This window comes from Deinococcus sp. QL22 (assembly GCF_023370075.1).
Lineage (GTDB): Bacteria > Deinococcota > Deinococci > Deinococcales > Deinococcaceae > Deinococcus.
Genome location: NZ_CP097150.1, coordinates 400453 through 622402 on the forward strand (window position 1 = coordinate 400453; position 221950 = coordinate 622402).

The 221950-nt window shown below is 60.8% G+C and carries 238 protein-coding genes and 13 pseudogenes (1 of these 251 cut by a window edge); 95 read left to right on the plus strand and 156 right to left on the minus strand.

Annotation, left to right across the window (positions count from 1 at the left end):
- Positions 1-990, minus strand: partial view of a Na+/H+ antiporter NhaA gene (gene nhaA / locus M1R55_RS18000; RefSeq protein WP_249394310.1) — the 5' portion only. It extends 276 nt beyond the left edge of the window; 990 of the gene's 1266 nt are visible here — the first part of the coding sequence; it begins with the start codon at positions 988-990; its stop codon lies beyond the left edge, outside the window.
- Positions 991-1164: 174 nt separating this feature from the next.
- Positions 1165-1344: a hypothetical protein gene (locus M1R55_RS18005; RefSeq protein WP_249394311.1), complete on the minus strand. Its 180-nt coding sequence runs from the start codon at positions 1342-1344 to the stop codon at positions 1165-1167.
- A 322-nt stretch (positions 1345-1666) separates the two neighbouring features.
- Here M1R55_RS18005 and mscL point away from each other — a divergent pair, with 322 nt between their 5' ends.
- On the plus strand, positions 1667-2092 hold the full coding sequence (gene mscL / locus M1R55_RS18010; RefSeq protein WP_249394312.1) for a large conductance mechanosensitive channel protein MscL: 426 nt from the start codon (positions 1667-1669) through the stop codon (positions 2090-2092).
- Positions 2093-2202: 110 nt separating this feature from the next.
- On the opposite strand, the gene M1R55_RS18015 is transcribed toward mscL, so the two are convergent.
- Positions 2203-3009, minus strand: a complete 807-nt coding sequence (locus M1R55_RS18015) for an alpha/beta hydrolase (protein WP_249394313.1) — start codon at positions 3007-3009, stop codon at positions 2203-2205.
- Between the two features lie 293 nt (positions 3010-3302).
- Between M1R55_RS18015 and M1R55_RS18020 the strand changes: the two genes are divergently transcribed.
- Positions 3303-4001, plus strand: coding sequence for a DUF2259 domain-containing protein (locus M1R55_RS18020; protein ID WP_249394314.1), 699 nt, complete (start codon positions 3303-3305; stop codon positions 3999-4001).
- A 353-nt stretch (positions 4002-4354) separates the two neighbouring features.
- Here M1R55_RS18020 and M1R55_RS18025 read toward each other — a convergent pair whose 3' ends face one another.
- The 8 genes and pseudogenes from M1R55_RS18025 to M1R55_RS18060 form a co-directional block, all read right to left on the minus strand.
- Positions 4355-5338, minus strand: coding sequence for an IS4 family transposase (locus M1R55_RS18025; protein ID WP_249394856.1), 984 nt, complete (start codon positions 5336-5338; stop codon positions 4355-4357).
- Between the two features lie 474 nt (positions 5339-5812).
- Positions 5813-6574, minus strand: coding sequence for an META domain-containing protein (locus tag M1R55_RS18030; protein WP_249394315.1), 762 nt, complete (start codon positions 6572-6574; stop codon positions 5813-5815).
- Positions 6575-6615: 41 nt separating this feature from the next.
- Positions 6616-7221 (minus strand): carboxylesterase family protein, encoded by a 606-nt coding sequence (locus tag M1R55_RS18035; RefSeq protein ID WP_249394857.1) that lies wholly within the window; start codon positions 7219-7221, stop codon positions 6616-6618.
- Positions 7222-7233: 12 nt separating this feature from the next.
- Positions 7234-8208: pseudogene (locus M1R55_RS18040) on the minus strand (carboxylesterase/lipase family protein); the annotation flags it as partial.
- A gap of 160 nt (positions 8209-8368) precedes the next feature.
- Positions 8369-8941, minus strand: coding sequence for a hypothetical protein (locus tag M1R55_RS18045; protein WP_249394316.1), 573 nt, complete (start codon positions 8939-8941; stop codon positions 8369-8371).
- A 360-nt stretch (positions 8942-9301) separates the two neighbouring features.
- Complete coding sequence (locus M1R55_RS18050) at positions 9302-9508, minus strand: hypothetical protein (RefSeq protein WP_249394317.1); 207 nt, start codon at positions 9506-9508, stop codon at positions 9302-9304.
- A gap of 391 nt (positions 9509-9899) precedes the next feature.
- On the minus strand, positions 9900-10100 hold the full coding sequence (locus M1R55_RS18055) for a hypothetical protein (RefSeq protein WP_249394318.1): 201 nt from the start codon (positions 10098-10100) through the stop codon (positions 9900-9902).
- Entirely contained in the window at positions 10060-10956 is an 897-nt protein-coding gene (locus tag M1R55_RS18060) for a GGDEF domain-containing protein (RefSeq protein WP_249394319.1), read from the minus strand. The genes M1R55_RS18055 and M1R55_RS18060 overlap by 41 nt, the downstream gene beginning before the upstream one ends.
- 174 nt (positions 10957-11130) lie before the next feature.
- Between M1R55_RS18060 and M1R55_RS18065 the strand changes: the two genes are divergently transcribed.
- Complete coding sequence (locus M1R55_RS18065; RefSeq protein ID WP_249394320.1) at positions 11131-11568, plus strand: hypothetical protein; 438 nt, start codon at positions 11131-11133, stop codon at positions 11566-11568.
- 298 nt (positions 11569-11866) lie between these two features.
- On the opposite strand, the gene M1R55_RS18070 is transcribed toward M1R55_RS18065, so the two are convergent.
- Entirely contained in the window at positions 11867-12301 is a 435-nt protein-coding gene (locus M1R55_RS18070) for a hypothetical protein (protein WP_249394321.1), read from the minus strand.
- 258 nt (positions 12302-12559) lie between these two features.
- On the minus strand, positions 12560-13444 hold the full coding sequence (locus M1R55_RS18075) for a LysR family transcriptional regulator (RefSeq protein ID WP_249394322.1): 885 nt from the start codon (positions 13442-13444) through the stop codon (positions 12560-12562).
- Between the two features lie 76 nt (positions 13445-13520).
- Between M1R55_RS18075 and M1R55_RS18080 the strand changes: the two genes are divergently transcribed.
- The gene (locus M1R55_RS18080) at positions 13521-13847 is read left to right on the plus strand and encodes a VOC family protein (RefSeq protein ID WP_371827202.1); all 327 of its coding nucleotides are present in this window, start codon (positions 13521-13523) and stop codon (positions 13845-13847) included.
- Positions 13848-14537: 690 nt separating this feature from the next.
- Here the strand turns inward: M1R55_RS18080 and M1R55_RS18085 are convergent.
- The 5 genes from M1R55_RS18085 to M1R55_RS18105 form a co-directional block, all read right to left on the minus strand.
- On the minus strand, positions 14538-14972 hold the full coding sequence (locus tag M1R55_RS18085; RefSeq protein WP_249391324.1) for a hypothetical protein: 435 nt from the start codon (positions 14970-14972) through the stop codon (positions 14538-14540).
- On the minus strand, positions 14969-15190 hold the full coding sequence (locus tag M1R55_RS18090) for a hypothetical protein (RefSeq protein ID WP_249394323.1): 222 nt from the start codon (positions 15188-15190) through the stop codon (positions 14969-14971). The genes M1R55_RS18085 and M1R55_RS18090 overlap by 4 nt, the downstream gene beginning before the upstream one ends.
- A 129-nt stretch (positions 15191-15319) precedes the next feature.
- The gene (locus M1R55_RS18095) at positions 15320-15727 is read right to left on the minus strand and encodes a hypothetical protein (RefSeq protein ID WP_249394324.1); all 408 of its coding nucleotides are present in this window, start codon (positions 15725-15727) and stop codon (positions 15320-15322) included.
- A gap of 129 nt (positions 15728-15856) precedes the next feature.
- Positions 15857-16480 carry a hypothetical protein gene (locus M1R55_RS18100; protein WP_249394325.1) on the minus strand — a complete coding sequence of 208 codons (624 nt, stop codon included), beginning with the start codon at positions 16478-16480 and terminating at the stop codon, positions 15857-15859.
- Positions 16481-17395: 915 nt separating this feature from the next.
- A complete protein-coding gene (locus M1R55_RS18105) occupies positions 17396-17551 on the minus strand; it encodes a hypothetical protein (RefSeq protein WP_249394326.1) in 156 nt (51 codons plus the stop codon).
- Between the two features lie 478 nt (positions 17552-18029).
- Here M1R55_RS18105 and M1R55_RS18110 point away from each other — a divergent pair, with 478 nt between their 5' ends.
- Both M1R55_RS18110 and M1R55_RS31775 read left to right on the plus strand, forming a co-directional pair.
- Entirely contained in the window at positions 18030-18239 is a 210-nt protein-coding gene (locus M1R55_RS18110; RefSeq protein ID WP_249394327.1) for a hypothetical protein, read from the plus strand.
- Between the two features lie 83 nt (positions 18240-18322).
- The gene (locus M1R55_RS31775) at positions 18323-18457 is read left to right on the plus strand and encodes a hypothetical protein (RefSeq protein ID WP_256566014.1); all 135 of its coding nucleotides are present in this window, start codon (positions 18323-18325) and stop codon (positions 18455-18457) included.
- 37 nt (positions 18458-18494) lie between these two features.
- Here M1R55_RS31775 and M1R55_RS18115 read toward each other — a convergent pair whose 3' ends face one another.
- From M1R55_RS18115 to M1R55_RS18125, 3 genes are all read right to left on the minus strand, one after another.
- The gene (locus M1R55_RS18115) at positions 18495-18905 is read right to left on the minus strand and encodes a hypothetical protein (protein WP_249394328.1); all 411 of its coding nucleotides are present in this window, start codon (positions 18903-18905) and stop codon (positions 18495-18497) included.
- A 67-nt stretch (positions 18906-18972) separates the two neighbouring features.
- Positions 18973-19365 carry a hypothetical protein gene (locus tag M1R55_RS18120; RefSeq protein ID WP_249394329.1) on the minus strand — a complete coding sequence of 131 codons (393 nt, stop codon included), beginning with the start codon at positions 19363-19365 and terminating at the stop codon, positions 18973-18975.
- Between the two features lie 90 nt (positions 19366-19455).
- A complete protein-coding gene (locus tag M1R55_RS18125; RefSeq protein WP_249394330.1) occupies positions 19456-19827 on the minus strand; it encodes a hypothetical protein in 372 nt (123 codons plus the stop codon).
- 117 nt (positions 19828-19944) lie between these two features.
- On the opposite strand from M1R55_RS18125, the gene M1R55_RS18130 reads away from it, so the two are divergent.
- The 4 genes from M1R55_RS18130 to M1R55_RS18145 all read left to right on the plus strand — a co-directional run bounded on the left by M1R55_RS18130 (position 19945) and on the right by M1R55_RS18145 (position 21686).
- Positions 19945-20286, plus strand: a complete 342-nt coding sequence (locus M1R55_RS18130) for a DNA adenine methylase (protein ID WP_249394331.1) — start codon at positions 19945-19947, stop codon at positions 20284-20286.
- 51 nt (positions 20287-20337) lie between these two features.
- Positions 20338-20676, plus strand: a complete 339-nt coding sequence (locus M1R55_RS18135) for a DNA adenine methylase (protein ID WP_249394332.1) — start codon at positions 20338-20340, stop codon at positions 20674-20676.
- 19 nt (positions 20677-20695) lie between these two features.
- Positions 20696-21358 (plus strand): HNH endonuclease, encoded by a 663-nt coding sequence (locus tag M1R55_RS18140; RefSeq protein ID WP_249394333.1) that lies wholly within the window; start codon positions 20696-20698, stop codon positions 21356-21358.
- 97 nt (positions 21359-21455) lie between these two features.
- A complete protein-coding gene (locus M1R55_RS18145; protein WP_249394334.1) occupies positions 21456-21686 on the plus strand; it encodes a hypothetical protein in 231 nt (76 codons plus the stop codon).
- 269 nt (positions 21687-21955) lie between these two features.
- Here the strand turns inward: M1R55_RS18145 and M1R55_RS18150 are convergent, their stop codons facing one another.
- Entirely contained in the window at positions 21956-23053 is a 1098-nt protein-coding gene (locus M1R55_RS18150; protein WP_249394335.1) for a transposase, read from the minus strand.
- Between the two features lie 242 nt (positions 23054-23295).
- Between M1R55_RS18150 and M1R55_RS18155 the strand changes: the two genes are divergently transcribed.
- The gene (locus tag M1R55_RS18155) at positions 23296-25206 is read left to right on the plus strand and encodes a transcriptional regulator, SARP family protein (RefSeq protein ID WP_249394336.1); all 1911 of its coding nucleotides are present in this window, start codon (positions 23296-23298) and stop codon (positions 25204-25206) included.
- 18 nt (positions 25207-25224) lie between these two features.
- On the opposite strand, the gene M1R55_RS18160 is transcribed toward M1R55_RS18155, so the two are convergent.
- The 4 genes from M1R55_RS18160 to M1R55_RS18175 form a co-directional block, all read right to left on the minus strand.
- Positions 25225-25716, minus strand: coding sequence for a transposase (locus M1R55_RS18160; RefSeq protein ID WP_249394337.1), 492 nt, complete (start codon positions 25714-25716; stop codon positions 25225-25227).
- A 20-nt stretch (positions 25717-25736) separates the two neighbouring features.
- The gene (locus M1R55_RS18165; RefSeq protein ID WP_249394338.1) at positions 25737-26273 is read right to left on the minus strand and encodes a helix-turn-helix domain-containing protein; all 537 of its coding nucleotides are present in this window, start codon (positions 26271-26273) and stop codon (positions 25737-25739) included.
- Positions 26274-26362: 89 nt separating this feature from the next.
- A complete protein-coding gene (locus tag M1R55_RS18170) occupies positions 26363-27217 on the minus strand; it encodes an IS3 family transposase (RefSeq protein WP_249394339.1) in 855 nt (284 codons plus the stop codon).
- Positions 27218-27484: 267 nt separating this feature from the next.
- Complete coding sequence (locus M1R55_RS18175) at positions 27485-27748, minus strand: hypothetical protein (protein ID WP_249394340.1); 264 nt, start codon at positions 27746-27748, stop codon at positions 27485-27487.
- Positions 27749-29796: 2048 nt separating this feature from the next.
- On the opposite strand from M1R55_RS18175, the gene M1R55_RS18180 reads away from it, so the two are divergent.
- The 8 genes and pseudogenes from M1R55_RS18180 to M1R55_RS18210 all read left to right on the plus strand — a co-directional run bounded on the left by M1R55_RS18180 (position 29797) and on the right by M1R55_RS18210 (position 37056).
- Positions 29797-30915 carry a phosphotransferase family protein gene (locus M1R55_RS18180; RefSeq protein WP_249394341.1) on the plus strand — a complete coding sequence of 373 codons (1119 nt, stop codon included), beginning with the start codon at positions 29797-29799 and terminating at the stop codon, positions 30913-30915.
- Positions 30912-33314, plus strand: a complete 2403-nt coding sequence (locus tag M1R55_RS18185; RefSeq protein WP_249394342.1) for a lanthionine synthetase LanC family protein — start codon at positions 30912-30914, stop codon at positions 33312-33314. The genes M1R55_RS18180 and M1R55_RS18185 overlap by 4 nt, the downstream gene beginning before the upstream one ends.
- A 10-nt stretch (positions 33315-33324) precedes the next feature.
- The gene (locus tag M1R55_RS18190) at positions 33325-34743 is read left to right on the plus strand and encodes a S8 family serine peptidase (protein ID WP_249394343.1); all 1419 of its coding nucleotides are present in this window, start codon (positions 33325-33327) and stop codon (positions 34741-34743) included.
- A 57-nt stretch (positions 34744-34800) separates the two neighbouring features.
- Complete coding sequence (locus tag M1R55_RS18195) at positions 34801-35055, plus strand: hypothetical protein (protein WP_249394344.1); 255 nt, start codon at positions 34801-34803, stop codon at positions 35053-35055.
- Between the two features lie 194 nt (positions 35056-35249).
- Positions 35250-36323, plus strand: a complete 1074-nt coding sequence (locus M1R55_RS18200; RefSeq protein ID WP_249394345.1) for an LLM class flavin-dependent oxidoreductase — start codon at positions 35250-35252, stop codon at positions 36321-36323.
- A gap of 32 nt (positions 36324-36355) precedes the next feature.
- Positions 36356-36655: a transposase gene (locus tag M1R55_RS18205; RefSeq protein ID WP_249394346.1), complete on the plus strand. Its 300-nt coding sequence runs from the start codon at positions 36356-36358 to the stop codon at positions 36653-36655.
- 65 nt (positions 36656-36720) lie between these two features.
- A pseudogene (locus tag M1R55_RS32225) lies at positions 36721-36888 on the plus strand (IS3 family transposase); the annotation flags it as partial.
- Positions 36889-36906: 18 nt separating this feature from the next.
- Entirely contained in the window at positions 36907-37056 is a 150-nt protein-coding gene (locus M1R55_RS18210) for a hypothetical protein (RefSeq protein WP_249394347.1), read from the plus strand.
- A gap of 15 nt (positions 37057-37071) precedes the next feature.
- Here the strand turns inward: M1R55_RS18210 and M1R55_RS18215 are convergent.
- Positions 37072-38721 (minus strand): annotated as a pseudogene (locus M1R55_RS18215) (IS1182 family transposase).
- Between the two features lie 48 nt (positions 38722-38769).
- A pseudogene (locus tag M1R55_RS18220) lies at positions 38770-39476 on the minus strand (IS3 family transposase); the annotation flags it as partial.
- 351 nt (positions 39477-39827) lie between these two features.
- Between M1R55_RS18220 and M1R55_RS18225 the strand changes: the two are divergent.
- On the plus strand, positions 39828-40289 hold the full coding sequence (locus M1R55_RS18225) for a hypothetical protein (RefSeq protein ID WP_249394348.1): 462 nt from the start codon (positions 39828-39830) through the stop codon (positions 40287-40289).
- 108 nt (positions 40290-40397) lie between these two features.
- Here M1R55_RS18225 and M1R55_RS31780 read toward each other — a convergent pair whose 3' ends face one another.
- Positions 40398-40529, minus strand: a complete 132-nt coding sequence (locus M1R55_RS31780) for a hypothetical protein (protein WP_256566015.1) — start codon at positions 40527-40529, stop codon at positions 40398-40400.
- A 46-nt stretch (positions 40530-40575) separates the two neighbouring features.
- Positions 40576-40764, minus strand: coding sequence for a hypothetical protein (locus M1R55_RS18230; protein WP_249394349.1), 189 nt, complete (start codon positions 40762-40764; stop codon positions 40576-40578).
- A gap of 258 nt (positions 40765-41022) precedes the next feature.
- On the opposite strand from M1R55_RS18230, the gene M1R55_RS18235 reads away from it, so the two are divergent.
- Positions 41023-41820, plus strand: coding sequence for a hypothetical protein (locus tag M1R55_RS18235; RefSeq protein ID WP_249394350.1), 798 nt, complete (start codon positions 41023-41025; stop codon positions 41818-41820).
- A 148-nt stretch (positions 41821-41968) separates the two neighbouring features.
- On the opposite strand, the gene M1R55_RS18240 is transcribed toward M1R55_RS18235, so the two are convergent.
- Positions 41969-42562 (minus strand): restriction endonuclease, encoded by a 594-nt coding sequence (locus tag M1R55_RS18240; RefSeq protein ID WP_249394351.1) that lies wholly within the window; start codon positions 42560-42562, stop codon positions 41969-41971.
- Between the two features lie 392 nt (positions 42563-42954).
- Here M1R55_RS18240 and M1R55_RS18245 point away from each other — a divergent pair, with 392 nt between their 5' ends.
- Entirely contained in the window at positions 42955-43587 is a 633-nt protein-coding gene (locus M1R55_RS18245; protein ID WP_249394352.1) for a hypothetical protein, read from the plus strand.
- 300 nt (positions 43588-43887) lie between these two features.
- Here M1R55_RS18245 and M1R55_RS18250 read toward each other — a convergent pair whose 3' ends face one another.
- Complete coding sequence (locus tag M1R55_RS18250) at positions 43888-44577, minus strand: LexA family transcriptional regulator (protein WP_249394353.1); 690 nt, start codon at positions 44575-44577, stop codon at positions 43888-43890.
- 952 nt (positions 44578-45529) lie between these two features.
- Between M1R55_RS18250 and M1R55_RS18255 the strand changes: the two genes are divergently transcribed.
- The gene (locus M1R55_RS18255) at positions 45530-46969 is read left to right on the plus strand and encodes a hypothetical protein (RefSeq protein WP_249394354.1); all 1440 of its coding nucleotides are present in this window, start codon (positions 45530-45532) and stop codon (positions 46967-46969) included.
- A 130-nt stretch (positions 46970-47099) separates the two neighbouring features.
- Entirely contained in the window at positions 47100-47300 is a 201-nt protein-coding gene (locus M1R55_RS18260) for a hypothetical protein (protein ID WP_249394355.1), read from the plus strand.
- Positions 47301-47805: 505 nt separating this feature from the next.
- Here M1R55_RS18260 and M1R55_RS18265 read toward each other — a convergent pair.
- The 7 genes from M1R55_RS18265 to M1R55_RS18295 form a co-directional block, all read right to left on the minus strand.
- Positions 47806-48390, minus strand: a complete 585-nt coding sequence (locus M1R55_RS18265) for a DUF4142 domain-containing protein (RefSeq protein WP_249394356.1) — start codon at positions 48388-48390, stop codon at positions 47806-47808.
- A gap of 141 nt (positions 48391-48531) precedes the next feature.
- Positions 48532-48825 (minus strand): sigma factor, encoded by a 294-nt coding sequence (locus tag M1R55_RS18270; protein WP_249394357.1) that lies wholly within the window; start codon positions 48823-48825, stop codon positions 48532-48534.
- Between the two features lie 11 nt (positions 48826-48836).
- Positions 48837-49721: an alpha/beta fold hydrolase gene (locus M1R55_RS18275; protein WP_249394358.1), complete on the minus strand. Its 885-nt coding sequence runs from the start codon at positions 49719-49721 to the stop codon at positions 48837-48839.
- Positions 49722-49837: 116 nt separating this feature from the next.
- Positions 49838-50020 carry a hypothetical protein gene (locus M1R55_RS18280; RefSeq protein ID WP_249394359.1) on the minus strand — a complete coding sequence of 61 codons (183 nt, stop codon included), beginning with the start codon at positions 50018-50020 and terminating at the stop codon, positions 49838-49840.
- A gap of 166 nt (positions 50021-50186) precedes the next feature.
- The gene (locus M1R55_RS18285) at positions 50187-51050 is read right to left on the minus strand and encodes an ATP-binding protein (protein ID WP_249394360.1); all 864 of its coding nucleotides are present in this window, start codon (positions 51048-51050) and stop codon (positions 50187-50189) included.
- 90 nt (positions 51051-51140) lie between these two features.
- Entirely contained in the window at positions 51141-52481 is a 1341-nt protein-coding gene (locus M1R55_RS18290; RefSeq protein ID WP_249394361.1) for a GAF domain-containing protein, read from the minus strand.
- 686 nt (positions 52482-53167) lie between these two features.
- Positions 53168-53515: a hypothetical protein gene (locus M1R55_RS18295; RefSeq protein WP_249394362.1), complete on the minus strand. Its 348-nt coding sequence runs from the start codon at positions 53513-53515 to the stop codon at positions 53168-53170.
- A 408-nt stretch (positions 53516-53923) separates the two neighbouring features.
- Here M1R55_RS18295 and M1R55_RS18300 point away from each other — a divergent pair, with 408 nt between their 5' ends.
- Positions 53924-55687, plus strand: coding sequence for a WD40 repeat domain-containing protein (locus M1R55_RS18300; RefSeq protein WP_249394363.1), 1764 nt, complete (start codon positions 53924-53926; stop codon positions 55685-55687).
- A 7-nt stretch (positions 55688-55694) separates the two neighbouring features.
- Here the strand turns inward: M1R55_RS18300 and M1R55_RS18305 are convergent, their stop codons facing one another.
- Positions 55695-55883 carry a hypothetical protein gene (locus M1R55_RS18305; RefSeq protein WP_249394364.1) on the minus strand — a complete coding sequence of 63 codons (189 nt, stop codon included), beginning with the start codon at positions 55881-55883 and terminating at the stop codon, positions 55695-55697.
- A 39-nt stretch (positions 55884-55922) separates the two neighbouring features.
- Between M1R55_RS18305 and M1R55_RS18310 the strand changes: the two genes are divergently transcribed.
- From M1R55_RS18310 to M1R55_RS18330, 5 genes are all read left to right on the plus strand, one after another.
- Entirely contained in the window at positions 55923-56342 is a 420-nt protein-coding gene (locus M1R55_RS18310; RefSeq protein ID WP_249394365.1) for a MerR family transcriptional regulator, read from the plus strand.
- Between the two features lie 34 nt (positions 56343-56376).
- Complete coding sequence (locus tag M1R55_RS18315) at positions 56377-56844, plus strand: (2Fe-2S)-binding protein (RefSeq protein WP_249394366.1); 468 nt, start codon at positions 56377-56379, stop codon at positions 56842-56844.
- On the plus strand, positions 56837-57358 hold the full coding sequence (gene merB, locus M1R55_RS18320) for an organomercurial lyase (protein WP_249394367.1): 522 nt from the start codon (positions 56837-56839) through the stop codon (positions 57356-57358). The genes M1R55_RS18315 and merB overlap by 8 nt, the downstream gene beginning before the upstream one ends.
- 689 nt (positions 57359-58047) lie before the next feature.
- Entirely contained in the window at positions 58048-58728 is a 681-nt protein-coding gene (locus M1R55_RS18325; RefSeq protein ID WP_249394368.1) for a response regulator transcription factor, read from the plus strand.
- A gap of 58 nt (positions 58729-58786) precedes the next feature.
- A complete protein-coding gene (locus M1R55_RS18330) occupies positions 58787-59842 on the plus strand; it encodes a cell wall metabolism sensor histidine kinase WalK (protein WP_249394369.1) in 1056 nt (351 codons plus the stop codon).
- Between the two features lie 54 nt (positions 59843-59896).
- On the opposite strand, the gene M1R55_RS18335 is transcribed toward M1R55_RS18330, so the two are convergent.
- From M1R55_RS18335 to M1R55_RS18345, 3 genes are all read right to left on the minus strand, one after another.
- Positions 59897-60121, minus strand: a complete 225-nt coding sequence (locus tag M1R55_RS18335) for a heavy-metal-associated domain-containing protein (RefSeq protein WP_249394370.1) — start codon at positions 60119-60121, stop codon at positions 59897-59899.
- A gap of 15 nt (positions 60122-60136) precedes the next feature.
- Positions 60137-61144: a sulfite exporter TauE/SafE family protein gene (locus tag M1R55_RS18340; RefSeq protein WP_249394371.1), complete on the minus strand. Its 1008-nt coding sequence runs from the start codon at positions 61142-61144 to the stop codon at positions 60137-60139.
- A 438-nt stretch (positions 61145-61582) separates the two neighbouring features.
- On the minus strand, positions 61583-62272 hold the full coding sequence (locus M1R55_RS18345) for a DUF4396 domain-containing protein (protein ID WP_249394372.1): 690 nt from the start codon (positions 62270-62272) through the stop codon (positions 61583-61585).
- Between the two features lie 512 nt (positions 62273-62784).
- Here M1R55_RS18345 and M1R55_RS18350 point away from each other — a divergent pair.
- The gene (locus M1R55_RS18350) at positions 62785-63144 is read left to right on the plus strand and encodes a hypothetical protein (RefSeq protein ID WP_249394373.1); all 360 of its coding nucleotides are present in this window, start codon (positions 62785-62787) and stop codon (positions 63142-63144) included.
- 185 nt (positions 63145-63329) lie between these two features.
- Here M1R55_RS18350 and M1R55_RS18355 read toward each other — a convergent pair whose 3' ends face one another.
- From M1R55_RS18355 to M1R55_RS18380, 6 genes are all read right to left on the minus strand, one after another.
- Positions 63330-64259, minus strand: coding sequence for an NAD(P)-dependent oxidoreductase (locus M1R55_RS18355; protein WP_249394374.1), 930 nt, complete (start codon positions 64257-64259; stop codon positions 63330-63332).
- Entirely contained in the window at positions 64259-65032 is a 774-nt protein-coding gene (locus tag M1R55_RS18360; protein WP_249394375.1) for an SDR family oxidoreductase, read from the minus strand. The genes M1R55_RS18355 and M1R55_RS18360 overlap by 1 nt, the downstream gene beginning before the upstream one ends.
- Positions 65029-65973 (minus strand): aldo/keto reductase, encoded by a 945-nt coding sequence (locus M1R55_RS18365; RefSeq protein WP_249394376.1) that lies wholly within the window; start codon positions 65971-65973, stop codon positions 65029-65031. Before M1R55_RS18365 ends, M1R55_RS18360 begins: the two co-directional genes overlap by 4 nt.
- 418 nt (positions 65974-66391) lie before the next feature.
- A complete protein-coding gene (locus M1R55_RS18370; protein WP_249394377.1) occupies positions 66392-67000 on the minus strand; it encodes a DoxX family membrane protein in 609 nt (202 codons plus the stop codon).
- A gap of 319 nt (positions 67001-67319) precedes the next feature.
- On the minus strand, positions 67320-69353 hold the full coding sequence (locus M1R55_RS18375) for a heavy metal translocating P-type ATPase (protein WP_249394378.1): 2034 nt from the start codon (positions 69351-69353) through the stop codon (positions 67320-67322).
- 111 nt (positions 69354-69464) lie between these two features.
- Positions 69465-69947, minus strand: a complete 483-nt coding sequence (locus M1R55_RS18380) for a DUF6110 family protein (protein ID WP_249394379.1) — start codon at positions 69945-69947, stop codon at positions 69465-69467.
- Between the two features lie 316 nt (positions 69948-70263).
- Between M1R55_RS18380 and M1R55_RS18390 the strand changes: the two are divergent.
- Positions 70264-71050, plus strand: a pseudogene (locus M1R55_RS18390) (IS982 family transposase).
- 61 nt (positions 71051-71111) lie between these two features.
- Here M1R55_RS18390 and M1R55_RS18395 read toward each other — a convergent pair.
- On the minus strand, positions 71112-72674 hold the full coding sequence (locus M1R55_RS18395; protein WP_249394380.1) for a bifunctional UDP-sugar hydrolase/5'-nucleotidase: 1563 nt from the start codon (positions 72672-72674) through the stop codon (positions 71112-71114).
- Positions 72675-72980: 306 nt separating this feature from the next.
- Here M1R55_RS18395 and M1R55_RS18400 point away from each other — a divergent pair, with 306 nt between their 5' ends.
- The gene (locus M1R55_RS18400) at positions 72981-73613 is read left to right on the plus strand and encodes a hypothetical protein (protein ID WP_249394381.1); all 633 of its coding nucleotides are present in this window, start codon (positions 72981-72983) and stop codon (positions 73611-73613) included.
- Between the two features lie 81 nt (positions 73614-73694).
- On the opposite strand, the gene M1R55_RS18405 is transcribed toward M1R55_RS18400, so the two are convergent.
- From M1R55_RS18405 to M1R55_RS18415, 3 genes are all read right to left on the minus strand, one after another.
- Positions 73695-74183 (minus strand): TlpA disulfide reductase family protein, encoded by a 489-nt coding sequence (locus tag M1R55_RS18405; RefSeq protein WP_249394382.1) that lies wholly within the window; start codon positions 74181-74183, stop codon positions 73695-73697.
- A gap of 258 nt (positions 74184-74441) precedes the next feature.
- Positions 74442-75629 (minus strand): ZIP family metal transporter, encoded by a 1188-nt coding sequence (locus tag M1R55_RS18410; protein ID WP_249394383.1) that lies wholly within the window; start codon positions 75627-75629, stop codon positions 74442-74444.
- Positions 75626-76789, minus strand: coding sequence for a multicopper oxidase domain-containing protein (locus tag M1R55_RS18415; protein ID WP_249394384.1), 1164 nt, complete (start codon positions 76787-76789; stop codon positions 75626-75628). The genes M1R55_RS18410 and M1R55_RS18415 overlap by 4 nt, the downstream gene beginning before the upstream one ends.
- A gap of 392 nt (positions 76790-77181) precedes the next feature.
- On the opposite strand from M1R55_RS18415, the gene M1R55_RS18420 reads away from it, so the two are divergent.
- The 4 genes from M1R55_RS18420 (at position 77182) to M1R55_RS18435 (ending at position 80694) form a co-directional block, all read left to right on the plus strand.
- On the plus strand, positions 77182-77775 hold the full coding sequence (locus M1R55_RS18420; protein ID WP_249394385.1) for a TQO small subunit DoxD: 594 nt from the start codon (positions 77182-77184) through the stop codon (positions 77773-77775).
- 66 nt (positions 77776-77841) lie between these two features.
- Positions 77842-78549 carry a metal-dependent transcriptional regulator gene (locus M1R55_RS18425; RefSeq protein WP_249394386.1) on the plus strand — a complete coding sequence of 236 codons (708 nt, stop codon included), beginning with the start codon at positions 77842-77844 and terminating at the stop codon, positions 78547-78549.
- A gap of 348 nt (positions 78550-78897) precedes the next feature.
- A complete protein-coding gene (locus M1R55_RS18430; RefSeq protein WP_249394387.1) occupies positions 78898-79101 on the plus strand; it encodes an isoprenylcysteine carboxylmethyltransferase family protein in 204 nt (67 codons plus the stop codon).
- A gap of 168 nt (positions 79102-79269) precedes the next feature.
- Positions 79270-80694, plus strand: a complete 1425-nt coding sequence (locus tag M1R55_RS18435) for a hypothetical protein (RefSeq protein WP_249394388.1) — start codon at positions 79270-79272, stop codon at positions 80692-80694.
- A 311-nt stretch (positions 80695-81005) separates the two neighbouring features.
- On the opposite strand, the gene M1R55_RS18440 is transcribed toward M1R55_RS18435, so the two are convergent.
- The 17 genes from M1R55_RS18440 to M1R55_RS18520 all read right to left on the minus strand — a co-directional run bounded on the left by M1R55_RS18440 (position 81006) and on the right by M1R55_RS18520 (position 92837).
- On the minus strand, positions 81006-81464 hold the full coding sequence (locus M1R55_RS18440; RefSeq protein ID WP_249394389.1) for a hypothetical protein: 459 nt from the start codon (positions 81462-81464) through the stop codon (positions 81006-81008).
- Between the two features lie 66 nt (positions 81465-81530).
- Entirely contained in the window at positions 81531-81920 is a 390-nt protein-coding gene (locus tag M1R55_RS18445) for a hypothetical protein (protein ID WP_249394390.1), read from the minus strand.
- Positions 81921-81940: 20 nt separating this feature from the next.
- On the minus strand, positions 81941-82318 hold the full coding sequence (locus tag M1R55_RS18450) for a metalloregulator ArsR/SmtB family transcription factor (RefSeq protein WP_249394858.1): 378 nt from the start codon (positions 82316-82318) through the stop codon (positions 81941-81943).
- A gap of 17 nt (positions 82319-82335) precedes the next feature.
- On the minus strand, positions 82336-82719 hold the full coding sequence (locus tag M1R55_RS18455) for a hypothetical protein (RefSeq protein WP_249394391.1): 384 nt from the start codon (positions 82717-82719) through the stop codon (positions 82336-82338).
- 11 nt (positions 82720-82730) lie between these two features.
- Entirely contained in the window at positions 82731-83618 is an 888-nt protein-coding gene (locus M1R55_RS18460) for a cation diffusion facilitator family transporter (protein WP_249394392.1), read from the minus strand.
- Entirely contained in the window at positions 83611-84228 is a 618-nt protein-coding gene (locus M1R55_RS18465) for a DUF305 domain-containing protein (RefSeq protein WP_249394393.1), read from the minus strand. The genes M1R55_RS18460 and M1R55_RS18465 overlap by 8 nt, the downstream gene beginning before the upstream one ends.
- Positions 84198-84707, minus strand: coding sequence for a DUF3105 domain-containing protein (locus M1R55_RS18470; protein ID WP_249394394.1), 510 nt, complete (start codon positions 84705-84707; stop codon positions 84198-84200). The genes M1R55_RS18465 and M1R55_RS18470 overlap by 31 nt, the downstream gene beginning before the upstream one ends.
- A gap of 67 nt (positions 84708-84774) precedes the next feature.
- Positions 84775-87000 (minus strand): heavy metal translocating P-type ATPase, encoded by a 2226-nt coding sequence (locus M1R55_RS18475; protein ID WP_249394395.1) that lies wholly within the window; start codon positions 86998-87000, stop codon positions 84775-84777.
- A gap of 329 nt (positions 87001-87329) precedes the next feature.
- Positions 87330-87536, minus strand: a complete 207-nt coding sequence (locus M1R55_RS18480) for a hypothetical protein (protein WP_249394396.1) — start codon at positions 87534-87536, stop codon at positions 87330-87332.
- A gap of 255 nt (positions 87537-87791) precedes the next feature.
- Positions 87792-88133, minus strand: a complete 342-nt coding sequence (locus M1R55_RS18485; RefSeq protein ID WP_249394397.1) for a hypothetical protein — start codon at positions 88131-88133, stop codon at positions 87792-87794.
- Between the two features lie 547 nt (positions 88134-88680).
- The gene (locus M1R55_RS18490) at positions 88681-89178 is read right to left on the minus strand and encodes a hypothetical protein (RefSeq protein WP_249394398.1); all 498 of its coding nucleotides are present in this window, start codon (positions 89176-89178) and stop codon (positions 88681-88683) included.
- A 324-nt stretch (positions 89179-89502) separates the two neighbouring features.
- A complete protein-coding gene (locus M1R55_RS18495) occupies positions 89503-89955 on the minus strand; it encodes a hypothetical protein (RefSeq protein ID WP_249394399.1) in 453 nt (150 codons plus the stop codon).
- 73 nt (positions 89956-90028) lie between these two features.
- Positions 90029-90277, minus strand: a complete 249-nt coding sequence (locus tag M1R55_RS18500) for a hypothetical protein (protein WP_371827204.1) — start codon at positions 90275-90277, stop codon at positions 90029-90031.
- A gap of 324 nt (positions 90278-90601) precedes the next feature.
- Complete coding sequence (locus M1R55_RS18505) at positions 90602-90898, minus strand: hypothetical protein (RefSeq protein WP_249394400.1); 297 nt, start codon at positions 90896-90898, stop codon at positions 90602-90604.
- A gap of 176 nt (positions 90899-91074) precedes the next feature.
- Positions 91075-91269, minus strand: coding sequence for a hypothetical protein (locus M1R55_RS18510; protein ID WP_249394401.1), 195 nt, complete (start codon positions 91267-91269; stop codon positions 91075-91077).
- Positions 91270-91430: 161 nt separating this feature from the next.
- The gene (locus M1R55_RS18515) at positions 91431-91898 is read right to left on the minus strand and encodes a hypothetical protein (protein WP_249394402.1); all 468 of its coding nucleotides are present in this window, start codon (positions 91896-91898) and stop codon (positions 91431-91433) included.
- Positions 91899-92354: 456 nt separating this feature from the next.
- The gene (locus M1R55_RS18520; protein WP_249394403.1) at positions 92355-92837 is read right to left on the minus strand and encodes a redoxin domain-containing protein; all 483 of its coding nucleotides are present in this window, start codon (positions 92835-92837) and stop codon (positions 92355-92357) included.
- On the opposite strand from M1R55_RS18520, the gene M1R55_RS18525 reads away from it, so the two are divergent.
- A complete protein-coding gene (locus tag M1R55_RS18525; protein ID WP_249394404.1) occupies positions 92836-93129 on the plus strand; it encodes a hypothetical protein in 294 nt (97 codons plus the stop codon). The two genes, M1R55_RS18520 and M1R55_RS18525, sit on opposite strands and share 2 nt — an antisense overlap.
- Before the next feature lie 659 nt (positions 93130-93788).
- Here M1R55_RS18525 and M1R55_RS18530 read toward each other — a convergent pair.
- Positions 93789-96392, minus strand: a complete 2604-nt coding sequence (locus M1R55_RS18530) for an EAL domain-containing protein (RefSeq protein WP_249394405.1) — start codon at positions 96390-96392, stop codon at positions 93789-93791.
- A 1-nt stretch (position 96393) separates the two neighbouring features.
- Entirely contained in the window at positions 96394-97686 is a 1293-nt protein-coding gene (locus M1R55_RS18535; protein WP_249394406.1) for a S8 family serine peptidase, read from the minus strand.
- Positions 97687-98191: 505 nt separating this feature from the next.
- Between M1R55_RS18535 and M1R55_RS18540 the strand changes: the two genes are divergently transcribed.
- From M1R55_RS18540 to M1R55_RS18560, 5 genes are all read left to right on the plus strand, one after another.
- Entirely contained in the window at positions 98192-98623 is a 432-nt protein-coding gene (locus tag M1R55_RS18540) for a helix-turn-helix domain-containing protein (RefSeq protein ID WP_249394407.1), read from the plus strand.
- A 164-nt stretch (positions 98624-98787) separates the two neighbouring features.
- On the plus strand, positions 98788-99384 hold the full coding sequence (locus M1R55_RS18545; RefSeq protein WP_249394408.1) for a transposase: 597 nt from the start codon (positions 98788-98790) through the stop codon (positions 99382-99384).
- Positions 99385-99830: 446 nt separating this feature from the next.
- Entirely contained in the window at positions 99831-100103 is a 273-nt protein-coding gene (locus tag M1R55_RS18550) for a helix-turn-helix transcriptional regulator (protein ID WP_249394409.1), read from the plus strand.
- Positions 100104-100196: 93 nt separating this feature from the next.
- Positions 100197-101780, plus strand: coding sequence for an alpha-amylase family glycosyl hydrolase (locus tag M1R55_RS18555; RefSeq protein ID WP_249394410.1), 1584 nt, complete (start codon positions 100197-100199; stop codon positions 101778-101780).
- Positions 101777-102211, plus strand: a complete 435-nt coding sequence (locus tag M1R55_RS18560; protein WP_249394411.1) for a hypothetical protein — start codon at positions 101777-101779, stop codon at positions 102209-102211. Before M1R55_RS18555 ends, M1R55_RS18560 begins: the two co-directional genes overlap by 4 nt.
- Here the strand turns inward: M1R55_RS18560 and M1R55_RS32230 are convergent.
- Positions 102095-102427, minus strand: coding sequence for a DUF4158 domain-containing protein (locus tag M1R55_RS32230; protein ID WP_371827205.1), 333 nt, complete (start codon positions 102425-102427; stop codon positions 102095-102097). The two genes, M1R55_RS18560 and M1R55_RS32230, sit on opposite strands and share 117 nt — an antisense overlap.
- Positions 102428-102642: 215 nt before the next feature.
- On the opposite strand from M1R55_RS32230, the pseudogene M1R55_RS18565 reads away from it, so the two are divergent.
- Positions 102643-103426, plus strand: a pseudogene (locus M1R55_RS18565) (IS982 family transposase).
- Positions 103427-103672: 246 nt separating this feature from the next.
- The gene (locus M1R55_RS18570; protein WP_249394412.1) at positions 103673-104674 is read left to right on the plus strand and encodes a transposase; all 1002 of its coding nucleotides are present in this window, start codon (positions 103673-103675) and stop codon (positions 104672-104674) included.
- Positions 104675-104768: 94 nt separating this feature from the next.
- On the opposite strand, the gene M1R55_RS18575 is transcribed toward M1R55_RS18570, so the two are convergent.
- The 8 genes and pseudogenes from M1R55_RS18575 to M1R55_RS18615 all read right to left on the minus strand — a co-directional run bounded on the left by M1R55_RS18575 (position 104769) and on the right by M1R55_RS18615 (position 109541).
- Positions 104769-105203, minus strand: coding sequence for a hypothetical protein (locus tag M1R55_RS18575; RefSeq protein ID WP_249391324.1), 435 nt, complete (start codon positions 105201-105203; stop codon positions 104769-104771).
- Positions 105200-105421, minus strand: coding sequence for a hypothetical protein (locus M1R55_RS18580; RefSeq protein ID WP_249394413.1), 222 nt, complete (start codon positions 105419-105421; stop codon positions 105200-105202). Before M1R55_RS18580 ends, M1R55_RS18575 begins: the two co-directional genes overlap by 4 nt.
- Entirely contained in the window at positions 105421-105672 is a 252-nt protein-coding gene (locus M1R55_RS18585) for a hypothetical protein (protein ID WP_249391322.1), read from the minus strand. Before M1R55_RS18585 ends, M1R55_RS18580 begins: the two co-directional genes overlap by 1 nt.
- Positions 105654-105959 carry a hypothetical protein gene (locus tag M1R55_RS18590; protein ID WP_249391321.1) on the minus strand — a complete coding sequence of 102 codons (306 nt, stop codon included), beginning with the start codon at positions 105957-105959 and terminating at the stop codon, positions 105654-105656. Before M1R55_RS18590 ends, M1R55_RS18585 begins: the two co-directional genes overlap by 19 nt.
- A gap of 82 nt (positions 105960-106041) precedes the next feature.
- Positions 106042-106653 (minus strand): isocitrate lyase/phosphoenolpyruvate mutase family protein, encoded by a 612-nt coding sequence (locus M1R55_RS18595; protein WP_249394414.1) that lies wholly within the window; start codon positions 106651-106653, stop codon positions 106042-106044.
- Positions 106654-106660: 7 nt separating this feature from the next.
- Positions 106661-107646, minus strand: a pseudogene (locus M1R55_RS32235) (transposase).
- 138 nt (positions 107647-107784) lie between these two features.
- Entirely contained in the window at positions 107785-108105 is a 321-nt protein-coding gene (locus M1R55_RS18610) for an isocitrate lyase/phosphoenolpyruvate mutase family protein (RefSeq protein WP_249394417.1), read from the minus strand.
- Positions 108102-109541: a DNA-3-methyladenine glycosylase 2 gene (locus M1R55_RS18615; protein ID WP_249394418.1), complete on the minus strand. Its 1440-nt coding sequence runs from the start codon at positions 109539-109541 to the stop codon at positions 108102-108104. The genes M1R55_RS18610 and M1R55_RS18615 overlap by 4 nt, the downstream gene beginning before the upstream one ends.
- A gap of 253 nt (positions 109542-109794) precedes the next feature.
- On the opposite strand from M1R55_RS18615, the gene M1R55_RS18620 reads away from it, so the two are divergent.
- Positions 109795-110199 carry a VOC family protein gene (locus tag M1R55_RS18620; protein ID WP_249394419.1) on the plus strand — a complete coding sequence of 135 codons (405 nt, stop codon included), beginning with the start codon at positions 109795-109797 and terminating at the stop codon, positions 110197-110199.
- A 214-nt stretch (positions 110200-110413) separates the two neighbouring features.
- On the opposite strand, the gene M1R55_RS18625 is transcribed toward M1R55_RS18620, so the two are convergent.
- The gene (locus M1R55_RS18625) at positions 110414-110914 is read right to left on the minus strand and encodes a GNAT family N-acetyltransferase (RefSeq protein WP_249394420.1); all 501 of its coding nucleotides are present in this window, start codon (positions 110912-110914) and stop codon (positions 110414-110416) included.
- Positions 110915-110969: 55 nt separating this feature from the next.
- On the opposite strand from M1R55_RS18625, the gene M1R55_RS18630 reads away from it, so the two are divergent.
- Complete coding sequence (locus M1R55_RS18630) at positions 110970-111227, plus strand: GntR family transcriptional regulator (RefSeq protein ID WP_249394421.1); 258 nt, start codon at positions 110970-110972, stop codon at positions 111225-111227.
- Positions 111228-111694: 467 nt separating this feature from the next.
- Here the strand turns inward: M1R55_RS18630 and M1R55_RS18635 are convergent, their stop codons facing one another.
- The 7 genes from M1R55_RS18635 to M1R55_RS18665 are packed head-to-tail and all read right to left on the minus strand — an operon-like array spanning position 111695 to position 118970.
- Positions 111695-112846 carry a branched-chain amino acid ABC transporter substrate-binding protein gene (locus M1R55_RS18635; RefSeq protein WP_371827207.1) on the minus strand — a complete coding sequence of 384 codons (1152 nt, stop codon included), beginning with the start codon at positions 112844-112846 and terminating at the stop codon, positions 111695-111697.
- Positions 112843-114396 carry an aldehyde dehydrogenase (NADP(+)) gene (locus tag M1R55_RS18640; RefSeq protein WP_249394422.1) on the minus strand — a complete coding sequence of 518 codons (1554 nt, stop codon included), beginning with the start codon at positions 114394-114396 and terminating at the stop codon, positions 112843-112845. The genes M1R55_RS18635 and M1R55_RS18640 overlap by 4 nt, the downstream gene beginning before the upstream one ends.
- Entirely contained in the window at positions 114393-115298 is a 906-nt protein-coding gene (locus M1R55_RS18645) for a dihydrodipicolinate synthase family protein (protein WP_249394423.1), read from the minus strand. Before M1R55_RS18645 ends, M1R55_RS18640 begins: the two co-directional genes overlap by 4 nt.
- 41 nt (positions 115299-115339) lie before the next feature.
- Positions 115340-116656 (minus strand): FAD-dependent oxidoreductase, encoded by a 1317-nt coding sequence (locus tag M1R55_RS18650; RefSeq protein ID WP_371827208.1) that lies wholly within the window; start codon positions 116654-116656, stop codon positions 115340-115342.
- Positions 116643-116897, minus strand: coding sequence for a (2Fe-2S)-binding protein (locus tag M1R55_RS18655; protein ID WP_249394425.1), 255 nt, complete (start codon positions 116895-116897; stop codon positions 116643-116645). The genes M1R55_RS18650 and M1R55_RS18655 overlap by 14 nt, the downstream gene beginning before the upstream one ends.
- On the minus strand, positions 116890-118002 hold the full coding sequence (locus M1R55_RS18660; RefSeq protein ID WP_249394426.1) for an FAD-binding oxidoreductase: 1113 nt from the start codon (positions 118000-118002) through the stop codon (positions 116890-116892). Before M1R55_RS18660 ends, M1R55_RS18655 begins: the two co-directional genes overlap by 8 nt.
- Entirely contained in the window at positions 117999-118970 is a 972-nt protein-coding gene (locus M1R55_RS18665; RefSeq protein ID WP_249394427.1) for a proline racemase family protein, read from the minus strand. Before M1R55_RS18665 ends, M1R55_RS18660 begins: the two co-directional genes overlap by 4 nt.
- Before the next feature lie 174 nt (positions 118971-119144).
- Between M1R55_RS18665 and M1R55_RS18670 the strand changes: the two genes are divergently transcribed.
- Positions 119145-119882: an AraC family transcriptional regulator gene (locus M1R55_RS18670; protein ID WP_249394428.1), complete on the plus strand. Its 738-nt coding sequence runs from the start codon at positions 119145-119147 to the stop codon at positions 119880-119882.
- A 599-nt stretch (positions 119883-120481) separates the two neighbouring features.
- Here M1R55_RS18670 and M1R55_RS18675 read toward each other — a convergent pair.
- From M1R55_RS18675 to M1R55_RS18685, 3 genes and pseudogenes are all read right to left on the minus strand, one after another.
- Positions 120482-121714 carry a cytochrome P450 gene (locus tag M1R55_RS18675; protein WP_249394429.1) on the minus strand — a complete coding sequence of 411 codons (1233 nt, stop codon included), beginning with the start codon at positions 121712-121714 and terminating at the stop codon, positions 120482-120484.
- The gene (locus M1R55_RS18680; protein ID WP_249394430.1) at positions 121711-122220 is read right to left on the minus strand and encodes a MarR family winged helix-turn-helix transcriptional regulator; all 510 of its coding nucleotides are present in this window, start codon (positions 122218-122220) and stop codon (positions 121711-121713) included. Before M1R55_RS18680 ends, M1R55_RS18675 begins: the two co-directional genes overlap by 4 nt.
- Positions 122221-122491: 271 nt before the next feature.
- Positions 122492-122674: pseudogene (locus tag M1R55_RS18685) on the minus strand (integrase core domain-containing protein); the annotation flags it as partial.
- A gap of 187 nt (positions 122675-122861) precedes the next feature.
- Between M1R55_RS18685 and M1R55_RS18690 the strand changes: the two are divergent.
- Positions 122862-123293 carry a cupin domain-containing protein gene (locus tag M1R55_RS18690; RefSeq protein ID WP_249394431.1) on the plus strand — a complete coding sequence of 144 codons (432 nt, stop codon included), beginning with the start codon at positions 122862-122864 and terminating at the stop codon, positions 123291-123293.
- 64 nt (positions 123294-123357) lie between these two features.
- On the opposite strand, the gene M1R55_RS18695 is transcribed toward M1R55_RS18690, so the two are convergent.
- Together M1R55_RS18695 and M1R55_RS18700 are read right to left on the minus strand one after the other, a co-directional pair.
- The gene (locus M1R55_RS18695; protein ID WP_249394432.1) at positions 123358-124737 is read right to left on the minus strand and encodes a PQQ-binding-like beta-propeller repeat protein; all 1380 of its coding nucleotides are present in this window, start codon (positions 124735-124737) and stop codon (positions 123358-123360) included.
- A 283-nt stretch (positions 124738-125020) separates the two neighbouring features.
- Positions 125021-125326, minus strand: coding sequence for a Rieske 2Fe-2S domain-containing protein (locus M1R55_RS18700; RefSeq protein WP_249394433.1), 306 nt, complete (start codon positions 125324-125326; stop codon positions 125021-125023).
- 624 nt (positions 125327-125950) lie between these two features.
- On the opposite strand from M1R55_RS18700, the gene M1R55_RS18705 reads away from it, so the two are divergent.
- Together M1R55_RS18705 and M1R55_RS18710 are read left to right on the plus strand one after the other, a co-directional pair.
- Positions 125951-126214, plus strand: a complete 264-nt coding sequence (locus tag M1R55_RS18705; RefSeq protein ID WP_249394434.1) for a hypothetical protein — start codon at positions 125951-125953, stop codon at positions 126212-126214.
- Positions 126215-126325: 111 nt separating this feature from the next.
- A complete protein-coding gene (locus tag M1R55_RS18710) occupies positions 126326-126505 on the plus strand; it encodes a hypothetical protein (RefSeq protein WP_249394435.1) in 180 nt (59 codons plus the stop codon).
- Between the two features lie 533 nt (positions 126506-127038).
- On the opposite strand, the gene M1R55_RS18715 is transcribed toward M1R55_RS18710, so the two are convergent.
- From M1R55_RS18715 to M1R55_RS18735, 5 genes are all read right to left on the minus strand, one after another.
- On the minus strand, positions 127039-127512 hold the full coding sequence (locus M1R55_RS18715) for a DUF6691 family protein (RefSeq protein ID WP_249394436.1): 474 nt from the start codon (positions 127510-127512) through the stop codon (positions 127039-127041).
- Positions 127509-128084, minus strand: a complete 576-nt coding sequence (locus M1R55_RS18720) for a YeeE/YedE family protein (protein ID WP_249394437.1) — start codon at positions 128082-128084, stop codon at positions 127509-127511. Before M1R55_RS18720 ends, M1R55_RS18715 begins: the two co-directional genes overlap by 4 nt.
- A 72-nt stretch (positions 128085-128156) precedes the next feature.
- Positions 128157-128957 (minus strand): sulfite exporter TauE/SafE family protein, encoded by an 801-nt coding sequence (locus tag M1R55_RS18725; RefSeq protein ID WP_249394438.1) that lies wholly within the window; start codon positions 128955-128957, stop codon positions 128157-128159.
- The gene (locus tag M1R55_RS18730; protein WP_371827209.1) at positions 128954-129289 is read right to left on the minus strand and encodes a rhodanese-like domain-containing protein; all 336 of its coding nucleotides are present in this window, start codon (positions 129287-129289) and stop codon (positions 128954-128956) included. The genes M1R55_RS18725 and M1R55_RS18730 overlap by 4 nt, the downstream gene beginning before the upstream one ends.
- A 54-nt stretch (positions 129290-129343) precedes the next feature.
- Positions 129344-130726 (minus strand): MBL fold metallo-hydrolase, encoded by a 1383-nt coding sequence (locus M1R55_RS18735; protein ID WP_249394440.1) that lies wholly within the window; start codon positions 130724-130726, stop codon positions 129344-129346.
- Between the two features lie 62 nt (positions 130727-130788).
- Here M1R55_RS18735 and M1R55_RS18740 point away from each other — a divergent pair, with 62 nt between their 5' ends.
- The 3 genes from M1R55_RS18740 to M1R55_RS18750 all read left to right on the plus strand — a co-directional run bounded on the left by M1R55_RS18740 (position 130789) and on the right by M1R55_RS18750 (position 131907).
- Entirely contained in the window at positions 130789-131055 is a 267-nt protein-coding gene (locus M1R55_RS18740; RefSeq protein WP_249394441.1) for a metal-sensitive transcriptional regulator, read from the plus strand.
- A 19-nt stretch (positions 131056-131074) separates the two neighbouring features.
- Positions 131075-131287 (plus strand): hypothetical protein, encoded by a 213-nt coding sequence (locus tag M1R55_RS18745; protein ID WP_249394442.1) that lies wholly within the window; start codon positions 131075-131077, stop codon positions 131285-131287.
- Between the two features lie 203 nt (positions 131288-131490).
- Complete coding sequence (locus tag M1R55_RS18750; protein ID WP_249394443.1) at positions 131491-131907, plus strand: YbaN family protein; 417 nt, start codon at positions 131491-131493, stop codon at positions 131905-131907.
- A gap of 231 nt (positions 131908-132138) precedes the next feature.
- On the opposite strand, the gene M1R55_RS18755 is transcribed toward M1R55_RS18750, so the two are convergent.
- The 3 genes from M1R55_RS18755 to M1R55_RS18765 form a co-directional block, all read right to left on the minus strand.
- Complete coding sequence (locus tag M1R55_RS18755; protein WP_249394444.1) at positions 132139-132525, minus strand: hypothetical protein; 387 nt, start codon at positions 132523-132525, stop codon at positions 132139-132141.
- A 69-nt stretch (positions 132526-132594) separates the two neighbouring features.
- A complete protein-coding gene (locus M1R55_RS18760; RefSeq protein WP_249394445.1) occupies positions 132595-133314 on the minus strand; it encodes an ABC transporter ATP-binding protein in 720 nt (239 codons plus the stop codon).
- 39 nt (positions 133315-133353) lie between these two features.
- Entirely contained in the window at positions 133354-134430 is a 1077-nt protein-coding gene (locus M1R55_RS18765) for an FtsX-like permease family protein (protein ID WP_249394446.1), read from the minus strand.
- Positions 134431-134549: 119 nt separating this feature from the next.
- Between M1R55_RS18765 and M1R55_RS18770 the strand changes: the two genes are divergently transcribed.
- A complete protein-coding gene (locus tag M1R55_RS18770) occupies positions 134550-135104 on the plus strand; it encodes a PadR family transcriptional regulator (RefSeq protein WP_249394447.1) in 555 nt (184 codons plus the stop codon).
- 162 nt (positions 135105-135266) lie between these two features.
- Here M1R55_RS18770 and M1R55_RS18775 read toward each other — a convergent pair.
- Positions 135267-135480 (minus strand): annotated as a pseudogene (locus M1R55_RS18775) (IS6 family transposase); the annotation flags it as partial.
- 222 nt (positions 135481-135702) lie between these two features.
- Between M1R55_RS18775 and M1R55_RS18780 the strand changes: the two are divergent.
- Positions 135703-136866 carry an NAD(P)/FAD-dependent oxidoreductase gene (locus M1R55_RS18780; RefSeq protein WP_249394448.1) on the plus strand — a complete coding sequence of 388 codons (1164 nt, stop codon included), beginning with the start codon at positions 135703-135705 and terminating at the stop codon, positions 136864-136866.
- Positions 136867-136943: 77 nt separating this feature from the next.
- Here the strand turns inward: M1R55_RS18780 and M1R55_RS18785 are convergent, their stop codons facing one another.
- On the minus strand, positions 136944-137159 hold the full coding sequence (locus tag M1R55_RS18785; protein ID WP_249394869.1) for a hypothetical protein: 216 nt from the start codon (positions 137157-137159) through the stop codon (positions 136944-136946).
- Between M1R55_RS18785 and M1R55_RS18790 the strand changes: the two are divergent.
- Positions 137149-137247, plus strand: a pseudogene (locus M1R55_RS18790) (IS6 family transposase); the annotation flags it as partial. The gene M1R55_RS18785 and the pseudogene M1R55_RS18790 overlap by 11 nt on opposite strands.
- A gap of 403 nt (positions 137248-137650) precedes the next feature.
- The gene (locus M1R55_RS18795) at positions 137651-137788 is read left to right on the plus strand and encodes a hypothetical protein (protein ID WP_249394449.1); all 138 of its coding nucleotides are present in this window, start codon (positions 137651-137653) and stop codon (positions 137786-137788) included.
- 15 nt (positions 137789-137803) lie between these two features.
- On the opposite strand, the gene M1R55_RS18800 is transcribed toward M1R55_RS18795, so the two are convergent.
- Positions 137804-138700, minus strand: a complete 897-nt coding sequence (locus M1R55_RS18800) for a DMT family transporter (protein ID WP_249394450.1) — start codon at positions 138698-138700, stop codon at positions 137804-137806.
- 104 nt (positions 138701-138804) lie between these two features.
- Here M1R55_RS18800 and M1R55_RS18805 point away from each other — a divergent pair, with 104 nt between their 5' ends.
- A complete protein-coding gene (locus M1R55_RS18805) occupies positions 138805-139719 on the plus strand; it encodes a LysR family transcriptional regulator (RefSeq protein ID WP_249394451.1) in 915 nt (304 codons plus the stop codon).
- Between the two features lie 489 nt (positions 139720-140208).
- Here the strand turns inward: M1R55_RS18805 and M1R55_RS18810 are convergent, their stop codons facing one another.
- Positions 140209-141108, minus strand: a complete 900-nt coding sequence (locus M1R55_RS18810; protein ID WP_249394452.1) for a DMT family transporter — start codon at positions 141106-141108, stop codon at positions 140209-140211.
- Positions 141109-141124: 16 nt separating this feature from the next.
- Between M1R55_RS18810 and M1R55_RS18815 the strand changes: the two genes are divergently transcribed.
- Entirely contained in the window at positions 141125-142528 is a 1404-nt protein-coding gene (locus M1R55_RS18815) for a PLP-dependent aminotransferase family protein (protein WP_249394453.1), read from the plus strand.
- A 54-nt stretch (positions 142529-142582) separates the two neighbouring features.
- On the opposite strand, the gene M1R55_RS18820 is transcribed toward M1R55_RS18815, so the two are convergent.
- Positions 142583-144070, minus strand: a complete 1488-nt coding sequence (locus tag M1R55_RS18820; RefSeq protein ID WP_249394454.1) for a PLP-dependent aminotransferase family protein — start codon at positions 144068-144070, stop codon at positions 142583-142585.
- A gap of 215 nt (positions 144071-144285) precedes the next feature.
- Between M1R55_RS18820 and M1R55_RS18825 the strand changes: the two genes are divergently transcribed.
- Complete coding sequence (locus M1R55_RS18825) at positions 144286-144930, plus strand: FMN-binding negative transcriptional regulator (protein WP_249394455.1); 645 nt, start codon at positions 144286-144288, stop codon at positions 144928-144930.
- Between the two features lie 989 nt (positions 144931-145919).
- Here the strand turns inward: M1R55_RS18825 and M1R55_RS18830 are convergent.
- Positions 145920-146354 carry a hypothetical protein gene (locus M1R55_RS18830; RefSeq protein WP_249394456.1) on the minus strand — a complete coding sequence of 145 codons (435 nt, stop codon included), beginning with the start codon at positions 146352-146354 and terminating at the stop codon, positions 145920-145922.
- 111 nt (positions 146355-146465) lie between these two features.
- On the opposite strand from M1R55_RS18830, the gene M1R55_RS18835 reads away from it, so the two are divergent.
- Entirely contained in the window at positions 146466-147251 is a 786-nt protein-coding gene (locus M1R55_RS18835) for an IS982 family transposase (RefSeq protein WP_249394457.1), read from the plus strand.
- A 58-nt stretch (positions 147252-147309) separates the two neighbouring features.
- Here M1R55_RS18835 and M1R55_RS18840 read toward each other — a convergent pair whose 3' ends face one another.
- Positions 147310-147861, minus strand: a complete 552-nt coding sequence (locus M1R55_RS18840) for a hypothetical protein (protein WP_249394458.1) — start codon at positions 147859-147861, stop codon at positions 147310-147312.
- A 455-nt stretch (positions 147862-148316) separates the two neighbouring features.
- On the opposite strand from M1R55_RS18840, the gene M1R55_RS18845 reads away from it, so the two are divergent.
- Both M1R55_RS18845 and M1R55_RS18850 read left to right on the plus strand, forming a co-directional pair.
- Positions 148317-148724: a transposase gene (locus tag M1R55_RS18845; RefSeq protein WP_249394459.1), complete on the plus strand. Its 408-nt coding sequence runs from the start codon at positions 148317-148319 to the stop codon at positions 148722-148724.
- A 10-nt stretch (positions 148725-148734) separates the two neighbouring features.
- Positions 148735-149307: a transposase gene (locus M1R55_RS18850; protein ID WP_249394460.1), complete on the plus strand. Its 573-nt coding sequence runs from the start codon at positions 148735-148737 to the stop codon at positions 149305-149307.
- 379 nt (positions 149308-149686) lie between these two features.
- On the opposite strand, the gene M1R55_RS18855 is transcribed toward M1R55_RS18850, so the two are convergent.
- From M1R55_RS18855 to M1R55_RS18865, 3 genes are all read right to left on the minus strand, one after another.
- Positions 149687-149890: a hypothetical protein gene (locus M1R55_RS18855; protein ID WP_249394461.1), complete on the minus strand. Its 204-nt coding sequence runs from the start codon at positions 149888-149890 to the stop codon at positions 149687-149689.
- Positions 149891-150113: 223 nt separating this feature from the next.
- On the minus strand, positions 150114-151355 hold the full coding sequence (gene hmpA / locus M1R55_RS18860; protein WP_249394462.1) for an NO-inducible flavohemoprotein: 1242 nt from the start codon (positions 151353-151355) through the stop codon (positions 150114-150116).
- A 375-nt stretch (positions 151356-151730) separates the two neighbouring features.
- Entirely contained in the window at positions 151731-152318 is a 588-nt protein-coding gene (locus M1R55_RS18865; protein ID WP_249394463.1) for a helix-turn-helix domain-containing protein, read from the minus strand.
- Positions 152319-152708: 390 nt separating this feature from the next.
- Between M1R55_RS18865 and M1R55_RS18870 the strand changes: the two genes are divergently transcribed.
- Positions 152709-152918, plus strand: a complete 210-nt coding sequence (locus tag M1R55_RS18870; RefSeq protein ID WP_249394464.1) for a hypothetical protein — start codon at positions 152709-152711, stop codon at positions 152916-152918.
- A 140-nt stretch (positions 152919-153058) separates the two neighbouring features.
- On the opposite strand, the gene M1R55_RS18875 is transcribed toward M1R55_RS18870, so the two are convergent.
- The 10 genes from M1R55_RS18875 to M1R55_RS18920 form a co-directional block, all read right to left on the minus strand.
- Positions 153059-154498: an aspartate aminotransferase family protein gene (locus tag M1R55_RS18875; RefSeq protein ID WP_249394465.1), complete on the minus strand. Its 1440-nt coding sequence runs from the start codon at positions 154496-154498 to the stop codon at positions 153059-153061.
- Positions 154495-155190, minus strand: coding sequence for an MOSC domain-containing protein (locus tag M1R55_RS18880; RefSeq protein WP_249394466.1), 696 nt, complete (start codon positions 155188-155190; stop codon positions 154495-154497). Before M1R55_RS18880 ends, M1R55_RS18875 begins: the two co-directional genes overlap by 4 nt.
- Positions 155187-156650, minus strand: a complete 1464-nt coding sequence (gene gcvPB / locus M1R55_RS18885) for an aminomethyl-transferring glycine dehydrogenase subunit GcvPB (protein WP_249394467.1) — start codon at positions 156648-156650, stop codon at positions 155187-155189. Before gcvPB ends, M1R55_RS18880 begins: the two co-directional genes overlap by 4 nt.
- Before the next feature lie 134 nt (positions 156651-156784).
- The gene (gene gcvPA / locus M1R55_RS18890; protein WP_249394468.1) at positions 156785-158080 is read right to left on the minus strand and encodes an aminomethyl-transferring glycine dehydrogenase subunit GcvPA; all 1296 of its coding nucleotides are present in this window, start codon (positions 158078-158080) and stop codon (positions 156785-156787) included.
- Positions 158081-158383: 303 nt separating this feature from the next.
- Positions 158384-158929: a carboxymuconolactone decarboxylase family protein gene (locus M1R55_RS18895; protein WP_249394469.1), complete on the minus strand. Its 546-nt coding sequence runs from the start codon at positions 158927-158929 to the stop codon at positions 158384-158386.
- Positions 158930-158986: 57 nt separating this feature from the next.
- Positions 158987-159730, minus strand: coding sequence for a hypothetical protein (locus tag M1R55_RS18900; protein ID WP_249394470.1), 744 nt, complete (start codon positions 159728-159730; stop codon positions 158987-158989).
- A 159-nt stretch (positions 159731-159889) separates the two neighbouring features.
- On the minus strand, positions 159890-160561 hold the full coding sequence (locus M1R55_RS18905; RefSeq protein WP_249394471.1) for a MarR family winged helix-turn-helix transcriptional regulator: 672 nt from the start codon (positions 160559-160561) through the stop codon (positions 159890-159892).
- A gap of 344 nt (positions 160562-160905) precedes the next feature.
- Positions 160906-161394: an Rrf2 family transcriptional regulator gene (locus tag M1R55_RS18910; RefSeq protein WP_249394472.1), complete on the minus strand. Its 489-nt coding sequence runs from the start codon at positions 161392-161394 to the stop codon at positions 160906-160908.
- Positions 161395-162681, minus strand: coding sequence for a transposase (locus M1R55_RS32240; RefSeq protein ID WP_371827211.1), 1287 nt, complete (start codon positions 162679-162681; stop codon positions 161395-161397).
- A gap of 310 nt (positions 162682-162991) precedes the next feature.
- Complete coding sequence (locus tag M1R55_RS18920; protein ID WP_249394474.1) at positions 162992-163567, minus strand: MerR family transcriptional regulator; 576 nt, start codon at positions 163565-163567, stop codon at positions 162992-162994.
- A gap of 226 nt (positions 163568-163793) precedes the next feature.
- On the opposite strand from M1R55_RS18920, the gene M1R55_RS18925 reads away from it, so the two are divergent.
- The 3 genes from M1R55_RS18925 (at position 163794) to M1R55_RS18935 (ending at position 165889) form a co-directional block, all read left to right on the plus strand.
- Positions 163794-163952, plus strand: a complete 159-nt coding sequence (locus tag M1R55_RS18925; protein WP_249394475.1) for a hypothetical protein — start codon at positions 163794-163796, stop codon at positions 163950-163952.
- A gap of 534 nt (positions 163953-164486) precedes the next feature.
- A complete protein-coding gene (locus M1R55_RS18930; protein ID WP_249394476.1) occupies positions 164487-165065 on the plus strand; it encodes a TetR/AcrR family transcriptional regulator in 579 nt (192 codons plus the stop codon).
- A gap of 92 nt (positions 165066-165157) precedes the next feature.
- Positions 165158-165889 carry an SDR family NAD(P)-dependent oxidoreductase gene (locus tag M1R55_RS18935; RefSeq protein ID WP_249394477.1) on the plus strand — a complete coding sequence of 244 codons (732 nt, stop codon included), beginning with the start codon at positions 165158-165160 and terminating at the stop codon, positions 165887-165889.
- A gap of 53 nt (positions 165890-165942) precedes the next feature.
- Here M1R55_RS18935 and M1R55_RS18940 read toward each other — a convergent pair whose 3' ends face one another.
- From M1R55_RS18940 to M1R55_RS18955, 4 genes are all read right to left on the minus strand, one after another.
- Positions 165943-166074, minus strand: a complete 132-nt coding sequence (locus M1R55_RS18940; RefSeq protein WP_371827212.1) for an integrase core domain-containing protein — start codon at positions 166072-166074, stop codon at positions 165943-165945.
- Positions 166067-166435: a DDE-type integrase/transposase/recombinase gene (locus M1R55_RS18945; RefSeq protein WP_249394478.1), complete on the minus strand. Its 369-nt coding sequence runs from the start codon at positions 166433-166435 to the stop codon at positions 166067-166069. Before M1R55_RS18945 ends, M1R55_RS18940 begins: the two co-directional genes overlap by 8 nt.
- Before the next feature lie 75 nt (positions 166436-166510).
- On the minus strand, positions 166511-167455 hold the full coding sequence (locus M1R55_RS18950) for an IS110 family transposase (RefSeq protein ID WP_249394479.1): 945 nt from the start codon (positions 167453-167455) through the stop codon (positions 166511-166513).
- 527 nt (positions 167456-167982) lie between these two features.
- Positions 167983-168270 carry a transposase gene (locus tag M1R55_RS18955; protein WP_249394480.1) on the minus strand — a complete coding sequence of 96 codons (288 nt, stop codon included), beginning with the start codon at positions 168268-168270 and terminating at the stop codon, positions 167983-167985.
- Between the two features lie 216 nt (positions 168271-168486).
- Here M1R55_RS18955 and M1R55_RS18960 point away from each other — a divergent pair, with 216 nt between their 5' ends.
- Positions 168487-169248, plus strand: coding sequence for a methyltransferase domain-containing protein (locus M1R55_RS18960; RefSeq protein WP_249394481.1), 762 nt, complete (start codon positions 168487-168489; stop codon positions 169246-169248).
- A 311-nt stretch (positions 169249-169559) separates the two neighbouring features.
- A complete protein-coding gene (locus M1R55_RS18965) occupies positions 169560-169706 on the plus strand; it encodes a hypothetical protein (protein WP_249394482.1) in 147 nt (48 codons plus the stop codon).
- A 111-nt stretch (positions 169707-169817) separates the two neighbouring features.
- Here the strand turns inward: M1R55_RS18965 and M1R55_RS18970 are convergent, their stop codons facing one another.
- The 6 genes from M1R55_RS18970 to M1R55_RS18995 form a co-directional block, all read right to left on the minus strand.
- Positions 169818-170000 carry a hypothetical protein gene (locus tag M1R55_RS18970; RefSeq protein ID WP_249394483.1) on the minus strand — a complete coding sequence of 61 codons (183 nt, stop codon included), beginning with the start codon at positions 169998-170000 and terminating at the stop codon, positions 169818-169820.
- A 190-nt stretch (positions 170001-170190) separates the two neighbouring features.
- Positions 170191-171177 (minus strand): class II fructose-bisphosphatase, encoded by a 987-nt coding sequence (gene glpX / locus M1R55_RS18975; protein WP_249394484.1) that lies wholly within the window; start codon positions 171175-171177, stop codon positions 170191-170193.
- A 50-nt stretch (positions 171178-171227) separates the two neighbouring features.
- Positions 171228-171587: a hydroxyisourate hydrolase gene (uraH, locus tag M1R55_RS18980; RefSeq protein WP_249394485.1), complete on the minus strand. Its 360-nt coding sequence runs from the start codon at positions 171585-171587 to the stop codon at positions 171228-171230.
- Positions 171584-172462, minus strand: a complete 879-nt coding sequence (gene pucL, locus M1R55_RS18985) for a factor-independent urate hydroxylase (RefSeq protein ID WP_249394486.1) — start codon at positions 172460-172462, stop codon at positions 171584-171586. Before pucL ends, uraH begins: the two co-directional genes overlap by 4 nt.
- Positions 172459-172995 (minus strand): 2-oxo-4-hydroxy-4-carboxy-5-ureidoimidazoline decarboxylase, encoded by a 537-nt coding sequence (gene uraD / locus M1R55_RS18990; protein WP_249394487.1) that lies wholly within the window; start codon positions 172993-172995, stop codon positions 172459-172461. The genes pucL and uraD overlap by 4 nt, the downstream gene beginning before the upstream one ends.
- Positions 172992-174368, minus strand: coding sequence for a nucleobase:cation symporter-2 family protein (locus M1R55_RS18995; RefSeq protein WP_249394488.1), 1377 nt, complete (start codon positions 174366-174368; stop codon positions 172992-172994). Before M1R55_RS18995 ends, uraD begins: the two co-directional genes overlap by 4 nt.
- 401 nt (positions 174369-174769) lie before the next feature.
- Here M1R55_RS18995 and M1R55_RS19000 point away from each other — a divergent pair, with 401 nt between their 5' ends.
- Positions 174770-175546 carry a phosphatase PAP2 family protein gene (locus tag M1R55_RS19000; RefSeq protein WP_249394489.1) on the plus strand — a complete coding sequence of 259 codons (777 nt, stop codon included), beginning with the start codon at positions 174770-174772 and terminating at the stop codon, positions 175544-175546.
- Between the two features lie 245 nt (positions 175547-175791).
- Here the strand turns inward: M1R55_RS19000 and M1R55_RS19005 are convergent.
- From M1R55_RS19005 to gcl, 9 genes and pseudogenes are all read right to left on the minus strand, one after another.
- Positions 175792-176163 (minus strand): annotated as a pseudogene (locus M1R55_RS19005) (hypothetical protein); the annotation flags it as partial.
- A 60-nt stretch (positions 176164-176223) separates the two neighbouring features.
- Positions 176224-176658 carry a hypothetical protein gene (locus M1R55_RS19010; RefSeq protein ID WP_249394490.1) on the minus strand — a complete coding sequence of 145 codons (435 nt, stop codon included), beginning with the start codon at positions 176656-176658 and terminating at the stop codon, positions 176224-176226.
- 254 nt (positions 176659-176912) lie between these two features.
- The gene (locus tag M1R55_RS19015) at positions 176913-178121 is read right to left on the minus strand and encodes an MFS transporter (RefSeq protein ID WP_249394491.1); all 1209 of its coding nucleotides are present in this window, start codon (positions 178119-178121) and stop codon (positions 176913-176915) included.
- A 40-nt stretch (positions 178122-178161) separates the two neighbouring features.
- Entirely contained in the window at positions 178162-178962 is an 801-nt protein-coding gene (locus M1R55_RS19020) for an IclR family transcriptional regulator (protein WP_249394492.1), read from the minus strand.
- A 58-nt stretch (positions 178963-179020) separates the two neighbouring features.
- Positions 179021-180589, minus strand: a complete 1569-nt coding sequence (gene aceB / locus M1R55_RS19025; RefSeq protein WP_249394493.1) for a malate synthase A — start codon at positions 180587-180589, stop codon at positions 179021-179023.
- 112 nt (positions 180590-180701) lie between these two features.
- Positions 180702-181973: a glycerate kinase gene (locus M1R55_RS19030; RefSeq protein ID WP_249394494.1), complete on the minus strand. Its 1272-nt coding sequence runs from the start codon at positions 181971-181973 to the stop codon at positions 180702-180704.
- 1 nt (position 181974) lies between these two features.
- On the minus strand, positions 181975-182859 hold the full coding sequence (locus M1R55_RS19035) for a 2-hydroxy-3-oxopropionate reductase (RefSeq protein WP_249394495.1): 885 nt from the start codon (positions 182857-182859) through the stop codon (positions 181975-181977).
- The gene (hyi, locus tag M1R55_RS19040; protein ID WP_249394496.1) at positions 182856-183656 is read right to left on the minus strand and encodes a hydroxypyruvate isomerase; all 801 of its coding nucleotides are present in this window, start codon (positions 183654-183656) and stop codon (positions 182856-182858) included. The genes M1R55_RS19035 and hyi overlap by 4 nt, the downstream gene beginning before the upstream one ends.
- Positions 183657-183690: 34 nt before the next feature.
- Positions 183691-185469 (minus strand): glyoxylate carboligase, encoded by a 1779-nt coding sequence (gene gcl, locus M1R55_RS19045; protein WP_249394497.1) that lies wholly within the window; start codon positions 185467-185469, stop codon positions 183691-183693.
- Between the two features lie 292 nt (positions 185470-185761).
- Here gcl and M1R55_RS19050 point away from each other — a divergent pair, with 292 nt between their 5' ends.
- The 6 genes from M1R55_RS19050 to M1R55_RS19075 are packed head-to-tail and all read left to right on the plus strand — an operon-like array spanning position 185762 to position 192976.
- Entirely contained in the window at positions 185762-187138 is a 1377-nt protein-coding gene (locus tag M1R55_RS19050) for a malate synthase A (protein ID WP_249394498.1), read from the plus strand.
- Positions 187135-188388: an allantoate amidohydrolase gene (locus M1R55_RS19055; protein WP_249394499.1), complete on the plus strand. Its 1254-nt coding sequence runs from the start codon at positions 187135-187137 to the stop codon at positions 188386-188388. The genes M1R55_RS19050 and M1R55_RS19055 overlap by 4 nt, the downstream gene beginning before the upstream one ends.
- Positions 188388-189758, plus strand: a complete 1371-nt coding sequence (locus M1R55_RS19060) for an allantoinase (protein ID WP_249394500.1) — start codon at positions 188388-188390, stop codon at positions 189756-189758. The genes M1R55_RS19055 and M1R55_RS19060 overlap by 1 nt, the downstream gene beginning before the upstream one ends.
- Complete coding sequence (allE, locus tag M1R55_RS19065) at positions 189755-190516, plus strand: (S)-ureidoglycine aminohydrolase (RefSeq protein ID WP_249394501.1); 762 nt, start codon at positions 189755-189757, stop codon at positions 190514-190516. The genes M1R55_RS19060 and allE overlap by 4 nt, the downstream gene beginning before the upstream one ends.
- A 52-nt stretch (positions 190517-190568) precedes the next feature.
- Positions 190569-192302, plus strand: a complete 1734-nt coding sequence (locus M1R55_RS19070) for an NAD-dependent malic enzyme (RefSeq protein WP_249394862.1) — start codon at positions 190569-190571, stop codon at positions 192300-192302.
- A complete protein-coding gene (locus M1R55_RS19075; RefSeq protein ID WP_249394502.1) occupies positions 192299-192976 on the plus strand; it encodes an MIP/aquaporin family protein in 678 nt (225 codons plus the stop codon). The genes M1R55_RS19070 and M1R55_RS19075 overlap by 4 nt, the downstream gene beginning before the upstream one ends.
- Positions 192977-193077: 101 nt before the next feature.
- Here M1R55_RS19075 and M1R55_RS19080 read toward each other — a convergent pair whose 3' ends face one another.
- The 3 genes from M1R55_RS19080 to M1R55_RS19090 all read right to left on the minus strand — a co-directional run bounded on the left by M1R55_RS19080 (position 193078) and on the right by M1R55_RS19090 (position 195545).
- Positions 193078-193680, minus strand: a complete 603-nt coding sequence (locus M1R55_RS19080) for an ankyrin repeat domain-containing protein (protein WP_249394863.1) — start codon at positions 193678-193680, stop codon at positions 193078-193080.
- A 65-nt stretch (positions 193681-193745) separates the two neighbouring features.
- Positions 193746-194252, minus strand: a complete 507-nt coding sequence (locus tag M1R55_RS19085; RefSeq protein WP_249394503.1) for a heme-binding protein — start codon at positions 194250-194252, stop codon at positions 193746-193748.
- A 558-nt stretch (positions 194253-194810) separates the two neighbouring features.
- On the minus strand, positions 194811-195545 hold the full coding sequence (locus tag M1R55_RS19090) for a YetF domain-containing protein (protein WP_249394504.1): 735 nt from the start codon (positions 195543-195545) through the stop codon (positions 194811-194813).
- A gap of 565 nt (positions 195546-196110) precedes the next feature.
- Between M1R55_RS19090 and M1R55_RS19095 the strand changes: the two genes are divergently transcribed.
- Complete coding sequence (locus M1R55_RS19095; RefSeq protein ID WP_249394505.1) at positions 196111-196662, plus strand: hypothetical protein; 552 nt, start codon at positions 196111-196113, stop codon at positions 196660-196662.
- A 286-nt stretch (positions 196663-196948) separates the two neighbouring features.
- Here M1R55_RS19095 and M1R55_RS19100 read toward each other — a convergent pair whose 3' ends face one another.
- From M1R55_RS19100 to M1R55_RS32245, 4 genes are all read right to left on the minus strand, one after another.
- On the minus strand, positions 196949-197146 hold the full coding sequence (locus M1R55_RS19100) for a hypothetical protein (RefSeq protein ID WP_249394506.1): 198 nt from the start codon (positions 197144-197146) through the stop codon (positions 196949-196951).
- Entirely contained in the window at positions 197143-198045 is a 903-nt protein-coding gene (locus M1R55_RS19105; protein ID WP_371827213.1) for a 5-deoxy-glucuronate isomerase, read from the minus strand. Before M1R55_RS19105 ends, M1R55_RS19100 begins: the two co-directional genes overlap by 4 nt.
- 783 nt (positions 198046-198828) lie before the next feature.
- Positions 198829-199101 carry a hypothetical protein gene (locus M1R55_RS19110; RefSeq protein WP_249394507.1) on the minus strand — a complete coding sequence of 91 codons (273 nt, stop codon included), beginning with the start codon at positions 199099-199101 and terminating at the stop codon, positions 198829-198831.
- The gene (locus M1R55_RS32245) at positions 199098-199778 is read right to left on the minus strand and encodes an AAA family ATPase (RefSeq protein WP_371827214.1); all 681 of its coding nucleotides are present in this window, start codon (positions 199776-199778) and stop codon (positions 199098-199100) included. Before M1R55_RS32245 ends, M1R55_RS19110 begins: the two co-directional genes overlap by 4 nt.
- A gap of 2644 nt (positions 199779-202422) precedes the next feature.
- Here M1R55_RS32245 and M1R55_RS19120 point away from each other — a divergent pair.
- The 9 genes from M1R55_RS19120 to M1R55_RS19160 all read left to right on the plus strand — a co-directional run bounded on the left by M1R55_RS19120 (position 202423) and on the right by M1R55_RS19160 (position 208940).
- Positions 202423-203586 carry an FtsW/RodA/SpoVE family cell cycle protein gene (locus M1R55_RS19120; protein WP_249394509.1) on the plus strand — a complete coding sequence of 388 codons (1164 nt, stop codon included), beginning with the start codon at positions 202423-202425 and terminating at the stop codon, positions 203584-203586.
- 243 nt (positions 203587-203829) lie between these two features.
- Positions 203830-203982, plus strand: a complete 153-nt coding sequence (locus M1R55_RS19125; RefSeq protein ID WP_249394510.1) for a hypothetical protein — start codon at positions 203830-203832, stop codon at positions 203980-203982.
- Positions 203979-204251 carry an MgtC/SapB family protein gene (locus tag M1R55_RS19130; protein WP_249394511.1) on the plus strand — a complete coding sequence of 91 codons (273 nt, stop codon included), beginning with the start codon at positions 203979-203981 and terminating at the stop codon, positions 204249-204251. Before M1R55_RS19125 ends, M1R55_RS19130 begins: the two co-directional genes overlap by 4 nt.
- A 720-nt stretch (positions 204252-204971) precedes the next feature.
- Positions 204972-205109 (plus strand): hypothetical protein, encoded by a 138-nt coding sequence (locus M1R55_RS19135; protein WP_249394512.1) that lies wholly within the window; start codon positions 204972-204974, stop codon positions 205107-205109.
- 197 nt (positions 205110-205306) lie between these two features.
- Positions 205307-205630 carry a hypothetical protein gene (locus tag M1R55_RS19140; protein WP_249394513.1) on the plus strand — a complete coding sequence of 108 codons (324 nt, stop codon included), beginning with the start codon at positions 205307-205309 and terminating at the stop codon, positions 205628-205630.
- Between the two features lie 17 nt (positions 205631-205647).
- Positions 205648-207333, plus strand: coding sequence for a YbaL family putative K(+) efflux transporter (gene ybaL, locus M1R55_RS19145; protein WP_249394514.1), 1686 nt, complete (start codon positions 205648-205650; stop codon positions 207331-207333).
- A gap of 51 nt (positions 207334-207384) precedes the next feature.
- Positions 207385-207744, plus strand: coding sequence for a PadR family transcriptional regulator (locus M1R55_RS19150; RefSeq protein ID WP_249394515.1), 360 nt, complete (start codon positions 207385-207387; stop codon positions 207742-207744).
- The gene (locus tag M1R55_RS19155; RefSeq protein ID WP_249394516.1) at positions 207741-208319 is read left to right on the plus strand and encodes a hypothetical protein; all 579 of its coding nucleotides are present in this window, start codon (positions 207741-207743) and stop codon (positions 208317-208319) included. Before M1R55_RS19150 ends, M1R55_RS19155 begins: the two co-directional genes overlap by 4 nt.
- Positions 208320-208367: 48 nt before the next feature.
- On the plus strand, positions 208368-208940 hold the full coding sequence (locus M1R55_RS19160) for a helix-turn-helix domain-containing protein (protein WP_249394517.1): 573 nt from the start codon (positions 208368-208370) through the stop codon (positions 208938-208940).
- 92 nt (positions 208941-209032) lie between these two features.
- Here the strand turns inward: M1R55_RS19160 and M1R55_RS19165 are convergent, their stop codons facing one another.
- Genes M1R55_RS19165 through M1R55_RS19175 form a run of 3 tightly spaced genes read right to left on the minus strand, consistent with a single transcriptional unit; the run spans position 209033 to position 210741 of the window.
- Complete coding sequence (locus M1R55_RS19165; protein WP_249394518.1) at positions 209033-209221, minus strand: hypothetical protein; 189 nt, start codon at positions 209219-209221, stop codon at positions 209033-209035.
- Between the two features lie 60 nt (positions 209222-209281).
- On the minus strand, positions 209282-210379 hold the full coding sequence (locus M1R55_RS19170; RefSeq protein ID WP_249394519.1) for a permease prefix domain 1-containing protein: 1098 nt from the start codon (positions 210377-210379) through the stop codon (positions 209282-209284).
- The gene (locus M1R55_RS19175) at positions 210376-210741 is read right to left on the minus strand and encodes a PadR family transcriptional regulator (RefSeq protein ID WP_249394520.1); all 366 of its coding nucleotides are present in this window, start codon (positions 210739-210741) and stop codon (positions 210376-210378) included. The genes M1R55_RS19170 and M1R55_RS19175 overlap by 4 nt, the downstream gene beginning before the upstream one ends.
- Positions 210742-211047: 306 nt before the next feature.
- Between M1R55_RS19175 and M1R55_RS19180 the strand changes: the two genes are divergently transcribed.
- The 4 genes and pseudogenes from M1R55_RS19180 to M1R55_RS19195 all read left to right on the plus strand — a co-directional run.
- On the plus strand, positions 211048-213015 hold the full coding sequence (locus M1R55_RS19180; protein ID WP_249394521.1) for a WD40 repeat domain-containing protein: 1968 nt from the start codon (positions 211048-211050) through the stop codon (positions 213013-213015).
- A 221-nt stretch (positions 213016-213236) separates the two neighbouring features.
- Positions 213237-214127, plus strand: a complete 891-nt coding sequence (locus M1R55_RS19185) for a hypothetical protein (protein ID WP_249394522.1) — start codon at positions 213237-213239, stop codon at positions 214125-214127.
- A gap of 490 nt (positions 214128-214617) precedes the next feature.
- On the plus strand, positions 214618-214926 hold the full coding sequence (locus M1R55_RS19190) for a hypothetical protein (RefSeq protein ID WP_249394870.1): 309 nt from the start codon (positions 214618-214620) through the stop codon (positions 214924-214926).
- A pseudogene (locus M1R55_RS19195) lies at positions 214908-215045 on the plus strand (HU family DNA-binding protein); the annotation flags it as partial. The gene M1R55_RS19190 and the pseudogene M1R55_RS19195, both read left to right, overlap by 19 nt.
- A 263-nt stretch (positions 215046-215308) precedes the next feature.
- On the opposite strand, the gene M1R55_RS19200 reads toward M1R55_RS19195, so the two are convergent.
- The 4 genes from M1R55_RS19200 to M1R55_RS19215 are packed head-to-tail and all read right to left on the minus strand — an operon-like array spanning position 215309 to position 219171.
- On the minus strand, positions 215309-215776 hold the full coding sequence (locus M1R55_RS19200; protein ID WP_249394523.1) for a GGDEF domain-containing protein: 468 nt from the start codon (positions 215774-215776) through the stop codon (positions 215309-215311).
- Positions 215767-216381, minus strand: a complete 615-nt coding sequence (locus M1R55_RS19205; RefSeq protein ID WP_249394524.1) for an HD-GYP domain-containing protein — start codon at positions 216379-216381, stop codon at positions 215767-215769. The genes M1R55_RS19200 and M1R55_RS19205 overlap by 10 nt, the downstream gene beginning before the upstream one ends.
- Complete coding sequence (locus M1R55_RS19210) at positions 216353-217945, minus strand: tetratricopeptide repeat protein (protein ID WP_371827215.1); 1593 nt, start codon at positions 217943-217945, stop codon at positions 216353-216355. Before M1R55_RS19210 ends, M1R55_RS19205 begins: the two co-directional genes overlap by 29 nt.
- 5 nt (positions 217946-217950) lie before the next feature.
- Positions 217951-219171, minus strand: a complete 1221-nt coding sequence (locus M1R55_RS19215; protein ID WP_249394525.1) for a S8 family serine peptidase — start codon at positions 219169-219171, stop codon at positions 217951-217953.
- Between the two features lie 348 nt (positions 219172-219519).
- Here M1R55_RS19215 and M1R55_RS32250 point away from each other — a divergent pair.
- The 4 genes and pseudogenes from M1R55_RS32250 to M1R55_RS19230 all read left to right on the plus strand — a co-directional run.
- Positions 219520-219612: pseudogene (locus M1R55_RS32250) on the plus strand (IS200/IS605 family transposase); the annotation flags it as partial.
- A 135-nt stretch (positions 219613-219747) separates the two neighbouring features.
- On the plus strand, positions 219748-220197 hold the full coding sequence (locus M1R55_RS19220; RefSeq protein WP_249394526.1) for a helix-turn-helix transcriptional regulator: 450 nt from the start codon (positions 219748-219750) through the stop codon (positions 220195-220197).
- Positions 220198-220202: 5 nt separating this feature from the next.
- Complete coding sequence (locus M1R55_RS19225) at positions 220203-220637, plus strand: VOC family protein (protein ID WP_249394527.1); 435 nt, start codon at positions 220203-220205, stop codon at positions 220635-220637.
- 796 nt (positions 220638-221433) lie between these two features.
- On the plus strand, positions 221434-221625 hold the full coding sequence (locus M1R55_RS19230) for a hypothetical protein (RefSeq protein WP_249394528.1): 192 nt from the start codon (positions 221434-221436) through the stop codon (positions 221623-221625).
- Here the strand turns inward: M1R55_RS19230 and M1R55_RS31785 are convergent.
- Positions 221622-221750: a hypothetical protein gene (locus tag M1R55_RS31785; protein ID WP_256566017.1), complete on the minus strand. Its 129-nt coding sequence runs from the start codon at positions 221748-221750 to the stop codon at positions 221622-221624. The genes M1R55_RS19230 and M1R55_RS31785 overlap by 4 nt on opposite strands.
- Positions 221751-221950 lie beyond the last annotated feature (200 nt).

Sequence of the window (221950 nt, forward strand, 5' to 3'; positions counted from 1 at the left end):
AATTAATAGTCCCAAGATGACGCCTAGCGATACGGTGCCCAGCCCGCCGGCAGACACAGTCACGCCGGCATTCATCAGCGCGAAAACGGGCAGGACTGCGAAGGTCACCACTGGATGCAGGGCATGCTCCAAGCGGTGTAAAGGGCTTTGGGCACGTTCCAAGCGGTCTTCGAGGTCACGCAGGCGGGTGCCCACCTGTTCACCGCGTCCGGGTTTGGCCGCCTCCGTCAAAGAGGCCAAGTAGCCGGCAGGGTCAGGCTTGCGGATGGGCACGGCGAAGGCCAGCAGCACTCCGGCAATCGTGGCGTGCAGCCCCGACTGCAACACGAAGAACCACAGCAAGAGGCCCAGCACGCCGTACAGCTTGAGGCTCACGAAGCCGCGCCGCCCGAACAGCAGAGCAGCCACCCACGTCAAGGCGGCCAGGCCCAAGAACACGCTTTGGATTCCCGAGGTGTAAAACAGCGCGATGACCAGCACCGCGCCCAAGTCGTCCACGATGGCCAGCGCGGTCAGGAAGACTTTCAAACCTACAGGGACGCGGGAACCCAGCAACGCCAGCACGCCTAAGGCAAAGGCGATATCGGTGGCCATCGGCACGCCCCAGCCGGAGAAGCCCGGCCCTCCGGCATTCAGCAGGGCATAGACTCCCGCCGGAATCAGCATTCCGCCCGCCGCCGCCGCCACGGCCAAGGTGGCCCGCCGCCGCGAAGCCAATTCACCGATCAGCAGTTCGCGCTTGATTTCGAGGCCGACCAAGAGAAAAAAGACGGCCATCAGGCCGTCGTTGACCCAGTGTTCCAGCGAGAGGCGCAGGGCAGCGTCACCCAGGGTCAGGGAAAAATAGGTTTGCTGCAAGGTGGTATAGGACTCACGCAGGGGGGAGTTGGCCCAGACAAATGCAATCAGTGCGGTGCAGACCAACAGCAGGCCAGCAAACGCGCCGTTGTGGACAAAGCGGGCAAAGGGTGAAGCCGTTGTCGCTGACATGAATTCTCCCGAACAAGAGCAAGGTGGAGGCCAACATGCAGACTCCACCTGATCAACGTATGGCCGTTGGTACCGATCGCTGAATTGAAGTCTTCGCGGCTTAAAACTTTTAGTGAAGAGTTGAGCAAAGACCGGCAACGCTACCGCAAGCGGTGAACAGCTGATCTTGCCTAATTAGAGAGTCTCCTCTGTTTCCTGTTGCCGCGCCAACATGGGGACGGCCACCACGCCCAACACGATGGCAAAGACGGCTGTCAAGGCCATCGCCACCGTATTACCCGTAAATAACAACATCAGGGTCATGATGCTGAGTGCACTGGTGCTGCCCAGCAAGACGGGGAGAGCAGAAGTCATACCTTCATCGTGAGACACGGGCTCGCTCGCCACATGATAATCTCATACAATCAACCTTTGTCCTTTCTTTATCCGGTTTCTCCGGTGTGGGGTGAAGGCCGTGTAGAGACCCACTGAGAGCCTCACCTAGGCTTTGTCCGTCTTCGCACAGAACGTAAGCGTAACGCTGATTACTTTAGGGATCATTCTAAGAAGCGAATGGTCTTTTCAACGCCGTCAGTCCGCTCCCCTTCTCTCTAAGCTCTAAAGTGTTCTCAGGTTTGCCGCTCACGCAATGAAGTCACTGCTCACAGGGCGCGATCGGCGCTCATGGAGAACATCTATGTTAAAAGGTTTTCAGGATTTCATTCTTAGGGGCAATGTTGTCGATCTGGCTGTCGGTGTGGTGATCGGTGCGGCCTTCAGCGGCATTATCACAGCCTTTAGCGCGGCCTTCCTCAACCCACTGATCAAGCTGGCGACTGGCGGCGGCACCCGCGTTGGTGGAGCGTTCGTGGTCAACAACGTGACCTTCGATTACGGCACCTTCATTACCGCGATCATCAACTTCATCCTGATTGCTGCCGTGATCTACTTTTTGGTGGTCACGCCCATGAATCATCTCACCACCCGCTTCAAGCGCCAGGACAAGCCCCCGGTCGCCGAACCCAGCAACGAAGAAAAACTGTTGGCCGAAATCCGCGACGCGTTGCGGGCCGGTGGGGGCCTTCAGCCGCCCACAGCCGCTCAGGGAGAAGTGCGGCCCTAAAGCCGTTGCGCCTCTTGCGGTGTGCAGCCTTGCCCTTCATTCGGTCTCTGACGCTCGTCCAGTTCGCCGGGACACTAGAACTCTCGCAACATTGAGGTAGGTTCGCTCGCTTATTGCCCCTCTATCCCATCCAACAATTCCCCAATCTCCGCCACAATTTGTGTTTCGGCCCGAGCGCGGGTGACGGTGGGAATGCCGTCGCCTTTTTGCGGGCCGTAGCGCCCAAAGAAGGCGTGAACAGCTCCATCAATGACCGTCAGGCGAGCAGAGGTAGGCAACCGATTCAGGCCGTCCCGAACCTCGGCAGCGTCGGCCACGCCGTCATGTTCAGCGAGCAGCGACAACACGGGCAAAGGTGAGTCCGCTGAGTCGCGCAGGCTGACGTTGCCTGCCGGGTACGCGCCCATCAGGATCAGGCCTGCTAGTTGTGCTTGGTGGTCACGCGCATATTGGGCCGCCATCGCGCCGCCCAGCGAATGTCCGGCCAGAATCACACGCTTCCCTGTACCGAATTGCTTGATCAAGGCGTCCGCGCGGCCAATGCCAGTCACAGCCAAATCCAGCGGGAAGGCGGGGATCACAGTTCGCACGCCCCGTCCCGCCAACGCTGTCCCCAACCATTCGTAGGCCTGTGGGCGCACCAAGCCGCCGGAATAGAACACGAGCAGCGTGTCGTATTGCCCGTTCACAGGCTGAATATCCAGAAACGTGCCGGGACTGGTTTGTAGCGTGGCGCGGGCCTGTGCGCCCTGTACGGCGGCGTCTTGGCCCACCACCAGCGGCGGGCGTACGGCTGCGCCAATGCCGAGGGCCAGCAGATAGCCTAGAAAGCCTGCCAGGAAAATGGCCAGCCACACCCTTGCACGCGGTGACAGTCGGGGGCGCTGGCCTTGAGTTTTGGCAGGCAGTTGCGTCATGGCTTTAGCCTAGAGCATGGGTTGCGGCAGTCACTGTCCGTTTTCCAGGCGACAACACCGCACCCACCACCAGCACTTGGACTTGCGGCCAGATCCGTGCCAAGCAGAGCGGGACAAATCCTTGCAGAACTCCAAAGAACCACTTCGGAAGCAGCGCCCCGCTTAAGATCAATGGCCAAAGCCGAGCTGAGCCCTGGTGCAAGGCACAGGTAACGGGCAAGGCTGCAAAGCATAGGAAGCCGCCGAGCAGCGTCCCCGCTCCAGAAATTCCCGCCAGCGGTGTAAGGTACGCTATGCGGCGATTCTTGTTCCCGGCCCTGATCTTGTTGGCCTCGACAGCGTGGGCGGGCAACCGTCTGGACATCACCCGCGTTGCTTTCTCGCCCTCCAGCCAGCACGTGTTGGCCGTCATGTCTGGAACATTGGACGGCAGTGGATTCGGTGCAGCGCAGGTGAACGTCTTGACTACGGCCACCGGAACGACCGCTTACACCACCAGAAAAACGGCCGAAGCGACGGCTCCGGTCGTGTTGGCGCAGTTGCTGACCTCTGCGCCTGTGGTTGATCTGTTCACCCGATTGAGCCTGAATCCAGGTGTTACGTCTGTGCCGCGTTACCGCCGAGTCTATCCCACGCCTTATCCCTCTTGGTCTGACGGCATCGGGGCCGGACAAAGTCGAACCACGCCGGTCGCCCTCTGGACGGCGGACAGTGTTGCTCCGATCAAGCTCAGTGTGTTCCGCTTGCCGTCCACGTGTCCACCGGAGTACTTAAACTCTGGCGACTTCACGTCTGGTTTCCGCCTCAGTGTGCGGGGGCGCGTGGTGTATCAAGACGTTGCCTTGCCTGCTTCCCGCACTTGTGCCGCCCGTTACAGCCTGGAACGGGTGGATGTGCGGGGCAACCGCGCCCTGTTCACCTTGCGGGCCTACGGAATAGGCTTTGAAGGCCCAAATGCCGACCCGGTATTTGTGGCTGTCACCCTAAAGTGAGGCAGATTTGAATCAAAAACTTCCTCAAACTGTCAAGGACTCAGCTTCATTCCATGCTCAGTTCACTGTTCCAACGCGCTGGTCTTAAGCCATGTACTTTAGTGCAAGCGGCTGTGAGATCAGACATTTCGGCAGAGAAGGTAAAAACTACCCTGCAACCGATACGGAATGAAAGGCGACCCGTCCAAGAGAGAGCGGCGTAAGGGTCATAGCGTCAAGGCGACTTTAGTCGCTTCCAAACCCCTGTACTTTCAGTGCAGGGTTGTTTAGTGTTCCAACGCGCTGGTCTTAAGCCATGTACTTTAGTGCAAGCGGCTGTGAGATCAGACATTTCGGCAGAGAAGGTAAAAACCTCAGTAGGTGACAACTTCACTTCCAGCCGCTCCTAGCGGGGAAAAAGGTTGCGTCAGCAGTTCAAGAAAAACCCTGAATTGCTCGGGTTTCCAGCGCAAGGCATCCACGAGATGTTGAGCACCATGTCGGACCAGACTCACGGCCTTATGACCGTGTTTGAGGACGGGGATCGGTTGGCTCTGGTTCAGGCAGACCCCGAGTCGCAGGCAGAATATCCACGCCATGGTTACCAGTCCGAACAGCCGTTGTAGACGGACAGCATCTGTGATGCCTGTGCGTTCCAGGTCGAAACCCCGTGACTTGAAGCTGCTAAAAGTGCATTCCACCGACCAGCGAAGTTTGTAAAGCTTCCACGTTTTCCGGGCGCTGAAATCGGTCGCGATGATGACGAGGTCTCCGACTGGAGACCTCGTCGCCACCACCCGCATCAACTCCCCGAACACGACGACCTTCTGGTCTATCTCATGAAAATGGCCGTGTTGGACATGGTCAAACCATTCTCCCCCCCGCATGTCGTCAATCAAGTCGCTGTGCCTGATGCGGATGGCACGCTTGATTCCTTTGCGCCTGAGAAAGCCGAACCACTCGGCCCCGATGAACTCGCGGTCTGCGACCAGGCCCAACCAGCGTTTCGCTGGCAGGGCCTGCAGGAGTTTCAAGACCAGCCACATTCGTGCATAGCGATGACTGTTCCCCGCCTGATCCAGGGGCGTCCAGATCAGGGGGATGGTGAAACCCTGAACCACGGCGCCAAGCACCAGAAAGTTGATCGGCGTTTCCCCATGCTCCCAATTCGTGCGGTCCAAGCTCATCAACACTTTGCCCGGTGGGAGATGGGCGACGAGCAGGGCGACAAAAAAAGCCATATTCAGCTGGTCATCCCTGAACGTGCGGTCGGCGCGTCGGTTCTTTGCGCTTGGTGTGCTGACCCCTGGCATATGAGCACTCAGGTCATGATGGTTGACGCTCTTGGCCGCAATCATGGCCAACACCACGTCAACCGAGCGTTGGAGCGTATCGATGCGCAAATGGCTCGCGTGTGCTTTGAAGTGCTGGGTCAGTGCGGTCGCCTGCTGGGAAGCGGATGCTGTTGATTTCACACCTTCAGGAGAACGCTGCCAGTCGCCCCCATCAAGCTTGATGGGGGCGACTGGCATTTTTCGACGTCCGGGACGTAGCTAATCTGAAGTTGTCACCTACTGAGGGTAAAAACTACCCTGCAACCGATACGGAATGACAGGCGACCCGTCCAAGAGAGAGCGGCGTAAGGGTCATAGCGTCAAGGCGACTTTAGTCGCTTCCAAACCCCTGTACTTTCAGTGCAGGGTTGTTTAGTCGTCGGATAGTTTCTAAGCTCGAATTTAGCCATTAACGGGGGAGCAGCATGCTGCTCCCCCGGTCAGACCTGAGCGAGGAGTCAACAGGCCTTGGCACACGGCTCAGCGACTGTGCCCGCTTCAGTTGACTGGTCGGGCGAACTGAAGCCGGCGACCGTCCCGGGTGACCAAAGTCAGCAGCGCGCCGGTGACCTCCAAACGCGTCACCTGCTGGAGGTCTTGCAGGAAGCGCTGTTCCTGCGCCTGAAGCTCAGGAGAGGAGCAGGCCCGCCGGGTGCTGACCAGCGGCCCGACCGACAACGCCTGATCGTCGACGTTGTAGCGCCCCCGGAAGGTATTGCAGCCGCCCGAGCCACTGATTTGCCCATCGGCGGAGAAGGTCACCGTTAACGGCGTGTCGCCCTGAAAGCCGACCAGCCGCCAGGTGGTCACCAGCCGCCGCCCCGCCTCACTGCCGTACACGTAGATCGCCTGCGCCTGGCCAGTTGTCAGGGTCAGCGTCTGGCCTTGACGCCGGTAGACCCGCGCGCCTTGGAGGACGTTCAAGTAGCGCTGTTCCAACGCCAGTTGCGGCTCCGGGCAAGCCCGCCGGGTCGTGGCGATGGGCCGCAGCTTGAGGGTCAGGGCCGTGAAGACCCCGGTGGTCTTGAAGGTATTGCAGCCGGCGAAGCCCGAGACTTGGGTGCCCTCAGCCGTACTGATGCCGGTGCCCAGCAGCCGCAGGGTCGGGGCATCTAGGCCACCAAAGCGTGTGCTGCCAGAGGCGTCGCGCAGTTCCCGCAAAGTCCAGGTACCGTCGGCGATCTGCCCGCTCTGGGCGAGGGCGGTGGAGGTGAGCAGGCCACTGAGGGACAGCAGGAGAGGGAGTCGGGTTCGGTTCATGGGTCACCTCAGGGGGAGAGCAGGGCGTCTACCGACGCCCCTCATTGCAGATTTAGGGGCAGCCAATACTCGCATTGATGGTCTTTGGCAAAGTTCAGGCTTGTCTGCACGCCGGTAGGCGTAAAGACCTGCACGTTGCCCTGAGCAGTGGCAAAACGGTTCCAAGTCGAAGCGGGGGCTCCCGTCTTGACGAAAGCCATCCACGCGCCGCTGAAGGCGTCCGAGAGTTGGCGCTGGGCGGGCGTGAACAGGGCCGGATCGGAGAGACCGATCACTGGGGCCTGGAAGGCATACGCCAGCGAACTGGAATGGTGCGAACCCAGTCTGGGCAGGTCGCCCGGCGACTTGAGCAGGGTGGCGGCCTGCGGATCGTTGAACTCGAAGGCGTACACCGGGACATGTTTTGAGAGCGCCTGATTGACCCGCAGGGCGGTACAGCTGAAGACGGCATCTGTAAACAGTGTGGCAAACGCCAGAGCAGGCGTGCCGTAGCGGCGGTAGGGATAGCGGGCGAGCGCCCGGCTGGTGTTCACCAGCCCAACCGTCAATCCCGCGCCGCCCCAATACAGCACCGGGCTGATGGGCTTGCCGCTGGGAGAGGCGACCGAGACGAACAGCCGCCCCTCGTCGTGGTTGGTTCCGTTCATGACGGGCACCCGGTTAAACCGCCCGCTCTCGAAGGCGTCGCGCAGTTGCAGGGGCAGAATGCCCGCCCCGTACACGGGTGACCAGACCAAGGCGCTGGCGGGCCGCAGGCCGGGCACTTTGGTGGACAGCAGCTTCTGAGGATCGATGGCCCGCAGGCAGGCCAGATCCGTGACTTGGCAGCCGAGGTTGGTGATGTAGCGGGAGTTGCGAGCTTCGGCCTGCGTCAGCGTGACCGCGTTGCCCGGACTGGTACACAGGCCGCTCTGGATGATCACGCCCCGGAATAGCCCGGCGGACTCGGGTGAGGCCAGATGGGCGCAGCCGCTCATTCCCCCGGCGGACTCTCCCGCGATGGTGACCTTGGCCGGGTCGCCGCCGAAGGCCCCGATGTTGGCCTGCACCCAGCGCAGGGCCGCCTGTTGATCCTGGAGTCCATAGTTGCCCGACTGGCCGCCCGCTTCGGCACTCAGGGCGGGCAAGGCCAACCAGCCGAGCGCGCCCAGTCGGTAGTTAATGGTCACGACCACGACGTTATTTTTCCGGGCCAGTGCAGCGCCGTCGTAGCTGGCACTTGACCCCGCTGTAAAGGCCCCACCGTGAATTCAGACCATGACGGGCAGCGCACTTTGCGGCGTGGCGTCCTTGGGGGTATAGACGTTCAAGGTCAGGCAGTCTTCCTGACCCTTGACGGTGCCCGGCGTTTCTCCCGGGAGGGCGAAGAGCGCCAGCACGGTTTGGAGGCATTCCGCACCGAACTGCGTGGCCTGCCGTGGAGTCGTCCAGGAGGGGGCAGGCTGGGGCGATTTCCAGCGCAGAGGGCCGACGGGTGGGGCCGCGTAAGGCAGGCCCAGGAAGCGGCGGGTGTCTGTCTGCTGGCCGACGACTGGGCCTTGGCTGATCTGGATGGAGATAGGGGTCTGGGCGTGCGCCAGGGGACTCAGCAGCGCGGTGAGGAGAACGGCAGAGCAAACTTGAAGTGGGTTCATGGAACCTCCGCCGTTCCAGTATGACGCACGTAACCCAACCAGACGGCAAAGATTCAGCCAAGAGCTAGAGTTGGGCTGACGTGCAGGGGAGCCTGTTGGGTAAGTGTGAGAAGAGGAGAAGGCCGCCCCGAGGAGAGGCGGCCTTCTTGAGTTGAAAAATTTAAACGTCTTCGTTGGTGACACTTTGAACTATGCAGTTGCTATATACATCGACATTGCCTTGCCCAGCGGTAATAAATCGGCTGTTAAAGCCGTAAGTGGCGCTCCCCGTATTGACATTGAGAGCAGCGTAGAAGCTCCCAGACTTATTTGTAGCGGTCACGAGCTTGACGCGGTCACGAACGGGAGTGACAACAATAGCCTGAGGCAGGAAGCCCCCAGTTGCTGGGTTCGCGTCAAAGGTGAGTCGGAAGCTGTTCCCACCCAATGAAGCCAATTGGGTTCCAGAAACAGTTGAGTTGTAGTTGCCGTCATAGGTGCTGTTGGTATTCCCACGAAGTCCTACGTCCACCGACTGCACGCCCCCGCTGACACTAAAGTAGACTGAAACCTGCGTACTCCCCACCGCATTATCGACATTGTCGCAGCCGATGAATGGCCCAGTGGCTCCCAAGCGGTATTCAGTGCGGAGTTGAGACACGCGTCCATCGCCACTCCCATCAGGTGCGACCCCAACTCCGCAACTTGCCAACGCTGCGCTCAGTCCGACCAGACCCAGCAACAATTTCTTCATACCATTACTGTTGCATGAGCGGGCCTAATCCGGCAAGGGATGGCTCTTCCGCAGCGTCGCTACCGCTGGTCTACTCGGTTGTGTTGCCTTAATTCGGGGTTGGGTATGGGAAAGCAGGGGTGGCCATGTCTGGAACGCTTGTTTCTCATTTTTTCTTCTGGTCAAGGCGGATACGCTCGTTCGGGTAGGCTGGAGAAGGTTGGCCTCTTGCAGCAACTTCCCAGAACTGCACGTCTCCTCGTCTTCCAGCTTGACAAATCAGGGCGGGGATGGCGAGCCTTGGTCTCTGCTTCACGCCGTCCAGTTTTATGGGGGCAATCCAGGGTCGCCTCGGCCCCATTCTGGGGAGCGTGCCAGTGCTTAAGAGGACGCCTTGACTTGCAGCGGCACCGCGTCTGCTCGTCGGTCGAGGCCGCTGAGGTGTTCGCGGTCGCCTGTCCGGAGCTTAAACAGGGCAGCCACGGTTTGACCGTCCGCTGGTTGCAGGCCTTCGAGTTTTAGGGCGTCGATGGTGGCGAGGTTTGCAGGGTGGGTCTGTTGGTAGGTTAGGATTTTCTCTTTAGGCATGATCGGGTTCTTCCGCTTGCTCTAGCACGGGCTCAAGCGGGCACACAGTCTCCCTCAGGGGGCAGGAGGCAGCTGTGGGCTGGGGACATTGCGGGGTGGTCACCTCAAGCACCCGGTGTTCGGCCACCCCAGGCCTGAGAACGGCACCAGGCCAGCCCACTGGGACGAATACAAAGTATCCCTTGGTTCACTGTTCCAACGCGCTGGTCTTAAGCCATGTACTTTAGTGCAAGCGGCTGTGAGATCAGACATTTCGGCAGAGAAGGTAAAAACTACCCTGCAACCGATACGGAATGAAAGGCGACCCGTCCAAGAGAGAGCGGCGTAAGGGTCATAGCGTCAAGGCGACTTTAGTCGCTTCCAAACCCCTGTACTTTCAGTGCAGGGTTGTTTAGTTTTCCCAGCCATACGCTTGATACACAGTCGCCTGATACCGCTTAAGCAGCCGCTGGATGGAGAACGGCACATCACCGATCCGGCGGCAGCCCAGTGAAGCCGCTACAACGCCGCCCGTGGCAATGTCCACGAGGCCCGGCAACGTGTTCCAGCCTTCAGCGGCAGTCGCGAATGATGAACGTATGCTTTCCCGCATGCTTAGCGTCATACATAGCCCGGTCTGCTGCCGCCAGCACCTCTTTGGCATCCATCCCTGCGGACGGGAGTACAAAGCCGAGACTCACCTGCACCCGCACCGGAACTCCCTGAAGCTGAACAGGACGTTCCAGCGCCTTCAGAAGCTGCTGCGCGAGGGCGTCCAGGGCACAGTCCGTCATGGCCCGCACCAGGATCACGAACTCGTCTCCTGCCAGACGGGCCACGATGTCCTCTGGCCGGAGGCACTGCCGCAGCCTGACGCTCACTTCCCGCAGCAATGCATCTCCCGCCTCGTGACCAAAGGCGTCATTCACTGCCTTGAATCCATCCAGGTCAGCGAAGCCCACCGCAAAGAGCCGGCCGGATTCCAGACCACGCACGGCCACCTGTAAGGCCTGCATGAAGTACGCGCGGTTCCTCAGCCCGGTCAGGTCATCCGTATGCAGCTGCTTCTCCAGGGTGCGCTGGAGCTGCACGCGCTGCGTCACGTCCGTCTGGATGCCCACGAAGTGCGTGAGGTGGCCCTGCTCATCATGAACAGGGGCGAGGTTCAGCGCGTTCCAGAACGACGTTCCATCCTGGCGGTAATTCAGAATGACCACGTCGATGCCTTCACCGGCGTTCAAGGCCTGCCGGAGGCGCGCCCGGGTCTCCGGATCAGTGTCCGTACCCTGCAGGAAGCGGCAGTTGCGTCCGAGAACCTCGCTGGGCGAGTAACCCGTCATCTGCTCGAACGCTGGGTTGCAGTACAGGATCGGCCGGTCACCCTGGCTGCTGGTGATGATGATGCCGTTGGTCGCCGACGTCACCGCCCGCATCAGCACTTCGGGAAATTCAGCGTGATCTTCGGGCATGCCTGCTATTCTGATCGTCTGGGCCACCGGTGTTACCGGTGACGGTCAGCTTTCAGACGCTCGTCTCCATACCTTTCCTTAAGCGTTGGTGGGTGCTTCTGCGCGTCCCTGCAAGAGTCTTTCCTGCCACAAAGCCGATCCATTTCCTGTTGTTCAGTTGGGGTATACCCCCAAGTGGATAAGGATAAACGTGAAGGCCCGGATCTGGAGCGGCGCGAGGGATGGGCTGGCTCCTTCATCTGCCCCCCGACGTCCCTGTCAGACGGTGGTGAGTCCCCTGCGCTTAGGCTGCAGGACATGTCCTCCCAAATACTCCATGTCCACCTGGAACAGCTCAAGCAAGATCTTGAACAGCACCTTCCCGCGAACTGTACCGTGTATGTGGAAGGCTGGCCAGCAGAGAAGCCGGATGTCGTGACCGTCACCGTTAAGACGTATCAGGTCGACACGGCGATGCTTGGGGGGGTCGAGTTGCCCTTTGTGGCACTGAAATGGGAACAGAAAACACAGCAACAAGTGACTGAGGACGTGGACGCGATCGTTCAGGCGGAACTGGTGAGGGGGTTACCACCCAAAGGCGCTGAAAGCTTCACACGCCGCACCCTCCACTAACAGACGCCCCGCTCCAGCTTCGGCTGTGGGCGGGGGCTGTTCGGTTGTTCACGTTGCACTTCAGCTCTGGGAGACTCGCCCCGGCTTCATTCCTCTGGACTAACGAATCACCGTGTAGAACAGCGCGAATTCAGGGCTACTCCTGTAAAAGGAATCTCGGTATCCAGTCGTACTATCGCCGATATTGACTCCCCCGCTTTACCTCTATAAACCGCTCCAGAGCTGAGGCACTCCTGGCGAGAATTGGTGGTGAGAGGAACAGGAAGCCCCAGCACTGAGCCGGGGCGCGCGGGAGAACTTATTTTTTCCTAGAACGGGCTTTGGCTTCCCTGTTCGCGCTGCCTAATTTCTGGCCCTTGAGAAAGCTGGTTTCCAGCTGCTGACGGGTGTGGGCAGCCAACGCCTTAAAGTCTACGGCTCCAGATTCAATGCTTTCGAGGGAGACGCGGGGGGCAAAAGCCCGGCCTTCTCTCAGTTGCGCGTCTATTGTTTCAAACCAGGCCTGAAATTCAGGCGTCACTTCAAACAGCATGTCTCTGGCCAATTTGTTGTAGGTCTCACCGTCTCCGCTTCGCCGCTTGAACTGTTTGGGCAGTTCAAAGCGGGCCCCCGGAAGCTTGATTGCTTCGATCTTGCCTTCACGCACAGCAATCTGAAACTGCTTAACAAAGGCGTCACTGCGTTGAAGATTGCTGAGTTTTTGAACCTGTTCACTGAGTTTGAGATAAGCCATAAGGTGTTGTATCAGTTCACTTAAAAAGAAGGAAGAGGTCATTTAATTAAAAATTTGGGCTTATGCTTGATATCGCAGTGTGTTGAAGAGCTCGCAGCAAAGCGGAAATGCGGTTCAGCAGGATCTGGAAAAGCACTGTGATTCAACGCTCTGACCCTGATCTTCAAGGTGGTTCCGCTCTTTGGGCAGCAAGGTTCCTTCACCTCCACCGTGCTGAGCCACTCAGACATATCAGTGGCTGAGCCCTGATGATGGCCCTCATTCCGTGAAGATCTGACGCAATTGCGCCTGCACTACTGCTGGGAGACTCTGACGCCAGGCCATGCGGAGGGGCAGGGCTGGACACGGATCATGCACAGGCCGGAACGTGACCCCAGGGTGAGCGAGAGCCGTCAGGGAACGGACGATCAAAAACAGGCCCTCCTGCTCAGCGACGAGGCGCATCATGCCCGCGAACGAGTACATCCGCGCGCCAGTGTTGATGACCTGTCGGGGTTGAACGCCTGTTTGGGTGAACATGCCTTGCCAGTGGTCGTACAGGTCTGGGTTACTCTCCCGCGAGTTGAGCAGGAGGGGCTGACCCTTCAGAGCCTGGAAGGGAACCCGATCCAATGAAGCCAGGGGATGCCCCACTGGCAGGGCGAGCCAGAACTCTTCCATCCAGAGCCGCCGCTGCTGGATGCCGGGGCAGCGAACCTGTGGTGCGACAAAAAACCCCACGTCCAGACTGTCCGTCGTCAAGCCATGGAGTTGTTCCAGGGTGGTGCCCTCGATCTGCTGAAGTTTCAGCCCCGGCACCGCTTGAATCAGCCGCCCAAGGCGAGCCGGAATATCCGTCTGACCGACGTAATCCGCGAAGCCCACGCGCAGAACCTGAGGCATGCTGTCCCGGCGCAACGCCTGAAGTCCCTCATCAAGGGTGGTGAGCACGGTGCGGGTCAATTCTAGGAGACGCTCGCCTTCTGGGGTCAGTGTGACGCGGCGGCTGGTTCGCTGGAATAAGGTCACGCCCAGCTCGCCTTCCAGACGCTGAAGTTGGTGGCTGAGGGCGGGCTGGGTCATGTACAGCCGTGCGGCGGCTCGGGTGAAATTCAGCTCCTCCGTGAGCACCACAAAGGCCCGTAGATGGCGAAGTTCCAGCATGATCCATGCATTGTAGGCATAGATCGCGGCTGGAAAAGCATGAGACTTCCGGTGGTGGGACGTCCACACTAGAGTTATGGACAACGCCGTACACGAACTCCGACTAGTCATTACCACCCGTGACTACGAGCGCAGCAAAGCCTTCTACCAGGCACTGCTCGGCACGCGGGCCTTGGGCGCTTGGGAGTCATCCGAAGGCCGCGTCATTATTCTAGAAGCAGGTCGGGCCACGCTGGAGATTGTGGATGAGAATCACGCGGAGCGGATTGACGAGATCGAGGTGGGGCGGCGGGTGTCCGGTGACCTGCGACTGGCTCTGGGTCTGCCCGATAGCGGGGCGGCAGCGGCGCTGGCTCAGCAGGTCGGTGGCGTGCTGACGAACCCGGTCAGACAAACGCCCTGAAATTCTCTGAATGCCCGGGTGCTGAGTCCGGATGGCTTGCAGGTGACACTCTTTACCGACCAATAACGCCAACAGCTCCAACTGCGGAAAGGGCATCTTGGCCTTATTCGCCCAGGCTTGGCCTGTGAGCCGTTGGGCACAACGGCAGTTGCCCTGGCAGATGCAGGATGCCGTGTCTCGGCGCACCTGCTCACAGTGGTGGCCCTCATTCGCTCGACAAAGCGTCACTTTGGGGCAAACCAGGCACGGTATTGTGCGCCGGGACAAGCCCATGGTGACGTGGATGCTGGATCAGATGGCTTCTCCGGTGCCGCCTCACCGCATACCCTGGAGGTATGGGCGCCTTCCCCCCGGAAGCCATGAGCGTAGCCGAGTACCTGCGCACAGAGGAGAGCAGCCCGGTGAAGCGCGAGTATGTGTAACCCCTGCATGGATCAACCCGCGCACTGGTGGGAACCAGTCAGGCCCACGCTGAAATCTGCGGCAACATCTATGCCACGCTGTACGGCCCCGCCAAAGCCAAGGGGTGTCGCCTATATCAGAACGAGATGAAACTGAGGATCGAGGGCATCAATACCTTCTATTATTGGTACTCCGTTGACTCTTGAACAAAAAGCTGTCCAGCACGCAAGCATAGCCGCCATCTGAATAGCCCAGAACCACGTGTAGGGCCTGACGGCCTGACACAATTTATGAGGGAGAGCGAAATCTGAGCACCCAGCCGCCTTCTAAAGCGTCCACAGAACTGACATGCGATTTCTTGCGACGTCCGGGAGGCGCCGGATCGGCGCCTCCTTGGAGCGTCAGGCGGTTGAGTACTGCCTGCCCCCGGCTCAGCGCGAAGTGGACGCCGCGTAAACCAAGTTTCAAATAGCTCAGGGCGCGGTTCCAATGGGGATCAATGGTTCTGCGCACACCCTGCTGCACGAGCTGGAGTCCTTCGGAGACGAGCAGGAGCGTGGCCACAGAGATCACCAGGATCAGGCGTTCGAGGCTGGCGGCATCACGCAGTTTGGAGTCCTCCAGACCGAAGAGGCCACTCTTATCATCCAAGAATCCTTCCTCTATTTGGAAGCGCTCGCCGTACTCAGCAAACGTTGCACGACTGGTGGGTTCATCGCTCACCACCTGCCACTGCTCTGGGCCGTCCGTGGACGGCCCAGAGCCACATGCACCGGCCCAAATCGGTGTCCGGTGATCGTGACGTTAGGAAGCAGCGCGTTTCGCGCGCTGCGAGTTTGATTTCCGATGGTGCAGACCCGTTGCCCGTCTGGAGCGGCCAGAATCAGGCTCGATTTGATGCGGATGCGGAAGTGCCATCCGCAGACGCGGAGCCAGCCCATCAAGGCCGTGTCGCAAAAACCCCGATCCGCCAGGAGTCGAACATCGCAGCCCAAGAAAATCCAGCAGGCCTTTGACCTCGGCGAGGACAGGCAGGAGTTGTTCGGTGCCGACCTGAGCACTGGCATGCTCTAGGACGCGGAGACGAGCGGTACCGCGCGTCCCCGGTAGAGGACGGCCACCCGGATCAGACAGAAGCGTCCGAACAGGATGCTGGTGTCCAGCGCCAGCGTCAGGGAATGCGGGCCCCAATCCCGCAAGGCTCGGGTAATCAGGGGGCCATACACACTGCCAGGGGCGATGGCTGGATTCTCCAGCCACCGTCGGCAGCGACGTTCGGTGCTCTGGGCGACCGTGGCCTGGGAGTGGATGTGCGGCAGCCAGGAGGGAATGGAAACGCTCTGGGACAGCACCAAGCCGCTGACCATCCAGGCCAGCGTACGGGCGTTGCGGACGTCGTTCCACAGGGCGGGGTGGAGGTGGGGCAGGATCGCTTGGTACAGTCGGGGGGCGTCCCCGGTGGCATTTTCGGTCTTCACAAACAGAAAGTGTCCCCTACCGGGGACGCTTTCTCATAAATTGTGTCAGGCCATCAGCGTGTAGGGCACTTCCTTCCCGGAAGTCAACGGAGTACCATCCGGAGTCGTTAAGCTGTTCCGTCCTGCCCCTTATTGGTCTGCCTTCCTGTACTCCCATTCATTCAGCTTCACAGCTGGGGCATTCTCGTACCGCGTGCTGCCCGTCTCGTTCGAGAACGTCGGGTGCAGCACCTGAATGTAGCTCCACCCGGCAGGCAGCTTGAGGTTGATCTCCCTCACGTCCGATAAGTCTAAGTCAGCGGCGGCGCAGTTCATCTTTCCCTGGATCGTGACGGGACGATCCATGTAGACCAGACGGAGCGAACTGGAATAGCTGCTGGTGTTGGTAGAACCGGGTTTGAAGAAGGTATCGGCCAGGTAGGCCTGCCCCAGAACAGCGGTGGCCGTGCCTTTAAATCCCTTCGGCAGAGGATGAAACGTCTCAAAGGAGAGGCCCTGAGCTCTGACATCGCTGATCTTCAGCGCCCCCTTGGGCGGACAGGGGGATTCACTGTACAGATAATCGTCCGCACTCAGGAACGCGTGCTCGGCAGGCTGTAAGAGATGTGGAGGAAGTTGTTTGCCGATCGGCAGCGGCAGGCTGAACACCCCCGTCGTGCTGATGTGGCCTGAGGCCAGCACACCGAGGTCTAGGTTCTCGTCCTCGGGCGCTTCCAGTTCCTCTTCCTCCCCATTCCAGTACTCGTGGTTCATGGGCGCCATCACTACCAGGAAGCGCTCACCGAGTGTACAGAACTGCAACCACAGCGGAACGTTGAACGAACAGAAACGACATCCCGATAAGGTAGGCCATCTTTGAACCGGTGGAGACCGCAGATGCGTGTCCTCCCCCAAGGCCAGCACCGTCAGCGTCCACCCTCTGTCTCCAAGCACCGGAGCACGGTTGTCTTGCTTTCACAGGCCGCATGGCAGACGGAGAGCAGACATTGATAGAAGGCAACACCAGCGACCAACCTCGTCACGAGCAGCCAGAACGCCACTGGCATTCCACCGACCTGGGGAAGGTTGAGAGCCAGCACGACACCCCTTTCCCAGAAAACCAGCGTTTCTGGCCCAACGGACTCACGAGAATTATTCCCCCAAGCTCAAGCGCGCTACCCCCACTGTCAACAGGCTCGGTACTTTCAAAGAGCTGCGAGTGGATTGACCAGGTGTGCTTGGAAAGTTCAGGGCAACTCTGCCCCCATAGCCCGCTTCATCTGGCAAACTAGGGTCATGACGGCGCCTTCACTTCTTCAATGGCAGGTGGTGTTGCGCTGGCAGGATGGCTGGCGCTCAACGGTCAGATATACCGGTTCGCTCTGGATCGGCCCGATGACTCAAGGGGTACATCAACTGGCACTGGCCTGCTATACCCAGCGCCGAGCCGCTCAGCCGGGTCTGCCTGAACACATGCCGTACCTGATTCTGAGTTTCACTCCTGTGGAAAGCAATGCCACCCGATCTGCGGAAGGGTGCTGGCTCGAGAGGGTTCCTCGTTCAGGTCGGGCTTCCTAAAGGCGTGAGGCGCAGGCCGGTCTAAGGGTGTGACAGGTCAGGAGGCGCGATGAGGCCGGATCACCAACGGCCCAGGGCCACGGCTTTCGCTTCTGGAGCGCGCGCGTTCAGTCATGCCTTGAGATCGTCCGTCGGCAGCCGGAGGATGACGGTGCAGCTGAGCCGCTTACCTTCTTCTGAAGGTTGGGCAGACCACAGGCCCGCCAACGCCAACAGCAGCAGGTTGTCATCCAGCCGAGCGATGTGCCCCTGGTCATCCTCGGCCACTCGGAACAGGGACGAATCAGCCTCCAGACCGCCTTCAACGCATTGCCTTCGTGCACTGTCTGCTGACCACTGACCACCGTGACGAAGAGGAAGGTGAGGAGCTGCTTGGGAACTTGATGTAATGGGTCTTGGATTCTCAAATCACCGATGACATGTACTGGCGAGACCGGCCAATGACCGCTGAGCAGATCGTTGATCGTGCCCTGGCTTATCAGCCGAGGGTGATGGAGGTGAACATTCATCTGAGTGAGTCGCGTTGGCGGCTTTTCAGACCTCCATGGTGTGGAGAATTGCCCGGCTTTTCGTGCGGTGTCCTGCTACGCTTGTCGTACGCTTCGGCGGGAGCATGACTCCCCACCAGCCACAGCGCCCCGCCCTGATCGGCGGGTTCTTTATGGCCACAGGAAGCCGACGCTGAGGCAGGCTGGGCTGGCCCCAACGCGGACTATGTGGACACAGGCAAGCTGGAGTTGTTCTGATGCGGACGTTCGCACTGGTCAATCTTGACCGTGAGGGTGGCGCCGTGCCAGAGAATGTGCAACGGTGGATGCAGCAGCCGGGGGTGTGGTTGCTGGGCGACCTGGAAGGCCCGTTTGACGTGACCTTGGCTCGGGACGTGGCTGAGGCGTTTGCCAGCAACGTGCATGAGGATTGGGAGGACCCCACCACTTGTGATTTCGTGGTGTGAGAGGAGGGGCAGCCAGAGCTCAAGTTCCAGGTCAAAGTTGAGCCCGCTTTCTCCGGCGCTGCTGAACCCTGGGTGGTGCCCGCATGAGCCCGACCCGCATCCTCCCTCAAACCCGCAACGTGACGGTCTCTGAGGCCGACAGCATCATTGCCCGCCACGCCAAGCGCCGCAACATGAACCCCGCATCTGCAGGTCGGCCCTGGGTAAAGACGGTCTGAAGACTGCCGAGGGGCTGCTGCGGCAGGACGCGGGGCGCTATTTCCTGAGCACGCCGGGGCGTGGGGCGTGAGCGGGCTGGTGGTACAGGCCGATAACCACGTACTCCCCCGCACGTGGGGAGAACATCAATTCCACTGGGGCCAACTGGTACCAAACGTCGTGCAACACCGTACCGAACTTGTGGGCTGGGCCGTTCGCGACTGCCTGCTCGAACGCCTCCGCAAATTGACGCGAATCCACAGCGATCAAGCCACAGATCTCCGTGCCCCCGGGCCGAGCACGCATGACGTTCGCAATAGAGGGGGCATCAAAGTCTGCAAGATCCACTGTAGTGAACTGATCTTCGGACTTCAGATCCAAGTCCTGGCCGGTGAAAGCATTGATCTGATAGCAAGGCACTTCAATTTTCATGCCCTGGGGGAAAGAGGTGCGGCGGGTGCGGTACATGCGGCGTACCCTAACGTCCTCTGTAGGAAGCAAACCCCGCTCTCCCCCCCATTGCTTGCCCATAGGGCTATACGTCTTCAGGGGCCAGGGCTAGCGGTACAGGCCCACGACCACGAATTGCCCTGCCTGTGGGGAATGGCCCTTCCACCGCAATCAACAGGTACCAGTCGTCTTCCAGCAGGGCGCCGCACCTGCGCGAGGTGTGGTCGGTCATCACATGGTGAAGCGCCTGCTCGAAGACGTCAGCGTCCACCGCGATCAACCCCTTCAGTTCCCAGCCCTCCGCCCGCACCTCCAGGGCACAGGCAAGAGCGTGGGTGTCCATCGCCGCGAAATCCACTACCCTCTGCCGGGGTTCCCGGATCAATTCCAGGCTCTGGTCAGGGGAAACCTCAATCCGGTAGCCGGGCAGCTCGACGGTCTGACCTGGAGGGAAGGGCGTGTGGCTGGGGCGGTACATGCGGCCTACAGTAGCCCGCCTCACCTCAAAAAACATATGGCGCACACTTCACCCACTGCACCGAGAACAGTTGGCCCTGAGCAGACGCCTTCAGCGGTACAGGCCGACAACCACGAACGGCCCTGCCTGTGGGGGCACGTGCCATTCAATCGGGGCCAGCAGATACCACTCGTCTCCGAGCACAGCCCCGAACTTGCGCGAGGTGTGGGTGGCCATGGCGTCCTGAAGGGCTTGGGCGAACCGCACGGCATCCACGGCGATGAGGCCCCGGATCTCCCAACCTTCCGGCTGAATATCTGTGGCGCAGGCGACAGCGCGGGCATCAAGGGTGGGAAATTCCACCCGCACGCGGCGCACTTCCTGAGTCAGCTCCACCTTGTTGCCCGGAGCAGCCTCAATCCGGTAGCGAGGCACTTCGACAGTCTGGCCTCTGGGGAAGGTCGTGCGGCGGATGCGGTACATGCGGCCTACGGTAACCTTTTGCACGCTGAAAAATCCACAGGATCAGCTGACACAACCCAGAGCGGCGGGGCATACCGGGCGTCAGAAAGCATCTACGCCACTCTTTGGGGGTGCGGTATGACGGCTGCCCCTGTTCTGCGCTGGCCCAGTGCCAAGTGGCGCATCGCGGAGTGGGTCTGCGGCCATCTGCCCGCCCACGACTGCTATGTCGAACCCTTTTTTGGGTCTGGCGCGGTCTTCTTCAGTAAAGAGCCGACCCGCGTGGAAGTCATCAATGACCTCGATCAGAACGTGGTGACTTTGTTCCGGGTATTGCGTGAGCAGGGCGCGGCTCTGGCGGGGATGCTCTCTGTCACGCCCTGGGCAGAAGGCAAGTACCGCGATGCCCACCTGAGACTCCAGCAGCCTGACCTCACCGACCTCGAACGCGCCCGCTGCCTGATCGTCGCCAGTTGGTAGCAGATTGGCCGCCGCCCGCTAACGGTTCGCAGCAGCTGGCGCTTTCGGGATGTGGCGGGACAGTCTCCTGTCACGACCTGGCAGATTCTGCCTGAGCGAGTGCTGCAAGCGGCTGCTCGCCTGAAAGACGCCCAAATCAGCGAGATGCCCGCTGTCAAGCTGATTGCCCAGACGCAAGGCAAGGACGCGCTTCTGTACGTTGATCCACCGTATTTGCGGGAGATCCGCAGTGGCTCTCGGATGTACGAGCATGAAATGCAGAGCCGAGAGCAGCACGACGAACTGCTGGACGTGCTCCGCACCCACCTCGGCAACGTGTCAAGTAGCCCAAGATATAACCGAGTTTTCCAAGGACAAGCGTGCCAGCGATGGCTTGCAGTCTCAGTGTAGAAACTGTCAACGCGCCCGCGTGCGCCGCAGTGCTGAGCAAGATCGCTTGAGCCGGAAACACTGGCGAGACGCCAACCTTGAAGCTCAGCTGGAATCCTTGGCGGGCGAGGAATCAGCCGGGGACAATTCGCAGCAAGATCGGAAATCGAAGGAACGGAACTGGAAGGTTCGTCAAAACGACCTCCAAGTGAAGCAACTGCTTGATCTGGGACGGCTGACAGTGCAATTGGACACTGGCTTGGTCTATGCAGTCCAATCAAAAACTCCTCTGAAAGCCATTGGTGCTCTGCAACCTCACGGCTACCTCAGAGCTTGCCTGAGCAATAAAGACCAGCGGGTGATGGTTTTGGTACACCGAATCGTCTGGAGTGCGGCCCATAGCCTTCCGCCACTTGGGCAACAGATTAACCACCGAGACGGCTGCAAAACCAGCAATGCTCTGCCTAATTTGGAGCTGGTTTCACCTGCCGAGAACAACGCCCACGCCCGAGAGACGGGCCTATGGGAGCCCCAAGAGGGTCTAGCCAATGGTTTCGCCAAGTTGTCTCAACAGCAATTTGATGAGGCGCGTGCCTTGAGTCAGACGGGCGTTAAAACAGCTGAAATTGCTCAATTACTGGGCGTAAGCAAAGGCTACATGGGCCGAATCTTGGCCGGTACAGCCCGGAGGAATTCACCGTGAATCTTTTCTTTTGCCTCAGCAACAGCGTATGTCCGCAGCTCGCAGAAATCCTTACGCGTGCCCAACTCAGTGCTGTCTTGCCTGAAACGGCGGACTGATGTTCCATGCCCCTGCCGCGCCTTGCCCCACTTGCGCCGAGCGGACACGCCGCCAAACCGAGGCGCGTGAAATGCTGGCCAAGCTCACACCCTGGGAGCTGAACGTGGTGCGGTTGGTGGCTGAAGGGCTGACCAACAACGAAGTCTCGGTTCGGCTCAACCGCTGCATTATTGGTACTCCGTTGACTTTTGAGAAGAATGCCCTTGTGGACGGCATTGAGGTGACGTAGAGCGAGAGGGGCTGCCCTTGCGCCACAGACCTGAGCAACGCGAGCAGGGTCTTGGGTGGCTCAGCTGTGGTGAAGGCACGCCACGCTCGCCAGATCCAGACAAAGGGTTCCAAATAGCACCGGACACGACGCAGAGCAGCACGCCAAGTCGGCGGCTGTTCAGCCGCCGCTGAGGGTGGGTGATCGTCGTGCGGCGCTGTCGTGGGATCTTTATCTATCGGCTGTGACGCTTCCCAATACAAGAAACAGAACGCGACGCAGACGAGGTTTCAATGGCGTCGGAGGGCCAGGTCGGAGCGTGCTTGACCGTGTGTCCAGCCCAAATGCTGCTTGACCTCGCGGTAGGCTTGCTCAATTCGGGGCCGCCGGGCATAGAGCAAAGCGATCTCCAACAGCGTCGCTGGCGGCGTCTTGGCGTGCCACACCATGGTGTCTTGTTCACCCTCGCGGAGATTAGAAATCAGGTATTCCGTGCGGTCTTCTGGCAACGCCACCGGATCTGGCGTGACCACAATCAGCCGAAAGATCTGGTGCGGCCCAAAGGGGCCGCCCTGAAGCTCAGCGACCCATTTGATTTCTTGATGTCCATCGGCATACGTGCGCACGAGAGGTTGCCAAGCCTCTGGCGCTGCGTGCAGCGCCAGTTCCAGGGCACTCCCTGGCTGGTCTGCGGTATGCCACCACGTGTGGGATGCGGGCAGGGCCAACACGAAGGGAATGTGTTGACGGATCGGGTGGGTCTGGAAGACCTCGTTTTGCCCGTAGAAGCTCTCTGCAACCACTGCCCGATACGGCCAATCGACCCGGACAGCATCAATGGGGTCAATGGCAAGTTGGGGCTTGGTTTTGAATGCCGGATCATTCGTCTTGCGTTCAAAATGATGGGCTGGTGTATACGGCACAAATTTGAGGGGGACATACGCATGTGGCGTGTCATACAGCACATGAACGGTCACGATGCCCGAGTCGACCTTGCCCAAACTTCCCAAGTACTGGCGACCCACATGCGCGGTGTGCGTGCCGTATTTCCGGTCGCCTGTTTCGTCAATCACCAGCACCGCGCCGTCACACGGCGCGGTGCTGGCAAGCGTTCGCAGCATCGCTAAGCGCAGGTGATTCAACTCTTCCAGATCCCAAGTGCTCTCAGACAAGAACCACTGAACACGATGTGCGTCTTTGTGTCGGCTGCCCGCTTGACCCGGTTCGGTATTCGCCAGGCCCGTCGCTGTTTTGTGACGTTCCGTTCCCAGGAGAAGACCTTGCAGATACGTTCGAAACGTGGCTTGCTGTGTGGGACGCGTAAACGCCGCGTCGAACAGCTGGCAGTACTGCTCCAACGGTTCAGGAATGAGCTGCTGGGTGTCCATTCCCTAGCTTGCACCCGTTCCATGAGTCAACGGAGTACCAATAAAAGTCGGATAGAGCGTGGTTTGCTCCCATGAGCAGAGTTGCACATGTATATTAATACCGTTAAGATCAGACTTAATTTCCCCCTCCGTTTGTGTATAGGGCTACGGTTATCTTGTCGAATTTAGCCTTTTCAATCGTAGTTAATATTACGCTGAGTTGGATAGTGGCTAGGGAACCACTTAATGCCGTAGAGGTTAGCATGCATGTAATCCTAAAGGCGATCTGTGAAGGTGAGCCCGAACATGGGAGCAATCTTTATTCGGCCCTATCCCAACCGAATGGGGCCGACGACCGTTGGGGTGCTTATTGCCTCTTTTTACAAGGGCAACTGTTGCCAGCTAAAGATCTTCTGCTGCGTGCCAAGGCTAAAGGAGAGCAGGGGGCAAGTGTGGAACTTGCGACAGTTCTCCGACATCTAGGGGAACCCAAAGCTGCATGGCAAGAACTAGACAATCTCTCTCGATCCGATCTGGCTCAAATGGATCAGGCACTCATGGCTCGGGAGGCGGGGGCCTTGTATTTGTACCATGGTCAATTGGATCGCGCGCGCTGGGAATTGGAAGAAGCTTGGCGCATCACGGTGGCCATGAATGAGGCCGGTCAGCCTCTGGTTAGTCCGGTAGCGCAACTGCTCGGGTATGTTTACGGCCTTCTCGGGCGTGAGGCAGCTGCCCTTCACTACGCGTCTGTGGCTATTTCTGTAACAACAGGATCTAAGCGGCTTCAGCCGCTTCTCACTCGCGCGCAACTGCTTATCTACGCTGGCCAATATAGGGAAGCGGAGACAGATTTAAATGAGGCGTGTGCCTGCCAGGCCAGAAGACTACCCTACCAAGAGTACCTTACGGGCATCCTGAAGCGGGCACAAGGTCAGTGGGCTGCTGCGTTGGAAAGTTTCGAACAGGCCGTGCAGACTTCAAAGCTCCAGGGCGAACTGTGTACTGAGTTTCTAGCTGCTTTGGGTGCAGCAACTGTTCTTACCGTACAGCATGACTTTTCCAAGGCCGCTGCACACATAGAACGTGCCTCTCGCTTGCCCTCAAACAGTTGGGAGCGTACGCTGTTGACCTTACGACAGGGGTATTGGCAGGCAGCTCAGGAAGAGGCACAGGCTGTAGCGACGTTGACTCAAGCCCGAGATAACTTCGCTACCCTGGATCTACCTCGTGAAACGGCATGGGCCGAACTGCACCTTGCTGAGAGCTTGGCAGACCGTAGTATGGGTGCTTCTCTCTCGTCTCTAAAGCGTGCCATACAGTTGAGTCATGCCGTGGGGAGTGTGGCTGCACTTGTGCCAGAGTTGCGCTTACTCCCGCGGGTGACTGCATTGGTAGTCAGTAAGCAAGATGATTCAGATCTTGCCACGCTACGGAATGTTTGGATGCGGGTAACAGGAAACCAGCCTTTTCAAATTCGTCTAGTTACTCTAGGTAATGCTTATCTGGAGGTTGATGGCACGGAAGTTCCACTGGGCTTGAAACGCACAGTTGAGCTACTGGCGTATCTTCTAGCTCGGGGGCCGGCAAAGCGAGAACAGATTTTGACTGCGATGTGGCCAGATGACGATCCAAGACGCACCAGCAATTACTTTCATCAAGCTAAGCACGAGTTGATGCTTTCAGTACCTTATTTACGCGTGACCTATCATAAAGAGAGTCGCGAATACGCCATTGAGTGCGAGGGAGCTAATTTTGAGTGGGATGCTGCACGCCTCCGGAGTGCCCTCATTTGCTACGACGATGAGCAACTCACACATGCTTTAGAAGAATATACGGGTTCGTTTCTGCCAGACGCAGCAACTGAGTGGGTGCGTGAGGAGCGTGATGCGATAGAACGGCAGATGATTAGCGTGGGTTTGCGGCGGCTAACCCAGCTGAGTGCTGCTGGAGACTACGCCCATTGTAAGAAGCTTGCTCAAGGTCTACTGAAATTTGTTCCCGTCGAGGTTGACCTAGCTGAACACTTGTTAACGGCGATTCTCAATCTTGATGGTCCGATCGGGGTACGAGCTACATTCAAGAGCTTGGAACAGTGGGTGCAGCGCGAACTAATTGAGCGGCCTCGCTGGATGAAAATTTGTAACAGCCTTCCTATTTCAATGCACGACTAAGTACATCCTTGTTAAGTTTTAGATCAGGGTGGCTCCGAGGGCTTGGAGAGCGATCAACAAGGCCGCTTGGAGTTCACTGACCGTGTCGTAACAGCGCCGAGGCATTAGAAATCCTTTCAGCTTGCGCCAGGTCGTTTCAATGCGATTGAGCATGGGGCAGTACGGCGGGAGGTATCGAAGCAGCAGCCCTTTGGCCGCCCAGATCGGCTCTCGTGCTCGAATGACCTTGCTGCGATGGAATGAGGCGTTGTCTAAAATCACGACCGTCAACCGTGCTGTGCCTGAACGACGCTGCGCGTCGTCAGACTGTTCAGCGAGGGTGTCGAGATACGCGGTGACATCATCTTGCGTGCAGGACGCTGTCAACTGTCGCACCGCCAAGTGCTCACCTTGGGCGTCCACGGCGAGCGTACCGATCAAGTTGAGTCGTCCTTGAGATCCCCAGCGCGTGGGGACTTTGAACTGCCGGCCGGAACCGCGTGGGAACCAAGAGTTGCCGACCGACAGCATCAGCGACAGACCGGTCTGGTCTAAAAACTTGAGGGTGAGTTTGCCGTCCAGTGCCCCTTTTTTAGGGTCTCAATCGACGCCTGATGCTCATGAATGACATCCGGGTCAGGCACCTGACCCGGGGCGTAGCGTCCCCGCTTCCACGAATAGCCCAAGGCCAGGAGTCGAACGCGAACCGCGTCTCGACTGACCGTGATCCCGAAGCGCTCTTGGAGCGCTTCGGCGAGGAGGTCGCTGTTCCAGAGCCGTTGCTCCGCCAGTCGCTCCTGAAGATACTGATCCAGTTCTGGAGTGATCCGGCGCGGCGGCCCCGAAGACCGGCCGTCCATCAATCCAGGGAGTCCCTGCTGTTCATAGCGATCCAGATCGTTGTGAACGCTTTGTGGGTTGCGCCCGAAATGCTGTGCCAGGCGCGGTACGGTCATTCCACTGGCGTTCAGACGGACAATGCTCGCTCGCAAACGAACTTTGACGTTGATCCCAGCGCCCAGTTCTAGCCTGCGCAGGGCCACGTCTTCTTCGGAACTCAGCGACAGATGTCGGGCTGGAGGAGTCATTCCTCAAAGCTTAGCAAGCATATACTTAATGGGAGTCGTTTGAGATTCCCCCCTCGGTCGGTCCACTCTAGTTGCAACGAAAGCGTACCTCAGCCCGCCTGTTTCAGGCGGGCGTACTCATTGGGAGAGCGATCATCCAGGGAACTGTGTGGACGAACCTCGTTGTCATCCTGACGCCAAGCCGCGACGATCAAGCGGGCATGAGACAGCGTCTGGAACCAGTGGAGGTTCAGACATTCATCTCGAACCCGGCCGTTGAAACTCTCGATATAAGCGTTCTCGACAGGCTTTCCAGGTCGGTTGAAATGCTGGATGATGCCGCGTTCGTGTGCCCACTGATCCAGCACCTTGCAGATGAATTCTGGGCCATTGTCTGTGACCATCATGGTTGGCTGAGCGCGCTCAGCCAACACCGCCGTAAGCAACCGGGCCACATCCGCACCTGTGATGGAGGTGCCAACATGCATCAACACGCACTCCCGCGTGAAGTCGTCTACGACGTTCAGGACGCGAAACCGTTGACCTGAAGCCAACTGGTCGGACATAAAATCCATGCTCCACCTTGGATTGGCCGCAGAAACCCCTGGTTTCTGCCCCCGTTCACCAGCCACCAGCTTCTTGCGAACCTTGCGCCTGACCGATAGGCCCTCGACTCGATAAATCCGGTAGATCCGCTTGTGGTTTACTCTGTACCCTTCACGCCGCAGCATCACATGGAGGCGACGGTAGCCGAAACGAGGTCGTTCGCCTGCCAACTCGCGCAGACGAGTCTTCAGTGCCTGGTCTTTTTCCTCTCCAGGGCTGTTGTGCCGCCCAGTGGATCGCCAGAAGCCCAACTGACGACACGCCCGGCGTTCGGTCACCCCGAACCGCTCTCGGACAAAGCCCACCATCTCCCGCTTCAATGGCGTCTTGGACTGTGGAGTCGCCTCGGGGTTCACCACTTTTGTGCCACCACCTCCTTCAGAACCTGGTTGTCCAGCGAAAGGTCGGCCACCAGCTTCTTCAGACGGCGATTTTCCTCCTCCAGGAGACGAGGGCCGTTTGGTTTCGTCTTTCGTCATCTCCCCGTACTTCGCTTCATGACCCCTCCAGAATTGCCCATCTTGTCGCAATTGGAGTGGACCGAGAACTTGGGGTCACGTCACAGGGCGTTCCGGCCAAGAGCCAAGATGCGGATCCGATTTCGTCTCTTCTTGCTACTCGCCCACCTATAAGCAGCTGAGCCACGCCAGGGTGACTAACTCGAACAGGCGCTCCACCCGCTTAATGTCCGTGACTCCAGTTCGCTCCAGATCGAACCCCCGCATCTGTTGCGAGCTGAAGGTCCATTCGATGGACCAGCGAAGCTGATAGAGCTTCCCTGTTTCCCAGACGCCAACATCTGTCGCAATGATGACGAGGTCGCCCGCGGGTGACCTCGTTGCCACGACCCACATCCGTTCGCCGAACACTTCGGTCTTCTCCGCAATCATCCGAAATGGCCCGGGGCGAAGATGTTGGAACCAGTCATTTGCTAAGAGCTCCTCCAGCAGGATGTCCTTCTAGATCCGAACCGCTCGACGAATGCCCTTCAGTCGAAGAAAACGAAACCACTCGGCGCCGATGAACTCAGGGTCCGCAACCAGGCCCTTGCAGCGTCGCGCTGCAAGGGCCTCCATCAACTTGCAGACCACCCACATCCGCGCCCTAGTCTCACTGTTGCCCATGTGATCGAGTGCGACCATATCCAGGGGTTGGGGTAAACCCGTGGACGACCGCACCCAGGACGAGCAAGTTGACAGGGGATACCCCATGTTTCCAAGTCGTCCGGTCCAAGCTCATCAGGATCTTACCGGGGGAGCTGAACCAGCAGTAGTGCCAGGAAGACCTACGTGGTGAGGTGCGCATCGTGGACGGCATGTTCCACGCGCCGTTATTTAGCTTCCGGTGAGCTGGAACCGGGTAGGTGACGACCAAGGTTGCGGTGATTGACGCTCTCCGCCGTGATCATGGCGAGGACGACTTGGGCAGCACGCTGAAGGGTGTCGGTTCGGAGAGCAGGTACACAAGCTTTGAACTGGGCGGTGAATTCGGTCGCTGAGTGGGAAGCGGGTGTCGATGGCATCGCACTTCAACACACCGCCGTTGACTCTCTCCGTCGAGGGACAAAGGGAAAATCTTCTTTCATGCCGTCCAGCACGACTAAAGAGTGAAATTGTCAGCCGCTGAGGTCGGCCGATGCTAAGTGTGAAGGTGCTTTGGACTAAGTGAGTGAAAACACTTGCTTTTCTACAGTGGGACGAAGGCACATACACGGAGGAAATGATATGACTCGGCGGAGAAGTCACTGGCTACTTGTGTTACTTGGCATGAATCTAATCTCCTCAGCTCTTGCTGAAGGCGGAGGTGCAGTGGGTGGCGGAGGTCTTCGCGTAAAGCGGCAATGTCAAGACAATACATATGTAGCATGTAAAATTCACTTTCCTCAATGCTCGATCTAGTGTTTGAGCACTCAATAGTTGACTTGAGTGGCCTGTTTTGAATTGGTGCGAGAGTGATGACTTACATGAGAGGGCAACCTAAAAAGACGTAGGGGGTGAACATCATTCCGCAAAATGTGGAGAGGAGGTCTCCTCTCGATTTGATGATGGACTCGAATGTTATCTATGGGCCGCGCGGACCTCCGTACAGAAAAATTGCCATCAAACAGCACGCGTCCACGCCTCGACCCTTTATGAACGTTCGCAAGCACGCTTGAAAGGTCAGAGAACGACATTAGGAGGAACAATCATGTCAGATGATCAACAGGGTTCAAAGTCTTCCGGCCAGTCTCCTGCCAGCACATCGAGTGATAGCACTGGCGGTGGCCAGCCACAGGGGGCTTCCTTCCTTGCCTCCATTGCTCCCAATGGTCAGGCGCCGCAAGGGGTAATGATCGCTGGATATTTGAGTGACAGCGGCCAGGGTGGGCGGACTAAATTGTACCTTGACCCCAATGCGAATACGGCAGTCGAGTTCGACCCGGCCGATATGGTAACCAGTCAAGAGTTACAGGGTAATGCGCTGCCCGGCTACACAGCGGTCTGGCTGCGTCCGAGCGCCACGGTTACCTATATTCAGATGCAGTCTCAATCCGTGAGTTCGTTTCTGCAAGGAACCATGGTCTCGAACGCAATGGGACAGGCAGGAGCGCAGGGGCTAGACACGGGGGGTGGAGCAGCTGGGGGAATGGCACCCGCTTTCCTCTCGATCTTTGGGTGCAGCGGGGGCGGCGGCTTTAGCCCTACCCGGTACGATTCCTTCTTCTGGTGTAGAAGCCGTTTTGCGTGTAACCCACAGTCGCTTTCCTGCTTGTGTTAAGGCACTTTTCAAAGCGGCTACGATGATTAGGGCCACATTGCGGTCACCCTTCTCAAACTTTCAAGAGTTTGCACTACACCATAGATAAAGGTTCTATGGCTGATGCGTCCTCTTGAACCCTAGTGCAGGTCGGCGGTCCAGCCTGCGCTAGGGCCTTTCTCACAGGAATGTTGAGGCATCTATGCTAACGGAGAGCACGGTCATCCCGTATCTACTGCGCTGTGGTCTTATTCAGCATGCCGCCATCGTGGACGGCGATGTGATGGTGGTAAACGCATCTCGCCGCAACCGCAACTTTCAAGTCATCAGTCGGTATGGCCCGAGTTTTTTCCTTAAGCAGGGGCTCAGGCAAGATGACATTGTCTCACCTTCTCGGGAAGCTCAGGTGTACCGGGCATTTGAAAATCTCTCCAATTTCGAAGCACTTCACGCTCATCTGCCTCGGATGCATGCTTTCGATCCTGACGAAGATCTGCTCATCGTGGAACTGCTGGCCCATACAGAAAACCTGCGTGAGTATCACCGCCGCACGGGCCGATTTTCCACTTCACTGGCGGCTTCCCTGGGTGATGTGCTGGGCATCCTCCACGGCTCGTCCGACCGATCTCTTCAGTCTCTGACTGGTCTCGTTGCTCCTGAACCCGCAGCGTTTTACCTTTACCGTCCAGGTCTAGCGCTTCTGCGTGACTTTAGCCACGCCTGTATTGATCTAATCCAGATGATCCAACACTCCCCAGAGGTGTGCCGTTTTCTCGACGAAGTCAGGCAGGATTGGCGAGCGGAAGCGCCCATCCACCACGACGTGCGATGGGACAACATTCTTGTCGCTGCCGGGTCATCTCAGAAAGGAGCGAGGTCAGGCAAACGGCAGATCACATTGGTAGATTGGGAATCCTCAGGTCTGGGTGATCCCTGTTGGGATGTCGGTACTGTTTTTGGCGATTACCTGAGCTTCTGGTTGAGCTCTGTTCCAGTGGCAGGGAATGGGCCACCCGACCGCTATCTAAGCCTTGCACGTTACCCGCTTGAAAAAATTCAACCCGCAATTCGCGCGTTTTGGCACGCATATATACGCCGTTTGAAACTAACACCAGAGAAGGCAGAAGAATGGCTGGTACGCTCCTCTAAATATGCTGCCTTGAAACTGATTCAAACAGGCCTTGAGCAGGTTCAGCGGGCGTCCCAGTGGACCTTGACTTCCGTGTGTCACCTGCAACTCGGCATGAATGTGTCTCAGCGGCCGCGGGAAGGGAGTGTGGCGCTGATGGGTCTTTCCCATCTCGTGGGGGGAACAAGATGAGCGGCTATTTGGGGCAAGTGCAAGCAGTGGTGAACGCTATTGTGATCGACTCGCCCACTACTTTTTCTTGGTACGGCCAACGCTCCTCGCAATTACCTCTGCGGATTCGACGGTCCATCACTCCGGAAGTCGCCCGGGCACATTTACTCGCCACCTTACAGAATCAGCTGTATGGCAACTTCTACCAAATCGGTTTTGTCGCCCCTACCGTTTCAGATGGAGCGGGCCGTGATACAGACCACCTGGTGCCGCTTACGGAGGCTCTTTCAAAGGCCAACACAGGGCAGGGATGCTGGGAGCCAGGGTGGGAAGTAACGGGCTTAGAGCCAGGCTGGGTTATGGTGCAACGGCGGGGTTTGACTCTCCATGTATCGGAAGGCCAGTATTGTGTGCTTGACGGCAGACCTGCTGAGATAGGCGGCTCCGTCAGTGTGCGTCTGCCTCACGAATCATTTGAGGTATCCCCCGGCTTTTACATGGCACTTAGCGACCAGCCGCTTATTTGGGACGGTGATGAGACTCTTATACGGGTCTATTGGAACCTCAGACCTGAGGCAGCGGCACTGTTGGTGTCAAGCGTGACCACTCGGCTAAATGCTGAATCCATCGGGTTCCGGCTCAAAGTGCTTACCGCTCCCACCCAGTACCTTCGGTGTGACGCTGGCGTGCTCTACTTCCTAAAAAAAGATTATGCTCGAGCTGCTAGCCTGCTTCCGAACATCTGTCAGGAATTGGGAGAGGGGTTGAAGAAAGAAACGCCGAGCTTTACGAAAGTTCTGGCTTCTGGCGTGGGATTGGCCGAGGATCCAGGCCAAGGTGAAAGTTTTGGCCAGCACCGCTGCCAACTCTTGGCCGAAGGCTTAATTCGTGCTCACGAACGAAACCAACAAACTGTCCCTACCCGCCTTGAGACGGTGGTAGAGTGCTTCGCAGAATCTGGGATTGACTTACAACTTCCTTATCTCAGCGGCAAGTCCCATGACCTGTATGAACCTTGGTTTGTGCCTCCAGCAGTACCAACTGTGCGGATTCCTCTGCCTGCATCCACTTCCGTTGCTACAAGCGCAGCGTTCCTTGACACTGCCGATCAGCTTGCTCAACGCATCGTTCACGAAGCGGTGTGGCACCGTGACCACTGCAACTGGCTTGGCCTCGTGCCTAGGTCTGACGGAAAGGGCCATTTAGGCCTCACCTACGGTGCGATGGGATCCAATCTCTACGATGGTACGGCGGGCATTGCATTGTTCCTGGCGGAACTTGCTCTTCGCACCGGGGACTTAGCTACGCGCCGCACTGCACTCGGAGCAATACGCCAGGCGTTGCATGCTGCCGAGACCCTCCCCCCTGACAATGTCCTTGGGCTCTACACTGGTTGGACTGGAATTGCCCTCACTGCCACCCGCCTTGCTACCCTATTGGGCGAAGAAGATCTGCGGGAACGGGCGCACGCAGTGTGGCGCCGAGCGCTACAGGTACCCCGGAAGGTAGGAACTTTTGATCTGCTGTCTGGACGCGCTGGCGCGATCATTGCCCTTATCGCCTTGCATGCCCTGCTAGACGATCCACCAGCTTTAGAAGCCGCCATCCTGTTGGGGGACGAACTGTTGGTGTGTGCTCAGAAGTCGAAGTTGGGCCTTTCATGGCAGTCAGACACTGCCTTCGTTCACCCCAACTTGACAGGCCTATCTCACGGAACTGCTGGGGCAAGTTTAGCGCTCTTGGAGCTTTTCCAAGCTACAGGCAACCTCGCTTATCGGCAGGCGGCGGCAGGCGCATTTGACTACGAGCGGGCTTGGTTCTCGCCGGAGGAGGGTAACTGGCCGCATCTACAGGAGGAGCCGGTGCGCGGTACACGGCCTGGAACTAGGCTGCCCTTCCGTGTTCAATGGTGCCATGGAGCACCTGGAATTGCTCTCTCCCGGTTACGCGCCTACGAGCTCCTCGGCAGTGCAGTGTGCCGGGAAGAGGCGCTGATCGCACTGGACACCACATGGAGGGGTACGGTAGAAGCGCGGCGTAGTGGCTCCCTAAGTTTCTGTCTATGTCATGGTTTGAGTGGTAATGCGGAGGTGCTAACGGCTGGAGCACAAGCCATCGGGTGGCGCCCGGGTGAAGCGATGCAGCTTGCCTGGGACATCGCACAGGAGGGAATGGAAGCTTACAGTTCTCCAGGGCGGCTCTGGCCGTGCGGTATTCCCATCCCAGCCGCCGAGACATTAGGGCTGTTCTTAGGCCTTGCTGGCATCGGGCATTTCTATCTGCGAATGCATGACTCTACCGTGCCATCGATTCTCCTTCTTAGGCGCGAGGAATACGTCTCACGCTTGGACGACAGAGTTCCTTCCCGAAACTTCCATCCTCCTCAAGTAGATGCAAACCTAACCGTTCAACAACGCTGAGGTTCTCACCATGGATGAATTTATGATCGGTGAATCGCTGCCCGCGTTCCACGATGGGATGTTGCTCATCAAAATGAACAGCCAGGGACCGGCAGCGACAGCAATAGCGCAGGACACTGCTGGCGGAACAACATTTATGGCAGCGGTGGATAGAGTCTCGGCTGCGACGACTGGCTTAGCTGCGTTGTCCTTCTACGAACGGGCTGGATTGATCAGCCAGGTTGTGCCGCTGTCAGCGAATACCAACTACATGCAAAGTGCTGTAGCGACAACTATGGCCGCTGCTACTAACCAGGTGGCTGGAGATGACTTGGGCGGCGTGAGCATAGTGCAGCTGACCCAAGACCAGGAGGCGAATCAGCTGCACCGTATCCTTAGCAGTGACCCTAATGTGGCGTACATCTCGCGTGTTCCAACTCGTTATCTGCTTGCCAAGGCCACAGGCATTGTAGGAGGTATACCACCCGCGCCTACGCGGATGTGGAACCTGAACAGGATAGGGTGGGAGCCTAAGATCGTAGACGTAAATGAGGCCAAGAAAATTCGAGTGGGGGTCTTCGACACTGGAGTGGATGTCACTCACCCAGACCTCATGAAGGGCATCGCTAGGTATACCGTGGCCTACCCAGATTTACCCGGAAACGCCTCAGAGCAGGACATCGTTGGTCATGGTACTCATGTCACGGGTACGATTGGGGCAGGCATCAATGATGATGTGGGTATCAACGGCATTTGCCGCAGCCAGTTGCTGGTCTGGAAAATCTTTAACGATACTCCCACATACCTCCCCCGCGGCAATGTCTTTTGGTATCTCGTCGATCCCCTCCTGTACCGTCGGGCGTTGAATGACTGTTTACAAGGGAGTTTGGTGGACGTGCTCAATCTTAGTATTGGCGGCCCCCAGCCTCCAGATCAGTTAGAGCACGCTCTATACACCAAGTTGCTCGAAAGTGGGGTCACCATCGTGGCTGCAATGGGCAACGAACGTCAACAGGGAAGTCCCATCTCCTATCCTGCTGCGATTCCCGGAGTCATTGCCGTCGGCGCGACCGGATTGAATGACACTGTCGCTAGCTTCTCCAACGCGGGCAATCACATCACCCTATGTGCACCAGGAGTTGCCATATGGTCGACCGTTCCCACATATCCAGGCCAGGTTGGCTATCAGGCACTTCCTGGACCCGGTGGTGCTGCGCGCGGCCGCTCAATAGCTCGGGAAACGAACTATGCTGCATTTAACGGCACCTCTATGGCTGCGCCTCACGTTTCAGCAGCCGTCGCCCTCCTACTTGCGAAGGGTACGAAGCCCGCTGACGTCCTTGAACTCCTCAAGACTACTGCCGATCCTGTACCCGGAATGCGGGGACAAACTTGGCACCCGGATTACGGGGCTGGAAGGCTGAATCTGCGCCGCCTTCTCAGCGCATAGGCCGAATCTCGAATGATGCCGTCGGTGGCGGTACAGAAAGGGTGAAGGGGGAACCTGATGCAAACAATTTTCTTTATGTTCCGCTCCGAAATCCCGAGGGAACGTCAAAAAGATGTTTTGCATCAGGTGCAGGCTTGGTCTAAGATCCGCTCGGCAGACTGGTTTTCCCCAAATTCCACCGACCAGGACATCAGACGGTCCGCTTACGTGGTTGTTGATGCCAGTACTGATACGTCAGCATTGACCAACCAGCTAAAGTCTTTGCCTGAGGTCGAGAGCGCGTTCATACCATCAGAACGGGGCTGGTATTGATGGTGCAGGCGAAGCATTATCGATTCCCGCACAAGTCGGCAACACGAGAGAGCAAGAGCGTCGTACCTGTGTGGAATTTCGCCTGAATCGCACAAAGCGTGGCCAACATTGGTCAAGATAGGTAGAAATTTCCGGTCTTTTACACTCGATATACTCTCGTCAGCTCCTTACCTCTAGGTCGACAGGAGGTTTTGATGAGCATTCCAGTTTCCGTGCTGGATCTTGTACCTGTTATGGAAGGGCAGGACAGTCGGCAAGCTCTGCACCGCAGCCTTGACCTCGCTATTCATGTTGAAGAACTGGGATACAACCGATACTGGCTCGCCGAACACCACAACCTGCGGAGCACTTGCAGTTCCGCGCCCGAAATCATCTTGGGCCAAGTCGCGCATCGCACTCAGCACCTCCGCGTTGGTTCAGGGGGCATCATGCTGTCCAACCATGCGCCGCTCCGGGTGGCGGAGAGCTTTAGAACACTTGAAGCGTTTTTCCCGGGACGCATTGATCTTGGGTTGGGTCGGGCAGCGGGTGCTGACAGCCTTACGGCTTTGGTGCTGCGTCGTTGCCAAGACGTTCGGTCGGAGGCTGACTTTGAAGAACGCTTAGCTGAACTGCTGGCTTATGATACGAGAGACCTACCTGTTGAACATCCCCTGCAGAAGGTGATTGCTACCCCCAGTGATATTCCTCTACCACCCCTCTGGCTGTTAACTTCTAGTGGGCATGGTGCTCGGACTGCCGCCGCCATAGGGAGCGGGCTTGCCTTCGCAGCCCAGATTAATCCAAATCTTCAAAATGCTGCTGCGGCAATCCAGACGTATCGAGCAGCCTTCCAGCCCAGCGCCCGATTCGAGAGGCCCCAAACACTCCTGTCCTTGTCTGTCATCTTGGCTGACAATGATAATGAAGCTGAGAGGCTGGCGCACTCCGTTGATCTTGCCTTAGTGCGCGTTCTGCGAGGACAGGACGCCCCGTTACCACCCCCTGAGGCCATCGAAAACGTTCCCTTTACATCTGAGGAGCACTTCAGGCTAGAAGCTTGGCGTCATTTGCATGTAATCGGCGGTCCTACCCGTGTTCGTGACCGTTTACAGTTCATTCTCAATGAGACAGGAGTCGATGAGTTGATGATCAGCTCCATCGTGCATGATTCTGCGGCACGTCAACATTCGTACACAATCTTACGGGATATCACCCGTCGGTTGTCTGTATCTATGCCACTCTCCATATCTCCTGGGGTTGCACCAGTTGTGCGTAGGCGGAGTTAAGAACTCCGACAATGACGACAACGAGGTGCACGATGGGACAACGAAAGACGTATTCAACCGAGTTCAAGCAACAAGCCGTCAAGCTGGTCCAGCAGGAAGGCAACACTACCCAGGGCAATGCACAAGACCTCGGGATCGGGCGGTCCACGCTGCAGAAGTGGTTGAATGCTGCTGATCACCACGGACCGCTGGCGTTTCCAGGGCACGGCAAAGCCCGACTGACCCCGGAACAGGAAGAGATCAAACGCCTGAAGCGCGAGAACGAAGTTCTGCGTCAGGAACGCGAAATACTAAAGTCTGCGGCGGTCTGGTTCGCGAAGCACACCCAGTGAAATACCCTTTCATCCACGTCAGGCGCCAGCAATTTCCCTTACGGGTGTTGTGCCGCGTCCTGGGTGTGACTGAGAGTGGCTATCACTCGTGGCGAATCAGACCGCCGATCCGAACGGACAACGACCAGAAGCTGCTGAGCCAGGTTCATGAGGCGCACCAGGCCAGTCAGGGGCGCTATGGCGCCCCTCGGATCCACGTGGAGCTGCGTGAGCAGGGCGTAGTCTGTTCCAGACGCCGGGTGGGCCGCTTCATGCGTCAGGCTGGACTCCGCGGGAAGGGCAAGCGCAAGTACAAGGTCACAACCAACTCAGACCACGCCTTGCCTCTCGCGGACAATCTGCTGAACCGCAATTTCGACGTCCAGGAACCCAACACGGTGTATGCGAGCGACATCACGTAGATGCTGTCGGCGAATTCAAACCGCGTGGAGAAGTCTTGAAAAGCTAGAAACACGGGTGGCCGCACGCGGCCGCCCATCGAGCCAAGCGACAATGCGCGACACATTGATGGCCGTCGCGCTGACCACATGGTGTAACCGGGTACGGGCTAAACCGATATATCGGCTCTGACGCAAGCCAACACAATGCACGGCCTGAGAAATAGTGCCTTCGATGCCAGCACGGATGCGGGAGTTGGACTTGAACGTGGGCGTTTCCATTTGCTTTCTGGCGGCGTTCAAGGCCTCATATTCTGCCTGATGGAGGATCAGGAGAGTCCGGCGCGGATCCTTGGCCGCGGTGCATAACGTGCGTGTGGGACAAGTTCCGCAGTCACTCCGACGAAAGCGAATTCGGATGATGGGGTGCTTAACCTCGTTGTCACCGGGTCGCCAAGAGCCGGAGATCTTGCCCTGCGGGCAAGTGGCGTGTTGCTGTTCCCAGTCGATGTGAAACTGAGGCGTGTCATAGCCAAGACCTTGACGGCTTTGCCAAGTGGACACTTGGCGAATGGGGCCCATCAGCTCAATCCCATGTTCCTTGGCGCTCGAAACCAGCACCCCCGCGTCTGTATAGGCGGCATCAACAAAATGTTCGCTGGGCAAAAGCTTTTTCGCGGCCAGCTTGTCATGAATGACCGCGGTGCTTGACCCGTCATAGTCCATCGCTGCCGTCGTATGGACATGAGTCACCACGTGGGCCTCGTCGTCATCGCACGTTTCCGTCAAATGCACTTTGTAGCCAGACCACTCCGTACTGCGTTTGGTGCTGAAGTGCATTTCTGGATCGTAGGGTGACTGGATGCGCTCTCCAACAGGAGGGAACAGAGTTCCCTTCTTCCAGCGAAGCGCCCCACCGCTGCGATCAAAATGAGTGTCCCAGACCTACCGGAGCAAGGCAATTCGAGTCGCTTTCTGAGCCTCACACGGCGCGTTTGGAGCGTCCAGGGCATCCAACAAGGCAAAGCCATCTGCGCCAATGTCCAAAACATACAGCCGGCGCTTTGCTTCGGTTTTCGGGAGCAAGGTGTCTTCAACGCGGTGGGCGTAGCGCTTGAACCACAGTGGTTGGGCCACGCCGATCAGCCATTCGGGAACCAAGTCTGCCAGCTCATTTCAGGTTGCCCGCAAGGTTTCCCCCACCAATTCAGCGAGATGTAAGTCGCGCACCGCGCCCAAGACGTGGGTCGAATCCGTGCGTTGCTTGCCGCGTGCTTTCACCAACCCTCGATCCTGAAAATGATCAAGCATGCGGTCAAGCAAGCGGTATTCAGCTTCGCCGTCCACCAACCGGGCTCGAAATTCTGACAGCACACTGAAATGGAAGCCAGCATCGTGCAATTCCAGTCCCAGCGCGTATTTCCAATCAATGCGTCCTCGGACGTGGTCGGCAGCTTGGCGATCACTGACGTTCTCCAGAAACTGGAGAACGGTCACCAGCGCGAGCCGCCACGCGGGCAACGCGGGTTGCCCCCGTTTAGGAAATAGATCTGCAAAGTCGGCATCTTGGTACAGCGTGCCGAACTCGTCACGCAGACGCATCGCCACACACCCTTTCGGGAACGCGGCGCGCGCAACTTGTTGTGTCAGCTCAGGAATGTCGCTGGGCACGGCCGGTTTGAGGGACATAGACCAGTATGCCGCGTCCTGCACAGCGGAGTTTGAATTCGCCGACAGCATCAACGTCAGATCAGAAGCCCACACCGTATTGGCGTGCTGAACGGTAAATTTTCGGTTGAGCACGTTGGGGCAGACCGCACAGGTGTGTTCGCTGTCCGTCGTGCGCACAAATCGTCGCTTTCCCTTGGCTTGCAGGCCAGCAGTCCGCATGAAGCGCGAAATCCGCTTTCGGGAAACATGTTGTCCTTCAGCTCGCAGATCGGCTTGAAGACGAGGCGCACCGTAGCGTCCTTTGCTGGCCTGGTGAAGCTCACGGATGCGCTGCTCCAGCAGCGCATCCTGCTTAACGTGGGGTGAGATCGGCCTTCTTTGCCAGCTGTAAAACGCACTGCTGGACACATCCAGTACCCGGCACAAGACTTTTAGCGGGTACTGCGTGCGCCACTGTTGGATGAACACATATTTCAACGTGTGGTCTCTCTGGCAAAGAAGGCCGCGGCTTTTTTCAAGATCTCGCGCTCCTGACGCAAAATTTCATTCTCCTTCCGCAGGCGTTTGAGTTCCTCTTGTTCGGGCGTCAACAGCTGACGGCCCTGACCAGGGAAGGCCAGGTCTCCGTGATGCTGGTCAGCTTTGATCCACTTTCTCAAGGCGGACAGCCCGATTCCAAGATCGCGGGCAGTACCGGCGATATTTTCGGTGGACTGCGCGAGCCCGGCAGCGTCTCGCTTGAATTCGGCGGTGTACGTTTTGCGCTGGGTCATGGGGTGCCTCCGCGTGAATCGGGGCTTAACTCCATGTGTGCAAAAGCGACTTACCCTCACTGATCTCTTGGCTGTCGCGTTGCTCCAAAAACTGGCGACGGAGTTCAACTGGCCCGCGAAGAATAAGCGAAACTCTCCAGACTGCATCAGACCCTGCTGCCCGGTGGTGCCCTGTGACCCGCCGCGGCTCGGATCAGCGAGCCCTGCGCCTGCTGACGCGCTTCCTTTCTGGGCGCGGCTCGTTTCCTTGGCTACTTTTTCCTCAAGGGGTTCGAGCGCTTGAACCCTTAAAGCTCTCTCCTATCCGACGGCACCCCTCGGAGGGCGCTTTTTTCGTGGCAGGATAGGGTGATGAAGTATCAAAAATTGAGCGAAGTGATCGCGCTGCTCGACAATCCGCAGCGCAGCGACCGTTTTGTCAAGCACCTGAGGACTGCTGTTCTAGAGGGCGAGATTGACGCGGTGTATCTGCCGGAGCGATGTACCTTACCCAAAGAGTTTCAGCGCCGTGGTGCAGCGGGCAAGTACCAGCGAAGCGCCCGAGAAATGCTGATCGAAGTTACGCCCGCCTTTGAGAGGTGGCTGGTGGAGACCAGTGTCGCCCTCGCCAGCCGCCGGAACGTCCGTACGGTTGTTAGTGCGCAGAGCATTGAGGCAGGCGAGGTGGACTTTAAGGCGCTCGCCGAAGAGACCCGGCGTAAGATGCAAGCCAGCTACAAGAAGGGCCAGGCACTTGGCTTGTCTCGGGGCAAAGCAGCTCAACCCAAGGGCTGGCCCAAAGCCAAAGGTAAGGCTCCTGCACGCAAGAAATAACGTACTGAGCGCCGCCCCTCAGGGGGCGGCGCTCTAAGTTCTGGAATGTTGTGCCGGTCGGGCGTACTTGATGTACCCATGGGGTAAAGAGGCGTCTTCCACTCGCTGTTAATGTTGAGCCAGTGTGCTGTGCGCCCGCGCTTCTCGTGTGGCACGTGCTGCTTGGGCTTGCGCGGCCTGTTCTTCTGCGACGCGCTGAGCTTGAAGGGCTTCTCGTTTAGTGCGCTTGAGTTTGGCCATGTTCTTGAGAATGACATGACCCATGGCGTCCTCTGAGCGCATCCCTTCACTTATCTTCCAGTCGTACGACAGCTTCTGTATCGCGAATTTCGACGGGCAAGCCCTCGTCATTGATCACGTCCAGGACGGAGCCCCGCTGACCGATCACCCGCCGAATTCGGATGGTCGCGCCACCCTCCAGTCTGACGGTGTCGCCTTTCTTAAGGTTGTTCAGCGCCACAGGTTTCCAAGGCATGGGGAAATTGTCTCACACCCCACCTGAAGCCCACAGCATCAGGCACTGGCGAGTCAAGTGGCCTGTCTGTGATGGGCGGCATGGTTTGTGACAAAGGCCAAGGCCTACACTGCGGGTGGTTGCGTGCACCTGTCCGTCCCCTGAAATAACGGTAAAGCGCGTACGAAAGCCTGTTTCGTCATCCTGAAGGAGGGCGTGAGTGGGACAACGGGGACCTTCCACAATTCACATTGCCTCTACTCTTCAAGGAGACGACTCATGTTGGATCGGAAAGAGATGGCGCGCGTGTTGTTGCACAAACTGAAGCCGCACAGCGCTCAGTTCAAACACGCGCATATGTATACCCTGTTGGCGGCGCTGCATGACCTGCAAGATGCCAATGTGTTGGCGGTGCGTCCGGACGCTGCACCTCTGGAGCACCGCTCGATGGTGCGGGTCCTTCAGAAAGGGGCGGCCAAATTCTCAGTTGAACTCAGTGAACGTGAGGCGACGATCATGCTGAGGGACTGCGGTCTCAGTGTGATGGGACGTGTGCGGTCAATCCTGACTCCTTGGGAGAACTGGAGTGGGATTCATGCGCAGGTGCTGTGCGATGTCTGGCGTCATGCGCCTGAGGGCGTTGAGCAGGAGAGTCTCGCGGTGTTGCTGGAAGATCCCCTTGAGGTGGTCAAGGCGTATGAAGAGCGTCATCCGGAAAAACTGTATCCGCGTCTTGCGCTGGTTCGGGCCGCACGGATGGTGTACCAGAAGGTGTTGGTTCCTGAGTTGTCTCATCCACGAGAGTTGCTGGTGAGGGTGCATGAGGTTCGGGCCGATGCCGAATGGCATGGGGAGGTGCTGGCCTCGCCTGATTTCAAGCATCGTCGGAAGGCCCGCTTTGAGAGCATTGTGTTATTTATTCCCGATGATGCGCGATTTGCCCATCAAGACGAGCAGAGCTTTTTGTATCAGCGCGACGCGACGGTGGTTCACTCACGTTCCATTCGGCACAGCCAACGGGCTCAGCTGCCTCGGCGGCGGCCGGGTGATCTGGTGCGCTTTACCTTGCCCCGCTAAGAACGATAGAGCAGAAGACCTTGGAGATGAATTCAAGGTCTTCTGCTCTGTCGTTGACTCTCGCGCTGACGCTGAGGGATGGAAGCGAATCTGATGTTGTCAGCCTGGAACTCTTCTTGCTCGCAAGAGACCTGAGCTGCTGTTCACGTCAAGCAGGCAGCAATTCACGCGGTGCAGCCTGGCTCGCCAATGCTTGCGTTTGTAGCCGGAACAGATCGTCTGGCCCCCACAGCTTGACCCCATTGGCCCGCGCCAGCTCTACGGCTGCCCGCGTGTACCCCGGCCCACTCGTCACCACCACGGCCTCACTGCAGCGATACATAGCTTTTGAGGCGACGATCTCCTGCACCGCCTTGTTGCCCACGGTGTTGGTGGGGTAATGCTTGACCTGAATGGCCACCCGTGCCCGCTTGGGGCTGATGGCGATGACGTCGGCCCCCTGGTCATTGCTGCCACGCGTCGCTTCTGCCTGCCAGCCGGGAAGGGCCGCAATCACCGCAGCCACGTGGAGTTCGAATTGACGATGGGAGAGGGAGTGCAAGTCGTGCAGGGCGAGCGTGCGGGCCTTTCGACGCGTGGCAGCATGCCACTGAACCCACACGGTCACGCCGAGCCCCAGAGCCCAGACGCCCACCATGAGGGCTGGGAAGGTGTACCAGCCCAAGACCGTCAAGCCCCCCAGAAAGAGCAGCAGCACAGCCAGAGGAGGGAGGGGTTGTTGACGACGACGACGGCGGGCCATGTGGGCACCTTAGCGCGTGAGGGACAGGGTTCTGGGCGCATAACCGCGCCGAGCGTAGATACCCCCACCGGGGGCAGGTGGCATCTGCGGCATCTGCTCCACAACCCAGCGCCTAGAGTGGCCGGGTGTTCAGAATCAGCCTTGCGATCCTTGCTGCCCTGTCGATGTTGACGGCCTGCGGTGGTACCCCAACTCCGACAGTGGTGACGCCGCCAGCGCCGACACTTCCGCTGCGGCCTGCAGGGACACCGGATTACTACGTGATTGGTATTTCCGGAAAGTGCCTGTTTGATAAGTCGTGGCTTCCCTGCGGCAATCTCTTGCCCGCTGGCCTGCAACCACTCAACACTCAGAACAACTACAACTACTTAGCGCCTCGAAAAACCTTGAACATGATCGCTGAGGCCATTGCCACCAAGGGCTACAGCGTGCAGCCCCGGGGATACGCCGCCAGCCTGGAAGACCGGACGAACACCAGCTCTGGCAAGCTTGAAACGCATTCTGGCTTCATTTCGCTGACCCATGACGTGGCCCAGATCTACAGCACGGCCATTCGGGGCGTGTCCAACCCCTCCAAACTGGTGTTTGTTGCCCATTCACACGGCGTGGTCTGGGCCCACCTGTTCTCGATGCTGTATCCCCAAGTGCCGATTGAAATTCAGTTCGATTTCGATGGCGTCTGCGCCGACTGGCAGACGGATAATCAAGGAGATTTTGAGCGTCGAAACATTGGCAACATCACCGATTTCGAGGCCGTGTGCCGTACCAGAGCACTCGTCTTTGGTGGCAGTTCCACCGATATGCACAACATCACGCAGCCCAACGTGAAATACAACGTAGATCTTCAGTCCAGCGATCCTACTCTGCGTGACAGTGTGGACAACAAGAGACCAGACGGCAGTACCACTGGCATCTACGCCAAGAAGTTTTGGGATCTCCACTCGGGCATTACGCACCCTGGGAGTGACGGTCTAGACTACGCGGTCGGGTTAGCCGCCAGCTTGACGCCGTTTAAAGTGCCCTAGAATTCTGCGCACTCCTCCGGAAAGAAGACCAGTGGTCGCATCAATGCTTGTTCGTTCAGACTCAAATCACCTCTGGCTTGGCCTGCTCAGCAGCAGAGCGTTCCAGAGTGAACGCCAGCAAGCGGGCCAGCCCTTCATCCTGAGTCAGCGGCAGCCATCGCAGCATCATGCATCGCGTGGGTGACCGCCCGTGCTGCTCTCCCAGTGACCCGTTACAATCGTGCTCCAACACGTTGTTCAAGGCGGTCAGTTCTTGCTTCTGGCCTGCGCCTAAAGTCCGACTGAACGGCCCGACCAAGCTTAAGGGGTCAACACGTTGCTGATCACCCGAACCACCCGCCCGAGCACGTGAGCCACCTGATCGGGTGCAATCAAGGCCTGCTGGGGATCGGCCTCCGGGTTGGCACTGTCGAGGATGCCTCCGGGCCGGAGGCGTTTGACGACAAACCCGCCTTCGCGGAGCCGCGCCACCACCGGGAAATTGAGTTCCCCGGGCAGGAGGCGGTCTACGATAACGACGTCCCCTTGATAAATGGGATGTTTCCCGCCGGCCATGCTGTCCTCGTACACTCGAAACGCCATCAGTTCACGGTTGACCACAAAGGCCTGTTCCACATAGACGACCTCGCCGGACGGCGCCAGGTGCTCGGGGCCCGTGCCCACACGACCTGCGACATAGAGGGGCAAGTGCTTCCCCGTGACCAGATCTGCACCGGGAGCGGACGGATCGATCAAATACAGCAGCTCATGCGTGGGCACATCCAGGGCCACCGCCAATTTGATGAGGGTGTCGATGCTGGGGTTCGTCCACGCCCGGTTGGTGGTCGTGCGGCCCCGAACCAGTTCATAAATGCTGGTGCGGCCCACCTCCGCGTAATCGGCAAACTGCTTGACCGTCGGCAGACCGAGTGTCTGCATGCGCGTCGCAATCAAGGTGTTGAGTGGCCCGCGCAGCCGCGCCAGCTCATCCCGAGGAGAACGTGGTTCCATACGGAGAAGCGTACACTAAAGTACGCATTTGCGTACAGATTAGCCCGTTGACGCCCCCTCAGCACCAGACGACGCTGCTTCAAGACGCAGTCCCAAAACCCTGAATTACAGCTACTAGAGGGCATCTCTCCAGCGTGACTGTCTGGGCGACGCTGAACAGTTCAGTGATCTTCACCAACCGCATTTTCGGACAGACACCGTTGAACGGCTGCCCTCCATCTTGGAGCACACCCTGCTCCCCAGGACGAGCGGCGGTACTCCACGGGGTAGACCTTCACCATCACCGGGTTGATTCTGGCGCTAGAGAGCAAACTGGGCAGCTCTTGAATGGTCATGCCCCACCGCTCATTGACTCAGCGCGAGAAAACGAATGGTTCAGCTCTCATATTTGCTAACTTGCTTGCAAGCAAGTATGAATCAATGCCAATTTTATGGAAGTTGTACTATGATATGACTCTAGAGATGAGTTCAACCCCGAGGTAATCAGGACAGCGGTGTGGTGCCCCATACACTGCCGTGTCCACAGCATCAGGCACCTGAACGGCGGCCGATGATTTGGTGAGTTTCACTTTGCCCCGCTCAGAAGGGGTCAGACTAGAGTTGGAACAGACATCCCTGGTAAGCGGTCATCCGCGTAAAGGGTCAACGTCTCGTACTGCTAGGCTTCCAAACACTCTGTGACGCCCGGAGAAACCAACGGTTTCTCCGGGCCTTAAGTCTTCGATGGCCTCACCACAGCGGATTCTCAGCTACCCTGCAGGAACTTTAAAAGATTCGTATCGCTATCACCAGCCCGCAGAAGAGAGAACGTGCGACTGCTGGAATCCTTTCCGGAGAAATCCAAGCAGGTCCATGCTTGGATACAGGGCCTGCTCGGTGAAGCGCTGGGGAACGTCACTGAGCGGGATAAGAGGTCGGGAACTTATTGTTCTCATACTGCGTAGATGTGTTCATGAGTGATTTTCCTGATGATCAGTCCTTCTCGGGGTCGACCCCGGCCGCTACGCTGTACTACGTCGCACACATCAGTGCCGTTCACGAAGCCCCCGCTATGGGGGTGTGGTTGAACCTGCCCGACGTCTCGGCTTCCGCCGCTGCCTTCACTCGTGACTTCACCGACGTGTACCCCGAACGAAGCCTCGACCACCTTCTGCCCCAACACTTCGTCGCCGTCAACCGGGACGAACTCCAAGCCTTCGCCCAGAAGAAGGGCAGCACGCTGCAGGTCGACCGCAACCCCTTCGGCACTCTGTACTGGGTGGAATACCAGCTCCCAGCCGTCGCATGGCCGGACCTCCCTGTAGACATGCCCTTGGGCTCTTGGATCATTCAGACCGACGGCGTACATATCCTCGCCTCGCTCCCTCTCCCTCAGCAACTCTCGCCTGCGCTCCTGCGCCTCAACTCATTCCCGCGGCAAGTGACCCAAGCACTCCAAGACGAGTTCAGCGCGTGGACCCTCGACGACGAGCGGCTGGCACTCGGCTGGAACTGGCATGGCCTCCCGGCGTCGCGTCCACTCTATGGCGGGTTTATCTATCAACTGCCGGACACGGGCCTCGTGATGAGCGGTGAGAGCACGCTGAGTTCCAGCATTCAGACCTACGTCGGGACTGACCTGACCAAGCACCTCCCGATGATCTTGGCAGACACCCTCACCCTGCGCTTCACGACCCGGATCTTGAGCGCAACCCTGAATCAGACGGGGAGCCTAACCGTTGATCCGGACGACCTCCCCCTCAATCTCGACGATCCCAATCAGCGGAAGCAGCACCAGACGAAGCTGCTCGAATCTTGGCGAAAAATCAGTGAGATGCAGCGGACGCTGGACGCCGTGGACGACGTGTTGCTGGCGGGGCGGACTTGGATCACCTCACTGGAAGGGCTTAAACAGCGTGGCTTCGGGCGGAAGCCGACTGGACCGCTGCCATCCCTGCGCATACACCTGCATGGCCCGTACGACGCGACCATGGAGCACGTGCAGGGCGTCGGCATGGTCCTGAAGCCAAGCACCCGGATCAGCCTGAGTGGCCGTGACCTGCCCATGGACGGCTTGAAACGCGTTATCCGCAACGTGGATCAGTACCGTGTGCGACTGGGTCGGCAAGCGGCCACGGTCAAGGAGGGGGTCAATATTCAGAACAGCCTGATGTCCGCCCGATCGGCCGAGCAGAGCACGCAGGCCACAATTAAGGGGCTCGCCGTGGCACGCATTGGCGTTGTAATTTCGACTGCTGCAGTACTCGTCGCCCTTGTGTCAATCGCCCTAACCGTCAACTCGAATAAGGGCACGTTGTCTGCTGCACCACCGGCTCAGTCGGAGCAGGGAGCGGCAACTACAGATTCCTCTTTCGGTGTCAGCTACCCACAACGTCGATCCTCGCCACGATAATGCGGCGAGGCGCCCAACAGGCAGAGTGGAAACACGTTTTGAACGGCGTGCGGGCGAGCGGCTGACGCCGACTGGGCGTCCGGAAAGACCATCACGGTGCCACCCGGCGGAGTTGCGTCACCTGCCGGGCATGTCAGCGGCTGCCGCCAAGCTGCTCTTGCTGGTGGTCATCCCTCCTGACTGGGACGCCGATCCAGCCGGGGTCAAGGAATTTCGCCGGTGTCTGGTAGACAAGTACGGCGCGAGGATGAATCTGCGCCAGGCCCGGGTGGCGATGCGCAGTCCTCTGGCGCTGTACTTCGGCGCGTGGCCACTGGGAACCATCTGGTAGGGGTCACGCAAGAGTTAGAACGCAACATTCGCGGTAAGGATGGAATAGTGTCAGGTTGACGTTCAGACCCGGCTTGACAGGTGTCCGATTTAGGTGAAACGGACTTCAACTGGGCAAGTAAAGGCTGTGTTGATCGCACGGCACGAGCGTGAGAATGGGGTACACCCAAAACTGACACAGAAGGAAACTGGGAACGGTGCCTCTCCAGTCGGTGTAAATGCCCCCTTGTTGCCCAACCCTCCCGTCATTCCCTCCTCCCTTGTGGGCAAAGGAATGAACTCGGCATCAAGCCGGGAGGAAGTGCGCACGAGGTGCCCGCGTGAACCTGCTGATTATCCGCTCGAGCGGCGACTACCTGGGGTTCTGGCGACGCGGCTGAGCAGCGTGGGGCGACCAGATAGGCTCCCTTGATACTGCGTCATCAGGGGCTTTGGAGGGACAGCGGCCAAGTGGAGAAGGTGCTGGTTCCAGACGATGACGATTCGGGATGACTTCCAGATACAGCTCAGCTCCCCAGTTCGCGCAGGATACGGGCCGTGAGCTCGACGTGTTCGGTGAACTGATTCAAAGCCAGCGTGGCCAGGTGCCGCCCCTGCTGCTCGGGGAAGGTGGGCTCGCTCGGGGTGGTGTTGGCCAGGTACGTCGTGGCCAGGTCACGTAGGAAGACGTGATTCTCGTACTGGGCCGTGACGTAAGCCCGGTCGAAGTCCAGTCCTGGCGCCGCCGTTTCAATCTTCGTCAGAGTGGCCCGCGCCTTAGCGTCCATCGGCGGCACCGGGGTCTTCAGTTCCTTCAGCACCGTGGTCACGGCGATAGCCTCCCGCAGCTCGAAGCGGGCGAACTCGCGGGCGTTCGCCTGGGTGGCCCGCTCCACCGCCAGCTGACTGACCATCCTGGAGAGGGTGGCTGGCCCGATCACGCCCATGCGGAAGTCCTTTTCCGTCATCCCGGCTTTCATGGCCATGCCAGCGCCGCCAGCCCGCGCGGGAATACCCAGACCCAGCAGGCCCAGGCCTAGACCGGCGGCGGTCAGGCGTCCCAGAACGGTGCGGCGATCGGTGGTGTCAACAGCAGATTCACGCTTGGTCATGGTGTCCTTTGAGACGTGTCCGACAGGATGCAGGACGACGTGGGAGAGTGAGGACACGGCCTCGGCTGACAGACGGGTGACGAAGCAAGGCGGACAGGCAAGGGGTTACAGGGCAGGAGATGACGGAACGCCGCTGTCCGTTCATGCTGGGCGAAGTGACCGGTGGGCCAGGATCAGCATCCAGGTGCGGGCGTCTAAGCAGCTCCGGGAGTGGCACTCCGCGTGCCGCCAGATCGCCAGGAAGGCGTCCTGAACGCCCTGATCGAGATTGGCGACCTGAGTTCTATGGGCCAGGGCGTACACTGCCGGGGCGTAGCGGCGGTGCAGTTCCCGCAGCGCGTCTTCGTCCCGGAGCGCCAGCGCACACAGCAGCTCAGCATCCGAGCCCCCTACCCAGGGCATGGGCAGGAAGTCAGGGTCAAGTGCGGCCGCCATGATGAACGCGCTCAGCGGATCGACTTGGCCCAGGCGATGATGGCGGCGTTCATGGCGCCGGCCTTCTCGTAGATGGCCGCGTGCGCGGCCCCAGGAACGATCACCAGCTTGGAGCCCGCGATGTTCTGCTGCATCTTCACCGAGAACTCCGGCGGGTAGACGGTGTCTTCCAGCCCCTCCAAGATCAGCGTGGGCACTGTGATGGTCTTCAAGGTGGGAATGGAGTCCGGTCGAGTCGCCAGCACGGTTGCGCCTGCCACGTCTCCGGCCACACTGGCCTGACTCACAATGCCGGTCAGGAACAGGGCGTCGGCTGGCCGGCGTGCGCGGGTGTCGCCGGTCAGCATGTCCTTGAGCAGTTCGGGCGCCAGTGACTGGGGGCCGAAGGTACTCGCCTTCTGCGCCATGCCTTTCCAGATGTTCTGCTCGACGATCCCGGCGGGATTGGCCAGCGTGTCGATCAGGATCATCCCCAGGAAGCGCCCCGGCGCGGTGCGCCACATTTCAAAGGTGATGGGCCCGCCCATGCTCATGCCGCCGATGATCGCTTGGGGGACATTCAATTGATCCATGACGGCCAAGGCGTCCAGGGCGTAGGTCTTGAGGCTGCCGGCATCACTCGCTGGGGCCACGCTCTGGCCGTACCCGCGGTGGTCGATGGTGATCACACGGTAATCGGCCGCTGCCAGAGCGTCGCGGTTACGGGCGAAGAGCTCGCCGCTCAATGGATAGCCGTGCAGCAGCAGCATCGGGATGCCTGTACCAACCGACACGTAGTGGATCTGCGCCCCATTCACGTCCAGCATCCCCTCCTGCCGGGGCATGGTGCCGCCGCCAGCGAGTGCGGTCGAGGAGATCACAGCAGACAGGGAGGCCAGCAGCAGTCGGGGTCTCATAGGGTGTCCTTCGCAGTGCCACGGCAGGAAAAGCACCTGAGGTGGAGTGCTGATTTATACTCTTCGCAGCTTAAGTGATAGATGAAAGGACATCGTACATCACACCTTGGGATGATCTACAGCGTATCCAGAGCAAACGCAGGGAATTCAATTCGCCCAGCCAGCGGGAGTGCCAGCAGCTCGGGCGCCCCCGCTCCCGGCGTACTCCAGTCCACAATTACCCGACGACCCTGCGCGACATCAGGGTTGGCCGCCCAACGCGACTCGAACTCGACCTGGCAGGGCCGTTCGTCAGCCAAGGTATACCCCAACTGAACAAAACGAGCTGCTGGTGGACACAAAGCATGGGTCCAATTGGAATTCTTTTCGGCTTTTATGGACACCTATCAAAGCAAGTCTAATCTCAACTGGACACAGGAATATGTCTTAGCGGGAAATCCTGGTCGAACGCTAGCGTGACCCCGTCTAGGCTTTGGGCAGCGTGAACGAGAAGGTCGCGCCCTGATCCAATTCTCCCTCCGCGGTCACCACCCCACCGTGCCGAGTGATCACCCGGCGCACATTGGCCAGTCCGACGCCGTTGCCTTCGAATTCCTCTTGGCGGTGCAGCCGCTGAAACACCCCGAACAGCTTGTGGGTGTACTGCGCATCAAACCCAACGCCATTGTCCCGCACGAAGATGCGCCAGTCTTGTCCTTCCTCTTCAGCCCAGACTTCTACGTGCGCTTTCGTGCGGGGCAAGGTGTACTTCAGCGCGTTAGAGAACAGGTTCTCCATCACCTGGCGCAGCAGGCTCAAGTCGCCCATGACCAACGGCAGGGGGCCGACCGTCCACGTCACCTGTCGGTCAACGGCTTCGGGTTCGAGCAGGGCCCGAACACTGGCCACAACTGCTCCCAGATCCACCACCCGTAAGCGCAACGGTTGCTGAGAGGTGCGGGACAGCTCCAGGATGGCGTCAATCAGGGTGGTCATGCGGGTTGCCGCTTGATCCATGATGTTCAGATACCGCGCCGACTTTTCGTCGAGTCGGTCGCCCAGCGCCTTGCGGAGCAGCTGACCGAAACTGGTGAGATGCCGAACGGGGGTCCGCGAGTCATGCGAGACCGAGTAGGCGAACGCTTCCAGTTCCTCGTTGGCGGCACTCAGCGAAAGGGTGCGGGCGTCGAGCGTGTCGCGTTGGGCGGTCAGTTCTCGGGCATGCGCGGCGCGTTCCAGCGCCAAGCTCAAACTGTGCATGGTCGTCTCCAACACCGCTCGGTCGGTGGCCGTCCATGCATGCTTGTGAAACAGGCCGATCCCAAAAACGCCTACGGTCGTGTGGTCCACTTGAAGAGGAAACGTCACCACCGTCTGGATGTGCTGGACCACCTCAGCATCCGTGTCGCTGCCCTGCGCGTACACATCCTGATAAAGCGGTTAACCGGTCTCGAAGGGCTGACGGAGCGTCGGGCTTTCAGCGGGAAGTCCAGCGTCCACCAAGGCCTGGAGTGCGTCATTCCTCAACTCTCCCACTTGAGACTGGCAGCGCCAGACTTCGCCTTCAGGTTCGTAATACGCCGCGTACCCAGACGGTAATAAGGACAGCACAATCTCCTGGGCCCGGCGCACCAACGGGACGCGCTCGGTTTCGAACATAAAGTCTTGGGCCAGCTGTGCAAAGGCTTCCAGGGCCCGGTTGCGGTGCTGCACCTGCTCCACCTGATCTGCGCGGTCAAGGGCCAGGCTCAGCCCCCGGCACACGGCCAGAAACAAGGCACGGTCACTGGGCGTCCAGTACTGCTGCTCCTTGAGGCCGATCGCCAGTACCGCCTGCACCTCGCCCTGCCGTAGGAAGGGGTAGGTGGCCACCGCGTGGTACATGTCGGTGTGTTCCACCTGTCCCCGCTGAGCGTCCCAAGCGTTCACGAAGACAGGAGCGTGGGTGCGGAGCGTGGTGGCAAATATCGGGGTCTCCAGGGGCAAACCGGCCCGTAACTGCGCAAGCAGCTCTGGGTTTTCGGCTAAATTTTCACTCTGCACCCGCAGCTTCCAGTGCTCTCCCTCTCGTTCGTAGTAGCCGGTGGTGTTGCCGGGAAAGCGCTGATCTAACACAGTGACGCTGTGCTGCGCCAGCAGGGGCACTTCCGTCTCGGTGCCCACCGCTTCGGTAAAGGCGATGAAAGCGTCCTGGGCGTGGATTCCTCTGGCCACCTGCTGGGTGCGCTCTTCGACTTGCTGCTGCAAGTCGGCCATCAGGCGGGCGCGGCCTAAGGCGATGCCGCACTGGGTGCTCAGGGTGCGCAGGAAAAAGCGCTCCTCCTGGGTGAAGTGATGCGGCTCCGTGAAATCCAGCACGATCAAGCCCAGGGACTGCTGGTTCTCGAACATGGGCAGCACCGCCGTGGCTACCGGAGGCGGTGCGCCCACCCGCTCTTGGAGATCAGGATAGGCCCGCATCAGGGCCTCTTGATGCTCAAAGAACAGGGCAGTCTGCTTGAGCAAGGCTTCGCCAGCGGGGACACTGCTGTCCAGCGGCCCGTCTTTCCAGATGGTGGGGACATCCGGGGTAAACCCGCGGCTGTGGGCCAGTTCCAGTTGGTCACCTTCAGGGGTGACCAACAAGACGGCTCCAGTGGCGGCGTCTACGGTTTCCAAGGCGGAAGTGAGCAGGATGTCGAAGACGCCGTGGACGGTCGTGGACGCGGCGAGGGCATGGGTCACGTCTTGCAGCCGCTCATTCAGTGAGGGCTGCGCAGACGTGCCGAGAGGGAAGGACATGCTCCAGCTTAGGGTAGAGCTGAGCGAGGAAGTAAGTTCCCCACAGATACAAGGCTATCCGCATCAACTGAACCTTTAAAAAACTTCATCAGAAATCGGGCGATAAGTGATTGGCTGGGCTATGCAGTCAGAACCTCGGCCGTTGGTAAAAAATTCAAAAGACTGGGCTGAGCGTGTAGAGCGTTATCGACTCTTACACTTAGAGGCTCAGGCCTGGATGATTGGAGTCGCTTCGCGACAAACGGAGCTTGAAGTGATGCGGGCAGAGATACGCCGGAAGCGCGCAGAGAAAACAAAGCCAATTGTGAGCCGTTGATCATTGCCCTGACCAACGAACTGGACAAGAAACTCTTCCACGTTGAGCACTTCAGGGCCAAGGTTTAGGTGCTGAGACTTTCGTGTTCTTTGGGCCGATGCAGGCACTTCAGGAGCCGCCCTCAGGGATGTCTCTGGAAGAGCACCTGCAAGGAGAAAGACAATGAAAAAGGCGACCCCGGAGGATTGCCTTTGATTTTTCTAAGTTAGTGTGGAATTCGTTCGCCGTCGAGATTATGCATCGGTATCTGCTTAACCGCCTCCCAGCCGCTGTATGCATCATTCAATGCATTGTATAACAGGTTGCGAGGTTCCTGCAGAAGACGTCAATGGGTTGGACGACCTCCTCCGCTCTCGCCTCCTAAAAGTCATCACGACATTGACTTAAAACCGTCCGCTCTGGCGCTTGAAGCCGTGGCTGTCAGGCTTGGCGGCGGCCGCTTTTCGCTTGGTCTTGGCACAGGTCGTCTTGCTAGTGGTCTGGGACTCTTCCAGACATCACGTGAACAGGCTGACGTGTTTTTCTTGACCTGCAGCGGCACGGCGTCTGCTCGCCGGTAGATGCCGCTGAGGTGTTCGCGGTCGCCCGTGCGGAGCTTGAACACGGCAGCGACGCGTTGACCATCGGCCGATTGCAAGCCTGCAAGTCTCAAGGCTTCAATGGTGGCGAGGTCAGGGGGATGGGTCTGGTAGTAGGTGGGGATTTTCCCTTTGGGCATGCAAGCACTCTTCCGCTGGCTTCAGCACGAGCTCAGGCAGGCACACAGTATCCCTCAGTGGACAGGGGATAGGCGAATGCTGAGGACATTGCGGCCAGGTCACGCTGCAGCACCCGGTGTTCGGCCACCCTAGGCCTCGCCCAAGGCAACCCGGACAACAGATCTTCCAAGGGCGAAGCCGCTCACGCGGGTGCCGTTGGTGCGCAAGCACCCGTTCACAAGACAACAGCCGTTGCGGTGAAGTCTCGCCTTGAAGTGGCCGAAAGAAGTAGGGGTGGCGGCGGTCACTGACACTGAGCCTCGTGCAGGCCACACAACCGATGAACGTCGTCAAAGGATTGGAGAACAGGCTATCTCCACTCAGAAAATGCAGCGTTCCCAGCGCAACAGTGCCAGTACGATAGGGGCATGCGTTCCTTCGCACACGCTGTGCTGTGTTCTGTATTGATCGCGTCCCCAGTGGATGCGGCGTCCATTCCACAGCTCCCACCCCCACACCTCGTGGTGGGTGAAGGCCGCACCTCCTCGGTGGCCCTGTCCCCGGACGGAACGCTGTTGCTCAGCGGCGGGGCCCGGCGTCTGCTGCGTGACCCGGGAACTGGCCGGCTCATGCGGGCACTCGCAGCGGAAGACTGTCTCTCACAGGCGGTCATGTTCTCACCGGACGGCCTACTCGCCGCGGCCAACTGCTCGGGAGTTCCCGACACGATTCGGGTATGGAATGTCGCGACGGGTGAGGTCGTGGGCCGTCACGCGTACTTGCGTTACCAGTTCAAATTCAGCCTCAGCCGCACGGGCCACCTGCTGAGCGTCAATGAGGGAACGGTCTCCGCTGTGCTCGCCCGTGGAGAAGCAGCGCCCGTCGTCCTCGCCCGTGGAGAGGATGCAGAGGTGGCCCCGGACGGAAGCACCTTTGTGGTTGTGCAGGACGGCAAGCTGCACCTGCACGACGCTGCAACCGGCGCACGGAAGACGCTCAGCGCCGCGTCTGGACAGCCCGTCTTCTCGGCGGACAGCAGGTTCGTGGCGGTGAGGGCAGGAGGCGGTTGGCAACTGGTAGACTTGCAGACTTCTCTCGTGACCCAGCTCGCCATCGGTGAGGCGGACGTCATGGCCCTGTCCGCGGGTGCCCGAACGCTGCTGTTGGCGGTAGGCGACAAGGAGAGAGACCCACAACTGGCCCTCCAGGAGCGCGTGGGGACTTTGAACCCGCAGCCGCTCTCACCCGCGATCAGCGCCGTGAACTTCGGGTGGCGTCAGGCGGCCTGGTCTGCGGACGGCCAGCGCCTCTGGGTGGCCGTCCCCCAGGGCCTGTTCCGGGTCGAAGTCAAGACTAGACAGGCTCAGGCGGTGAAGCTGACGATCTTCAGACAGAATCAGGGGGCAGTGGTCACGGCAGGACAGCATGCTTTCGTGAATCTCGACGAGGGAGCGGTGGTGGGCGTGAATCTCACCACGGGGCAGGTGACGGGAACCTATGGCCGGGGTGGGGCGGCCCTGCCGGTCAGCGCGACGAACAAGGAACTGTTGACCCTCGAAGCAGGACGCCTGCTGCTGTGGAACCTGAAGGGGGGCGACCCTCGCCTGCTCCTGAAGAACGTGACTGTTGCCGCAAGCCAGGGAAGCACCGTAGTGGCTCTGACGAAAAACGCTTTGTACCGCTTTCAGGGCGCGTCCTGGACGCCACAAAAATGGGCGCTGCGCCAACCGATGCCCTACGATTGGCTCTCGCTCAATGCCGGAGGAGATCGACTCCTCGCTGGTTACGTGGGGATGGAAGGCTCGACCACCGATCTCATCACCCTGAGCGGTGAACAGGCGCGCGTGAAGCTTCTGTCTGAGGTGGGCATCCCGGCGCGGCTGTCTCCGGACGGAACGCGCGCCGCCTGGCTCCAGGCGGACAGGGTAGAACTGACGGACGTGACGAGTAGTAAGGTGCTGTGGATCGCTCCTGGGCAGACCCGTGCAGGACGGTTCACCCCTGATGGGACGCGTCTGGTGATTGCGCGGTACGACGGCACGGTGGTCGTTCACGATGTGGCGTCGGGACGCGTCATGCAGACCCTGTCTGGCAATGGGGGGTGGGCGGACTCCCTGGCGTTTACGGCGGGCGGACAGCTCGTGACACTGGGCGTCGAGGGCACGGTGCGCGTGTGGAAGCTCGGGCGCTGATTGCACGTCACCGAAGCTGCGCCCTTGAGAGGTTCTGGGCCAGCAGGAGCTGCATAGAAAGCTGCTCATTGAGGATGGCGCGTCCGATGCACAGCTTCTTACATTGCAAAGGCACATCAGCAAGAAGCTCTCCCGACTTCCCCATTTTTAAAACCAAGATTGCCACTGCCTTCTCCATCACGAATTGGCCGTCCAAGTCACCATCTCATGACGCCAATCCCTTCAGGCTCACTGCATGACGAACATCGCTGACATGCCCATCGGCCAACTGGCTGCCTTAACGGGTGAGAGCGTCAAGGCGTTGCGCTACTGGACGGACTTCGGCCTCCTCACCGTGGAGCGCCGCGCCAGTGGCTACCGGCATTATCCCCCTGAAGCAGCCGGGCAAGTTCGTTTTATCCGTTCCGCACAAGCTGCCGGGTTCGCCCTGGACGACATTCAGCGGATTCTTGCCTCGCGTCAGGATGGGCAAAAACCCTGCGCGCACGTCAAGGCTGAACTCGGCGCACACCTCAACACCGTGCGCACGCAGATTGCTCAGCTCCAGGAGTTTGAAGCGCTGTTGCAAGCCAAGGTGGCCTGGGCGGACGACCATCCGAACCCAGCCTGCGATTCAGCAGGGTGTGTGTACCTGGACGTGCCCCCGGCCGCTTGACTCTCCCCCTAAGGGGAGACGGTAGCCTGCAACGATGACCCTTTCCGACTGCTGTGCCCCCCAGCCCAGCTCGACCCAAGCCAGCTGTCCGACGTGTGCCTGCTCTGGAAAGTCCGTGCCGCTGGTCACCCTCAAGGCCCTGCTGACTCCCGCGGCCTTGGCCACCCTTGATCCCGCTGAGACCTACCGCTTCTGCGCAGACGTGGCCTGTGAAGTGGTGTATTTCAGTTCCACAGCGACTTACGGTCAGGCGGATGTGAAAGTACCCGTTTTTCAGAAAGACGAGCGTGGCACGACCCCGGTCTGCTACTGCTTCGGCCACACGCGCGCCGGTCTTGAGCAGGCGCACCGGGAAGGCCAGGCCCAGGCCATTCCCCAGTCCATTCAGGCGCACATCCGGGCAGGCCGCTGCGGATGCGAAGTAAACAATCCCCAGGGAAGCTGCTGCCTCGGGAACGTCAACCGAACCCTGACTGTCCTCCGGGATGCCCGCCATGCCTGATACCTCGGCTGTTCCCGCGCACCTCAGGGCACTTCTGGACTGCTATGAAGGCCAAATGCCAGAAGCGATGCTGCGCGACTTCGTGATGTTCACGCCCACACCGCACGTGATCCAGACCCAGAACGGTGTTCGCATCTACACCCGCTGTGCGCTGGACACTTTCCTCGCAGCCTGGATTCTTGACGAGAACATCGACATTGAAACCACACCTCCAGGCCAAACCCAGTCCCTCAAGCTCGCCGTCCGCAGCGGTCAGCTGCAAGCCCCCACAGAAGCCCTCATGGCCCTCCCCACACAGCCAGAAACTCAGACGAGTGCTGACGTCCACCGAAGTTTCTGTCCGTACACACTCGTGTTCTCTGGCATAAAGAGCTATCAGGTCTGGAGCGCTACCGCGCCCGTCCCGACCACTCCTGTGACCCTCCAGAACGCCTTCCAGCTCGCCCACACCCTCATTGATCGGCTCACCCACCTGCACACCCTAAACGGGACAGCAGGTGTCCGATGCTGCTAAAGAAGCCAGCCCAAATCTCTGCGCTTCCTTGCTGTTTGGCAGTGCCTGCGCCCCTGGTATCTGCTTGTCGGACAGGCCGCTGTGGGCGGCAGCCGTACTCCTAGGGTGGTTGTCAAATCGGAAGGATCGGGATGGTCTGAGCTGAAGGTGCGCTCATATCTCTCTATACACCCCAGGAGCCTGACAAAAATTAATGTGTAGCCATGCGCGAGCTCGAAGGAGAAGGCGCCGGGAGGCTGTCCTCACTGAGGTGATGGAGGCACCCTCTATGTGTCCGACCCCGAGGGTGAAGCCATAATCCTCGCCCTCGGGGTCGGACAACTCTCTTGCAGGTGTGATCCCAAGCAATCTCTCAGCACCCACAGCGACTTGTTCGTGTTGCATGACGGCGGCTGGTGCTGGTCTCCACGAGCCGATCAGATCGCTGTGCCTAAGCGATCAGGAGCCTCCGCCGTGGAAGGCGTTCGCGATGAAATGCAGCTGTTCACGTGTGCAGCATCGGCATAAGCTGGTGAAACCTGACTTCCTGGATCACTGTGACGGGGATGCTGGCCCCAGCGTTCGGCCTCCACGAAACATGGGGTCTAGTATTGGGGACAGGCCTGCTGATTACTGCTCGGCAAGTTGGCGTCTCGTGCTGATCAGGCCGCCGCACACCAGTGACCTCTTCTGAAATACTCCTGACATTCATGAACACAGTGTTGGTGGTGGACGACGAACCCAGCGTGCGCAAAGTCGCTGCGGCGTACCTGGAACGCGAAGGATTTCGGGTTCAGACTGCCGCAGACGGCCTGGACGGTCTCCGTCAGGCCGAAGCCGGCGGGCTGGCGCTCGTGGTGCTCGACGTCATGCTGCCCCGGATGAACGGCCTAGAGGTCTGTAAGCGCCTCCGGGCCTCGTCGAACGTGCCGGTCATCTTGCTCACTGCCCGGGGAGAAGAATTCGACCGGGTTCTTGGCTTGGAACTCGGTGCGGACGATTACGTCGTGAAACCGTTCAGCCCCCGGGAATTGGTGGCCAGGATCAAGGCCATCCTGCGCCGCACGGCCGGCGAAGCCGCTCCGTTACCGGTGGTCTACGGCGACTTGCGAATCGATCCGGTCACCCGCAGGGTCAGTCTGGCCGGGCAGCCCCTCGAGTTGAGCGCGCTGGAATTTGACCTGTTGCACGAACTGGCCAAAGCGCCTGGACGGGTTTTCACGCGCAACGAGCTGATCACCCGCGTGTGGGGCGAAGACTTTCCGGGCGTTGACCGTGTGGTGGACGTTCATATGGTGAGTCTCCGGCGACACCTCGGGGAATCCGGGCAGTCGCCCCGGTTCATTCAGGCCGTGCGGGGGGTGGGCTACCGCTTTGGCCGCGCGGAGTAACTCCGGGCGAGGTGTTGGCTGGGGCCTGCGCGCGAAACTGCTGGTCTCCTACCTCGCCGTGATCACGCTCGCTGCCACGACCATGATCGTCATCGCGGAGTGGACGGCGCCCCTGTTCTACAGGGGGCACATTGACGAAATGGTGCAGATGTTCGGGATCACTGACATTCCCGCGATGCGCCGGCAACTATCCCAAGGCTTTACCGGAGCCTTCGGAAGCGCGTTGATTGTCGCGGGTACCGTCACGCTCGTCGTGGCGTTGATCGTCAGCGCGTTCGTCAGTCGCCAGATCCTGCGGTCTGTGCAGCGCGTGAGCCATGCCAGCACGCGCATTGCCGCTGGCCATTACGCGGAGCGTCTGCCGGAATTGGGCCAGGATGAGCTGGGAGAACTCACCAGCAGTTTCAACCGGATGGCCGAAGCCCTCGAAGCGACCGAGACGCGCCGCCGGGAGCTGATCGGCACCGTCGCGCACGAATTGCGCACCCCCCTGACGGGCATGCGGGGGCTGACCGAGGGGTTACTGGACGGTGTGTTCCAGATTGAAGACGCCGGGCCGGACATCCTCCGGGAGATTCGGCGCCTGGAGCGACTCACCCAGGATTTGTCGCTCGTCACACAAGCCGAGGCGCGGGTGATTCCCGTGACCCTGGTTCCCGTCTCCCTGGCCGCTCAGGCGCGCACCGCGTGCGCCCAGTTCGAGCGGCCGTTCGTGAGCAAGGCCCTGACGCTCACGCTAGAGGTGGCCCAGGACGTCCAGGTGTCTGCTGATCCTGACCGCTTGACGCAGGTGCTGGTCAACCTGCTGTCCAACGCGCTCCGCCACACGCATCAGGGCGGGGTCACGGTGTGGGTAGGCCGTCATGGAAAGGCAGGACGGGTCGAGGTTCGGGACACGGGGGAAGGCATCGCGCCGAGAGACTTGCCTCACGTGTTTGAACGTTTTTACCGCGCTGATTCGTCGCGCGCTCGCGACGCCACCGAAAGTGTGGGAGCCGGGGTGGGCTTAACCGTGTCCCAGCACCTGATGGAAGCCATGGGAGGCGCCATTCACGTGATCAGCACTGAGGGGCAAGGCACGTCCTTCAGCGTCAGCCTGCCGCTCGTGACCTAGCGAGAATCTGGAGCGCCATCGAGCTCTAGGTCACCTGAACGCATGGCTGACCTCTCAAGGTGGGGAGGGCCAAGGCAGCGGTTGGTACCCCAACGCCTGGATCGCAGCGGCAATCTCACTTGCGGTGATGTGTGTGCCGTCGTACTCGACCGTCACGCGTTGGCGCCGGTAATCGGCGTTCACCCGCTGGACGCCCCGGAGATCCTCCTCAAGCCCCTCCAAGGTCATCACGCAGGCGGTGCAGCTCATCTCTGAGACTTTAAACTCAATGCGTTCCATGTCGCGCTCCTGGCCCTACTGAAATTGAATCTGGCCCCCGTACATCCCCATCGAGCAGGCGAAGGGCAGGGTGCCAGGACGTTGTGGCGGCAAGTGAACGACCACGCGTCCTGTTTCCGGCAAGATCTCCCGGACGCCCAGTCGGGGAATGGTAAACGCCCGCGCGCACCCGGCGGAGTTCTGGGTAACGAGCGTGAGGGTCACGGGAACGCCTGCCTTGGCGTATAGCACCCCTGGAACGTATCCGCGATCGACCACCTGAACTTCGAGGGTGTCCGTGGCAGGCCCACGTGGAGTCGCCGTGGGGGTGACCGCCGCGTTCGCCTGAAGGGAATTTGGAGTGCCAACGCCGAGCAGGGTCAGCGCTCCCATCAGGGCAGACACACCGAGTACCAGCGACACGCCTGCCACCAGTTGCAAGAAGACACGCTCCAGCCGCTGTCCGAGCCGCGTCGCGAGGTATGCCAGGGTAAAAAACAGGGGCGATGCGCCGAGTGTAAAGGCGAACATCACCGCTGCTCCGCTCCACGCGTCTCCTGTGGCAATGGCGAGCGCCATCATGGTCTGCGTTACCCCACAGGGGATCAGCACCGTCAGTGCCCCAAGGAAGGCTGGTGTCGCCGCGTCCCCTGGACGTTTTGAGCGCCGGCGGATGAAGCGCGTCACCCCTTTGGGAGGCTCGAGCGCGAAGTACCGGAAGATGGGGTGGACATTCAGTAGCCGCAGGGCGTTGCCGATCATGAACACGCCTGCGGCGAACTGCAGCGCCCCCTGCATCAGGGGCGTCAGCGCGAGAAACGAACCCAGGGCGCCCAGCAAGGCGCCGAGCAGGGTATAGGCCAGTAATTTGGCTACCAGGAACAGCACGATCGGTTCGGCGGTCACCCGGTGCGGGCCTGACTCCCGCTGGTCTTGCTCCACACGCTGCGCCATGGAGGTGGTGAGCAGGCCACCTTGCACGGCCAGGCAACTTAGGCCACCGGCCGTCAGCCCGGTGACGAAGGGCACCACAAGATCAATCACATGAACTCCAGGAGAATGAAAGAAACGAAGGAGAAGCCGCGACGGGCAGCCTGTGGGGGACGAACGGATGTAAGCGCGGGCGACGGGAATGTGGATCACCTAAACGGAGCACGGCACGACCGAAGTTGCTCTGCGCCGAAGGGGATCGAGAGGAGGAGCGGGTTCGCTGCATGGGCTTATTTTGTCAGCCGCATGTTCAGCTTCGATAAAGATACAGGGGTGTCCGTCCAGCGGTGCGGAAGGTGAGGCGCCCACGGGCGGCAGAGAAGAACCGAATCAAGCTGCGTGGATGCCGCACAGGAAGTGGGGGTCGCCCTTGAGAGATCTTCTCAGGTTGACGCGGTATGAGGCACAACAGGCGCTGCCCGGCAAAAGGGCCGCGCCTGTTGTGCTCGTCGTTTCACGAGAGTCAGCGGTGTGCAGATGAGAAAGAGGGGATCAGGTCGGGGTGCTGGCGCCCGCCATCACAGATTTCGGGGTGAGCCACCCGGCGATGGGAAGGGCCGTGAGCATGCCCAGCAACATGCCAATCTGCATCTGCGCGGTGAACACCACGTGTGTGATGGGCTGCATTAAGCCGCCGCTGTGCAAGTACAGCATCCAGCCCACCATGCCGACATCAAAGGCCAGCACCGTCATGAAGGCTCCCAGGAACAACCCCACGGGACGACTCACGCGCTGACCAGCGGCCGCCGCTGCTTCAAACACGAACAGCATCACTGTCGCGAGAATCAGAATAAACAACGCCACCGCCCACAAGGCCTCGCCGGCGATGGTCCAGCCAGCGCCAAAGACCAAGGGCACGCCGATCAGATGGGCGACCGTCGAGGCGGCGGCCCCTGGCAGCAGGGCCATCAGGAGCCAGGTCATTTTGGCAGGGCGCGGGGCCGTGTCGTTCTGGCGGTGAGCGCGGCCCCAGCGGGCATACAGCAGGAGCGTGAGTGGGCCCAGAAACAGGGCGCTGATCGGCCACACGGGCTTCATGGCGGGAACCTGCTGAGGCTGCCGGCGGCCGTAAATCTCGTACGAGAGTAGGGCCGCAGAAATCACGCAGGCAAGCAAGTAAATCCAGGCGGCGGGCGTCCACCACGCGGGTGACGTGTTCATCATGTCCATGTCCATATCCATTCGTGTTCCTCACTTGTTGTTGGGTTGGCTTCAGGTCAATTGACGGGCAGGAGGCACGCCTCAGGCGTGCTTACCTAGGAACACACTCACCTTGAGTACTTGGTGTTCTCCTTGAAACGAACAGTAACGGCCAAATGTTCAGTTTCGATAAAAGCAACTGGTCAACCCGGGGCAGAGTGCCTCTCGTCGGCTGTGGGGATCGATCTGGGCGAAAGCTCGGCCCCGCTCGGGTGAGTTCACATCAGCGTCAACTGCCCTGAGCGCCTGTCTGATCACCAGCCTCTTTTGCACTGATCTGGTGGCCGCCTTTTGCGGGAGGCCAGAATGTTATCTCTGGGTTTTCCTTTCGCTCAGGCACAGGGTGTGGCGGGCAAGTAAGGAGCGTGTTAAACACTAAAAATGAAAGCATCAAAGGGCCAAAAATGAGAACATTCCAACGTTCTCCCCAATGAATGAGCCCTTGCCAAAGATGAGCTCGCCTGGAAGAATCCCCCGTCTCCTACACTGTAGACATGCACTCATCTCCTCCTGCCCCGGCAGTTGAGGCCGCCTTGCAGGGTTTGGGACGAGCGGAGCCTCACGCCCTCCACACCTGCCTTCAGGCGTTCGCCCCCCTGCTGTTCGCCCTCGCGGAGCGCGCTCAAGTCGCCGACCAGGAAGAAGCCGTTGAAGCGGTGGTGCGAGATCTGGCCACCCATGCTCTGAGCTGGCCTCGTTCCGGTTTGCCCGCACGGGTGTGGGTCACCGGGATGGCCCAGCGCCGATTTCAACTCTTGCAGCGCGCTCCGCTCTCAGACAGAGCATCCAACTCAACTAAGGCTGACAGACGCGCAGCGTCGTTCGCGGCTCAATCCAACCCGCTGGAGGCTTGATCTCCTGCCCCGTGCTGAACATCATGTGTCTCGCACCCAAGGCCGACGAGGGCGGCTTCATCAAGCCAATCTGCCACAAGAGGCGGGCCGTTCCTTGATGGAATGGCCCGCTTGCTTTTCGGTGTCCTTCCTTGTTCAGCCCAGTGGGTCGAGAGTCTTCCAGGACAGTGCAGGTGCCACCCCTGTCAAGTTTGCTCAGGCACCCCCCACCAGGGCAGATTCGCGAAGGGGTAGTGCGCCTCGTTCCCCGATTTCAGTGCCAAGTAAAACTCCGCAAAGTTAAATCGGGGTTGGTACCCCAGCCCGGCCCTGGCTTTCTCGATCGACCAATACACTTGGCCCCAAGCCTCCAGCAGATCAGCGATGTTTTCTCCGCGTTGGGCCACCAACTCTGAGATGCCGGGAAACTGAGCCTCCACCAACGCCCTCGGGTTCTCGCGCCACAACGGCAACTGTTCGAGTGAGAACGGAACGGCCGCCATGATGTTGAACGCGTCACATGAAATCGTGTCGTTCTGCATTCCCAGCACAAACGCCTCAGCCACATCCCGGTCGTCCACTCCACCCTTCAGCAGCCGGAAGCCGTAACGCACAAAGGTCTCGGGAACGAACATGCCCAGACGGTACGAAATGGTTCGGATGTCATGGACACGACTGTAAAAGCTTGCCAGTTCCTCGGCAAGCGTCTTGGTTAGCCCGTAGAAATCTCCTGGCAAGCAAGGCAACTCCTCCGTGACGACGGCAAAACTGTCGTCAGGCACGGTGATGCTTGCCCCATACACGCCCATCGTGCTGCATAACAGGACTTTCCCGATCCCGTGCTCCCGGGCGGCCTCATAGACATGATATGTCCCTTCCATGTTGAGCTTCCAGAACTCGTCCCGAGAATGATCGCGGAGGTGAACGCCGTGCAGCGCCGCGCCGTGGACAATCACGTCTGCACCTTCGGCCGCCCGGAACACCTCCGCTTTGCTGGTCACGTCTCCCTGAATGAATTCGTACGGGGTGTCCAGCGGCCGGAAATCCATCAATACCGGGGTATACCCGTGCTCCTGCAAGGCCGGTGCCAGCACCCGGCCCAGACTCCCCCCTGCACCCGTGATCAAGACTCTCATCAGGGCCACCCACCCTCGTTCAGAGGTGTCACCACGACCTCGTTCAGCACCAGTTCTGGCGGCGCAGCGCACATCCAGACCAGCAGATCGGCCACCCGCTCCGGCGCAAGGGCGTCTGTGGGTGATGCGGCCGGCGGACTCTGGTCTGCGCGTGCTTGAGCGTCAAAGGTGCCCCAGCTGGTGGCCATGCCGCCCGGGTAAACCACACAGGCCCGGATCCCGTGCGGTTTGCCTTCAGCGGCCAAGGCCTGCGTGAGGCCGGTCAGCCCGAATTTCGAGGCACAGTACGCACTCGCGTTGGCCCAGCCCCGTTTCCCCGCCACCGAGGACACGTTGATAATCGTGCCGCGTCCCGCCCGCTGCATGTGCGGGAACGCCGCTTTGGCCAACAGAAAGGGCGCACGCAGGTTGACGTCCAGCACGTGATCCCACTCCTCCACACCGAGGTCGAGCACTGACCCTGGAACGTCTGTGGCCGCATTGTTCACCAAAATATCCAGGCCGCTCAGAGATTGGATGGCCTGCTGCACGGCTTCGGTCAACGCCGGCCCGGAGGCCAGATCAACCGAGCCGACCAGCGCCCGCCGCCCCAGCGCTTCAACGTCCTGGGCCACGGCCTGGAGGTCAGTCTCACTGCGGGCGAGTAGGATCAAGTCTGCGCCTGCCCGGGCCAGGCCCAGCGCGGTGGCGCGGCCCAGCCCGCTGCTGGCCCCCGTCACGAGGGCCACCTGCCCGGACAGCGCCGTCGGCGCCACACCGCTTTGCGCTGTCATCCCCAGGCGCCTGGGGTCACATGCTCAATCTGGCGGATGTCTTGTTCGGTGAGCAGGGGGCGGGTGGACGCCCGTGCGTTTTGTTCGACCTGCTCTGGGGTCTTGCCGCCGGGAATGGCCACCGAGACCGCTGGGTGGTTCAGGACAAACTGCAAGGCCAGTTGACCGAGAGAGCGGTCGGCGGAGGACAACACCCGCAGCTGCTCCATTTGGTCGAGTTGTGTTTGATACCAGGCCTCCTGCGGCCAGGTGTGGCGCACATCTCCCTCTGGAAACTGCGTCTCAGAGCTAAATTTTCCGGTCAGCATGCCTTTGCTCAGGGGCCCGCGCACCACCACGCCAATTCCATGCTCCAGGCAGTACGGCAAAATAGCCTGCTCGGCCTTGCGGTTGAGCAGGCTGTAGTCAAGCTGCACCACATCCAGGGTGCCGCCCTGGTTGAACTGCTGCACATACGCGAAGTCATCGGTCGAGACGCCGACGGCCCGCACCCGACCTGCTTGTTTCAGCTGGGCAAAAGCCGTCAGGAACGCTTCGGTTTCACGTGGGTTGTTCCACCAGATGTGATCGAAATAGACGTCGATGTACTCGGTGCCCAGCCGGTGGAGGCTGGCCTCGAAGGCCGCAACAATTTTCTCAGGACGATCATAGACCGGCTCCTGCTGCGGATCGCGATGGTGGCCCATCAGGCCGCCTTTCGTGGCCACGATAATTTGGTCACGGCGGCCTTTCAGGATCTGAGCGACCAGTGTTTCGCTGTGGCCGTTCCCGTACACGTCTGCGGTGTCGATGAAGGTGACGCCTAGGTCAAGTGCACGCTCCATGGCACTCAGCGAGGCGCTGTCCTCGACCGGGCCCCAGGCATCTCCCCCGATCGCCCAGGCGCCAAACCCAATCTCAGAGACCTGAATGCCTGATTTCCCCAGCTGACGGTGGTGCATAGATAGCTCCTTTCACTGCATCAAGGTGGTGTGGGCTCACCTTAGACGGTGGGAAAGGCGTTGTGTCCTTGCAGCAGTGTCGTGAAGAAAGCCTAAGGCCCGGTGCGGTGTGACCGTCCAGTTGCGCCGTGAGCTCTACTCATGGCCGGAGAGATGGGAACGAACGTTGGTGGCTGGGCCCAGCCACCTCGCGACAACGCTCCGCGATCTGCTGCACCTCGTGAGCCGGAGACAGGCGGCATGACGCTTCGCCCGCAAGAGCGGGTGAAGCTCAACTTCCGTCTCCCCTGATCGTGGTCACAACAGTTCCAAGTTGGCCAGCAGTCCGGTCTTCACAGGGAACATTTTCCCCGAGCATGAACACGTCAATGGCCCGATCATCCAAAATCGGGCCATTGACGGAGCTCTGCCGTGAGGCTCAGGGCTCGCGCTGGAAGCGGCGACGAAAGCGGCGGTGCAGCGCTTCCGTGTGTTCGGCCACCCGGGCGGCTTTGGGATCGGCAATCAGGCTCCCGCCCCGGGTGGTCGCGCCGACAACCAGCCCAGCCGACACCAACACCAGATTCTTGATGATGTACTGCCCTTCCAGCGTGGGCGCCCAAGGAAACAGGTTGAACGTCTCTGCCGGAAAAAACAGCAGAGGGAGAAACGTGCCCGCCATTTGAGCAAACAGCAAAAGCAATGTCAGCCGCAAGTACCGTCCAGTCAACAAGCCCAGACCAATGAGGCATTCCCAGATGGCCAGCACGGGCAGGCTAACGTGCGCCGGGACAAGTCCAAACGTCAGCACGGAGATGGTGCGGGTGGCCAACCCTTCGGCACTGCTCAGCCCTGGGAAGAACTTCTGAACTCCGAACCAGAAGAAAATCAGGCCCAGGGACCAGCGCAGCAAGGTAATGCCGTGCCGAGCCCACCAGCCCACCAACCGGGCGTCCAAGAGATTGAGGCGGGCCACCAACGAGGGGGTGGGTCGAGCAGTGGATGGGGTCGCTTGGGCTTCTTGGGTGGTGCGTTCGATTGCGCTCATAGGGCCTCCAGAGGGGACATCGTCCCCTTTCGTATGGAGGTATATGCAAACGGTAGCGCTTCGGATGTTCCTCTAGGACAAGTGTGAATTGAATGAGTGAAAAATGCAGTGGAGAGGGTGCTCATACCGCCGACGCGGGCGACGATCTCAGGTCAGCAGACGTCACTTCATTCACCGTGGCAAACCTGCCACTCGCTGCGCTAAGGCGTCCAACTGTACGGCCCTCCAGGCTGACCCAGCTGAGCATCTCAGCCGACCATTGCTCGTCTGTCAATCGCACCTTTTCATCGTGCCAGACGTATCCTCAATACCACCGTGGCTAATCTCCGGATGCTCTCTGGCGCAGTTCAGATGCTGCCAGCGACTCCCCCTCATTCGGCAACGCGGGCCGCTCCACCTGTAGATCTCTCAGGCCGTACAGCGAGAACCCGATGGTGGAGGCGTTATGCAGCAAGGCCAGCAGGTTGCCGGGCAGCACGTTGAGCAGCCCCAGCGCCAGCAACCCGCCGTTCACGCCGATGATCCCCGTATACAAACCGGTCAACTGCCGTTCCAGCCCCCGACTCATGTGGTCCAGCTCGGTCAGTGCGCCGAGATCATTGGACAGAATCACCACGTCGGCCACCTGCTGCGCCAGATCAGCGGACTCGGCCATCACCACGGCGATGTCGGCGGCATGCAAGGCCGCGCTGTCGTTGATGCCGTCGCCCACCATCACCACCCGGCGGCCCAGTTGCTGCTGCTGCTGCACAAACAGGTGCTTGTCTTCGGGAAAGACCTCAGCGTGGACTTCCCCGATCCCCAGTTCGGCAGCCAGTTCCCCAGCACGGGCCTGCTGATCCCCCGTCAGCATCACCAGATGCTTGCCCTGCGCCCGCAACGTGTCCATGACCTGCCGGGCATTCGGGCGCAGCGGCGCATCAATGCAGAACACGCCCGCCAACTGCTGATCGATGCTGAAGTACAGCAGGTGGTACCGCTGGGCCTGCTCGGCGATGACCGCCTCCTGCTCCGCGGTGATAGGCACACCCTCGTCCTCGATCACGAAATGGCGGCTCCCGATCACGGTGCGCTTGCCGTCAATCTCGGACTGGATGCCGTGCGACACGATGTACGTCAGTTCACCGTGCATCTCGGCGTGCGCGATGTTCTCGCGTTCGGCCTGCTCCACCACCGCGTGACCGATGGGGTGGTAATAGTGTTCTTCCAAGCACGCCGCGTACCGAATGACCGCCTGACGCGAGAAGTCGCCGAAGGTCAACAGGTCCACCACCATCGGGCGCGTGGTGGTCAGCGTGCCGGTCTTATCGAAGACGAAGGTGTCCATCTGCGAGAATTCCTCGATGAAGCGCCCACCCTTGATCAGCACCTGCTGATCGCCCATCTGCCGCATGGCGGTCATCACCACGATGGGGGTCGAAATCTTGAGAACGCACGAGATATCCACCAGCAGGAACAGCAGCGCCTGGGTCACACTGCGCGTCAGAACATAGGTGATGGCGGCCCCCAGGAAGTTGTAGGCCACCAGCGCGTCGGCGCGGGTCTGATTGAGGCGCTGGCGCGGGGACTGGAAATCCTCGCCCCCGGTGATCAGGCGCACGATCTGGCTGATGCGGTTCTCGGTGGCGAGGCTGGTGACGCGCAGGATCAGTTCGCCATTTTCCACCACGGTGCTGGCGTACACGGCATCGCCCACCGTCTTATGCACCGCCAGCGGCTCACCCGTCAGGGTCGATTCGTTGACCATCCCGCGCCCACGCAGCACCTCACCGTCCAGTGGAATGGCCCGGCCGGACGTGACACTGACGTGGTCTCCCACCCGCACGTCCGCGAGAGCCGTTTCGTGCAGCCCGCCGCTCTCGGTGATGACCCAGGCGCTGTGGCTGAGGAACGACAGGCTGCCCTCCAGTCGCTCTCGCGAACGGGTTTCGACCCACGCTTCCAAGTCCTCGCCCAGATTCAGCAGGAAGATAATGGAGGACGCGGTGGAGAAGTCGCCCATCAGTTGCGAGACGACAATGGTGGTGGCGTCCAGGACTTCCACGGTCAGGCGGCGCTGACGCAAGGCGCGCAGGGCGGGAGGAATGAAGGCCAATGATTTGATCAACGTGATCGGGGCGCGCACGACAGGCGGCAGCAGCGTGTGTGTCAGCGCCCGGCGCAGCGCCGCCTCGTAGAACACGTCGAACAGTTCGCGTTCTTCCGGCGCGGTGCCGATGTCGTTGGCATCCTGGCAAAGGTCCAGCACTTCCAGGCGTTGCAGTGCGTTCAGGAGCGCGGCGCGTGAGCCTCTGTAGTCGAGAACCAAACCGCTGCCGTACTTGTAGACCGTCACGCGCGTGATGCCTGGCAAGTCCAGCAGCCGCTCGCGTAAGACCTTTCGGCCCGCCGGGCCGAAAGGACAGTTCGACGAAACTCTTAAACGGCCCGGCCCGCTGTGCTCAACCCTAAAACGCACGCAAGCTCACTGGCTGCCGGTGTCCTCGGCGTCTGTCGTGTTGCGGGCTGGAGCTCTCTCTTCGACCAGTTTGGCGTCCACGAGATCGGGGGCGTTGTGCTCACCCTCTCCGCTCAAGTCCGCATACTCGCGGCTTTTCTGCTCGCTGCGGTCTTTTTCGTAGATGGTGCGGGCGTCAGCCATCACGTCGTCGTAGGAGGCGCGCACGCCCTCGACGGACGTGTCCAGGGTATCCTTCATCTTCATCCCCCCGGCGATCAGGTGGGCGTACAGCCGCTTGGCATCGCGGCTGCCCAGCAGCTTGAGGCCCACAGTCCCGACCAGCAGGCCGCCCAGAAAGGCACTGGTCGTGGGGGCCATCTGAAGCTGTGGTGCCCGGCGACGCTGACCCGCGCCCCCTCTGTAGGCCGCGCCATCGTTTCGACTCTCTGGGGCAATAATTTTGATTTCGGGTACCTCAACTTTAATGTTCTGCTTGTGATCCGACATGGGTTCCTCCGCTGGGGTGCAGCCAACATACTCCCTGGCACCGCTTGGTGCTACCGCGTTGGCTCGCCTCAAGAACGAAGTCAGCAGGGGTTTAAAGGGCGGAGACGAGCACAGGAATTTCTGAGCCAGCACGCCCACATTAAAAACCTGCACCAAACCAGACGAATTAACCGGAAACGAGCGTTCCAGACGTAGTTAATGATCAGGGCAGGGGTGGCTTGAAATTCAAGCCACCCCTGACGTTCGTCTACCGCGAGCCAATTTACCGCGAATAGGGGTTGACCTGTAGAGCAAAACATGCGAAAGGGACGGTGTTATGGGCCGTCCCGACCTCACTTTACAATCGCTTTCTACCGCTGTCACCCTGCTCAGTCGTTGGATCGCCCCTCACCTTCCACCGAAACTGCTCCATCCACACGAGAAAATCTCGGACGCTGACCTCGTGGCCGTCGCGCTGCTTCAAAAACTGCACAAGGTGCCCTATTTCAGCCGGTGGTGGCAATTTCTGAAGCTAAACCACTTTCCGCACTTTCCTTCTGAACCGCAAGCCCGAATCCGGCTCGCTCGATTGACCCCGGTCGTCGAGCAACTGGCCACCGAAGTCCAGCGTCTGGACTTCGTCGCTGTGGATTCACAGCCGCTCCCTGTTTCGACCTTCAAGCGAGCGCCACGATGTAAATTTCGAGGGGCTCGTCATGGGTTCAGCACGGCTGGGCCGGTGTACGGCTTCAAATTGCACGCTTGGAGTGCGCTGAACGGCAAGATCGTTAAATACGAGATTCGTCCTGCGAATGAGCACGATTTCAGCGTGCTCTGCGAGGGTGTTTAGGGACTGGCCCGCTTACAGCGGGCCAAAACAGATCGGAGACAAGGGGTATCAGTCTGGAACGTGCTTGACCCCTCCAAAGGCAAATGCGAAACAGATTGATCCACGTTGGAAAGAAGAGTACGGAGCCGCGAGGAAGTGCATCGAGTCGGCCTTCTCTGTTCTCGTTGGTGCGGGAGTGCGCTGGGGACAGGTGAAGACGTTCCTCAGTCTCCGGTTGAAGGTCGCCTTGGGCGTCCTCGCACATAACCTGAAATTCACTGACCTCAGTGGCTGATCGCTGACCTGTCAACCCCTATTCGCGGTAATTTAAGACAACGTAATCCGTCAGTCAGCGCTCACTTGGGTTCATTCACGATCACGATGCGGCCTTCGTTTTGCACATCGACCGCAGGACTGGCCTTCAGATAGTTGACCAAAATGTCCACGTCCAGCGTGCCGGTGTCCAGGCGCTTGGCCCCTTTGAACATGGTAAACCCGTCGCCGCCGCCCGCCGTAAAGTTGTTCATCGCGACCTTGTAGGTTTGGGTGTCAACCAACGGCTGCCCGTTCAGCGTCACGGCCGTCACGCGGCTGCCCGCAGGCTTGGCGAGGTCAAAGGTGTAGCTCACGCCTTTGGACACATGCAGGAACTGGCCCTTGTTCTCGCTCCACGTGGCCACGCCGTGTTCCAGCGCTGCCCGGATCTGGGCGCCCGTCAGGTCGAGAACAGACAATGAGTTGCCGAACGGCTGCACCGTGATGGCTTCTTCAAAGGTGATCGGGCCGGGGTTGATGCTCGCGCGCACGCCGCCGCCGTTCACGAAGGCGATGGTCGCTCCGGCCCGCTGAGCCGCCGCGAGACTGGCATCGGCCAGCACATTGGCCATCGTGCTCTCGCGCTTGCGGACGATCTCGCGGTTGCCGTTCAGCCCCGCTGCCGTTTGTCCAACCACTTGGCGGCGCAGGTTGGCAATCGGCACACTCAGCGTTTCGATCATGCGTTTGGCAGTGGGGTCTTCAGCAATGTCGGCGGTCACGGGCACTGGGTTGCCTTCCCACGCCTCGACAGCTCCAGCGTCATTGAAGGTCACTTTCAGGCGGCCCAGCACTTTGCCCCATTCCCAAGCGGCCACCAGCAGCGTGCGGTTGCCGTCCGGGTTGTTGACGATGGTGGGGTACGGCCCTTCACTGGCCGGAAAATCCTTGTTGGTGAAGGTGCCCAGCAGCGTGTGGCTGTGGCCGCCCACGATCAGGTCAATGCCCGGCACGGTGCGGGCCACTTCCTGCTCCAGGGTGTAGCCGAGGTGAGAGACCAAGATGATCTTGTTGATGCCTTGCCCCTGCAGCGCCGTGACGCTGCCCTTGAGGCTGGTCATCAGTTCCAGCATCTTGACGTTCGGGCCGGGGCTGCTGATCAGGGGCAGGTCAGGCGTGACCGCGCCCACCACACCGATTTTCTCGCCGCCGACCGTTAGCACCGCATAGGGCTTGACCAAATCCTTGAGCAGCGGCTCGGCGCTGATGTCGATGTTGGCGGCCAGCAGCGGAAAGGTCGCTTTCTGAGCAAATTTGGCCAGGGCTTCCGGGCCATCGTCGAACTCGTGGTTGCCCACGGCCATCGCCTTGTACCCCATCAGATTCATGAACAAGACGTCAGCCAAGCCCTTATAGACGTTGTAAAACAAGGTGCCCTGAAACGTGTCGCCGCCCGAGAGAACAAGTGGGTTGGGATCTTGAGCGCTGAACTGCTTGACCAAGGTGGCCTGTCTGGCATACCCGCCGTAGGTCGCCTGTCCAATGGTGGTGGGCTCCAACCGGCCGTGCAGGTCATCGGTGTGCAGCACCGTCAGGGTCAGGGGCGCGGCTGAAGCAGTGCCCAGCAGGCTGACGGTCAAGAGAAGGGAACGGGTCAGGGTCATACGTCACATTCTAACGGGTGCTTGGTCAAGGGAACGTTCGGAAGTGGCAAGTATCCCCGTGTAGACGGGACAGCGAAGTGACCACCCGGATCTGTCGTGCTCCGCTGCAGCAAAAGGGCGTCCCCAATGGACGCCCCCGAATGAAAAACGAACCCTGGTTGAGCAGGGCCCGCGGTCTACTCTACTCTCCCGAAACGCCGGAGCAAGTGGTCTTCTGCGGCTGCCGTGCCGGGTTGACGCGGTGCACTTCATAGACGTGCTTCCCGCTCTCAAAGCCCGTTCCCTCGGAGGCCGAAGAGCACTCCCGTGTCGCCACACGCCGACTTCGAACCAGCCCCAGACGGAGCCCCCATCGCAGGGTGTAGCCAGACCACGGCACCACTCAGCGTGGCGCTGGGCCACGTCCCCTTCACGCTGCCGCAACGCGTGTTGGGGCGAGATCTCTTGGATGTGCTCGAGCGCCTGAAGCTGTTGAACGTTCGCTCGGCTTCCCGCTTAGGCCGGTTCTTGCGGGCACGGGATCCTGTGATTGGCACCTCTCTCCGCGCTGAGGCCCGGGCAGGCCGAGTGCGGCTGCTCCGCCGAGTGGTCAAGGCGGAGGGAAGGCAGCTGTACACCGATCGGGGTGAAGCCCACCCGGTGGACGCCGTCGTCTGGGCCGCCGGATTTCGTCCAGACTCCACTTGGCTCCCCCCCGAAGTTGTGGACAGTCAGGGCCGGCCCCAACACCTGGAGGGCGTGTCCCCACTGCCCGGGCCGATGTTCTTAGGCCTGTCCTGGCAGCGTTCACGTGCCTCGGCGCTGCTGGGCGGTGTAGGAAACGACGCCGCCGTACTGGCCGGGCGGCTGGTGGAGTTGTGTGCCAAAGAATCTGAGGTTCCCTCTGCGGCTGAGGAAGCCGACCAAGCCTCACTCAGCTCACCTCTCCTCAGACCTTGACCCACAGGCTGTGAACGCTCACGCCTCCAGAGAAGCTGCCGAGCTGGGTGGAGCCACAGGGTGTTGCACCAAGCTGTGGGATCACATGAGGCTCTGCAGCATCTGCAGGAGCTGCGCCTCACTGAGAAGGCCACGCCGGATCCCCCGGATGGTTCCAGTGCGGTCAATGAAGACCGATGTGGGAAGAGTAGAGGCGCCGTACTGTTCGGCCAATGCTCGGCTCGGCAGGGCGCCAGTCAAGACGGAAAAATTAAACTGTGCGTCGTATTGCTGAAGTTCTTGTGGCGTGGCCGCACGGTAGAGACTGATCACCACCAGCCCGTGACTCAGGTATTCCAGCTGGTAACCACGGAGCAGTTGGTCATTCTCTCGGCAGGAGGCGCAGCGGAGATCACCGAATAGCACAATGACAGCCTTGCCCCGCAACTTGGTCAGGCTGAACTGTTCACCGCTCAGATCAGTGAAAGTAAAGTTTGGAGCCACCTGCAGCGCAGGCCCCACTCCTCCACCGGCCAACGATAGAGGAGAGCCAAAGGCAGCCAACGCAAGCACAAGCAGTACACGCTTCATGGGGTCTCCTCAACGATGTCCTCACCGTAACATGACCGCGCCTCCGGGCCGGTGTCTATCGCTACCAAAAACATTCCGCCTTTGTCCAGTTCACTGATGTGAGGGGGTGAACTCAGTGAACTGGATCCTGAAGATCAAGAGTCTCGGCCTTCTGGGGCGACGCGGCTCAGCACATGCGGCTTTGGGAAGATGCGCGCATCCGTCTTGGATCTCGTGCGGCCTGAGTGAATCCACCTTGCTTCACTGGGCCGTGCCGCTTTAAAACTTGACCAGAAACGCCGTGAAGTACATGAGGGCCACGCCGACGGTGAAACCGCCGAGGTTTGACCAGCCCGCTACCGGGAGGCCGAGTTTGCCGGTGTTGCGGATCACCAAGCGGCCCACCTCCCAAATCACCTGCAGGATGGCCCCCAGTCCGATCGCCAGGAAGATGGTGGCCAGGACGGGATTGAAGGCAAAGCCCCCGATCCAGGTGCCCAAGATCGCCGGGCCGCCTGCGACCAGCGCGAGAAGCGCGAACTGTCCCAACCCCGGGCTGCGCTTGACCAACGGGGCCACGATGCCCACGCCCTCGGTGATGTTGTGCAGCGTGAAGCCCAAGATCAGGAACGTGCCCAACGCGCCTTCTCCGAGGGCAAAAGCCGCGCCGATGGCCAGGCCTTCTCCGAGGTTGTGCAGCCCGATCCCCGTGGCGATCCGGTACGACAGACCCAGCGGCTGCTCGTCCGTCTTGCGCTTGCCGCCAAGGGCCAGCAACACGCCGACCGACAACAGGGCAATCAGGGCTACGGCGGGCGTGCCTTGCCAGAAGGCAGGTAAAGCGGCTGCAAACTCCTGGGCATCGAGCCAGGTGCCAATCGCCAAGTAGACCAGCAGGCCCACGGTCAGGGACAAAATGAAGTTCATGGCCCCGCCACTCAGGCGGCGCATCCACGGAAACCACAGCATCCCGAGCAGCACTGGTACCACACCGACGTACAAGCCGACCAACCCGAAGCGGACAAACAGGCTGCCGTCGAGTTGAGGCGTCAGGGTTGCGACTGGAACTTCGGCCTCGAAGATGCTGCCGAGATTGCTGAGCAGGGCTATCTTATGTGCCTCGCCCTCGACCCACGGGTACGGAATAGTCAGGGTGGTGGAGCCCAGGCGCGGGATGGGGCCGGGAGGATCCGCAGTAAAGGCCCAGAACGCGTCATCCACCATCACCTGCGGAATGGTCATGGCCTGCGGGCCATCGTTGACGACCTGTACCCGCATCACGCCGCGCTCGGGCAGCGTGATGCGGCCAATGTTGACCTGCTCAATGGGCGGCCCAGTCAACGACTTCAGGCCCCCGCCAGTTGCGACGAGGTAAGCAAGCACGGCCCCGAGCAGCAAAATGGGCAGGATGGCCAGGCCCCACAGGCTGCTGGCGCTCGCGGTCTTCACCGGAATGTCTGTGCTCATACGCCTTGCCCCTTGGCGGTGCTGCCCTGCGTGGCGCGGCGATCCCAGGCGGCGTCCAGCCCCACTTCTTTCAGGGCGGCAGCGTAGTTGGCCCCCTCGACCACGTTAAACAGGCCCATCCAACCCAACTCGGTGAATTCGCTGATGTGCGGGTGGAACATGAACTGGCCCGCGAATTTATAGCGAAATTCCAGAATGCCGCGCTGGCCCTGCCCCTGCGTGATGGTGTCTACGATGCGGCTGGTGGGATCAAGGGTGGTACCAGTGTCGTAGTAGTTGAAGAAATTGGCGTGCAGGTGAAAGCCGTTGATCAGGTCGAATTCAATGATGTTGATCAAGTAGATGCGGATCAGTTCGCCTTTCTTGACCGGGATAGGCCGGCGCGCGAATTCGAAGCCCACGGTGTTGACCGCGTAGACCTCGTTGCCACCATCGAAATTGGTGTCGAAGGCATTTTGCAGCATCATGAATTCGCGGGCGGGCGGCCGCCCCCCTTTGGGATCGACGATGAACGCGCCGTACATGCCCTTGTGGACATGGCGCTTGAGGCTGGTCGCGTGGCAGTGATAAAGGTGGCACCCGAACGGCTCGGCGTCGAACTCGTAGACGAACGTTCCGCCGGGCTGAATCTCACCAGGGCCTGCGCCGGGGACGCCATCCATCTCGGCGGCATGTACCCCGTGAAAGTGAATGGTGTGCGGGTGCGAGCTGTGGTTTAGGAAGGTAATCCGCAGCCGGTCGCCCTCGGTGCAGCGCAGGGTCGGCCCGGGCACCCGTCCGTTGTAGGTCCAGGCCGGGAAGAAGATGCCTGGCGCAATCTCGATCTCTTTTTCCTGCGCGGTGATGGTGTACTCGCGGAGGGTTTGGCCGCCCGGCAGCCGGCTGACTTTGCCCGTGTCCCAGTCGGTCAGCACTTGCATGGGGTCAAAACCGTTGCGGACGTGATCCACGGTGCCGACCATTAGGTTGCCGCCGTGCCCGCCATGACCTTTAGGCGTGGCGGGTGGGGTGGCTGGTGCCGCCGCCATTTGGGAGTGATCCATCCCAGCGGGCATGGGCGCTTGACCGAAGGCCTGAGCACCGACCAAGGCGGCGGCGCTGCCGGCGCCCACCCGCAGGATGTCCCGGCGGGAGAGGAGCGATTGGAACCAGCGGCTCATTTTGAGGTGCTCCGAAAAAAGGAACGCATGAAAGACATACTTATATATTAGGTCTGCCTAAAAAAAAGTCAAGCTCTTTCTTACTTTATTTTTGGGGAAAGCTACACCCCACTTTGCTGAAGCACTTTTTCTGTTTTCAACCTTGATTTCTAGGGGATTAAAGGCCCCAAAGAACAGCACCAACGTTGTGAATCTCAAGGACTATGGCCCGTAGAGGCCGTGAGCTGGCAGGCCAGCAGACTCCCGTCTTGACTTTTTAGGGTGCCCTAACTATTTTATTTGTGTATCCTAATTTAGATGATCTGGAATGTGCAGTTACAGCATCAGAGCCCTGATCCCACTGCCGAATCGGCAGCCAGAGTTCGAAATCCCCCTGCAAGAAAGAGGACAATATGACCCCAGGAACACTTAATCATCAGACTCTTGAACTCAGGACGTTAGTGCGCACTGCTCTCGCTCACCTGCCTCACTCTTCTCTCGTCCTGTTGAGAGTCGTGTATGGCCTGGCTTGGGTCATGGCCGGCATTACGAAAGAAATCGACAAACACTGGTGGAGTCAGCCTGGAGTGTTCCTGCAGCAATACCTGCTGGAAGCAATTGAAAAGCCACACGTCATGGAACCCTACAGATACTTTCTAAAGAACTTTGTGTTAGATCATGTCCTACTGTTTAACTATGCAATTCCCGTCGCGCAGGTAACCGCAGGATTATTGATCCTTATTGGGCTTTACGCATTACCTTCGATCATTGTGTGTTTGTTTATGCATATGAATTTCATTCTTTCTGGCAACATGAATGAGATCAGCCTCTTCCTTTACACTGCTGCATTCGTGCTTCTTATCGGCTGGAGAAGCGCAAGGAAGATCAGCATAGATGCTTATTTTAGACCTGTTCCAGCAGGACAGCCGGCACGTGTAGATTTTGAAGACGAAGCTCGAAGCCTCTCTTCTACCTGTTCCGCCATATCCACCCCTCCTACTGAGTAGTCACGCTTGAAGAAAGGAGGCTGCGCAGTCCCTAAGAACCTCAGGGGACTGCGCTACCATCAGGACGTGCGTGACAGACTCACCCCACAGTCGGAAGATTGCTTGAAAGCGATCTATCTTCTTTCTCGTGAGGGAAAAGCGGGAACGCAGGACATTGCTCAAACGCTTGGCATCACGGCCGCCTCAGTAACAGGCATGCTCAAGCGCCTGTCCGAGCTTCAACTGGTTGCTTATCAGGCGTACAAAGGGGTTCAGCTCACCGAATCCGGTGAATCAATCGCACTGGAGATTTTGCGTCACCACCGGATCATTGAAGCTTTTTTGCACCACGCGCTCGGCGTTCCTCTCGAAGAACTGCATGAGGAAGCCGACCGGCTAGAGCACCATATATCAGAGGCCCTTGAAGCGCGCCTGTTTGCCGCTCTCGGAGCGCCCACGCATGACCCCCACGGGGATCCCATTCCCTCGTTGATTGGGGTCATGCCGCGTGAAGCCACACGCTCGCTGGTGAGTGTCCGTGCTGGCGAGATGGTCCGTGTTGGCCGGCTGTCTCAGAATGATCCATCGCGTCTGATGGCTCTTTCAGACCTAGGGGTCATTCCTGGGATCCAGCTGGAAGTACTCGCGGTGAATTCGCTTGGTACCATCCGGGTTCGTCATCCCGAAGGAGAGCCGTTTGCCCTGAGTACCGTCGTAGCAGACGGGATATGGGTTGAGGACGACGCAGCTTCAGAGGTAGAAGCCCAACGCGCGCGACAGACTGGCGTTTTCTAGTGATTCCGATGGAAAGCTCTCGTGTGGAGCTTGATATCCGACCATTGGGAGAAGGAACAACGACCAACTCCAGGATAGGGAGCCGCACCCGATGCTTTTCCGGGTGTGGTGGCATGAAGCGGAGTTAGCATCACAGACCGCCTCATCAATACACGTTTTGGACTTCATAGCGCCAGGAACCGGTCTGCTGGCCTTGATTCACCCGGAAGCCCAACAGCTCGGGGGAATTCTTCTGATGACCTCGCTCGTCTGGATCGCGGTCGCGCAGGCGGCAATGGGGGTTCCTCCTGGCGGATCGGGATTGACCACGCCACGGCTCCCGCCCTCATCCGGAAGGGGCCGTTCTCCTTGTCGCGCAACCCCATCTTTTTGGGCATGCGGCTCAATTTGCTCGGATTGTTTCTGGTGTTACCCCTTGCAGTCACGCTGACGATTCTGGTGGCCGGAAAACTGCTGATGCAGATTCAAGTTCGCCTGGAGGAAGCCTACCTCAGCGGAGCACATGGGCAGGCTTACAAGCAGTATCAACAGCAAGTTCGCCGCTGGCTGTGAAAGGTGCCTGAGAAGCCTGGAGCATTTCGAGAGCTGTCGCCCAATCCCTGAGAACCCGGCTCCCGCGGCCTGAACCGTGCCACTCAGCCCAGAGGGGTGTGCTGGTGGCCTTGAATAAAGACGCGCACTTGCGTTCTCGCTCTTCCCCACCGGCTGCTATCGTCAGGCATGAAGCGGTTGCTCTTCCCCCTGACAGCCTCCCTGTGCCTCCTGACCGCCTGCCCGTCCACCACGCCGGAACCCTTGAAGATCCCCGATGGTCCCGCCGCCCTGAACGGCACCTGGCAGGGCACCTTGACCTCCGCCGTGACCTGGCAACCCCTCACCGCCGGGGGAGGACAGCTGTACCTGCTCCGCCGCGAACAGGCTTTGTCGTGGCGGGCCGACAGTGCTCAGCCGCCCCGCGCCACGGCGCATCTCGTGGCACTGGATGAACGCACAGGCCAGGAGGTGCGCCGGGTGGTGTGGTCGAGTGATGCGCGCAATTTCAGCTTCCTGGCAGCTTCAGGCACCCGTCCAGCCCGCCTGCTGAGCATTGAAGTGCAGTCCAGCCGTTCCTGGGTGGTGGAACGTGATCCCCTGACCCTCGAGGAACTGGACCGCTGGACACCTCCTCTGAATGGGGATGCGTTGCAGCTCAGCGCCGACGGCACTCGCCTCGCCCTGATGTCCAGGCAGCTGCTCGATCCCCGGACGCGCCAGGTCATTCCCCTGCGCCCCGAAGTCGAGCAAGCGCTCCGTCAACTGCCGAGTGATGCGCGTGCCGACTGGGGAGGGGATCTTCGCTGGCTGATCCTCCGACGGTGGGTCAAGTCCTCAGGGGGCAGTGTGGAACGCGTGTCGTTGATCTCCAATGACACGGGCCAGACCCTCAATGGTCAGGCCCTGCATCCTCTGGGGTGTGGCTTGACGCCAGAGCGAGGCCTGAGCTACCTGACCGCAGTTGCGCCTCTGAGCGACGGGGTGGCCTTGGCGTATGAAGACGGAGCCATCGAGTTGCGCCGGGCGGACGGAACATTGCGAACCACGGTTCAGACGGGGTCGTGTTCGGTCCCCGAGCTGCGGGTCGATGGCGACACACTGACGTTCAAAGTCGCTGGAGGACAAGGTGGGGGGCAACTTGGAACGGTTCGCGTATCAGACGGGCAGGTGACCGCCCAGATCTCGCAGGAGCCGTCGTATTCCGGCCTGTTGTTGCCGGGCGCCGTCCTGAACCGCTTCGGGGGAACCCTGGCGTATCAGCAGCTGAACGGTTTGAGCTGGCGGAAGGAAGGGCCGTTCAAGCAGTTGCGACTGGACGCGAAAGCCACCTGGGTTTCCAAGTCGGAGTACCACGTAACCGGTGAGGCGCGCATTGATGATCAGCCCTTGACCTTCACGGCTAAGGCGACCGCTTTCGGGATTGAGTTGCGGCCGCAGTTGAGCTATCCGATACCAGAAGTGCGGTGGGTGGGGGAACTGCGCCGGGCCGACGGCAGCCTGTATGGCCGCTTAGAAGGCAGCCACAGGTCGGCCAGCACGGAGCAAGAGACGAGTCTGGAGCTTGCCGGAGTCGAGGACGACTTTGCCTTCGGGGGGTCACTGACCCGCTGAGAGAGCTGGTCACGATCAAGCCAATGCAGACTAATGAAGAAAGGCGACCCGTGGAGGTCGCCTTTGATTTCTTAAAGATAGCGCGGAATGCGGCTGAGGTCAAGAACATGCACCGGCACCTGTTTTCACTGTCTCAGACGTGGAATTTATCATTCAACGCAGTGCATAACAGCGGGCGAGGTTGATCCGCTGTGCGTCACGGCTCTCCGGGACGACGCCTCCACAGGCTGTCCAAATCAACGTGTCGATAGGAGCGGCAAGATCAGTCTGCTCGAACCAGTAGCCCACCGGTCATGCGTTCCAACTGCACCTCAGGTGTACCCAAACCCGCTGCGCACCAAGCGTTGCCACCGCCGTTGCCGATGGCGGTAGAACAGCTGCGCGAATCCCCAGACGAGGGGCGTCAAGAGCCCAGCCCGCACCTCCACTGCATCGGTGTACCGGGTGCGTCCACCAGGGAGAGCTTGCACGGTGATGCGGTGATCCCACGTCCGGGCCAGGTGACCCCGCCCCTGATCCCGCAGTTCAAACCCCACGGCGGAGGACGGAAACGAAATAACGATCCACTGGAGACCCAGAGGCAAGAGGCCGCCCAGTCTCAACCGAACGAGGTACGTTCCCGTGCGCCAGATCTGCGGCAGCATGTAAGGCTGCACTGGTTCAAACGTCTGAAAGGGAGACGCCACATATTCCAGCAGGCGGCTGGTCTGCACTTCTCGCCACACGCGGGCTGCTGGAGCATCAAGAATGACCGACAAGGTGACGTGCATGGCAAGCTCCTGAGTCTGGCAAGTTCAACCAGACGGTCTGTGCTGATGCGGTGATCTGTGCTCTGATCAGGGTTTGCCGCTGATGGTGATTAGGGTCGTTTGACCCTCACGGGCGGCCAGATACTGCAGTTCCGCTCCCGCGCGTCCCAAGAAGGCCGCGTAGTTGCCCGGCGCGATGGGATCGTCGGTCAATTGCCGGTAGCCCGCGGTTTGGAACAGCGGCAAGAGCGCCTGAGGCTGCCAGCCCGCGACCCGGTACATTTCCACGCGGCTGAGTCCCGCCCGGATTTCCTCCCGGTAACTGCGGCTGTAAGTGGGACATTCCGGCGTGAACCCGGCGGGTAGAGGCGCCAGCCCGTTCCAGAGCGTCCCGGGCCGCTCGATACAGAACAGTGGGCTTTGCCAGCGGCGCTCGGTGAGCACCCACCAGCCACCCAGGCCCACCAGGGCAGCCACGGCAACTACCCACGCACGCCTCATTCTTGGGCGTGCTCCAGCGCGTTCTGAATCAGCCCGGTGACGTGTTCGTCGAGCAGGCGGTAGTACACCACACGGCCTTCTTTGCGAAACGTCACCAGCCGCTGGGTTCGCAGCAGCCGGAGTTGATGGCTGACGGCGCTCTCTGAAAGACCGATCACGGCCGCCAGGTCACCCACGCACAGCTCCTGAACGTGCAGGGCACTCAGGATTTGGAGACGGGTCGGATCGGCCACCAGCTTGAGCAGGGCGCTGGCTTCGGCGACGCAGGCCTGATCCGGGAGCTGGGCACGCACCAGGGCCACGACATCAGCGGTGACGCGGCTCTTGTCCTCCTGTTTTTGAGAACCGATTCTCACCAGCACACCATAGCGCATGGAGAATCCAGCCAAGGTCACAGCGTCACCGCCCAGACACCGGGCTTAACGTCCGTCAACTGGGCCTCATCCCAGACCACCTGGCGTTGGTTGGCAGGCAGGGCAAGCATCACCCTTTCCGAAGCGGTCAGCATGGTCGGGCAACCATGAGGCTCATGTAACAAGCTGAACACGACAGCGGCGGTCTGGCCCCCGAGTAGGTCGAGGTCAACAGGACGGCCATTCTCGTCCAGACCGGTTAGGGCCAAGGCAGGTGTGCTGGCGCCGAACGGGAAGGGGCTGTTCCAGCGGGTGACGCCCCACCCGCCGCCCAGCAGCAGGGTCATGGGCAGCATGCTCTTCAGCACCGAGCGCCACACAGGACGCGTGGGGAGTTCGGGCACTTGCGAAAGGTCAATCATCTACAGATCCTTTAAGGATGGAGGTGGGCGGCGTGCGCCCCATGGCGGTTGGCTTCCTCCAGCTGGAGAGTCACGTGCTCGATGCTGTACCGTTCGGCGATGAGCTCCACGGCGTCCTGAACCCCCATACGAGACGTGGGCACGACCAGGTGGACGGTGAGGTTGTGCTCTCCGGTGGTGACGCTCCAGACATGCAAGTCATGCACTTCGGTGACGCCAGGCACACCCGCGATTTCGCTCCGCAAGGCGTCCAGGTCGAGGCCCTCTGGTACACCTTCCAGAAGCACATTCACGCTGGCTCTCAGCAGCGCCCACGTCCGGGGCAACACCCACAGACCGATCAAGGCACCCAGCACCGGATCAAGCCACGTCCAGCCTGTCAGGCGGATCGACAGGGCCCCCACAATGACCGCCACCGACCCCAGCAGGTCGCCCATCACTTCGAGGTAAGCAGACTTCATGTTGAGACTGTCGCCACTGCCCCGCACCAGCAACCGGGCACTGATGATGTTCACGATCAAGCCCAGGACGGCCACGATCAGCATCGGTGTGGTCTGCACGTCCACAGGCTCCTGTAGCCTGCGGTACGCCTCCACCAGGATGTAAAGCCCGATGGCAAACAGGGCCCCCGCGTTCACAGCAGCGGCCAACACCTCCGCCCGGCGGTAGCCGAAGGTGCGCTTCCGGTCAGCGGCGCGGGCACCGATTCGCAGGGCCAGCAAGGAGAGCGCGAGTGCCATGACGTCCGTGAGCATGTGACCCGCGTCCGAGAGCAGGGCCAGGCTGCCGGAAATGAACGCGTAAATGACTTCGACCACCAGAAAGCTGCCGGTCAGAGCGAGTGCTGCGGTCAACTGCCGGGCGTTGGCCTGCCGTCCATGGTTGTGTGACTCACTCATGGTTCATCTGCTCCATGGGCATTGAGCCGGCGGGCCGCGGGACGGAGGGCTGCATCCCCCGTTGGCCCAACAGGGCGTCGATGGCCCGCACTTCGCTGGTCTGGGCCACGACCGTCCGCTCGGCAAAGGCCCGAACTTCTGACCGCTTGACGCGGCTGAGTGCCGACTGGGCCATGGCCACCCCACCGAGGTGATGATCCCGCATCAGGCTCAAGTACTGCCGTTCGGCAGTCGCCACGGGGACGGTGCCGAGCTGCTGCACCTCTTCAGGAGTGGCCAGGCCCATCGCTTCCCGGTTCATGCCGGCCATCGGCGCTTCTGGCCCGGAGAGCGGGTGACCCCAGGCCATCAGCCAGCCGCTCATCTGTCCGATCTGAGCCTGCTGCGTGAGGGTGATGTCCTGCGCAAGCAGTTTCACGGCCGGATCAGCCGCCCGCTTGAGCAAGGTCACGCTCATGGTCACCGCCTGAGTGTGGTGGGCGCTCATGTCGCGGGCAAAACGCACGTCGGCGCTGTCCGGGCCGGGCAGCCGGGGCCAAGTCAGGGCCACGGCCAACCCCGTCACCAGAACGGCGGCCGCTACACCGTACCGTTGTACGCGCCGCTGCACGAGGCTCCGATCTCCGGGGCTTCTCCACCCTGTTCGTATTTGACGAGAAACGTTTTGATGCGCGGGTCAGAAGCGTCCTTGACGGCCAGCTGCTTGTTCCACGCCGTCACGACCACCGGCGAATCCTGACCCTCATGGGGCGAGACGAGCGTGTGTGTCCGGCCTTCGGCGAGCTGCTTGAGTTGCGTGACCTGCTCGCTGGCGAGGGTGGGCTGATAACTGATCCAGACCGCGCCGTGCTCCAGGCTGTGCACCGCGTACTCGTTATACAGCGGCTGATCGTAGACGCCGCAGTTTTGCCAGGACGGATTGTGCGCCCCTCCTGCAGGCGGCGTTTGCGTGTAACTGACCCGTCCTTCCTGATGGTCTCCTCCCTTGTTCTCAAAGGATTTGACGCCCTCGATCTCTCCCGATTTTTGGGAACAAGCAGCTAGCAGCAGGGGCAACAGGGCAACCATCCAACGTTGTGTGTTCATCATGACTCCTTGAAGTCTCACGTGAGGGTGAGGCAGAATGTCCGGCCAAGCCGGGAGTAAACGACAGCAGTTACGCGCTGACGGGGGCGCCCAAGGGCTCCGGCGTGCCCTTCCAGCGCAGCAGTCTCAAGGCGTTGGCGGTGACCAGAACCGTCGCGCCGGTGTCGGCCAAGATCGCCATCCACAGGTCGGTGTAGCCCAATAAAGTGGTCACGAGAAAGATGGCTTTTAGACCCAAGGCGAAAGCGATATTGGCCTTGATGTTGCCCATGGTGGCCCGCGACAGGCCCACCAGATCGGCCACGCCCATCACGCGCTCGCGCAGCAGGGCGGCGTCAGCCGTTTCTAATGCTACGTCCGTGCCGCCGCCCATGGCGATGCCCACATCGCTCTGGGCCAGGGCGGGGGCGTCGTTGATGCCGTCGCCTACCATGGCGATCCCGCCCTGCGCCTTCAGGCCTGCGATGATCTTCAGCTTGTCTTCCGGCAGCAGATCGGCCTGCACGTCCAGGCCGAGGTCGCGGCCAATGGCCTGTCCGGTGCGGGCATTGTCTCCGGTCAGCATCAGGGTCTTGACCCCCATGTGATGGAGTTGCGCCAGTGCGGCTTTGGCATCGGGGCGGGGTTCGTCCCGGATAGCGATCAGGGCCAGGGGGCGGGTGTCGTGCAGCACCACCACGGTTCGGCCCTCGTTCTCCAGCGCGGCAATCTGGGTTTGAAGGCCACTGTCCAGACTCACCACCGTTTGAGCGTAGCGGGGCGAACTGACGTGGACGGTCTGGCCGTTGATGGTGGCCGTGACAGCTTTGCCCGGCAAGGCCTGCGCGCCCGTAATGGGGAACAGGGTCAGGCCGCGCGTCTTGGCCTCGTTCAGGATGGCTTTGGCCAGCGGATGGCTGCTGCCCGATTCCACACTGGCGGCGAGTTGCAGCACATCGCTTTCCGACCCGTGCAGGGCGATGATCTGGGTCACGCGGGGCTTCCCAGCCGTCAAGGTGCCGGTTTTGTCAAACGCTACGGTGTTCACGCCGCCAATGGCTTCCAGAGCCGCGCCGCCCTTGATCAGCAGGCCCCGGCGCGCTCCCGCGCTGATGCCACTGGTAATGGATGCCGGGACACTGAGCACCAGCGCGCACGGACAGCCGATCAGCAGCAGGCTGATGCCCTTGTAGATCCAGGGGTACCATTCAGCCCCAAAGAATAGGGGTGGAACGACGGCCACCAACGCCGAGACAGCCACCACCCCCGGCGTGTACAAACGGCTGAAGCGGTCGATAAAGCGGGCGGTGGGGGCTTTGCTGCCCTCGGCTTCCTCGACCAGTTGGATGATGCGGGCAATGGTGTTGTCGCTGGCCGCCTTGTCCACCCGCACGGTTAGCACGCCGTCGGTGTTGATGCTGCCGGCGTAGACAGAGTCGCCCACTGTTTTCACCACGGGCACGCTCTCCCCGGTGACGGGGCTGTCGTCCAGATTAGAAATGCCGGTCAGAATGGTGCCGTCGGCAGGCACGCGGGCACCGGGATTGATCTGCACGGTTTGGCCGATGGCCAGGCGGTCTGCGGGAAGCTCACGGACGGCGCCGCCCTCCAGCAGCAGCGCGGTTTTGGGAGTGAGGGCTGCCAACGCCTGAATGCCAGCTTTGGCCCGGCCCACCGCGATGCCTTCGAGCAGCTCACCGATGGCAAAGAAGAACACGACGACCGCGCCTTCCGCGGCTTCACCGATCAAGACTGCGCCGATGGCCGCGAGGCTGACCAGGGTGTTGATGCTGAAGGGATCGCCCAGTCTGGCGCTGGCGTAAGCTTTCCGGGCCAGCGGCCAGACGCCTAAAAGCGTGGCAGCCACGTACCCGTAGACTGAGAGCGAAGGCGCAAAGAAGCCGAACAGCCAGGCCACGGCCAGGAGCAGGCCGGAGAGCACCACCAATTTGCCCTGTCCGCTCCGGTACCAGGGCGTTCCAGTGGGAACCGTCTCGTGCGTGTGGCCCGGCGCGTCATGGTCGTGGTCTTGTGCCGCAGCGGAAACAGCTGTAGACGCGCTGGTGGACGTGGGTGCGCCAAGCAGCGACGGCGTGTACCCGAGAGATTTCAGGTTGCGCTCAAGGGTGGCGCGCGGAGTTTGCGCCTCGTCTAGGGCCAAGGTCAGGGTCTGCTTAGTAAAGCTGGTTTTGACCTCCGCTGTTCCCGGCAAGGTGGTGATCATGCGTTCAACCTTTTGGACGCAGGACGCGCAGTCCATGCCATCGACAAAATAGGTCAATGACAAGTCATCGGAACGGAGGGGCGGGGCAGTCATGGGACGAGTATACATGAGCAGATATTCATATGAAAGACCGCTCAGAGACAATTGTAACGGTACTCACGAAGAAGGACATCTGAGACCCGAGGCCGGAAGATCAGGGGACAAGAAAAGGCCCTCGCACTTCGGATCTGGGATCACATGACGGCGGTGTTGCCTCAACTGGGCTGGGGAGGCTGACTCGCCATGACCGCTCCGAAACCCTACACGTGGTTGGGCGGCGCTGGCAGTCGCGGCAACCTTCTCAGGGTTTGTGGCTTCCTCTCCCTGAGCAGAGGCTGCAAGATCCGCGGCACAGCACTGTTCTGGGCCTGACACGCGTAAGCTCAGGTGGATCTCTTGACCTGCAGGGGCACCGCGTCTGAGCGCCGGTACAAGCCACTGAGGTGCTCGCGGTCGCCCGTTCGGAGCTTGAAGAGGGCGGCCACGGTTTGACCCTCCGCAGGTTGCAGGCGTTCCAGTTTCAAGGCTTCAATGGTGGCGAGGTCAGGTGGGTGGGTTTGGTGGTAGGTGGGGATCTTGTTTTTGGGCATGAGGGAAGTTGTCCGTCCGCTGGGGCGGGCACCGAGTATCTCTCAGTTGACTTTCCCTAGCCGTGCACTGAATACACACTGGCCCGGTCACGCTCAAGCACACACTGTTCGGCCGCCCGGCGCCTCGCCTGAGGCACCCCGGACAGCAGATGAGCCTGCTCGTGCCTCGAGGAAGAAGTCTTGCCACTGGAGGTGCTCGTCCGGTGCCGTTCAGCACGTTCCGTCCCCAGCAGCAGCGGACGTCAATGTTGGCCATCAGCTGTCCGGCATCCTCTTTCTGGCGATGATCCGGATCAGGAAGGCCAAGGCACGTGTCCGGTCATACTGCGCCAGCACGGCCTCCGCATCCTGAATGCGTCCGGGAGTACTGCTGGTCTCCGTCCCAACTTGTGCAGCGTATGACCCAAAGCGATCCAGCGGGAGCTGAAAGCCGCGCGGCCCCACGGGCGTTTGACCCACAACCAACAGGGCGCCGCGATCCAGGCGAATGGGCCGGAGCACCTGCTGATCCAACATAGCCCGCGCGGCACGTGCCTTGACTTCGTACTGATTAGGCCTGCTCCCGGCGGAGTGCCAGAGCGTCCCTGTGTCGAGCATCTCGCTGAAGCTGAGCGCCGATCACTTTGGCTCGACTGTTTACCGCCTGCAGGGCCAGCACCGGGTGAAGGTGCCGCAGCACATCCACGGGCACTCGTCCCGAGGAACGCTGGGGGTGGCGTGAGGCGCGAAAGCAGCGCGTCGACGCCCGTGGCCGTGGCCGACCGGACGGGGGTCGTGCGGGTGAACATGTGCAGTTGTGCGGGGTGCCCGGGTGGACGGTGCAGAACGGCGACGTGCAGGCTGCGCCAATGCGAGGTTTGCTGAGGTTGCCTTGGATCGACCGCCGGGTGCTCCAGATACAGAGCGGCCAAGGGAAGCAGGGCGTCCAGATGCGCTGGGCCAGGGACATGCAGTTGGCCGGCGCTGAGGGCGCAGGTCTGGCGCGTCCAGCGGTGTTCTTGCTGGATCAGCAGGGTGTGCGTGGGCCCGGGGCGGTGGAGGAGTTCGCGTGCCAAACTCCAGAAGTCCACAGCACACGGCGAAGCTGCGGTGAGGTCGGTCGGGCTGGGCAAGACCACCCACTGAAATTCAGGTGCAGTGGGCGTCATCGGTGATCTTCCGGCACGTACGGCATGCCGCCGAAGCGTTCCTCGCCGTGTCCGCCGAGGAGGAGCAAAAAAGCTTGGAGCAACCCGTCTTCGGGGTCTTCGACGTCGCACGAAACGTATTGCGTGCCGCGATTCCCGGTCACGCGGTAGCGGGCAGGCAGTTCGAGCGTGGGTTGACCGTCGAAGGGATCGTCGTACGAACTGGTGGCCCGCGTGAGGCCCAGGCCGAGGTGAACGCCGAGCCGTCCGGCATCATGCATGAGGGCGAACAGAAAGTTGTTCCGGCGCTCGTCGTAGCCGCAGTCACGCACGCTGAGGTCAACGCACACGCAGCTGAAGTTGATCTCGACATGCCAGTGCTGTGGGGCGGGCTGCTGGGTGTAGCCCGCAGCTGCAAACAGGCCCCAGTTGCCGAGGGGCTGGAGGTAAGGCAGGGCGAGGGTGAACAGGGTGGAGACCGAGCCGTGCTGGATCTCAGAGGCAGTTGGGGTCATGCCCTTAGGGTGAGGGGGCTGGGGGTGACGCGGGGTTCGGGAGGCGGGCCAAACATGGTCGGTGCTGCGCCTCTCCCGGATCAAACGTCTTGTTGGTGCTGCTGCCGGGAGGCTAGGACAACCGCGCCGATCGGGCATCAGCAGCGTTAGTTCGGGATGCTGGACGCGGTGGATGTGGGGTTCTGCACGGCGGATGAGGCAGGGATCGGCGTATTGATCTGATCCGGGTGGATGCGGCCTAGTGCCACAAAGTGCCACAGGTGGGGCCACTTGGCCTCCATGCTGATGCCTAGAGAGGGCGTTTTGCGGTGTGTTCTAGACCGTTCAGCGCACTCCGAAGACGGTGATACACACGCTCGAAAGCGTGCTGTAAGTGCCTTCTTGGCGGGGCCGATCCTGCATTTCCAGCAGATACGTGAACCGGGGGGTGCTCTGCGCCGTGTATTGCCGACTCAGCCACTGTCCGTCGTTCCAGGGAAAGGGTACCTGAAAACCGACGTTCGTTATATCCAACACGCTGCGCTCCAAGCTGGCGTTGACCGTACCCCTGAAGCTAAATGTCTTGATGAACTTCAGCTTTGACGTTGGTTTTTGAGGATAAGCAATGGTCGCGTTGGAGGCAGCGCGGTTCCGGCAGAACACATTGTCTTCGAGTGTCCAGTTCCGCTTCACTGCGAGGCTGTTCACGAGTGTGCTGGGCGTGTGGGCATTGCCGACAGAGATGGTGGGCGTTACTTGAGCCGTCAGTGACAGCAGGGAGGCCAGAACGAAGGACATGCTTCCTTGTAGCACGGTCTTTCCGAGAGCAAGCGAAGATGTGCTGCTCAGCATCCACATTGTTGAGGGGGGTCTAACGGTGTTCTGGGCACGGCTCGATAAATTCGACGTCCAGCCAGTATTCGGCCTCAGGTTCTTCCACGTCCCCGCCTTCGGCCATCAGCTCCTGCCAGGCGGCCCAGGCTTCAGCCTGCACGTCGGGATGGCAGCCGAGGAAGTCGGCCAGCTCCATCCGCACTTCCGGATCCGGCCCCTCACGCGACAACCCTCGGTCTTGGCGGTAGGCAGCGTCCAAGAGGTCGGCGAGTTCGACAGGCGTCAATTCACGCGGGTGCAGAGGCAGAGGGTAGAGCCAAGCGGTGAAGTCTGGAGTCAGGCACTCTTTATAGAGCTTCTTGACACGAGTTAAGACACCACAAAAACGCCCTCGCCTGCCAGCCGAAGCTGAGGCGGGGACGCTGGAGTTTGGGATTGATCTCTCTCTTCTCCTCAACACTGAGTAAGACCCCTGACCCACACGGGTGCCTCAAGTGAAAGGCCGCTGTCATTCATGCGGCCCTTCGGAGAAGTGGGGTGTCATGGGCTTGGCGATCAGTCTTGGGGCGAACTCCAGATCAAGACGTTTTGCTCATGCCTCGTTCGTCGTTCAGGGAAAAAGCATGCTCCAAAAAGCATGGTAAACGCCAACCCAGCTCCCGAGCAGGAGCATGAACGCCAGCGGCCAGTACTTGCGGAGTCGGTCGCTGATACAGATGACGATGGCTGGCAGCGGCCCAGTCAGCACGACCACGCCCAGGATGGCGTATTGAGTCCAGGGCTCCAATTCGCCCAGATGCTCAACGGCGGGCAGGATGTGGCCCAAAGCAAAGCCCAGTGCGAACATGCAGGCCATCAAGAGGGCGAACGCCAAACGGCGGAAGAGCGGCAAGAGCGGGTGTCGCATGACTCCACTTTGCCCTGCGCCCTCTCGAACCCTTCCCCCTGCCAGAACGCCTCATCTAGACGCATTTCACAGCAAGTATGATTCCAGTCTGAGAGCAGGCCAAAACTGTGGGGGGTCAGTTTCCTCACCTGGCGTTCAAACGAGCGCCCCCGCCCGTAGCCGAAGCTGGAGCGGGGTTAGGCGAGGTAGACATAGCCCGCCCGTACCTGTTCAGCTTCCTCTTCTGTGCTGCAAAACACCTTCGTGTTCTCAATTTGCCCGTAGCAATCCACGCGAGCAGGCACGAGCCAGCACTTCACCGCGCCGTCGTCCCATTCGCGACGCTCAGGCGGTCCCAAGACTTCGATAACGTGATGCTCAATTAAGTTCATGTTGTCTCTCCTCTAGCGGCAGGCCTGCAGGGTGAGGGGGCTGGGGGTGACGCGGGTGTCAGAGCGGAGACCAGACGCGGTTGGTGCAGTGCCTCCAGGATGGATCAAACGTCTTGCAGGCTTGGGTGCTCCGGATCTGCCCTCAGGAGCGCGATCCGCGCCTACCGGTGCACCTCGACTTCTGGCCACTCCCCGGGATGACCCAGCTCCAGCAACCGGATGCGCAAGCCGGGCGGGCTCAGGTCCAGGACCTGTGCCGCGCTGAGGAAGCGGGCCCGTCCCTGCTCATTCTCGTAGAGATTGAGGGTCACGTCGGCGTATTGGAGGTCCCCACACTCCTGGCCGCCGAAAAATTCCAAATAGGCTTTGACGTAACTCTCCGTGGTGATGTCGATCGCCAACGGCTCCCCCGGCATGATCTCAAAGACCAGATCGGCGTTCACGAACCGTTGGAGCGCAGCAAATTGCATGCAGCACAGGTCAATGCTGACGCCTTCCGGCAACTCGATGACGGGCTCCCGCGCACCAGGACCGGGAAGATCCCAGGTGTCGATGAGGCGAACGCGGCTGCGAGCGAGGGTGCTGGTCGTCAGGCCTGGTGCGGCCACTGCGGCGAGGTCATGGGTCATTGGGGTTCTCCGTGTGTGTGGGGACTCCGTGATGGCGGGATGGGGTGGCCGCGCTGGGAGTGCCGCGGGCGAACTGGGGGGTCAAGCGGCTCAGAGATGGGGCCGGCGTGTGGTTGCACACAGGGGGAGGCTCAAGAGTGTTCACTCTCTTACGGTGAAGCCGCTGGGGGTGACGCGGGCCGAACACGGTAATGGGGGGGTCGTACCCCCAGCGTTCTGAACATCGCCCGCAAGTGCGGTGCAGCGTGCGCTGTCGTATTGATTCCAAAGCACAAAAGCGCCTCCGTCCACAGCCGAAGCTGGAGCGGGGTGCTCTGCCGCGTGTTCGGGGGTGGCGTGGTGTGCTGGCGGGGGTGGTTCATGGCTGCGGCACCTTAAAGAAGTGGAGGACAACGGGCTGAGTCATGTCGGGATGGTGGCAGCGCTGGGGGTGACGCGAGTCGAGTTCAGTGGGCATTAGGATGCTTGCATGGCCCATTTCAAGATCTGGTGGGTGGGGAGCCAGTCGGCTCCATACCGGGCGTAATGTGCGTGCTCGATCTCTCCGGTGCGGCTGATGAGGAATTCGGCAGGCATGCGGAAGCGTTCATCGTGCAGGGTGGTGGGGTTCAGGTGCCGGAGGTGTGGTGCGAGGGCATTCAGATGGCGCAGGTCCAACACCCCTTTGAGACTGTGGCCTAAGCCGTAGCGGGCGTAGGTGGCGTCGGTGGGGTCGGCCAGCACCGGGTAGGGCATCGACACCTGTCTCAGGCCCTCTTGCAGCGCACTCACCGAACTGCTCCAGACCGAGACCAGTTGGATGTCCTGCTGGGCCAGCAGAGGCGCGAGGGCAGCCAGCTCGGTCTGCCGAGCGTGGCACACGAGGCAGGTGCTCTGAAGGTTGAACGTCAGCCAGACCCGTTGTCCTCGCAGACTGTGGACACGGTAAGCTGGCGGCATGTCTGCCCCCCAATGGATTGCCTGTGTGTTCCTCACTGACCCGGCGATGCTCTCCCTGGAAATGGCTGTGGTATTCATCCGTGCCTATTCCAGAAAAGAGGCTCTGCGGGTGATTGACGACCAACTCCAGACGTCCGGCAAGCTGATCGGCTTTGAGGGCAACATCAAAACATATGAAGTGCCACGCTTGGAACCGTGTCGCGAGGGGCAAGAGAAGATGATGGAGCAGATGTACTTGGAAACGTTACAACAGTCGATCGGCAATCGGGGCATCGTCGTTAAGCCGCAGTAACAGCCGACCTCTGTCCAGTTGATGGTTGCTGTGGATGCTCACGCCAGCGAGAGTCTGTCCAGCGCCACGCGAGCGGCCCAGGGGTTCAGGTCTGGCTGAACGTTGTGTTTGGCCGGCCAAACGTAAAACCCCCAACAAGTGTCGGGGGTTGACTTAAAAGAGTGCGAGGCTGTGCCTGGGAACACAGAAGCCTAAATGAGTTCGAGGAGTTTTAATGTTGCAAACAGCGCTTGGAGTGCCAGAAGAACGGTTAAAACAATACCGGCCCACTGTTGCACCTGCGCTGGTTGAATTGTTTCCCGTTTTCTGGTAGTTCTCTTATGAATCAAGAAATTTCACCACCTTTAGGGCGCACACTGTTACAGCAGTACGGCTCCGCAATCCGCTCAAATCAACTCGGCCATCGTCTCTGGTGCCAAGGCCTGCACTTCCACCGTGTAGAAGTCGTCCTGTGGCAGGAGGAAGAGGGCGCGGTGTGCCTGACACTGTTGGAAAGTCAATGTGGTGACGAATCAGTGTACGTTCCACCCGAGCTGACTGCACAGGAGACTGTCTCAGCTGACTCCCATTCCCTAAGCGGGCGGGCTGATCTCAACCCTGCGCGGCTTTGGTGCGGTGTGGCCTAAGTGCATGCTCGGGCTGGGGCACTTGAGCGGCGTTCAGCCCACTGGAGTCCAATCGGGACTGGGGCGGCCGTAATAATAGCCTTGCAGCAAAGTCACACCCAGGTTGCGCAGCAACGTGCCTTCATCGGCATGTTCAACGCCTTCAGCCACGACGTCAAGGTTTAGCGCTTGGCTCAGGCCCACAATCGAGCGGATCATGGCCTGCGCTTCAAGGTTGCCCCCACGCTCCAGGGCTGTGACAAATGAGCGGTCAATCTTGAGGCCCGACACTGCCAGCGTGCGCAGAATACTTAGGCTGGAATAGCCTGTCCCGAAATCATCGAGCATCACCCGCACCCCGAGGGCGCTGAGCGCGGCCAGAAGAGCCTGCACCCGTTCAGGCGACTCGATCATCACGCTTTCAGTGATTTCGAGTTCCAAGCGCTCCGGAGGCAGGCCACTGAGGGCCAGTGCCCGCGTCACGTCACCCAACAAGTCGCCCTCCTGAAACTGCCGCACGGAGAGATTGACCGCCACCCGCACGTCTTTCCAAGTGGCTGCCCGCAAGCAGGCTTCACGCAGCACCCACGCGCCCAGCGCAACGATCCCGCCGCTACGCTCAAGGGCCGGGATAAACTCTGCCGGACTTTTGCGTCCCAGCGAAGCGCTGTTCCAACGCACCAGTGCCTCGGCGCACACGGGGCGGCAGGAGTGGGCGTCTACCAGTGGTTGGAAGTGCAGTTCAAATTCGTCTGCCTCCAGTGCCGTGGCCAGAGCGGCGTCCAGCGCAATGGCTTTGACCCGCAGTTCATCCCCGCCGCTGTAAACGTGCAGACGTCCTCCCCCTCTACGGGCATCTTCCAGCGCAATGTATGCAGCGCGGTGCAGGTTTTCAGTGCTGGGGCCGTGCTCCGGATGATGAACCAGCCCCGCGCTGCCAGAGACGTTGAGATCTTGACCCAAGACTGAGAAATTGCGCTGCAAGCTGCCGAGCACGGCCTCGGCCTGGGCTTCTCTAGCGTGCAGGGTTTCTCCGAACAGCAGCAGCAAAAACTCATTGTTGCTGGCACGGGCGAGAATGTCGTGCGGTTTGAGGACTGTTTTGAGTCGGGCAGCCACCTCCCGTAGCAACTGATCACCGCCGGCCGGACCCAACGCTTCGTTAAACTGCTTGAAGCGGTTGAGGTCAATCACCATCAAACTGAGGCCCCCGGACTGCGGCTCTTGGGCGATTACAGCGTTGCTCAGCAGGGCGTGCAGCATGACCCGGTTGGGCAGGCCCGTGAGGTCGTCGTAAAACTTGCCGTGCTCAAGCGCAGCAATCGCTTCGGTGCGGGCGGAGTCGGCGGTGCGGCGCAGGTCGCGTTCATGCTGAATTTCGCGCCGTGTGGAGTGGAGTTCAGCTTCTCGGGTGAGATCTCGCGCCTGGGTCCTTAGGGCGACGTCCCGGAGTTTGTTGCTCAGCGCCGCCGCCTGCTTGAGATGGATGATGGCCTGGCGTGGATCGTCTGTTTCATACAGCTGGGCCAGCAGGTTATGAATGGTCAGAGCGTCCGCCGGCCGCACCGCTTGCTCGCTGATCGCCAGCGCGCGGTGCAGGAGGGGCGCGGCCCGTTGCGGGGTGGGCGAGCCCAGGTACTGCTCTGCACTCACCAGGAGCAGTTCCAATTGGGTGTCGATGTCGCTGCTGTGCTCGCTGAGCGCGGCGGCGTCTGCAAAGGCACGGTCAGCCGCTTTCTGCTGGCCTGTTTCCGCGTAGAGCAGGCCCAAGCTCTGTAACACCCCAGTTTGAACCTGGGGGTTGCTCAGGGCACGGGCGACGTGCAGGGCGCCGGAGAGCAGCGCCTCTGCCTCAGGGTAGTTGCCGCATTGCCGGGCCATTTCGCCGCTGTTCAGGGACATCAAGCATTCTGCGGCCTCGTTTCCAGCGCGGGCGGCCACATCCTTGGCCCGCAGAAACTGTTCATAGGCCTCCTCATACTGGTGCGTGGTCTCATGGATCAATCCCAAGCCGGAATACACGTGTAGGGCGGATTCGAGTGGCTCAGCGCAGCGTGGCAACAAGAGTTGAGCCTGCGTCAGGGCTTCGACCGCTTCGGGGAGCCTCGCCTGCGCGTCAAGGATCAGCGCGGTGTTGCACAGCGCGCGGATCTGGCCGTCCACGTCCCCGAGCCGTTGGCGCAGGAGGAAGGCTTGGGCAATCAGGTTCAGCGCCTCGTCACTGTTCCCGGTGCGGTGGCGAACTTGGGCCAGGAACGACGTGGCGGCGGCCTGATGTGACAGGAGTTGCGTGGAAGCCGCTTCGTCTAGCGCGGCCCGAAAGTGTTGTGCGGCCTCGTGCAGCCGCCCGGTGCGGGTATCGGCCTGGCCGAGCAGCAAGGCGTACCGAACACGCTGCTCGGCGGTCTGGGGTGAGCAGGCGTCCAGCTGCACCCGCAGCCGCTCCAGCGCCCCGATCCGCAGCAGGATATCGGCGGCCATCAGCCGCAGATCCGGCCCGCACGTCGGATCGGGGCAGCCCTGTTCGATCAGTACGGTGAACCGCTCGAGCGCCTGTTCGGGGTGCGCAGCGCTTAGGGTCTGCAGGTTCGCTCGGGCGGCGACGTGCAGGCAACTCGTTGTGTCTGCGTGGGCAAAGACTGAACCAGGCCGGGTCACGCTAGCGGGTCAGCGCGTCGAGATCGATGCGCCCCACCCCCAGTTTTCCGGTGTAGCCGGCGTTGCCGCTCAGGTCGCCGATGTTCTGCGCGGTCGCTTTCAGGCGCTCCGTGCTGTTGGCCGCCGAGCGGGCCGGCCCATGGGTCATTGCCAGCGCGACGCTGCCGGCCACCAGCGGGGCGCTCATGGAGGTGCCGCTCCAAGCTGCGGCTTGACCTTCAGGGGCTGGGCCGACCATGCCCTCGCCGGGGGCCAGCAGAGTGAGGGAGCCGTACTGCGAGAATGAACTCTTGCTCCCAGCGTGATTCACGCTGCCCACCGCGAGGTTCGCCGAGGTCAACCCAAATTCGGCGGCAGGATAATCTAGTCCCTCCCAGCCCTGGTTGCCCGCACTGGCCACCACCACCGCACCCAGCGCGTTGGCGTACTGGATGGCCTGCGTGACCGCTTGAACCGGCACGCCCGCCCCCAACGAGAGGTTGATGACGTTCGCGCCGTGGTCGGCGGCCCACACAATGGCCTGCGCCAGATCATCGACGTCACCCTGGCCCTGCTCGTCGAGCACCCGCAGCGGCATGACCCGTGCGCCGGGCGCCACGGTCAGGCTCAGGCCTGCGACTTCAGAGCCGTGCCCGACTGCGCCGCTGCCCATCTGGCCTTGATCTTGGGGCTGATCGTCGTTATCCACGAAGTCTTTCCAAGTGTGGACGGGACTGAGGCGTCCGGCAAAGGCCGGGTGGTTGAGATCCACTCCAGTGTCGATCACGGCGATGGTGACCCCCATCCCAGGTGTGCGGCCCTGCGCCGTGATACGGGCCTGCGCAGCGTCCAGTCCAATCGAGGTGTATTCCGCATAGTTGGCCGTGTTCGCGGCAGAGGCGCCGCTGCCGCTGCCCCAGAGGCCAATCGTTCCACTGCCCCACAGGCCAATCGTGCCGCTGCCCCAGAGACCAATGGTTCCACTGCCCCAGAGACCAATGGTTCCACTGCTGTTGAAATTGAGCACGCGGAAGACGTCTGCATTGCGCTCGACCGTCACGTCCGGATCGCGTTCAAGCGCTGCGCTTCTCAACGGTCCACCCACCACCCGGAGCAAGGCAAAGTTGGGCGTCCGGATCACCACCGCTCCGCCGTAGCGGGCCGACAGTTGCGCGTTACTGAGAGCGGGGTCAGGAGTCTGCACCGTCATGACGTATTCATCAGAGGCTGCAGGAGCCTGAGGCCCCGTCGGGGCAGCGCAACCGGCCAAAAGCAGAGCGGTAAACAGGGGCAGAGTAAAGTGGGTGAGGCGCATGAGACACTCCTAACTTGAACGTGAGAGGGGAACAACCGCAGAGGTTCCTACAGGTAAATGTAGCCTCCGTGAGTCTTTTATTTGAAGCGATGCACGGTTGAGCCTCTTCATACTAACTTCCCCTTCACTTGGGGGTCGTGAAGTGTAGGGCTAGTGCACTAATCGATTGTTGAGTTTTTCACGCACAGTCCTGAACACGGCCTCACGTAATGGGGGGGTGAATGCTCCCTTGGGATTGACCCGATTTTGCGTAGGTAGAGATAAGCCTCACTCTAGTGGGTCACTTGGTCAAGGCATACGGATTCAGTGGATGACCTGTAGAGTGTAAGCACCAGACCCACCCAGAGGATGTCGTTGTGTCCGGGCCCGTTGACGGCGGGCTCGTCGCTTGCCTCCCCAGATCAAGGGGGTCGGGGGCTGATTCCATCCTCGTGCCGTGGCTTCCAACCACTTGATGAGTTGTGTCGGACTAGTGGGTCACTTGCCATAGGCGTAGGGTATGAGGATGGCTCGTGTCCAGAAGAACCCGCTGCGTCCCCTGACCGAAGAGGAGCGCACGATGTTGGAGCGATTGAGCCGGTCGCATCACACGGCCGTGATCGTCGTGGGTCGGGCGAAGACGTTGCTCGCCGTTTCGACGGGTGGGCCGTATACCGAAGCGGCTCGGCTGTGCGGGCGTCGATCCGGTGAAGGGGTCGCGCGTCTGGTCTCCCGCTTCAATCAACATGGGTTAACCGCACTCCAAACCCGTCCAGGTGGGCGTCCTCCAGTCGTCTACGGTTCCGCTGAACGGAACCGCATCTTAGACACAGCACGCCGTCCCCCAGATCGGGAGCAAGACGGCACGGCGACCTGGTCTCTGGTGACTCTGCAGCGAGTGCTGCGCCGTGAACCCGGGCTCGAACGCGTGAGTACCTTTACCATCTTGGGGGTCTGACACGAAGCAGGGCTGACGTGGCAGCGCGACCGAACCTGGTGCGAAACAAGAAAGGCCAAACGACACCGCAACACAGGCATGGTTGTGGTGCGGGATCCGGATGCTGAGGCCAAAAAAAATGAATCGAACGCGCCTATCTCGAAGGAGAACAAGGCGGCTTGGCCGTGTGGGCCCTAGATGAAGCTGGCCCCTATCAGGCCATTCCTCAGCCTGGGAGCAGCTGGCAACCCCAAGGGCAACCCACGCGTCTCCCACACGAGTATGTCCGGGGTGGGACAGCCAAGTTGCTGACCCTCTTTCATCCGGCCAGCGGTCAGGTTCGTGTCCGTGGGGTGACCAGCTGCGAGGGCGCCGTGCTCCACCCTTGGATGAGACAGACCCTCTCTGAAGTGCTCCAATCCCTACCGGTGGCAACACCGTTGCCACCAGCAGACAACCGTGCCGCTTGGGCCAGGTGGCAGGAAGGACTGAGTGTCAAATTCACGCTGCTTGATCTTCTACCGCCTCTTCGAATGGTGCTGGTGTTGGACAATCTGGTGGGCCACAAGACACCAGAACTGGTGTGCTGGTTCATGGCGCAGGGCATCATGCCGCTCTATACCCCTGTGGCGGGGAGCTGGCTGAATATGGCGGAGTCCATCCAGCGCATCTTGGTTCGTCGGGCGTTGAGCGGCCAATATCCAACCAGTCCGGCACAGATCATTCAATGGTTGGAGGCAACTGCGAGAGGATGGAATGCACGCCCGACCCCGTTTGTATAGGGCGGAACAAGAAGGGCTCGCCGTCAGCGAGCCTATGCGAGACGCCACCCTCTTGGAGGTTCTGGAGCAAAGACCCTGCAGGTCGTCCACTAAACGACCATGCACTAAAAGTGCATGGGTTTGGGAGCGACTAAAGTCGCCTTGACGCCATCAACTTCACGCCGCTCTCCCTTGCAACTTTTTCCTGACCTTGTGCCTCAGTTGTAAGACCGTTTTTACCCTGTCCGCCGAAATGTTTGATCTCACAGCCGCTTGCACTAAAGTACATGGCTTCAGACCAGCGCGTTGGAACAGTGAATTTTAACGAGCAGGACGGAGAATGGAGCGGCCAGAAGTCTTTTTTCTGGCTGCGTAATTCGGAGAACTGCTCTAGATCACGCTCTCCCTGTTTCTGAACTTCTCCTGGTCAGTGCAATAGGTATATGCGTATGCTAGGATATACATATATGACAGTGGCCACCCGTGAGGTACAACTCACCGACATGCTCGAAGCGCTCACCGATCCGGTTCGCGTCCAATTGCTCCGGGTGCTGCGCGAGGGCCATGAACATTGCAAAGACCTGCCCGATTATCTGGGCATTCACGTCAGTGACCTGACCAAACAGATGGATTTGCCGCAGCCCACCGTCTCCCGACATCTGGCCCGTCTGCGGCAGGTCGGCCTGGTGCGTGTCGAGCGGCGCGCACAGTGGATGTACTACACCGCGACGAGGCCGTGATCGCCAGCCTTAAAGACCAGTTCACTCAGCTTTAGCTTTTTTTCGTTGCATACATGCGTGTATTTACATATACAGATGTAAAAGGAGAATTCTGTGTCTACTTCCCCTTCTGTTTCTCAACCCTGGTGGCAGACCGCCGTGGTGTATCAGGTTTATCCTCGTTCGTTTCAGGACTCTGGGCAAGACGGCGTGGGCGATCTGCCGGGGCTGATCCAGCGGCTGGACTACCTGGCCTGGCTGGGGGTGGATGCTCTGTGGATTTCTCCGTTCTACCCTTCTCCAATGGAGGATTTCGGGTACGACATTACCGATTACTGCGGCGTTGATCCTTTGTTCGGGACGCTGGCCGACTTCGATGCCCTGGTGGCCCGCGCCCACGCCTTGGGGTTACGGATCATCCTCGATTTTGTCCCAAATCACACGTCCTGGCAGCACCCGTGGTTCCAGGCGGCGCATTCCTCGCGTGAGCATCCCCAACGGGACTGGTACTTATGGCAGGATCCCAGTCCGTCTGGCGGCCCCCCCAACAATTGGCGGAGCGTGACGGGCCGCTCCGCGTGGACGCTGGATGCAAAGAGTGGCCAGTGCTACCTGCATTCCTTCCTGCCGCAGCAACCGGATCTCAACTGGCGGCATCCGGCGGTCAGGGCCGCACTCTTTGACGCCATGCGCTTCTGGCTGAAGCGGGGCGTGGACGGACTGCGGGTGGACATGGTGGATTTCCTGGTCAAGGATGAGTTGCTCCGCGATGAGCCTGATCCTGAGTACGTGTTTCCAGAGGCTCAATATCACCTGAATCGCCCCGAAACGCTGGACTTACTGCTGGAACTGCGTGCTGTGACCGACGAGTTTCCAGACCGGGTACTGATCGGCGAGATCGTGCCGCACTTGCCTGTGGCACAGGTGCTGCCGTATTACGGCCCAGCAGGCGAGCGGCTGCACCTGCCCTTCAACTTCGCCCTGCTGGACGCGGCGTTCACAGCTCCGGGCCTGCGGCGCGTGATCGGGGCGTATGACGGCGCGCTGCCGCCACACGCCTGGCCCAATTACACCCTGGGCAACCATGACCAGCCGCGTCTGGCCTCGCGCTTTGGGTCTGCGGGGGCGCGGCTGGCCGCCCTGCTGTTGCTGACCCTGCGGGGAACACCCTTCCTATATTACGGCGACGAGTTGGGGCTGCCCGACACCCCGGTGCCTGGCACCCAGATGCAAGACCCCTGGGAACAGGTGCAGCCCGGCGCAGGCCGGGACCCGGAACGCGCCCCAATGCCGTGGGACGCCAGTCTCACGGGCGGTTTCAGTCCGGCCCCGCCGTGGTTACCACTGGCACCGGGCCACGAACACTTGAGTGTGGAGACGCAGCGGCAAGACCCGGCGTCGCTGCTGTGCCTGTACCGGGAGTTGCTGAGGTTGCGCCGCAGCCACCCGGCGCTGCTCCAAGGCGAGTTTCAATGGCATGCCAACAGTCCAGATGATGTGCTGGCGTACATCCGCGCGGGCACTGAGCCTGTGCTGATTGCCCTGAACTTCAGCCAACATCCGCAGCACCTTGATCTGCCCGCAGGCAACTGGCATTCACTCGTGTCTACTGTGACCCAAGACTTTCCGAACTCCGAGAGATCACTGACCCTGCGCCCGTTCGAGGGGCGGCTGCTGGGCCGGGCTACGCCGGAATGATCCCGGATGACTTGTCTCCCATCCGGCGATGGCGGTTGACCAGCGGGGCATTTCTAGGGTTGTGGCTGAGTGGTACCGTGGTGGCCGCGCCGGGGGCGCTGTTGCCGCAGTGGGCGGCCACATTCGGCGATGGGTTGAACTTGGGGGGCTTCTACGCCCTTCAATTCGTGGGTCTGTTGCTCGGCATTTTCCTGAGTGCCCGCACCCCCCATCGGCAGCCGATCTTTGGGCTTGCCCTGGCGCTGATGCTGCTGGGGCTGATCACCGCCAACTTCAGGGTGCTCGGCGGCTTGATTTTAGCGCGCGCAGCTGGGTCAGGGCCAGCTCACGAACCGCGTCTTGAGGCTCCGCTCCTCTCTAGGCAGCACGTGCTCGCAGAGCCAGGCGACAAAGGCTGTTACGTCGGTCTCCACAAGATTCCGAAAGCTTAGGAACTCCTGGATCAGGCTGCGGTAGGTGCTGTTGAAACGGCCCCGCCAGTGTAGGTGGCGTACAGGTTGGCGTGAACGTTCAATCTGCCGGGACACGTAGTCCACCACAACGCTGGGTACATCGGTGGTGTTGTAAGGGAAGCGCCTCTCCTGCTGGAAGGCTTTGAACATTGGCGCCAGACTCAGGCGGTTGGCCTCCTGACTCGGCCCGAGCACCTCCTGCTCAGCAGGGAGCAGCGTCCAGTGGTCGATCAGCTCGTCAATGGTTCAGTGGTGCTGCACCTAGCCTCCGGGAAATTTCCTGCTTTCGGCAGTGTCGGCACTTTTCAGGATGCAGAGAAGGAAATCAGAGCAAGCTGCACTGTAGAAACACTGAGTAACCGCGAATAGGGGTTGACCTGTAGAGCAAAACATGCGAAAGGGACGGTGTTATGGGCCGTCCCGACCTCACTTTACAATCGCTTTCTACCGCTGTCACCCTGCTCAGTCGTTGGATCGCCCCTCACCTTCCACCGAAACTGCTCCATCCACACGAGAAAATCTCGGACGCTGACCTCGTGGCCGTCGCGCTGCTTCAAAAACTGCACAAGGTGCCCTATTTCAGCCGGTGGTGGCAATTTCTGAAGCTAAACCACTTTCCGCACTTTCCTTCTGAACCGCAAGCCCGAATCCGGCTCGCTCGATTGACCCCGGTCGTCGAGCAACCCACCGAAGTCCAGCGTCTGGACTTCGTCGCTGTGGATTCACAGCCGCTCCCTGTTTCGACCTTCAAGCGAGCGCCACGATGTAAATTTCGAGGGGCTCGTCATGGGTTCAGCACGGCTGGGCCGGTGTACGGCTTCAAATTGCACGCTTGGAGTGCGCTGAACGGCAAGATCGTTAAATACGAGATTCGTCCTGCGAATGAGCACGATTTCAGCGTGCTCTGCGAGGGTGTTTAGGGACTGGCCCGCTTACAGCGGGCCAAAACAGATCGGAGACAAGGGGTATCAGTCTGGAACGTGCTTGACCCCTCCAAAGGCAAATGCGAAACAGATTGATCCACGTTGGAAAGAAGAGTACGGAGCCGCGAGGAAGTGCATCGAGTCGGCCTTCTCTGTTCTCGTTGGTGCGGGAGTGCGCTGGGGACAGGTGAAGACGTTCCTCAGTCTCCGGTTGAAGGTCGCCTTGGGCGTCCTCGCACATAACCTGAAATTCACTGACCTCAGTGGCTGATCGCTGACCTGTCAACCCCTTATGTAGTACGTCTGGGTCCATTCCTGATCAGAATGGAGACTGCCAGGCCAGTCCGAGCCGCCAAGTCCGCGTCAACCCCAGGTCCAGCAAGACCGTCGAATAGTCCGGACCGGCTCGGGCGCTCTTCTCGAAAACTGAACGCTATCAAAGGCCACCAAGCCTGCACCATAAGAGCCAGTGCCGAGAGAGTCCGACCTGCTCCACCCCTTTCTCCAGGAGGTTTTTATGTTTGCCCTCGGCCTGGACATCGGAAAAGACTCTCTCTACGCACATTTACGGCTCAACGACGACCTGGAACAGTCACTCCCTGACCTTCCGAACACGCCCACTGGATTCGGGCGCCTGCTGCACTGGGCCCAACAACATGACGTGACGCCAACGGAGCTGCACGTGGTGATGGAGGCCACCGGCGTGTACTGGGAGCAGTGCGCGAACTTCCTATTCGGTGCTGGCTGCATCGTCAGTGTGGTGAACCCCACCAGCATCAAGTACTTCGCCCGCGCCACACTCAAACGGGGCAAGACAGACCGCATGGACGCAGCGGTCATTGCCTTGTACGGCGCCATCATGCGGCCGAAACCTTGGTCACCGCCGAGCACCGCATTGCAGGAACTCAAGCAACTCGTTCGTGAACGCACGGCGTTGTGTGAAGCGCTGACTCAGGATCAGAATCGCCTGCACGCCTCAGAACGCCGGCAGCATGAAAGCCAGACGGTTGTGGCATTGCTGAAGACTCGCATTGCCTTGTTCAAGCAACAGATCTTGGAGCTCGAAACGGCCATCCGAGCACTCATTTGTTCCGATGACCTGTTGCGCGAGCCCTTTGAGTTGCTGACCAGCGTTCCTGGGTTCGGCTTGCTCACTGCGGCGTCTGTACTGGCGGAAACAGATGGGTTTGCCGTGCTGGAGACCGGCAAGCAGATAGCAGCTCACGCTGGCATCGCTCCAGCGCCGTTTCAGTCGGGTACAAGTGTCCATGGCCGAGGGCGCATTTCAAAAACCGGGAATGCTCACCTAAGGCGTTCGGCGTACCTTGCGGCCTTGAGTGTCACACGTAACAAAGGGCATCTGGGTGACTTCTATCGTCGTCTGCGAGCTAATGGAAAGCCGCCCAAGGTGGCGTTGATCGCGCTTGGCCACAAATTGTTACGGACAGGACTGGCCGTCGTGAGATCAGGGAAGCCATTCAGCGAAACGTACGTGAAACCAGCTTCACACCAGGTGTGAAGTGGTTCGGCGAACGGGCGACCACTGTAGACAACCTCCAAAAACTACGCTATCTATTCGCGGTGAGTCGAACTGGCTGACGGCCTGACACAATTTATGAGGGAGAGCGAAATCTGAGCACCCAGCCGCCTTCTAAAGCGTCCACAGAACTGACATGCGATTTCTTGCGACGTCCGGGAGGCGCCGGATCGGCGCCTCCTTGGAGCGTCAGGCGGTTGAGTACTGCCTGCCCCCGGCTCAGCGCGAAGTGGACGCCGCGTAAACCAAGTTTCAAATAGCTCAGGGCGCGGTTCCAATGGGGATCAATGGTTCTGCGCACACCCTGCTGCACGAGCTGGAGTCCTTCGGAGACGAGCAGGAGCGTGGCCACAGAGATCACCAGGATCAGGCGTTCGAGGCTGGCGGCATCACGCAGTTTGGAGTCCTCCAGACCGAAGAGGCCACTCTTATCATCCAAGAATCCTTCCTCTATTTGGAAGCGCTCGCCGTACTCAGCAAACGTTGCACGACTGGTGGGTTCATCGCTCACCACCTGCCACTGCTCTGGGCCGTCCGTGGACGGCCCAGAGCCACATGCACCGGCCCAAATCGGTGTCCGGTGATCGTGACGTTGTGGAAGCAGCGCGTTTCGCGCTGCGAGTTTGATTTCCCGATGGTGCAGACCCGTTGCCCGTCTGGAGCGGCCAGAATCAGGCTCGATTTGATGCGGATGCGGAAGTGCCATCCGCAGACGCGGAGCCAGCCCATCAAGGCCGTGTCGCAAAACCCCGATCCGCCAGGAGTCGAACATCGTGCAGCCCAAGAAAATCCAGCAGGCCTTTGACCTCGGCGAGGACAGGCAGGAGTTGTTCGGTGCCGACCTGAGCACTGGCATGCTCTAGGACGCGGGAGACGAGCGGTACCGCGCGTCCCCGGTAGAGGACGGCCACCCGGATCAGACAGAAGCGTCCGAACAGGATGCTGGTGTCCAGCGCCAGCGTCAGGAATGCGGGCCCCAATCCCGCAAGGCTCGGGTAATCAGGGGGCCATACACACTGCCAGGGGCGATGGCTGGATTCTCCAGCCACCGTCGGCAGCGACGTTCGGTGCTCTGGGCGACCGTGGCCTGGGAGTGGATGTGCGGCAGCCAGGAGGGAATGGAAACGCTCTGGGACAGCACCAAGCCGCTGACCATCCAGGCCAGCGTACGGGCGTTGCGGACGTCGTTCCACAGGGCGGGGTGGAGGTGGGGCAGGATCGCTTGGTACAGTCGGGGGGCGTCCCCGGTGGCATTTTCGGTCTTCACAAACAGAAAGTGTCCCCTACCGGGGACGCTTTCTCATAAATTGTGTCAGGCCATCAGGTCGAACTGGAAGTGCTATTTCCAGTTACTGTTCCGGCACCTTCGATAGACGGAACAGGGAATCCGCTTCATTGAAGCCGAGGAAATAATCCGCCATCACCTGGGACTGGCCCTGTTCACGCAATTCCTGTGCAATTCGAGCGATCAGGCCGAGCGAGGCCAACATCAGGCTCTGCCCAAAACTCACGCGTGAAGCGCCTGCGTTCAGCATGTCCCGAGGGGCAGGCGAGCCAGGAAAGGCCATGACATTGAGTGGCACCGGCAGGGTTTCAGCCAGTATTCGGATGAGTGCCGTATCGGTGACCAATGGAATAAACAGTCCGTGTACGCCTGCCTGGATGTCCGTCCGTCCACGCCTCAGCGTTTCTTCGAGACGCTCCTGTTCGGACGTCCCAACCCCTTGCAGGTAGGTGTCGATACGCGCGTTCAGGAACACCGGCACCCCCGAATGGTCGATGGCTTGACGCGCGGCAGTTAGTCGTCGGCCTTGCTCTTCAAGCGAATAGAGCGGGTCGCCTGGCCGTCCTGTCGCGTCTTCCAGATTCAACCCCACTGCACCCGCTGCGATGAATTCGCTGGCGGTGAGCGCGACCTCTTCGGGCGTGTTGCCGTATCTCGCCTCAATATCGGCATTCACCGGAACTTCAGTAGCCGACAACTCTACTTTTTTCCTGTTCCAGAGGGGATATAGGCTGGGTCAGCAGGAGAAGAAGTTCAGGGAGCGTCTCGTGACACCAGCGAAGGGCATGGATGAGGTATTGCGCTCCGTAGGCCGGAAGGCTGATGGCCTTCCGGCCATGCTTCAGTGTCTTGATGGGCTTGTGCCGTGACCTCCAGACCCCGACCTGCAAGCAGCTCAGCCACGCCAAAACGACGAAGCCGAACAGCCTCTCCAATGCCTGTGGATCAGACATTCCGGTGCGCTCAAGGTCAAAGCCTCTGGAGTTCAGGCTGCTGAACGTGCCTTCCACCGGGGCAGCGCCTTCGGTACAGTAAAACCGTGTCCCAGACGTTGAAATTGGTCGCAATGAGAACAAGGTCACCCGCGGGTGACCTTGTCGCGACGACCTGCATGACCTCACCGAAGACACAGGCTTTGTCCGCCAGACAACGGGACTGTCCCGGCGCGATATCGTCGAACCATTCGGACGCTCGTAGACTGTCGAGCTGGGTGTTCTTCTTCACGCGCACGGCCCGTTTGATGCCGCTTTTGCGCAGAAAGCGGAACCACTCCGCACTGATGAATTCCCGGTCGGCCACTCGGCCACGCCAGCGGGAGGCGGGAAAGACCCGAAGCCGTTGGCTGACCAGCCACCTGCGGGTCTGGGTGTCGCTCCTGCCCGTGTGCTCCAGGGCATCCCAGACCACAGGGATGGTGTAGCCCTCCATGACGACGCCCAACACCAGCAGATTCATGGGCGACTCGCCGTCATCCCAGGTGGTGCGGTCAAGGCTCAGGAGCCACTTTCCGGGCGGGAGACGGGTGAAGATCAGCGCCAAGAACACTAGCCGTCGTGAGCTGCTCATCCCCGACGCCGCGTTCTACGCGGCGCTTTTTCGCTTCCACACTGCTGGTTCCGGGCATGTGGGGCGAAAGGTTAAGGTGGTTGACATTCTGGGCCGTGATCATTGCCAACACCATGTCAATCAGGCGCTGAAGGGTGTCGATCCGCAGGAAAGGCACCGTGCGCTTGAAATCGGCGGCGAGTTCGGTACTGTGGGGAGAGGCGGGAGATGAGGTCTGCACACCTCTCAATCTCCTGCCTATTCACGTCTCCAGCGCAGTCAAAACCTCAGTTTTGCGAAAATCATCGACTGGGACAGCGTAAAACCTAAGTTGTCGGCTACTGAACACCGGAACGCTGACGGTCTCGATGATCGCTTGCACCTCACGGCGCATGTCTTCCCGGGTCAGATTTTGTCCATCCACCCGCCCTGTGGCGTAAGCAATTCCAGCACTGGTTGTGCCAATTGCGGGGAACCCCGCCTGTTTAAGAACTCTGGCGCTTCCCGCATCCCATGCGTTGGGAAGAATGAATCCCTGCTGGTGCAGCGAATGAAAAGCTTGAGCGGCGTCATATTGGTTCATCCGTTCTCCTGCGAAGATGGGTGGTTGAGCCCGTGCCAGAGGTGGAAGGTGGCGAGGCTGCGATATGGTTGGAAGACACTCATGAGCTGTGTGACCTGCTCCGAATCCGGTCGTTCCTCAAGGCGATAAAACTGCTGTAAGGCAGTTGCCAGCGCACTGTCCCCCACCGGCAGCGCGTCTTGGACACCGAAAACCCGCAAGAGGATGTATTGGCTTGACCACACCCCGATTCCGGGCAACCCCAACAACGTTCGCACCATTCGGCTGACCGGACCACGAGCCAGCTCTTCAAGATTAAGCACTCCGCTTTGGATCAGCTGTGCCAGGTGTACGAGGGTGTTGGCGCGCGCTTTCGTCAAATCCAGCCTCACTAGATCAGCAGGTATCAGACGCAGCAGGCTTTCTGGTGTGAGCGGGGCATAGAGGTCAGGAGCGACCAGCTCACCAACTTGCTCGTACAGCCTCCGGCGTAAGGTACAGGCGGCCTTAAAGCTGATCTGCTGTCCCAGAATGGACCAGATTACGCCGTCGAACAGTGTGGCGGTCAAGGGGACACGGAGCCCTTCCCGACCCTGAATGAGTCGAGAAAATTCAGGCCGTTCGCGCGCCATGCTAATAAAGTTGGCCGGACTGCTGTGCAGTCCGAGCAGCCTGAGCAAGGCGGTATGCAGCTCCAGTGGATCGGCGCTCCGGTTTGCTAATACCATGGCACGCCCCTCAGTAAACTCAATGCTGACGGCCATGGCTCCTGAACTCAGCCGCAGACCTACACAGCACACGGTGCCCACAACGCGGCAAGTGGTGCTCTGCGGGTCGCGCCCCAGATCATGCAGCATGGCGCGAACTGGATAATCAAGCGGGAGCAGCAGTTCAAATTGAGCCGAAGTCCTGAGATGTTTGAACATCGTGGGGGTCATAGCGCACAGGCGGCGAAACTGTTCATTGAAGGCGGATAGACTTTCAAATCCTACCCGGGAGGCAATCTGCACGACGGGCTCATTCGAGATGAGCAGCAGGGACTTTGCCTGGGCGATTCGTTGACGGTTCAGCCAATCCACCGGCGTGAGGTGCAAACCTCGTCGAAGCAGCTCGCAGAGCTGCTTGGGTGGGATGCCTGATCGTTGTGCCAGAGCCTCAACATTTCTGATCGTATTGGTATCGAGAGAGGTGACCCGGGACAGCCGTTCTTCCTCGGCATAGATCCCCGCATAGAAATCGTCAGGCCGGCATCGCAGGCAGGGGCGCAATCCTGCCGCCTGAGCCGTATTGGGTGAGTCGAAGAATTCGACATTGTGAGGTAGGGGTTTGCGGGCACGACATGAAGGGAGGCAATAGATCCCGGTGCTCAGGACCCCGGTGATGAATCGCCCATCATACGCGGGATCAGCCGCCTGCATCCGGCTGAGCATCGTGTCACGAGAGAGCGAGAGCATCATGCCCGCCATTGTTGCTGATGGATTGCGAAGGGGCTACCGGATTTTGGAGGTGGAATTTTGCCGTCATCTTGACCGCAGAAATGTCCGTGTTTACGACTATTGCGCTAAACGACAGCGACCCTGATACTCCCCCTACGCGCTGACGCTCAGCCTGCCATCAAGAGGACCACCATGATCCTGAAATCCAACTTCGATATGGTCTCCATCCTCTTCTCCGGCCGTCGACTTTTCGCAGGTGGTTTAACATGTTGGTATGAGCTCACAGCGCCTGCCTGTCGCCTTAGACCATTGCGTCATTCATGTGACCGATTGGACGCGGTCTAACGCTTTTTACGTGGAGGTGATGGGCGCAGAACTCATCCCTATGGGTGGCGGGCACGTGTACCGCTTCGGGACGCAACAATTGAACGTGCATGGTCCGGGCGTGCACGTGGACCAGAAAGCCCGCATTCCCGTGTTACCGGGAGGATCAGATCTCTGCTTCCGGTGGGATGGACCGATTGAGGATGCAGTGCGGCACCTGCAGAGCTGTGGCGTGGCCCTGGAGACCGATGTCGTGCAGCGGCGTGGGGGTCAGGGAGAGGGCCAGAGCGTGTACTTCCGTGATCCGGATGGCTCCCTGCTGGAATTCATTAGCTATCACTCAGGAGCATCCTGAACGAACAACCGCTCTGGTCCGGCAGAACACAGGATGGCAGAGTGCAAAAGCCATCCGCGCCAGCATGAGCGATCCGTAGCTTGGCGCGATGGTGTAAGCGAGATTGCCAGCAACGGAAAGGGCGATAAGCCCGAACAAAGTTGTCTGGGAGACTTGCCGCAAGAGTGTAGCAAAGACGGGTCCATCCATGGTTACCGAAGCGCCGCGCTGGAGCTCACTCCGTCAGCTCGGTGGTCGGTTCAGCCAAAGCAGCCAGAGCAGCGCCACTCAGCCCATAGTCGATCCACACAGGATTGGCCTGAGCACCCAATCGTTCGTAAAACCGTTGCCCAGCGACATTCCAGTTGGCCACAGTCCAGCGCACCGAGCCACAACCCCGTGCGGCGGCTTCTCGGGCGGCGGCACGCATCAGCCCCTCTCCGATCTGCTTCCCACGGGCGGTCTCCGTCACGTACAGCTCTTTGATGTACAGCGTGGGTTTAGCGGTTGCTGTGAAAGGCACCAGGTAAAACACCAGCATCCCCACCAGGTCATCCCCCTGTTCAGCCACGAGGGCACAGAAGTCAGGCGGATCTTTGCGGAAGTCCTGCTCCCGCAGGACATGTTCATCCACTGCAAAGACGTCAAGGTAGTGCTCAAATTCGGCCAGCGCCCGCATCCGGGGCAGCAGGGGTGGAATGTCCTGTTCGGTTGCCAGGCGGATGGTTGGGGTCACACCGAGTATCCTGACGGCTCAGTGGTCTGACTGGAAGGACCAATCGGGGAGGACAATGACAAACCATTTACCCGTTCGGCTCCGGGAGAGTACGGTGGATCTGCCCTTGTCCTTGGAGCGGGCTGGAAGCCTGCCGAAAGCACCACAGTTGGTGGCGCAGCTGCGCGCCGCGATTTTGAGTGGGCAGGTCCAGCCGGGCACTCGCCTCCCCAGTACCCGCACGCTGGCCCAGGTGCTGGGCATCAGCCGGGGAGCCGTCGTTACGGCTTACGACGATCTGTTGGCGGCGGGCTGCGTTTGGACCAAAGCCTGACCTCAGTGCGGTTCCGCGTCGTGACGGTCCTCGCCCACAACCTCATGCAGTCCTAAACGAGGTTCAATGGTTGTGGAGTGCCCACAAATGCCATCGCTCAACCAACTTCTCGGATTCCGGCCACTGCCGCCTCCAGAGGAAAGAGACACTTTGTTTCATGCAGTCCAAAATCAGCATAACTCCTCTGTATGGCGTGGTACGACGTCGCAAAGGCGAATGTGCAATCGACTGGCCGCCAACGCTCAGCCACACGACAGACGGAACATTGTTGTGATTATTTGGCTGAAGTTTTGATGCAATCCGGTTGAGTGGGTCTCTGGCCGGTGTAAAAGAGACAATTTGCATTTAACCTCCCTCTGCGTTCAACAACGCGTGTTCAGTCATAGGCTCCGAGGCAGGAGCTCGGTGGCGAGGCTGGTCTGATTCGCCCCATGGGTTGTAACCAGCCTCGTTCATTAAGACTGGTCTTACGGCCGCCCTGACACGACATTGATGGTCGTTTCCAGCTCGAAGGTTTTATTTTTTACTTGCAGGATGTACAGTTTGACTTCTTTTCGGTCCCCGATACTGTTAAAGCTGACACTGCCGGAAATAAGTCCGGTCACTTTCACGTTTCGCATGGCCTGCTCAACCTGCTCCCGGCTCGGCAGTTTGTTTTTCTGGCTTCTGATAGCGGAAAGGAGCCCCTGGAGGGCCACTTTGGTCGCGTCATACGAGAAGATTCCGAAGCCCTGCAGCGGTCGGCCAAAGGCTTTTTGATACTGGGCGGCGAGCTTCATCGCAGCGGGCAGCATCGCGGGCGGAGCGGCGATGGTGGTGAAGTAGATTCTCTCCGCGCCTGGTCCCGCGATGGTCAGCAACTCGGTGCTGTCGAAGCCGTCTCCCCCTACAATCGGTGTCGTCATGCCCACCTCGCGCAGCTGCCTCGCAAACACACCGGCCTGGCTGTACATGCCTCCGAAGTAGATCGCGTCGGGGCGTTGGAGCTTGATCTTGGCCACTATGCTGGAGAAATCACTCTTCTCCTCGGTGCCCTCGTTGGCGAGGACCTGCACACCTCCAGCCTTCAGTGCCTTGGCTACCTCGTCTGCCAATCCCTCACCGAAGGTGGTCTTGTCGTTGAGCACATAAACTTTCTTGACCTTAAAATTCTTTATCATGAAACTGGCGGCGGCTGGGCCCTGCGCATCAACCCGCGCCACAATGCGGTTGACGTTTTTGAGTCCCCGGTCGGTGACCTCGTTCGCCGTATTCAGGGGTGACACCATCGCTACATGGCTGCTTGCCAGCACGCTGCTGACTGGAATCGCTACGCCACTGTTGAGCGTCCCCACGACGGCCAGAACGCTCTTGTCTGAGACGATCTTGCGCGCTGCGGCGGTACCTGTGGCCGGGTCTGCCTGATCGTCGTAAGCCACGAGTTGCAGGTTGAAGCCGAGCTTTGTGAACTGCGCCTTGTATTCGTTGACAGCCAGTTGAGCGCCGTTTTTCAGCTGCAGGCCCATGTCGGACTGCGGGCCGGAAAGTGGAGAGATTGTTGCGATCCTGAGGGTGGTCTGGGCACCCGCCGAGCCGAGCAGGAGAGCGGACAAGGCAAGCAGAGCAATACGGTTCATCATGCGGTGACCTCCGGGGAAAGGGCTTCCTGCGTCCGCCAACCGTCAACCATCCGCCAGATGCGCAGGGGGTTAGCGTTTTGCAACTCAGGGGGCAACAGGGAATCGGGGAAATCCTGGTAAGCGAGGGGGCGGCTAAAGCGCTCAATGGCGCGGGTGCCCACACTGGTACTGCCGCCGTCACTGGTGGCTGGAAAGGGACCACCATGAACGATGGCGTGCCCGACCTCCACCCCTGTGGGGAAGCCGTTGAGGACGAGGCGGCCCGACCTCGCACGCAGTACATCCACCACGTCCTGCCATTCAGAAAGTTCTCCAGGTAGGGCGTGCAGGGTGGCGGTGAGCTGACCTTCGAGCTCCAGCAGGACGCGGGCCAGTTGCTCGCGGTCGGCATACCGCACGGCCAGGCTGACCGGACCGAACACCTCGTGGGCCAATTCGGGCGAGGCGGACAGGGCGCCAAGAGGAACCTCATACAGCTGACAGTGCACCCCTGGCGTCACTTCTTGAATGGTTTGGCGCGTTGTCACATCTGCGTGCCTGGCCAAGGCTGCAGTTCCAGCGTCGTAAGCGTCTCTGATGCCACTGGAGAGGAGGGTGCAGGCGGGCACGGTCATCAGTTGCTCGGCCAGGTCCTGAAGAAGGGTGTCGCCAGCCTCGCCTTCAGGCACAAACAGTAGCCCTGGTTGGGTGCACAGCTGCCCGCCTGACCCGCTGATACTGCCGATCAGGCCCGTGACCAGGGCTGGGCCCCTTGCCCTGATGGCGGCCTCACTCAACACCAGGGGGTTGACGCTGCTCATCTCTGCGAATACGGGAATCGGCACTGGACGGGCCTGCGCGGCAGCGACCAACGCCATCCCCCCTCCACGTGAGCCGGTGAAGCCCACCGCGCGGATATGGGGATGCCGCACCAGGGACAGGCCGACTTCATACCCGTCGTCATAGACCAGGGAGAAGACGCCGTGGGGCATGTTTGTCTGCGTGGCAGCGACAAGAAGCGCGTGTGCGGCTACCGCAGAGGTCGCAGGATGGGCCGGATGCGCCTTCGCCACTACCGGGCATCCGGCCGCCAATGCGGACGCCGTGTCGCCGCCAGCCACACTGAAGGCAAGTGGGAAGTTGCTCGCCCCGAAGACGACTACCGGACCGAGGGGAATGCGCATGCTACGGACGTCGGGCTTGGGGGGTGTTCGTTCAGGGTTGGACAGGTCAAGGCGGGCATCGACCCATGAGCCGTCACGTACGAGGTCTGCGAAGAGCCGCAACTGATTGGCGGTGCGGGCGACCTCGCCACGCAGACGGGCTTCGGACAGCGCAGTCTCTTCCATGGCCCGCGCGATCAGCTCTTCAGCATGTGCGGCGATCTGGTCGGCGGCCGCGCTCAGGAACTCTGCCCGCCGCTGTCCAGACAGTTTGGCGTAAGGCAAGGCGGCCTGCCCGGCGTCCTCCATCAGCTGTGCCAGTTCGTCGGAAGACGTGACCGAGAAGGTGCTGGGGAGGACTTGGCCCGTGGCAGGGTTGTGCGCCTGAAAGGTACGGGGCACCGTCATACCGGCGCAGGCTGACTGGCAGACGCCTGCTGGATGATCCCGCGTACTTCGCTGAATTCCGCAGGCGTGAGGGCCAGACGCGGAGCGCGCACACGCGCACTGCCATGCCCAGTTTCCTCCTGCACCTGCTTGATGAGCTGGACAAACTTGATGCCCGTATCCAGCCTCAACAGTGGCAGGAACCAACGGTAAAGGTCGCTGGCTTCGTCCAGCCGACCCGCGCGGGCCAGGTTGAACAGGCGCACGCTCTCTGCGGGGTAGGCGTTGACCAGTCCAGCGATCCACCCGGTCGCCCCGGCGACCACCCCTTCAAGCAGCAGGTCATCCACGCCCACCATCAACTCGACATGTGAAGGAAGGGCGGCCGCCAGGGCGGTCACGCGGCGCACATCTGAACTCGATTCCTTCACAGCGCGCACGTTGGCGTGTTCGTCGACCAGCTCCAAAATGTGGGCCGTGAGGAAGTCCGTACGGTAGGCGATGGGGTTGTTATAGAGAATGACTGGCAGGTCGGTGGCGCTGATCACGGCAGCCATATGCAACTTCATCTCGCGCCAGTCGCTGGTGTACACGTAAGGCGGCAGCACCATCAAGCCCTGGCAACCGAGCTCCTGGGCCACCCTGGCGAGCCTAACGGCTCCCTGCGTACTCAGGCTGCCAATCCCAGGCACGACGGGCGCGTCTCCCAGGGCATCGACCAGCGTTTCAAGAATGGCAATCTTTTCGGATTCCTCAAGGGTATTGCCTTCGCCCAAGGATCCGAGTGGCACCATACCTCGGCTGCCTTCACGCATCATCCAGCGGGCATGATCACGGAGAAAGGCATGATCGACACTGCCGTCCTGATTGAACGGAGTGGTGATGGCGGGAAAGACACCTTCAAAGATTTTGGACTGCGTCATGCTGTTTCCTCCTGGGAAAAGGGAATGAGGGCGGATGAGGGTCAGTGGAGTACGGAGTCACGCACTCCTGCTGGTTGAGCCCGGGGCTCAGCGGCGTGCAGCAGATCAGCAATGGGCACAGGTGTGAGGGGCGGGCGGACGCCGGAAAATGTCCAACCATACAGTGTGGCGGTGGCCGGACCACAAATCCGACCCTGGCAGGTCCCCATGCCGCAACGCGTTTGCAACTTGGCGTCGGTCCACGACGTGCAGCGCTGGAGGTCACGGTGACGCACCTCTTCGCAGCGGCAGACGACCGTGTCGGCCTCAGGAAGGTTGCGGAGCTCCGGACGAAGGGCGAAAGACTGTTCTATCACTGCTTGAAACGCGTGCTGCCTTTCGACCTGCCGCGCCACCTCACGCAGCCGTCCGATTTGTCCTGTGGCTGCGCAGCCCGCTATGAAGCCCTCCAGCAGCGCCTTGTCCACACCGCCGACCCCGGTGACCTCGCCCGCCGCATAGACACCTGGGTGGCTGGTCTGCTGCCAGGTGCTCACCTGAACCGCTCCAGACTTGTCGAGAGCGCACCCCAGCAACTGTGCCACGCGCGTGTCGGGCATCAGGTCGAAACCTGCAGCCAGCCAGTCGCATGCGAGGGTCTGGTCCCGGCCTCCACGGCGCAAGGTGACCTCTTCCAGACGGCCCTCACCGCGGGCGCACAGCGGATACGTCTGTGGCCAATACGGCACACCGCGGAGACCGGCGGCCAGCCGGAGGGCTTCTCCTCCCTTGCCTGGGAGGCGGCTGGCACTGAGGCCAAAACGGATCAGGTCAGCCCACCTGGCCTGCTCAGCCACCGCAATCACATGGGCACCTTTTCCTCGCAGGCTGGCCGCGACCGCCAGCAGCAGTGGTCCAGACCCTGCGACCACTACCCGTTGACCGCGCACGTTCAGTCCGCTTTTGGTCATGGCCTGGAGGCCCCCTGCTCCCACCACACCCGGGAGCGTCCATCCGGGAAAGGGCAGAAAGCGTTCGGTCGCCCCTGTGGCCAGGATAACTGTGGTGGCCCGTACCCGGCGCAGCGATCCAGGCGTCGACACGGTCAGTGTCAATTCGTCTGTGTCCTGGGGGTCGACGAAGCTCACTTCTGCACGGTTCAACATCTGGACTCCCAGGCTGCGCACTTTGCGCAGCAGGGCAGCTGCTGGACTAGACTGTTTCTCCTGGAGCCCACGCCAGATCTGTCCACCTGGTCCTGGGCTGGCGTCCAGCAGCACGACCTGCGCCCCACCCTCAGCAGCGGACCGTGCGGCCGTCAGCCCAGCGGGACCCGCACCAACCACCACGACGTCGGCGGAAACATCAGCCTTCACCACGCACCTCCAGGATCCGCTCGACCACCATGTTCTCCTGGGCAGGTGTCAGGCAGGTGCGGACGAGCACACCGTCGACCAGGGCGCGGCACTCGGAGCAGACCCCCATGCCGCACAGCGCTCCACGAACCTCACCATCGTGACTGCGCCGTGTCACGTGCAATCCCAGGTTTTGCAATGCGGCAAGCACACTGACGCCTTCATCCACCGTAATTCGACGAGCCTCAACGGTCAGTTCAGGCATGGTGTTCCCCCGCGCCGAACCGTTCCAGACCAAGTGAGACGCCCGGAAGGGGTGAGGCCTCGCCCGTCAGGTACGTCCGGAGAAGTTCCGCGGTCGCCAGTGCCGTGGTGATGCCCAGACCTTCATGGCCCACGGCGAGGTAGATGCCAGGCCGGTCTGGATGCGGCCCCACGATCGGCAGGTGATCTGGGGAAGCGCTGCGCAGCCCCGTCCAAACCCTCAGGGCACTGACATTTGGCAGCCCGGGAAGAAAATCAGCGGCCCGGTCCAGCATCCGGCGCAGGAGCGGCCAGTCGATCTGCTTGTCCACTGGCCCGAATTGGCGGCTGGACCCGATCAGCAATTGTCCGGTCGGGCGCGGCTGCACGTTGAAGGCCACGCTGTCAGCCTCGCTGCCGTGCGCACTTTTCAGGTAGCCCAATTCGACCAGCTGGTGGTTGACCTTGAGCGGGGTGCGCTCCGTGATGAGCAGGTGGCCTTTCCGGGGACGCAGGGGCAGTTCGGATAGAAGGGACGACGCATCCGCACCGCCCGCCACAACCACCAGATCGGCCCCCAACCTCCTGCCATCTTTGAGGCGGACCACACGGTCTTCCAGCGCGATCACCTCTCCGTGCTGCACGTCCGCTCCTGCCCGCTCAAGAAGGAACCGGGCCACCACCGGGGCGTAGACCACGGCGTCATCTGGCACTCGCAGGGCGCCCGCTAGTCCCCTGCGCAGAGACGGCTCGTGGCGCGAGAGTTCCCCGGTATCCAGAACCGTCGCCTGTCGTCCTGTGGAAAGGTACTGCTGCTGTTTGGGGTGTACTGCAAACAGCTCTTCCTCGTCACTTGCGATCCACAGGGTGCCGCACCGCCGGTAGTCCGCCTGAGCGGGCAGGTGCGGTACCAGGGCTTCCCAGAGTTCCAGGCTGAGGCTGGTCAGTGCGAGTTGGGCCGGACTGTCGTCCATCACCACCAGGTGGCCCATCCCTGCCGCCGTTGAGCCGCCGCCAACCGTCCCGGCTTCGATCACAGTGACCTGCCAGCCCTGGCGGGCCAAGGCGGCGGCGCAGGCGGCACCGACCATGCCACCACCCACCACCACGCCATGGAGCTGCCTCACCTGTCCACCACATCCGCACGGATGCCCCACGCAAATGGGTCTCCCGGCTGGACAATCAGCGTCCCTTCGGCCGTGATGAAAGCCTGTCCGGTGATGGTCGGGTGGACGGCGCCGTCCTGCCAACGGTAATGCCCCTCGAACTCGGTACCGATCACGCTCTGCTGCACCCAGGGTTGACCCGGGGCAAGCTGGCCATCGGCCGCCAGGCAGGCCATCTTGGCGCTGGTACCGGTGCCGCAGGGGCTCCGGTCATACGCTTTGCCGGGACACAGCACGAAGTTTCGTGAAACACCATCCACCTGTCCGAGCAGTTCGATGTGATCAATTTCGGCTCCATCCGCACCAGTGACACCGGCAGCCACCAGGGCCTGGCGGATGCGCCAGGCAGAGTCAGTCAACGCTTCCACATTGGCAATGTTGAGATCCTGTGTCCCGGCATCTGTCAGAAAGAACCAGTTGCCGCCCCAGGCCACGTCCCCGCGCACCTCACCAATCCCCGGCACCTGAACGGTGACATCCTGGCGGTGGCGATAGGCAGGGACATTTTGCACACTGACGCGCCCGTCCCCGTGCAGTGTGGCGGAAACGACCCCCACTGGGGTGTCGATGAGGTGCTCCCCAGGTTCGATCTGGCCCAGGTAGGCCAGGGTGGTGATCAGGCCGATAGTGCCATGACCGCACATGTTGAGTGGGCCTACGTTGTTGAAGAAGATCACGCCTGCGGCGCAGTCCGGCACACAGGGGGGAACGAGCAGAGCACTCACGAGCACGTTGTTCCCGCGCGGCTCATTGTTGATCAGGCTGCGCCAGGCATCAAAGTCCCTTGTCAGAGCTCGTCGTTGCTCGGCCAGTGTCGTCCCGGGGAGCAGCGGAAATCCGTCCAGTACGATGCGAGTCGGCTCACCCGCAGTGTGGGAATCGATGAATCTCAAACGCCGCGGAACGCGCGCCTGGCTTAGTTGGAACATGCGTTCATCCTAGGGACGCCCAGGCACAGTGTCTTGTACAGGTTCATAACGTGAAGCGACGCTTCTTGCACAATGCAGTCTGCGAGAGCCTAGAATCCCTGGCACACTCAACGTCGTGAGTGGATTGATCGCAGAACGCCGTAGAATTGCGTCATAGTAGGAGTGGAGGACGACGTGCTGACATCCCCCCTACCGGAAGAATTCAGTACTCCCGGTCTACTCACGGTGCTGGAGCTGCTTCATTTTCTTCCCAATACAGTCGCATTCCTGAAGGACGCCCAGGGTCGGTATCTTTACGGGAACGATACCCTCCTTCGCCGACTACGCCTCAATGGGGCAAGCGACTTGACCGGCAAACAGGCCAGTGACGTCTTTCCACCGACGCTTGGTCAGAGTTATACCCAGCAGGACCTGATGGTTCTGACGGGAAAGACACTGACCGAGCATCTCGAACTTCACCTCTACACAGGCGGGCTTTCGGGCTGGTGCCTGACCACCAAGCGCGTCCTGACCTTACCCAACGGCCAGACCATTGGGCTGATGGGGATCTCACGTGATCTCGCAGTCTCTTCAAGCAGCGGGTCGGCCCTTTCCGAAGCTGTCGCCTATATCCATGAGCACTATGATCAGCCACTGCAGATTGCGGCCTTGGCACGGCAGACACAGATGAGCCTGGTGACCTTTGAACGTCAGATTAAGCGGGTCTATGGCGTCACGCCGAGTCAGCTCCTGATTCGGGCTAGGGTAGAAGCAGCCACTAAGTTGTTGCAGACCACAACGCTGCCTGTTGCCAGAATCGCAGTCGAGTGTGGGTACTTTGACCACAGTGCCTTCAGCCGCATTTTTAGAACGACGGTGGGCGTTACCCCCCGGCAGTTCCGCCAGCTGGTTCAGGCAAAGGGCAAGCCCTGAGGAAACGTTACTCCGACCCTTCTTCAAAACGCATGACAAGTCACGGAAGAGCCGCTACTGTACAGTGTTTCTGCGATCAAACCCCTCTATAGCCGGCATCCACACGACGGCTCGCGAACCGCGCTCTGCCGATCATGGCGTACAACATTCCCGCGTCCGTGCTCGTCAAACTGGAGCGTGCCACGCTGAAGACCCTGCATGCCGAAGGGGGTGCATGCGACTGGATGACGTCAGCTTCGGGACGCCCCGCAGCTGGCAATAATCTTGGTGTAGCGACGTGCCCTCATAGAAAGAGGACACCATCCATACTTGCAACGGCATATCGGGATACCCCGACCTGGGCCCAGCGTCAGGGATGCTGTCATGAGACGCAACGGTGAGGGCACGAGACACCGATGTTCCGTCCAATCCCTAGTTCAGCTTCAAGGTAATTCCGTACCGCCGTGCTCACTCAATGGCGCGGGTAGGCGCTGCAAGGAAGATACATTGGCAGCCTTCAAGCCAACTATCTGCACTAAACACCCCTGCACTGAAAGCGCAGGGGTTGTGGAGCGGCTCTAGCCGCCCTCAATCTTCTAGGATGAATTTTGCCGAGGTCCTTAGCCCTGCGCTCCTTGCCCCAGGCAAAGCCGGAAGCCGCGCAGCTCGTAGCCCTTCACGACCTCGTTGTAACCCACCTGGGGTTCAGTGATCATCTCCAGATCCCGCCATACCAGCAAGCGGCGTAGGAACACGTCCGACTCCTTGATGGCTAGGAACGCCCCGGGGCAGCGGTGATGGCCGTCGCCAAAGGCCAGAACCTGAGGCTGCATGCCACGCGGCAATTTGCGGCCAGGGCAGAGTTCCCCTGCGTCCGTGCCCATCACCTCCAGATCCACATTGGCTTCCTGCACGTTCAGGGCCAGCAGGCTGCCCCGCGGTATGGTCTGGCCCTCCACGATCAAATTCTCCTCGGCGCGGCGATAGAGCATGGTCACGACCGGCTCCAGCCGCAGAATCTCATGCAGGATGGCGTGGCGTTCCTTCTCGGTGCCGTGGACGTATTCGGCACGCAGCTCCGGGTTCTTCAACAGGTGCCAGGCGGCGGCGCTGATGAACTCGCGCGTGGTTACCATCCCCGCCGTGCCGTAGGTCAGGCACTCAGTCATGATCTCTACGTCGTTGTACTCGCGGTCAAGCAGGTGGCTGATCAGGTCGTCCTTGCGCTCCCTGCGCCGGGCCTCGATGGCTGGTTTCACGTCCAGAAAGTAAAAGAGTGCCATCTGCGCCTGCTGCCGCCGGGCCGAGAGCCAGCCTCTGCTGGGCTGTGTGCTGCCCGGTTCGCTGTCGCCGCCTCCCTCCACGAAGGAGATGATGCGGCGCTCCAAGCCAGGCAGGCGGCTGTCAGTCAGGCCGACGACCTGCGCGGCTACGTTCACGGCAAGCTTGAGGCCGAGATCGTCGAGGTTCATCTCACCCTTACGGATCAGTTCGGCGATCAACTCGTCGGCCAGCGCGGCGATCATCGGTTCGTAGTCTGCAACCCGGGTGGGCGTGAAGTAGCGGGCGGTCGAGCGGCGCATCTCGTGGTGCTTCTCGCCCTCCTCGAACAGAACGGGCAGGTTGCCCAGGCCCCGGACGCCACTGGCGACCTCGGACATGAAGCCCGCCTGGCGCACTCCCTCAGCACGCAGAATGTCACGCGCAGTCTGGAAATCGTGAATGCGGTAGACGCCGTGTTCGTCCACCTCAATGGCTTCGCCTATTTTGGAGGCGATGGAGTCGCGCCGGGTGAGCGAGGCCGTATCCCCGTGAAAAGGGCAACGGGGCGCGTCGGATGGGGAAGTGGTCATGCTGACTCCTGTTGGGGGGAGAGAGAAGGGAGAGAACGGGCGGCTCCAGCGAGGGCCGACAGGTCACGCGTGAGGTGTTCTGCCCGGAGACCGAGCGTGGCGAGCGGCGGGCCGGTGACGCTGCGAACCGTGTCCAGTGCCGCCGCGTAGAGCGCCGCGCCCCCCGGAGTGACGGTCACGGTGACGCGGCGGGCATCAGTGTGGGCAGAGATCCGGCTGACTGCGCCCCGCGACTCCAGCGCGTGCAGCACCCGGCTCACCTCGTACCGGGGCACGCCAAGTTCGCGGGCGAGCCGTGCAGGTTGACCCTCACCGCTCTGAAGGTAGGCCAGGGCAATGAAGGACCGCAGATCCAGGCTATGCCGAGCCCGCAGTTCGGCCTCGCCGCGGGCGGTGAGAGCTTGCCAGACCTCCCACAGGGCGGTCAGGAAAGTGAGTTCCAGGGGTGCCGGGAGAGAAGATGGCCAAGTCGCTAGATCCGTCGAAGAGGCAGGCGTCGTGTCCATTCCCCCATTCTAAGGCATCTCCACACTTTTAATTGCAATTTGCAATCACATACGTTGTGTGGGGCATATGAAGGTGTAGGCCTGCCTCGGTTGTACGGTTTTTCTGTCGATTCTGTGCAGGGAGTTGGCCTGAGCTGATCCCAAAAACCTCTCCGGGTCAGGATGGAACGTCCGGCGGGCGAAAGGCCGGTGCAACTCTGGCTCGGAACGCGTTGAACGCGAGATTTTCTAACGAGGGATACGGTCTGAGATCATTATGGTTAGTCCTCTACTCTTCGATCTTCCTAGCCGCATCGTCCAGCGACAAAAACCAGTGCGTGTTCAGGCACTCATCCCGAAGACTGCCGTTAAACGGTTCGATGAACGGATTGTCTGTCGGTCATCTAGGACGCGAAAAGTCCAGAGTCACACCCTGCTGGTAGGCCCACACATCCAGAGCCTTGCTGATGAATTCGCCCCGCTGTATACCTGAATCCGGGCAGACGCCCCACGGTGCCTGCTAACCTCCTGCATCACCCTAACGCCAGCTCTGACACGGTTGCACGTCATCGTCCAAAAGAGCCTGGACTTGCGTTAGCGCAGACGCCTAGCAACAGAAGAAACCGTCAGTCATGAGCTAGGGTAGAGCCAGGGAGGCCGTTATGACTGAAGGACGACCAGATCGACCACAACCCATCGCGCTCAACCGCTATGACCTCGCAGGTCAACTCGCCCGTCTCCGCAGCGAAGCATCCCTCCGTGACCATGGACGAGATTCGCTCACGCTGGTGCGCGACCCGGGCTTCACTCTGCTGTTGGTGGCCTTACAGGCGGGATCAGGCCTGCCAGACCACACGGCCCCCGGCCCCATCAGCGTCCTTGTGCTCGATGGCCGCGTTGCATTCACTTCCCAGGGTGAACGGCTCGAACTCGCCCCGCATGAACTGGTGACCTTGCCGGCCCGTATCCCGCATGAGGTCATGGCGCTTGAAGACAGTGCCATCCTGATCACCATCGCCGTTCCCGTCACCCACACCAATCCAATCGGCCTGGAGGGTGAGCACCAAGTGGACACTCAGCAGCCCTCCAAATAGGGTGGATGACCGGATCACTGTTCAGGTGATCTGCGCTCCCAGCAGTCCAGGAAACAGCATTGCGCTATCGGCGTCCGGTATTGTTGTTGTCCTGACGGAACCTGGGCCAACTGCTGGTCGTCAGTCCACGTGAAAGCGAGTACAGGGCATAGACCTTGCGGCCTGAACCGATATACACCGTACCGTCCATGCTCACAGCGGGAGAGGAAATGACCAAGTTACCCGTGTTGTACTTCCAACGGGGCTGACCAGTCATGGGGTCGAGGGCATAGACGTGACGGTCATGGGAACCGACATACACCGTGCCGTCGGCACCAATGGCAGGTGACGAAGCGACAGAACTACCGGTGGAGAATGTCCACCTGGGACGTCCCGTCGTAGGGTTGAGGGCATACACGTTGCCGTCATTGGAACCGACATAGATCGTGCCATCTCCACCCACCGCTGGGGATGAGGTCACCAGGCTGCCCGTACCGAACTTCCACCTGGATTGACCCGTTCTGGAATCCAGGGCATAGACGTTGCCGTCATTGGAACCGACATACACCGTGCCGTCTTGACCCAGAGCGGGTGAGAAGAGGACGTAGGCGCCCGTGCCGAACTTCCAGCTGGGTCGACCCGTGCGGGGACTCAGTGCGTAGACGTTAGTGTCTGCTGAGCCCACATAGACCCTGCCATCTGCGCCCACAGCAGGTGAAGACTCGACCATTCCGCCGGTGGCAAACGCCCATCTGGGTTTTCCGGTCGTGGGGTTGAGGGCGTAGACTTGGCGGTCATCGGAGCCGACATAGACCATACCGTCCACCCCCAGGCCGACAGAGGAGATGACATAACCACCTGTTTTGAATTTCCACTTGACCGTGCCGTCAGGCTTGAGGGCATACACGTTGGTGTCCATCGAACCCACATAGATCACGCCATCTGGACTCAGGGCAGGCGAAGCGAGGACGTAGCCACCCGTCTTGAGCTTCCATTTGAGCCGGCCCGTCGTGGGGTTGAGGGCGTAGATATGGGCATCTCCTGAACCGATATACACAGTGCCATCCTTGCCAATGGCGGGTGAGGAGTCCACACGGTTGCCGGTGGCCTCTTTGCAGTTGCCGGTGGCACTGACCCACACCGCAGCATGGTCGGCTGTGAAGCCACGAACGGTCAGGGTAAAACGGCCCTGAGGGTCTAGGACGCTGACCCTCAGGGCTGGGTGGCTGGTACAGGCCTGAGCCTTTGAGGACAGCTGGAACGTTTGGTTCAACTTCAGTTGAAAGGTCAGGGTGCCCTGTTGCCTCACGACTGTCGTGCCATCCGGGAGATTCAGAAAATGATCTGGAGCGTTGGTCTGGATGTGCAGAGAAGCGAGGTGAGGCTGAAGAGCGGGCTGAGCGTCCGTCGTCCGGGTGATCATCAGGAGGGAAACGATGAGCAGAGTTGAAGTGAATCGTGGCATGGGCTTTCTCCGTTTGCGTGTCATCCCGTCGCGCAAACGAACAGAAAGGGAGGGGAGGGCCGCGCCCTGGGGCTATCTCGGCGTTCTCTTCGCTTTGAAAACCGCCCCAGGGGCAGAACCTCTTGTCTGAGCTCACTCCTGTGGGGAGGAATGAACACCCAGTGCGGTGAAACTGTGGAAAGTCATCAATGCATCGTCTCGCGTGTTGGAGTGAACCCCGGACTTCGGGTTCACTTCAGGTTGTTCTACCCCTGCTCCTTTACCCTCAACAGAGCAGGTCACCTTAGAGCGGTAAGACGTAGAGTACGCCTGCGTCCACTGTGGTCTGGTACACCGCGACGGATTTCACGGCGGGCAACCCTTTCGCCTTGCCAGTGGTCAACTCGAACTGTGAGCCGTGTCTTTCGCACTTGATACGGCCCAGGTTCACTGCCCCGCCCAACAAGGGGTAATCTTGGTGGGTGCAGTTGTTGCGCAGGGCGTAAAACTGTCCTTCGTAGTTCACCACGACGACACTCTTTCCGTCCACCTCAACCGCTGTCTGGCTCCCGTGGAGAAATTCTGCTGTTGGGCCAACGAGGACGCGCATGTGGGGCAGTGTATATCAGGGGTAGGCGAGCTCTGGCAGACGCAGTGCTTGAGGTGTCTGAACGCGGTCGGGAGAGTGTCACCGTCCGTCACTGGGGATACCTCAGTTCGTCACCTGGGCTGATACCAAACCCAAATGAGTCCAGAACATGTTTGATCCAAGGGAAGAGGGGCAGGCATTTAACTTCTTGGGGAGCCTGCTGGAGGGCGCTTTCCCCTCGCTGGGACGGCCAGAAAGTGAAGTTGTCGGCTATTGAGCATTTGAACGCTTCGGAATTCAAGTCCGAAAACTGTTGTGTTGGTAGGTATGCTGAGCTGTCCCACTCCAAGGTTACTTCTATTGGGACACGCTGATGTACAGATCAGCATGCGCTTTGCCTGAGCCTGCCCCATGTTTTGGTTCTGCGTCGATGAGAAGCATCGTTAGGGCTTCTCCTGTTCTTCTCGTGGCCCATGTCCTCGTGAGCGTCATGAATATGGGTGGTATGCGTTCTCTATCGCTATGACGACGCATCGCCACAACACGATTATTGCCAGCATTGGGGTTCCTCAAGGCTGACATCGTCCGGCCGCGCGCATCCCCAAACGGGTGAGTTCGGGGGTTTTTCTATGGCCAGGAGGAAATATGACGCAGGTTTGCATGACCCTCGACAGCGAACCTACTGCCCTCTCCCCTATCCTGTATCTCCTCATCCGCAAGCAATGTGCGGTTACGTATCTGCACGCCCAGAGCGAGGGCCTCACCCTCCCTTTTCCCTTTGTGCAGGGCCATGACCTGACTGCTGAAGAGGTGCAGGGCCTCAAAATAGGGTCTGGAAAGTCGAGCCGGTGGCTTGATCCAATGCGGGCCTCACCGTCCACAACAGGCTTGAGGATGGTCATGGAGTAGAGGGATGCACTGCCTGTCCACCCAGACTATGGAGACCGACTGAAGAAGGGACTAAGGCTGATTTGATCAGAGCAGCATGCGGCGGTTAAATCTGTACCGCACACTGAAGGCATGATCTCCGCCCTCCCATTCTTGCTGGGCAGCTCCGGCACACTGAGCATGGCGACCTTGGTACTGTTGTTTACAGGCAACCTGTTGGCTATGGCGCTGACTGCTGCCGCCGCTATCGTGCTGGCCACAATCGCCGTCCCTCTGTTGGCGCAGCAGGAGGAAGCAGAGTATTTCACCTAGCCAGACAGACCAGATGTTCAAAGCTTGCGGTAGCTGAGGCAGTCTGTGCTGAGCCGTTCAGCGAGTGAAATGGCGTTCATCCTGCGGCTGTTTCCAATCTTGGTAGCGGTGTAGTGATTACGTCCCGTCGGCCTTCGGGATGGATTAGGTCCACCGCATCTGCTGAAATCCCAGGGGTGCTTCTCCGCTTTTGGGTCGTAGGTGTCGTCCTTCCCACTCCAAGCTGTAGCTGTGCTCAAGCGTCTCGGCTGCCTGCCGTTCCAACTCCGACCGTTCGCATTCCCGGCGCTCTTGTTCCAGCTGAGTCACCGCTTGTCCGCACGATGAAAGCCGTTCCCATGGTCTTACGGGTGTCTGTGCTCGATATCGGTTGAAGACCATACGCTCTTGAAGACTTCAAACGGGAGAGAAGGCGATCGTCGAGGAAAGGAGATCAAGTGAACGACTCGCGCTGAGCCTGGGTGAACAAGGGGGAGGCGCAAGCCCTCCCCGGGTGTTCCAACGGTGCTGGGATGAGCTCATGGATCACCCCTTCAATGCGGCAGACGATCTTTGAGAACGCCGTACAGATAGGTTCCCAGCAGGGCAAAAACCAGTACGATCAGGATGGGCCAGACGCCCGCCCCCAGCAGGACGAAGAGAGGACCTGGACAGATGCCCGCCAGACCCCAGCCCACCCCGAAGGTCAGCCCGCCAAACACGTAGCGTCGCCAGCCTTTCTCCTTGTCGGTAATGCGGATGGCCTGCCCGTCCCAGCTGTTCACACTGCTGCGCCGCAGCCACGCTGTGGTGATCATTCCGGTCAGAACCGCTGAGCCCATCAGGCCGAACATATGAAAGGACTCAAAGCGAAACATCTCTTGGATGCGGTACCAGCTGGCCGCCTCGCTTTTCACGAGCACTACGCCGAAGTACAGCCCAGCAAGCAGGTAGAGGAGGAGTCCTGTCGCCGCACGGCGAGAGGAAACGGGCGCGTGAACTCCAGGAATGTTGGACGTCCGGGTCACCGGATCACCGCCATCAAGAGAGGAAGCAGCAGGTTGGCACTCAGGATGCCGCCAGCGAAGAACGAGACGGTGGCGATCAGACTGGGGCCTTGCAGGGTGCTCAGGCCCGTGATGGCATGCCCACTCGTGCAACCGCCGCCATACCGGGTGCCGAAACCGACCAGCAGGCCCGATACGGCCAGCAGCACCCACACGCCAGGGTTGGACAGGTCGGTGAGTTCAGTGGGAACCAAGCCGGGACGCACCTGCACACCGAGCGCCTGCACGGACTGCACGCCCGCCGAACTCAGTGGCGTGGACTGTGGGTTGGCCAGCAGGGCACCAGCGATGAAGCCGCCCAGGATCAGGCCAGCGGCAAACATCAGGTTCCAGCGTTCAGCACGCCAGTCGTACCGGAAGAAGCCTGGTTTGGCCCGTTCAGGCAGGAGGATGGCGCAGACGTGACGCAGATTGGCGGAAATCCCGAAGCCCTTGTTACCCAACCACAGCAGCAGCGGCACCGTCAGGCCAATCAGGGGTCCAGCCACGTACCAGGGCAAAGGTGAGCGGAGAACATCAAACACTTCAGTCATGGGAAAACCTCGGAGAGAAAGACCAGTCGCGAACAACTTGATTACCTTCTTAAGAGAGAACGGACAGGCGTTTCAGGGCCTGAGTTGGGCTTCCGCCGAGACGGGGTGGAGCACCTTGGGTACGTTGGTGACCAGGACATAGAGACCCATTACGACCAGAAAGCCAGCGAACCCTTTCTTCAGGCCCTCGTTGGAGAGCTTTGTTCCGACCTGAGCGCCCAGAAAGCTGCCGAGAATACCGATGACCGTGAAGACCGAGATCAGCGTCCAGTCCACCGAGATGTTCTGATCGGCCAGAACGTGCAGGTACTTGGAAAAGCCCGTGAAGCTCTTTGCGGCGATGATCAGCAGGCTGGTGCCAACTGCGAGGCCCATGGGCAGTCCGCCCAGCAGCACCAGTGCAGGGATGATCAGGAAGCCCCCGCCCACACCAACCAGTCCCGTGAGCACACCCACCGTCAGGCCTTCGAGCCCAATCTTCACCGGGGAACGGTCGTGATGCGCTGCGTCCGGAACCTTCACTCCAGTGGGCCGGAACATCATGAAGGAGGCCAACAGCATCACCAAGGCGAAGAGCAGCAGCTGCACCACACCGGAGAGAAATACGCTGAGGGCCGCGCCCAGGTACGTGCCGACCACGCTGGGAACGCCGAACCACAGCACCGAACGCCAGTCGATCTGCCGTTTCAGGGCGTAGGGAATGGCCCCGAACAGGCTGATGCCGCCCACGATGGCCAGACTCTCGGCGATCGCCAGCTTCTCGGGCTCACCGACCAGGTACACCAGAACGGGGACGGTCAGGATGCTGCCTCCAGAACCCAGCAGGCCGAGCGAGAGACCAATGAGTGCTGCACCGATCCACCCGAGGATCATGGTTGCTCTCCCCCGTTCAGTGTCCGGCCTTCACGCACCGAGGCAGCCGTGCCGCCGGTCAGGTTCGTCAAATCTGTTCTGCCGAGGGCAGCCAGGTGGGCAGCGGCATGCGCGGAGTGGTGGCCACTCGCGCAGATGAGCACTGCAGGGGAGGCAACCTCATCCTCCCGGTCGACCCACTCACTCCAGGGGAGTTTCACGGCACCTGGGATGTGTCCCGCTCTATATTGGTCTCGTTCCCGCACGTCGATGAGGCGGGCGCCTCCCCGCGTTCTGAGTTCAACTTCATTGGGGGAAATAGCTTGATAGGTCATTTGGGCCTCGTATTCCATGGCTGCGGAGGCGGCGGACTGTATGCCGTCTCCGCAGAAGGTGTTTCAGTGGATCTATTCCTGCTGGGTCTTCGCCCAGGCGTCGTACCCCCCGGCCAGTTCAAGGACGTTGAATCCTTCAGCGCGCAGCAGGCTGGCGGCCGCGGCGCTGCGGGCCCCGCCCTGGCAATGCACAACGATCTCACGGTCACGGGGCAGGGTGTCCAACACCCAGGGCAGGCGGCCAGCGTGCAGTTGCTGACTTCCAGGAATCGCCCCTTCCTCGTGCTCGGTTGTGGCGCGAACGTCCAGGATCAGGGCGTCTTCATGCCGGACCAGTTCAGCCGCTGGGACCGGCTGGGCGGGGGCGGCAGGCAGGCCTTCAGCGCTGGGAATGAACCCGATCACCTGTTCGATGCCCACCATCCATAACTTGCGGCGGAGTGCTTCAGCACGGTCGGCTGGGGCCAGCAGGATCAACTCGCGTTTTGGGGTCAGCAGCCAGCCGGACCAGGTTTCGAAGGTGGTGCCGTCCGGGATGTTGATACTGTCTTTGGGAGCGGCGGCCTGGTGCTCGTCCTTCTGGCGGGTGTCGATCAGGCGAACGCCGCCCTTAAGGCGTCGGCGCACATCGTCCGCCTCTAATTCCGGCAGAGGCGTCACGTCTGTCAGCAGGGCCGGACCGTCGCGGTTTTCCTGTTTCATGCGCCCGTAGTACAGCGGTGCGTCGGGCTGACCGGAGAGCAGTTCGCGCGTGAACGCGTCCTCGTCGCCCTGCTCAACCAGTGTGCCCCACCAGCTCAGGGCGCGTTCGTACCCGATGGTGGTGGTCGGCACTGCCCCCAGGGACTTACCGCAGGCACTGCCGGAGCCGTGTCCGGGCCAGACCTGCACGTAGTCCGGGAGGGTCAGGAACTTGTCGCGCAGTGAGGTGAACATCTGCCGTGCGCCCACAAAGCGGGTGCCCTGGCCGCCGGCGGCTTCGTCCAGCAGGTCGGGGCGGCCCAGGTCGCCCACGAAGACGAAGTCGCCGGTCAGGAGCATGCTGGGTTGATGACCCCGGGGGGTATCCGTCACGAGGAAACTCATGTGTTCCGGGGTGTGGCCGGGGGTATGCAGGGCCTGGATCCGGATGTTGCCGACCATGAAGCTGTCGCTGTCATGCAACTTGATCTGGTTGCCGTCGTCGTAGGTGTACTGCCAGCCCTCGCCGCCTTCGTCAGACAGCAGGAGCTGGGCACCAGTTTCCTGGGCCAGTTGGCGGCTGCCGGAGAGGTAGTCGGCGTGAATATGGGTCTCAGTGACGTGGGTGATACGGAGTTTCTGGCTCTGGGCTTCGTTCAGATACTGAGTGATGTTCCGGATGGGATCGATCACGAGGCATTCGCCGGTCTTCTGACAGCCGATCAGGTAGGAGGCCTGAGCCAGGTCCGCGTCGTAGAACCGTTGGAAGTACATGCCTAGAGCGTATACCCCCTCCCCCTATCCTGTCAAATAGGGGGAGGGGGTATACTGGACACATGACGATTCCCGTACCTGTGAGTGACCACACCGCCGAAAAGACCAAAATCCTCAATCGCCTGCGCCGTCTGGAGGGGCAGGTTCGGGGATTGCAGAAGATGGTGGAGGACGAGAAGAACTGTGTGGAAGTGATGACGCTTTACGCCAGCGTGCGAAGTGCACTGGAATCTACTGGGGACGTGATTCTGGAAACCTATGTGGCGCAGTGTCAGGCCCGGGGAGAGGAGCCTGCCAACCTGGTGAGGTTGCTCAAATTGGCCCGGTAAGGCTGGCGAGAACTGGGTCATGAGTCTGCCTGTGGATCCCCACGAACTGGAACAGGTCAGGGCAGAGCGTCAACGGAAAGCCAGGCGAGCGGAACAGCACTTGGCAGTCCTGCTGGCCGCAGGCAGTCTCAGCCGGAGCCAGCAGCAGGCGGTGATTGAAGTGACGGAGCTGAACAGCAAATTGAGGTATCTGCGGACTCACCTGGCGGCTGAGCTCGGCCTCTCGCCGTAGTCCCCTTGTCCCAGATTTGACTGCAAGCGTTCCTGAGAGTGTGCAGTTGGAGGAGTACTTCGTTGGCCTACGGCTGAACCGTGACCTGAGTCCACCGCAGTCCCCGCTATCCACATCACCTCTCTGTTAAGCAATCTGCACAGCGTCTCCTCCTTCACGATAGACAGCACACTCTCTTAAATGATGGGCGCATAGTAGGAGGGATGCCTGAAATGATTGCCAACATTCGCCGCCTATTTTGGATTCTCCTTGGTGGCTTGTTTGTTGGGCTCGGGATTTTAGGGGCCGTGTTACCACTGCTGCCGTCCACCGTGTTCCTGGTGCTGGCCGCTGGATGCTTCTCAAAAAGCTCGCCGCGTCTTCACACCTGGTTGCTCCGCCTGCCCTACGCTGGACCATTGGTTCGGGATTTCCAGGCAGGGCTCGGCATGCCGCTCGGAGCCAAGTGGATGGCTGTTGGCATGATCGTCCTGGCGACGGGGGTCAGCGGCTGGCGCTTCATTCCGGTCTGGTGGGGTCAGCTTGCCTGGGCGCTCATAGGAATGGCCGGAATCCTCTTCATTCTCTTCTGCGTTCCCACACGCCTTACGCTTTCTCAGGCCAAATCGAACAGTGCCTGACTTCCGTAGAGTCAGGCACCAGTAGGAAAGGGCGTTCGATAGGTTTGCTCTTGAGCTTCACAGCGGTTGCGGTGTGCCCACCCGTGGCCAGGCCTGCCACAGCCAGAGCAGCAACAGACCAAGAACGCCCGCACTGAGCAGGGAGGGGGCGGCGGGACTGACCTGCTGGTGAGGGTCAGTTCGGGATGGCCGCGTACCGTGGCAGAAGCGGTCTTCGCGGAGAACCTCAGCTTACGCAGCTCCTGGAGTCAGGGGGCGGGTTCGGGCCATGCGCCCAGCAATGATTTCTGAGAGGGCGATGGCGCCGAGGCCCAGCAGCAGGTGGATCACCTCGATGATCCAGTGCCCGTCCCCGGGCAAGAGCCGTCCTTGCAGGCTGCCCACAGCCGGCACAGCCAGACCCCACAGCAGGGCCAGTACCAGCAGACTTGGAGACACACGCTGACCGAATCCCAGGACAGCCATCAGCAGGAGGGCGGCAGAGATGAGAAATCCAAGGCCCTGATGGATGCTGAGCAGATCGTACCCAGTGCCGTTCCAGAGGGCCAGGCCCAGGCCTAAGGCGACGAGGCCAGCGATACGGATCATCCAGCGAAGCACGTGGACGATATTGTTCATAAGAACCACCTGTTCTGAATGCGGAGGTGTGACGGGGGTCTACAAAGCCGGGGAAGGGATGTGGCGCTCTTACTCGCGCAGTTGGCCGTCGACGATGCTCACCACGCGGTCGCAGAGATCAAGCACCCGCTCATCGTGCGTGACCATCACGGCGGCCTTGCCCCGTTCATGCACCTGCTGCGCAAGCAGCTCGACCACCTCGCGGCCACGGACACTGTCCAGGCTGGCCGTGGGTTCGTCAGCGAGGATTAGTTGCGGATCGTTCATCAAGGCGCGGGCGATGGCCACGCGCTGGCGCTGTCCACCGCTCAAGGCGTCCGGGAAGTGACGGGCACGCTCCCACAGACCCAGCAGCTTCAGCAGGTCATCGGCCTGCTGTTGGACATCGGGACCTCCAAGGCCCGCGAGATGCGGTACCAGCGTCAGTTGCTCGCGAACATTCAGGTACGGGATCAGGTTGCTGCTCTGAAGCACGAAGCCGAGGTGCTTCAGCCGGAAGGCAGCCAGGGCGCCCTGGGGGAGTGCTGTCACCTCCTGACCGGCAATGGTGACCTGCCCGGTGGTAGGGCGCAGCAGCGCGCCCGCGACGGACAGGAAGGTGCTCTTGCCGCTGCCACTGGGACCGTTCACGGCGACCAACTCGCCAGGCCGGACATTCAGGGTGACGGGATGCAGAGCAGTGATGGTGCCGTCGCCGTCGCCATACGTCTTGCTGACATTGAGCAGAGACAAGATGGGCGCGGTGAGGGGAGTGGAGGTGAAGCGGGGGTGTTCAAGGGTCGCAGTCATTTCAAGCTCCTGGGGACAAGTGGAAATACATGGGGAGGTTTAGGCGATGGTGCCGATAGCGATCAGCGGATCGACCTGGGCGATGCTGCGCAGGCTGAGAAGGCTGCTGAGGGCTGCGACGCCAATGAGCAGGACTGAGGCGGCAAGCAGGGTGGCAGGTGTCAGGGCGAAGGGAATGCCCGCCGGAAGTACAGTCACAATACCCAGGGTGATCACAGCGGCTAAGGCGACGGCCACAGTAGTCAGCAGCAGCATCTGCGTGACGAGGCTGCCCGCCAGCGTCCGGGTGCTGGCCCCGATGGCTTTGAGGAGGCCAAACTGCGGAGTCTTCTGGAGCGTCAGGACGTAGAAGAAGACGGCCATCACGAACGCGGCGACGACGACCAGGAAGACCTGAATCATGGTCAAGCTGCCCTGCTCTTCTTTGTACCCGGGCAAGACCTGGAGGGCTTGGGCGCGGGTCTGGAGACCGAGACCTTCCAAGGTGCCGATCGGTTTGGCTGCCGCGTCATCCGCCTTGAGGGCCACGGCACTGACGTTGCCCCGGGTGCGGGGATGGAGCGCCTGCCAGCGGTCGAGGGTCATGAACACGACCGGCTGATGGTTCAACCGGGCGGCCTCGGTAAAGCCAATCACCCGAACAGTCTCGCCCCCCGGCTTGAGGGTCAGGGTGTCGCCCAGCGTCACGCCGTCCTCCTGGAAAGAGACGTCCACCACTGCCCCTGTCGTGTTCGTGCTCAGCGCCTGTCCCCCGGTGATCTCCGGGGCCATGAAGCTGCTGGGCTCGACGCCGAGCAGCACGCCGCTGAGCTGCTTGTCCCCATTGCTGAGGCTGGCAAAGCTCTGCGCGAGCGGCGTGGCGTTCTGGCCTACCACGTCCTGAACACGCTGCACATCAGCCGGGCTGAGGAAGGATTGAGTGAAGACCCCCTTGGCGTCCTCGGTGGTGACGAAGTGGGTGGCGGGCGTCTGGATCAAGAGCGCTGCACTGTCTTGGGCGAGGCCACGGGTCAGGCCGGTGATCATAAAGACCATAAAGGCGATCAGGGCAACGATGCCGCCGAGCAGCAGGGAGCGGAAGCGGTAGTGCTGAAGTTCGCGTAAAGCGAGGAACATAGATTCTCCTTGAGCCGTGGGGCTCTAAAGTCAGCTTCGGAATAGTCAGGCGCTGACTACTCATGTACAGACCTTACTGTGCGTTGTCGCAATAGTCAACAGTGGACTATTCTGGGGACATGCATCCTGACCCGAATACCCTGCTGCTGCTCGGCCTGCTCAAGGGCCAGCGCCAGCACGGCTATCAACTCAACGACTTCATCGAGCGCAACCTGGCCCGCTTCACCACCCTGAAAAAAGCCTCAGCGTACGCGGCCCTTGACCGTCTGGAAAAGAGTGGCCTGATCGAGGCACACAGCGAGCAGGCCGGCAACCGGCCGACCCGCAAGGTCTACGCCCTGACGCCCCAGGGAGAACAGCAGTTCCTGGCCCTCCTGCGCGCCCATCTCGCGCGTCCTGAACCCGTCGCCTTTTACGGCGACCTGGGCCTGATGTTTCTGAATCAGCTTCCAAGGGACGAGGCGTTGGGGCTGCTCACCGAACGGGCCCAAGCTGTGGACGAGCAGATCGCCTCTCTGGAACGGGTTCCTACCCACGATGGCGCACTCGGGGCGGGTCTATTCGGGGTGGACTTGGCCGTCTCCCGCCAATTGGCGTTGCTGCGTGCTGACCGGAACTGGCTCGGCGTGACCCTGGGCACGTTGGGCGGACAGCAGGCCACGCTCATGGGGTAAAACTGCAAGTGCGTGTCCAGTCATGTCCAGTTGTTCCTGGCTGATACTGAACAGGCGAATGTCGGCCTGGGCAAGTTCAGGGAAGCTGAGGATGTCGCTCCGCAGGTTTTGAGTGAAGACGGGCTGCCCGCACCGACGAGGTCGATTTTCGGGTTTTTTTATGAGCCAGTGTCGGACACCATCGGCGCTCGTACACACCTCATCCAGGTTCCCGCTGGCGTAGTTCCTCTGCGAGGAGCGCGCTCAATGTGATACACCATTCGCGCAAGGTTTCATGGCTGACCTCAATGCCGCGCTGATGGAGCACTTCTTGCACGTCACGATAACTCAGAGCAAAGCGATGATAAAGCCAAACGGCGTGCTGAATAACGGCCATGGGGAACCGGTGGCGGTAGGGTTTGGCGGCAGTCACGGGTAGTCTCAGCCTATCTCGATCCAGTTAAGGCAAATAACCGCCTGAAGAGCATTCCCGTATCGCCACACGCCGATGTCGACTGGCCCCAGATGAAAGCCCACCTCAGGATGTGGCCAGACCACGGCCCCACACGGTGACCAGTTGCCCGCAACATATGAGCGTCTGCTCATGTATTCTGTGAACATGCCCTCCTCTCCGACCGGCCAGCCCCCCGTCCACCGCCCTCACGCCGTTTGGAACGACGTCACTGTGATTGGAGGCGGGCAAGCCGGCTTGGCCATGGGGCAGGCCTTGCAGACCACCGGACTGACGTTCCAAATCCTTGAGGCCCATTCACGGGTGGGAGACGCGTGGCGTCAGCGGTACGACTCTTTGGTGCTGTTTACTTCTGCCCGCCGCAGCGCCTTGCCGGGCCTGCCCTTTCCCGGTGATCCAGAACGGTACCCCACTAAAGATGAGGTGGCTGATTATTTGGAGGGGTATGCCCAGCAGTTCGCGTTGCCGGTTCACTTCAACATGCCCGTCACTCAGGTTCGCCCCGTGGCCGGCGGCTTCGAGCTGCAGACCCCCCATGGCCTGCAGTTCACCCGCACGGTGGTCGTCGCCAGCGGGCCGTTTCAGACCCCCCACGTTCCCCCCTTTGCCTCCCAACTCTCGCCAGAGGTCGTGCAGCTGCACAGCAGCGCCTACCGGAATCCAGCCCAGTTGCCCCCTGGACGCGTGATGGTTGTGGGTGGCGGCAACTCGGGTGCCCAAATTGCGGTGGAGTTGACCCGCACCCACCAGGTGAGTGTGGCGCTGGGTCACGCCCCCTTCACGCTCCCGCAACGCGTGTTGGGGCGAGATCTCTTCGATGTGCTTGAGCGTCTGAAGCTTTTGAACGTTCCCTCGGCTTCCCGCCTGGGCCGGTTCTTGCGGGCACGGGACCCTGTCATCGGTACTTCCCTCCGCGCTGAAGCACGGGCAAGCCGAGTGCGGCTGCTCCGCCGAGTGATCAAGGCGGAGGGAAGGCAGCTGTACACCGACCGGGGTGAAGCCCACCTGGTGGACGCCGTCGTCTGGGCCACCGGATTTCGTCCAGACTCCGCTTGGCTCCCCCCCGAAATCACGGACAGTCAGGGCCGGCCCCAACACCTGGAGGGCGTATCCCCACTGCCCGGGCTGATGTTTTTAGGCCTGTCTTGGCAGCGTTCACGTGCCTCGGCCCTGCTGGGCGGTGTAGGAAACGACGCCGCTGTACTGGCTGGGCAGCTGGTGGACGTGTGTGCCAAAGAATCTGAAGTTCCCTCTGCAGCTGGGTCAGCTGACTCAGCCGCACCCTGCTCACCTCGACCAAACAGGCTGTGAACTCCAGCAGGGCTACACTGACGGAGAAGCCGTCGAGCGGGGAGGAGCCACAGGGTGTGCTGCGCCGAGCTGCGAGATCACAGAAGGGTCTGCAGCATTTGCAGGAGCTGCGCCTCACTGAGAAGGCCACGCCGGATCCCCCGAATGGTTCCAGTGCGGTCAATGAAGACCGTCGTGGGAAGGAAAGAGGCCCCGTACTGTTCGGCCAATGCCCGGTGCGGCACGGCGCCAGTCAAGACGGAAAAATCAAACTGCGCCAAGCCCCACCGCCACCGGTTCAGGGTGCCCATCATCGGAGACGCAGTTTGGCTAGACCATCGCTTTCCGCTCAGCGACCGGAATGTCCGAGAGTTGCTCCCCCAACGCGGCATCCACGTCACCGCGGTAAGGCGCGGTGTCAGCGCGTTCAGCATCGTGGCCAGGGAGATCCCCAGTTGCGGGGTCGCAAAGGCAACCAGCACAAAAGGCACGGCGGCATTCAGAGCGCCCAGAATCAGAAACACTCGCCAACGGGAACGGAAAGCGGTAGGTGTTCCAGTCAGGATGTCCTGAATCAACCTGGCGGTGGGACATCCCCTCCCCGGATGATCCCGGTGGGCCGCCGACAGGTAGGTCTCGATGAAGTGGCGCCTGCTGAGTGGGTATATTCGGTAGGACAATTTTTCCGGCTTTGATGAGTTCTTTCAGAACCACCAGACTATCCTGCTTGTGCTATGCCATAAATAGAATCATCTTTTGGCTGGAAAAGCACGGGAGAACAACGCCCTGGAGGATACGGAGCAGCATGCTGACCATTCGCTTCGGTGATGCGCCGATCATCACGAGCGTTCCCCTGCTCTCCAGGGCGCGCCTGCATTCCGACAGCGACCGCGTGCCGACGCAATTACGAATCAAGTCGTACCGCTGCTCATCTCGCGTGTAGGGTGTAGGTCCAGATTTAGGTTCGGTGCCCTTCAGCGCTCTGGTGGGTTGCTGGCGACGGCTTATGCGCGGTGAGGGCCGCCCCGCCACTGGCCAGCATGACGAGCACGACGGCCATCCACCCGCTGAGCGACAGCACCTCCTGAAGGAAAATCACTCCACACAGCGCGGCCACCGCAGGCTCCAAGCTCAGCAGCACACTGAAGGTTCGGGAAGGCAGGGTGCGGAGCGCGACCAGCTCCAACGTGAACGGCACCGCACTCGACAACACTGCCAAAGCGGTGCCAGCAGCCAGGAGCGTTGGCGTGACGTGGCCCAGGTCACCGGAGAGCAGCACAAACGGCGCTACCGTCAGCGTGGCGATGACCATGCCGGCCGCCACACCGGCACCGCTAGACAAGACCTGGGATACTCGTCTGCCCAGGACGACATAGGCGGCCCAACAGGCGCCCGCCAGCAGGGCGAGCAGCATCCCAAGACTATCCGTGCCTCCGCCAGTCCAGGGCGTGATCATCGCCACTCCGACACCCGCCAGCACCACCCACACCACATCCAGAGCCCGGCGCGATCCAGACACCGCCAGCAGCAGTGGTCCGACAAATTCCAGGGTGACCGCCAGGCCCAGAGGGATGCGCGCCAGAGCCAGGTAGAACAGCAAGTTCATTGCGCCCAGAACAAGGCCGTACGGCAGCACCGCTTGCCACTGTGCCCGTGTGAAGTGCCGCAGGGCCGGCCGAAAGACCAGCAGCAGGATGAGTGCTGAAATCCCAATTCGCATGCCGGTGGTGCCGACCGCTCCGACCAGTGGGAAGATGCCTTTCGCGATGGCGGCTCCGCCCTGCACGCTGAGGACGGACAGCAACAGTGCGGGTACGGCCGGTATGGAGGAACGGGGGGTGGTCAGAGCTGTCATGACGCCCAGTGTGGGAGCGTCGCCTGACCTTGCCTACCGGGCCGCAACCTCTGCCTGAATGGCCAGTCATCGGAAGTTCCGGGGACGCAGGAGTACAGTAAGGCATGGCGACCGCCACCCTGATTCAGTTGCGTGCCTTTGTCGTGGCGGCCGACTCGGGCAGTTTCGGTCGGGCGGCCCTGGTCCTGAGGCTGTCACCCAGCAGTGTCAGCGAGAGCGTGCAGGCGCTCGAGCAGGTGCACGGTCAGCCATTATTCCGCCGTTCACCCCGGGGGATTGTCCTGACTCTGGCCGGCGAGCGGGCCCTGCCGCACGCACGGCTCACCGTCCAGCATAGTGATGACTTTGCGCTGGCCATCGACGAACAGCGGGCTCTCCAGGGGGTCCTGACCGTCGCCAGCTTTCGCAGTCTGGGCATCCATCTGCTGCCCCCCATCCTGAAGCTGTTGCGCCGCCGTCATCCGGAGCTGCAGGTGAACGTAGTGGACGGAACCAGTGGGGACGGCGGCCAGCAGCTCGTCGAGGATGGCCGGGCGGATGCCGCCTTTCTCGAACTGACCACTGAGACCACCCTGTTGACGCTGCCGGTCATCCAGGACGACTACGTCGTGGTAGGCGCCCGCACGCTCGGAGCCCAGCCGGTCACCCTGGCGACCCTGGCGGAACAGCCCCTGTTTTTGTTCCCGGAAACGCTCGCCTGTAACGCCGCCATTCATCACCACATCCGCACCTTCCTTCCCCAAGGGACGATGGTGCAGGAGGTTGGCGATGATGAGGTGATGCTGTCGATGGTTGAGCACGAACTCGGCCTGGCCGTGATGCCCCGGTTGGCCGTGTTGCCACTTCGGGAGAGCTTGATGCTGCACCCCTTGCCCGTGCCGCTGCCCAGGGTGCTGGGGGTGGCGATTAAAGCGGGCCGGGCCGGGTTACCGCACCTCCGGGCCTTCACTGAAGCCCTGCGCGCGTATCAGGCGACACCCGCCTTTGCGCGCCTGCAAGGCAGCCTCCAGCCAGGCTGATTTCCCGGCGGGGCTGCGCTGCTCCAGGCACCATGATCGCCAGTAAAGCCGAGGAGGGAGACACAAACCAATCCATGATGCCGCCAACTGCGGTTGTCACGAGGTGGGGATACCTCGCTTCCCCGTAAGATCGAGGCAAGCCCAGGTGGAGAGCGCCGTGACTGGGACTGCGCTCTACAGCGTAATGACGACCGGGGCATTCGCTGCCTGGTAGTGCTCGTCCAAGATGGAGGCGTTGACCGAGGTGAGCCATCCGCGGTCACCTGCCCATATCTTTCATGGATGTGGCCACCCAGCAGAAAACGGTGGGAGAGCTACACCGCGTGCAGGGTGCCGGTCACCTTGAATTGGTCGCGATGGAGCTAGGCGTCGAGCACGGACGGTGACCCTACCTCAATCCAGTTCAGGCAACACAACCTTTCTACGTGCCTCTACTGGCCGACTTCCCTCTGTCAGGTGGCCTTCTACAACCTGACCGGGATCATTGTTTCACCGCGTGAGGCGACTCAAAACTGCACAGCCCACCACCAACAGGGCCGCCCATAAGGTGCGGCTGTCCAACGTCTCACTCAGCAGCAGCGCCGACCACACGACGGTCAGGACGGGCTGAACTAGTTGCACCTGTCCGGCCTGCGCCACTCCACCGAACGCCAGCCCCCGGTACCACGCGAAAAAGCCCAAGAACATGCTCACCACCGACACGTATCCGAAAGCCCACCAAGCCGTGGCTGAAGGCAATTGGGTTGGCCAGGGAACGAACCAGACGGTGAGCAGTGCCGCGGGCAGCGAGAGGACCAGGGCCCAGCTCACCACCCGCCAGCCATCCAGCTCGCGGGCCAGCCGTCCGCCTTCTGCGTAGCCTAGGGCGGCCAGCAGCACGGCCAGCAACAAGAATACGTCGCCGGTCTCCACATGCCCGGCGCCCGTGGTGACTGCGAACACCACCACCGCCCCCACACCCAGGGCCGACACCAGCCAGAACATGGGCCGGGGTCGCTCACGGGTCAGCAACACGGCAGCAATCGCCGTGGCGGCGGGAAGCAGCCCCACCACGACCGCCCCGTGGGAGGATGGCACGGTCTGCAGCGCGAGCGACGTGAAGACGGGAAAACCGAACACCACCCCGAGCGCTACCAGGCCCAGTCCCCGCCAGTGACGGCGTTCCGGGAGACGTTCACGCCGAATGAGCAGGAGGATCAGCGCCAGGAGCCCAGCGATGACGGCGCGGCCAAAGCCGACCATATACCCGCCGAATTCGGGCACCGCGATCCGTGTGGCGGGCAGAGTGAAGCTGAAGCACAGCACACCTAAGGCCGCCCACCACCACCCCGCGGATTCAGCCCGGAGTGTTTCTCTTTTAGAAGCAGTAACGTTATCAATGCTCTTCATGTTCTATGATAACGGTATGTCAGCCGAGGAGAAAGCGGCCCCGAGTAGACAGCGCCTGTTACTCGACCTTAATACGCTTCTTCAGCATGAATTGGGAGCAGGCGAACAGCTTCCCTCTGTCCGGGAATTGACCCGCCGTTACCGCGCCAGTCCCGTGACAGTGAGTGCCGTGCTGGCGCAGTTGACGCGAGAGGGCCTCATCGTCACCCGTCCAGGCCACGGGACATTTAAGGCGCAGGCTCCCGCAGCGGTTCAGCCGCTCGATCTGGGGTGGCAAACCGTGACTCTATCGGGGCGTCCCACTTCGCCGGGCTACGTTCAAGACCTGTTCCGGCCGCCGCCCCCCGATCTCCTGCCCCTTGGCAACGGTTACCCGGACGAAACGTTGCAGCCGCTCGACCTGCTCAGCCAGGCCCTGAAAGCAGCGGGCAGCCGTCCAGGGGTGTGGTCGCGTCTGCCCCCTGAAGGGCTTGAAGCGCTGCGGGTCTGGTTTGCTCGGGCACTGGGAGGCGAGTACCGGGCGTCAGACGTCCTGATCGTCCCGGGTGGGCAGGCCGGGCTTTCGACAGCCCTGCGCGCCCTGCTGCCCGTAGGAGCGCCTCTGCTGGTCGAGTCCCCCACGTATTTCGGCATTCTCGCCGCCGCACAGGCGGTGGGTGTGAGGCCTATACCGGTGCCCACGGACGCCGGGGGTGTCCGGCCCGATTTGCTCGATCTGGCCTTCCAATCTACCGGGGCCAAAGTCGTCTACCTGCAACCGCTGTATGCCAATCCGACGGGCGCTGTGCTCGCTCCTGAACGGCGCGCGGCGGTGTTGGCGGCTGCGGAGCGGGTGGGCGCGTTCATCATTGAGGACGACTACGCCCGGGATCTCTCTCTGGAAGGCGGGGGGCCGCCGCCCCTGGCTTTATCCGGTGAGGGGCGCGTTGTCTACCTGCGCTCGCTGACCAAGGCGGCGGCCCCCGGCCTGCGGATCGCCGCGCTGATCGCGCGCGGGCCAGTCCTGACGCGGCTGCGCCACGCCCGCGCCGTCGAGGACTTCTTCCTGGCCGGGCCGCTGCAAGAAGCGGCTCTGGGCATGTTGACGGCCCGGGGCTGGCCGCGCCACCTCAAAACCCTGCGAGACACGCTGCGGGGACGACGGGACACGATGGTGCGGGCGCTGGCCCAGCACTGGCCGGAGGCCCGGCTGTCCCTCGTGCCGCAGGGCGGGTACAACCTGTGGGTGCAGGTGCCCGAGGGGCTGGGAGACCTGGAGGTCGTGGAGCAAGCGGCGCGGGCAGGAGTGCAGGTGAGTGCGGGGAGCGGGTTTTTTCCGGCAGAGTCACATGAAGCGTTTGTGCGCCTCAGTTATGCGGCGGCCAGTCCTGCGGTCATTGAGGAAGGCGTGCGCCGGTTGAGAGCCTTGGGGAAGGGTTGAGCCGGCGATCGAGTGTGAGCCAACTCGGCCACAGTCTCTACCTCTGAGGCACGTTTAGGAAGCCGCCGGATCAGCCAGCGTGTGCATGACCTCCACCAGCACCCGGGCACCTTGAACGATCTGCGCCAGCTCCAGCCCGCCGTACCCCAGCAGCAGGCCGTGGTACGGGCCGTCCGAGACGTAAAACGGCGCGAGGCTGCCGACCTGCACCCCCCGCGCCGCTGCCAACCGCACGACCGCCTCCGCGTCCAGCCGGGGGTCAAGATCGAGATGCACGTGGAATCCGGCTTCCAGGCCGCCCACCTGTGCCAGAGCTCCGGCAGCGGAGAGCTCACGCACCAGCACCTCCCGTTTGCGGGCGTACACCCGTCGCATCCTCCGGAGGTGCCGGTCGAGATCCCCCGCCCCCAAGAAAAAGGCCAGCGCCCGCTGCACCGGCCAGGACGTGTGATAGTCCGCAATGGCCTTGAACGCGGTCAAGTGCTCGCGGAGGAGCGGGGGCGCCACCACATACCCCACCCGGAGCGCCGGAGAGAGCACTTTCGAGAAGGTGCCTAGATACGCGACCCGGCTGGGGTCGAGCGACGCCAGAACCGGGAGGGGTGCGGTGTCGTAGCGGAACTCCCCGTCATAGTCGTCCTCCACGATCAGGCTGTCGTGCTCGCGCGCCCAGGCCAGCAAGGCGTGACGGCGCGGAATCGACAGGCGACTGCCCAAGGGGAACTGGTGCGACGGCGTCAGGTACACCAGGGGCGGCGCGTCCACGCCGAGCGGCAGCGCCGAGACGCGCATCCCGTCCGCATCCACGGGAACCGGCAGGATCTGCACCCCACGCTCGCGCAGCACTTGGCGGGCCAGACGGTACCCGGGTTCTTCAAAGGCGGCGGTGTCCCCAGGCCCAAGCACCGCCTGCGCGACCAAGTGCAGGCCCTGGATGGCTCCAGCGGTGATCACCACGTCCTGTGCGCCGCACACCAGTCCCCTGGAGCGGCGCAGGTAGGCGGCCACCTGCGCCCGCAATTCAGGATCACCGGCCGGATCCGCGTACGCGCCGGGCAACGGTTCTTCAGCGACCCGTCGCCAAGCCCGTCGCCAGGCCTCGTCCGAGAGCGCGGCGACTGCCGCTTGCCCGAGGCGGAAGTCAATCATGCCCGCCACCGCAGCAGGACTGACCTCGGGGGCCACCGGCGTCGTTCGCAGCCACCGGGGCAGGGGCGACACCGGCATGCGGAGGGGCGCCGTCCCTCCTCTGGGAGGCAGGTCGGGAGTGACGTAAGTTCCCGCGCCCACCTGACCGACTAGGTAGCCCTCGGCGAGCAGGCCTTCGTAGGCTGAGATGGCCGCCCCACGGCTCAGGCCCACCTCGCGCGCCACGGCGCGCGTACTCGGCAACCGGGCGCCGGGGAGCAGTTGCCCACTGAGGATCGCCGCGCGAAGTTGCTCCTCCAGTTGCTGGGCGACCGGCACAGCACTGTCCCTGTCGAGATGGAGCGGCAAATCCACCGGGACGGCACGTCGCGGGGAGAGCAAGTGGTCAGGCATTTCGAGGGCATAATGGCACTTCCTCTTCAACCACTTCAAGTTCAAAATAGGTTCGGTAGACGTGATCAAGCGTGTGACGACACCCCTTTTCCAGACGCTCATCCAGTGAGTGCCGAGGTTACCGAGTCGGGCGAAATCGCTTTGTCCGGCGGAGCAGATCGGATCTCGCTGTCAATCCACCCCCCTGGTCAGAGCACCCAGATGGAGGAGCACCCATGTATCAACCCCCAAATTTCCGAGAAGACCGACTTGAAGTCCAGCACAGACTGATTCAGAGCCACCCGCTGGGCCTGCTGGTCACCGCGGGTGCAGGAGGCCTGATGGCTAATCCGATCCCTTTCTTCCTGGCCCCATCGGTTTCCCCGCAGGGCACCTTACAAGCTCACTTGGCCCGCGCCAATCCGCAACTTCAGGAACTGGCCGCGGCTTCCGAGTGCCTGATCGTCTTTCAAGGCCCGCAAGGGTACGTCACGCCGTCTTGGTATGAAACCAAACAGCAGACCGGCAAGGTGGTACCCACCTGGAATTACGCCACAGTTCACGCGTGGGGAAGACCACGCTGGATTGAGGATCCGGTGTGGCTCGCCCACCACCTGAACAGGCTGACGCGGCATCAAGAACAAGGCCGTCCGGTGCCGTGGGAGGTGAGCGATGCGCCCGCCCCGTTCATCGCTTCACAGACGAAGGGGATTGTCGGCATTGAACTGGAGATCAGCCGTATCGAAGGCAAATGGAAAGTGAGCCAGAACCGTCCGGAACCAGACCGGAGAGGCGTGGTGGCTGGATTCCGCCAGCAAGGCGAAGCGGCTCATCCGATGGCGGCGCTGGTGGCCGAATACGGGGCCATCCAAGAAGAGTAGCGGACAACCGGCTCCATTGGGCTCGACTTCTGGCGTTGCTCTCCGGTGTACACAGGGTTGTGTTGTTTGAATTGGCGTCACATCAGGCCACCACTACGGCAACCGTTGACTACGTATGGAACGCGTGCCTTTGATGTTGTCTTCTGGTGGCTGCTGACACCCTAGTTCGGGTGTGATGGTGGAGGGTGGTAATTCACGCCTGCAAGCTCAGAACTTCTTGCGCGCGTTTCCGCCGCCCCAATCCCTGCTACTGCCTGCTTGACGTCGTGTGGAACGGTGACGTTGCAGGGTCACGTTGTTGCAGCGCGCCGGAGTGATCACCTGCTGGTGGTCAATGCCCTTCTGGCTTGGGAGCTCTCGAATCGCTGCCCCGTCACTCCGCACTTGGTCGGCATAAATGACTTACGGGACATTATATTCACTCAGGAGCCGGATCAGGAAGGTCTTTGCGTCGGTGTCGCGCTGCCGCCCAGGCAGGACGCGCTGTATGAAACCGTGCTCGTCTACTGCCCCCCAGAATCAGGATCGGATGCCATTGACGCTCGGCCATACCTCCATCAGATGCCACCGGGAACATGGGAGGGGTTCCCCGTAGCGCATGGGTTTAGCAAAGAGGGGTGCGCATTTAATCCACCCTTCGCGCAGGGTTTCATACTTAATCTCAATCCCGCACTGGTGCAGCACTTCTGGAGCGTTCCAAGAGCTTAAGGGAAAGCGGTTGGAGAGCCAAACGGCGTGCTGGATGATGATCATTGGAAAACGGTGGCGGTAGGGCTTGGCAGCGGTTACGGACAGTCAGCCTACCCCGATCCGGTGAAAGCAACACAACCCAGGCAACCCCTATGAGCTGACGCGCGCGAGAGGCAGAACCGCCCTGTACCGCGGATCGTGCAATCTCTGCTGAAGGAGAGGACGCCACAGACCCTGAGGAGGACTGGTGGTGAGAGGAACAGGAAGCCCCAGCACTGAGACGGGGTGCGCGGTAGAACTTATTTTTTCCTAGAACGAGCTTTGGCTTTCCTGTTCGCGCTGCCTAATTTCTGGCCCTTGAGAAAGCTGGCTTCCATCTGCTGACGGGTGTGGGCGGCCAACGCCTTAAAGTCTACGGCTCCAGATTCAATGCTTTCGAGGGAGACGCGGGGGGCAGAAGCCCGGCCTTCTCTCAGTTGCGCGTCTATTTTCTCAAACCAGGCCTGAAATTCAGGCGTCACTTCAAACAGCATGTCTCTGGCCAATTTGTTGTAGGTCTCACCGTCTCCGCTTCGCCGCTTGAACTGTTTGGGCAGTTCGAAGCGGGCCCCCGGAAGCTTGACCGCTTCGATCTTGCCCTCACGCACAGCAATCTGAAACTGCTTAACAAAGGCGTCACTGCGTTGAAGATTGCTGAGTTTTTGAACCTGTTCACTGAGTTTGAGATAAGCCATAAGGTGTTGTATCAGTTCACTTAAAAAGAAGGAAGAGGTCATTTAATCTAAGGCAATTTACCGCGAATAGGGGTTGACAAGGGCGGGCAGAAGAGCGCTAGGAGAGGGTACATGAGCCGTTCCGATCTGACTTTCCTACCACTTCCAGCTGCCGTGACGCACCTCAGCCACTGGATAGCCCCGCACATCCCTGCGAAATTGATGCACCCACACGAGAAAATGTCAGACGCTGAATTGCTGGCTGTTGCCCTGCTTCAGAAGCTCCATCAGGTGACGTACTTCAGCCGGTGGTGGCGGTTCCTGAAGCTCAACCACTTCCCGCACTTTCCATCCCAACCCCAGGCCCGAATCCGACTCGCTCGACTGACCCCCGTGGTCGAGCGGCTCGCGACCGAAGTCCAGATACTGGACTTCGTGGTTGTCGATTCCGAGCCACTCCCCGTTTCGACGTTCAAGCGCGCTCCTCGGTGCAAATTTCGTGGGGCTCGTCATGGATTCAGCACCGCTGGTCCGGTGTACGGCTTCAAACTGCACGCCTGGAGCGCTCTAAATGGCAAGCTCGTCAAGTACGAGATTCGTCCCGCAAACGAACACGATTTCAGCGTGCTGTGCCACATGAATGTAGATTGGCCTGCCTACGGCGGGCCAAAACAGATTGGGGACAAGGGGTATCAGTCCGGCACGTGCCTGACGCCTCCCAAAGTCAATGCCAAGCAGGTTGATCCGCGATGGAAGGAGGAGTATGGGGCCGCAAGGAAGTGCATCGAGTCCGCCTTCTCAGTCCTTGTTGGTGCAGGATTGCGCTGGGGACAGGTCAAAACCTATCTCAGTCTGCGATTGAAGGTCGCACTAGGCGTCCTGGCGCACAACCTGAAATTCATCGACCTCAGTGGCTGACTGTCCCCCCTGTCAACCGCTGTTCGCGGTACCATACTCCTGCACACATGTGCGCAGCTTAAGTGCTGTAGGCCTTCTTCAACCAGAACCGCACAGCCTCGTTATGTTGGAAAGACACGCGCTGGAGTTTGCGCTGCAGCGCGTTGTCCACGCGCCCGTGATCCACTAGGGCAGCGGATTCATTGCCAAGCCCTTCCGGCGCTTGAAGCAACCAATGAGACGCCAGTCGCTCGCGACGGAACACGTCGCCGCCACCCGCGATGTCATCCAGATCCGACGGATCGAGGTGCAGAGTGCGCAGGAACGCGTCGTGAAAGATCAGGGTAGGCCACACCTGCACCCATGGCGGCGTCCCACGTGTCCACAGGGTGTCTATGGCATCCTCCGAAGCGCTCCACGCGAACGTCGTGTTCAGCAGACCCACCACCTGAAGGGCGACGTTCCAGGCGTGGAAGGCCGGGCGCACCGTTCGCCGCAGTGACGTGGACAGTGAGAGGCGCAGCAGCGCGTGGTCTGCCAAGGGGACGTGCTGTTGGTCGGACGGCAGGCGTTCCACCTGCACGAGCGGCACGTCCTCACCCAGCTGTTCCGCGCGGCGCCAGGTGTGCACTCGGTGGCCTGCACGGACGCCGAGTGCACAGACCACACTTCCGCGTGATCCTCGTCGGGGATTTGGATCCAGCGCAGCTTCATGTCGGCAGGAGGCAGCGTGGCGTGCATCAACGGCACGAGCAGCATCAAGGTGTGGGGGGCGCCGCTCATCTCAGGTCACTTTCCCGCAGTTTACCTGACGTTCCGCCAGATCCCGAGCGCCTTTCTGGATGCCCCTGTCAACCCCTTATGTAGTACGTCTGGGTTCATTCCTGATCAGAATGGAGACTACCAGGCCAGTCCGAGCCGCCAAGTCCGCGTCAACCCCAGGTCCAGCAAGACCGTCGAATAGTTCGGACCGGCTCGGGCGCTCTTCTCGAAGACTGAACGCTCTCCAAGGCCACCAAGCCTGCACCAGAAGAGCCAGTGCCGAGAGAGTTCGACCTGACCTCCCCCTTTCTCCAGGAGGTTTTCATGTTTGCCCTCGGCTTGGACATCGGAAAAGACTCTCTGTACGCACATCTACAGCTCAACGATGACCTGGAAGTGTCACTCCCTGACCTCCCGAACACGCCCACTGGATTCAAGGGCCTGCTGCACTGGGCCCAACAACACGGTGTGACGCCAACGGAGCTGCACGTGGTGATGGAGGCCACCGGCGTGTACTGGGAGCAGTGCGCGAACTTCCTGTTCAGTGCAGGCTGTACCGTCAGCGTGGTGAATCCCACCAGCATCAAATACTTCGCCCGCGCCACACTCAAACGGGGCAAGACCGACCGGATGGACGCGGTGGTGATTGCCCTGTATGGCGCCATGATGCGACCGAGCACCTTGGTCACCACCCAGTACAGCGCTGCAGGAACTCAAGCAACTCGTCCGTGAACGCACGGCGTTGTGCGAAACGCTGACACAGGATCAGAATCGACTGCACGCCTCAGAACGCCGGCAGCATGAAAGCCAGATCGTCGTGGCGTTGCTGAACACGCGCATTGCCCTGCTGAAGCAACAGATCGTGGAGCTCGAAACGGCCATCCGCAGCCTCATCCACGCGAATGACGCGTTGCGTGAGCCCTTTGAGTTGCTGACCAGCGTTCCTGGATTCGGCTTGCTCACGGCAGCATCGGTGTTGGCAGAAACGGAGGGTTTTGCGGTGTTGGAAACCGGCAAGCAAATATCAGCTCATGCTGGCATTGCTCCCTCTCCGTTTCAGTCGGGTACGAGTGTCCATGGCCGAGGGCGCATTTCAAAAACGGGCAATGCTCACCTGAGACGTTCCGCGTACCTTGCGGCCTGGAGTGTCACGCGAAACAAAGGGCATTTGGGTGACTTCTATCGTCGTTTACGAGCCCATGGAAAGCCTGCCAAGGTGGCGTTGATCGCGCTTGGTCACAAATTGTTACGGATAGGACTGGCCGTCGTGAGATCAGGGCAGCCGTTGGGCGAAACGTACGTGAAACCTGCTTAACACCACGTGTGGAGTGATTCGTTCTCTGCCTGACACCCGTGGCAGCAGGCAATCTAGGCGAACGGGCGACCACTGTAGACGCCGTCCAAAAACTACGCTATCTATTCGCGGTAATTTGGGCTTATGCTTGATATCGCAGTGCTTGTTGAAGAGCTCGCAGTAAAGCGGAAATGCGGTTCAGCAGGATCTGAAAAAGTAGTGTGATTCAACGCTCTGACCCTGATCTTTAAGGTCGGTTCCGCTCTTTGGGCAGCAAGGTTCCTTCATTTCTGCCGTGCTGAGCCACTCAGACATATCGGTGGCTGAGCCCTGGTTCTGGCCCTCATTCCGTGAAGATCTGACGCAACTGCGCCTGCACCCTCGCCGGGAGACTCTGACGCTAGGCCATGCGGAAGGGAAGGGCTGGACACGGATCATGCACAGGCCGGAACGTGACTCCAGAATGAGCGAGAGCCGTCAGGGAACGGACGATCAAAAACAGGCCCTCCTGCTCAGCGACGAGGCGCATCACGCCCGCGAACGAGTACATCCGCGCGCCGGTGTTGATGACCTGTCGGGGTTGAACGCCTGTTTGGGTGAACATGCCTTGCCAGTGGTCATACAAGCCTGGGTTACTCTCGCGCGAGTTGAGCAGGAGGGCCTGACCCTTCAGAGCCTAGAAGGGAACCCGATCCAATGAAGCCAGGGGGCGAGCCAGAACCCCTCCATCCAGAGCCGCCGCTGCTGGATGGAGGGGCAGCGAACCTGTGGTGCGACAAAAAACCCCACGTCCAAACTGCCCGTCGAGCGTCCAGCCAGTCGAGAGTTTAGCCGTTTCCAGAGGGCACAGCGAACCCTTGTGATGGACCGAAGGTTTCGGTAAATCGGCGCTCCGCAGGGACACCTAGATCGTCAAGGAGGCCTTCTACAGCGCCAGCAAAGCCGCTCGGTCCGCAATAATAGTACTCAGCTTCTCCATCGGGGAGCAGAGGTTGTAAGGCGCTCAGATTCAGCAGACCACCCTCATCATGGTGGACGCCTGCTTGGTCATCAGGCGCCACCTGCGCGTAGTACACCTGTTTTTGAAGCTGCGGGTGAATGCGGGTCAGGGTGTTGATGTGATCACGGAACGCGTGGACTTCACGGTTCATAGCGGCGTGAACAAACAGCACAGGTCGGGCAGAGCCACTGGCAACTAGGGTGTTGACCATGCTGATCATTGGAGTTACGCCGACGCCGCCACTGAGCAATACGACAGGTCGGGTGCTGTCCTGTAGGACGAAATCGCCGGCAGGCATGTGAACCAGAGCGGTGTCTCCAACATTCAAGGCGTCGTGCAGGTGGCTGGAAATCAATCCAGGTGGCAGTTCAGAGGTGTTGGTTGGAGCACTCTCGCGTTTCACACTGATGCGGTATGTGCGGCCATTCGGGGCATCTGACAGGCTGTACTGCCGGATCTGTTGGTTGGTTTGCCCAATCGCCTGAAGCTGAACACTGATGTACTGGCCAGGCTGGAAGGGTGGGAGAGGTTGACCATCCTGTGGGGAGAGCTCAAAAGAGGTGATGACTAGGCTTTCCTGCTTTCGGCCCGTGACGGTAAAAGGCTTGAACCCTTGCCAACCACCGTACTGCGCAGCTCCGGCGTGTTTCATTCCGCCTTCGACACCGATCATGATGTCCGCCAGTTGCGCGTAGGCAGCGGCCCAGGCGTCCATGATCTCTGGCGTGGCTGCATCACCGAGGATGGTGCCGATTGCGGCCAGGAGGTGTTCACCCACGATGGGGTAATGCTCCGGCAAGACCTCGAGACTGACGTGCTTATGAGCAATTCGGTTGACCATGCCGCCGAGCTGATCCAGTTGGTCGATGTGCGCCGCATACATCAGGATGCTGGCGGCCAGCGTGCTGGCTTGCCGTCCATTCTCCTGATTGACCGGATTGAAGATGTTCCGAAGCTCGGGATGGGCTTGGAACAGTGAGGCGTAAAAGACGCGGGTGATGTCGGTGCCGTGAGCTTGCAAGGCAGGGACAGTAGCTTTGATGGTCTGCAGTTGGTCAGGTGTCAGCATAAGTGTCGCATTATTAATACGCTTTTTAAATGTGTATTTGAGGGCTGTTTGTCCCTCGCCTCCTGTTGTGCCTGGACGAATCTCAAACAGAGCAACATCAAGCAGCTTTTGCTCTATCTCAAATTCCTTCACATTCCCAAACCCTCAGCTCCGCGGGGTGTGATGAAGGGTCAGCGGCGATTTGACAGCCATCAGAAGTCCCATGGCTCCGGATCAGCTAAAACGAGATCGCTGGGCCAGGCACAAGAAGAAGTGTTGAAGCCGAGAATCAAGTTGTTCTGCGAGACACCGAGATTACCTCACAGAATGACCTACCGAGACCAGCTGAACGCTCTAACTGGCACCAGCGTTCAGCACGCTGGCAAACCCTCATCCCTAAAGATAACTTTCAAGCAGTGGACGAGGAGATGAAGTGGCCACCAGAAGCAACTCTGCATCTGTATCTCCTTCAGCGACCAATCGGTGTGGGATGCGTGCATCAAAATGAGCAGCGTCGCCTTCTCCCAACTGGTGCTGGTCACGGCCAAGGATCAGTTGCAGGCGGCCCCGGATAACGTACAGCCATTCTTCACCATCATGCTGATACAGGTCGCCGCCTTCACGCTGAAGGGGAACCACCACGCGGATAGGCCGCAGATTAAATTCACCGGTACGTGCAGAAAGTCCAGCATGGAACAGGCCGTTCCCAGGCTTCAAAGGGGTCTGCCCCCCACGAACCACCACCTGCGGCGTCTGCTCGCCTTCTTGAAACAATGATGCGACACCGACTTGATACGTCTGTGCAATGCTCAAAAGCGCAGCGATAGAGGGTTGACGTTCGCCAGCTTCTAGCCGTGAAAGATAGGGCTTGGATAACTGAGTCCGTTCTGCCAGCTCTTCCAACGTCCATTCATGACTGTCACGTAAGGCTTTCAAACGCTGACTCAAGATGCGCAATTCACTCTCTGGATCGACGTTCTCCACAGGTTTCACTCCTGCATATTAGGGCTCCGTTGCCTTTGAGGCAACACTGACTCCTTAACTCCAAACGATGCCATATTCCCTTTCAGGTTATGAAGAGGATCAGGAGATTCATCTGTTACCCTTGACGTCTACCGGTCACTTGACCCTGGCTCAGTTCTGGCCCCAGAAAGAACACCCAGACAACGGATGATGTAGAGGAACCATAAGGATCTCACAGGAACGAGTGAAGAATAAACCACAGAGGAGAAGCAGTTACTGGAGAGGCCAGAATGATGTTGCGCTCCCAAGCCGGAAGAGGCACAGAGAAGTTAAGCTCGGCAAGAAGTGCCGCTGATGGCAGTGCGTAGGGCTGTCGCCGAGTATGTTCAAGCAATTCTGTCAGCTCAAGTGATGTTCGCTGCCCTCAAGGCCGATAATCGATTTTCCCCAGTGGCGGTCTACGTCGACGAAATTGATGGCGGCAACCAGAACATCAACCAGGCGAGCGGCCGTTCGAGTCAAGCGATCAAAGACCTCTTCGTGGGACGTATCGAGAATCTGGGGGCGTGCCAGATCAAGGAGCCGGGCAGCTTCATCGGGAGGAACGGGAACACGGGCTGACCGTTGGGCGTCAGAGTGAACCGTGACAAGCGCCTGTTTCAAAGTGTTCCCTTCTTTTAGGGGGACGGTTCGCGTCGTGGAGGATGTCGCTGAGACAAGCTGGGCAGGAGAGCGCACCAGAAAGCATGGTCAGCCAGTGGTTATTTCACGGCCAGTCGTCCGAGGTTCATCAAGACTCGGGGCGGGGTGCGTGCCAACATCTGCCCGGAGGTCGGAACGCTCCTGGCTGCCTGTGCCACACGGTCAAGCATGGTGTCGAACACCGCGTCCGGCATATTCATGGCCGGCGTCAGGCGAACCACCCGTTTGCTGGACAGCGACAGGTTGGCCTGCACCCCAAACTCATGCAGGAGCCGCAACCCCAGCACCCCACTCAGCTCACCCACCAATCCGCTCAGCCCAGGCATCCCGCTGAGTGGGAGGACAGGACGGAACTGAAGTGCAAATAAACTTCCCGCACCGCGTACAGCTTCGATCAGGTTGGGAGCGGCCTGCTGAATCTCCTGCAGCCGGCCCAAGCCCCGAACGCCCAGCGCGCGTGAGCGTTCCGTCAGGTTCTCGTCGACCAGCAGTTCCAACGACTTAAGTCCGACAGCCATTGCCAAGGTATTTCCGCCAAACGTGTTGCTGTGGCGTTTGCTCTGAAAGCCTTGTAACACGTGCTCAAAAATGGCTTTCCGAGCAATGGTGGCGCCGATGGGAACGAGCCCTCCACCCAAGGGTTTGGCGAGCGTGACGATATCTGGGTTCAGACCGCAGGCCACGGACGCGAACCAGTGACCTGTGCGGCCCAGACCCGTCTGCACCTCATCGGCGATGCTGACGATGCCGTACGCCTCGCAGACGGCGCCGACGAGCGCCAGAAAACCCTTGGGCGGCACGTGTACGCCGCTTTCGCCCTGCACGGGTTCGAGGATCACCGCGACAATATTCCGCGGCCCCAGACGCGTCACCGTTCTGGAAAAGGCATCGCCGTCGCCGTACGGAACGGTTGTGACATCCGCCATCAGCGGACCGAAGGGAGCCTGATACTCCTTGTTAGGTGTCAGCGAGAGGGGCACATGCGTCTTGCCGTGGTATGCGCCGCTGAAATTGATGATGTGGCGGGCCTGCCGGCGGTAAGCCCGCGCGAACTTGACGGCGGTCTCTACCGCTTCTGCACCGCTGTTGGAGAAAAAGACCCGTGAATCTGCATGTTCTGGAGCGAACCGTGCGAGGAGCGAGACCAACGCTGCTTCCAGGGCGCCGCGCCACGCAGAAGCAGCTTGCTGGGGTAGACCGACACTCGCGTCTCGTGCCAACCAGTCCTGCAGGAAGGTGATCAGCGCCGGGTGACGGTCACCAAACGGTAAGGCAGCGTAGCCGCCAGCATTGATACGCTGAACGCCCTGTTCGTCTTCCAGTTCCCAGGGGGTAATCACACGAAAGGGCCCAGCAATCCCCAAGGTGCGCAACGTCCGGATCAGGTCTCCATTGCCGTACTGTTCCTCCACCGCCAGAATTTTTGCCGCAGAGACATCACCGTTCAGGAGATCCCCACTGCGGATCGGCAGATGAAGTGCAAGAGGCATGCTGGTCATGACTGCTCCTGCGTTCCCATCAGCCGAGCGGCCGTATCTTCGAGGTGTCCACCCAGACGTTTTTTAAAGGTGGCGCGCCAGGAGCGCGACAAGGCTGGCTGGGCGAGCAGCCGCTCGATGGCCGGCCGGTCTTCCTTGTCATGGTGCATCACCCGGTTGGCTTCCTCAATGGTGACGGCTCCGGGTGGGCGTTGAACCAGCTTCAGGCGGGTGCCCGCCCGCACGGCTCCGGGCTTGAGGACACGGAAGTACCAGCCGGTCAGGCCCGTCTCCTGTACCCAGAGCGTCAATTTCGGCTCGTCATGGCGCGCGGCGAGTTTGAAGCACGGTTGGCGTGGTTGACTGACCTCTACCAGAGCGCCCCCGACTTTCACGACGTCTCCGATGCAGACCGTTGGCTCGGTCAAGCCGAGGGTGGTGAAGTTCTCTCCGAATGCCGCGGCACCCAGCGGCCGACCCAGCCGTTCGGTCCAGTACAGGTAGTGCTCGTCTGAATAGACACAGACCGCCTTTTCTGGCCCTCCGTGATATTTTCGGTCGGCTTGACCATCTCCCGTAAGTCCTTCTTTGCCTAGCCAGAGAGTCCAGTTCACAGGCGTCTTGACGAACCCGCTCGGCACGGTGCTGTCTCGGTACGGCAACGGGGCGGGCAGGCCGACGCTCAGCTGCTTAATGCGGGCGCCAGTGATCATGGGTTGCGCTCCTGAGCGGCCAAGTCACGGAGCAACGTTCGTGCGGCAGCGGCCTCATCAATACGTCCAACGGGCGTCGTCAGCGGCGCACTTTTGACCAACTCAGGCGCATTGTGTGCTTCTTTAATGATCTGCAACAGCGCGTCACACAGCGCGTCAATGGCCTCTTTGGACTCGGTCTCCACGATCTCGATCAGCAGGGCTTCTTCAACCAGCAGAGGAAAGTAGATGGTGGGGGCATGGAAGCCGTAATCCAGCAGCCGTTTGGCCAGGTCACGCGCAGTCACGCCGGTTTCCTTTTTGAGGGTTTTGCCGCTGAGGACAAACTCGTGCATGACGCCTTCCGGATACGGTGCGTCCAGCGCTTCACGCAGCCGTGCAAAAGTGTAGTTGGCGTTTAGAACAGCGGCGCGCGCTGTGTCACGCAGGCCGGCGTCACCGAGGGACAGCAGGTACGCGAGGGCGCGGACGAGCACGCCGAAATTTCCCTGAAAGGCCTTGACCCGTCCGACCGAGTCCGGGCGATCTTCGTCAAACATGAATTGGTCACCGCGCTTGATCACTACGGGCACCGGCAGGTAGCGCTCCAGGGCCGAACTGCACAGAACCGGGCCAGCGCCTGGGCCGCCGCCCCCATGGGGCGTGCTGAAAGTTTTGTGCAGGTTCAGGTGCATCAGGTCAAACCCCATGCGGCTGACGTCCACGATGCCCACCACAGCGTTGTAATTCGCTCCGTCGAGATACATCAGGCCGCCCGCCGCGTGGACGCGCGAGCTGATGTCCAGAACCTGAGGTTCAAACAGACCGAGGGTGCTTGGATTGGTCAGCATGAAGGCCAGCACATGTGGGCCCAGGCACGTGTCTAAGGTATCCAGGTCAACGCCTCCCCGGGCATCACTGGGAACCGTGACGATCTTGAGCCCGGCCATCCGCGCACTGGCCGGGTTGGTACCGTGGGCAGAGTCGGGAATCAACACGGTGTCGCGCGCTTCACCACGGTCTCCAGCGTAAGCCCGGGCCATTAGCAGCGCGGTCAGTTCCGCCTGTGCCCCGGCAGCGGGCTGCAAGCTCACCGCGTCCATGCCCGTCAGGGCACACAGCCGTTGGCCCAGGCTGTACATCACGTTCAGCGCTCCCTGAGCGTCCTCATCCGGCGCTAGGGGATGCAAGTGGGCAAATCCAGGCAACGCGGCCAGGGCGTCGTTGACTTTGGGGTTGTACTTCATGGTGCATGACCCCAAGGGGTACAGACCGAGGTCAATGGCATAGTTGCGCTGCGACAGGCGAGTAAAATGCCGAACCACATCGAGCTCAGATACCTCCGGCAGCGGCAAGGAGAGGCGACGTAGGGAGGTCGGAACTGCTGCGCGCGCAAGTTCGCGGAGCTCTGGACGGTCAGGGAGCCGGACACCGCGGCGTCCAACGGCGCTCTGGAGTGTGATGGGAGGAAAGTCGGTCATGAGAACCTCCTGATGATCGTGCACCGTGGGGTGCAGTGAGAAAGGCCCGGACCCGCAAGGAAGAACATCCAGGGAGAGTGGGAAGGCGGCGTCCAGGGGAGAGCGGACATTCAGGGGGAGGTTGGTCTCCGCGCTCAGGCCGTGGCGTCGCGCAGGCACCGGATCAGATGATCAATGTCGGCCTGAGCGTGCTGCTCGGTGAAGCAGAAGAGAAGCGCTTGCCCCAGCTCTGGGTACTCCCGGTGCAACGGGTAGCCGCCCTGCACGCCCATCTGACGCAGGCGGCCCAGCAATTCCTGCGTGGGGACGGGAGTCTGCACGACGAGCTCGTGGTGATGGGGGCCAGAAAACGGAAGGGTAAAGCCTGGCAAGCGTTCCAGGTGTGTCCGGGCGTAGGCCGCTGCACCCGCACTGAGTTCGGCTACTTCCTGGACACCGACCGGTCCGAGTAAGGCCAAGTAGATGGCGGCCGCCAGCGCGTTGAGGCTTTGATTCGTGCAGATGTTGCTGCTGGCCTTTTCACGCCGGACATGTTGTTCCCGCGTCTGCAGCGTCAGCACATACCCGGGTTGTCCCTGCGCATCAAACCCTTTGCTGACCAATCGTCCAGGCATCAGGCGCACAAAGGCAGCGCGGCCGGCCAAGATCCCGAGGTGCGGGCCTCCGAATGACACCGGGTTTCCTAGGGCCTGACCTTCCGCGGCCACCAGATCGACGTTCATCTCTCCTGGCGCTTTCAGCAGCCCCAAGGACGTGGGATCGGTGATGACCTGAATGATCAAGGTTCCGTGTTGGTGGGCGGTGACTGCAAGCTCCGCCACATCCTCAATCAGGCCCAGGAAGTTGGGTGACTGCACGACCAAGGCCGCTGCGTCCTGAAGATCTCCCTCGTTCAGTTGGGTCACACCGTCCTGATGAGGAAGTTCGGTAACGACGGCGCCGATGGGGGTCAGAAGGGTGTGCAGGACATCACGGTAGCGCGGGTCAACCGTGCGGGACACGATGACCTTGTAACGTGAAGTGGCGAGCATGGCCACCTTGACCGCTTCAAAGGTCGCGGTGGCTCCGTCATACATACTGGCGTTGGCGACGGCCATGCCCGTCAGCGCCTGAACCATCTCCTGATATTCGTGCAGGGCTTGGAGCCAGCCCTGCATCAGTTCTGCCTGGTACGGCGTGTAGGCCGTCAGAAACTCACCGCGCCCGGCCAAGGCCCACACGGCTGCGGGCACGTGATGGTTGTAGGCTCCGGCGCCCAGAAAGTTTGTGGAAGCGTTCGGGCTGGTGTTGCGCTGCGCCAGCTCGGTCATGTATGAGGTCAGTTCGAGTTCACTCAGAGCCGGGACGGGAGAAGACGGCGTGTTGCGCACGGCACCCGGCAGATGCGCGAACAAATCATCGACCCGCTTCTTACCAATGACCGTGAGCATGCTGCGGACGTCCTCATCCGTGTGCGGTGTGTAAGGATGCAAAAAGGGTGTCAACGTGGGCACCTCCCGTGATGTGATGACGTTCCAGTTAAACCTGGAGCGCGGTCGAAACACTATAATGTTTTGTTGCCTGACAGGCAACACAGCAGCACGTCAATTGCTTAACCGTCCAGCGATGACGAATCTGGCCCCCACGTGGAAGAGCCAGACGTGAGCAGCTCAAAACCTCTTTGGTCAAAGAGGGTGTACGGTGAGCTCTGCTCCCGTACACCCTTAGTTCAACCCTTGCGCCGAAGCGGCCGTTTACTTATTGATCGGCCGCAGGCGTACTCCAAGGAAATCAACTGGGACGTCCAAGGCTACGTTGACGTAATTGGTGAACAGGTTCAAGGCGACGTGGGCGATGATCTCAACAATGGCTTCGTCGTCGAACCCCACAGCGCGCATCTCACTCACGTCTTCGTCGGTGATCTGGGCGCGGTCACGAACCAGCTTCACCGCAAACTGTAGCGCGGCTGCGGTTCGGGGATCACTGGACTCGCCTATCTGTGCCGCTTCCATCTCTGCACCAGTCGCGCCTGCCTTGCGTCCGAGTGCAGTATGGGCAGCCAGGCAGTACTCGCAATTATTGATGTTGGCGATAGCGACGGCGATCTGTTCACCCAGCTTGCCTTCCAGCTTGCCCTGTCCGAGGGCCCCGAAGGCGCCCCACATGCTCCGGAGCGCCGCTGAGGAATTGGCGACAGCGCGGAACATGTTGGGTGTGGCGCCGAACGCGGCGTGGACTTCATTCAGCAGCAGTTGGCGGTCGTCGGACACGTTGTCTTGAAGCAATTGAACTCGGGGCATGGCAGGCTCCTTGATGATGAGAAACGGGTGGAGGGAAGGACTAGAGCGGAGCGTTAATCAGCGCACAGTGCCGGGCAGGCTCAGGTCGCCAGAAGCGACTTTGAACACGTCCGTGACGCACAGCAGCGGGCTGTGCAAGTCCGCGTTCACCCGGAGCGCGGCGGTGACTCCATCAAACTTGAAGCTCTTCATGAAACCGAGTTCTTTGAGAGGCACGTTGATCTTCACCAGGCTGCCACCGAGTTTGAGCTCGTAGCCAGGACTGTCGATCAGAATCGGTAGGTTCGGCCAGGTCGCGGGGAGTTTGGGCTTGGCGCCAGCTGGGATGTCTTTGACCTTCAGAGCGCCAACGCCGCAAACGGCATCCGGCACCAGAACGACCCAGTGGGAGTGCCAGAGATTGCCGTCATTCTTCAGGTTGCCGTCACCATTTTCGTCATACAAAGGGGTGTCATCGAAATCAGGGTGAGCCGTGGCAGCCAAAGCGAGAATGCCCTGCCCCTTCTCAAAACCGACAGTGCTGGAGTCAAGTGTGGTCGGCCAAACGTAGCTGTACACCTGACTGCCTGCCAGCTGGCCCGTTACGGTGGGTATTGTCACGCCAGCCTTGCTTGAGGTCTGCATTTGAAACACCAGCTGTGTGCCCGTGCTGGTCACTTGGGTGCGGACGATGTCATAAGCGGCTAGCTTCGCTGTCCCAGTAGGGCTGCTGATCGCACCTGAGGAGTTGGAACCGCCACCGGCGACAGCGGCGCTGAGGGAAAAGAAGAGAGCGAGAACCGACAGGGCCTTGTGTCTCATGATGATCTCCGTGGGTGGTCAAGACACACCGTATGAATGGGGGCGGGGAGAGGGGGCGGCGGAGACAACACTCTCCCGGTCAGGGCATGTGCCATGACTGAAAGGCCGTGAATTCCGTACGAGCCTGCGTGATGAGGCCCGAAATCGGTAAATAAGGGGTCAGTGCAGCTGTTCGGGCTCAAGCCACCGTGCCCAGGTCATCGCCTGTTGTTCCGGTGGCGCGGCGCGGTGCTCACCGCAGTCGAGACGAAGATTCTGGTCACCGATGGGTGCGTCGAGCAGAACGCAGTGATGAGGCTTCACAAGAGACTCGTGGCGGTTTGGCTGAAAATTAACGCAGGTGACACACAGTCGGGCGACGGGAATCTCTCCACGCTGGTGCATCTGGCGAATGATTTTACTCAGACCACGCACGAAGACCGTCTGCTCATTGGGGGTCAGCACATCGACCGCCTGACTCAGGCTGTTCGGCCACTGCGCGATCTGCTGCGCCATCATGTGGCCAGCATCCGTCAGCTTCAGGGCGAGGGAGCGCGGCTGAGCTGGATCCCGATCCTTCTGAACCAGACCTTTGACACCCAAGATCCGAATAGCGTCACTCACCGTTGGCGCGGTCAAGCCAAGCGACCGGGCCACGACATTCAATGCGGCAGGCCCTTTCACTTTTCTGTGAAGAAACGCCAGAATCTGCACCTGGGTCGAAGAGAGGCCGACTGCATTTGCATCTCGCCAGGAGCGTTGCTGGCCAGCGAGGGCCAGCTTCGTTAGTCCTTCACTGATGCGAGGTTCCAGCGCGTCGTCCAGAGAACCGATTTCTATTGAGGTCTGCATAGGTTCTCCTTCGGACTCCTAATTAATACTCCTTTGTTGCCTGTGTGTCAACAGGTAAGCCCCAATAGAAGCTAACAGTGAAGCAGGCTCAGTTGGCGAAGCTTATTCCCCCATCAGGAGTCTGGCTCCTCAATTTGAATGATTGCTCTCCACAGCGAGCCTTCTGAATATCAATTCTAGAAGTGCTGTCTGAAATGCCAACGCAGAGGCATCAGATGGCCCTCCTCCTAGCCTGCCGAAAATATTGCCCTACTGGCAACAAGTTGATCAGCCGACACAAGTTGAGTCTCCTTAGCATTCCATCCAAGACTCATCGAGAGGGCAACTTGACGTTTTCGGAGGTATCAGGAAGGCTGTACGGTCTGGATCCCCTCAGGTGCACAGGGAGGAGCTGGAGTCACGGGCGCCCAAGCCTCTGCTGATGGCGGCGCACCGAGCAGCATCGTGTTCTGTGCCAAGTCGGCCAGGGTATAGCGATCCAGGACGCCATAAAACGCCTGGAGAGCTTCGGAGAGGGCACGCTGCAGCTCACAATTAAACCGCAAGGGGCAACTGGGACAGTCCACCAGCGGTATGCCCGGCTCTGTTGTGCGGACAACCGTTCCCACAATGATCTCGGCTGCCGGAATTCCCAGTTTCAGTCCTCCGCCACGCCCCCGTACTGCCCGAACCCAACCTTCACGGCTGAGCAGCGTAACGGCTTTATTCAAGTGATTGAACGGCACGTTGTACATCTGTGCAAGCTCCGCAGTGGTCGTCACAGTTGCTGGTGCTTGCCGTGCCAGATGAATGAGAATCCGTAACGAGGCATCTGTAAATAACGTCAGTTGCATTCAGCACTCCAGCCCCAAGCTCCCACCATGCTTCAGGATAGGCCGTGATCCGAACGGTAAACCAGCGTGAAACACCCTTTCTCTCAAGGGTCGAGCGACCGGAGAGGACAGGCCCCCTGTGGCCTCACTGACCACAGCGGCAGCCAGCCGTTGAAATGCACAATGAACTATTGGTACTCCGTTGACTCTTAAGAAGAATGCCCTTGTGAACGGCATTGAGGTGACATAGAGCGAGAGAGGCTGCCCTTGTGCCACGGACCTAAGCAACGCGAGCAGCGTGTTGGGTGGCTCAGCTGTTGTGAAGGCACGCCACGCTCTCCAGATCCAGACAAAGGGTTCCAAATAACAACGGACGCGACGCAGAGCGGCACTCCAGGTCGGCGGCGGCTGAGCCACCGCTGAGGGTTGGTGATCGTCGTGCGGCTCTGTGGTGGGAGGGTCATGCGTCGGCTGTGCCGTCTCCCAATACAAGAAACAGAACACGACGCAGACAAGGTTCCAGTGACGCCGGAGGGCGAGGTCGGAGCGTGCCTGACAGTGTGTCCAGCCCAAATGCTGCTTGACCTCGCGGTCGGCCTGCTCAATTCGAGGCCGCCGGGCATACAGCCAGGCGATTTCCAACAGCGTCGCTGGCAGCGTCCTGGCATGCCACACCATAGTGTCCTGCTCACCCTCGCGGAGATTGGAAATCAGATATTCCGTGCGCTCTTCCGGCAACTCCACCAGATCCGGCGTGACGACAATCAGCCGAAAGGTCTGGTGCGGCCCAAAAGGGCCGCCCTGTCGTTTGGCGACCCATTTGATTTCTTGATGCCCATCGGCATCCGTGCGCACGAGAGGTTGCCAGGCCTCTGGCGCTACGTGCAGCGCCAGTTCCTCAACACTCCCTGGCTGGTCTGCGGCATGCCACCACGTGTGAGATGCCGGCAGCGCCAACACAACTGGAAGGTGTTGACGGATGAGGTGGGTCTGGAAGACCTCGTTCCGCCCGTAGAAACTGTCCGCGACCACCGCCCGATACGGCCAATCGGCCCGGACAGCATCAATGAGGTCAATCGCAAGTTGGGGCTTGGTTTTGAACGCAAGACCAATGATCCCGCGTTCAAAATGATGGGCTGGCGTATACGGCACGAATTTCAGGGGGACAGAGGCGTCTGACGTGTCATACAGCACATGGACGGTCACGATGCCCGAATCGACCTTGCCCAAACTTCCCAAGTACTGCCAACCCACATGCGCGGTGTGCGTGCCGTATTTCCGGTCGCCTGTCTCGTCAATCACCAGCACCGCGCCTCACTGAGCCCTCCCGGATCCCAAGTGCTCCCTCGCAAGAACCACTGAAGACGCTGTGCGTCCTTGTGTCGGCTGCCCGGTTGGCCCGGTTCGGTATTCGCCAGCCCCGTCGCCGTTTTGTGAAGTTCCGTTCCCAGAAGAAGAATTTGCAGATATGTTTGAAAGGTGACTTGCTGTGTGGGACGCGTAAACGTCGAGTCGGACAGCTGGCAATACTGCTCCAACGGTTCAGGAATGAGCTGTTGGGTGTCCATTCCCTAGCTTGCATCCGTTCCATGAGTCAATGGAGTACCAATAGCGTCGTTCAGCAAAACCCCGACCTCCACCGTGAAGCTTCATTCGGTGAGCCCGCCGAGACGTCGTCTCGGTCGCGTGGAACATCGGACGGGGCATCTCGGCACAGTGAGAAGCTGTGGCCAGGCATGAGGCTTTGTCCCCGAACAAGCGTGGTGATGCGTTCGATGGCCCGGCGACGATCGATCTCCACGGTATGGAGGGACGTGACGTACCGAGTGTAGGCCATGGGTTGTGCCGCGAGGGTTTTGACGGTGACGGCGATCGGGTCGAGACCGGCGCATTCCATCCGGTTAAGCGCTTCGAGTGCGTGAGCGTCTCTCGTTATCCGCTGTTCCACCCGGCGACGGTGGCGCAGCAACGTCAGGCGCCGTAACTCCTCATCTGGTTCGCGTAAGTACTCGCGAATTTCGTTCAGGGGGACCTCCAGCCCGCGCATGACGCGGATACGTTCCGCGTCCATCATCTGTGACGGAAAGTAGTAGCGGTAATTGCTGGCAGGACCCACCACAGCAGGTCGCAACAAGCCTTCCTCGTCGTAGTGTCGTAAGGTTGTGACCGTTAAGTCGGTCGAGCGGGCGAACATACCGATACTTCGTTTTTGAAGAGGTGTCCTGCAGGTTCTTCATGAACTCAGTGTGAAGTCTCGGCTCACCGAAGAGTCAAGCCCTTCCTCGGAGACGAGATGCGGCCATCCCATTTCGAAGTGAGGACGCACGGTCGTTTCCGCGAGACCACCGGTTTAAGCCACCACGAAGAGAAGCTGGCGTCAGGCAGAAGGGACAAAAGGGGGAAGAAGGTTCCCGGACAAGTTGCAGCCGTGCGCGAGCCTGCGGGATGAGCAACATGGCTCGGCAGCCGACACGCTGTGCCGAAATGTCGAGCAGAGGGCGGAGCTGACCGCGCTGGTGGTGCCTACCGTGCGCCGCAATCGGCAGGAGGCCATCGCCCTCGGCTGGGCTTTGGCGTGAACGGGAGGTCTGCATTCGGAGAACCTACGTGTGCCGAAAAATCCTTTCCAGACCGAACACACGCTCATCCAGTTCAGGCAACACAACCTTCAGGATTATTCGGCGGATTAGCGGGGAATATACAAATTGATGAACCGGGGTGAGGCCCTCCTGGATCTTTTTAGGCTGGAAGCAGACGCGGGTTCAGGACGGGAGCGGTAAATTCTGTTCCGCTAGGGGGAAGGCGGGCCTGCTTGCGCAATGCTTGGTGCGTCGCCCCAGCATGTGCGCTCTTGTGGCGCCCTAGGTAAGCCCACGCTGCCGACGAGACAAACGCTGCGCTGACCAGGCACTTCTGACATTGAAATCGATGGTTGACCCCTGCAGCGACACCTTCCTTGCCGCCTGTGCCACGACTGCTGGCCTCTCCTCTGGTGCCGTGACCACCGGGATCGGGGTTCCGTCATCAGGAGCATGCCCAGAGCCAGTTCAGGCAACAAGACCGGAACCTTCACAGCTATTGACTTTCTAGACGACTGGTCTAATAATGAATGTATGCAGCATGACACCCGTGAGAAGATCCTCAAAGTCGCTCACGGGTTGGTGATGGTGCGTGGCTTCAACAACACTGGACTGAGTGAGATCCTGAAAGAAGCTGGCGTGCCTAAAGGTTCCTTTTACCACTACTTTCCCAGCAAGGACGATCTGGGATTTGCTTTGCTTGATCGCTTCAGCGCGGCTCTCCTGGCCGACCTGAATCAGTTTTTTTCGACGCATGAGGGAACTGCCCTTGAGGCCCTGCGGGCGTACTTTGAACACCTGACCGTGCTTTTCAAGGACGAGTTCTCTTTATGCAATTGTTTGCTCGGCAATCTGGGGCAGGAACTCGCTGCTCAGCACGAAGGTTTTAGACGGGCAGTGAAGCAACACTTTGACGAGATAGAACAGTGCTTGGCAGAGCAGTTTGAGCGTGCCAAGCGGGAAGGCGATCTCGATTCATCTGTAAACAGCCTCAGTTTGGCCCGACTGCTGTTTTCAGGGTGGGAGGGAAGTTTGATCCGGGCCAAGTTGGAACAGTCAGCTGATCAACCCGCAGCCTTTATCCAGTTCTTCTTTGACCGTTTGAAAACTTGAGCTGATGCAAAGCACGCCGTTTTTATTTGTCATTACTTAGACGACCGGTCTACTTCAATGAAGCAGAACACCTCACCATAGGGAGAACCACCATGAACCTAAAACGCATCCAAGGCACCCACGTCCTCGTTACTGGCGCCAATCGTGGCATCGGTCAAGCTTTCACCAGGTCGCTGCTCACCCGTGGTGCCGAACGAGTTTACGCAGCCGTGCGCGACCCAGCGAACATCACGACTCTTGACACCTCCGACAACCGACTGATTCCCGTCATCCTGGATATCACCAACTCCGACGACATTCAGCGTGTCAAACAGACTCTGCCACGCTTGGATCTGCTGATTAACAACGCCGGCACCGCCTTCCCATCAACTTACAGTGCGGCGTCTGCCCTCTCCTCCGCCCGCCAGGAGATGAACACCAATTACTTCGGTCCGCTTGAGCTGAGCACTGCCCTGTTGGAGTTACTGCGTCAAAGCCCAAATGCAGGAATCATCAACGTCTCGTCCATCGCGGGGATCACCAATTTCAAGGCTTTGGGCACTTACTCTGCGTCGAAAGCCGCCGCACACTTCCTCACACAAGGCTTACGCGCCGAAGTTGGTCCGGCAGGCATTTTTGTAGCGGGTGTTTATCCCGGACCTGTGGATACCCGCATGGCTGCTGGATTCGAGATGCACAAGCCAAGTGCTCACGAAGTGGCCGAGGTGGTGCTTGACGCTTATCAAGCGGCAGTAGAGGACATCTTTCCAGACGCTTTTTCTCGTGCCATGGCGGACATGTTCTTCCAGAATCCAAAAGCTTTGGAACAAGAATTCGCGAAGTAATGGTCAACGAACCGTAGGAATGCCGGACAGCCGATAGTGCTCCAAGAAATTCTTCAAGCGGCGTTGCGAGCGTTCGCCGATGAGGTGAGTGTCGACCAAGGCGTGGCGTAGCCAGGCGCCGAGTGACGGCGTTGGTGGTTATACCAGCGGTGAACATCTGGCATGGCAGCGCGAACCTCAGCCATGGACTGCCAATCGTGACGGAAAGCGAATTGATAATGTGTAGGTTCTGTTGAGTCGTTCCAGGATTCCGGTGCCGCCTGGCTGGGACACCTTGGAGCGCACCCAGCTGCCGTACTTCGAGCAGACCTGTTGAAAGACCTCGCTCGTGAAGTCGCTGCCGCCGTCACTTTGCACGAGGATCGTCTCCGGGTGGCCCTCGGCCCACAGGACGGCGACGGCTTTGTCCAGCGTGAGCTTAGCAAGGTGCATCGACAGACTCCGCACGACCCGGCTGGCCAAGACCACCCGTGAAAGTACGTCCAGCACGAAGTAAATCCAACAGACGCCCTCCGGGAGGGAGAGGCGTGTGGCGTCGATCTGCACCCGGCATCCTTCGGGCCAGTCCTGAGGACTGGAACCTAGTATGTCAAGTCGGCGGGGAAAAGACTCAAAAAGATCCTATGAAGGGGCAGGGATGGGGCCGCCCAGGTGACAGGCCTGCAGGGTTCGGTACACCTCCCGGGCCAGGTGGGTCTTGAGTGCTCGAAGTGCCGCCCGTTTTGTTTTTCCCTCCTGCTCCTTCTTGGCCACAAATGTTTTGGTGCGTTCGTCACAGCGTCGCCGGGTCAAGGCCATCAGGTGGAGCACAGGGTTGAGCTGTCGGTGGCCACCGACGTTCACGCACCAGCGTGTGTTCTTTCCGCTGCCCCGCTCCACGGGGGCAGCGCCGCAGTCACTGGCAAAGTGATGGACGTTTTCAAACCGCTGGATGTCACCCATTTCGGCCAGTACGGTGCCGGCCAGCACCACGCCGATCCCCTGCAAGGTCAACAGGGTGGGGGCCACTTGAGCGACCAGGGTCGCCATGGCGTGTTCCCGCTCTTTCCATGCTGCTTCGAGAGAAGTCAGCACCGCCTGCAGGGCGGTGCTCAGCGAGGCAGCCATGGTATCTGGGAGCGCTTCGAGCATCATCTGGTTCGCTTTGCGCTGCTGAGCCAGCTTGTCCCGCGTGCGGGACAATTCCTGCAAACGGGTACGCTGCTCGCTGAGCTGGTCGGGCGGGAGTTGCGGGTTGGCCAGCAGCACCCGAGCGACGTTCTCGGCATCGACCAGGTCGTTCTTTTTCTTGCCGCGACGCGCACGGTACTGACGGGTCAGGCTGGGGTGGATGTGAGACACCGACTGATCATTGGCAAAGAGCAGGGCCAGCAGGGGAGCCACGTACCGGTTGCCTGCACCTTCAATGGCCCAGCAGTGCAGTTCAAAACGAGCAGACCAAGCACACAACTGATTCAGGCCTTCGGCGTCGTTCTGGACGCTCAGGCTGTCCAGTCCCAGTCCACGCGAATCGAGAGCGACGGCGGTATGGGTCGTGGGGTGGGGATCAAGTCCAAGAATGATCATGGCGTCCTCCAGTAGATGTGTGGCGCCGAACCCCCACCCGCGCAGGTCTGTTCTGGATGGGGCCCGCAGGCAGCCTGGTATCAAGCGAAGAGCAGCGGTGTGGTGCCGTTGAGAAAGAGAACGCGCAATTCCAGTCCAAGCGACAAGCGCAGACACTTTGAGGGCGACGCTCTCTCCTCACCTCATTTTGGACATACAGACACTTTAGGGGAAGGCTTCCTTGTTTTCCGAGGTTGCGGGGGATGGAACTGCAGTTCACCCAGGGCCGTTCGAATCTGATGCAGGCCGATCTCTCCACCTTGGGCCTGCAATTCCTGATACAGCAAGCGGTAACCAGAGGTAGGGTGTAACAACGCGGTCTGGCGCACTTTTTCGCACAGCTCATCCCGGTGCTGCTGGCGCGCACAGCGCACCGGCGCTGTGCTCATGGTCTCGGAGTCGCCAATACGGAATTTCGGCGTATTGGGCGAAGCGCCTTAAGCTGAGCTGGGGATGGCTCTGCCAGAGGACGATCGCATCAATCATCGTCAGAGCCGCCGCACTTTTCGCGCGATATCCAACTCCAATTCCTTCTCCGCCACAATGCGCCCCAGTCGGTCGTTCGCCCGTTCCAGCAGACTCACACCCTGATCCGGACGATCTCCCGCAAGACGGGCACGGCCCGCCTCCAGGAACTGGGCTTTCCAACTGTGGATCAGGCTCTCATTGACATCATGCTGCCGGGCTGTTCCTGCCCCACCCAGTTCCCCGCGCAAAACGCTCAAGACAATGGCTTCTTTGACGTCGGTTATCCAGGTTTTCCGTTGTTTCCCCATGATGCTCTCCAGTGTGCTTGTCCCTCGCTTCAACAGGGTTAGGTTCTGGAAGTCATTCTTGGAGCAGGAGCAGTACCCACTCAACCTGATCCGATACACCTCCCCGGAAGCGGACAACATCATTGAGGCTCATTACAACCGGGCGCGAGCGGGTCTTCAGGATCAGCCCGCAGGTTCCTGAAACGGTCAGGATCTCACCATAGGAAGGACTTACCCATGACGAAATCAAGCCGAGAGCAGTTTGACGCGCACGCCGAGAAATACGCTTCAAGTGCGGTCCATCGATTTGGAGCCAGTCTGCCGATCTTGCTGGAGTTGGCTGCCCCAAAGGAGGATGATCTGGTTCTCGATATCGCCACAGGCACCGGGAACACAGCCCTCGCTCTGGCCTCACACGTCGCACGAGCCGTCGGAGTGGATGTGTCGCCAAAGATGCTCGACCAAGCGCGGGCACGCGCTGATCGTGAGGCCTTCACCAACGTGTCATTTCAGGAAGGTATAGCGGAACACCTCCCCTTCGCGGACGCAAGCTTCACGCTAGTGACCTCGAGGCACGCCCCGCACCACTTCCGGGAAGTTCCGACCTTCCTGCAGGAGGTACACCGAGTGCTCCGGCCAGGCGGCCGCTTCGTTTTGGCTGATCAGATCACGCCGCGCGCTGAGATGCAGCACTGGGTGGACTTCTGGCAGCGCACGCGCGATCCGTCGCATGTTCGTCAACGAACCGTGGACGAGTGGCGGGAGATGACCAAAGCGGCGGGATTCCGTTCAGTGGAAGAGCGCCTCGTGCCGTATCGGTTGGAATTCGAGTGGTGGACGCAGCAGTCGGGCACCAGCACTGAAACCGTCGAAACGTTGCGTGAACACGCTCGGAATGCTGACGTGGAGGTACGCGAAGCGATGGGTTTGGAGTTTGATGCCCAGGGACACGTTCAGGCCCACCATGACCCGATGTTGGTTGCTCGCTGGGATCGCTGAGGCACGGGAGTTCAGGGGCGCCGAGTTCTCGGTGACTGATCTGGGGGGTGGCGTTATCCATCCTGAGCTTCGGCATGGACCTGCTCACCTCCAGTGCCGGGGAACGCATGATCTCGGCCCCCTACGCGTTCCTGCGGGTCGTCAGCAGCCTGATCCTTGCCTGAATCTCCTAGTAAGCGCTGTCTTGTTATCACGCTCCTCGCTGTTCGGCGTAGCTCGGATGAGTCACTCTGTTGATGTGGCCGAGAGCCTGCAGAGGCACCATCAGGGTAACCGAGCAGCGGAAGTGCTGAACTACAAAAGGAAAAGCCGTGAATGTACATCTTTACATTGCTCAGAGCCGTTCCCGCGAACTCCGAGCCGAAACCCAGCGAGACCGCGAAGCCCGCTCTGCACAAAATCAGAGCAAGCGTCCCAGCTTACTCCAGCTCACTAAGGCCCTGATCCTGCCGCGCTAATCCGGCGTAGCACACTTGGGAAACCTATGCTGATGAGCAGTACCCTCTTGGCCAGGTGGCCAAGAGGCTTCACACCGAAAGGGCTGCTAAGCCCGCCATGAATGTGAGTGACTACCCGTAGCCACCCGTGCTGACGAACAGCAGGCCCATCCCGAAGGGCGTCAAGGCCTGCGCCAGATTGACGGGCCGGGTCAAACGGCCATTCACCGTTCCAAACTGGGTCGGGGGATACCACGCGACAAGCAGTTCGCTGCGGGCCAGGGTCAAGGCCCCGTTGGCGGCCCCGAAGAGCACGATACTCGGTGGTCTGTCCTTTGGATTGCTGGCCTAGACAAACCAGACATACTGGTTAGTGGTTGCTTGGCTAAGCGCAGGCGCGGCCATGAGTTTGACCTTTTACGAAGCAGTCTTCACGGTGCTGGGGCAACAAGTGGGGGCATATTTTTGCCAGCATTTTGTCTTTGCCTTCTTGAGCATGCGCCGATTAGACCCGAATGGTGACGCGGGCGCCGTGTTCCTCCAGGTGCACCGAGTCGATGAAGCGCACAACGCGGCTGGCATGCCCCATGACCACGGAGTGGGTTCGGGCCCCTCCGCCAAAACGGCGTACCCCCTGCAGCAGTTCTCCGTCTGTGATGCCCGTTGCTGAAAATACCAACTGCTCTCCAGGCGCGAGGTCGGCAGTGGTGTACACCTGCATTTCGTCGAGTCCCATGCCCCTCAGCCGCTCCCGCTGTTCAGCTGTTTCCGGCATGAACCGGCCCTGAATTTCACCCCCGAGGCACTTGAGGGCGGCCGCCGTGATGACCCCTTCGGGCGCGCCGCCCCAGCCCATCACGGCGTGCACTCCCGTCCCGCGCACAGCCGCGGCCAGGGACGCGATCACGTCGCCCTGCTCAATCAACTTCACCCGTGCACCGGCCCTCCGGACGCTCTGAATCAGCGTCTCGTGCCGCTCCCGGTCAAGCACGACCACCACGAGGTCTTCAACAGCTCTCTCCAGGCTTTGGGCCAAGACGTTAAGGTTTGCCTCCACCGGCCAGTCAAGGCGGACTCGGCCTGCCGCTGGCGGCGGAACCACGAGCTTATCCATATAAATGTCTGGCGCGTGCATGAGGCCGCCGCGCTCAGCGATGGCAATCACTGCGATGCCGTTGGGCAGGCCCTTCGCCGCAACGGTGGTGCCTTCAACCGGATCTACGGCGATGTCAATGGGAAAGCGGCGCGCCCCACCGCCCACCTTCTCGCCGATATAGAGCATTGGCGCCTCATCCATCTCGCCCTCGCCGATCACTACCGTGCCCTCAATGTCCAGGGCGTTCAGGGCTTCCCGCATCGCCTCGGTGGCGGCGCGGTCGACTTCATGCTTGTCGCCTTTGCCGGTCCAGCGGGAGGCGGCCAGCGCCGCCTGCTCCGTGACCCGGACAGTCTCCAGGACCAAGGCTTGTTCCAAACTTGACAGGGAGGTCATGGTGTACGCTCCTGGCGCAGCTCAGGGGGAAACGGGGGCAGGCGCACGGCCTAGCTCCCCCGGTAAGTGCTGTAAGACCAGGGAGTCATGATCAAGGGGACGTGGTAATGATCGGCCGTATCGCCGACGGTGAAGCGCAGGGTCACGAGGTCGAGGAAGGGAGGCTGGGACGCAGCCCCGAAGCCCTCAAAATAGGGGGCGACGTGAAAGGTCAGCTCATACGTGGCCGGCTGGAGGCTGCCGCGCTCGATCAGCGGCGCGTCGGTGCGTCCATCCGTGTTCGTCACTGCTTCAGTCATCTTGCGCCGTCCTGCACCCTCGATCTGAAAGAGTTCGACCCGGATCCCCCTCGCTGGACGGCCCCTGGCTGTATCGAGGACATGCGTGGTGAGGCCCGAGTGCGCGTTCACTCGGCGCGCTCCACCCAAGCTTCCATCAGGCCATATGGTTCAGGATCCACGTGGAAAATTTCTTGGTTGTTCTCCAGTCCGAAGCGCTCCAGGTTGTACTTTAGGTGGTGCTTGTTGGGCATCTGAAACCAGATCCGGGAGATTTCTGGGCAGATCGCCAGCACCTCCTGACCCATCAGGAACAGGGTATGTTGCAGGCTGGGCGAGTAGTGGTCAGTGAAGGTCTCCTGAATCTGCCGGTAGACCCGCTGCCATACGTCATCATAGTCCACGTCGCTGCGGTTGTATTCCCACTTGGAGGTGACAAAGGTCGCCATCACCCGTTCGTTCGTTTCAGGCAGGGTGGTGAAGCGCTCGTCCAACAAGTAGCCTTCCCAACCACTTTGGGTGGTTTTGAGCACGTACAGGTTCTCGATGCCGGAAGTGACTTTAAAACCTGAGCCGTCATCCTCCACGCGGGCGGTGCGCTGGGGCATCTGGCGCACGAAGGCGTGGTTGTGCCCTGTCCCGCCCACCTGCACCCGCTCCCAGAGATACTCGCTGAACTCGGCAAATCCCCCGGTGACCTTGGGCCCGGTCTTGATAAAATGGGCGATCAGTTCCTTACCAAATTGCTCGGGACTGCCCTGAAACCCTTCTTTGGCGAGGCCGTACACCGTGTTGCGCACCGTATCGGTGGCCACCAGATCCGTGTTGTCGCCCTGGGTGTGGGCAGTGTCAAAAGCTCCGGTCATGGCGACGCGCACGGCGAGTTCGCGGATCTCATGGCGTTCTGTATCGCGAAAGACCTTCATCAACTTCACTTCGGCCTTGCCGTAATTGTTCTCACCGAGGCGGGCGTTCATTCGGGCTGGGTTGTTCTGGGGCTGAGTCATACTATTCCTCCTGGGTGATCCTGGCGCACCAGGTCAAAAACTCGGAACCGGGCGATTTTGCCGATCTCTCTTAAGGCGGTTTCCCGCTCGTGTTCAGGGGTGTTCTCTAGACGTATGGCGGCGCCTGCCAAGATGCTGGCCTTGGTATGCTCGCGCACGCAGACGATGTAAGGCATGTCAAACTTGGCGTGATAGGCCACGTTGACGCGCTGGAACTCGGCGTACTCCTCAGGACTCAGGCGGTCGAGTCCAGCGCCAGCTTGCTCGGCAGCAGATTCGGCGGTCACCTGCCCTAACAGCGCCGCTTTCCCGGCGAGGTCGGGATGCGCCCGAATCAGGGCGAGCTGCTCGGCGGGGCGGTCGGTCAGCACCGCGGCGGTAAAGGCAGCCGCCAATTCCTCTACGCGTCGGAAGGGGCGCCCTCTTCCCACCCTCTCGGCGTAGCGCGGGCTGTGTTCCAAAATGCCGCCAAAGGTGTGCACAAACTCGTCGGAGGAGAGGGCGTTCACCTCAGAAAGACGCAGGGAGCTCAATGGACGTCTCCGACTTCAGGAGCATGGCTGGTGGCGTCGGCCGTGTACGAGAGCTGCTCCCGACTGGATCCTACGATGTTGAACAAAATGTTGAGCAAGATCGCGGCAATGGCCGCAGCCGTGATTCCGCTTTCGAGAAAAAGACCGGCCCAATCGGGAAGCTTTTCGTAGAGGGTCGGCACAGTGGAGGGAATTACGCCCAGTGCAATGCTGACGGCCACGATGGTGAGGTTGCGCGTATCCGCCATGTTCACTTTCGAAAGCGTCTGAATACCTGCTGCCGCCACAGTTCCGAACAACACCAGCCCGGCCCCGCCCAGCACCGGCAGGGGAATGGAGGCCACCAACGCGCCCAACTTGGGGAAGAAGCCCAGTAACATTAGGATGACGCCCGCTGTGGCGACCACGAAGCGGCTTTTGATGCCAGTGAAGCGTACCAGGCCGACGTTTTGTGCGAACGCGGTGAAGGGAAACACATTGAACACGCCGCCCAGGGCAGTGGAGAGGCCGTCAGCGCGCAGTCCAGCGGCCACCTCACGGGCATTGACCGGCTTGTCCACAATCTCGCCGATAGCGAGCAGATCGGCTGTGGTTTCCACCATCACGACCAGCATCACCAAAATCATTGACAGAATGGGAATCAGGGCGAAGGTGGGGAACCCGAAGAAGAAGGGAGGCGTGAAGCCGATCGCGGCGGCTGTGCCGACCGTGGCGAAAGACGCCTTGCCAATCAGTGCGGCGACGACCGTGCCGAAGACCAGCCCCAACAACACGGCGACCCGGCTCCAGAAGCCCTTGCCGAAGCGGGTAATCAGCAAGACGAACAGCATGACTAATGCGGCGAGGCCAAGGTTGGTCGGGTCTCCGAAGGTCGGCGCGCTGGGGACGCCGCCCCCTGCCCAGCGAATGGCGACAGGCATCAGCGACACGCCGATGATCGTGATCACTGTTCCGGCCACGACCGGAGGGAAGAAGCGCAGCATCCGGGAAAAGTACGGCGCGAGCAACACTGTAAACAATCCGGCCACGATCACTGAACCGTAAATCCCCGGCAGGCCGTATTCCTTGCCGATCAAAATCATGCTGGCAAGCGCAGCAAAAGTGGTGCCCTGCACGATGGGGAGCTTCGCTCCGAAGCCCGGGAATCCGATGGTCTGAATCAGGGTGGCGACGCCGCACATAAAGAAGCTGGCGTTGACAATCCGGACGACCTGATCTTGCGGCAGACCGATGGCACTGGCCAGCACCAGCGGAACAGCGATGATCCCCGCGTACATGCTCAGCACGTGCTGTAGCCCGAACGCCACCATGCGTCCGGCAGGCGGCACTTCATCAACGGGGTGAACAGAGGAGACAGACGTTCCTTGAAGCATACAAACCTCCCTGCGGGCGGGCGAAGCAGGAATGCTCGCCAGACGAAGCGACCGAACCAAGGCTGCCGGTAAGCCAAACTCCTTAGACGTCTATGTATTTGAGTCGCATTATGGTACGGGGCAGCACCCCTATCTGTCAACCAGTGGAATGAATTTTTACAGAATAAAAATAAGCAGACACTCCAACGTTCTCGGATGAGCATAAAGGTGTTGACCGAAGGGTTCAGAACAACATTATCTAGGCACCGATGGGAGATCTCTCAGGCCCAGAACCGTGCACTGACAACGCTTTCGCACGGTGAGCGGATCGTACAGGCGCAACCCTGCTGGGATCACTGTTCGGTGTGGACTTTGATAACCCCACTGTGTCATAAAACGGTCTATTCCCCCTACCCTGAAGGATGACCCTGCCCGCTCACGCGCATGTCCAGCGCCTACTCGTCTTCCTCAGCAAGCATTGGCGTGCCCTCCTCCTCCTCTTCCTCGGTGTGCTCTTGCCCCTCCTGGGTTTCGTCAAGATCGCCGAAGAGGTCTACGAGAAAGAGCCCTTTGCCTTCGAAGAACCCCTGATGCTCGCGATTCACGCGGGCGCGTCTACCGCTTTAAATGACTTCACCCGCTTCCTCTCGCTTTTTGGCAACACGGCCGGCATGTTGCCTCTGACCGGTCTCCTGAGCATCTTGCTCTACCGCATTCGCCCCCGATTGGCCTACTTTCTGCTGTTGGCTCTGGGCGGCACAGTCGCGATCAACACGGTTCTCAAACAGTTTTTTGACCGGCCCCGCCCCGCGTTCTGGACGCCTTTTCTACCGGAACCCGACTTCTCCTTTCCAAGTGGTCACGCCATGTTTGCCAGTGCGCTGGTGAGCGCGGTGGTCGTCATCCTGTGGTTCACACGCTGGCGCTTGCCAGCCCTGATCTGCGGCGCAGCATACGTGCTCGCGATGATGTGGTCACGGGTGTACATCGGCGTGCATTACCCCACAGATGTCACGGCAGGCGCCCTGGTGTCAGTGGCTTGGGTAGTCGGCCTGAATTACGTGTTGCATGTTCACCAGATCTTGCGTCCGGCCCTATCACGCCCTACTGAGCAACTGAGGAAGACAGAGGACAACAGCCCGCAAGAGACGTCATCAGCATCGGTACAGGAAGTCGATGTTGTGAGTCACCGCGAATAGGGGTTGGTTTAGACGGCGAAAAACGCGAAGGGACGATATGAACCGTTGATCCTTGGTCAGACAGCGACTTCACGAAGCAATCATGCAGAACCTGCATCTATACGGCAGTTCACCCCGATGCTCCTGTCGAAAAAGGGAAGGGGACAGCCTAGTGAACGCCGCTGCCCCGCTTCTCCGTTGCCTTGGGTATTCAGGATTAAGCCTAGGCGTATCAATGCCAAGGGCCTGATAGGGAGGTCAGGTGCTCAGTAGCTAAAAATTTCACTTTTTGGTTGTGCTGGACGGCATAAAAGAGGATTCCCCAGCTGCCCCTCGACAGGGACAGTCCTCAGTACCCGAACCTGGTATGTCAAGTCGGCGGAGAAAAAAATCCTAAGAGGGGCTGGCAGGGGGCGGCCGGCGTGACTGAGCTGCAAGGTTCGATACAACTCCCGGGCCAGATAAGTCCTAAGCGCTCGGAGTGTTGCACGTTTTGTTTTTCCCTCTTGCTCTTTCTTGGCCACGAATGTTTTGGTGCGTTCATCACAGCGCAGACAGGTTAAGGCCATCAGGTAGGGCACTGGGTTGAGCTGTCGGGTGCGGCTGACGTTCACGCACCACCGCGTATTCTTCCCACTGCTCCGCTCAACTGGGGCAGCGCCGCAGTCGCTCGCAAAGTGATGGACGTTTTCAAACCGCTAGATGTCACCAATTTCAGCCGATACGGTACCTGCCAGCATCACACTGATCCCCTGTAACGTCAACAGGGTGGAGGCGACTTGAGCGACCAATATCGCCATGGCGTGTTCCAGCTCTTTGAACGCTGCTTCCACGGAGGTCAGCACGGCCTGAAGGGCCGTACTCAGCGAGGCGGTCGTCGTGTCTGGGAGCGCCTCGAGCATCATCTGGTTCGCCTTGCGCTGCTCGCCGAGCCTGTCCCGCGTGCGGGGCAAATCTTGCAAGCGGGTGCGCTGTGTACAGAGCTGATAGGGCGGGAGTCCTGGATTGGCCAGCAGCACCCGGGCGACGTTCTCCCCATCAACCAACTCGTTCTTTTTCTTGCCACGCCGCGCACGGTACTGGCTGGTCAGGCTGGGATGGAACAAGGGAGCGCCGATGAACAGTGACGCCATGCAACCAGATTTCCACGCCTTTAGCACACGACTGGCGTTCATGATGCCTGGGCTATGCGCGAAGGCGGTCAGCAGGCTTTTCGCATCAGAACCCCCCGTGTATGTCGCACTGGGTCGCAGGCTTCGGTCGGTTGCGCCATGAGCTCCCGCGGCGGGCAGGTGCCCGAGGTTCGTCCGTCGAGGTCAATCCTTCTGGAGATCACTTTTCAGTGTACACCCCGTCACTCCGATGTCCAGTCCACAGCAATTCAGGTTCAGGCTTTCCTAGAGTGCTCGGCTGGGGTAATCCACATCCCGGTCAGGAAAACCATCCCCGTGCAGGCGAGCAGGAACCACAGTGGAAGGGACCACCCCGCCGTCCGGTCATGCAAGGCGCCGAAGATGAAGGGGCCAGTGGACGCCAGCAGGTACCCCGCCCCCTGCGCGAGGGCTGACAGCTTGGGCACCTGCGCCGGATGCGCCGCGCGCAGGGCAATAAACATGAGCGCCAGCGGAAATGTACTGCCACACCCCGCGCCCAGCAGCAAAATCCAGGGCAGGGGCGGCAAGCCGGGCGCCAGCAGCAAACCCAACAGACCCGCCGCAATCAACAGAGATGAGCCCACAACCAGGGGCCGCGGATGGGCCAGCCGCGCGGCCAGCACCGGCACCACCAGGGTGAACGGAAGCTGCACCAAGTTCCCCAGCGCCAACAGCAGCCCCGCCGCCGCTGGCGTCAAGCCTTGGTCTTGGAGCACCCTCGGCAACCAGGTCAGCCAGGTAAAGAACACCAGGGCCTGAAACCCCATAAAAAGCGTCACCGGCCACGCGAATGGGTTGCGCCACACCGACGGTTCCTCTCGCCTGTCGGGTGCCCGGTGGGCCTGCCGCCTGAGCAGCACCGGCAGCCAGGCAAGAGCGCCGAGGCAGGCCAGGCCGGCCCAGACCCCCAGTGAGGCGCGCCACGTTCCGCCCAGGGCCGAGCGGAGCGGCACGGCCAGGCCGGAAGCGAGGGTCGCTCCGCCGACCACGGCCAGGGTGTATATCCCCGTCATGAGGCCCACCTGCTGCGGAAATTCACGCCTCACCAGACTGGGGAGCAAGACGTTGTTCAGCGCGATGCCTGCGCCGACCAAAATGGTGCCCAGGAAGATCCAGCGCAGGCTCGGCCCGACCCGCAGCAGGGCGCCCACGGCAATCAGCGCGGTACTTAGAAACACCACTGTTTCGCTGCTGCGCCGCCGGGTCAGCAGTGGGGCCAGGGGCGCGAGCAACCCCCAGCACAGCAGGGGAATGCTGGTCAGCAGGCTCACTGTGGCTGCGCTCACCTGCAGTTCTGCTTGAACCTGGCTGAGGAGTGGCCCAAACCCCGCCAGGCTCGGACGCAGGTTCAGGGCCACCAACACTATTCCCAGCAGGAGAATAAACGTTGTCGTGCCCCGACGAACTGGAGGAGACGTGTTCGGCTCAGTTTGTTCAGACACAGCGTCCTCCAACGGCCGGCCGTGGCCAGGCAGGCAGGGATCAGCCCCAGCCCAGCCGGGTGGAGACCTGGGCGGCGGCGCGGTTCATCCGCTCAGCGACCTGTCCGATCTGGTCTTCTGTAAAGCGTGACGTAGGTGCTGAGACACTCAGAGAGGCCACCACTTGCTGGGTGTGATCGCGCACCGGCACGGCCACGCAGCGGACGCCCAGTTCGCGCTCCTCATCATCCACGCTGTAGCCCAAGTCGCGCACCCGCCCGAGTTCCTTGAGCAGCGACGCTTGCGTCGTGATGGAGCGCGGCGTATAGGCGGGATAAGGGCCGTCTCCCAGTTTCTGCCGTACGTCCCCCTCGGGCCGCCACGCCAGCATCACCTTACCGACCCCGGAGGCGTGCAGCGGGGCGCTGTCTCCCAAACGCGCGAACATCCGCACGAGCTGGCGGCCCTCGACCTGATGGACGTACACCGCCTCTGTGCCGTAGAGCACGGCCAGGTTCACGGTCTCGTTCAGATCCGTCACCAAGCTTTCCATCTCCGGGTGCGCCGAACTGATCAGGTTGCCGCGCTCTGTAAAGGCCAGACCCACCTGATAGGCGCGCAGGCCAATGCTGTACACCCCACTCTGTTCGTCCCACTCGATAAACCCCTGTTGCCGTAGGGTTTCGAGCAGGCGGTAAGTCGTGCTGGCCGACAGGCCGACTTGACGCGCGAGCACACTGAGGGGTGCCCGCCGCAAATCTTTGACGGCCAACAGCACGGTCAGGCCACGTTCCAGAGTGCGGACAGCGCTGGTCTCGCCGCTGCGGGTTCGGCCCGGTTTCTGTTTGGTGCTCAGGCTCATCGCTGACCTGTTCCCGCGCAGCAGCAGCGCGCGCCCGGAGGCAGTGCGGCAGCCAACCTCACGCGAGCTGCCGGTAAGCGGGCAGGGTCAAGAAATCGGCCAGCGGCGAGCGGGTCGCCACGTCCTTGAAGAGCTGCCCCGCGGCACTGAAGTCTGCGCCGAGCTGCCCGAGTTCCTCGGCAAAGAGGGCGTCGAGTAGTGAGGGCGTGAGGGTTCGCCCATCGTCCAGCTGGACGCTGTGGTGGAGCCACTGCCACAGTTGCGCGCGGGAAATCTCGGCGGTGGCGGCGTCTTCCATCAGATTATGAATGGGCACCGCGCCGCGGCCCTGCAGCCACGCCGCGAGGTACTGGATGCCTACGCTGATGTTCGTCCGCACGCCCCCCTCCGTGACCGTGCCCTGAGGCGGCGTCAGCAGGTCGTCTGCCGTCACCTGAAGGCCGTCCTGCTTGCCGGAGTTGATCTGGTTCGGCGCAGGCATCAGGCGGTCAAACACCTCGGTGGCTAGCCCTACCATGCCGGGGTGCGCGACCCAAGTCCCGTCATGTCCATTGGTCGCCTCACGTTCCTTGTCGGCCCGAACCTGCTCGAAGGCGCGGTCATTGGCGGCTGGGTCATTCTTGACCGGAATGAACGCACTCATGCCCCCAATCGCCGGGGCCCCCCGCCGGTGGCAGGTTTGGATGGCCAGCTTGGAGTAGTTGGCCATCATGGGAACGGCCATGGTGACTTGCGCGCGGTCAGGCACGATCTTGTCACTGCGCTGGCGAAACTTCTTGATGTACGAGAAGATATAGTCCCAACGCCCAGAGTTCAGCCCAGCTGAGTGCTCGCGCAACTCATACAATATTTCATCCATTTCAAAAGCGGCGAGAATCGTCTCGATCAGCACGGTGGCGCGCACTGTGCCGCGCGGCACGCCGAGCGTGTCTTCCGTGAAGGAAAACACTTCGTTCCACCAGCGCGCTTCAAGGTGCGACTCCAACTTGGGCAGATAAAAATACGTCCCAGTGCCCTGGCTCAAGCGCTCGTGCAGATTGTGAAAAGCGTACAGACCAAAGTCGAACAGGGCGCCGCTCATGGCTTCACTGTCTACCGTGACGTGCTTTTCCGGAAGGTGCAGTCCGCGCGGACGCACGAACAGCACGGCTGGGTGCTCGTTTAGCCGGTAGCTCTTGCCGCCCTGTTCCAGCGAGATGGTGCCGCGCACGGCGTCACGCAAGTTGAGCTGCCCGTCCACCATGTTGTTCCACACAGGACTGCTGGCGTCCTCGAAGTCGGCCATAAACACGCGGGCACCACTGTTTAGAGCGTTGATGACCATCTTGCGGTCCACCGGGCCGGTGATTTCTACCCGGCGGTCTTGCAGGTCAGCTGGGAGGGGACTGATCTTCCAGTCGCCGGAGCGGATCGGCGCGGTCTCCGGCAAGAAGTCGGGCAATTCGCCTGCGTCCAGCTGGGTTTGCCGGTTCTCGCGGGCCGAGAGCAGTGCCCGGCGGCGGGCGTCGAAGCGGCGGTGCAGCTCTGCCACGAAAGACAAGGCCCCGGGCGTGAGTACCTCGGCGGCAGTCTCCGGAAGCGGAGCGGTGATGGTCAGGCCTGGGGGAAGGGAGATGGTCGTGGTCACGGGAGACTCCTGGGGAACGTAAACTGTTATTTTAACCTATGAAGACGTTTTCCATTTTAACTGAGATCCGCGTGCGTGGCCCGTTCCCGGACGGGTAACGCCGCCCCGGGCCTCAGGACTCTACCCAGAGGGCGCGGTAATCGTTGAGGTTGTGCCCGCTCGGGCCGGTGATGAGCGCGTCTCCCAACGCGGCGAAGAAACGGCCCGAGTCGTTGCGGGTTAAGAACTCGCGCGGGTTGAGGCCGAGCGTCTGGGCACGGGCGTGCGAATCGGGCGTGAGAAAAGCTCCCGCCGCTTCGCTGTTGCCGTCAATGCCGTCGGAGCCGGCGGACAGGGCATACACCCCCCGCTCACCGAGCGCTTGAAGCAGCCACAGGGCGAATTCTTGGTTGCGCCCACCCTGCCCGTCGCCCCGCACCGTGACGGTGGCCTCTCCACCGGAGAGCAGCACCAGCGGCCCCTGAAAGGGCGTGCCGTAACTGCGGACGCTCTGAACGAGCGAAGCGTGGAACCCTGCCAGGTCACACGCCTCGCCCGCGAAGGTATCGCCCAAGATCACCGACCGCACCCCCCGGGCTGCCAAGAACGCCTGGGCCGCCTCCAGCAACACGCGGTTGGAACCGATGATGGTGTTCTGGGTGTGGGTTAACTCACCGGCTTTCGGCGTCTCGGCGAGGTCGCCCCGCACGCCCGCCGTCAAGTGGGCACGGGCTTCTGGCGCACTGAGACCGTAGCGGTCGAGCAGGCTCAGTGCTTCCGCAAAGGAGCTGGGATCCGGCACGGTAGGGCCGCTGGCGATCACCGAGGGGTCGTCGCCGATCACGTCCGAGATGATCAGGGCCCGTACCTGGGCGCGGGTTGCCTGCGCGAGCCGTCCACCCTTGACCTGCGAGAGGTGCTTGCGAATGACATTGATCTCTCCGATATCGGCCCCGGCGCGCAGCAGTTCCCCGGTCAGCGTTTGCTTTTGGGCGAGCGTCACGCCCCAAGGGGCGCTGAGCAGGGCGCTGCCCCCACCCGAAACCAGGACGAGCAACTGCGCCCCCTGGGGCAGAGCGCGCACCCGGGCGAGGGCTTGCTCGGCGGCGCGGGCACTGTGTTCATCCGGAATGGGATGGCTGCCGGGCCACACGTCCGTGCCTCCAGGCGCACTCAGGTCAGGCGTCCCGCGTGGGGGCACGGCCAAGCCTGGCACGCCACGGTAAGTGTCTAAGGCCGCCCGCAGCATCGGGAGCGCCGCCTTTCCGAACGCCAACACGAAGTCTGGGCGCGGCCCGGTGAGAAAGGGGGCCAGCAGGCGGGCAGGGGCCACCGCCTGCAAGGCCGCCCGGTAGCTGCTGTCTAGGAGTGCCCGCACATCGCTGGTTCGCTCGGAGGCCGACATGTCAGTCCAGTCCGGCGAGCTGCGCGTAGAGTGCCGCGAGGCCCGAATGGTCGAGGTCTCCCATGCCCTGCGCGATCATGGTGTTCATCAGTTCTGCGGCGTTGGCCGTGGCGAACAGCGGGACGGCCTGCTCGCGGCCAGCTTCCAGCGCCAGCCGCAAGTCCTTGCGGTGAAGGTTGATGCGGAAGCCCGGTGTGAAGTTCCCGTCGAGAATGCGCTGCCCATGCAGGTCAAGGATGCGGCTCTGAGCGAAGCCCCCCAGCAATGCCTCGCGCACCCGCGCGCCGTCCACCCCGCTCTTGCGCGCGAGCGTCAAGGCTTCGGCCACCGCTTGGATGGTCAGGGCCACGACGATCTGGTTGCAGATTTTGGTGACCTGACCAGCGCCGGGGCCACCGATATGGACGATGTTCTTGCCCACAGCTTCAAAGACTGGCCGGGCACGCTGAAATCCCTGCTCACTGCCGCCCACCATGATACTGAGCGTGGCGCCCTGTGCACCAACTTGACCACCAGAGACTGGAGCGTCGAGCGAGTCGGCTCCCTTGGAGCTCAGCGCAGCGGCGACCTGGCGCGCAGTGCTGGGCGAGATGCTGCTCATGTCAATGAAGAGCCCGCCCGCCCGCAGGCCCTGGGCCACGCCGTCTTCACCCAGCACAACCTCTTCGACCTGTGGACTGTCCGGAAGCATGGTGATCACGATGTCACTGCTCTGGGCCACCTCACGGGCAGTGCGGGCAACCGCCGCGCCCTCAGCAGCGAGCGTCTGCTCAGCTTCAGGGCTGCGGTTGTTGACCGTTAAGGCGTACCCTGCCTTCAGCAGGTTACGCGCCATCGGCAGGCCCATGATCCCCAAGCCGATAAAGCCAACGCGTTCCTTCGTCATGTTCTCCCTCCCACCCTCAAGGTCTGCATCCATGCCAGCGAACTCACCGTGTCACCCTGAGGGATGTACTCCAGGCCCACGTGGCCGTCATAGCCGTCTTTCTCCAGCGCAGCCAGCAAGAACGGATAATTGATTTCGCCTGTGCCCGGCTGGTGCCGGCCGGGCACGTCTGCCAGCTGCACATGCGCGATCTGCGCTCTGAGGCGGCGGAAGGTGTCCAGCAGCTGCCCCTGCGTGCGCTGCTGATGGTAGAGGTCGTATTGGATGCGGATGTTCTCGGCCCCGACGTCCTCAATCAAGCTGGCCGCCTGATCGGGCGTCTGCAGGAAAAAGCCTGGAATGTCGTGTGGATTGATGGGCTCGATCAGAAGGGTGACGCCCGCATGGGCCAGTCCGGTCGCGGCGTAGCGCAGGTTCTCGGTCAAGATTCGGCGGGTTTCCTCAGGATCAGCGCCTTGCGGCACTTTCCCGACCAAACAGTTGACCAGGGGTGGCTGGGCACCGCGCAGCGCCTCGACGTACGTCAGTGCCTGAGCCACGCCGTCGCGGAACTCTTCTTGGCGCTCCGGCAAGACGGCGATCCCGCGCTCACCGGCCTCCCAGTTCCCGGCGGGCAGGTTAAACAGCACCTGGGTCAGGCCGTGGCGCTGCAGTTGCTCCCGCAGCTCTTCCGGTGCGTAGGGATAAGGAAACAGGTATTCCACGGCATCAAAGCCCGCCCCACGGGCCGCGCCGAACCGGTCCAAAAATGGGAGCTCCTGAAAGAGCATGGTGAGATTGGCAGCAAATCGGGTCATAGGTACCTCACTGGAAAGAAGGCGTCGCCCGGACTCAGTCGAGCATCGCGATGGCGGTGGGCGCGTCTTGCCGGGCATCGTCGGCCAGCTCTTCAAACTCGGTGACGGCGTTGATTTCGGTGCCCATGCTGATGTTCGTCACGCGCTCGAGAATGACTTCGACCACCACCGGCACCCGGAACTCACGCATCAGGTCGCGGGCCTTTTCAAATGCGGGAAGCAGCTCATCCGGCTCGGTCACGCGCAGCGCCTTGCAGCCCAGGCCCTCGGCTACCTTGAGATGATCGACGCCGTAGCCCTGCAATTCGGGCGAGTTGACGTTGTCGAAGGCGAGCTGAACCTGGTAATCCATCTCAAAACCGCGCTGCGCTTGGCGGATCAGGCCCAAGTACGAGTTGTTCACCACCACCTGCAGGTAGGGCAAGTTGAACTGCGCGCCCACCGCGAGTTCCTCGATCATAAACTGGAAGTCATAGTCGCCGGACAAGGCCACGACCTCGGCCTCTGGGCGGGCGACGACCACCCCCAGGGCCGCCGGAACTGTCCAGCCCAGGGGTCCTGCCTGCCCGGCATTGATCCAGTGCCGAGGCTGATAAACGTGCAGGAACTGCCCACCCGCGATCTGCGAGAGGCCGATGGTCGTGACGTAGACGCTGTCGCGGCCAAACGCCTTGTTCATCTCCTCGTAGACCCGTTGCGGCTTGATCGGTACGTTGTCGTAATGCGTCTTGCGCAGGAGGGTTTGCTTGCGCTCTTGACAAGACTGCGCCCACTCGCCGCGGTCTTTTAGTTTGCCGCTCGCGCGCCACTCGCGGGCGACTTGCACGAACAGTTCCAGCGCGGCCCGCGCGTCGGAGACGATGCCGTAATCGGGACCAAACACGCGCCCGATTTGGGTCGGCTCGATATCCACATGGACAAACGTGCGGCCCTCGGTATAGACGTCGAGCCCCCCGGTGTGCCGGTTGGCCCAGCGGTTGCCGATGCCGAGCACGAAGTCGGAGGCGAGCATCGTCGCGTTGCCGTAGCGGTGGGAAGTCTGAAGGCCGACCATGCCCGCCATCAGGGGGTGGTCGTCAGGGAGGCTGCCCCAGCCCATCAGGGTGGGGATCACTGGCACGCCAGTCAGCTCGGCAAAGGTCTGAAGGAGATCCGAGGCGTCCGCGTTGATCACGCCGCCGCCCGATACGATCAAAGGCCGTTCAGAGGCATTCAGTAGCTCCATCGCCTTTTCAGCCTGGGCGCGCGTGGCTGCCGGCTTGTAGATGGGCAGGGGCGCGTACGTTTCCGGATCAAATTCGATCTCAGCCATCTGCACGTCAAAGGGCAGATCGATATGAACCGGGCCGGGCCGCCCCGAGCGCATCACGTGAAACGCCTGCTGGAACACGCGCGGTACCAGGGCAGGCTCCCGCACCGTGACCGCCCACTTGGTCACCGGCTTGGCGATGCTTTCAATGTCCACCGCCTGAAAATCTTCCTTGTACAGCCGGGCGCGGGGAGCCTGCCCAGTGATGCACAGAATCGGCACGCTGTCGGCAATCGCTGCGTAGAGGCCCGTGATCATGTCCGTTCCGGCGGGCCCACTGGTGCCGATGCATACGCCGATGTTCCCCGCTTTCGCGCGGGTGTACCCGTCGGCCATGTGCGAGGCACCTTCAACGTGACGGGCGAGGATGTGGTTGATCCCACCAAGTTTGCGCAGCGCGGCATACAGGGGATTGATGGCGGCACCTGGGACTCCAAAGGCCGTGTCCACCCCTTCTCGGCGCAATACATGTACAGCTGCTTCAATCGCAGTCATTTTCGGCATCTTGATTTCCTCCTTGAAGGCAGCCTAACGAGCAGCTATGCTTTTGTCAACCTATAGAAGTATTTTTTAATAGGTAAAAAATATGCCAGTAGATTTAAGAAGGTCATGCCTTCCGGTACCTGTAAAGCAAGCCGATATATTTCTCTAGGTAAAAAATATCTTCAGGCTTTGACAATTACTCTTGGGGCGTGTTAAACCATAGGTACCTCACCCGCCCCTGGTCTCCCGTGGGTCGCCGACCAGGCGTCTTGCGGCGGGATTCAACTCCGGCCCAGCCTCTCAGGAGATCCCCGTGACCCCAACCAACCTTGCCCTTCACCGCAGCCTCGAAGACCTGTTTCACGGGCGCTGGCAGGCCTTGCGCTCACCGCTCCCCTGGACGCCCGGCTTCGATCCGCGTGGCGCGGCCATTCGGCAGGCCGCGTGGCAGGTTGCTCCTCTCCCGGACGAGTTGCAGACCCGCTGGGTCGAACAACTGGTGGAAGCCAGCCAGACCGCCGCGCTTGAGCAAGCCCTGACGGCCAAACCCGACGCGCTGGTGGTTGACTTTGACGATACTTTTTCCCCCACTGCGGCCAATCTGCAGGCTGGGTATGCCAATCTGGTTCAGCTGCGGGGCCGCTCAACCCCCCTGGTGATGCTGCGCCCCCGCCCGCTGTATATGGAGGAGGCGAACGGAGCGTGCGCTTCCCTTCATGACCTGGCCGTGTTCGTGGAGGCCTGCCCGGAACGTGAAACCCTGTACGTGTACCTCCCCAAGCTGGAGTTTCCGGCCGAGGCCGAGTTCTGGAACGACCTGCTGACCCAGACCGAACGCCAGTTCGGGCGGGCCCTCTACAGCATCCGCGTGTGTCTCCAGATTGAGACCCTCCCCGCTGCCTTCTATGCCGACGAGCTGCTCTACGCGCTGCGGCACCGGGCGTTTGGGCTGAATGCCGGACGCTGGGACTACGTGTTCAGCGCCATCAAATGGCTGGGGCAAGACCCCTCCTTCTGCTTTCCTGAACGCGGCGAACTGCACATGGGCCAGCCCTCCATGCGTGCTTACGAGCAGCAGCTGGCCCGCGTGTGTGCCCGTCGGGGCGCTCAGGCCATCGGCGGCACAGCGGCTCTGGCTCCCGACCTCCACCACCCTGAACTGGCCCTGGCCTTGGTGCGCGCCGATAAAGAGCGTGAGGCGTCGCAAGGCTACGTGGCGGCCTGGGCCGGCTTGCCGGGACTGATTCCCACCGTCCGGGCCGTGTTCCAGTCGCCTCCCCCAGTCTCGCGGCCTCCCCCCATGACCGAGCAGCAGGTCGCCGCAGAGCTGCTCGCCTTCCCGCGCGCCCAGGCGGTGCCGCTGCCTGCTGTCCGGGAGGCCATCGACATCAGCGTGACGTATTTCCGCGCTTGGCTGGCTGGGCACGGGGTCATCGTGCGGCAGGGACGGGTGGAAGACACAGCAACGGCCGAACTTGCCCGCACGCAACTGTGGCAGTGGGTTCACCACTGTCTTCCGCTGGATACCGGCGAAGCGCTGACGCCGGAGCGCTTCGAGGCGCTGCTGCTTGAGGGCGCCGACCCTCAAGAACCCGCCGCCCGGCTACTGCGCGCGCTGGTGCATTCTCCCACCTGCCCCGCCTTCTTTCCGGCGGTCGCCCGCACGCTCCAGGAGGTGCCTTCCACATGACCACGTCCCCAACGGTCAACGATCCCGCCTGGTCTGAGCTGGCCCAGCGCGCCCTCGCGTGCTGCGCCGATCTCGCGGCCTGCACCGAAGTTCCTGGGCAAATCACGCGCACCTTCCTCTCTGCGCCCATGCACGGGGCACACGCGCGGCTGGACGTTTGGGCCGCCGATCTGGGGCTGGACACGCAGGTGGACGCGGCTGGAAACTGGCGGGCCACGCGCCGCAGCCCGCGCCCGGACGCCCGCACCCTGGTGATCGGTTCGCACCTCGACACCGTGCCGAACGCTGGAGCCTACGACGGCGTGCTGGGCGTGGTGTTGGGCCTCAGTCTGCTCGAAGCCTTACGGGCAACCCCGCTTCCGTACCATGTGGAAGTGGTGGGCTTCAGTGAGGAGGAGGGCGTGCGCTTCGGTGTGCCCTTCATCGGGAGCCGCGCCTTGATCGGCACAGCGGACGGGCTGCTTCAGGTGACTGACGCCCAGGGCAAGACGGTTGCGCAGGCCATCACCGACTACGGGCTGGACGTGGGCACGTTGGGGGACGCGCAGCTGAGCGGCGACGTGCTCGGGTATCTGGAACTCCACATCGAGCAGGGACCGGTTCTGGAAGCGGAGGCGCGTCCGCTTGGGCTGGTGGAGGCCATCGCCGGGCAGTCGCGGCTGAGCCTCACCTTCACCGGCAAGGCCAACCATGCGGGCACCACCCCCATGCGGCTGCGCCGCGACGCGCTCACAGGGGCCAGCGCCTTTGTGCTCGCCGCCGAAACCCTGGCGCAGAACACGCCCGGCCTGGTGGCCACTGTCGGCTCGCTGATTGTGCTGCCCGGCGCGGGCAACGTCATTCCCGGTGAGGTTCAGCTGACCCTCGACCTCCGCCACGCCCAGGACGAGGTGCGGCGGGAGGCCCTGGCCAGACTGCTGGCTCAGGCCGGACAGATTGCGGAGGAACGCGGGCTTTCCTGGACTTCCGAGCTGCGAATGGAAGAGCTTGCTACCCCGATGAACCCAGCCCTCACTGCTCTGCTGGAACAGGCGCTACGCGCCGAGGGACACAGCGCCGCGGCAGTGGTCAGCGGAGCAGGACACGACGCCATGCTGCTGGGCCAAGTGTGGCCCGCCGCGATGCTGTTCCTGCGCAGCCCAGGCGGCCTGAGCCACCACCCCGATGAGGCAGTGCTGCTGCCGGATGTGGAGGCGGCTTTGCAGGTTGGAACCCGCTTCTTGCGGCTGCTAGCCGAGGAGGCCCGCTGATGTACGACCTGCTGGTGCGCGGCGGGCACCTCGTGCGCGACGAGGGCGTGGCTCTGGCTGACCTGGGGATCGTGGAGGGGCGCATTGTGGACACAGGCCCAGAACTGACGGGGTCTGCCCGGCAAGAGCTGGACGCGCGGGGGCTGCACGTGTTCCCCGGCGGCGTGGACGCCCACGTGCATTTCAATGAGCCGGGGCGCACCCAGTGGGAAGGCCTGTCCACCGGCAGCCGCGCCTTGATCGCGGGCGGGGGAACGACCTTCGCCGATATGCCGCTGAACAGCACGCCCCCGGTGCTCAGCGGCGCCGCCCTGGAGGCCAAGCGCCGCGCCGCTGAGCGCGAAGCCCACGCCGACTTCGCCCTGTGGGGTGGCCTCACTCCAGGCAACATCGACCGGCTGCCGGAACTGGCCCAAGCGGGCGCGGTCGGCTTCAAGGCATTCATGAGCCACAGCGGCCTTGAAGAATTTGAATCTCCCGACGACCTGACCTTGTATGAAGGGATGCGCCAGGCCCGTGCACTGGGACGCATCGTCGCCCTGCATGCCGAGAGCCAGTCCATCATCAGCAGCCTCTCGGCGCGCATCCGGGCGGACGGCGGCACGGGCGTCGGCGATTACCTGCGCAGCCGCCCCGCCACCGCGGAGGTGGAGGCTGTGAACCGCGCCCTACTGCTGGCCGAAGAAACGGGCGCGCGGCTGCACCTCGTTCACCTCAGCACCGGGCAGGCCGTCACCTTGGCCGCCGAAGCCAGAGCACGCGGCGTGGACGTCAGCCTAGAAACGTGCCCACACTACCTTTGCTTCACGGGCCAAGACATGGAGCGCCTGGGCGCGGTGCTCAAGTGCGCGCCTCCCCTGCGGAGCGCCGCGGAGGTGGAGACGCTGTGGGCTGCGGTTCGCCAAGGCCACATCAACACCGTCGGCTCCGACCACTCACCGAGTTCCCCCGACCTCAAGGCGCGTCCTGACTTCTTTGACGTATGGGGCGGAGTTGCCGGCGTGCAGTCGACCCTCAGCGCCCTGCTGACCGAAGGCCGGACGCGTGGGCTGACCTTGCCGCATCTGGCCCGGTTGCTGTCGCGCGCGCCCGCTGAGCGCTTCAGCCTCCGCGGGAAGGGCCGACTGGAACCGGAAGCAGACGCCGATCTCGTGCTCGTGGACTTGGAAGCCCAGTGGATCCATACCGCCGCCGACCTGCACACCCGCTGGAAATTCAGCCCTTACCTGGGCCGCACCTTTCAGGGCCGTGTGCGCCGAACCCTCTTGCGGGGAACCACGGTGTACCTGGACGGCACGTTCCCCCATCCGCCGCAGGGCCGCTTTCTGGCTCCCTCCCCCGCCCTCTCGTCCCAGGAGATGACCCCTTGACCCTACAACAGCTTGGCCAAACCCGCAGCGTCGTCGCGCCGGAATTCGCGCTTCTGACACCCGAAACCTTCATCCGCACGTCCGTCGCCGAGTGGGAGAACACGCGCTGCACTGTTCACATCGCTCCCGTCATCGGACAGGGCGCCCGCTTCACGCAGTTCACCGCTGAGATGGCGCCGGGCGCCGTGGCCAGCGCGCCGCCCCACGATATCCAGCGCTTCGTCTTCGTGCTGGACGGAGAGGTGGAACTGCAGGTCGGCGGCGGAACGCACTGCCTCGGTGAGTACGGCTACGCCTACCTGCCCGCCGGAACGGAGCACACGCTGCGCGCGCAGAACGCGGCCCGGGTGGCTGTATTCGAGAAGCGCTTTCACTTACAGGCGCAGACGTTGCCTGCCCCGGAGGTCTGCATTGGCAACGAGCGCGCTGTGCCGGGCACCGAGTTCGAGGGCGACCCGGATCTGATCGCCCGAAAACTGCTGCCCGACACGCCCAATTTCGACTTTATCGTGACCACCATGAGCTACGCGCCGGGCGCGACCTTGCCCTACGTCGAGATTCACTATATGGAACACGGCCTGCTGATGCTCGAAGGCGAGGGTCTTTACCGCCTGGGCGAACGCTTTTTACCTGTCACCCAGGGCGACGTGATCTGGATGGGCGCGCATTGCCCGCAGTGGTTCGGCGCGCTGGGCAAAAGGTGGAGCAAATACCTGCTCTACAAGGACATGAACCGTCATCCCCTCGAACTCAAGTGACCCGCGCCGCCGCGAGACAGGAGCACCCATGACCACTGCCACCCCCCACCGCTTGCCCGTGACCACCCACTACGACGTTCGCCGCGATGAGCAGGGCCACCGCTACCTCGAACCCTTCGTGAAGGGCTTTGACCTCACCCGCATTCCGCTGCTGAACAAGGGCACGGCCTTTACCCACGAGGAACGCGCCGCGTTGGGCCTCGATGGGTTGATCGCGCCCCAAGTCGACGCCTTAGAGACGCTGGTCGACCGGCTCTACCGCGACTACGTGAAGGTGCAGGCACCGCTCGACAAACACGTCTTTCTGCGCAACCTGCAAGACCGCAACGAGGTGCTGTTCTACGCCCTTCTCGCCGCGCACGTCGAGGAGATGCTGCCCGTCGTTTACACGCCCACCGTGGGCCTGGCCGTGCAGCAGTTCAGCCAGATCTACCGCGTTCCGCGCGGCCTGATGCTTTCCACCGACAACATCGGGCGGGCGGAACAGGCGCTGGAGAACGTGCCGCTCAACGATGTGCGGATCATTGTGGCCACCGACTCCAGCGCCATCCTCGGGATCGGTGATCAGGGGTTCGGCGGCATGGGGATCTCCATCGGTAAGCTCAGCCTCTATGTAGTGGCAGGCGGCGTGGGACCAGACAAGACCTTGCCAGTTGAGCTGGACGTCGGGACAGGCCGTCAAGATCTGCTGGACGACCCGGATTACCTGGGCGTCCACCACCGGCGGCTCACTGGAGACGAGTACCTGGCGTTTGTGGACCGCTTTGTCGAGGCCACCCGCAAGCGCTACCCCAAAGCGATCATTCAGTGGGAAGACTTCTCGCGTGACGCGGCCTTCACCGTGCTGGAGCGGTACCGCAAGGTGGTGCCGAGCTTCAACGATGACATCCAGGGTACCGGCGCGGTGGTGCTGGCCGGAGTGCTGAATGCCTGCCGCCTCAAAGGTGAGCGGCTGCAAGATCAGCGCATCGTGCTGCACGGCGCGGGTGCGGGCGGCATCGGCGTGACCGACGCGCTGCGCCGGGGACTGATGCAAGACGGCCTGAGTGACGAACAGGCCCGCGCCCGCCTGTTCGTGCTCGACCAGACGGGCCTGCTGCTGACTGACCGCGAGCTGGACGGCTACAAGCGCACCTACGCCCATGACCCGGCCCGCCTGGGCTTTTCCTATGAAGGCCGCGCCCCGGGTCTGCTGGACACGGTGCAGGGCGTGAAAGCGACAGTGTTGGTGGGCCTCTCCGGCGTGGCGGGCGCGTTCAGTGAGGAGGTGGTCAAGGCCGTTCACGCCCACGCGGCGCAGCCGATTGTCTTTCCCCTCTCCAATCCCACCGCCCACTGCGAGGCGCTCCCCGAAGATGTGCTGCGCTGGACAGGAGGCGCGGCCCTGGTGTCGACCGGCAGTCCCTTTGCTCCGGTGGAACTGAACGGCAAAACGTATCCCATCGGACAGGGCAACAACGCGTTTATCTTCCCTGGACTGGGCTTTGGAGCCATTTTGGCGGGGGCCAGCGAAATCACCGATGAAATGGTGCTGGCAGGTGCCTATGCGCTGAGCGACTACACCGCTCGCCAGCACCCTGAGCGCCTGTATCCGCCCGTCGCCGAGCTGCCTGAGGCCAGCGTGGAAGTGGCCGTCCGCGTCATTCAGCAGACGCTGCGGGACGGCGTGGCCCAAGAACAAGGCCTGAGCGAACTGGACGAAGCGGCCCTCACCGAGCTGGTGCGGGCAAAGTTCTGGGCGCCGACGTACCTGCCGTTCCGCGCGCCCCAGAGGGATCAAGCGTGACTGCTGGCAAGATGCTCGCCGAGGGGATCGGCACCTTTGCCCTGGTGTTTGTGGGCATGCTGGCGATCGTCAACGGCGTGGGCCTGCTGGGGGTGGCCTTTGCCCACGGCCTGGCGATTGCGGTCATGGCGACGGCCCTGGGTACCGTCAGTGGTGGGCAATTCAATCCCGCTGTCAGCTTGGGGCTGAGTCTGGTCGGCAAACAGAGTTGGGCCGATACGCTGCGCTTTGCGGCCGCGCAACTGATCGGCGGCGCGCTGGGGGCCTTCGCCGTGCTGGGGCTGACCAGCCGATCGGCTCTCAACCGGGCGGGCTTCGGCCAACCCAATCCCGCGGAGGGCGTCCCGGCCCTGAGTGCCCTGGGCATGGAAGCGGTGCTCACATTCTTTCTGGTGCTGGTCGTGCTCAAGGTCGCGGTTCGGCAGGGACACGCGCTGGGTGGGCTCATCGTGGGGCTCACCATCGTGGCGGACATCCTGGCCGGCGGCCCCGTGTCCGGCGCGGCGATGAACCCCGCCCGGGTCTTTGGCCCAGCGGTGGTCTCCGGCGACTGGACGTTTCAGTGGGTCTACTGGGCGGGGCCGCTGCTCGGTGCAGCCCTGGCCGCGGGAACGGCCCGCGCTTTGTGGCGCTTGCCCACGCAGATTGCCGCCTCCGAAGTCCGGCCCTCCTGAACGTCGCTGATCCCAGTGTCACTGCGTGAGGTGGGCGATCCGTACGGATCGCCCACCTGCCTGTCCTTAACTGAATGTGAATGTGGGGCACCCCATTGGATTCAGGGCTTGAACAGCTTCACCATCGCGGTGTACCCGCGCTTCTGGGCATGCTGCAGGGCGGTCATCCCGTCCCGATCCGCGATGGTGGGGTTGGCCCCCGCGCCAAGCAGCAGGCGCACGATTTCTGTATGGCGCAGCCCCCCATCGCCAAGAATGACGGCCTCTAGCAGGGCCGTCCAACCCAGGTTGTTGACGTGATTAACGTTGATGTCCGTCTTTAGGATTTCCCGCACGTACTCGGTGTGCCCCCGGTCTGCCGCCGGGATCAGGGCGGTACCGCCAAAGCGGTTGGTGCGCGTCAGATCCGGGTGGGCACGCAGCACCTCTCGCAGCATGGCCACGCTCCCCGTTTCCCCCGTCACCAGCAGCGCGTTGTTGTTGGCCTGGTCTTGGGGGTCTGGGTCGGCCCCAGCACTGATCAGCACCCTCGCCGCCTCCACATGATCGCCCAGCGCTGCGGCGGTCAGGGCGGTGCGGCCATCTTCCCGCCCGGCGTCCGCAGACGCGCCACGTGCCAGCAGCAACCGGACAGCAGCGGCGTCTCCGCGCCCGGCAGCCTGCACGAGCTGTGTATTCAGCACCAGGCGGTTCGCCTGAGGCACCGGAGAGGGTGCTCCACCCGCTTCTGCCGGGGGCAGGGCCAGCAAGGCGGCCAGCAGCAGGAATCTCACCGACCCAGAACGGTGGTGACCGCGTCGGTACCGCACTTCTCGTCAATGGCTCCGCTGGGTGCGCCGCCCACTCCGATTGCGCCCACCACGGCATTGTTGACGCGAACGGGAGCGCCGCCTGCCAGCACCAAGAAGCGGTCGAGGCGGGCGAGTTCCGCCGAGGCCGGGTTGGCACGAATATTCTCGGCGATTCCAGCAGTGGTGTTGCGGGCCGAGGCGCTGGTGTAGGCCTTACGGTAAGACGCGTCCACGGTATGCGGCCCGGCATTTTCCGAACGGGCTACCGCCAGCGTGATTCCGGCGCGGTCGACCACGGTCGCAGTGACGTTATAGCCCTGCTGGGCGCAGTTTTGCACGGCAAGTTGGGCCATGCGCACGGCAGCCGAGAGACTCAGGTTCGTCTGGGTGACGGTGGACGTGGTGGCAAGTTGTACCGGTTGAGGTGGGGTGGTCTGGGCAAGGGCGGTGGTGCTGAGGGCGGCGGCAAGCAGCAGCATTTTCATGCCCCTAGTCTACCCGGCCCGGCCTCTCCATACCATTCGGGCCTTCCACAGCTGCCCTCAGTAGTTTTACGGAGTCATCCGCACTCTGATTGAATCCCACCGTGTTGGAATTCAATTCGAGCGGTCTTGCAAAGCTGCGCAGCAGAGCGAGTACGAGAAAGTACAGGCCGAAGGGAGATGGACGGACTGAGTTTGCCTCGATTTGCGGCTCTTGTGCACTCCCGGTACCGCTCGCTTACTCGCAACAGCGCGTTTGTGAGCGACCAGCAGTGAGAAGATTTGCCTTTGGAAGCCCCGGTTCGTCGCAGGCACCTGAGTCAACCAGCGGCATCACTCCCGCGGAAGAGCCGCAAAACTGAGGTATCCTCACGGTGCCCCACTTGCTCCCAAAGTTCTGCACGTTCAAGCCGCTCGGGTGAAGGTAGCCCCCCAGTCCTGCTGCAGGGCTTTTTGCTGTCTCACGCGGCGTCTTTGGTCTCAAACTCGCGCAACTGTAAACGTTGGCCCCAGACAATGGCGATGAACAGGATGACTGGAAGGACGAAAGGCTTGGCCTCGTTATTGGCCCTGCGCCTGAGGGTCGTTCGCCCACGGTTCCGTCGTGGCGGCAGTCCAGTCGAGAGAACCGCATTCGCACGCTGACGCCAGATCGGCCTGAACCCGGCCACATCCCTGACAGGCCACCAGACCTGTAAATCCGGCAGGAAGTGCCGCAGGCGGCTCCAGATCCCAAGGCGGCACGATCGGCAGTCCTGGGAGCACGTCAACATCAGTGAACCTGAAGACAGAAAGGCTGCCTGCCTGCTCAAGGTATGCCCGTCTGACTTGGCCGAGCTGCTCAATCCCGACGGGGCGCAGCCGCTCAAACAGGTCTTCTCGGGTCAGATTCGCCCGCGCCAGACTGCCATCCAGAATGACGCCCCACCGCACCAGTTCTATAGGGCTGCCATCAATAAATGCTTCTACCCGCTTACTCCGGAGCATGAACAACGACACCCCATGGTGCACACCGATGACCACCGTTAACACCAGCATGGCATGAAGCAGGGGCACTTCGGGATATAGCATCGGGTCGCCTGCTGCAGAGCCCAGCGCAATCACGATGGCCAACTCCAGTGGGCTCAATTGGGCCAGGCCGCGCTTTCCCGTCATACGGAGCAGGTACAGCAACCACAGAAAGATGATGCCTGTGCGAAACGCCAGTTCAAGAAGAAGGAGTACGGACGTGTCTTCACCGATCAGCACCCACTGCCAGTCGAAGGCCCGAACGATCTCGGTGCCTGATGAACTCATGACGATGTTCCTTCAGGCCACACGTGCTGAATGTCTGCCACCATCTGTAGCTTCGAGCAAGGCTGCAGCCGCTCAATGAACCGTTTCATATGTTCTCCCTTTCTAATGACGATGTGAGCGTCCTTGTGGCGGCTTGCCATTTTTGGCTGAGCTGGCGCATGATGGCAGCACTTGATCCGCCAGCGGATTTAATCTTTTCCTGATCGCTGATGGGTCGTTGGAGGTGGTATGAGAATCCCGCATTTTCTGCTCAGTGACTTGACGGTCGTGGCCACCTCGTCCACTTCCTGCGCACACTGAGCAGCCCACAACACCGTAGCCCCCGTGCGAACTGCCAACGCAAGGCGGGGTTCCCCCTGTTGACCGCACACTTTCCAATCCAAAATCCGGTGCGGTAATCTGCCCTTTTTACTGTTTGACGCTGCCGTTCAGCAGGCGTCTGTACCCTCATGTTCTCTCGGAGTGCCTTATGACTTATGCTCTTCCACCGCCCCGTCTCGTGGTCCTTATCGGGGGGGTGAGCGGCGTCTGGAAATCCTACACGTCACAAGCGCTCGCGCGCCCCTTGGGTGCCTCCCTCCTTTCCACCGATGTGCTCCGGGCCGCCGTGCGCCACCTGATTTCCGCTCAGCTCACGTCTCATGTGCACCGCTCGTGTTTCACCGTCTGCACTGATGCAGCCAGTGAGTTACTGAACACTATCGATCACCAGACCGCTGCCGTCCTGGCGCCCGCCCTTCAGGCAGCTCTGGAGCGTGCACTGTCCGGGCACCCGCTGGTCGTTGAGGACGTTTACCTTCTCAAGACCCATATGCCTCGCGTGCTGATGACCACCCCGACCTTTCCGGTTGACGTTGAACGCCTCCAGCAACGGGGCAGAGGAACCCACCGCCAGCGTCCGGCGGAACCTCCAACGCCATACGTGAACGAGCTTAGGACGGTGGCGCCTGTCCTGATGGCAATTGCACGCGTGCAGGACTCAAACGGCAGCGTTGTTCTTCCCTGGGATGAACACACGCACGCCGCCCTGTTCCTGCTGAGCCTCAAGTGCCTCACCGACGTCACCAGCCCACCTGTCAAAGGTTTGTCGGGCGCACGAGGAGCGTGCTGTCGATGAGTGCCCAGAAACTCCGCACCACCATCCACGCTGCGATCACCCGGTTCTGGGCCTGGGTTGTCTTCCCAGAACCGGAAGAGAGCCTTAGCTTGGAGCTCCGGCTGGAGGGAGAGAGTGCCCCCCTCACGGTGGTCATCCCGAATGAGAAACGGAGTTTGCTTGTGACGCAACTGCTCTGCGGAGGCACGTCACCTGTCACTGTCAAGGATGAGGAGGGCTCGACCCACGTGATCATGCCAAGACAAGTGACCCATTTCAGATTTAAATAAGCTCCCTACAGCGCTTTTTACTTCTGCTGCCGTGAATGGTTGAAGGCCTGTACGGCCCGGAAGAGGCCGAGAAAGGCAATCACGCTCCCGGCAGCCGCCAGGACGCCACCCAGCAGGTGACCAGCCCTCACAGTATTGATCGCCATCAGGAACAGGAGCTGGGTGGCGCTGGCGAGCACCAGAATTAAAAACGAGAACCGGGCGGCGCGCTTCACCAGGACTCCTGACACCGCTTGAAGATCCTCCGGGGCGGGATGACTGGAACGCGCGCAAAGGCCCAGAGTGTCGTCGCGCCGACCCCTGGTTCCAGGCTATAGGTGCATTCGCCGTGCGGTAGTGTCAACAACGAATGATCCACCAGGCTGTACAGGTCGTCGTACCCGTGCTGGACGCTGTGATGGCGTGCCAGGCCCCGCCCGCTTTTTGCCGAAAAGCGGAAGTACGTCAGCTGCTCTCCCAGCTGCATATCTGGGCGCATGAACTGATCGGCAGTGGGCAGAGGAGCTCGAAAGGGTCGGCGGCTGGTGTGAATTTCGATCACGGTCAGGCGGCTCGTTGGTCCGGATTCAGGAGATCCCAGGAGCTGGTGGTGCCACCGGTTGGCTGAGGGAAGCACACCCCGGTGCGTGCCGGGACTGGTGGAGTGTACTTCGTAGGGTGCGGTGTCGAGGTCTGAAAGTGCACTGGGAAGTGCCGCTTTGAAAGACGTACACGCTGTGATGGTATAGACCGAGCCACGTGGAAAATAGAGCCCATGCGGGGTGCCTGAAAAAACATCCGGACGTTGACCAATGCAGGGGTACGGCTGACCATTCACGGTCACGTGGGCGCTGCCGCTCAAGGCCAGGAGAAAGCACTCGCGTTCGCCAGTGTGTCCGCTGTGGGTTTGCCCAGCGGCAAGATTCAATGTGGCAAAGCTCAGCGTGTGGCAGAGGCCGGATTGAGCACGATGAAGGCCCGAGTGAGAGGGCATGACCTGCAAGTAGGGTGGTGGAATGGCAGAGTGCATCTTGATCTCCTGATGGGTTGAAGGGATAGCGCAACTGACCGTGCTGGTTCGGTGTCCCGATCGCGCAGCGCTGTTCTGAGGAATGAGTTCACTCCTTGACGTCATGCGCTGACGCAAAGGTCAGGAGGCAGCATGGGCTGTGGCGTTCTTGTGGGACTGCTCAGCGGGCGTGGCAGGTGATGAAAAAAAGCGCTGCAGTCGCTTCGCTGAGCAGGAAGTGCGGGATTGTCATACCACCTCCAGAGGGTTGGTCTGCTTGGTCAAAAGCCTGCATTTGAGCAGATCAAATTTTGCGGTCATGATGCGTGCCGACCTCTCAAATTGCAAGGTGCCACTGCGTGACCGAAGGGTGGAGGTAACAGAGCTTGGTCATGGGATTGACGTCAAGGGACGTCCGCTCTGGCGAGGGGAAGCCGCCGGACTGATGCTCTAGAGGCGTCCCATTCTCTCGAGCCCGCACGCTGTCTTCTTCAGTCAGCAGTTCACTGGTTACGCTCTGTTCACCTGTGTCCCCACGTTCATTGATGCTGAACCCACGTTCCGCACTCTAAGGAGCTCCATAACACACCCGGATGATGTTCAGAGCTCGTATCAGGATGCGAACGCTCTGAATCTTGACGACTTAACGTCGGCCGATGCCAACGCGGGATTCGCTCGCCTGACTGGCTTGTCTGTATGGAACGAGATCGTTCAGCTGCAGCGTCGCCTGCACACTCCTGAACGAGAACATCTGCGCGCGACGCAGCGATATGACGAGGTGCCGGCGGACCTGCTCAACCGAGAGTGCGGAAGAGCCGCAAGATGGAGGCAAGCACGGGGCTGAAAACCATTTACGGACTATCACTGCTTGACTCAGAAAAAGAACAGAACCCCACCCCAGTGCCGGCCTTACCTGAATTTAAAGTGGGTCACGCGCTGCGGAATGATCATGTGCGTGTACCCATCCTCATCTTCGACCAATATTCGGGAGGCTGTGCAGGCGACCAATTGAGCGACCAAGGCGCTGAGTTCGCTCTCGTGAACGACCACATGGATCGGTGCAACCTCTCCTTCCAAATGAAGCTCAACGATGCGTTTGGATCCAGAATCTGGGAGGACGACCCAAACCCAGAAGCGGGTCATGACGCCACGGACGGATTCACGTAAATCAAGAGCGTTCATGGATGAGCCTCCGCCGGGAGACGTTCTGCTTTGTCTGATGTTGCGAAGGAAGCCTCATCCCCGTGACCAGATGTTCGGGAGAGTCGGTCGAAGGCCAACAGGCACAGAACGCTATGCGTGAGGTCATCCGCAGGGAGAACGTTGATGTTAGAACGGATTGCGCGTGCGATGAGGGCATCCTGCATATCTCTCAGCGCGCCCATATGCAGGGTGGGCAATTGAGCGGAACGCCGGCCAGAGGTTTCTCTTGCCCGTTCCTGGAGTCGTGCTTGATGCACAGCGGGGCTTGGCACGGTGAGCAGCACTTGAAGAATTTCTGTAGCGGGAACGTTCGTGTTCAGATCGGGCAGGAGATGCACGCCCTCGACTACCACAACCGGGTGTTCGGACAGCGCGCGCTCAACGGCGGCGTGCAGGGCTGGTGTCAGGGCACGGGTTTGGTGATCGACAGTGGTGAGCATGTCGCTGCTCTCGGAGCAGGCCATAAAACTTGATCGGTGCAGGTGAGGAACGACTTGGGTGGGAATCACACTGCGCACGGCAGCACGGAGAACATCGGTCGAGAGAAGATACGCGTTCAGAGTTCGTGCGAGAGCCTGTGCAGTGTGGGATTTCCCTACGCCGCTCACCCCTCCAATCAGGATGAGCAGACGGGGCGGAGGAAGAGCATAAATCATGTGCGGTACTCCAAGGGGTGCTGGAACAAGAGGCGCCTGCAGAAAGTAAACGCTGTAACACAGAGATCAGGCGCATGAGCGAATGGTCGCGGGACGACTGAGCGCCTACGCGATGGTTCAGGCCGCGCTCCGTTTAGAAGCGGCCGTCAAAGGAACTTGCGGTGTTGTGTAGATGCTCAGTTCGCGCAGCGGGTGGACAAGATGGCCACGACGGTCGCTTGACTGAGCAGGAAGTCCGGGATTCTCATACCACCTCCAAAAACACGGCAGCGATCAGCACGACACTTCATCAGCTGGCGGGTAAAGTGCCGTCATCATGCGCGGCGCACGCTCAAAATGCAAGCTACTCCTCCGCTTTGAACTTAGAGTTCCCCTGCACTTGGGGTAACAAAGGGGGAAAGAAGCGGCCTGTGCATCTTTGCCAGGAGCTGCTCTCCTCCGCATCATGCTGAGGTTGTCGGGGCGTTAGAGACTCATCGGCTGCCCGATCAGACAGGTGTATGTCAGCCGTACACGGATCTTGCCCTGGCTTGCATTTTTTAGAAGGAGCAGGCATGATGGCCGCACTTCAGCCACCTCCTTCTCCTGGTTAAGGTGGTTGTGTTTTGGAGGTGGTATGAGAATCCCAGATTTTCCGCTCAGTGAGGCGATGGCGAGGTCTTGCGCCACCCGTAACGCCAACTGAGCGGTTGTTGTTCTGTCCAAGAAGGGAGTCGGCATTTCAGTGCCGGATTCCTTGGCGTTTTTGCCTGTCGTGTCTGTCATTCTTGACAACACAGGCATACACGCGACCTTGCGGCCGTGTGGTGCCCTGCTCTTTAGGAGCGTCATGTGTTCAGCTGTTCCCCCGCCACAGGTGTCAATCCCGGTTGAGAGAGTTGATGACGTTAGAAATCTTACATCATGGATCCTCTGATCAGCACCTGCGATGCGCAGATTTTCACTCCCCGTAGCCTGCAGAGTGCAGTTCGCTGTCTTCTGCCTTCCAGTCCGCTGCCCCTGGCGTCCCAGACAAGTCCCGCTTCCCCTGACTCAGCATCTGTCTACGGTTCGCTGCAGATCTTTCGGGCTCCGGCATGTACATTTTCCCCAGTTTCACATGCTGCAGCACGCGGGTCGTCCGAGCTTCCTATGACCGTTGTAAATAGCCTTTATGGCCTTCACGGAAGCATTCTACAGAGCCCCTATGGTTGTTCAAGCGCTGCTGACCGTGTTGGGTCGCCTTCTAGGGTTAGTCCCTGCAGAGGACAGGCCGCATGACTGGGCATCAGCGCTCTCCCTTGCGGGCCATGCAATTGGCACTCGTCGTGCAGCCCTGCTGCTGCATGGACATGCTTGGGGCGCGTTCAAATGCTCATGAAAAAGGCCAAGTATTGAAGTTGGATGGTGCCTAGCCAACTGTGCTGTCTTTGCCGGTACCATGGTTCAACGTCTGCCCAGACGCCTGTCACACAGCGTTTTCCCTGCTTGGCTATCGGCAATCATGAGCTACTCTTTTCGGCTGTGCACCGGCTTCAAACGCGGTTTTTGATGCTTGGGCAGGATAAGACAGCTGCATTGGGTGGTGTGTCAGGTCATGTACCGCCCTCGGTTGTCGTGCTTTCAGCGAACGTAGGCTGCTGAGCGTACGGTTCATAACCCGCAGCCTCTACCTCAGACAGCCGGCACCATCCCTGCTCCCAGCTGTCCTGCCCAGTGTTCCATCTGGGCCGCAGGTCTAGCGTCAGGAGCCGTAGGCAAGACGCCACCAGCGTGGCGTAGAAACGGCTATCCATGAAGGTTGGCGGCGCTCTTTCATCCACCGCGCCGGGCGTCGTGACGTCCACCATCGGGCTCACGGCAACTGTTGCATTGGAGTAACGAGGCCGCTGCGGCCATCAGTAAACGACCGCCGCCGATTCAGGCGCTCCCACCACTGCAATTGTGCGGTGACGTCGCGTCATGCAGTCACCCTCGCTTCAGCCTGCCCCGCTCACCACCTGGAGGGCTCGGCACTTTCGTCCTTGGAGGTTCACAGATGTACCCGACTACACTTCTCCCCTTGTCAGTAGGTCGCCGGGGCAACAGCCTTATAGGCCGGCCCGTGCGACAGCATGCAGTGACCCTCTGCCCGGTGACAGACCTCATCTGCGCCCACGTTAGGGGTCACGCCAACGAAGACCGGATTTCAGCCTTGGATGGCCAGCCCCATAGCGTTGTCCAGTGGACAGATACTCGTACGCTGACTTGCAGCCCAGTCGTTCTGCACGAACGAGGCCAGTGTAGGAGCCACTGGTATGGCAAACCACCGGCAGCACTCTCTGTGCTTACTGTTCAAACAGACAGGCAGCCTGGGATTGCCCTTCTTCGGGACATCGGGTTCAGTTCAGCAACAGGGCAGGTTGAGGCGCATCACCTTGGGAGTTTGCCCCGAACAGCCTCGACCACCCAGACGCTGCGCGTTCCCAGAACGCAGGTACATTGGCGTGGGGGACACCTCTGCGTTCGCCCACAGCTGTTCTCTCTGATGGCAGCCGTGGGCCGCTCCATGCCGCCCCCTGCCGCTGCGGGTCACCATGAGTGAGGTCCAAGAATCACCTCATGAGCGAGATTGTCCGTCCCAGCTCTTCAATGGCCAGCGTCACGTAGGCTTTGGAAGATCAGTTTGAGCTTACATCTCCTGATAGCTCAGGCCCTCTTGCTGATGTTGGGGCTGATGGGGGTCGCTACCGCGAGTCCGGAACGCATCTTGGATCACGGGGTAAAAGTCATACTCGCCTTGCTGGTCACGTTTGTAGTCGCCGGCCTCAAGCCGCGTACCCTATTAAGGGCTGCGCCCATCGTCTGGGGTACGGCACTCGTGCTGCTGCTGCTTACTCTTTTCATTGGACAGGGAACCATGACCAGCCCAGGGACACGGCGGTGGCTGGTGCTGGGCCCTGTGCAGTTCCAACCCTCCGAACTCGCCAAACTGGGGCTGCTGCTTCAACTTGCATCCTTTTTCGCCCGTCGCGGGGTTCGGTACAAGCTGTTGAGTGCCACTTTAATCATCATTTCCACAACGGGACTGATTCTGCTGGAACCAGACTTAGGCACAGCGGTGCTGACGTTCAGTTTAGGCATCGTCTTGATGTTTGCGGCTGGCGTGCACCTTCTAAACATCACCGGATTCCTGTTTGCGCTCGGCCTGTTGAGTCTTCCGATGGTTGCCCGGTACTTGGAAGCGCACCGCTACATCCTAGAGCGTCTATTTGGTCATGTAGACCGCGCTAACACCCTGCCCACAGGGTTGGATCAGATTGGGATGGCACACCGTGATCTGCAGTTTGGAGGGTGGTGGGGCCAGGGCATGGACGGTCTAAGATACGCGTATTTTGCGGCACACACGGACATGATTGTGGCGTCTATCGGATTTGCCCTCGGCTTTTTAGGCGTGGCACTCCTGTTGTTTGCGTACTGGCTGGTCGTGTCGACTGCCCTACAGGTCACGCATCTGGCCAGCCGCCTTAAACCTCTATCGCCGGACGTGCATGGCACCACCCTCCTCGCGACTGGCGCCATGTTCATGGTCGTTGGTCAGGCATTCGTCAACCTCGCGGTCGCCGCGGGCATTCTCCCCGTCACTGGCGTTCCTTTACCGCTAGTCAGTTATGGCTTTTCCAGCATGCTCATGATGAGTGTGGCTTTGGGGGTGATTCACAGTGCGTTCCGGCACATCCGTCATGCATTGGCTGAAGCTACAGGTGATGAAACTTCACCGTCCAGTGCCTGCCCAGACAGCACCGAAGGATCACTTCCTTTGGGTGTGCCAGAGGAGATGGTGGGGTGAACCCAAAGTACCAGTTCAACGTCCTGTTGATGCTGTCCTTAAGAACGGACTATCCACACGATCCAAACAGGAAAAACCACCTTCACAGCTTCCCGCTCGGATTTTGAGATAGTGCTTCTCCCCCGTCTCTTATGGCCTGGAGCACTGGAACGCCCGTCAACTTCAGCCGTCCTCTCTTGATCTGTCACCTTGTGGTCAAGGCTGTTTCACCTGCCATCATCAAGAACGGCGCAGAACCATTCTTTGGGTTCCCGTGGCGCAGGTCTGCGCACGCATATTCTGGTGGGTGTCAGCGCCGCGCTGTTCATGGTGCTGGGCGAGTTGTTGGTCAACACTTTTGCTAAAGAAGACAATCAGGTGCGCTTTGACCTGATTGTCTTCTGGGTGCAGTGGTGAGCGGCGTCAGCTTTCTGGGTGCAGGGGCCATCTTTTCAGACCGGCACGGCAAGGAGGCCAAAGGTCTGACCACCGCGGCAGGTCTGCTGGCAACGGCAGGCATTGGGGTGGCGTGTGGGTTACATCTGTATATCCTGGGGACAGGAGCCACCGCCCTGTTTTTGCTGACACTGGGCGTGCTGTGGCGCGTCTCGGAATGGGAGAACGGGCACAACGAGAAGTGTGAGGCCAATAGCTCGGCGCAGAACAGGGAAGGTCAGAACGACTAAAATTGGCTCAGGATGAGGTCAGCGCGTTTTGTTCTGTACTCCCAATGCCTGCGTGGAAACCCAGCACACCGCGTGCCGCCGCGTTCAAGTGTCAAATGCTGGCACCATACACTAGGCGCGTCAATGGTCATGGGTGTTGCTCCAGACAGATTCACAACGCAGGGTACTGGCTGGAAGTGGAATGTGTGGAGTCCTGTCCAGAACACAGCTGAACTCTGTTGATGGTAACGGGTAGGTGGCTCCTCCGGCCATGAGGCAGGAGCGGCACAGAAAGCCCGACCTCCACTCCGTTGAAAGGCCGGACTTCATGCGCTGCTCCGCGTTCGCATCCCCCGAGCCTGCTGCTCCGCGTCTGCGTGGCGACAAAATAACAGGTTATCCACAAGCACCTGTGGATAACCTGTCAATAGTGAAGCAAACGTTAACTGGACTGGGGGTCACTGCGGTGACTTGCTCCTGCTGAAGCGTGGAGGGGCGCTTGCCTGATAGTGAGGCCAAGTGGGGTGGAACTTCACTTCCCCTCCATATCGGGCTGAATTAGACGAATTGAAGGCGATCCTCATGGGTCGCCTTTCTTCTTAAGCTCCACTGCGCTGCTTCCATGCGTTTCGGGTACGACTTCACTCGCCCAGTCATCGCTGATGGATCCCATCAGGACGGCTCGTCCTGCAGGGCCCCGCGTAGGGCTGCAACCTCCTCGCGGAGGGCCGCAAGTTCATCTTGCACACTGCCCTTGGCCCCGTCTTTGTTCTCCGGGTTTATGTGGTCGGACGATTTTCGATGCCCCACTACGGCTTGGCTGACCTGTACACCGATGACTCTAACCCCGCACTGATGTTTCTGACCCGGCCCGCGTGACCATCCTGACTCCTGCTGATCCAGAGGCTCTATCCGCCATGAACAGCAGTTGGCGGCGGCCTCGGTCGGCACGCAATATGTCTCTTTGCCACGTTCACCTTACAAGATTCGCCAGGCTCAGCTTCTACAGGGCCATCATAAATTGTCAATGACTGGCAAATTGCCATCTTCGTGTGCTACTGTAATGGGGAGACCCTATGCCAACTAAACCCACTTCCCGAGTTCAATCCCTGGTTCGCCACGCGCTCGAAGAACAGGATGCCCGAGGCCATCAAGGTGACCTTCCCGAGGGCAAAGTCACCCTGCGTCTGCAGGCCATCGATTTCTACTGGCTCTCGCAACTCGCCGAGTTGATGGACGCCACCCGCACCCGTGCCGCCGCCCAGTTGCTCTCAGCTGCTATCCGTGACGCCGCCGAGACCGCCGGTCTCCCCACCAAAGGCGACGAGTTTCAAGCCGCCTTCCAGGCCTTCTTGGCTCAGGAATTCCCTCACGAAACTTCTCCACCTGCTGAGAGCTGAATCACCAAGGAGCCGACATGCCTCACCACACTGACCTGATCGCGGCCCTGGCCATCGGCCTGACCCTGGCCTTCTTCGGCGGCCTCCTCGCGACCCGGTTGCGCCTGCCTCCTTTGGTCGGTTACCTGCTGGCCGGCATCGTGGTCGGCCCCTTCACCCCCGGGTTTGTCGCTGACGCTGCCATCGCCGCACAACTCTCCGAAATCGGGGTGATGCTGCTGATGTTCGGCGTCGGCCTGCATTTCTCGATCAGCGACCTCTTGGCCGTCCGCCGCATCGCTGTGCCCGGGGCCTTACTCCGCATCGTCATGATCACAGTGCTCAGTACCGTGGTCTCGCAGTGGTGGGGCTGGACAGTCGGGCAGGGCATCATCCTTGGTCTGGCTCTTTCCGTGGCCAGTACCGTGGTCTTGTTGCGGGCCCTGGAGGAGCGCGGAACCCTTGACACCTCCAACGGGAAAATTGCGGTGGGCTGGCTGGTGGTCGAAGACCTCATCATGGTCTTGGCCCTCGTGATGCTGCCCGCTCTGGCCCCGCTGCTCGGGAGCAATGAGGGCGGCTCGCTGGATCTGGGTGCCCTGGGCATTGCTCTACTGCTCACGCTCGGCAAGATGATCTTGTTCGTGGCCGTCATGATGATCGTCGGACGGCGCTTGATTCCTTGGGTGCTGGCCCGCGTCGCCCGAATTGGCTCCAGAGAATTGTTTACCCTGGCCGTGCTCGGCACTGCACTGGGAATCGCGTACGCGGCAGGGGCACTCTTCGATGTGTCCTTTGCACTTGGAGCCTTCCTCGCAGGTGTGGTGGCGAGTGAGAGCAAGTTCAGTCAGCAGGTGGCAGAGGATGCCCTCCCGTTTCAGGATGCGTTCGCGGTGCTGTTTTTTGTGTCGGTCGGCATGCTGTTCAATCCCGCGATTCTTCTTCAGGCTCCGCTGCTGGTGTTGGCCATTGCCCTGATCATCATCGTGGCAAAGACCCTGGTGGCCTTCTTCACCATGAGGGTGCTCAAAGCGTCGTTCTCGACGGCCTTGACCGTGGCGATCTCCTTGGCCCAGATCGGGGAGTTCTCGTTCATTCTGGCGACCCTGGGCCGGGACTTGGAGCTGCTGAGCGCTCAGGGGCAAAACCTCATTCTGGCCGGCGCGATCGTGTCGATCATCGTCAACCCCTTCCTGTTCCGCCTGATTCCCATTATTGAGGCGTGGCAGCAGCGCCGCGCGCCTCAGACGGTACCTCAGGATCTGACGCAGGGTGGCTTATCCCAGCACGCGGTTCTGGTGGGGTATGGCCGAGTCGGTCACTTGATCATGCACATGCTCCAGGAACACCACGTTCCCTTCGTGGTGATTGAGTCCGACGAGCGCCGCATCGAGGAGCTCCGGACGTTGAAGCTTCTGGTGGTCTATGGGGACGCGGCGCGGGCAGACGTCCTTTCACGTGCCGGGATTGGGGAGGCCAGTGTGGTGATCATTGCGACGCCGGATGGCCCGCAATCCCAGCTGATCCTGGAGCAGGTGCGCGAGATGAACCCGACCGTGCACGTCACCGCCAGAACGCACGACGAACACACCCAGCAAGCGCTGCGGAACTTGGGGGCCAATGACGTGCTGTACGGCGAGTACGAACTTGGCTTGGCCATGGGGAACCATGTGATCGCCGCTTTGGATCTCCCCTCCACGCGCTTAATCCCCTTGACTCCATAAACCACCACCAGGTTGCGACCCGGCCCTTTTCAATGCACTGGGAGCATTCCAATGTCCCACCCCCCGAGTTCGCCACCCGGTATCATTCCGCCTAGAAGTGACTTGCCTGCTGGCCCGGTACTTTGGGTTCACTCCACACACACCCGCGCCGTGTTACAAACGCTGCTGCACAGGCATCCCGCGCCCATGCACGGCTACGACCTCAGCAAAGCCACCGACCTCAAAAGTGGCACGCTGTACCCGATCCTCAAACGCCTGCACGAGCAGGGGCACCTGAACGCCGACTGGGAAGCCTCGCCGCATCCCGGCAAACCACCTCGGCACATCTACACCCTGACCGCCAGCGGGATCAGTCTGGCGCGGGAGACACCAGAGTGGGCAACGAAAGGAATCAAGGGGGTGCTGATATGAAGGGCGAGGACTGGACAACAGGCATTGAGCATGAGGCGCAGAGCGTGGATGACCCGGTTTGGGCTGCGCAGGCTCGACACCTGGCGCGGCGGCAACGCTTCTGGGTTTCGACAGGCCGTGTCGCGCTGGCCGTGGTCGTCCTGGAAGCCGCAGTGTTGCTTCTCAATGCCGTGCAGGTACAACAAAACCTCAACTCCATGCTCAGCCGCCCCTGGTTTACCACGGAGGCAGCATGGTGGGCGTATGCCGTCTCCTTGGTGGGCCTCGCCTATCTGGGTGCAGGTATGCTGTTGGGGTTGTTTCGCCTCAGTCCTCGCTTGGCCGTCCCTATCGCTTTGGCCTTCCCACTGTTTGAGCTCATGACGAGCGCGCTCGTGCCCCGTACCGGCAAACCCTTTCCCGGTTCTCCACTCGAAACTGCAGACCTCAATCCACGTGTGGCGTGGGCCGATCTCGGCCCATGGATGTCCACCCCATGGTTCTGGGTTCAGGCGGTGGTCATCGGCCTGAGTGTCTGGGCCGGCATTGGCCTGGGCGCCCGTCGGTACACCACACGGACGTTGGCCCGCACATGATCCATGCTGATGAGGGGACGCCCAGCACCACGAGGCTGACGCTGCCTGATGTGGAACACGGGCCAGGTTGAAATGATGAACGCGTTGCCGCTGGTGCCGCACCACACGACGGGAGAACTGTGGACGCATGAGCGAAGTTGTCGGTGTGCGGTCGAGCAACGGCGTACCCAGGCCATCGCGCTCTTATCGGAAGGTTTCTCACCACATGAGATCCAGCGCCTCACGCGCCTGAGCGCTCCCGTCTACGCCAATGTGGTTCACGCTTATAACCAGCACGGGCTGGCGGGCTTGCGGGACAGACGTCAACACAATCGGGGTCGTCCTCCACGCCTCTCGGATCAGCAGTTAGAGCTGCTGATGCAAACCATTCGGCATGATCAGGATCAAGGCATCCTTTGGAACGCGCCGAAGGTTCAGGCCTATGCGGCAGACGTGCTGGGGGAACAGCTGCACCGCAGACGGTGTTACGAATTGCTTGAAGTCATGGGTCTGCCGTGGCCCGTTCCCCAGCCTGCCTCTGAGCAAGCGGCCCCCAAAGCTCCGTATGAGGTCAAAAAATACGCTTTGCTGAAGCGGTTGGAGAGGGTGTCCGAAGCGCTGAAGTGCAGAGTCACGGTATGAAACCATTGTTCTGGCACTCACTTCACTGATTGCCCGCATCCCCTCAGATCAATCGGGCAATGTGGGGAGATGTTATCTGAATTGTCCGTGACTCAAGAGCGGGTGCCGACCCACCAGCTCAGGCCCAGCGTCAAGGCCATGACCCCCGCCATGAACAAGAGTTGGCGGCTACCTCGGCGGCCAGTGTCCAGCGGGCCGAGGGTAAAGCCGAGCACCACGGCCATCAGGGTCAAGACCGAACCGACCAAGAACGTCAGGCGGCGTTGAAGAGGTGTGTCCATAAAGCAGCGTACACCGCTCAGACGAGCGCACATCCGGTTCTGCCCAAGCAGACGTGCCGGTTAGGGTTTAAGGACGTGTGCCCCCGGCAGCACCTGATAGGCGTCCGGGCCGAAGTGCCCGCTGAGGGCCAGCACCAGCGCGGGAGCCGGTTGTTGACTGCTCCACCGAACTCGGGTTGTTGCCTTCCGCAGCGGGTCAAGCAGGTCATGGAACCCGTCCAGACTCGTCACAGGCTGCACATGCCGCGCGGGTTCGCTGTACATCCGGAAGGTCACGCGGCCCGGCTTGGCCACGGCGATGTTGGTCGTGAGCATCAAGTTGCCACGGTCGAGTACCTCTCCTCCTAGGCCGGTGGATGTCCAATCACTTTGCAGTGGCATCACCAACGCGTACACCTTCCCGGTTTGGAAGTTGCCCGTCAAAGTCAGGTCTTGGGTATCCCCGTTCGGTTCGAGCAGCGTCAGCGGCAGTCCCAAACCCAGCTCAGGCCGCGTGTAGAGCGTCGCGCCGTACAGCTGGTTCGAGACCCGCCAATCTGTCGTTTGGATCCCAATCTTGATCTTTCCCGCCTGCAACGTCGGGTTCGTCCACCCGCTCAGGCGCAGGTCGCTGCCTGAGTTGAGTAAGGCGTTCACGAGGGCATCCGTTTGCAAATAGGTTTTGCCTTCTTGCTTCAGAACCGAGCCGGGAAAGCTGGCAACCGGATAGGGGGAACGTGGAGCGCCCGGCACAGTCAAGGTGGGCTGTTGCGGTGTCCCCGCCAATGCCGCCCCAGATTTCTGGAACTCGCGTTGCAACTGAGTGAAATCGAGGTAACTGGCGGCCCCTTGCTGAGTTGATCCGGCAAAGATGCTGCTGACCTGAGCTTGTCCCTGCGGCAGAATGCCGATCAGCAGACTGGCCATCAAGAGGCTGGCCAGTCCCCCTCGCCCCAGAGCGGGCAGGGTGTAGACGCCCAGCATGCCCGTGCGCACCTCTTCCGGCGCGCCCAATTCGCGCAGCGTTTGCCGCTCGGCTTCAGTTTCACTCAGGCCGCCCAATCTCCACTCCTGAATCCTCACCTGAAGGTGACCGTGCAGTTCTTGGCGCAACTCCCGCTTGGCCTGGCCCCACAGGCCACGGGTGGCCGATCTCAGATACCGTTCGGTGGGTTTCATAGGGGCGTTCCTTTCGGCTGCCACAAGCGGCCAAGCTGCTGAGTGAAGGTTTCAAACTCGCGCTTGCGGGCGGTCAGTTCGCGGGCACCGGTGTCGGTCAGGGCATAGACCTTGACGGGCACGCCGCCCCGCGCAGCGGGCTGGAACTCGCCGCGCACGAAACCGGCTTTCTCCAGGCGGTGTAGGGCGGGGTACAGACTGCCCACCCGCAGATCGAAATAGCCGTCGGTGCGGTCTTGGGCTTGTTTGCTGATCTCCAGGCCGTACTTGGGGTCACCTTCAATGATGCTGAGCAGGATGAGGTCAAGGTGGCCACGCAGCAGGTTGGGTTCGGGGTGGCTGGGGGGGTGAGCGCTGGACATATGAGCCTCCTGCGATATATCGGAATCCTATATCGTGTTTCTATATTCAACCGTCATGATCAGAAAGTCAAGCTAGAGTGCCGAGCGGCTGTTTGCCCGAACGAGAGTTGTTTGCCCGTCTCTCCACATGGTGCCCAGATGGCCAGGGCCGTTCAACGACAACGACTGCGTCACGGAAGAGAGTGATGATCGCAGCGCTGTTGGCTGAAGAAGGTGTTGTTGATCTCGGCTGACGAACAAGGAAGGCATTCCTCTTGAACGAAGTCACTCAGGGGCCTCAGAGGGCGCCGAGTATTATCACTGGCCATGCGCCTCCTCCCCGCTGTGCTGACCGCTCTGCTGCCGTTTGCCAGTGCCACGAGCATCCTGTCCACCACACCCATTCCTGGCCACGCCGCCGGCAGCTTTGGCCGTGGGGACGCGCCGTTTGGAGAATTGACCGGCGGCGCCGCTTGGTCAGCCGACAGCCGCACCGTGTTTACACTTGATACGACCCGCCTGCTGTATCGCTGGCAGGTCGGCGGACAGCGGCTCGGCACTCAACTTGTGAAGCCTCCCGTCATCCTCACCAACCCAGGACTGAACCTGTCCGGCGCGGCCAACGCTGCTGGCCTGCCTGTGCTGGCCCGCGGGGAACAGAGAAACCAGCCAGTCACCCTCGCCTACCGGCTCAAGCTCGAGACCGGTCAGCTCACCGCCCAGCCAGGCTGTTCACGCCCCCTCAGGACAATGACAAGGGTGGCCTGCACGCTAGACGTGCAGACCAGAATCTGGCTGGAAGGCGGTGAACTGCAGTGGCAACGCGGCGACCAAGTGGAACGGTTTCCCCTCCCGGCGGGCCTGAGTTTGAATCCAGACGGTGGCCGGCCCAGCACAGCCCTGGCCCTGAGTGACGACGGTCAGCGGGTCGCGCTGCTGGCCCTGCGGGGAGAGAAAGACGTCTCCATCTTTGGCGGTCAGGGCCGGCTCCTCACCTGGACGCGAAATGGGACAGGCCAGGTCAAGGCGCAGCAGGTCACCTTAACAGGCCCGCCCCTCTACGCGGGAGCCACACTCGACTGGGTGGACGGGCGCGTGCTGGTGGCCTCCAACGTGTACAACGCGGGCAATGAATACGGCAGTGGTGGGGCGCTGTTCGGTCAGCAACTGGCGCTCTACCCACCGGGAGCACCGCCCGTCTGGCGCCTGGGCCCGCAGGTGGGCCTGCGCGGGGCGTTCCCCTCGCCAGACGGCCAGCTCTTCGTGACCATCCGGGACGGCAGTGTGCCGGAAGTGCGCCGGATCAAGGACGGCGCGTACGTGCGCTCGCTGGGCGAAGCCGTGCTGGACACCGCGCCGCTGAGTGGTGGGCGTGTGCTGCTGGCTGTGCAGGGCGGCGCCGGAACGGGCCGCGTCGCTCTGCATCAACCGGGCAGCCTGAAGACGCTGTACCGGGGCCGCGCCGACCTGGTGGCGGCCAGCACTGATGGACAGCGGTTCGCCTCCGCCTTTGGACAAACCCTGCGCCTGCACAGCAGCAGTGGCCAAGTGTTGCGCGCCTGGCAGGCCGCGGGCCGGGTACAGCGCCTGGCCTTCAGCCCAGACGGTCAGGTGCTGAGTGTGGAGCAAGACGTCTTCAATGGGCCCACCTTGACCAGCGCCTGGCGAATGGACGGCAGCCCCTTCCCGCTCCCCGCCGGGACACAGTTTCCCGTGACCTCGGTGCTGCTGGTCAAAGAGAGCCGCAAGGACGGCCCACAGAGCAATTACCGTGAATGCTGGACGGTGGCCGAGCGCACCGGGCACACCCTCTGGCAGACCCCCTGGCATAGCAGCAGGATCGCCGGACTCCCCTCACCCGACGGGCGTTTTCTAGCGCAGTTCGGGATGACGGCGCAGACCCTGAATCCGGGAGAACTCGGCCCCGTGCCGCGGGTCAATGTGTTCTCGCGTGTGGAGGCCCACACCGGAAAGCAGGGGGCCGTGTTGCGCGTGCCGGTCGAGCACTCCACAGATGTGTACGCCGGGTGGGGCCTGAGCGCCTTTGACGGACGCACCGTGCTCCTGGCAGAAACCAGCGGCGATGGGTGCGGCGGCCTGCTGTACGGCTACCGATTGGCCGATCTGAACACCGGCAAGCTCCTGAACACGCCCGCCCAGTTGCGGGGCGGTTACGAACGCCTGATAGGCTGTGGTCACTACGCCTTTCGCCCCAAGACGAAATTCGCTCCGGATGGCCGCCTGCTGATCCAGGACGGCAACCGTCTGGACTGGCTGCGCCTGGGCACCCCCTGAGCCTCTGCAGAGCGGGCGAAGAGGTGGGCTGTTGGCCGGTGACTTTGCTCTGTTGCTGACGCAGCTGAGTGACAGCACCCGAGAAGACGGACGCCCGGCTGCATGCACGGTGCCCCACCGAACCCTTGGCCTGACCCGCCGCATCATCAGCGCGTCAGCTTCAGACGGGATAAGGTGCGATAGAACTGACACTCGAGTCACACGCCCTCTATGGAGGTAATATGAACCGTTTCCCCCTTTTGCTTGCTCTCCTCCTGGCGTCCAGTCCCTCGGCGCAACCCGCTCCGGCTCCCACGCCCGCGGCCCTGACCCAAGAGCGGGAGCTGACCCGGCGCGCTTTGAGCAGCGATTACGGCTCCATCAACGTCGAGGCGCAAATCTTGGTGGGCCAGCGCCCCTCTAAGCCGCTCGGGCCCCTGCCTAGTGTTCCCGCCAGTCGGCTGCTGGGCAGCATTATTCGCACCAGCGGTGGCCCCGAGTTCCCGAATACCCAAAGCCTGTATTTCGATAGCTCCGCCTCCCCGGCTCAGGTTCAGGCCGCGCTACAAACACAGCTCAAAGCGTTGGGATGGACGGCCTTTGCGTTTGGCCCTTTTGGGCCTTTCGAACAGGGCGGGTTTCAAGCGGAAGAGCAGCCCGCCGCACTGGCGTATTACCGGCTCGAGCAGCAAGTCAGCTTCGATGCTCAGCTTCGGCGGGTCGGTGCCGTCACGCGGGTGACACTGAACCTCAACCAAAACCCCAATCTCCGCGAGCAACTTCAGTTCCAAGATATGCGGCGGGCCGAGTTACCCACCAACCTTCCGGCCTTGCGGCCCCCCAGTGGGGCCAGCGTGCAGCCCAAGGGCACCGGGGGCGGCGGGGGCAGTTGGAACAGTTCGGCCTCCATCCAATCGTCCTCCACGGCGGCACAACTGCTTGGTGCCTACGGGACTCAACTGCAGGCCGCCGGATGGACGCTGCTGACCAAGAGTGTGACCGGCAAGACCGTGACCAGCGTGTGGCGCTTCTCGGACGTGGACCAACGGGAGGTAACGGGGGTGCTGACCCTGCAAACGCAGGCTCCCGGCCGCTACGCCGCCCAACTCGCCAGCTTGACGTTCAGAAATTGACCTGCGGCGGATCAGAGCACTGGCTTTCAACAGCGGGGAAGCTCAGATCATGGCGGATGGATCAGAAACAGCAGCCCCGAGAGAAGCGGTCAGGCCTTGCAGGGTGAAAGGCTGTCAGGCTCAGTAGGTTGACGCCCCGGGTGGCTTGTCCAAGGGATCACACGAGACTTGGAACAGGCACCTGCACTCAGGAAGCCGGCCAGCCGTTGCTTCAGCCTGCGGGATCACGCAACAGCCGGGGCTCTCCCCAGCCACCTCCGCGGGGGTGAAGGCGTACCGACCCAGCAGTTCACGTGCTCGTGCAGCAGCGGCGAGAGCCTCCCCACGTCCTCACCCGTTCCGTCGCGTGGCTGTGGCGGAACGGGTAAGCGCTGGGGGCATCCGCACATCCAAACCACTTGGCGATACGCGGAGGTCAGCGGACACAGCAATACGGCGCCATTGGTCGCTGGATCAGTTTGACTTCACCCTGTAAAAGTAACTTCGCCTCATGCGCCTCGTCCTGCCCGTTGACCGGTTCTCCACCTCAACCCTGGTGCCCCACCTCAGTCTGCTGTGCAGCACCCTGTTGCTAGGAACAACCTTCGCGCAGCTGGCGACCTCGAATCAGACGAGGTTGCTGTTGGACGGCCAGGATCTGGGCACGGTCTCGTACACTCTCTCGGGCGGGCACGTGTTGTTGCGTCTGACTGCCTTCGCCTCCTTGGGCTGGACACCCGTCCTCGACCCCCACAACAAGGTGGTGGATCTGGCGGGGTGCGTGCGGGTGAGGACGACCGGCCGGGTTTGGGCACCTTGAACGTCAAAGCTAAGGCCGCACGTACCGGCGTGCGGCCCGGCACCAGCGAGAAGATTCAGATCCCTGCAGGTAAGAAAGTGGCCTTCAAGGTCGCCAGCACCCTCAAGAGCAGCCTTTAACGACCAGCAAACGAACCAAGGCGGTGCTTCGGCACCGCTTTTTTCGTTGCGAAACCCTGTTGCTCTTGTATTGATCAGTGCGATAGCGGTTCGCAAAGGGGAATGATCGTGTTTGCCAGCCTCATTCAATCTGTGCGCAGTAGCGGTTCCCGCGTTACAAGCCTGGACTCATCATCCTGTGATGGGACATGGCGTAAGTGGGTACCTTCGCTCGGTGAAACTGCAAGAGGGTGCTACGGAATCGACGCCATTGCTTTCAGTCGTCAGCGCCCGACCCGGCGGTGCAACTTGTCTTGGTACATTCGGCGGTCACTGACCCGCAGCAAATCCCCACCACTTTGAGCATCCTCCGGGAAGCGGGCGATGCCGGAGCTGGCCCCTGTCTGTACGGCGCTCTCAACCTGAACCCGCGCAATGGCGGCTTTAATTCGCGCCTGCAGACTGTCGTCGTCGAGCGCACGCGCACTGATGACTGCAAATTCGTCTCCGCCGATTCGGTAGGCAGCTCCTATCCCCTCAAACTCGGTGGCGAGGCTCTGGCCGAACGTCGATAAGAATTGATCACCACCGCCGTGCCCGAGCGAGTCATTCACCTGTTTCAGCCCATCTAAATCAAACGACAGCACCACCAGACTCGTCTCGGTGGCGCGGGCCATGGAGATCGCTCTTTCCAAATCAGCCTCGAACGCCCGGCGATTGCGTAATCCGGTGAGGCTATCGGTCAGGGCCATGTGCTGCATGTGTTGGGCCGTGTGTTCGGCCTGCTCCCGGGCCAGCTCAAGCTCATGGGTGCGCTCGACCAACAAGTGCTCAAAGATCGAGAGCGCGTGCATGTTCTCCCCTGCGCCAACGGCAGATCGTCCAGTGAGTGCTGGCCTGCCCCTAGGTTCACCAACTCGCCCGTACTGTTGAGGTCTGGATCATTGAATACCGCTACTGCAGCCTCTACCACTGAGGGATCAAAGTGCACGCCGGACTGCTGCTGAATTTCTTCAATGGCCTCCTGCAGCGTCCAGGCCCGTTTGTAGGGGCGGGCCTGCGTGAGGGCGTCGAAGACATCCGCAATTGCCACGATCCGGCCACTCATCGGAATCTGCGCTCCACTGAGGCCGCGTGGATACCCGCCTCCATCCCAGCGCTCATGATGGGTCAGGGCGATTTCTTCTGCCAAACGCAGCAGTTCCGAGCGCCCGCCCGACAGAATTCGTGCGCCGATCAGGGTGTGGGTCTGCATCTGGGTGTACTGCTCTGGACTGAGTTTGCCGGGCTTGAGTAGCACGGTGTCTGGAATGCCAATTTTGCCCACGTCATGGAGCCGCGCCGCAATGCCGAGCACGCCTGCCCGCCGTTCTGACCAGCCGAGGGCGCGGGCAATTCGTGGTGGCTCGCCCCACACGCCGGGTATGCTCCCCAGTGGTGTCGTCGCGGTATTCTGCGGCCATAGCCAACCGGGTCACCACTTCATGCTGGGCGCGGGACAACTCAGAGGTGCGCTCCTGCACCAGTCGTTCAGCGGCCTGACGGGCCTCCTGTTCGACTTCTGTCCGGAGTTTGTAAACGGCGGCTTCGTGTCGGGCACGCTCGACTTCGAATTGGATGCTGAGGTTGCGGGTCTGCCGGTCACTCTCGGCGTTAAATAGCTCGCGCTCGATGCGCAGCAGGGCTGTGGCGTGATGCAAGGCCAGCTGAAAATCTTGCTGCGTTTCGTGCAGCTGCAGCAAGGCTTCGTGAATCTCCCCTTCCTCTTTTGGAGACTGGGTTTGAACGGCAAGTTCCAGCGCCACGCTGAGCTGTGTCAAGGCAGGGCTTGAGGCCCGCTGCTGAAAATACAGCTTGCCCAGATGCAGGCGGGCCTCCAACTCGCCCTGTGGATCGCCGATTTCTTGGGCAATCTCGAGGGCTTGCTGGTAGCTTTGCTGAGCTTCAGCCATGTCCCCGGTCTGTTCCGCCAAGAGTCCTAGGCTGTCGAGCGTCGACATTTCCCCGGCGCGGTAGCTGGTCTGGCGGCTGAGGCCCAGCGCCGCCTCCAGGTGGGTACGGGCCTCCAGGAACTGGCCAGTTTCTAAATAGAAGGTGCCCAGATTAAGTTGAGTGGACGCCTGTATCAATGGATCTTGAGTGATCTCTGCTGATTGACAGGCAGAGTGCATCAGTTCAATCGCGAGGTCGCTGTCACCTTTTAAATAATGAACCCGGGCAAGATTGTGCAGGACAGACGCCTGCGACCTTGAGTCATTCAAATGCTTTTGATTGAGCGTGTAGGCTTGCGATAAACTTGCCACTGCTTCGGAGTATTGCCCCAGCCATGTTTGAATGTTTCCCAGGTTGATCAGGCAATAGATCTGTCCAACGAAATGGCTCTGCTCTTCCCAAATATTCAGCGCTCTACGCAGTGAAGTGAGGGCTTCGGCCACCTTGCCCTGAGTGTGCTGAACTCCAGCTAAATGATTTAAGGCCGTGGCGCGCGTGGCTTGCGCTGGGATATTTTGAAGATGACTGACGCGGTTGATCGCGGCATGGAGCAGTTGGTCGGCTTCATCAAGTTCCCCGAGATTGAGGCAGACTTTCCCCGCCAATTCTTCAGCGTTTGCCTGCTCTAACGGATCTGCTAACTCCCCGTACAGTTGGATGGCGACACGGAGCCGGACGAGTGCTTCCGGCAGTTCACCGCAGACCAACAAAGACTGACCCAACAGCACTTCGGCTTTGGCCTGCGCCACCAGTGATCCTACAGTTTGGGCCTGTTGAGCATATTCACGCGCCAGAGGCAGGGCCCGCCTCGGGTCAGTATGGAGGAGAGCGGTTGCTGCCGCATGCAATCCTTCCAGCCGTAAAGCAATGGATGAGCTGGCTGGAGAATCCGTGTCGTACCGAGGCAAACTTCTACTCTGGCGGGTCAAGGCACTCAGTACTTGATGGTGTTCTCTAGAAATTTCACCAGATCCAGGCGACCCTTAATCCCGAGCTGATCCTTGTACGCTTGATTGGCTCCGTTGTTGTACACATCAAATGCGTTCTCAGCTAATTTTTTGGTGACATCACTGATGGGCACCACCAGGGTTTGGCCAAACGCGAGGGCCAGACCTCCAGCCACCATGGGGGCCGCCTGTGATGTGCCGCTCCAGGCCGCCAGCAGTTCGCCGGGAGCTGGGGCAAACACGTTTTCGCCGGGGGCCACGAGTTCCAGTTGAGACGCGTAGTTGGAGAAGCTGGACTTGATATCGCTGAGATTGACACTGCCGACGCTCAGCGAGTTGATGCCTAACGTAGCGGTGGCAGCGGGGTAGGTAATGCTACTGACGTTGGCATTGCCGGCCGATGAGACGATCAGCACGTTTCTGGCCGTAGCCCGCGCAATAGCTTCTTGCACGACCCTGGAATTGTCCTCGCTGCCCAGCGACAGGTTGATGATTCGCGCACCTTTGGCCGTGGCCCAGTCAATGGCGCTGGCGACTGTCGCGACGTCTCCAGACCCATCTGGCCCCAAGACTCGTAGTGGCATAATTTTGGCTTTGGGAGCTACTTGCAAAATGATGCCAGCGACATTGGTGCCGTGTCCAAACCCGCCGACGCCGAGTGTGCCTTCTTCCTGAGGCACGTTGTCAGCGGCGTAAAAATCGCGCCAAGTGGAAGGATCGGACAGCGAGCCTTGGAAGGCCGAGTGCTTGAGATCGATCCCGGTGTCAATTACAGCGACCGTGACGCCCGCGCCCAAATTGGGGGCCATCATCTGGGCCTTCTCCAGTTCAATCTTGCGCCAGTTCTGGGTGTTTTCAGGAATGACGTTGTACATACCGCCAATCCAAATGCCTCGAGAACCGCCACTCCAGGCTAAGAAGTTGCCACCAATCCAGATGCCACGTGACCCGCTCATGGTCGCCGTTAGGGTGCCGCCGCCGCTAAAGACGTCCCGGTTGGATTCCATATACACGTTCCGGCCCCGCTGAGTGCTCAGCGCCTGCAGACCCTGGGCCTTGAGGGTGGTCGCGCCGCTCATGCCAAGTAATGCGAAGCAGGATTCGGCGTTGGATGCGGCACAACCCGTGTCGTCCCACGTCACCACCTCGCCACCCAGAGTGCTGGTGAGACTGCTCGGCGTGTCGCCGCTCTGCAGAGGCACACTCACGACAGAGTTGTAACGTTGAGCCACTTGACCCGGACGATCTGCAGTGAGGGGAGGAACGGTGGGCTGTCCAGCACACCCAATCAATAGGCCGGCGCAGAGGGTGGACAGAACAAATAAGCGGTGATGTTGCGGCATGCAGATTCTCCTTTCAAGGACGGAGCGTGCGAGACGATAGGCCTCAATGAGAAATATTTTTCAGAATACTAACGGGTCCATTACAAGATCCTCACACTACTCTATGGAGAAGCGCATTTTCACTGTTCCCACCTGCTGGTCTTAAGACGTGCACCGGAGTGCAAGTCTTTTAGATGCTGGAATGGGGGCGAGTTCAGCAGGTAGAGTTGAGCGGTGCGCGCGAGTCGGTCAGGAAGTCATACGGTCGGTGAAGTGAAGCCCCAGTGTCGTGAATTGCTGATCCAAATTTGCGATGCGGAAGATCTGACTCCCCGTCAAAACCCCTCAGGGCTATGAGAAAGTCGGCTCCTGTAACGGGTTCCGAACCCGTGACGCGCCTTGAAGTGCTTCCTCTACGATCGAGTGGCCTGATCCCAGCGGTGTGAAAGAGCACAATGAGCCATGACTGCGCCATCCGCCGCACCATCGCATCTGCACGACCTCGCGCGTCTGCGGCGTGTGCGAGACCGGATCGACCGGGACTATGCACAGCCCCTGGACGTTGAGGCGCTCGCCCACGGCATCCAGATGTCCGCTGGGCACCTCAGCCGCCAGTTCCGGCTGGCCTATGGGGAATCTCCGTACAGCTACCTGATGATACGGCGGATTGAGCGCGCCATGGCCCTGCTGCGCCGAGGCGACCTCCGTGTTACCGACGTCTGTTTTGAGGTTGGCTGCCGGTCACTGGGCACCTTCAGCACCCGCTTCACCGAGTTGGTCGGAATGTCCCCCAGCGCTTACCGACTGCACGCTGCGGGCGGCACGGCGGGACTGCCGCCCTGCGTGGCCAAGCAAGTCACGAGACCGATCAGGAATCGAGAAGCACCAAACTTAACATCAAGCCTAGAGTGACGGCCATGAACCTCTCCATTCACCAGACGTTCCTGCCGCACACCGACGCCGCTGCCTCACTGGCCTTCTACCGCGACACCCTCGGCTTCACCGTACACAACGACGTCGGGTACAACGGCCTGCACTGGATCACGGTCGGCCCCGCCGGTCAGCCCAGCACGTCCATCGTGCTCTTTCCGCCTCAGGCCACGCCGGGCATCACCGACAACGAGCGCCGCACCGTGGCCGAACTGATGGCCAAGGGCAGCTATGCCACCATTGTTCTGGCCACCACCGACCTCGACGGCACCTTTGACCGGGTGCAGGCCAGCAGCGCCGAAGTCGTTCAGGAACCAACGCTCCAACCGTACGGGGTGCGGGACTGCGCCTTCCGTGATCCCGCAGGGAACTTGATCCGCATTCAGGAGGTTTCGGTACCACCCAGTGGAACTCAGGCCTGAGCACAGGGTCGTGGCCCTCATAAGCCTATCGGCGGCGGTCTGTGGGGTTGGGTAGAGCAGACGCTTTTTGCAGTGGTGTTCTTGCTTGGGGTCTTTCCCGGCCCGCTAGACGGTGGCCGCCGGAGCCGCTACTCATTGCTGCTCATGGCGGGGGGCTGGGCCTGAGCTGGTGGATCGACACCTGCTTTTCATTCACGAACAATCCAGGGAACGTCTCCCCACACAGCCCGATTGATCTAAGAGAATGCGGGCACCAAGTCAAATGAGTGCGAAAAATAGGGGAAGAACCCCATTTCGTGAGCATCTTCTGCCTCAATTCTGCTCATCTCTGGCCCCCCCTCACCCTACTCTGGCCCTGTGCCCGCTCCACTCCCCAAATCAAACCCTCTGTACCTCGCCGCGGTTCAGCGCCTCGCCGAAGACCGCATTACCAGGAGATTGCGGCTTTCTTCGATCCAAGCTTGCTCCCGGCCATGATCGACGCCTATGTCGAGGGCTACTTGGACGGCAAGGTGCCCTCAGGATTCGATACGCCGAAAGCGCGGTCGCCGTTGCCTTCCTATTGGGCGACCGTGACCGCCTTGAGGGCAGCATCCTGAAGATCGACAAACTGGATTAGGGGAGCGTCCACGGCCCCACTTCTATATGGCTGCCAACACCCGGCCTAGAACATGCGCGGTTTGTCGCTCCGTGGGTGTCCCTCGCTCCCCCCACCCCCGGATTCTTGAGGCCAACTGAAGAGATTCTTGAGGCTCACTGAAGAGCTCTTTCTCGACTCAGACGCCACACTAGGGGCATGAACGTATTCCCCGCTGTGTTGATGGGCAGCGCTTGCGCCCTGAGCGTGGTGACGTTGCTCCTGCTGTTTACCGGCAATCTCTTGGCCATGACGGCCACCGCCGTCGCCGCGATCCTGCTGGCCGCCCTGGCCATTCCCAACCTTGACCAGCAAGAACAGGCCGAACACACCCGTCCGCTTGACGACTAGACCTGCTCCAGCACCCGTCCTAGAACATGCGCGTGCTGCCGCGTGATGATCAAGCACTCGCCCGGCAAGTCGTCAGCTGAACGAATCCACAGCTCGAAGACCCCTTCCAGCCCGGTCTTCCGCATGGCCCACGCTTACTCACTCTCGGCATCGCTATAACGCCCCTGCAGCTCCTGTTTTGGTAGCGTCACGAAGGTCACAGCTGCGCCTCCATCCTCGCCTGCACGTCCGACGGCACCAAAAAGCTTCAAGCGCCGGAACAAGGCACTGACCGACGCAATACCTGCACATCGGACGTTCAAGAGCTGTTATAAGAAATCCCGTT

Bases quoted from the DNA above. Each gene is read 5' to 3' on its own strand.
- M1R55_RS18750 (WP_249394443.1), top strand. From the start codon at position 131,491: ATGCCTGAAATGATTGCCAACATTCGCCGCCTATTTTGGATTCTCCTT.
- gcvPA (WP_249394468.1), bottom strand. From the start codon at position 158,080: ATGCTCACGGTCATTGGTAAGAAGCGGGTCGATGATTTGTTCGCGCAT.
- M1R55_RS18470 (WP_249394394.1), bottom strand. From the start codon at position 84,707: ATGATGAACACACAACGTTGGATGGTTGCCCTGTTGCCCCTGCTGCTA.
- M1R55_RS18735 (WP_249394440.1), bottom strand. From the start codon at position 130,726: ATGTACTTCCAACGGTTCTACGACGCGGACCTGGCTCAGGCCTCCTAC.
- M1R55_RS18535 (WP_249394406.1), bottom strand. From the start codon at position 97,686: ATGCGCCTCACCCACTTTACTCTGCCCCTGTTTACCGCTCTGCTTTTG.
- M1R55_RS18295 (WP_249394362.1), bottom strand. From the start codon at position 53,515: ATGCCCAAAGGGAAAATCCCCACCTACTACCAGACCCATCCCCCTGAC.
- M1R55_RS18130 (WP_249394331.1), top strand. From the start codon at position 19,945: ATGACGGCTGCCCCTGTTCTGCGCTGGCCCAGTGCCAAGTGGCGCATC.
- M1R55_RS18520 (WP_249394403.1), bottom strand. From the start codon at position 92,837: ATGCCGCCAGCTTACCGTGTCCACAGTCTGCGAGGACAACGGGTCTGG.
- M1R55_RS18175 (WP_249394340.1), bottom strand. From the start codon at position 27,748: ATGATTGCGGAGAAGACCGAAGTGTTCGGCGAACGGATGTGGGTCGTG.
- M1R55_RS18805 (WP_249394451.1), top strand. From the start codon at position 138,805: ATGGCGACCGCCACCCTGATTCAGTTGCGTGCCTTTGTCGTGGCGGCC.
- M1R55_RS18380 (WP_249394379.1), bottom strand. From the start codon at position 69,947: ATGTCGGATCACAAGCAGAACATTAAAGTTGAGGTACCCGAAATCAAA.
- M1R55_RS18800 (WP_249394450.1), bottom strand. From the start codon at position 138,700: ATGACAGCTCTGACCACCCCCCGTTCCTCCATACCGGCCGTACCCGCA.
- M1R55_RS18815 (WP_249394453.1), top strand. From the start codon at position 141,125: ATGTCAGCCGAGGAGAAAGCGGCCCCGAGTAGACAGCGCCTGTTACTC.
- M1R55_RS18870 (WP_249394464.1), top strand. From the start codon at position 152,709: ATGTTCGCTGCCCTCAAGGCCGATAATCGATTTTCCCCAGTGGCGGTC.
- M1R55_RS18620 (WP_249394419.1), top strand. From the start codon at position 109,795: ATGAGCTCACAGCGCCTGCCTGTCGCCTTAGACCATTGCGTCATTCAT.
- M1R55_RS18230 (WP_249394349.1), bottom strand. From the start codon at position 40,764: ATGCCTTGGAAACCTGTGGCGCTGAACAACCTTAAGAAAGGCGACACC.
- M1R55_RS18180 (WP_249394341.1), top strand. From the start codon at position 29,797: ATGCTAACGGAGAGCACGGTCATCCCGTATCTACTGCGCTGTGGTCTT.
- M1R55_RS18015 (WP_249394313.1), bottom strand. From the start codon at position 3,009: ATGACGCAACTGCCTGCCAAAACTCAAGGCCAGCGCCCCCGACTGTCA.
- M1R55_RS18730 (WP_371827209.1), bottom strand. From the start codon at position 129,289: ATGGAATACGAGGCCCAAATGACCTATCAAGCTATTTCCCCCAATGAA.
- M1R55_RS18505 (WP_249394400.1), bottom strand. From the start codon at position 90,898: ATGCGACACCCGCTCTTGCCGCTCTTCCGCCGTTTGGCGTTCGCCCTC.
- M1R55_RS18950 (WP_249394479.1), bottom strand. From the start codon at position 167,455: ATGATCATTCTTGGACTTGATCCCCACCCCACGACCCATACCGCCGTC.
- M1R55_RS18490 (WP_249394398.1), bottom strand. From the start codon at position 89,178: ATGACCCCAACTGCCTCTGAGATCCAGCACGGCTCGGTCTCCACCCTG.
- M1R55_RS18940 (WP_371827212.1), bottom strand. From the start codon at position 166,074: ATGGCTGAGGTTCGCGCTGCCATGCCAGATGTTCACCGCTGGTATAAC.
- mscL (WP_249394312.1), top strand. From the start codon at position 1,667: ATGTTAAAAGGTTTTCAGGATTTCATTCTTAGGGGCAATGTTGTCGAT.
- M1R55_RS18410 (WP_249394383.1), bottom strand. From the start codon at position 75,629: ATGAGCACAGACATTCCGGTGAAGACCGCGAGCGCCAGCAGCCTGTGG.
- M1R55_RS18550 (WP_249394409.1), top strand. From the start codon at position 99,831: ATGACAGTGGCCACCCGTGAGGTACAACTCACCGACATGCTCGAAGCG.
- M1R55_RS18260 (WP_249394355.1), top strand. From the start codon at position 47,100: ATGTCAGCGGCTGCCGCCAAGCTGCTCTTGCTGGTGGTCATCCCTCCT.
- M1R55_RS18185 (WP_249394342.1), top strand. From the start codon at position 30,912: ATGAGCGGCTATTTGGGGCAAGTGCAAGCAGTGGTGAACGCTATTGTG.
- hmpA (WP_249394462.1), bottom strand. From the start codon at position 151,355: ATGCTGACACCTGACCAACTGCAGACCATCAAAGCTACTGTCCCTGCC.
- M1R55_RS18935 (WP_249394477.1), top strand. From the start codon at position 165,158: ATGAACCTAAAACGCATCCAAGGCACCCACGTCCTCGTTACTGGCGCC.
- M1R55_RS19055 (WP_249394499.1), top strand. From the start codon at position 187,135: ATGACCACGTCCCCAACGGTCAACGATCCCGCCTGGTCTGAGCTGGCC.
- M1R55_RS18955 (WP_249394480.1), bottom strand. From the start codon at position 168,270: ATGGGGAAACAACGGAAAACCTGGATAACCGACGTCAAAGAAGCCATT.
- M1R55_RS18240 (WP_249394351.1), bottom strand. From the start codon at position 42,562: ATGGCCCGCCGTCGTCGTCGTCAACAACCCCTCCCTCCTCTGGCTGTG.
- M1R55_RS18255 (WP_249394354.1), top strand. From the start codon at position 45,530: ATGAGTGATTTTCCTGATGATCAGTCCTTCTCGGGGTCGACCCCGGCC.
- M1R55_RS18785 (WP_249394869.1), bottom strand. From the start codon at position 137,159: ATGATGGGCACCCTGAACCGGTGGCGGTGGGGCTTGGCGCAGTTTGAT.
- M1R55_RS18235 (WP_249394350.1), top strand. From the start codon at position 41,023: ATGTTGGATCGGAAAGAGATGGCGCGCGTGTTGTTGCACAAACTGAAG.
- M1R55_RS18695 (WP_249394432.1), bottom strand. From the start codon at position 124,737: ATGCCACGATTCACTTCAACTCTGCTCATCGTTTCCCTCCTGATGATC.
- M1R55_RS18665 (WP_249394427.1), bottom strand. From the start codon at position 118,970: ATGTTCCAACTAAGCCAGGCGCGCGTTCCGCGGCGTTTGAGATTCATC.
- M1R55_RS19155 (WP_249394516.1), top strand. From the start codon at position 207,741: ATGAAGGGCGAGGACTGGACAACAGGCATTGAGCATGAGGCGCAGAGC.
- M1R55_RS31775 (WP_256566014.1), top strand. From the start codon at position 18,323: ATGAGCCCGACCCGCATCCTCCCTCAAACCCGCAACGTGACGGTCTCT.
- M1R55_RS18795 (WP_249394449.1), top strand. From the start codon at position 137,651: ATGCTGACCATTCGCTTCGGTGATGCGCCGATCATCACGAGCGTTCCC.
- M1R55_RS18165 (WP_249394338.1), bottom strand. From the start codon at position 26,273: ATGACTCCTCCAGCCCGACATCTGTCGCTGAGTTCCGAAGAAGACGTG.
- M1R55_RS18335 (WP_249394370.1), bottom strand. From the start codon at position 60,121: ATGGAACGCATTGAGTTTAAAGTCTCAGAGATGAGCTGCACCGCCTGC.
- M1R55_RS18930 (WP_249394476.1), top strand. From the start codon at position 164,487: ATGCAGCATGACACCCGTGAGAAGATCCTCAAAGTCGCTCACGGGTTG.
- M1R55_RS19020 (WP_249394492.1), bottom strand. From the start codon at position 178,962: ATGAGCCTGAGCACCAAACAGAAACCGGGCCGAACCCGCAGCGGCGAG.
- M1R55_RS19180 (WP_249394521.1), top strand. From the start codon at position 211,048: ATGCGCCTCCTCCCCGCTGTGCTGACCGCTCTGCTGCCGTTTGCCAGT.
- M1R55_RS19030 (WP_249394494.1), bottom strand. From the start codon at position 181,973: ATGTCGGCCTCCGAGCGAACCAGCGATGTGCGGGCACTCCTAGACAGC.
- M1R55_RS18325 (WP_249394368.1), top strand. From the start codon at position 58,048: ATGAACACAGTGTTGGTGGTGGACGACGAACCCAGCGTGCGCAAAGTC.
- M1R55_RS18070 (WP_249394321.1), bottom strand. From the start codon at position 12,301: ATGGCTTATCTCAAACTCAGTGAACAGGTTCAAAAACTCAGCAATCTT.
- M1R55_RS18895 (WP_249394469.1), bottom strand. From the start codon at position 158,929: ATGCCCCGAGTTCAATTGCTTCAAGACAACGTGTCCGACGACCGCCAA.
- M1R55_RS18205 (WP_249394346.1), top strand. From the start codon at position 36,356: ATGGGACAACGAAAGACGTATTCAACCGAGTTCAAGCAACAAGCCGTC.
- M1R55_RS19170 (WP_249394519.1), bottom strand. From the start codon at position 210,379: ATGAAACCCACCGAACGGTATCTGAGATCGGCCACCCGTGGCCTGTGG.
- M1R55_RS19175 (WP_249394520.1), bottom strand. From the start codon at position 210,741: ATGTCCAGCGCTCACCCCCCCAGCCACCCCGAACCCAACCTGCTGCGT.
- M1R55_RS18355 (WP_249394374.1), bottom strand. From the start codon at position 64,259: ATGAGAGTCTTGATCACGGGTGCAGGGGGGAGTCTGGGCCGGGTGCTG.
- M1R55_RS18610 (WP_249394417.1), bottom strand. From the start codon at position 108,105: ATGAACCAATATGACGCCGCTCAAGCTTTTCATTCGCTGCACCAGCAG.
- M1R55_RS18125 (WP_249394330.1), bottom strand. From the start codon at position 19,827: ATGTACCGCATCCGCCGCACGACCTTCCCCAGAGGCCAGACTGTCGAA.
- M1R55_RS18210 (WP_249394347.1), top strand. From the start codon at position 36,907: ATGCGTCAGGCTGGACTCCGCGGGAAGGGCAAGCGCAAGTACAAGGTC.
- M1R55_RS18025 (WP_249394856.1), bottom strand. From the start codon at position 5,338: ATGATTGCGGCCAAGAGCGTCAACCATCATGACCTGAGTGCTCATATG.
- M1R55_RS18120 (WP_249394329.1), bottom strand. From the start codon at position 19,365: ATGTACCGCCCCAGCCACACGCCCTTCCCTCCAGGTCAGACCGTCGAG.
- M1R55_RS18310 (WP_249394365.1), top strand. From the start codon at position 55,923: ATGACGAACATCGCTGACATGCCCATCGGCCAACTGGCTGCCTTAACG.
- M1R55_RS19230 (WP_249394528.1), top strand. From the start codon at position 221,434: ATGAACGTATTCCCCGCTGTGTTGATGGGCAGCGCTTGCGCCCTGAGC.
- M1R55_RS19090 (WP_249394504.1), bottom strand. From the start codon at position 195,545: ATGAGTTCATCAGGCACCGAGATCGTTCGGGCCTTCGACTGGCAGTGG.
- M1R55_RS19225 (WP_249394527.1), top strand. From the start codon at position 220,203: ATGAACCTCTCCATTCACCAGACGTTCCTGCCGCACACCGACGCCGCT.
- M1R55_RS18755 (WP_249394444.1), bottom strand. From the start codon at position 132,525: ATGAACAATATCGTCCACGTGCTTCGCTGGATGATCCGTATCGCTGGC.
- M1R55_RS18145 (WP_249394334.1), top strand. From the start codon at position 21,456: ATGTTCCATGCCCCTGCCGCGCCTTGCCCCACTTGCGCCGAGCGGACA.
- M1R55_RS18640 (WP_249394422.1), bottom strand. From the start codon at position 114,396: ATGACGGTGCCCCGTACCTTTCAGGCGCACAACCCTGCCACGGGCCAA.
- M1R55_RS19060 (WP_249394500.1), top strand. From the start codon at position 188,388: ATGTACGACCTGCTGGTGCGCGGCGGGCACCTCGTGCGCGACGAGGGC.
- M1R55_RS18360 (WP_249394375.1), bottom strand. From the start codon at position 65,032: ATGACAGCGCAAAGCGGTGTGGCGCCGACGGCGCTGTCCGGGCAGGTG.
- M1R55_RS19140 (WP_249394513.1), top strand. From the start codon at position 205,307: ATGCCAACTAAACCCACTTCCCGAGTTCAATCCCTGGTTCGCCACGCG.
- M1R55_RS18780 (WP_249394448.1), top strand. From the start codon at position 135,703: ATGCCCTCCTCTCCGACCGGCCAGCCCCCCGTCCACCGCCCTCACGCC.
- hyi (WP_249394496.1), bottom strand. From the start codon at position 183,656: ATGACCCGATTTGCTGCCAATCTCACCATGCTCTTTCAGGAGCTCCCA.
- M1R55_RS18460 (WP_249394392.1), bottom strand. From the start codon at position 83,618: ATGAGTGAGTCACACAACCATGGACGGCAGGCCAACGCCCGGCAGTTG.
- M1R55_RS18760 (WP_249394445.1), bottom strand. From the start codon at position 133,314: ATGACTGCGACCCTTGAACACCCCCGCTTCACCTCCACTCCCCTCACC.
- M1R55_RS18270 (WP_249394357.1), bottom strand. From the start codon at position 48,825: ATGGCGGCCGCACTTGACCCTGACTTCCTGCCCATGCCCTGGGTAGGG.
- M1R55_RS18515 (WP_249394402.1), bottom strand. From the start codon at position 91,898: ATGACCCATGACCTCGCCGCAGTGGCCGCACCAGGCCTGACGACCAGC.
- merB (WP_249394367.1), top strand. From the start codon at position 56,837: ATGCCTGATACCTCGGCTGTTCCCGCGCACCTCAGGGCACTTCTGGAC.
- M1R55_RS18875 (WP_249394465.1), bottom strand. From the start codon at position 154,498: ATGACCAGCATGCCTCTTGCACTTCATCTGCCGATCCGCAGTGGGGAT.
- M1R55_RS18050 (WP_249394317.1), bottom strand. From the start codon at position 9,508: ATGCCTAAAGAGAAAATCCTAACCTACCAACAGACCCACCCTGCAAAC.
- M1R55_RS18820 (WP_249394454.1), bottom strand. From the start codon at position 144,070: ATGCCTGACCACTTGCTCTCCCCGCGACGTGCCGTCCCGGTGGATTTG.
- M1R55_RS18315 (WP_249394366.1), top strand. From the start codon at position 56,377: ATGACCCTTTCCGACTGCTGTGCCCCCCAGCCCAGCTCGACCCAAGCC.
- gcl (WP_249394497.1), bottom strand. From the start codon at position 185,469: ATGCCGAAAATGACTGCGATTGAAGCAGCTGTACATGTATTGCGCCGA.
- M1R55_RS18560 (WP_249394411.1), top strand. From the start codon at position 101,777: ATGATCCCGGATGACTTGTCTCCCATCCGGCGATGGCGGTTGACCAGC.
- M1R55_RS18845 (WP_249394459.1), top strand. From the start codon at position 148,317: ATGTTTGCCCTCGGCTTGGACATCGGAAAAGACTCTCTGTACGCACAT.
- M1R55_RS18250 (WP_249394353.1), bottom strand. From the start codon at position 44,577: ATGGAACCACGTTCTCCTCGGGATGAGCTGGCGCGGCTGCGCGGGCCA.
- M1R55_RS18420 (WP_249394385.1), top strand. From the start codon at position 77,182: ATGACCCCAGGAACACTTAATCATCAGACTCTTGAACTCAGGACGTTA.
- M1R55_RS18345 (WP_249394372.1), bottom strand. From the start codon at position 62,272: ATGGATATGGACATGGACATGATGAACACGTCACCCGCGTGGTGGACG.
- M1R55_RS18030 (WP_249394315.1), bottom strand. From the start codon at position 6,574: ATGAACCGAACCCGACTCCCTCTCCTGCTGTCCCTCAGTGGCCTGCTC.
- M1R55_RS18300 (WP_249394363.1), top strand. From the start codon at position 53,924: ATGCGTTCCTTCGCACACGCTGTGCTGTGTTCTGTATTGATCGCGTCC.
- M1R55_RS18405 (WP_249394382.1), bottom strand. From the start codon at position 74,183: ATGAAGCGTGTACTGCTTGTGCTTGCGTTGGCTGCCTTTGGCTCTCCT.
- M1R55_RS18525 (WP_249394404.1), top strand. From the start codon at position 92,836: ATGTCTGCCCCCCAATGGATTGCCTGTGTGTTCCTCACTGACCCGGCG.
- M1R55_RS18265 (WP_249394356.1), bottom strand. From the start codon at position 48,390: ATGACCAAGCGTGAATCTGCTGTTGACACCACCGATCGCCGCACCGTT.
- M1R55_RS18835 (WP_249394457.1), top strand. From the start codon at position 146,466: ATGAGCCGTTCCGATCTGACTTTCCTACCACTTCCAGCTGCCGTGACG.
- M1R55_RS18275 (WP_249394358.1), bottom strand. From the start codon at position 49,721: ATGAGACCCCGACTGCTGCTGGCCTCCCTGTCTGCTGTGATCTCCTCG.
- M1R55_RS18705 (WP_249394434.1), top strand. From the start codon at position 125,951: ATGACGCAGGTTTGCATGACCCTCGACAGCGAACCTACTGCCCTCTCC.
- pucL (WP_249394486.1), bottom strand. From the start codon at position 172,462: ATGACTCAGCCCCAGAACAACCCAGCCCGAATGAACGCCCGCCTCGGT.
- M1R55_RS19110 (WP_249394507.1), bottom strand. From the start codon at position 199,101: ATGAACGCTCTTGATTTACGTGAATCCGTCCGTGGCGTCATGACCCGC.
- M1R55_RS18655 (WP_249394425.1), bottom strand. From the start codon at position 116,897: ATGCCTGAACTGACCGTTGAGGCTCGTCGAATTACGGTGGATGAAGGC.
- M1R55_RS18100 (WP_249394325.1), bottom strand. From the start codon at position 16,480: ATGAACCACGAGTACTGGAATGGGGAGGAAGAGGAACTGGAAGCGCCC.
- M1R55_RS18370 (WP_249394377.1), bottom strand. From the start codon at position 67,000: ATGAGCGCAATCGAACGCACCACCCAAGAAGCCCAAGCGACCCCATCC.
- M1R55_RS19200 (WP_249394523.1), bottom strand. From the start codon at position 215,776: ATGGCCCTGACCGATAGCCTCACCGGATTACGCAATCGCCGGGCGTTC.
- M1R55_RS18675 (WP_249394429.1), bottom strand. From the start codon at position 121,714: ATGACCACTTCCCCATCCGACGCGCCCCGTTGCCCTTTTCACGGGGAT.
- M1R55_RS19035 (WP_249394495.1), bottom strand. From the start codon at position 182,859: ATGACGAAGGAACGCGTTGGCTTTATCGGCTTGGGGATCATGGGCCTG.
- M1R55_RS18510 (WP_249394401.1), bottom strand. From the start codon at position 91,269: ATGAACTTAATTGAGCATCACGTTATCGAAGTCTTGGGACCGCCTGAG.
- M1R55_RS18765 (WP_249394446.1), bottom strand. From the start codon at position 134,430: ATGTTCCTCGCTTTACGCGAACTTCAGCACTACCGCTTCCGCTCCCTG.
- M1R55_RS18710 (WP_249394435.1), top strand. From the start codon at position 126,326: ATGATCTCCGCCCTCCCATTCTTGCTGGGCAGCTCCGGCACACTGAGC.
- M1R55_RS18475 (WP_249394395.1), bottom strand. From the start codon at position 87,000: ATGACTGCCCCGCCCCTCCGTTCCGATGACTTGTCATTGACCTATTTT.
- M1R55_RS18880 (WP_249394466.1), bottom strand. From the start codon at position 155,190: ATGATCACTGGCGCCCGCATTAAGCAGCTGAGCGTCGGCCTGCCCGCC.
- M1R55_RS18700 (WP_249394433.1), bottom strand. From the start codon at position 125,326: ATGCGCGTCCTCGTTGGCCCAACAGCAGAATTTCTCCACGGGAGCCAG.
- M1R55_RS18910 (WP_249394472.1), bottom strand. From the start codon at position 161,394: ATGCAACTGACGTTATTTACAGATGCCTCGTTACGGATTCTCATTCAT.
- M1R55_RS18195 (WP_249394344.1), top strand. From the start codon at position 34,801: ATGCAAACAATTTTCTTTATGTTCCGCTCCGAAATCCCGAGGGAACGT.
- M1R55_RS18720 (WP_249394437.1), bottom strand. From the start codon at position 128,084: ATGACTGAAGTGTTTGATGTTCTCCGCTCACCTTTGCCCTGGTACGTG.
- M1R55_RS18740 (WP_249394441.1), top strand. From the start codon at position 130,789: ATGACGATTCCCGTACCTGTGAGTGACCACACCGCCGAAAAGACCAAA.
- M1R55_RS18225 (WP_249394348.1), top strand. From the start codon at position 39,828: ATGAAGTATCAAAAATTGAGCGAAGTGATCGCGCTGCTCGACAATCCG.
- M1R55_RS18615 (WP_249394418.1), bottom strand. From the start codon at position 109,541: ATGATGCTCTCGCTCTCTCGTGACACGATGCTCAGCCGGATGCAGGCG.
- M1R55_RS18005 (WP_249394311.1), bottom strand. From the start codon at position 1,344: ATGACTTCTGCTCTCCCCGTCTTGCTGGGCAGCACCAGTGCACTCAGC.
- M1R55_RS18920 (WP_249394474.1), bottom strand. From the start codon at position 163,567: ATGTTCGCCCGCTCGACCGACTTAACGGTCACAACCTTACGACACTAC.
- M1R55_RS18900 (WP_249394470.1), bottom strand. From the start codon at position 159,730: ATGAGACACAAGGCCCTGTCGGTTCTCGCTCTCTTCTTTTCCCTCAGC.
- M1R55_RS18075 (WP_249394322.1), bottom strand. From the start codon at position 13,444: ATGCTGGAACTTCGCCATCTACGGGCCTTTGTGGTGCTCACGGAGGAG.
- M1R55_RS18810 (WP_249394452.1), bottom strand. From the start codon at position 141,108: ATGAAGAGCATTGATAACGTTACTGCTTCTAAAAGAGAAACACTCCGG.
- M1R55_RS19185 (WP_249394522.1), top strand. From the start codon at position 213,237: ATGAACCGTTTCCCCCTTTTGCTTGCTCTCCTCCTGGCGTCCAGTCCC.
- M1R55_RS18415 (WP_249394384.1), bottom strand. From the start codon at position 76,789: ATGAGCCGCTGGTTCCAATCGCTCCTCTCCCGCCGGGACATCCTGCGG.
- M1R55_RS18770 (WP_249394447.1), top strand. From the start codon at position 134,550: ATGCATCCTGACCCGAATACCCTGCTGCTGCTCGGCCTGCTCAAGGGC.
- M1R55_RS18055 (WP_249394318.1), bottom strand. From the start codon at position 10,100: ATGCGGGAAAGCATACGTTCATCATTCGCGACTGCCGCTGAAGGCTGG.
- M1R55_RS18540 (WP_249394407.1), top strand. From the start codon at position 98,192: ATGGCTCGTGTCCAGAAGAACCCGCTGCGTCCCCTGACCGAAGAGGAG.
- M1R55_RS18825 (WP_249394455.1), top strand. From the start codon at position 144,286: ATGTATCAACCCCCAAATTTCCGAGAAGACCGACTTGAAGTCCAGCAC.
- M1R55_RS31780 (WP_256566015.1), bottom strand. From the start codon at position 40,529: ATGGCCAAACTCAAGCGCACTAAACGAGAAGCCCTTCAAGCTCAGCGC.
- M1R55_RS18160 (WP_249394337.1), bottom strand. From the start codon at position 25,716: ATGCTGTCGGTCGGCAACTCTTGGTTCCCACGCGGTTCCGGCCGGCAG.
- M1R55_RS18365 (WP_249394376.1), bottom strand. From the start codon at position 65,973: ATGCACCACCGTCAGCTGGGGAAATCAGGCATTCAGGTCTCTGAGATT.
- M1R55_RS18630 (WP_249394421.1), top strand. From the start codon at position 110,970: ATGACAAACCATTTACCCGTTCGGCTCCGGGAGAGTACGGTGGATCTG.
- M1R55_RS18245 (WP_249394352.1), top strand. From the start codon at position 42,955: ATGATCGCTGAGGCCATTGCCACCAAGGGCTACAGCGTGCAGCCCCGG.
- gcvPB (WP_249394467.1), bottom strand. From the start codon at position 156,650: ATGACCGACTTTCCTCCCATCACACTCCAGAGCGCCGTTGGACGCCGC.
- M1R55_RS18190 (WP_249394343.1), top strand. From the start codon at position 33,325: ATGGATGAATTTATGATCGGTGAATCGCTGCCCGCGTTCCACGATGGG.
- M1R55_RS18395 (WP_249394380.1), bottom strand. From the start codon at position 72,674: ATGACCCTGACCCGTTCCCTTCTCTTGACCGTCAGCCTGCTGGGCACT.
- M1R55_RS18200 (WP_249394345.1), top strand. From the start codon at position 35,250: ATGAGCATTCCAGTTTCCGTGCTGGATCTTGTACCTGTTATGGAAGGG.
- M1R55_RS19105 (WP_371827213.1), bottom strand. From the start codon at position 198,045: ATGACGTCAAGGAGTGAACTCATTCCTCAGAACAGCGCTGCGCGATCG.
- M1R55_RS18150 (WP_249394335.1), bottom strand. From the start codon at position 23,053: ATGGACACCCAGCAGCTCATTCCTGAACCGTTGGAGCAGTACTGCCAG.
- M1R55_RS19165 (WP_249394518.1), bottom strand. From the start codon at position 209,221: ATGGACACACCTCTTCAACGCCGCCTGACGTTCTTGGTCGGTTCGGTC.
- M1R55_RS18680 (WP_249394430.1), bottom strand. From the start codon at position 122,220: ATGGACACGACGCCTGCCTCTTCGACGGATCTAGCGACTTGGCCATCT.
- M1R55_RS18035 (WP_249394857.1), bottom strand. From the start codon at position 7,221: ATGAACGGAACCAACCACGACGAGGGGCGGCTGTTCGTCTCGGTCGCC.
- M1R55_RS18290 (WP_249394361.1), bottom strand. From the start codon at position 52,481: ATGTCCTTCCCTCTCGGCACGTCTGCGCAGCCCTCACTGAATGAGCGG.
- M1R55_RS18115 (WP_249394328.1), bottom strand. From the start codon at position 18,905: ATGTACCGCACCCGCCGCACCTCTTTCCCCCAGGGCATGAAAATTGAA.
- M1R55_RS18480 (WP_249394396.1), bottom strand. From the start codon at position 87,536: ATGCCCAAAAACAAGATCCCCACCTACCACCAAACCCACCCACCTGAC.
- M1R55_RS18830 (WP_249394456.1), bottom strand. From the start codon at position 146,354: ATGGCTTATCTCAAACTCAGTGAACAGGTTCAAAAACTCAGCAATCTT.
- glpX (WP_249394484.1), bottom strand. From the start codon at position 171,177: ATGACCTCCCTGTCAAGTTTGGAACAAGCCTTGGTCCTGGAGACTGTC.
- M1R55_RS18485 (WP_249394397.1), bottom strand. From the start codon at position 88,133: ATGCTCGACACAGGGACGCTCTGGCACTCCGCCGGGAGCAGGCCTAAT.
- M1R55_RS18580 (WP_249394413.1), bottom strand. From the start codon at position 105,421: ATGGGCTGGCTCCGCGTCTGCGGATGGCACTTCCGCATCCGCATCAAA.
- M1R55_RS19010 (WP_249394490.1), bottom strand. From the start codon at position 176,658: ATGGCGTCACTGTTCATCGGCGCTCCCTTGTTCCATCCCAGCCTGACC.
- M1R55_RS19220 (WP_249394526.1), top strand. From the start codon at position 219,748: ATGACTGCGCCATCCGCCGCACCATCGCATCTGCACGACCTCGCGCGT.
- M1R55_RS19000 (WP_249394489.1), top strand. From the start codon at position 174,770: ATGACCCTGCCCGCTCACGCGCATGTCCAGCGCCTACTCGTCTTCCTC.
- M1R55_RS18440 (WP_249394389.1), bottom strand. From the start codon at position 81,464: ATGCACGTCACCTTGTCGGTCATTCTTGATGCTCCAGCAGCCCGCGTG.
- M1R55_RS18905 (WP_249394471.1), bottom strand. From the start codon at position 160,561: ATGCAGACCTCAATAGAAATCGGTTCTCTGGACGACGCGCTGGAACCT.
- M1R55_RS31785 (WP_256566017.1), bottom strand. From the start codon at position 221,750: ATGCGGAAGACCGGGCTGGAAGGGGTCTTCGAGCTGTGGATTCGTTCA.
- M1R55_RS18350 (WP_249394373.1), top strand. From the start codon at position 62,785: ATGCACTCATCTCCTCCTGCCCCGGCAGTTGAGGCCGCCTTGCAGGGT.
- M1R55_RS18745 (WP_249394442.1), top strand. From the start codon at position 131,075: ATGAGTCTGCCTGTGGATCCCCACGAACTGGAACAGGTCAGGGCAGAG.
- M1R55_RS18450 (WP_249394858.1), bottom strand. From the start codon at position 82,318: ATGCGCTATGGTGTGCTGGTGAGAATCGGTTCTCAAAAACAGGAGGAC.
- M1R55_RS18495 (WP_249394399.1), bottom strand. From the start codon at position 89,955: ATGTCCTTCGTTCTGGCCTCCCTGCTGTCACTGACGGCTCAAGTAACG.
- M1R55_RS18435 (WP_249394388.1), top strand. From the start codon at position 79,270: ATGAAGCGGTTGCTCTTCCCCCTGACAGCCTCCCTGTGCCTCCTGACC.
- M1R55_RS18090 (WP_249394323.1), bottom strand. From the start codon at position 15,190: ATGGGCTGGCTCCGCGTCTGCGGATGGCACTTCCGCATCCGCATCAAA.
- M1R55_RS18080 (WP_371827202.1), top strand. From the start codon at position 13,521: ATGGACAACGCCGTACACGAACTCCGACTAGTCATTACCACCCGTGAC.
- ybaL (WP_249394514.1), top strand. From the start codon at position 205,648: ATGCCTCACCACACTGACCTGATCGCGGCCCTGGCCATCGGCCTGACC.
- M1R55_RS18020 (WP_249394314.1), top strand. From the start codon at position 3,303: ATGCGGCGATTCTTGTTCCCGGCCCTGATCTTGTTGGCCTCGACAGCG.
- M1R55_RS18155 (WP_249394336.1), top strand. From the start codon at position 23,296: ATGCATGTAATCCTAAAGGCGATCTGTGAAGGTGAGCCCGAACATGGG.
- M1R55_RS18635 (WP_371827207.1), bottom strand. From the start codon at position 112,846: ATGATGAACCGTATTGCTCTGCTTGCCTTGTCCGCTCTCCTGCTCGGC.
- M1R55_RS18570 (WP_249394412.1), top strand. From the start codon at position 103,673: ATGTTTGCCCTCGGCCTGGACATCGGAAAAGACTCTCTCTACGCACAT.
- M1R55_RS18855 (WP_249394461.1), bottom strand. From the start codon at position 149,890: ATGTTCACCCAAACAGGCGTTCAACCCCGACAGGTCATCAACACCGGC.
- M1R55_RS18045 (WP_249394316.1), bottom strand. From the start codon at position 8,941: ATGAAGAAATTGTTGCTGGGTCTGGTCGGACTGAGCGCAGCGTTGGCA.
- M1R55_RS18645 (WP_249394423.1), bottom strand. From the start codon at position 115,298: ATGACGCAGTCCAAAATCTTTGAAGGTGTCTTTCCCGCCATCACCACT.
- M1R55_RS18995 (WP_249394488.1), bottom strand. From the start codon at position 174,368: ATGCTTCAAGGAACGTCTGTCTCCTCTGTTCACCCCGTTGATGAAGTG.
- M1R55_RS18060 (WP_249394319.1), bottom strand. From the start codon at position 10,956: ATGCCCGAAGATCACGCTGAATTTCCCGAAGTGCTGATGCGGGCGGTG.
- M1R55_RS19150 (WP_249394515.1), top strand. From the start codon at position 207,385: ATGTCCCACCCCCCGAGTTCGCCACCCGGTATCATTCCGCCTAGAAGT.
- M1R55_RS18960 (WP_249394481.1), top strand. From the start codon at position 168,487: ATGACGAAATCAAGCCGAGAGCAGTTTGACGCGCACGCCGAGAAATAC.
- M1R55_RS19085 (WP_249394503.1), bottom strand. From the start codon at position 194,252: ATGAAAATGCTGCTGCTTGCCGCCGCCCTCAGCACCACCGCCCTTGCC.
- M1R55_RS18110 (WP_249394327.1), top strand. From the start codon at position 18,030: ATGCGGACGTTCGCACTGGTCAATCTTGACCGTGAGGGTGGCGCCGTG.
- M1R55_RS32245 (WP_371827214.1), bottom strand. From the start codon at position 199,778: ATGATTTATGCTCTTCCTCCGCCCCGTCTGCTCATCCTGATTGGAGGG.
- M1R55_RS18725 (WP_249394438.1), bottom strand. From the start codon at position 128,957: ATGATCCTCGGGTGGATCGGTGCAGCACTCATTGGTCTCTCGCTCGGC.
- M1R55_RS19190 (WP_249394870.1), top strand. From the start codon at position 214,618: ATGCGCCTCGTCCTGCCCGTTGACCGGTTCTCCACCTCAACCCTGGTG.
- M1R55_RS18455 (WP_249394391.1), bottom strand. From the start codon at position 82,719: ATGATTGACCTTTCGCAAGTGCCCGAACTCCCCACGCGTCCTGTGTGG.
- M1R55_RS19160 (WP_249394517.1), top strand. From the start codon at position 208,368: ATGTGGAACACGGGCCAGGTTGAAATGATGAACGCGTTGCCGCTGGTG.
- M1R55_RS18690 (WP_249394431.1), top strand. From the start codon at position 122,862: ATGACTGAAGGACGACCAGATCGACCACAACCCATCGCGCTCAACCGC.